Here is a 220,548-nt window from a genome sequence, read left to right as displayed (position 1 = left end):
CTATATCAAGGGCGGCAAGTACGAGCTCGATACGACCAAGGCCGTCGAGGTGGGCAAGTTGATTGCCGAGCTCTGGAAGCACCTGCCCAAGCAGGGCAACGCCATGTCGTTCGACGAAGCCAACGCGGCGTTCCGCGACGGCAAGGCGGCGATGCTGGTGACCTGGCCTTCCTTCGCCAACAAGTTCCTCGATGAGGATACCAGCCCCTTGAAGGGCAAGTGGCACCAGGTGTCGTTCCCCGGGCCGGGCTATCCGCAGCTCAGCCAGTGGCAGCTGTTCATGGTCGATACGGCGCCCGACAAGGCGGTGGCCTGGGACTGGATCAAGACCTTTGCCGGCCCGGAAAACGCGGCGGCCAATTACAAGAAATATGGCATCGGCTCGCCCTGGAAGGCGCTCTATGACGATCCGGAGCTGAAGGCGGCCCATACCCACGATTGGCCGGCCAAGCTCGCCGACCTGCCACGGGCGCAGAACCCGGTACTATCAGGGGAGGCGTTGGATTTCCTCAACAACACGCTGCAGGATGTCGCCAACGGCCGCGTCTCGGCAGAAGACGGCATCGCCAGCATCAACCAGGCCTGGGCCAACTTCCCGGTCCCGGCAACGCTGCTGGAAGTTGCCGGGAGCGTTGGAGCGGTGGCGGCGGAGTAGGGCATTTCACGGGTGGCTGCCCCACCCACGTGTCACCCCGGCGAAGGCCGGGGCCCAGCCCGAGATAGTGAGGATCGGCGCAAGAGCCGAAGCATCTCAGGATGGATCCCGGCCTGCGCCGGGATGACGGTGGTGGGTGGGGCAGGGCCCTGTGGTGGATTGATCTGTGATCGTGCCCACCCACCGGCTGTCATCCCTGCGAAAGCAGGGACCCATTTCTCCACTTGCGCCGGCTGCGAGTTGGGTCCCAGCTTTCGCTGGGATGACACCGAGTTTTGGGTGGGTGCGGTGGGTCAGTTCCACCACTGCGCCGCCATCGGCAGTGACTTGGGGACGCGGCCGCTGGTGGGCGAGAACTTGGCCCACCCACCGGCTGTCATCCCAGCGAAAGCTGGGACCCATTTCTCCACTTGCGCCGGCTGCGAGTTGGGTCCCAGCTTTCGCTGGGATGACACCGAGTTTGGGGTGAGTGCGGCGGGTCTATTCGACCAAACGCGCCGCCACCAGCGGTGGGTTGAGGGCGCCGCCGGTGGCCCCGAAAGATCCAAGCGCGGAGGCACCTGCCTCCGCGTCACAATTCAGAGCAGGGCAGGGTATGTGGGTTTCGCGGATGGTTTGGGGCTTTGCCGATTGGCTCGAGAGTAAGGTCGGCGAGCGCGGCATTCTGATCGCCTTCATCGTGCCGGCAGTGGCGATCGTCGTGGTGGCGCAGTTCTATCCGCTGCTCTACTCGTTCTACATTTCGCTGGTTGATTGGACGCTGTCGCGCTCCACCGAGCCGGGCGATTTCGTCGGGCTCGCCAACTACACCAAGATGGCCAGCGACAGCGTGCTGATCCAGGCCGTGGGCCGCACCATCTGGTTCGGGCTCGCCAGCACCGCGGCGCAGATCGTTCTCGGCTTCATTCTTGCCTACCTGACCATGGGCGAGACCCTGGCGTTGCGTGTCGCCCGCACCATCCTCATTCTCCCCATGGTGATCGCGCCGGTGGCAGTCGGCACGATCTGGCGGATGATGCTCAGCGCCAGGGTGGGGCCGGTCAACCAGGTGCTGCGCAACCTCGGCATCCCCACCCCCGACTGGCTGGGCGATCCGACGCTCGCCATGGTCTCCATCGTCATCATCGATGTGTGGGAATGGACGCCGTTCGTCTTCGTGATCTTTGCGGCGGCTTTGTCGTCGCTGCCCTCGGAAGTCTTGAAGGCGGCCGAGGTCGATGGCGCGACGCCCTGGCAGATCCTCCGCATGGTGATCCTGCCAATGCTGGCGCCGGTGGGGCTCCTGGTGGTGATGTTCCGGCTGCTCGATGCGCTGTTGACGCTCGATATCGTCTTTACCACCACCTTCGGCGGGCCGGGCTTTGCCACCCACACGCTCAGCTTCTGGATCTACCAGCAGGGCCTGCGCTACTTCAACATCAGCTATGCCGCGGCGATTTCCTGGGCTTCGCTGATCGGCTGCATGCTGCTGGTCGCGGGGCTCCTCGTCTGGCGGGCGCGGATTTCGCGCTGGCAGAAGGAGGCCTGAATGGCGGCACACCTCTCGCATGCCGCAACGAGCGGCTTCGGCCCGATCGGCCGCCGCCTGCTGGTGGTCGGCATCATCATTCTGGCGCTGCTGATAACGCTGGCGCCGTTCTTCGTCCTCTTCGGCAACAGTCTTCGGCCAGCCGATGAGTTCCTCTCGGACAAATCCGGGTTGTGGCCCAGCCAGCTGACCTTCGAGTATTACGCGGCGGTGCTGAGCGCCAATGGCACGACGTTCAGGATCCTCCTCAACTCGGTGATCGTCACCGCGGCGACCACGGTCATCGCGGTCTCCACCGGCTGCCTCGTTGCTTATGGGCTGGCCCGGCTGAAGCTGCCGTTCCGGCTCTCGACCATTATCGGGCTCACCTTCCTGATCGTCAGGTTCTACCCAAAGATCACCATTGCCATTCCGTACTTCGTCCTGATGCGCGATTTCGGCCTGCGCGATACCTATGCGGCGGTGGTCATCGCCCATGTCAGCATGACGCTGCCGATCGTGGTGTGGCTGATGCTGGCGTTCTTCGAGGATTTTCCGAAGCAACTCGAGCAATCGGCGATGATGGATGGCTGCGGCATCCTTCGGCGGTTCTTCTCGATCGTCCTGCCGCTGACCGTGCCGGCCATCGCCACGGCGGCGCTGCTCACCGCGTTCTTTTCGTGGAACGAGTTCCTCTTCGCCTCCGCCGTCGGGCCGCTCAACGCCAAGACGCTGCCGGTCGAAATCTCCGGCTTCATCACCGACAAGGGCACCGTCTGGGGGCCGATGTCGGCCATGGGCACGGTCATCGTGCTGCCGGTCATGGTGCTCGCGCTCATCGCTCAACGCTATCTCGTCCGCGGTCTCACCGCCGGCGCCGTCAAAGGCTGAAAATGGCAGGTTTGATCCTCTCCAACGTCTGGAAGAAGTTCGGTTCGGTGGTCGCGGTGCAGGCGCTCGACCTCGAAATCCGCGATCGCGAATTCGTGTCGTTCCTCGGCCCCTCAGGCTGCGGCAAGACCACGACGCTCAACATGATCGCCGGGCTCGAAACCCCGAGCGAAGGCCAGATCCTGATGGATGGCCTCGATGTCACCAAGGTGCCGCCGCGGCTCAGGAATTTCGCCATGGTGTTCCAGGGTTATGCGCTCTATCCGCACATGACGGTGGCCGACAATATCGGCTTCGCACTGAAGGTGAGGAACCTCGACAAGGCGGAGATTGCGAAGCGGGTTGCCGACGCGGCCGAGCGGCTCGAGCTCAAGGAAGTCCTCGGCCGCTATCCGCGTCAGCTCTCGGGCGGGCAGCGCCAGCGCGTGGCGCTGGGGCGGGCGTTCGTGCGCGACCCGCACGTGTTCCTGCTCGACGAGCCGCTGAGCAATCTCGATGCGGTGCTCAGGGTGCAGACCCGGGTGGAATTGAAGCGGCTGTTTGCCGATCTCGATACCACCGCGGTCTATGTGACGCATGACCAGGCCGAGGCGATGACGATGAGCGATCGCATCGCGGTGTTCCGCCACGGTGTGCTGCAGCAGTTCGCCAGCCCGCTCGATATCTACCGCAACCCGGCCAACCGGTTCGTCGCCACCTTTGTCGGCAGCCCGCCAATGTCGGTGGTTGAAGCAACGCTCGGCGACGACAACCAGCTGCGGGCCTTCGGCACCAGCCTCGCGCTGCCCGAAACGGTGCTGGGGAAACTCAAGGTGGGGAAGAGCTATGACCTCGGCCTCAGGGCAGAGGATCTGGTGCTGGCGCCCGATGGGCAGCTGAAAATGCGGGTCGATCTGGTCGAGCACCTCGGCGCCCAGACCATCGTTCATCTCTCCTCGTCGCAGGGCCGGCTGATCGCGCAATCGAGCCCGACCGAACCGGCCAAGGCCGGCGACATGGTCGGCATCCGGCTCGACCCGGCCGGGCTTTACCTGTTTGACCGGCAGAGCGGGGCGGCTATCGTCACGCCAGGTCTGATCCGGCAGAACTGAGGGAACATGGGACGGCTCGACGGCTTAGCGGCGATCGTCACCGGCGCCGCCGGCGGCATCGGCAGCGCCATCGCGGCGCGGTTCCGGGCCGAGGGCGCGCGGGTGGTCGGCCTCGATGCGAAGCGGGCCGACGGGCTCGACGGGTTCGTCGCCTGCGACGTGGCGGATGGCGCGGCGGTGGACGCTGCTGTGGCGGAGGCGGTGGCGCTGTTGGGCGGCCGGCTCGATATCGTCGTCACCGCGGCGGCGCTGACCGGCGGCCGTGCAGCATTTCCCGATGTGAGCGATGACGAGTGGCAGCGCTATATCGACGTCAATCTGAGCGGCAGCTTTTATGCCTGCCGGGCGGCGGCGCGGGCGATGATATCAGGCGGCCGCGGTGGTTCGATCATCACCATCGGCTCGATCAACGCGCTGGCCGCAGAAGCGGGGGCACTGGCTTATGTGGCGTCGAAAGGCGGGGTCGGCATGCTGACCAAGGCCATGGCGGTCGATCTGGCCCGCCACCGCATCCGCGCCAACATGATCGCCCCTGGCCCGGTGACCGTGCCGCGCAACCGCGAACTGTTCGAGACGGCGGGGTTCCGCCGCGGGTTTGCAGCGACCATCCCGATGGGCGCGGCGGCCGAAGCAGCGGATGTCGCCAATGCGGCGGTGTACCTGGCGGAACCGGGGTCGGCGATGGTGACGGGGACGACGCTGGTGGTCGATGGCGGCATGCTGGCCCGGGTGCCGACGTTTGGCGGAGACGACTGAAGCTGGCAGTCGTGCTGGAGGGCACAGTTGCTGCCCAATACTCGGTGTCATCCCAGCGAAAGCTGGGACCCAACTATCAGCTGGCGCAGGCTGTGAAATGGGTCCCAGCTTTCGCTGGGATGACAGCCGGTGGGTGGGGAGGTTTCGTGCCTTCTACCGGCCGTGCCACAGCGCCCCCTCGCCCCTTTGGGGAGAGGGCTGGGGTGAGGGGCGCCAAGCGCGCCGGACCAGGCAGATCAGCTGACAGCCGCTCATCCGGTGTGCTTGGCTACCCCTCACCCTGACCCTCTCCCCAGAGGGGAGAGGGGACGTGGGCGGCACCGGCAGTGCCAGACGCTACCGCCCCCGAGCCCGCACCGATTTCCGCTGTACCAGCGTCCCCGGCAGCAGCGCCGAGTGCTCCGCCGTTACCGGCTCGCCATCGCGTCGGGTCAGCAATCGCACTGCGGCTTCGATCATCGGCTCGACCGGCTGGGCGAAGGTGGTGAGCTCATAGGTCGGCCACCCCGCCAGCGGGATGTTGTCGAAGCCGACCACCGAGATATCCTGCGGCACCGAGAGCCCCAGCCCGAAGCGGAGCGCATCCATGCCGCCCAGCGCCATGATGTCGTCGGCGAAAAAGATCGCGTCGGGGCGGGTGCGGCCCAGTTCGAGCGCTGCGGCATAGCCGCCTTCATAGGTATATTCGCCGGTATCGAGCCGGCCGAACAGCGGTACACCCAGTTCTTCGAGCCCCAGGGCGAAGCCGCGGCCGCGCGCTACGGAGGTGGCCGAGTGTGGGTGGCCGCCGACAAAGGCCGGGCGCTTGTGGCCCATCTGCACCAAATGCTGCGCCACGGCGCGGCCGCCTGCTTCGTTGTCGCAGGAGACGCTGGGCAGGTCGAGTTCGGGGATGGTGTAGCTGAAGGGCAGCACCAGCCGGCCGGCATCGGCCCAGCGGCGCGCCATCTCAGCCGAAATGGTGCCGGTCATCACGACGATCGCATCGACATTATATTGCAGCAGCAGCGGCAGCTGGCTGTCGATCTGCTGGCCGGAGGGGACGCTGAACAGCAGCGTCTGCAGCCCCATCTGCTGCAGCCGGCGCGCCAGCGGCTGCAGGATCGAAACGTAGAACGGGTTGGTCATGTTGGCGGTGACGATGCCGACAATGCCGCTCCGCCGCGTGGTCAGCGAGCGGGCGATGACATTGGGCTGGTAGCCCAGCTCGCGCGCCGCCTCGAGCACCTTGGCGCGCATCTTGGGGGAGATGGTGGCGCCCTCCGAGAATGCGCGCGAGATGGTCGATTGCGAGATGCCGAGCGCCTTGGCGAGTTCGCGCCCGGTCAGCGGCGCACGCCGGCCGGCATCACTCTCGTCCGCGCTGTCATCCGTCATCGAATAATCCTTGGGTGGCCGCCGCTGCATACCGATGCAGGGACGTTTACAGCATGCTGCCGGCAACCACCAGAGACGGGGCCGAGGCACGTGCCCGAGCCCCCGGAAAAATCCCCGCGGGAGCAACGTGGTTCAATGTTGCATCCGGATGCAGCCTGATGTTTGATGGGGCCAGCGACGGACTGAGGAGACCGGGTTTTGACGACAGACGATATCGTGGCGCGCTGGGGCCTGAGGCCAGTGATCAACGTCTCGGGCACCATGACGGTGATCGGCGCTTCGAGCGCCCGGCCGGAGGTGATCGACGCGGTGAGCGCGATCCTGCCGCGCTTCGTCGAAATCGATGCGTTGCAGCAGGTGGCGAGCCGCACCATCGCGCGGCTCTGCGGCGCCGAGGCGGGGTTCGTCACGGCCTCCACTGCGGCGGGGATTACGCTGGCCGTGGCCGGAGCGATGACCGGCCTCGACCGCGCTGCCATCGCCCGGCTGCCCGACGCCTCCGGCCTGAAATACGAGGTGGCTGTCATGGCCGGGCACCTCATTTCCTATGGCGCACCGGTCGAGCAGGCGGTGCGGCTTGCCGGGGCGGAAGTGGTCAGCGTGGGGCAGGCGACCTCGGTCGCCGAATATGAACTCGAAGCGGCGCTCACCGAGCGGACGGCGGCGGCGCTTTACGTGATCTCGCACCATGCGGTGCAATACGGCATGCTCTCACTCAGGCGGTTCAGCGAAATTGCCCATGCGCACGGGGTGCCGGTCATCGTCGATGCGGCGGCCGAATATGGGCTCAGGCGCTTCATCGCGGAGGGGGCGGATATCGCGCTCTATTCGGCGCACAAGTTCTTGCGGGCGCCGACGGCGGGGATCGTTGCCGGCCGGCGTGACCTGGTGCGGGCGGCATACCTGCAGAATGGCGGTATCGGGCGCGGCATGAAGGTGGGCAAGGAAGGCATTGCCGGCACCATCGTGGCGCTCGAGGCCTGGGAGACCACCGACCACGCGGCGCAGCGCGCGGCCGAGGCGCAGCTTCTCGCCCTGTGGCAGGCGGCGCTCGCCGGGCGGCCCGGCGTCACTGCCAGCATCGTTGCCGACCCGACCGGCAATCCGGTGGATCGGCTGAGGGTCAGCATCGACCCGGCGTTGGCAAAGACCACGGCGTGGAACCTCACCAGCCGGCTCGCGGCGGGCGCGCCGTCGATCGCGGTGCGGGCCGAGGCGCTGGCGCATGGCTATTTCGAGCTCGACCCGTGCAACCTCGACGCGGCTGAAGCGAAGATCGTCGCCGAGCAACTGGTGGCGGCGCTCGAGGCCAGCCTTGGCGGCGGCGTGCCGATGACTTCCTATGCCGAATGGTTCTCGGCACGCGAGAGCGAGATCTGGGATATCTGATGAGCAGCACACAGCAGCGGGTGGTGAGCACCCGCCTCAGCACCGACGTGGCGTTCGACGGGGCGGGCAAGCGCCACGGTTATATCCGCCTGCCGCAATCGACCCACGATTCCGCCTATGGCTTTGTGCCGATCCCGCTGGTGGTGATATCGGGCCGGTCGGGGCCGACGACGCTGCTCACCGCCGGCAACCATGGCGACGAATATGAGGGCGAGGTGGCGCTCAGCAATCTCTGCCGCAACCTCGATCCCGCAGATCTCGCCGGGCGGCTGATCATCCTGCCGACGCTGAACCAGCCGGCGGCAGTGGCCGGGCGGCGGGTGTCGCCGCTCGATGGCGGAAACCTCAACCGGGCCTTTCCGGGCGATCCGGGCGGCGGAGCAACGGCGCAGATCGCCAATTATGTCGAGCAGGTGCTGATGCCGCTCTGCGATACCGTCTGCGACATGCATTCGGGCGGCAGCTCGCTGCATTACGTGCCCTCGGTGGTGACGGCGCGCTGGGCGGATGCCGAACGTTTCGAACAGTCGCTGGCGCTGGTCCGGGCGTTCGGCGCCCCGGCGGCTTATGTGCTCGATCCGCCCGGATCGGACGATCCGACGCTGCTCGGCGCCGCCGGCCGCAAGGGCAAGCTGTTCCTCGGCACCGAGCTGGGTGGTTCGGGCTCGCTGAGCGCCACAACGCTCGGCATCGCCGAGGCCGGGTTGCGGCGCTTGCTGGCGCATCTGGGGCACCTGCCGGACGATGACACGCCTGGGCATGAGACACGCATCCTCGTGGTCGGCGGGGCGGATTACTTCGTCTATGTCGATGATGACGGGGTGTTCGAGCCGCTGGTCGAACTCGGCGACGAAGTGAGCGCCGGGCAGCCGGCGGCGCGGCTGCATTTCCCGGAGCGGCCGTGGCTCACACCGCTGGAACTGAACTTCCAGCGCGGCGGCATGGTGCTGTGCAAGCGGGTGCCGGCGCGGGTGAAACGCGGCGATTGCCTGTTCCATATCGGCACCGATCATGAACCTCGATGACGACCTGCACCTCTTGATGAGCGGCGGGCTGGGGTTCGACCTCACCGATCCGCTCGATTGCAATGTCTACCTGGTGCGCTCAGGCGATGGCTGGCTGATGTTCGATGCCGGGGCAGGGCGGAGCGCCGCTGCCGTGCTCGACGGGTTGGATGGCATTACGATCAAGGCACTGTTCCTGACGCATGGGCATGCCGACCACTCGGCCGGCGCTGCGGCGGTGCGCCGACGGCTGGGCCTGCCGGTGCTGGCCGGCGCTGCCACGGCCAGGATGGTCACGGCAGGCGACGAGGCGGCGATCAGCCTGCTAGCGGCGAAGGCGGCTGGTGGCTATCCGGCGGATTTCGCCTATGCGGCGTGCCCGGTTGACCGGGTGCTTGATGATGGGGAGCAGGTGGCGTTCGACGGGGTGACGGTGACCGCGGTGGCGACGCCGGGGCATAGCCATGATCACATGAGCTATCTGGTCGATACCGGCACCCGGCGGATGCTGGTGTCGGGGGACGCGCTGTTCCACGGCGGCAGGGTCGGGGTGCAGGACGTCTACGATTGCAGCGTGCCCGCGATCTGCGCCTCGGTGCGGCGGCTAGCGGGGCTGGAGTTCGAGGTGCTGCTGCCGGGGCACGGGGCATTTTCGTTGCGGGACGGGCGGAGACATGCGGCGGCGGCGCTGCGGTATGTCGAGCGGATGGCGTGTCCGCCTTCGATTTAGGGGCTGACGCCGGAGCGGGCAGTTGGCGCCCCTCTCCCCTGAGGGGAGAGGGCAAGTGGAGCTAGGACCGAAGGTCCGTAGCGGAACTAAGGTGAGGGGTTCAGCTTCTCAGCGAGCGCGTGTTGAGACGCTTCACCCCTCGTCCGGCGCTTCGCGCCACCTTCTCCCTCGGGAGGCGCTATTGCGCCCCCTTGGAGGGGAGAAGCGACCGAGCTACGTCGTTTGGGCAGTTCGCTTCCCACCCACCGGCTGTCATCCCAGCGAAAGCTGGGACCCATTTCACCGCCCGCACCAGCCGAGAGTTGGGTCCCAGCTTTCGCTGGGATGACACCGAGGATGGGGAGATTGAAGTGGGTCCGATCGCTCGCCCTCAGTACCCAAACTCCCCCACATGCGCGAACAGCCCCGGCAACCCGCCCGTATGCACGAATACCAGCGTATCCGTCGGCTTGAACTCCCCGCTCCGGATCGCAGCGATCATGCCGGCCGCGGCCTTGCCGGTGTAGGTCGGCTCCAACAACACCCCCTCGGTGCGGGCGAAGAGTTCAATGGCTTCGATCACCGCGCGCGTCGCCGGCAGGCTGAAATCGGCGCGCTGGCTGTCGTCGATGGCAAAATCCGCCTCGCCGATGCGCCGGTCAATGCCTAGCAGCTCGGCGCATTTGTTGGCGTAGGCGACGGCGTGCGCTTTGCTCTGGTCGTGCGGCGAAGCCACCGAGACGCCGGTGATGCCCAACTGCTGGTCTAGCGTCCGCAACCCGAGCACCAGCCCGGCGGTGGTGGGGGCGGCGCCGGTGGCGAGGAACAGGTGGGTGGGCTCGCGGTCGAGGTCGGCGAACTGGGCAGTCAGCTCCTCGGCGGCCGAGACATAGGCGGCGGTGCCGAGCGTCCCGGTCTTTCCCGGATGGTAGACCAGGTAGGGCCGGTGCCCGGCGGCCGCCGCCTCGTCGCAGAGCCGGTTGAGCTCGGCGACCAGCGCCGGATCGAAGCGGTCGGCGATCGGCGTCGTGTGCACCTGGGCGCCGAGGATCTCGAACAGGAAGCGGTTGCCGGTGAGTTCTCGCGGCCCCGTCACCCCGGTGAGCAAGAGGATCGGCTGCATCCCCAGCCGGTTGGCGCCGGCGGCGAGCTCGCGCAGCTTGTTGGATTGCTCGCCGGCCGAGGCGATCACCGCGGTGGCGCCCGCTGCCCGTGCGTCGCCAAGCACGAACTCGAAGATCCGGGTTTTGCTGCCGCCGACCGACAGCCCGCTGAGATCGTCGCGCTTGATCAGGATCTGCGGCCCGCCCAGCGCGGCGCTGAGGCGCGGAGCCGGCTCGAGCGGCGTCGGAAAATGGCCAAGGGCGGCGCGCGGCAGATGATCGACAAGTCCCATAGTCCCTCCGGCAGTCTAGATCCTTTCACCGTTCAAGTGAAACGGCGAAAGGATCTAAGTTGTTGATTTCGTCGCGCTTTCGAACCGGAAAAGTCTGCAACTTTTCCTGAAAGCGCTCTAGTCTACGGCAACGATGGCTTCGATTTCGACGGTGATCAGCCGGGGCAGCGAATTGACCCCGATGGCGGTGCGCGAGTGCGCGCCGGGCTCGCCGAACACCTCGAAGAACAGGTCCGAGCAGCCATCGATCACCCGGGAATGCTCGGCGAAATCCGCGGTCGAGTTGACCATGCCGAACAGTTTGACGATGCGGCGCACCCGGCGCAGGTCGCCCACCGCCTCATGCAGCACCGAGATCAGGTTCAGGCCGGTAAGCCGCGCATGCCGATAGGCCTCGGCCGAGCTGACATCGTCGCCGACCTTGCCGGTATAGAGCCGCCCGCCTGCCTCGGTCGGGCCCTGGCCCGACAGGAAGATCATGTCGCCCTCGCGCGTCGCCGGCCGGAAATTGGCGATCGGCGTCGGCGATAGCGGCAGCGTCAGCCCCAGCGCCGCCAGCCGGGCATAGGGATCGCCGGCGAGGCCTTGGGGCAGGGCGGCGGAAAGAGGCTCGTTGGTCATTGCGGGTCCGAAGCGATCGTCATGGCAAAGCCACGATAGAGCGACGCTGCATCCGGATGCAACAGCATTCTTGCATCCGGATGCAGGATGCGGCAGCGCCTCAGCCGAGCCCCATGCTGATGCGGTCGGCGGTGGCGAGAGCGGTGGCGAGGACCAGTTGCTCGTATTCGGCGTCGCGGCCGGCGAGAAACGGGATACTGACGGCGGCGACAACGTCGCCGGAGCGATCGCGGATCGGCGCGGCGTAGGAGTTGACCGAGGCGCTGAACTCGCCATGGTCGCGCGCCCAGCCCTGTTCGCGCACCCGCGACAGTTCTTCCTCCAGCGCTTCCGGCTCGATGAGGGTGCGTTCGTTGTAGAGGGTCAGCGGCCGCGAATAGATGCGCTGGCGTTCGGCCTCGGGCAGGAAGGCGAAGAGCGCCTTGCTGCTGCCGCCGGCATGGATCGGCAGCTGCTCGCCGACCCTCGCATGCAGCGCGTGCTGCTTGGTGCCGGGGGCGACAGCGACGACCAGCACATGGCCGCGATCGTAGATCGAGATCTTCGCCGTCTCCCCGAGCGAGCGCGCCACGAAATCGAGATGCGGCTGCGCCGCCTTGGCGACCTGCCCGCCGGATGGCATGCCGACGGCGTCGGCCAGCGACAGCAGGCGGCTGCCCAGCACGTAATCGGAATTCTCGAGCTGACGGACCAGCCCATGCGCGGTCAGCGAGTTGAGGATGCGGTAGACGGTCGAGCGCGTCACCCCCGACTGTTCGACCAGGCGCTTGAGGCCCAGCCCGTTCGGGGCCCGCTCCAGTTGCTGCAGAATGGCCATCATCCGTTCGATCGCCGGATTGCGGTTCTGCGCCTCGATCTCCGCCTCACGCATGGCTTGACATCCTGTCCGTTTGGTCGGCACGGTTATCATCTGATACCAAGAGTTTCAAATAAGAAACTGCGGTGTTAGGCGGTTCCAGTGCTTCGGGGAGGGGGCTAGTGAGCTATCGTCGAATCCTGCGCGCCATTGGCTATGCGTGCGCACCCTTGGCGTGCGTGCCCTTGGCGCGACGGCAGCACGACCGATGACCGTCACCAAACCCAGGGCTGGCCGCGCCGGCTCGCGCCGGCATGGCTTGTCGTCGCGCGACAGCCTGGTGCTGCTGCTGCTGGCGTTGCCCGGCATCGCCTGGTTCCTGGTGTTTGCTTACGGCCCGATGGTTGGTCTGGTGGTGGCGTTCAAGGCCTTCAACATTCGCGACGGCATCTTCGGCAGCCCATGGAACGGGCTCGCCAATTTCCGCTACTTCCTGATGAGCGGCGACGCCGCGACCATCGTCTTCAACACGGTGTTTTTGAACGCGCTGTTTCTCGGCGCGTCGCTGTTCGCCGGGCTCGTGCTGGCGCTGATGCTCAACGAGATCCGCGGCGGCCCCTATCGGCGCTTCATGCAGTCGGTGATCTTCTTTCCGTATTTCGTCTCGCCCATCGTCATTTCCATCATGCTGCAGGTAATCCTCTCCGGCGTCGGCGGGCGCGGCGGCCTCGTCAACAACCTGTTGAGCGTCGTCGATCTGCCGCAGGTCAGCTGGTACACCGAAGCCGGCGCCTGGCCGTGGATCCTCACCATCGTCAAGGTGTGGCAACTGGGCGGCTACACCTCGGTGATTTTCCTCGCTGCCATCACCTCGATCTCCGAGGAGGTCTATGAGGCCGCGGCGATTGATGGGGCAAGCCGCTGGCGCATGGCGCTGTCGATCACCGTGCCGCTGCTGCTGCCGACCTTCGCGGTGCTGGTGGTGCTCGGCGTCGGCCGCATGTTCTTCGGCGATTTCGCCACCATCTACGCCATCGTCCAGGACAATGGCGTGCTGTTCCCGACCACCGACGTCATCGACACTTACGTCTTCCGCTCGCTGCGGATGATCGGCGATTTCGGCACCACGGCCGCCATCGGCCTGTTCCAGTCGGTGGTCGGCTTCGTTTTCGTGGCGGCGGCGGTGCTGGTGCAGCGCCGCTTCCACAAAGAAAGCAGCATCCTGTGAGTGCCATCGATCAGGATAGTGCTGGGGCCGCGGCGAACGTCGGCGCGCAACCGGTTCGGAAGGCCGCCCGCCGACGGATGGAGCCGTTCGCGGCCGTCAGCTACGTCACCGTCACGCTGTTCGGGCTGTTCTGCCTGGTGCCGCTCTGGATGATCGTAGCGGGCTCCTTGACCGACGAGTCGGTGCTCGGCCTCAACGGCTATAGCCTGTTCCCGCAGCCCTTCTCGCTGCGGGCCTACGAGCTGCTGTTCACCGGGCAATCGCTGCTCAACGGCTATGTCGCTTCGCTGTTCATCACCGTGGTCGGCACGATCCTCTCGATCTCGTGTACCGCCTCGATCGCCTGGGTCATTGCCCGGCGGCTGCCGTTCATCAGCCGTCCGCTGACCATCTTTGCCTATGTGCCGATGCTGTTCAACGGTGGCCTGGTGCCGTTCTACCTGCTGGTGACGCAGGTACTGAACCTCACCAACAGCTGGTTCGCCATGATCCTGCCGCTGATGCTGGCGCCCTTCCTGATCTTCGTGACGGTGAGCTTCTTCCGGCAGATGCCGGAGGAAATCCTCGATGCGGCCCGCATCGATGGGGCCGGCGAATTGCGCATCTTCTTCCAGATCGTCTTGCCGCTGTCGAAGCCGATCCTCGCGGTGCTCGGGCTGTTCTACGCCGTCACCTACTGGAACGAGTGGTTCACCGGCCTCCTCTTCCTCTCCGATCCGGACAAGTTCCCGCTGCAGCTGATCCTGCAGAACCTCATCTCCAACGTGACCAATGCGGCCAGCCTGCCGAGCTCGGCCGGGGCGGCAATGGCGCCCGTCTACCAGCTGCGCTTCGCCATGACGGTGCTCACCGTCGGCCCCATTCTGCTCGCCTACCCATTCGCACAACGCTTCTTCGTCAAGGGCATCACCCTTGGCGCCACCAAGGGGTGACGGCGGCACCTGAGCCCGTCGCACAAATGAGGAGGAGACGACCAACATGAGACTCACGCGCAGACACTTCATGGCCCTCAGCGGGGCCGCCGGCATGGCCACGGCCTTTTCGGGCCTGTCGCCGGCATTCGGCGCCAGTTCGGGCACCTCGGTGGCCTTGCTGCCCTCGCAGGCGCCGGCCAACTGGAAGGCCGTGCTCGACAAGGCCAATGCCAAGCTCATGGAGGAGCATGGCTTTACCTTCGATGCGCAGTTCATCAACTGGAGTAACTACGGCCAGCAGTCGCTGCTGAAATTCACCGCCGGCGCCCAGTTCGACACGGCGCTGCAAGCCCTGTGGCTCAACATGGCCCAGCTGCAGCAGAGCGGCGCCCTCGCCGACCTGACCGGGCAGATCGACAAGTGGCCCAACCTCAAAAAGCAGATCGCGCCCAAACTGATCGAAGCCAATTCCTGGGGCGGCAAGCTGTGGGGCATCCCGCAGGTCAACAGCGCCGGCCGCATCCAGCACTTCGGCATCCGGCAGGATCTGGCAGAGAAGTACGGTTTCGCCGAAATCAACGATTTCCAGACGCTCGAGAAGTTCTTCTACGCCATCAAGGAGAAGGAATCGGGGGTCACGCCGTTTGCCCTCGCGTCGCAGACCGGCTGGCAGACGGCGGTGGCGACCCCCACCGGCATGTTCAACGAGTACTCGTGGGAAAATCCCTACACCATGCAGTACTCGCTGGCGGGGTCAGGCCTGCGCTTCTACTTCGACAAGGATGCGGCAACGACCGGCTCGTCGCGGCCGATCCCCTGGTGGGACGATGCCGGCACCGTCGAGGCGCTGCGCAAGATTCGCCAGTACTACCAGGATGGCATCATCAACGCCGACGCGCTCAACGTCGACCAGGCGACGATCGAGAGCCAGTTTGGGGCCGGCCGGTTCGCGGGCCTCTGGTCGATGACCGATGGCCTCCAATCCAACCGGCTGGCTGGATTGAAGCGCGCCGTTCCGACCGCGGCCCTGGGCCAGGTTCTGCCGTTTGGCGGGCCGCTGGGCGGCGTCAAGCCGGTGCAGACCTTCCAGGCCGACAACATGATCGTGGTCAATGCCAATGGCGGCGATGTCGATCGCGCCATGGCGCTGCAGGATTGGTTCTCGGTGCAGGAGAACCACGATCTGGTCGGCCTCGGTATCGAGGGTACGGACTGGAAGGCGGTTGGCGACAACAGCTTCGAGCAGCTCAGCACCTATAGCTTCCCCAGCTATGCCATCCTGTGGCGGGCAGGGCTCGAGCGCCTCACCTCGTCGATGACCGAGTCCGAAAAGAAGGTGTTCGGCTGGGCGCAGAACTACGACAACTTCACCTCCGATACCTTTGCCTCGTTCATCGCCGACGTGACCCCGGTCAAGGAAGCCGCGGCGCAGATGAACAACGTGATGACGCAGTACGCCAACCCGCTGTTCTACGGGGTCGGCGACGTGGATGCCGGGCTCGACAAGCTGAAGAAGGCCGCCGACGCGGCCGGCCTCGACGTGATCATGACCGAGCTGACCAAGCAGGGCGACGCTTACCTCAAGTCGCGCACCTAGAACGCCCGGCTGGCAGAGCTATCGCGGAGAGCGCCAGCGGCGCCCTCCGCAACCGGCTCCGTTAGTCCGCGACATAGCCGACATACTCGTCGACCTGCCGCTTCGACCCCAGCACCACCGAGATCCGTTGGTGAATATCGCTCGGAGCAACAGCGAGCAGGTCGAGCTGGCCGGTGGTGGCGCCGCCGCCGGCCGTTATGACGATCAGGCTCATCGGGTTGGCTTCGTAGAGCAGCCGCAGCCGGCCGCCGTGCTTGGCGGTTTCGCTGTCGGATGGGTAGAGAAAGATGCCGCCGCGGCTGAGGATGCGCAGCACCTCGGCCACCATCGAGCCGACCCAGCGCATATTATGGCGCTGGCCCAGCGGCCCGAGCTCGCCGATGAGGCAATCGGCGATATAGCGCCGGGTGCCCTCGTTCCAAAACCGCTCGCGACTGGTATTGATCGAGAATTCCGGCATGTCCTCGGGGATCCGGATGTCGGCCTCGACGAGATGGAACTCGCTGCCCGACAGCACGAACAGCTCGACCGTTTCCCCGAAGGTCAGCACCAGCGAGGTCGCTGGGCCATAGGCCACGAAACCCGCGGCGCGCTGGGCGCCGCCGGGCTGCAGGAGGTGGGCTTCGGCGGTGGCGGGGATGATCGAAAAGATCGAACCGACGGTGACGTTGACGTCGAGGTTTGAGGAGCCGTCCAGAGGATCGAACAGCAACCCGTGTGTTCCCCCTGCGGCGAGCCGGATGGGATGGTCTTCCTCTTCGGATACCGCCCAGGCGATGGCCGGGTTGGCGCGACAACGCTCGAGAAAGATGCGGTTCGCCTCGATATCGAGGGGCTTTTGCGCTTCACCCTGGACGTTGGTCGTCCCGGTGGTGCCTGATAGCCCGGCGATCGGGGCGGTGCGCAGCACATGGGCGAGTTCGGCCGAGGCCGCAGCGACATCGGCGACGATCGAGGCGGCGTCGGCCAGTTCCGGGTTGGTCGCGATTTGGGCGAGATAGGCGGTGAGGGTGGTGCTCATTCATCTGCCACGTTGGGAAACCGGCACGACGCTAGCGTGCAGGGCCCCCACGCGACGAGATAGACATTGTGCGATTGGCGGTTCGGCCTACACCGAACGGATCATGCCGCCATCGACGCGGATCTTGGCGCCGGTGAGGTAGCCGGCGCGGTCGCTGGCGAGGAAGGTGACGACGTCGGCCAGCTCCTCCGGCTTGCCGTACCGGCCGGCGGGGATGGTGGCGAGCGAGGCCTTGCGTACCTCTTCGAGGCTGAGGTTCTGGCGCTTGGCGGCGGCTTCGTCGAGCTGGTCGACCCGGTCGGTGTGGACGCGGCCGGTGACGATGATGTTGACGGTGACATTGTCGGCTGCCACTTCGCCGGCGAGAGTCTTGGACCAGCCCAGCACCGCGGCGCGCAGGCCGTTGGAAATGGCGAGGCGGGGGATCGGGGATTCGATGCCCGACGAGGTCAGCGTGACGATGCGGCCCCACTTGCGCTCGACCATTTTGGGCAGCAGGGCCTGGGTGATCTCGATGAGGCTCAGCACCATGGCGTCAAAGCCGCCGGCCCAGGCTTCGGGCGCGGTGGAGCGGGCCTCGCCGGGGGCGGGGCCGCCGGTATTGTTGATGAGGATATCGACACCATCAGCCGCCAGTACCTGCTGCAGCAGCGCGTCGCGGCTCGCCTTGTCGGTAAGATCGAGCGGCAGGGCGGTGATGCGGCCGGTGGCGCCGGGGTCGAGCGCCTGGTTGAGCGCCGTGATCTCGGCGACGCTGCGCGAGGCGCCGATGACTTGCGCCCCCTCATTGGCAAGCGAAACGGCGATGGCGGCGCCGAGGCCCTTGCTGGCGCCGAGCACCAGGGCCTTCTTGTTTTCGAGCCCGAGTTTCATGCGCCGATCTCCTTGAGGCGTTTGGTTTGGGCGCTGAGCAGCCGCTCGACATCGGCGATATCGAGAGCCGAGAGCGCCGGACGCGGCTTCCTGAGGGCGCCCGATTTGATGACGCCGCGCTTCGCCAGCACATATTTGCGCGCCGCGAGGCCGAGGCCCTGCTGCTGCTCGTAACGGGCGAGCGGCAGATAGGCTGCAAACAGTTCGGCGGCGCGCTCGAGGTTGCCGGCCACATGCTCGCGCACCACGCCGACCATCATTTCGGGGTAGCAGAAGCCGGTCATCGCGCCATCGGCGCCGCGGCCCATCTCCTCGGGCAGGAACAGCCCGCCATTGCCGCAAAGGATCGAGATGCGGCGGGTTTCGCCCTTATCGGAGGAGGCGCGCAAGGCAGTGATTTTGCTCAGCCCCGGCCAATCCTCGTGCTTCAGCATCACGCAGTTGGGCACATCCTTGATGATCCGGTCGATCACCTTGGGCACGATCGTGACATTGGTGGTGAGCGGATAATCCTGCAGCACGAAGGGCGTGTCGCCGAGCGCCTCGCCCACCGACTGGTAGAAGCCATAGGCCTGGTCGTCGGTCTTGATGGTCCAGGGCGGCGCCACCATGACACCGGCGGCGCCTTCGCCCATCACGGCGGTGGCGAGCTCCTGCATCGGCGCGAGGCCGGGGGCGGAGACGCCGACCACCACCGGCAGGCGGCCATCGAGCCGGCGCAGCACCCGCTCGACGACGAGCTTTGATTCCTCGGCAGTGAGTTTCGGTGCTTCGCCCAGTTGTCCGAGCACCGTCAGCCCGTCGACGCCGGCCTGTTCGTAGAAATCCACCATGCGATCGACGCTTTCGAGGTCGAGCGCGCCGTTCTCCTCGAACGGGGTCACCGCGATCACGTATACGCCGCGCGCCGCTTCGGTCAGTCTGGTCATCCTCAATCTCCGGTCAGTCCAGCGGGGGAAGGTGATGCGAGCTTCGATCCCCGGGACAAGAAAGAACTCTAACTAGCGGGAAAAGAACAGCGTTTGCGCGTTGGTGACGAGCACCTGATGCGCCACGCTTTCGTCCCCCAGCCAGTCATGGGTCAGTTCGATCAGTTCGGCATCGTCGGGCATCCGATCGAACAATTCGGTATGCGGCCAGTCGCTGCCCCAGAGCAGGCGCTCGGGGTGCGAGGCGAGGAGCTGCCGCGCCGCATCGGCAAAGGCGGGGAAGCCGGCAGCACGGGTCAGCCGATAGGGGGCCGAGAGCTTGGCATAGCAATCGGGCGCGTCGAGCAGCTGCTGGATCTTCGCCAGCTGTGCATCGGCATCGGCGGCATCGAGATCGAGAAAGCCCAGATGATCGAGCACCACCGGGCAGGTGATGGCCGGCAGCAGTGCGGCGAGCTCTTCCAGTTGCGCCGGTCGCACCTGGAACTGCAGCATCCAGCCGAGATCGGCGATGCGGGCCGAAAGCGCGGCGATCGCGGTAAAGGGCAGGCCGCCCTTGTTGCGGGTGTTGACGCGGACGCCGCGCACCCCCAGGGCATCGAGGCGCTGGAACTCGGCCTTGTCGGTTTCGGGATGCAGCACGACGATGCCGCGGAGGTTCGCCCGGTCGGCGGCCAGCGCTTCGAGCAGCACGCTGTTATCGAAGCCATAGACGCTGGGTTGCACCAGCACGCCCTGGGCGATGTTCACTGCGGCGGCGTAAGCCTGCCAGTCGGCAAGCGTCCGCACGTGCGGGGTGTAGCTGCGCGGGCTCGCCAGCGGCACGCCGTCGGCAAAGACGTGGAAATGCGTGTCGACCGTGCCGTCGGGCAGCGCCCGCGGGGCGCGGTTTAGCGGCCGCGGCGGCAGGCAGAGCGGCGCGTCGGCTGCCGTGAGGCTCACGACTCCTGGTCCTGCATGAAATCGAAATCGGCGCCCTCGTCGGCCTGGGTGACGTGGTTGTGGTAGAGCTGCGCATAGCCACGCGGCGGCGCCGGCTTGGGCGCGGGCAGGGCGGCCATCCGCCGGTCGAACTCTGCGGCGGGAATATCGAGGTGGATGCGGCGGGCCGGCACATCGAGGACGATGAAATCGCCGGTCTGGACGATGGCGAGCGGCCCGCCATCGGCCGATTCCGGCGCGATGTGCAGCACCACGGTGCCGAAGGCGGTGCCGCTCATCCGGGCATCGGAAATCCGCACCATATCCTTGACGCCCTGCCGGGCGAGTTTGCGGGGGATCGGCATGTAGCCGGCTTCGGGCATGCCCGGGGCGCCCTTCGGGCCGGCATTGCGCAGCACCAGGATATCCGCGGGGCTCACGTCGAGATCATCGCTGTCGAGCCGGTTGGCGAGGTCTTCGGTGTTCTCGAACACCACGGCCCGGCCGCGATGCTGCATCAGGGTTTTCGAGGCCGCCGACTGCTTGATGATGGCGCCGCGCGGCGCGAGGTTGCCCTTCAGCACCGCCAGCGTGCCGATCGGCTTCAGCGGCGCCGCCATGGTGCGGATGATGGTCTGGCCGGGCTCGTCGACCACTGCGTCGATCACCTCGCCGATGGTCTTGCCGTGGATGGTCGCGGCGCTGGTATCGAGCTCGGAGCGCACTTCTTTCAAGAGCGCCGGCACGCCACCGGCCTGGTGGAACTGCTGCATATAGTGCTGGCCCGAGGGCTGCAGGTCGACCAGCAACGGCACGCGCTTGCCGACTTCATCGAGCAGGTCGGTATCGAGCTTGATCCCCAGCCGGCCGCAGATGGCGGCGAGGTGCACCACGGCATTGGTGGAGCCGCCCATCGCCTGCAGCGCCACCATGGCGTTTTTGAGCGCCGCGGGGGTCAGCAGTTCGCGCACGGTCGGGCCGCCCTCGGCGGCGAGCCGCCCGGCGAGCCTGCCGGTTTCCTCGGCGAGGCGGGTCCGCTCGGCCTCGGTGGCCGGCGCCGAACCGCCGCGGGGCAGGCAGAGGCCCAGCACTTCGGTGAGGTTGGCCATGGTGCTGGCGGTGCCCATCACGGTGCAGGTGCCGACCGAGCTGACCAGCCGGTTATTGACTTCGTTGATCTCGGCTTCGTCGATTTCGCCGGCCCGATAGCGGCCCCAGAAGCGGCGGCAATCGGTGCAGGCGCCCAGCCGCTCACCCTTGTGGTGGCCGGTGGCCATCGGCCCGGTGGGGAGGAACACCGCGGGGATATCGCTGCTGGCGGCCGCCATGATCTGGGCCGGCAGGGTCTTGTCGCAGCCGCCGATCAGCACCACGCTGTCCATCGGCTGGGCCCGGATCATCTCCTCGGTTTCCATCGCCATCAGGTTGCGCAGGTACATCGAGGTGGGCGAGGCAAAACTCTCGTGGATCGAGATGGTGGGGAACACCATGGGCAGGGCGCCCGACAGCATGACGCCGCGCTTGGCCGCCTCGATCAGCTGCGGCACGTTGCCGTGGCAGGGGTTGTAATCGGAATAGGTATTGGCAATACCGACGATCGGCCGGTCGAGCGCATCGTCCGAATAGCCCATCGCCTTGATGAAGGCCTTGCGCAGGAACAGCGAAAAGCCCTGGTCCCCATATGTGGTCAGCTTGCGACGAAGGCCGTCCGGCACTTAATCCTCCTGGCGGCGCCTCGAAACACGCGCCGTTGTGGTGTTCCAAATTAGCGGCGCGCGATGGATTGTCAATAAACAAGCGCAGCCAACCTATCGCAGATGTGCGGTGTTATCGCTCAAACCTCGGGTGTCAGGCGCATTTTGTCTAGCGATTCGTGGATATGCACCCGATGCGACGATAGATTGCGCTACTGGTTGATTATTGACAAAATGCCATCGAAGGGGCAGTGAAGCCGTAGTAGTCGCGGAGGATGATGAGCGTGTCCACTCGCCGCATCGGCATGATCGGGGCCGGCTGGGTGACTGGCTACCATCTGCCCGCCTGGGGCCGGCAGCGCCACCGCGCCAAGGTGGTGGCGATCGCCGACCCGTCGGCCGCGGCGACGGCGCAGCGCGCGGCCGAGTTCGGTATCCCCGGCCTCTATGCGAGCGCCGAGGCGATGCTGGCGGCCGAGGAACTCGATGCGGTCGATATCTGTTCGCCGCGCGAAACCCATGCAGCAATGGTGCGGCTGGCCGCCGGCCGGCAGCTCGATATCCTCTGCCAGAAGCCGCTCGGCACCGATTTCGCCGAGGCCGAGGCGGTGGTCGCGGGCGTCGCGCCGCCGACCCGGCTGATGGTGCACGAGAACTGGCGGTTCCGCGCCTATTACCGGGTGCTGAAGCGCTGGCTCGACGAAGGCGCGGCCGGTGACATCCGGCAGGTGAGTTTCGAGTTCCTGTCTTCGGGGATGCTCGCCGGCGCCGATGGGCTGCGGCCGGCTTTGGTGCGGCAGCCGTTCTTTCGCACACAGCCGCGGCTCCTCGTGATGGAAGTCTTGATCCACCATCTCGATACGCTGCGCTACCTGCTCGGTGAGCTCGAAGTGGTGGCGGCGCGGCTCGAACGCAGCAATGCCGAAATCGTCGCCGAGGATGTGGCGGCGGTGGTGCTGCGCCGGCCGAGCGATGGGCTGGTGGTCAACGTCACCGGCAACCTCGCGGTCGCAGGGGCGCCGCCGGCGCCGCGCGATCACCTGAGGATCTTCGGGACGCGCGGCACGGTGGAACTCAAGGGCGCGACGCTCAGGCTCAGCGCCGCCATGCCGCGAGAGGAGAGCTTCGATCCCGATGCCACTTACCAGGGCTCGTATGACGCGGCGATCGGGCATTTTCTCGATGGCCTCGAGACCGGCAAGCCCTTCGAAACGGCGCCCGAGGATAACCTCAGGACCTTGCGGCTGGTCGAGGAGATCTACCGCCTCAGCCGGTTCGACCCGGCGGCCGAACCGCGCTAACGTGGCGTGCTTCGCGAGCAGTTGGAGGACCAGTTGACGGTCAGGGACGAGATAAGGCCAGGCGTCGTAGAGCACGACGATCTCACCATCGCGCGGGCGCTCGAAGAGGACATCATCTTCGGCCGCCTGGCGCCGGGCACCCGCCTCACCGAGGACATGCTGCTGGCCCGCTTCGAGGTCACCCGGCATTTCGCGCGCCAGGCTTTGGTGCAGCTCGAAGGCATGGGCGTCGTGGTGCGCGAGCGCAACAAGGGCGCCACGGTGCGCTCGCTGTCGCCGAGCGAGGTACAGGAGATTTACGCGGTGCGCGAATTGCTGCAGCGCCAGGCGGCACTGTGGATCCCGCTGCCGGCGCCCGAGGCGCTGATCGCCGAGCTCAGCGCCATCCACGAGGAACACGGCCAGCACATCGAGGCGGGGTATCTGCGCGGCGTGCATGAAACCAATGACCGCTTCCACCTGACCCTGTTCGGCGCCTGCGGCAACTCGCATTTGGTGCAATCAATCGAGCTCTACATGCGGCTCAGCCTGCCGGTGCGCGCCAACTCGATGGCCGACAAGGCGTCGCTCCGCATCTCGCACGAGCACCACCGGCTGATGATCGAGATGCTGAAAGGCAGCGACAACTGGGTGCTGGCGCAGCTGTGCGTGGACCACCTGCAGCCGAGCAAGCGGAATTATCTGAGCCACGTGAGCTGATTCATGCAGTCGGCGGCCCTCTCCCGCTTGCGGGGGAGGGTGCGCCGACTGATGGCGCTGTGTCTCAGGGCGCAGCGCTGGCAATCGCCGCCAGTACGGCAGCGGGCCGCTCCGCAATCTCCTGGATAGAAAACCGGATCACAGTGATCCCCTCCGCCTCCAGCCAGGCCGTTCGGCGTTGATCCCGGTCGGTCTGCTCCTGGTGCACGGGGCCGTCGACCTCAACGGCCAGCTTCACCGCCGCACAGTAGAAATCGAGGATGTACGGCCCGATCGGGTGCTGGCGCCGGAAGTGCCAGTCCCGCTCATTGCGGCGCAGCAACGCCCATAGCGCCCGTTCCGGCTGCGTCATGCTGCGACGCAGATCCTTGGCGCGCTCGCGAATGAAATCAGGTGCCCGCAAGGTGGGTGCCTCCCTGCGCCAGGCTATTTGTGGTCCCTGCTCTCCACAAGCGGGAGCGCGCAGTCGGCGCACCCTCTCCCGTTTGCGGGGGAGGGACGCCGACTGCGCGTTCTGTTTACGCCTCGAGCCGCAGCAGGGAGACGCCCTGGCGGGGTAGCGTGGTGCGGAGCAGGATTTTGCCGTTGTCGACTGCCAACGCACCGACGGTCTCGATTTCGGCCAGCTGGCCGGCGGCCTCGAGCTCGGCGTATTGGGCGCTGGTTGGGTTCTGCGGGCTGCCCATCGCCTTCCAGACGCCGAAGGCGTTGGAATGGGTTTCGTCCATGCGGTAGTGGCGGAGGGCGGGGGCCTTGCCGGTCCAACCGTCGACGGTGATCGCCACTTCGGCGCTCGGGCCGGCCTCGTCGTCATCGTGGTAGTGATAGACGAGGACACTGATGCCGGTGGCGTCGCGGGTGGCGACGACGTTGACGTCGGGCGCGCCGCGCACCCCATCGGCCACGAGGTCCGCCAGCGGCTGACGCTGCGTACTCGCTGTCTCCAGCCAATCGCCGCCGAGCTTGCCCAGCATGCGGAAGCCGTTCAGCACTGCCTTGTCGACGCCGTTGGTGGCGAGATCGCGGAAGCCGTCGAACCAGGGCTGGTCGTCGAACAGGAAAGCCCAGGTGACGGCGCCCTCGATGGTGAGGTTGGCGCGCGCCGCCAGCTCATAGGTGCGCAGCATGCTTTCGACCACATAGACGCCGTAGAGCGGCCCGTTCCGATAGCCGTTCTGCGGGTGGTAGCGGGCCGAGCAGGCGGCGCAGCCTTCGGGGTCGGATTCGCCGATGACGATCGGCAGGTGCCTGAGCGAGGGGAACTCATTGATGATCCCCAGATGGGTGTCGATGTCCTTGAGCTGCTTGTGGATGCCCATCCGCACATGGTCCTTGTAGACCACCGGGTTGCCCTTGGCGTGGAAGGCGATGAAGTCGATCGGCGAGTTGTGGTCGACCACGTGCTGCAGGAACTCGCGCATGAAGGTCTGGGCCTTGGGGCTGTTGAAGCCGCCGCAGACATGCGGGCCGCCGACGCGGGCCTTGGGCAGAGCGCGCTTCACCGCCCTGGCGCTGACATCGTACATTTCGCAGAACTGCGGGATGGTGCCGGTCCAGTAATGGCCGTCGGGCTCGTTCCACACTTCCCACGGCCAGCTCTCGACCACGTCGCGGCCGTAGCGTTCGGCCATGTGGTTGGCCCAGGCCTCGATCAGGTCGCCCCACTTCTTCAAATCGTTCGGCGGCGCGGTCCAGCCGGTGGTGATGGTGGCGTATTTGTCGTTGGGCGCCCAATGGTGGCGGTATTCGCCGTCGAAATCCGACAGCGCCTCGGGGGTGAAGCCGATCTGCACCAGCGGGATATTGCCCGCCTCGACATAGGCGTCGAAGATCTTGTCCATGACGGTCCAGTCATAGACCGGCTTGCCGTTGGCATCTTCGGTATAGGCGTTGGTCGAGCCCCATTTCAGCGCCGGCAGGCCGTCGCCGCTGGTCAAGAGGTTATGGGTGCGGATGCGGGGCGGCTCGGGGCTGAGCTCGGTCAGCTCGCGCAGCAGCTTCTTGCCGTGCTCCGAATAGGTGTAGTTCGGCTCGTCATAGCCGAACCAGTTCCACAGCGGCTTGTAGGGCCCGGTACGACGGTCGGCGTGAACCGCAATGCTCACGTCAATAGAACTGCTCATTTCTCTTCCTTGCTGGCGCTGCTGCGCCGGACCCCTCCCGAGGTCTGGCCGATCGCGGTGTCATGACCAGGCGACTTTTCTCGCGAGGAGAAGCTTCGCCATCGCTGTCGCAACCTATGGCAAACAGCTATTTTGTCAATAATACGTTCGGACGCACGGTACGCCGAAGCGCTGCCATGTCAGGATTTCCGGCATTTTCTGCGGATTTTTTCGGAAGAGGGTTGCCGAGTGCGTGCAAATTGTCGATAAAGACCGCCGTGAGACCGTTGCCTGCCAGGCGCTTCCGGGGCCCCGATAGCGAGGCCAGGAAGGCAGGCTCGGGTCTCTAAGTCTTTCATCGATCCGACGAAAAACGGGGCTCGCCTGCGAGCCGGGAGGAACAGCAAGATGAAGTTTCTAAGGACAATCGCCGTCGCGGCGGTGGCGTCATTATTGGCGCTGCCGGCCTTGGCGCAGGATTTTATCGCCGGCATTCCGCGTAACGAGGCGCTGATCATTCAGGGGCCGACGGCGCAGAACGCCGACTGGTTCAACATCTGGGCCCCGGGAGGCGGCGCCACCACGAACGGCACGCAGCAGCTATCGGCTGACACCTTCTGGTTCATCAACCCCGAGGGCGGCCCCAACCCCTGGCAGAACGCGCTCGCCACCGAGCCGCCCATCTACAATGCCGACTTCACCGAGATGACGGTCAAGCTGCGCCAGGGCGTCTACTGGAGCGACGGCGTCGAGTTTACTGCCGACGACGTGGTCTACACCGTCCAGACGCTGATCGATCACCCCGGCATGAACTGGGCGGCAGCATTCGGCGTCAACGTCGCCTCGGTGGAAGCGCCGGATCGCGACACGGTGGTCTTCAAGCTCAAGGCGCCGAATTCACGTTTCCATGCCCTGTTCACAGTACGCTGGAACGCCGCCTGGATCATGCCCAAGCACATCTTCGAGAAGGTCGCCGATCCGCTGGCCTACAACTTCAACCCGCCGGTATCGCTGAGCGCCTATGTGCTCCACAGCTACGACAAGGCGGGCAACTGGACGATCTGGAAGCTGCGCGACGATTGGCAGCGCACCACGATCGGCATGGATTGGGGCCAGCCGCAGGTGAAGTACGTGGTGTACCGCGCCGCCGGCAACCCCGAGGCCCGCGTCATCGAACAGCGCAACCACAACCTCGACGTGATCAACGACATCACGCCGGAAGGCATGTTCTCGATCATGAAGGATAACCCGAGCGCGGCCGCCTGGCTCGCCGGCTTCCCCTATGCCCATCCCGATCCGACGCTGCCTTCGGTGCTGTTCAACACCAAGAAGGCGCCATTCGACAACAAGGATGTCCGGTGGGCCCTGGCGCTGCTGATCGATATCCGCGCCGTGGCGCTCGGCTCCTATCGCGGTGCGGCGAACCTCTCGGCTCTCGCCACCCCGCCGACCGGCTCGGCGCCCGAAGACTATTTCGTGCCGATGCAGGATTGGCTCACCAATTTCGAGCTCGATACCGGCACCCGCAAGATCAAGCCGTACGACCCGACCATCGCCGAGCAGCTCGCCAAGATGGTGCGCCCGCAATGGGGTGACCAGATCCCGACCGATCCGGAGCAGCTCAAGCGCACATTCGGCTTCGGCTGGTGGAAGCAGGACGTGCAGGCGGCGACCGAGCTGTTGCAGAAGGCCGGCTTCACCAAGCAGGGCAACCGCTGGATGAAGCCTGACGGCACGCCCTTCACCATCCGAGTGCAGGTCGAAGGCGACGCCATCCCGACGCTGGCCCGCGCCGGCACGGCGATCGCCCAGCAGTGGACCCAGGCCGGCATCGACGCCAAAGTCGACGTTGCCGGACCGACACACGGTCAGCGGCTCGGCACCGGCGACTTCGAGACGGTGATTGCCTGGTCGATCGAGACCTGGGGCGGCCACCCCGACCTCAGCTTCTTCCTCGATAGCTATCACTCGGAGTTCATCAAGCCGGTGGGCGAGATCCAACCGCCGCGCAACCTGCAGCGCTGGGAGGATCCACGCCTCGACGAGATCATCGAGCGCAACCGCACGGTCGCCTTCGACGCACCCGAGGTGAAGCAACTGGGTCAGGATTTCCTCAAGCTCGCCGTCGAGGAAATGCCGATGATCCCGCTGATGGCCTACAACAAGTTCGCGCCGTTCGACACGACCTACTGGACCAACTACCCGAGCATCGACAACCCGTACTCGGCATCCGGCCCGAACTGGTCGAACATCCGCTACATGGTGGTGAGCCTGAAGGCCGCCACGCCGGCGGCGCAGTAACCCCACAACGCACCTGGACCAGCCGGTAACGCCGGCTGGTCCGCTCCGATCCAACTGATCCGAGAGGCGGGATGCACGGCTTTCTCATCTATCTCATGAAGCGCTTTGGCCAGTTCCTGTTCGTGGTGTTCACGGGCGTGACACTGTCATTCCTTATCGCGCACTTCTCACCGGTCGATCCGATCGAGCAGACGGTGTCGCTGCTCACCAGTTTCGGCAATACCGATCCGCGTTCGGTCGAGTTGCTGCGCGAGTCCCTGCGCGAGCTCTACGGCACGGGTGGTTCGCTGCTCGATCAGTACTTCACCTTCTGGGGCCGCGTCCTGACCGGCGATTTCGGCCCGTCGCTCTCTGCCTTCCCGACCCCGGTGAGCACGGTGATCGGCCGCGCCATGCCGTGGACGGTCGGGCTGCTGACCCTCGCGACGCTGTTCTCCTGGACCCTGGGCAATCTTTTCGGCGCGCTCGCGGGCTATTTCCGCGACAACCGCCCGCTCAAGGTCCTGGGCGTGTTCGTGATGTCGATGCAGCCGATCCCCACCTATATCGTCGGCCTGACCCTGATCATCGTTTTCGGCTACCTCTGGCCCGTCCTGCCGATCAGCGGCGGGGCGCAACTGAATCTCGAGCCGGGCTTCACCTGGGAGTACGTCTCCTCGGTGATCGTGCACGGCACGCTGCCGGCATTGACGCTGGTCTGTGTCGGGCTGGGCGGCTGGTTCATCTCGATGCGCTCGCTGGTCTCCAACATCGTCACCGAGGATCACGTGGTCTACGCCGAACTGGCGGGTGTCCCCGGCCGGACGATGTTTTCGCAATACGTGGCGCGCAACGCCATGCTGCCGCAGGTCACGGGCCTCGCGCTGACTTTGGGCCATGTGTTCGGCGGCGCCGTCATCGTCGAGTTCGTCTTCAACTATCCGGGGATGGGCAAGCTCCTCGTCGCGGGCATCTATGCCGGCGACTACAGCCTGGTGCTCGGCGTCACCACCATCGCGATCATCGCCGTGGCCACCGCCGTGTTCATCATCGATGTGCTCTATCCGCTCATCGATCCGCGCGTGAAACTGGGGTAGCGCCATGAAGATTCTCATTGACCTCTTGCGCTACAATCGCGAGTTCCTGGTCGGCTCGATCTTCCTCGCAGTGATCCTGGCGCTCGTCGTCGCCTCGTTCTTTGCGCCCTATGACGAGATGATGACCTATGTCGTCATCCCCGACATGCCGCCTTCGGCCGAGTACTGGCTGGGTACCAATTCGCGCGGCCAGGACCTGTTCTGGCAGCTGGCGGCCTCGATGCGGAACACGCTGATGTTCGGCATTGTCGTGGCCCTGGTCAGCCGCGTCATCGCCATCACTGTCGGCCTCGTCTCGGGCTATCTCGGCGGCCGCGTCGACCAGGTGATCATGGCGATCAACGACACGCTGAACGCGCTGCCCAACATCCCGATCCTGCTGCTCCTCGTGTTCGTGCTGCGCGACCAGATGAGCTGGCCGATCCTCGCGGTCACCGCGGCGCTGCTCGGCTGGCAGCATGACAGCCGGCTGATCCGCTCGGTGGCGCTGTCGCTGCGCAATCGCGAGTTCACCCGCCAAGCGGTGTTCTCGGGCATGCGGACCGGGAAGATCCTGTTCCGCGAGCATCTGCCCTACGTCATGCCGATCGTCTTTTACACCACCATGAACAACCTGATCTGGGCCATCGGCCTCGAGGTGACGCTGTCGATCCTCGGCTTTTCCGACATCAACCGGCCGACCATCGGCGGGATGATCTACTGGGCCAATGCCCACTCGGCGATGGTTGCCGGCATCTGGTGGTGGATCGCGGTGCCGATGGTTTTCGTCGTCATCCTGTTCCTTGGCCTGTTCATGCTGGCCATGTCGGTCAACGAATATATCGATCCGCGCAGCCGGCTCGCCCGGATGGGAGCCTGACATGCACGAAGTTCTCAGCAAAGCTAAAAAGACCGCCGTGGCGCCCAAGAATGTGCTGACTGTCGAAGGGCTTAAGGCCTATTACATCAACGAACACTTCGGGGTGCGCCGCGAGGTGCGGGCGGTCGACGACATCAGCCTCACCGTGCAGCGCAACGAGGTCTACGGCATTGCCGGGGAATCCTCGAGCGGCAAGAGTTCGCTGATCAAGACGCTGGCCGGCGCCATCCGCCCGCCGATGCGGGTGATCGATGGCTCGGTAAAGTTCGATTTCGGCGGCCAGACCATCGATGTCTATGGCGAGCCCGAGCAGCTGAAGCCGGCGCGCTGGCGCCACCTCAGCTACATCATGCAAGGCTCGATGAACGTCTTGAACCCGGTGCGCCGGGTGAAGCACTCGTTCCACGATTTCGCCTATCGCCATATGGGGCTCAGTGGCGCGGCGTTCTGGAGCAAGGTGCGCCAGCATCTCGAGCGGCTCGGGCTCGACCCCGATGTGCTCGAAGCCTTCCCGCACCAGCTTTCGGGCGGCATGCGGCAGCGCATCACCATTGCGCTGGCGACAGTGTGCGAGCCCGAGTTCATCATCGCGGACGAGCCCACCACGGCGCTCGATGTGCTGGTGCAGCAGGATGTGCTCGGCCTGATCAAGGACGTGCAGGCCCGCATGCAGGCCTCGATCATCTTCGTCACCCACGACATGAGCGTCCACGCGGCGATCACCGACCGGCTGGCCATCATGTATGCCGGGCGGCTGGCGGAGGAGGGGGCGACGCAGGCGCTGTTCGACAACCCGCAGCATCCCTATACCGCGCACCTGATCGGCAGCCTGCCGCGCATCGGCGATGTGCGGGTGCGCAAAAGCCTGCCGGGCAAGCCCCCGGCGCTCTCCGATCCACCGAGCGGCTGCCGCTTCCATCCGCGCTGCCCGCTCGCCATCGAGCGTTGTTCCAGGGAGGTCCCGCTGATGCAGCCCAGCGCCACCGGCGGCCGTGTCGCCTGCTTCCGCGCCGGCGAGGCGGTGGCAGCATGACCGACCTGTTGCGGCTCGACCATGTCACCAAGCTCTTCCCGGTCGGCGGGTTTTTCTCGCGCCGCTCGATGAAGGCGGTGGACGATGTCAACTTTGCGCTGAGCGCCGACAAGCCCGAGATCTTCGCCATTGTCGGCGAATCCGGCTCGGGCAAATCGACGCTCGCCAAGATGATGCTGGGCAATGAAGTGCCGAGTTCGGGGCAACTCAGTTTCGACGGCGCCGATGTTGCGGCAATCCGCGGCCGGGCGGCGCGCGAGGCCTTCATGGCCAAGGTGCAGCCGGTGTTCCAGAACCCGTTCGAGGCGTTCAACCCGTTGACGCGGCTCGACGAATACCTGTTCGCCACCGCCCATCGCTTCCTCGGCACCAGCAACCGCAGCGCCCGCGAAGCCGCGGCCGACGCGGCCCTGCAGCGGGTCGGGCTATCGCTGGCCGAGGTGCGCGGGCGCTATTCGCACGAGCTCTCCGGCGGCCAGCTGCAGCGCATCGCGGTGGCCCGCGCGCTGATCCCCAACCCCAAGCTGATCGTCGCCGACGAGCCGGTCTCGATGGTCGATGCGTCGCTCCGCATGTCGATCGTCAACCTGTTCCGCGAACTGCGCGACGAGCTGAAGGTCTCGATCATCTACATCACCCACGATCTCGCGACGGCCTACTACATCTCGGACCGGGTGATCATCATGCAGAAGGGCAAGGTGATCGAAAGCGGCGACGCGCGCACGGTGCTGGAACACCCGACGCAGCCCTACTCGATCGCGTTGAAGGGCGCCGTCCTGCCGCCGGACCCGGCGGCGGCCTCGGCGATCATCCGGGGGCGGCAGGTGGTGGCGTAGGGGGCGGGCATCGGAGGAGCTGGCTCAGGTTCTGGCGATGGGCACGCGGCCTAAATGCGCGTCGACGGCATCAACCACCTTGCGCGCCAGCGGCAGGTTCTCCTTCTCCGCGGCCCAGACCTCATGGAAGCGTGCGACAGTCTCCCGCGCTCCTGGTGGCCCTGATCTGGATCCTGGGTTCGTTGGCGGTCGGCGTGGATTTCCTTCACAGCCTTCTTCCCGACGACTTTGCCTTTCGCCCCGACCGAATCCTTGGCCTGATCGAAGAGGGAGGCGAGATGCTCGTCGTCTCAGCCGCCAGTGCTTACAGCGCATATCTTCTGCGATGGTATTTCCGAGCCGCAGAGCCGAACGCGGCTGAGGTCGGAGGCTGATCGAGGCTCACCGCACCATCAGTCGGGTTTCCCTTTCCCGCTTCGCGGGGGAGGGATCGCACGGCCATGCGTCTGTCGCGCGGCTTCGGCCGGTGCCCGGCGATTTTGGGGGATCTGGTAGCGGAGGCGCGATACCGGCGATCCCCCCCAGCGTTCACCTGCCGTTCGCGTTCGAAGGCAGGGCTGGTCTTAGAAAGCCATCCAAGCTTGCGAGTGCTATGAAGTGAGCGCTGACCGGGAATCGCCGTTTGAGCCCGGCAAGCTGTGGAGCTTGTGGGACATGCTGCAGATTGAGGCTAAGCCGTTCCTAAAGGCGGTGACTGTGCTGGCTTCTCTGTCGACGCTTATCCGGGAGTCGAGGCTCGGAGCCCGAGCGGGCATGGACGAGGTAATCGGCGCTGCTGCGGCGCGATCATTTAGAAGCCAGCTCAAAGACCTGAGGAAAGCTGCCGACGCATTTCAGGCAGCGGTCACTCAAGGCGAGGTTGAGCACATTCTCTATCGCCTTTCAAAGACCACTTGGCGCGAGGCTGAGCCGCTGCTCGACGGAGTGATCCGCGTGTTCTCTAAGGAGATTGCGGGTGCCAAATTGTTCGCGTTGGACAATGGCGCGGCGGCCTATTACGGGCGAGCGGCAGAAGTGTTTGGCGATGCATCTGTGGCTGCGTTCCCAGCTGCTGAGTACGACCTAGAGGAAGCCGGGAAGTGCCTAGCCGTTGCCAGGAATACTGCCAGCGTCTTTCACCTCATGCGGGCTATGGAGACCGCGCTGCAAGCCTTATGCCTCCAGCTTGGCGTGGTGAATGTGGACAAGCGGTGGGGCTTCTTGCTGACGGACATCGATAACGCCGTTAAGCGAATGCCTGACGATGAAGATCGCGCACGATGGTCATTGGTGCGTAGCAATCTCTGGCATGTCAAAGAGACTTGGCGAAACGACACAATGCACCCCGGCGACAAGTACACGGACGCTGAGGCTCGTGAGGTGATGGACGCCGTAAAGGTGTTCCTGAGAAGCCTTGCGCCCCTTGCCGTTTCGGCTGAGTAGGGCTGGCAGCGAACCCCAGCCCCGCGTGTCGTTAGGCTGCGCGGCGCTTCATCGCCTCTTCCCGGCTGCCCTTGTGGCGAAGTCCCTTAAGGACTTCGTTTACGCGGCCGCCGTCTCAATGAACCTGCAATTGCCGTAGCATCATTGGTCAGGATCTGCCTCGGGCACCTCGTCTACAGGCAGGTTGGCCTTCTCGCTCGACATCCGCCGCCGCCAATAGACGTTCTGCACGACTAGGCTGTCCTTGAGGAGATGCACGCCGGCATACATCTCGTGGTCGCCGAGTACTTCCTGCGTGTGCTGCCCGAGTAGCCGAGAGGCGGCCACCTGCAGGGCGCCGCGATGGATCATCCGCTCGCCTTCGATCCGTTCCGGATACCCGGACATTGCGAGTTGCTTAATGGCCTCTTTCTCCCTCTCGTCGGCCCAGGTCGTCGGGTCGAAGTAGAACTCGGCGAGGTTCAAGAAGCGGCGGTAGATTTTCGGCTTAGGGTAGTGACCGACAAGCTTGCGATACGCCTCGGCAGCATCGATGCACGCTAGCATCTGAGCGACCATTTCCTCGGGCCGGCCCGCTCCGCGAACCGTGCGGATCACGTTGGCGGCCAGGTTCCGAAATGGGAACTCGAGATCACCTTCGGCGCGAGTGCGTTCGATCTGGGTTGAGGTTTGGCTGCTGACAACCTTGAGGGCCACGCATCATCTCCGTCGCCCCAGAGTTGAATTATGCCGCGGCGGCAGTGGACGACAGGGCAGGGGGCCTGTCAAGTTCGAGCTGAGCAATGGACCTTAGTCATGTGTCACGCCTACTCCATCACCACCAATGTCGAAGCCATCCGACAGATGGTGCAGACCATTTTCCGGTTCGACGTCGCAGCAAACATCGGCAACCTGCCGCCGCAGACCGGAGTCTACCCGGACATGCTGGCGCCGATCATCCGCAACCAGCCCGGCTTCCGCGAACTGATCAAGGTGCGCTGGGGAATGCCGACCTCTTCACAGGCGCTCTACCAGGCTGCACAAGCTCGAGCGGACAAGATCGCGAAGAAGCAGGGCCGCGACCTCAGCGCTGAGGAGTTTGCCGAATTGGTGCGGATGGAGCCCGACCGCGGCACTCACAACGTGCGGAACACCAAAAGCCAGCACTGGAAGCGATGGCTGGCGCCGGAGTTCCGCTGCATCGTGCCGTTCACGAGCTTTGCCGAGGTGAGCAGCGAAATCGGGCCGGATGGCAAGAAGCTGGGCAACACCTGGTTCGCCTTCGACGACAGCCGGCCGCTCGCCTTCTTCGCCGGCATCTTCGCGCCGCAGTGGACCAGCGTCCGGAAGACCTCGGAGGGGATGGTCACTACCGACCTTTTCGCGTTCCTGACCACCGATCCAAACAATGTCGTGGCCGTCGCCAACCCAGACGCCATGCCAGTGATCCTCAGGACGCCTGAGGAAATTGAGATATGGATGACGGCCCCATGGGAAGAGGCGCAGAAACTACAGCGGCCACTGCCCGACGGAGTGCTGCAAGTCGTTTCGGTTGGCCCGAAGGAGGATCCGCCACCATCCGAGCCGGACGAGCCTGAGCCTTCTCTGTTCTGAGAGAGGCTATCCGGATGAGCGCCGTTGCGGACGAGCATCCGGCACAGGCGTTTCGATGTCGTAAGCAATCTTGCACGGAAACGCGACCGTGAGATCGGGCTTATCAAGAGCGCGCTGAGCCAACGCACAGCCACGCCAAGCGGCAATCCTTGGGTGAAGGAGGGTCATCCGGATATCAGGGCCAAATTGCTTCAGAAGCGTCTCGCGTCGATACTCGCCGCGGCGGCCGCATTGCCGACAGTGAACAACTATCCACTGCTCCGCGTATTGGCCCAGGTGCTCCTCTCCTGCACGGATGCCGCGCATCTGTCGCCGGCCCGGCCCTCCTGGTTCCGCCTTCGGTGGCTCAACCGGAGGCGTGGACATGTGAAGAATGATGTTCTCGGTGCCGCATCTGGGGCAGCGAAGCTTGTTGGCAAGCTCATCGAGCCGGACAAACGGGCCAAGCACAGCGACCACTGAAGCGAGATCGAGCGTGATCTTTTGCATGCATGGGCGTGCGGACTTCAGCCCAGCGCGGCGCCGATCGCATTGGAGGGTGATCGGCCAGTTTCGCTCGAGCGCCTCACCTAAGGTCATGACGCAAACGCTAGCGCTGAGTCTTTAGCCGGCTCTTGAGCTTCAGGGGCTTCTCCGGCCGGGTCAGCGCAGCCTTGACCAGCTTGAGATCCAAGCCCGTCATATCCACCAGGTCCGCCGGCTCGAGGTAGGGATGATCCCGCTTCAGTTGCCGAATTCTGGCCGATTGGTTGGTCTGAATTGCAATGGACATCGTAACCTCCAACGTCTGAGGTTAGGACTCATATACCCATGAACGAAACAAGAACAAGCCACGAGGGATTGTAGGCTTTGCGGACGCAGCGCTACCATGCATAGGAGAGGGAAAGGCGAGAAAATGGAACCCCAGATCAAGCCAACCAAGCTGATTGTCGCCATGGCCTTTGTACGCGACGAAGAGGGCGAACTGCGTCCAGCCTTCGAACCGCGCGAGATGCAGAGTGAGGAACGCGCTGTCCGCGAAGCCCGACTATGGGCGGGTGCCGGACAGTATGCTGGTACGCTCGCCTGGTCGCGCACGGCTGACCTGACCAATGGCGTGTTCGGACACCCCGACGTGCTGTTCCAGTGGGGCGCTATCCCCGACATGGAATAACCCCCGATGGAAATCCTGCAGATGCTCCACGACAGCGAGATAAACGGAAGCGTCGAGTGGTTCTTCGACGGAATCTGGTTGGCGAGGATCGGAGACCGGCTGAACGGCATCAAGGCAGAAACCAAGGTCGGCTCGGCGTTGGAAGCAGAGGCGTGGCTGCACCTCAAGGCGCGCGAACTCTATCCCGACAGCGATTACGCGAGGGCGACCGAGCCGCAGTGATTACTGGAGCTTTTGCCGCTCTATGAGCTGCTTCCTCACCGCCTTGGGGAGATCGAGCTTGGCGAGCAAATCCCTCACTATCTCCTGCTGCGACATAGGGTGCTCTCCGGGGAGCAGCGCCCGACTTCGACCGATGGCCGGTCCGATAGTCTCCCGAACGCTTGGCGCCGCCGGCTTGGGTGGGAACTTAGCCATCAATGCCACCGATCTGCGTCGCGCGGGTTGCGCCGCTGCATCTCCTGTTCGTAAATCTCGATCGCCAGCGGGCTCTCGATGATCTCGAGCAGTCGGTTGATCGTCGCTTCCCGGCTGATGCCGCTGTCGGGCGGCAGATACTCGTAGAGCGCGTCGGAGACCATCACGACAATGTCGTCGGCGCTGACCGGGTGGCGACCCAGCTTGGCCTCCGCTTCGGTGAAGCGTTCGATGTCAGGCATCTCTTGCATCCTCCAGGTGAACCTCGGAGGCGGGCTTGTCTTCTCTGAGGCCTTTGAACGATGGATGACGGATCAGGCCATCCGGGGTGATTTCGGTGTATTCGACTTCCGCTAGGAGGCGCGGCTCGACCCACCGGGCGGCGCGCATCTCGATCCGCGGCATACCGACGACCGGCGGCGGCTGATCGGTGCGGATGAGCTGCAGCACCTCCCATACGTCCTGCCGCATCTTGTTGGAGAACCCCGTGCCAACGCCGCCTCGGTAGACCAGCTTGCCGCCCTCATAGGTGGCGAGGAACAGGCCGCGCACGTTGTCGACGCCGTAGTCAGGTGGGCGCCAGCCAATGACCACGAACTCCTGACGCTGCACGCACTTAATCTTCAGCCAGGCCGTCGACCGGTCGCCGCCATAGTAGCGAGCGGTTGGTGACTTCGCGATGACGCCCTCGAAGCCGCCTTCGCACATGGCGCGGAACACCGCCTCGCCATCACCGACGATATGATCGGAATAGGCGAGCGGCGAGTCCTCGGGGAGGTTCGTGAGCAGCGCCTCGAGCCTTGCCTTGCGCTCGACTTGCGGTAGCCGCGCGATGTCCTCGCCGTCCTGCTCGAGTAGATCGAAGGCGTAGAACACCACGGGCTTGCTGCCATCGAGGCTGTTCTTGAGCAGGGTGAAGTTCGTGCGGCCATCTTCGTCGATGGCGCAAAGTTCGCCATCAATCAGCGCGGTGCCACCGGTGAGCCGGGAAAGCGCTGGGGCGACATAGCCGAATTGGCGCGTCCAGTCGTGTCCTTTTCGAGTGTAAAGCCGCACCTCCGCGCCGGCGATGGCGGCCTGCATGCGGTAGCCGTCGAGCTTCATCTCGAACAGCCAGCCGTCGCCGGTGGGGACACGGCGTTCGAGGCTCGCCAATTGGGGCGGACGAAACTGGGGAAGGATGAGTTGGGTAGAGTCCGAGTCCCTGCGGCTTGGCCGCCTTGTGCGGGGTGCGGCCTTCACGGCCGGCATGGGGAACTCATGAACATCAGCGATTCAATGCAGTCGCTGCACTTCCGTTGCCTCGCGCGTCAGTTGAACCACCTGGCCCCTGCTGGCGCAACCTAGAATCCTCGCCGCTCTTGGCAACTGAATTAGCAGCAACAGGTTGGGCTCTCTTACATCAAAGGAGAGTGCCCATGGAATCCCAACTCGAATCCCACAGTTTCATCACTCTGCTGACGACGCCCTGGTTTCTTGTCGTGGTGGGTGGATTCATCGTCCTGGGCTTGGCTATCGCCTACGGGATGCGCCGCACGAGGAGCAAGACTGCCAGGGATAGTGCCGCTGCTGCGGCACAGGGTATCCGGGAACATCGGGATGACTGACGCAACCAAGCCTGGCGCCGGAGTGGTACCAAGTGCCCGGGCCGAGCGTAGGCGCGTCATGACCGATGGCGCAGCTGGCATTGCAATGTACTCAACCGCTATCGCTCTCATCACGGCGATTATCGTAGCCGTAGTAATTGTTGCCTAAAAATGTCGAAGAAGCAGAGGAAGCAAAAGCCACTCAAGCCCTCGCGACTTCCCGCTCCCGATGAATTCGCGTCCCGTCACGGGATCGCCGTCGACACGGCACGAGCTATACTCAACCACGCGTCTACTGGTGAATTCCAATCCCGCGAAGATCAGGCCAAGAAATAGCGCTACTGTCGAACGGCATACCGGTCAAGCAGCGCGTGGTCGCTGGACTTGTCCCAACTGCGTGTCTCGACGTGGCGTCAATGGACGGTTGCCGGTGCTGCTGAGGCGGCTGGCCGAAACCATTAACGTTGAAGGTGGCGAGTGTAGTCATTGGGCCAGTGGCCCACGCCTAGGAATGGTCAGTGTCGCTTCAGGCCAGCGTCTTCCATCGCGTCGTCGATGGCTTCCGCAGCTTCTCGCTCGACGCGCTTCCGCTCTTCCTCGATCTCTCGCGCATCGAGGTGCTCGAGCCCGACGACCTTGTTGGTGGCCGGCGAGTGTTCGATCAGGTAGTCGAGCTTGACGTGCAGGGCCGCCTCGCTGCGCGCGCCGGCGACAAGAATAACGCCGCTGATCACGATAGCCGCGACCGACAAGAAAATGTTGAAGGCGAACATGAAGCCTTCATTGAACTGCACTGCGGCCCCAATCCCGATGCCCACCATCAAAGCCACAAACGTGGCGACGAACCCCCGCCAGTCCGACAGGAAGTCGGCGAGGCGGTAAATCAGTCCGCTGATGCGGCTGGAAGGTGCTTGCTTCATGGTGGCAGCCACAACGTCGCACGCGCCATTTGGATGCTCGCGGTGGGTAGCCGGCTGTCTGCCTCGGCCGAAGAGTCTTTGATGAGATTGCCCGGCGGAACCTCGAGCGCCTTCTGAAGTTCTCGCCCTCGGCGGAGAGCATATGGAGGAACAACCAATGAAGAAAACGAATCTTCTCGCCGGGCTGGCGCTTGCCGCCTTGCTGGCCGGGGCACCTGCCGTAGCCCCACTGCCGTTAACGGTGTCGATTGCTCAGGCCCAAGAGGCCCGAGTGAGCTTCAGCCTGTTTTTCGACGAGTTGCGGCCGCACGGCACTTGGGTGAAACACTCCAAGTATAAGTACGTGTTCTGCCCCAAGGTCGACGCCAAGTGGCGTCCCTACACCAATGGCCGGTGGCTGTTCATAAAGGATCGCGGCTGGTACTTCGACTCCCGCGAGCCCTTCGCTTGGGCCGTCTACCACTATGGTCGCTGGGTTGACGATGATCGCATCGGCTGGTGCTGGGTGCCAGGCAACCACTGGGCCCCGGCTTGGGTGAGCTGGCGGCGTAGCAACGACCACATCGGCTGGGCGCCGTTGCCCCCGGAAAACGACGGGTTCCAGATCAACATCAACGTCACGGTCGGCGAGCCGCCGGAAGATGAGTGGGTCTTCGTGCCCGTGCGGTCATTCCTCGAGCCCGATCTTCGGGTGACAGTCATCATCGCCGATCGAGATCCGGAGATTTTCCGGCGCACCGAATTCGTCGGCCCGGTGATCATCCAGAACAACGTAGTGATCAACAACGTCATCGATATCGACTTTATCCAGCAACAGACCAACCAGCAGGTAACGGTTGTGGAAGCGAAGTCGACCACCGACCCTGCGGCGGTAACCACTGACCCGGCCGCCGGCACTATCCAGGTGTTTGCACCCACGGTCGACGAGCCCAAGGAGGAGGAAGCTCCGCCCGAAGCCGTGGAGCCCGAGCAGGCCGCTGAGCAGTTGGGCAAGCCCGCCGAAGGCGAACCCACGGCAGAAGAGGCCGCTCCGGCCGAAGGGGAAGCTGCCCCGGCAGACGCTGCGCCGACCACCCCAGCCACGGAGTGCCCTGAAGGCCAGCAGCTGGTAGAGGGCAAGTGCGTGCCCGCCGGCGAACAGCCGTCAGCCGAACAGCCGGCGGCTGAACAACCTGCCGCTGAGCAGCCTGCGACGGAACAGCCCGCCGCCGAGCAGCCGGCACAACCTTCCGAACCGGAGGCCGCGCCGGCCGATCAGGCGCCTGCCGCCGAACCGGCTGTGCCAGCCGAGGAGCCTGTCACCTGCCCTGAAGGCCAGCAGCTGGCAGAGGGCAAGTGCGTGCCGATCGAGGGCGAGCAGCAGCCGGCAGCCGAAGCGCCCGCAGCCGAGGAGCCCGCCGCTCAGCAGCCTGCGGAAGAGGCGGCTCCCGCCGAGGAGCAGGCGGCGCCGGCCGAAGAAGCTACGCCCACCGACCAGGCGCCGCCCTGCCCTGAGGGTCAGCAGTTGGTCAACGGCAAGTGTGTGCCGATCGAGGGCGAAGCTGCCCCCGCGCAGTAAGCTCGACGGCGGCGGGCAAGCCCGCCGCCGCTCCCGAGTTCACTTTCGGGATTGCGTCTCGTGATGAGCGGAATAGAGACACGCCCCTGTTGACGAGCGATCTTCAACGCCGCGCCGGTGGACAGCACCGGTGCGTTTCCATGTTCGGAGCGACAAGGCCCTTGCCGCCAGGAACTAAGCAGCGTTCACAAATCGAGCTTTCCGTAATTCACACCTGGTACGGCGGGCCGGACATGCTACGAGTTCGCAGTCCGGCAATGGTGAAGGGGGAAATCCTGTGCTGCTCACTGCGAAAATCTTGCTGACACTAGCGACGCTCGGTTACAGCGTTGTTCCGGCGCTTGCCGACTTTAACAAGACACACGCCACCAATCCCAATTGGCTTCCCCACGCCCGCTATCATGTGGTCTGGCAGGTCATGAGTTACGTCTGCATGGCCCTTATTGCGCTCTATCTGATCTGGGGGAGCGCTGATGTTTTCGGCATCGCGGGCCTTTGGCTCGCCGCCGGCCTCGCCGCAAGCGCCTATGGCGGTTTTTTCGCGGCCGCCTTTTCCAAGTCGCTCTATGGTGGCGCGCAATACGATGCGAACGGCGTACTGCCCGTCAACGTTTCCATCGGGGGCAAACCCCGCGCGGTCGATGCAAACTTGGCTGTGTTCTCTCTTATGGCTTTGCTGCTCGTGGCAGCCGGAATCTGTCTGCTGCAGGTTCAAGCAATCTGACGACAAAGTGCTGTTCACTTAGCTGTTGCGAAACCAAACCCCGCAATGAGCGTTCAGGCCCGTTGGGCAACGGGCGCGGGCTTTGGACATATGAACAACTCCGAGAATTTTGACGCGTCGCTCAGCGACGATGGGCGCTATCGCCTGCTTGTCGAAGCGATCAGCGATTATGCGATCTATATGCTTGACCCCAACGGGGTGGTGACCAACTGGAACACCGGCGCCCAGCGTTTCAAGGGCTACCTACCCAAGGAAATCGTCGGCAGGAATTTTGAAGTTTTCTATACCGCCGAGGATCGCGCGCTGGGTCGACCGTCTATCAACCTCCGCCGTGCGGCGGACGAGGGTCGCCTGGAGGACGAGGGGTGGCGGGTCCGAAAGGATGGCAGTCGCTTCTGGGCCCATGTTGTCATCGATCGCATTCTTGCCCCGGATGGAAGCCTCGTCGGCTTCGCAAAGATCACGCGAGATCTGACCGAACGCCGTCACGTCCAACAGGAACTCGAGCAGGCCAGGGAAGCGCTCTTTCAAGCCCAGAAAATGGAGTCGATAGGCCAACTCACGGGGGGCATCGCTCATGACTTTAACAACCTACTGATGGCCATCATCGGCAGTCTGGAAATCGTTCAGCGGCGGATAAACGCCGATCCGGCGATCAGTCCTTTCATCGACAACGCTCTCAAAGGAGCGAGACGTGGGGCCGTTCTAACACAGAGGATGTTGGCCTTTGCGCGGCGACAGGAACTCAAGATGGGCACGGTCGACCTGAAAGCCGTAGTTGGCGGGATGACCGATCTGCTCGAGCGTACTTTAGGCCCCAGCATCTATATCCGGCAGGATTTGCCCGACGATCTGCCACCGGTACGGACGGACGGTCCCCACAGGCCTCGGCTTGTCGATGGTTCACGGTCTGGCAGAACAGTCGGGAGGCTTTCTCGATCTGAAGAGCGCGCCGGGCAAGGGGACCACGGCCGAGATTTGGCTGCCCGTAGCCGCAAGCGAGGGCGACGTTGCCCCAATCCTACCCGACGCGGTCGAGCAGCCGCGGCAAAGTCTCAAGATACTGGCGGTCGACGATGACTCGTTAGTCTTGATGAACACTGTTGCGATGCTGGAGGAGCTTGGACACACGGTGATTGAAGCCCACTCGGGCCTTGAGGCCCTAGAAATCCTTCACCGTGAGCCCGTTGATCTCCTGATCACCGACCAAGGGATGCCAAAAATGACAGGCGGAGAGCTGGCAGCCAGGACGCATGCTTCACAGCCCGATTTGCCGATCATCGTTGCCACTGGATACGCCGAGCTTTCCGACGAAAAGGCTCGTTCACTGCTCCGCCTGCCCAAGCCTTTTAGCACTGAAGAGTTAGCCGCCGTCATCGCAAAGGCTGTGGCCTAGGCACTGTCTTGCCCGCATCCGAGCACCGGGCCCCCAAAAGGGCCCCAGCGCTCTCCAAAGCGCTGGGGCCAGAGGAGGTCCAGGGTGAGCCTCCTCTACGTCAGGTGCGCCCGGGGGGCGTGACGCACCCTCGTTCGTTCAGCAGATCACCACTCGCCGCGCAGGCCAGTCGTGACGCTCGCGCTGTAACCAAATGCTCCCAGACATGTCTACGGACACCTCGCCGTAGAGCGACAATGCTCGGTCTCGCTTCGAGTGGCTTTCAGCTAAGCCGAGCAATCATTTAATGAACTCGAGCAGCGTAGGCGAAACCCAGGTCCAAGAGAAGTGTCGCGGCATTCATAATTTGGTCTTATGAGCTCTACTCGCGGCGCCGCAATTAAGGTGCCGTGCGATGACACAAACGACACTTGCAGCAATCCTGAGCAGGAGGCGCGTCGGATGCCCTTTGATCGAGCCGTCTTCTTCTTGCGCGAGAACCCCATACCGACTGGGGGCACGCACGCAACAGCCGATGAAACTGGTGGTGCCGTCGGTATTTTCGAAGGTGTGATCCCGCCAGGGCACAGCATTCATTGGCATACTCACACTCGCGAGGCCGAATGCTTCCACGTTATAGCCGGCCGATTCCGTTTCTGGTGCGGGGACGACGTTGCCGAGGGCGGGCCAGGAACGACAGTCGTAGCCCCTGCCTACCGACGACACCGCTGGCAGAACATCTCAGAGCAGGAAGGGCGATTATTGATGTGGGTCACCCCTGGTGGCTTCGAAGCGCTTTTCGCAGAGATTGATGCCTTGTCACAACCCACGCCTCAAGCGATCTATGAGATTGAAACCCGCTACGGTATCCTTAGCGAAATCCTTGATTTGCGATGAGTGTGGACGTGCAGAGCCGCCGCTCCAACCTTCGGCTATAGCGCGTGCTGCGGTCGCGCCACCTCCAGGGGTGGACCTCCGCCAGCGATGACGCAGGGGCACTGGTCAGACGACAACCCGAGCATTGGCCTGGCTCAGCAATGCTTCCTCGAAATCAATCACCGCTACCACCTGGCCAGCCGGATCAACGATGACATACTGCGCGCCGAAATAGCTGGCGTCGGGTTCGCCGTGATCGAGAGACAGCAGTTCGCGCGCCGAGGCACGACCTTCGGCCACCGCGTCCTCGAGGCTGGCAAACTCGCCGCCCACCGTGTCGGGTAGCTGCCGCATCGCGTTGGAGAAGTTGAACAGGTAACGCATGTTATGGCTCTCCCAACAGGCGGGAATATTCTCGCTCGGCCAAGCCGTAGGCGCCATTCGCTCGAGCCAGCAGTCCTTCACGGTCGGTGATCACCATATGTCCTCGCGTCGAACGGATAAGCCCGTCGCCTTCAAGCAGCTGGATCGCCACGGTCACGCCGGATCGGCGGACCGCCAACATGGTGGCAAGCAGATCGTGGGTGATATCGAAATGCTGGCCAAGGCGATCGGAAACCATCAGCAACCAGCGCGCCAAGCGTTCTTCCAGTTGGCCGTATCCGTTAGTCACCGAAGTGGCCGTAACCTGTAGCTCGAAGGCGCGATGGTAGAGCGACAACACAGATCGCAAGGTGTCGGATTTATCCAACGCAGTTACAGCCTGCTCAATGTCGACGCGATAGGCAGTGCCATTTGCCTGGGCGAAAGTTTCGAATGGCGACTGCCGGTCGCCGGACACGAGAAATGAACTGGTAACCCCCTCGAAGCCGATCAGGCCGACCTCAATCGAGCCGCGCCCAACGTTAGCTACCACCGAGGCGACGCAATCCTCGGGGAAGTAGATCGCGATAATCGGCGAGTTGGCGGCATGGAACGGCTGACGCAGTTCAACCGAAACACGTTCGGGCTGCAGTAACTGCAGGTCGGCTGGGGCAAGGCGTCGCAATAAGAGGTTTCGGCAGCTGCCGTCCGACATAGCGCTCTCCCGCATGGGGCAAGAGCGCAACGGTCTCCTAGCCGTCTGAGCCCGGTTACCGTACAGACGGTGATAGAGGGTACTACCCGAAAGTGCTCGTTATAAGGCCTTGGTCAGTTACCGTACCAAACTCATGATGTCGGCCTTTCGATTTCGAACCTGAGCGTGATGAGGCACAGCGTTACGCCATTCTCATTGCGTAAAGTGACGCTGTTAAGCGGTGCCCCCGCGCGGGAGAAGCGTTCGCGCACCACGTCGATCAGCGCCCTGGCCGCCTCCAGTTCCGCCTCAGCATCGTTGTCGAGTTGCGTCCCCTCGGTGTCGGTGTAGGTCTCGGCCTCGTCGCTGAAATCGAAGAAGTAGCGTGCCACTTGAATCTGCCCTACTGCCCTTCGAAACAACGTCAACTGTCGCCAACGGTTTCAGGCGGCGCGATCCAGCGGATTTCCCCAGGGTGCCGCTTACAGCGATATCAAATCGTTAGTGGCCATTGTGTGCACTATCCGACAAAGCATGTCCCTGGAAGCAACGCGACGCTAGCATACCCTATACACCAGTGGAGGGAAAAGCCCGTGGCTCGATCGCTGCGTGAGAAGCCTATGCTCTATGTCGTTGGTTTTCTTGTCGTGGTGATGGCAATCGGTGGTGCCGTTTCACTGGGCTTTGTCCTCGCTCCCATGCTTGCCAGCGAGCAGACTACCGATGAGTAATTTCACGTCTCTAAAGCGCCGATTTGTTCCCAGTGCCGCGGCAAAGCGCCGGGCGACCGAGTTGGCGCGTCCCTTCCTGACTGCATTTGAGGACTGGAACCATCGCGCCGCCAAAAGCTCGGCCATCATCCTGTCGCGCTTGTCGTCAGAGGAGGAACGTGCCGCTCAGCGCCGACAGCTCGAAGCGCTAAGGGCGGAAGTGAAAGCCGCGTACGCTGAGTTCCATCAAGCGATCGAGGGAGCAGAGCCGCACGATCGGCTGACGGACGTGGCCGCGGCATTCGAAAGGCAGTTGCAAATAATCGATCGTTTGTAGGTCCAAACGGAGCAAGTTGACGTCTTGGCTGATCGTAAAAGTCTCAGCACTGAGTCCCATGCGAATGGGTGCCATCGGGCAAACAGCTGCGCCTAGCCGTGGCCGATGACACTCAGCGTGCCGGTGGGTCTGCCGCAAGCGCCGCCGCTTCCTACGTTAGTGACGGTTTATCCGCTAGTCGTGCACGTCGTGATCGCGAGCGTCCTGCTGATGGCGGTCATCTACGTGCCGCTCGCAGCCAGCGCGACTTTCGCGATGATCACGGGTCACTGGCCGACCCTGCAATTATGCTGAAAGTAGAGTCAGGAGCCTTTCACCACTCGTACGGTATAAGTGCTCGTCGGCTGATCAACCCTCGCCCGACCCGGCGGCACCGCACCCCGTGCATGCATATCTCCGCCCCACAGCGGTGCCGCCACCCCCATTCGCGACACGCCACAATTTTGTTCGGAACCGCCTTGCGGGCAGCGCCCACGAAGGAGCGGGTCGCCTCGCCGGGAACCGCGCTCTCTGATCCCGCGTTCACGGGCGAGGATCACTATGGCTAGGACAGAATGATCGACTTCACTGCGGCCCAGAAGCGGGCTTCACCGGACCACGTCGTAAGAAACAGGCGGGCGATGTCGCTGATCAGGCCGTTCGTGCCCCGCTTCGAGGACTGGAACCAAAGGGCTGCACAGGCCAGTGCCACGGCACTGTCTAAACTGGCCTCGCCAGCGGAGCGCAACCAGCAAATCCAGATACTGACTGCGCTTCGTGCCGAGGTCGAAAACGCCTACGAGGAGTTCGAGGCCGCAGTGAACGGCGAACGCCAGCATAGCCGGATTGATGATCTTCGAGCAGCATTCCTGAGGCTGCGTCACGTGCTGAGCCGATGGCAGCGCGGCAATTAGAGATGCTCTGTGACCATCACCAAAGATGCCCTAGGACACCAACGACGTAAACGCCGGCGGACATCAGTGACACGATGATCGCCCATCCGATAATCATCCACCCAAAACCGTACCGACCCCTGAGCACGCCCAGTTCCCCGCTGTCGATGAACGAGCATAAGGCGCTGTCTTGCGTCTTTCAACTTGTCTGCTAAGCCCATGCCCGTCGGGCCCCGCGAATGAAACCTGAAAACGGGATAGCAGCGAGAAAAACTTATGCAGATCGTTCCGTGGGTACTGCTGGCGCTAAACGTCTCAGGCGCAATGATCATGGTGAAATGGGGTCTGCCCAAAGAAGTCCCGGTCATTGGCCGCGAAGACGCAGATCCGCTCCTCGGCTACCTTGGCCTGCTACTGTTCGCTCTGAGCATAGCGGTGCGCGTGGCAAGCAACATCACGAGCTAAAACCAGGGTACCGACCTCCACGTGACTTTCCTGATCTTTGTGACTGATGATGGTTCTGCGACGGGCTGCGCCCCGGTGCTGGTGACGCAAAGCGATCAGGTTGAGTTGCCACCGCATCCGGAAGGCGGCAACTGGCGTTGGATCCTCACCTCGAGCGAAAAGCCGACAGAAGCGCTGAACGGGCGGAAGTTCGTACGCTTACTGCAGAAGCATGGCTACGCGGTGTCAGATTTGCCGCTCGATCGCCTGCTGCGGGTTCGGCTGGCACCGGTTCGTCTCAGTTTGAAGGAACCCAAGCCCACCCTCTAAATTGACCGCTGGTGGACCAATGAAAGCGAGGCGCGCAGAAAGAGATGCGTTATTTCTTCGATGTTTATGAGCATGGTCAGCCTGAGTCCATTGACGCAACGGGGGCTATCTTCAACAGCTTGGATGAAGCGAAAGCCGAAGCGGTCAGGCGTCACAGCTCTCGGATGATTGAGTGTTCCCACCGAGGCTGCATAGCGCCCGCGCTCACGCTGGGGCTACGCGACGAGACCGGCAGAATTGTCAGTCAAGCCGTCACCCACCTGTCGTGGACGGACCGCCCGCCGGGTCAGTAGCCATGCGGTATTTCTTCGACATCTTCGACGGCGATCACTGGTCGCGCGACGAGCTTGGGGTCGACTGTGCACATGACATGAGCGCGCGCCACCAGGCGGTTCTTGCGCTCACCGAACTCGCCCGGGAACTCCTGCCTCCCGATGGCTCCTCTATGGAACTGGTGGTCCGCGTTCGAGTGGCGGAAGCGACGGCGTTCACTGTTCGGCTGTCTTTCGACACGGCCTCAGGACCGGCACTTAGTGATCCTGCTGTCATGGAGAGGTGAAAAAGCCCCGACCATGGGGGATGGTCGGGGCTAGGACAGCAGCGTCAGGACATTGTTCTCATACAATTTTGAACGTGGCACTTTGTTCCATCGCAAAATCACCATGCCCCCTTTGCCTTCCAAGCAGGGCCGGCGGTGGGCGTCGAGTTCACAGCGGTTCGCGACGCCCGCCTTGAGGCTCTTCACTCAATGAGGCCGCGCCGCTGCAGCCAACTCTTGCCGCGCTGGGTGATGTGCACGCGCTTCTTGTCGCCGCCCATAATGAGACGCTCGTCCCACAAGATCTGGAACTCCGGCCGATCCTCGATCGGCGTGCCGACCTCTTTGGCCAGGCGGATGAGTTCGTCGATCACGATCTGCGGAAGGTCGTAGTCCTGCATGCCGCCTAACAGATTCCCGAAATGCAAAAAGCCCCGGCCTCCCAAAGGGAGCCGGGGCCACACTCATAGGGAATGTTCGCTTACGTGCGATCGTCTACGTAGACCGTGAACGAACCATCCGTCTCAGTCGTGACGGCGACAATCTTGTCGATCGGACAGCTACTGGTCTCGAGCTTGGTCTTGAGATCCGCATTGCCTTCGATTGAGGTCTTGAGGCCCGCGACCTGAGCAGAGTTCTTGGTCAGGGCGTTATCGAGCGCTGTGGCGTCGGCTGATGCGTCACCCTTCAGGGTCGACACCTTCACGCAGTTCACCTTCGAGGTCGCGGTGAAGGTGCCGATATCAGCCATCTTCCCCGCATTAAGGCTCGAGATGAGCGACCCGTAGTTCATGTTCCCGCCTGCGGTCGCGGCGTCCGTCGACGTGGTCGTCGTTGCCGTCGCATTTGCATCCTGGGCGACAGCGGCAAACGGGGCGCTCACCAAAGCTGCCGCGATCATGAGAGTGGCAATGGTTTTCATCGGGTTCTTCTCCTCTTTTTGCCCTCGGCGCAGACAACTTCCATCGCAGGATCCGGTTCCGAACTTAAGGCTGCTAACCCGGCGGCTTTCCACCTGAGTTGATCCACGTCCAGAAGCGAGTGGCGATGATGCCGCCGGCGACCACCGATGACGTTGCGCAGACGGTCGGCGCAAGCCCCGACCTGGTGAAGCTGCACGACGACATCGTGACCGCGCAGAAAACGGTCTCCTCCCGAGCTCTTGTGGGTATTCTGCTCGACGCCGTAAGGTCGGACGCCTGGGGGGTGCAAATGTGGGGATGGCTCGCAACGTTTGGCGTCTTGGCCGCCTTGCTTCTGGTGGCATACGCACTGCCGTGGTGGGCGGCGATGGCCATGCTGGTGGCAGGCGTGGTCGGTTACGGCCTGTTTGCCAATTTCGATAAGACGCTGCGTGCCGCCTCTGTAGCGCTCATTGCCGCAGGCGTTATCTTCAGTGGTGTGAAGTTGATGCAAAACCACCAGGGGGGCGACTGTCCGATTGAGGTGAGCCGCTCGGGCTCGTCGAGAAGTTGCTAGCTGGGCGATGCTCACCAAAGATGCGGTGCAGCCAGCTGCTGCCTGGCTCCGGCGACTGTGGCGTGGTGCTGGCGACCTGTTGTCGAGGGGGATTTGCGAGCATCGCCCAGTCTGACGCGAACCCATCGCGAGGCAACGCGTTTCCTCTTGAGAAAGGAGACCGACAATGGCCCAGCAATCGACCACTCAACCGCGGGAAGCCCCAAAAAAGCAAGGCAAGCACACTCACGATCAGCAACAGCGGCTCATCAACAAGGACGAAATCACCAAGGGGTCCGATGCATCGTTGCCGGGCGAGACGCTGAAGCATGCAGCAAAACGCTACCCGAAGCCTGGTCCGGGCGACGCCTACAACATCTCTACTGGAGATCGCTCCATTCAACGCGGCGCCAACGACGCCGGCCCGCACGACAAGAAGCACTAGGAGATCGGCGATATGACCAAGCGCCAGATAGACGACAATATTGATGACCTGGGCCGGCGACCGGACGGGTCGAAGCAGGAACAGCCCGGTACTGAAGAGGTTGAGCGGATCAAGGAGGATACCGTTGAAGCAGAGAGGGACGAAGACGAGGTTGGCGATGCCAATCCATCACCGATGAACCCCGCGTTCCCGTAACTTGCGAACGGAAGGATTCGATCATGTCTGGTGAGCGGCGTGATCCTTGGACTGATCCCGACTTTGAGCAATCGGTCCGGGACACGGCCTACTTCATGTGGGAAAACGATGGTCGTCCTAACGGTCGGGAGCAGGAGTATTGGTTCCGCGCGCTTGAGGTATGCCTGCGTCGCCGCAACCTCGATAAGCAGCTTCAGGAGCCTGCCACTCATTATCCAGAGCCTATCGACCCGGTCGCTGAACGAGCGGTCGAGGTCAGCCGTAAGGTGGCACTGCAGCGGCCGTTCAAGAAGGATCCCGACGAAACCGTTACCGGCCGCTTCAATCAGAAGATTCGAAGGAGCAAAAATTGACTTCGGATGCTGGCGACGACATCGTCTTCTACCGGAGCGAGAATGGGGATGAGTGGGTGTTGGTCGGAGGCACTGTTGGGACCACAGTGCGCCACCGGCCCAACTTATCCTCCGGAGGGCAAAACCGAGACATACCGCTCGAGGAATTCCTGCCCCGTGAACAGAATACCCCGCAGGGGCAAGCTCTTAGGGAATTGCTTCAGGCCGATGGGTTTATCTAAGGCAAAGCTTCCCTTTGCGCGGGGAGTGCCATTGCTCCCCCGGATCGGTAGCGCCTCGGCAACGTGGCTGGCGTCTGATCACCGGTCGTCCCAAGCGCGTCCGCGCGCGATGATGTGTAGGAGTCGGTGGCAGGTCGCACAGAGGAGAGCGAGGTCCGTAACCTTCGTTTTGCGTTCACCGGCATCGGCAACCGAAGTCACATGATGCGCCTCAAAGTCAATGATGGACGCGGGGAGATGGTCGTGGTTCACGCCGCAGATATCTGCGACATGCGCGCGACGTCGCTGCAGTAACAGCACGTGGCCAGAGACGCCCGGATTCCAAAGCACTTAGCCCTTTTCCATGTCGCGTCTATGTCGCACTCATGTCGCGTGGAGGCGCGGCGACCCCTTGGAAAAAGCCGGAAATCTCTAGGGAAATCGTGGCGACTGCCGATGCCCGCGAAAGTGCTAGCCTGAGAGTCCGGACTTTCCACTAACTTATTGATTCTGCGTACTGAATTTTGGTAGCGGAGGAGGGATTTGAACCCCCGACACACGGATTATGATTCCGCTGCTCTAACCAACTGAGCTACTCCGCCCCGAGGTGCGGGCGGTCAGAGACCACCGGCGGGGCGCTATGCGCGGCGCCTTCTTAGGTTTGGCGGGGGTGGGTGTCAAGCGTTGCCGCTAGGAAGCGGATAGGGAGCAGCGAATAGCCGGTAGCGAATGGATTCCCTGCCTGCTCGCTAGTGGCTGCGCACCACTCACTTGGCGACGCTGATTCTGGTCACCACCCCATCCGGTCCGATATTGCCGCGCCAGACGATGCGGTCGGCGGGGAGTTTTTCGCCGAAGCGCGGGGCGACCCAGCCGCCCGGGCCGGGGGTATCGCCGCCGCGGGCCACGGCGATGGCGGGGGAGGGGAAGCGGAGCGTCAGCACGGGGGCGCCGGCGCGCTGTACCAGTACCGTGTCGCCGTCGATCCGGGTGTCGAGATCGCCTGCCAGCTGGAACACCAGCTCGGCTTCCTCGGTGCCGCCATTGAGCTTGTCGGTGATGGCGAAGCCATCGGGGCCGGGTGCGATGCGACGCTCGTGGGTGACGCCGAAGGCCTTCACATAGCCGTCATGGCTGGCGTGCAGCGGGCCGAGCCAGAGCGCACTTGCCTTGTCCGCCCAGTTGAAGGCGCCGGAGATGCGGCTCTGGTTGTGGCCGTAAAGGGTCAGCGTGTTGTGCGCGGGCGTGCCGCGGAACCAATCGCGCCAGGCGCCGCCCGAGCCATAGAGATACGTACCGGGGTCGACCAGCACCGGCTGGCCGTCGAGCGCGAGGGTGACACTGAGCGCGTCGGCATGGCCATGCGCGGCGATCGAGAGATAACCGAGCGGGCCATGGTCGAAGCTGAGCGTGGCCGCGTGCCCGGCGAGGGATCCGCGCCAGACCGTGAGGCCGCCATCGGAGAAGGTGGTGAGGCCATCGGGCGGGGTGGAAACCGCCGATGGCTGGCCGAAGATGGCGCTGCGGAGGTCGCCCGGCGCCGGGGTCATGCCGGGGATGCCGAGGAAGCCGGCAATGGCGCTGGCGATGGACCTGATATAGCCCGGCTCGCCGCCCCCCAGCGTCAGCACCCGGCCCTCGTCATCATCGCCCAATGCAGGAGGTGGCTCGCCAAGTGAATCAATAAAGCTGGCGCAGGCGCTGATCCGGTTGTCGAAACTCTCGGGGAAGGGCACGCCGGCCGCCCGCGCCGCGAAGGCGCAGAGCAGGGCCAGCTCGACGGTGAAGGCGGCATAGGTCGGGGTCTGCTCGGCGCCGCTGCCATCGGCGAGAATCTGCCGATCGATCTCGGCGATGAGCGCCGCGCGGGTCGCCGGCGGTTCGGCGCCATAGGCGAGGCCGATGAGGTATTCGCCCGCCAGCTCCGCCACCAGGTGGTTATTGGCCGAGGAGAATCTTGATGGGAAGCGCGGCAGCCAGAAGCGGCTGGCGGCGAGGATTTCGCCGATCATCCGCCTGGCGCCAGGGCTCAGGCTGTCCCCGGCGAGGCTCGCGACGACGATGAGGCTGATGGCGCGCAGCGCCACCTCGATGCCCGAGGCCCAGGCGACGCCGCGGAAGGGCGGGTTGGCGGCGTGCCAGCTGGCAATGGCGGCCTCGAGGGCAGCAAGCGCTCCGGCATTATCGGTGAGCAGCAGGTCGGCGGCGAGCGGCACGAGCCACTGCAGCCGGTTGAACTCCCAGACATACTTGATGTCGCCACGGCTGCCATCGTGGCGGAAATCAATCTCCAGCGCATAGGCCTCGGGGCCGGGCCAGGCGCCTGATGTCACCGGGTCGAAGCGCCAGAGGCTTTGGGGGAACAGCTCAGCCGCGTCGCGCGCCGGCCAGTCACGGCCGAGCGCGCTGAAGCGGCCGGCCAGTGTGCTGGCGGCAGCGGCGGCGATGGCGGCGCGGGTGGCTTCGTCGGCGCCCGCGAGCCTGTCGCGCAGGCCGGGCAGGGTGGGGAGGGTGGTGAGGGTTTGGGGCGCGGGGTAGCGGGCCCAGCCTTCATGCCGGCCCTTCGAAATGCGCTGCTTTGCCGCTTCGCCGAGGCGATGCAGCACCTCGGCCGGCTCCATGCTGCGCAGTCGGTTGATGTACCAGCCGAGCTTCATCGGCGCCCCCAGCGTTTGACGTCTGATACACCATAGAGGGCGATTTCGGCGCGGGTGAAACCTCGGCATCGCATCGTGCGGTTAACATCGGCGCGGGTGCGATGCGGAGAGATGCGATGACCACGATCTGGCGGATGATGGTGCTGCTATTGGCGCTCGTGGCCGGCAGTGCCGTCGCCGCGCCGCTGCCGCTGCACCGCGGGGTGAACATCCACCAGTGGCTCAACTGGTCGCCGCTTGCACCAGATGGCAGCTATCGCTGGCCGCCCTACCAATCGGTGGCCGAATGGCTGGCGGGCGGGCGCTCGGCCAGCGACTGGCCGGCCAGCGATCCCTTTACCGATATCCGCGCGCTGGGCTTCGATTATGTGCGGCTGACGGTCGATCCGGGCCCGCTGCTGGCGACCGAGGGCGAGCGGCGCCAGGAAGCGCTGGCGGTGCTGGCCGATGCGGTGACGAAGCTCCTGGGCGCCGACCTCAGGGTGGTGCTCAACCTCCACTCGGTGTCGCAGGTGCCGCAATACGGCATGGACGTGGTCAATGGGCCCGCCCGCTCCGACGCCATTGCCGGCTACATCGCCATGACGGCCGACGTGGCGCGCATGCTGGCGCCGTTCGGAAACGACCGGGTGGCGTTCGAGCCCTATAACGAGCCGGCGCATTACCCCTGCGACGCCTCGGGCAGCGAGGATTGGCAGCAGATCATGACGGCGACGGTCGCGGCGGTGCGCGCCGTCAGCAGCGAGCTCACCATTGTCGCCACCGGCGGGTGCGGCGGCAGCATTACCGGGCTGACCGATATCCGCCCCGGGTTCGACGACCCCAATATCCTCTATAGCTTCCACATGTACGAGCCGCACAGCTTCACCCACCAGCGCGCTGAGAGCGAAGCCGATTTCGCCTCGGGGCTGCCCTGGCCGGCGAGCTCGGGCTCGGCCGAGCTGACGGTCGAAATGCTGAAGGCGCATATGATGGCGGCGGGGCTCAGCGAGGCAGAGCAGGCGCGCAACCTTTCGGCGGTGGGCGGGGCGATCGATGAGTATTTCGCCGAGAATTGGGACGAAGCGCGGCTCAAGGCGCGGGTCGGCGAGGCGGTCGACTGGGCCAAGGCCAACGCCATCCCGCCCGAGCGGCTGTTCATGGGCGAGTTCGGGGTGATCCTGATGACCCCCGACGGCCGCATGGGCGCCTTCAATTCGGACCGGCTGCGCTACCTCACGACGCTGCGCCAGACCGCGGAGGCGAATGGCATCCCCTGGGCAATCTGGGAATATGCCAACCCCTATGGGATGAGCGTGATCGAGCCGACAGGGCCGGCCGTGCCGGACCGGGAGATGCTGGGGGCGTTGGGGCTGTAGAGGGGCGCTAAAGCTGGCAGTCGAGCATGGTAGGCACAGAGCTGGCCCACCCACCGGCTGTCATCCCAGCGAAAGCTGGGACCCATCTACCCGCTTGCGCTGCGGCGAGTTGGGTCCCAGCTTTCGCTGGGATGACACCGAGTTTGGGGAGGTAGCGGCGCTCAACCGAACCTCAGTGACTATCAGAACCCGCCTCGACCCGCACCCACAACCACCGCACCAATCCATACGCCAGCAACCCGCCGACCAGCTGCGCCGCGACGAACGGCAGGACGTCACCGGGGCGGATGCCGGCGAAGGTATCGGTGAGCGCCCGGGCCAGGGTTACGGCCGGGTTGGCGAAGGAGGTTGAGGCGGTGAACCAGTAGGCGGCGGTGATGTAGAGGCCGACGGCCCAGGGGATGTCGGTGGGGCGGCGCTGGCCGAGGAGGATCACCAGCAGCAGCCCGAAGGTGGCGACGATCTCGGAGAGCCACTGGCCGACCCCCGAACGCAGGGTGCTGGAGAGGGCGATGGGGGCGAGGTCGAACATCAGGTTGGCGAGGATCGTGCCGGCGACGCCGCCGGCCAGTTGCGCCACGACGTAAGGCGCGAGCCTTGGCCATGGTAGCCGGCCGCCAAGCGCCGCCACCAGCGACACCACGGGGTTGAGGTGGGCGCCGGAGATCGGGCCGAACAGCATGATCAGCACCACCAGCATGGCGCCGGTGGGGAGCGTATTGCCGAGCAGGGCCAGCGCCACGTCGTCGGTCAGCCGGTCGGCCATGATGCCCGAGCCGACCACGGTCGCGACCAAGAGCGCCGTGCCCAGCGCCTCGGCCGCGAGCGGCCGCAAAGTGTCGGTCATGCGGCGCCCGAGGCCTTGGTGGTGCTGCCGTCCATGGCGCCGATGCCGCGCAGCTTGCTGCCCAGCGCCATGTTGTCGATGCTGGCCAGAGGCAGGTTGACGAAGGCGGCGATGCGGTTGCGCATGAAGCGCAGCGCATCCTCGAAGGCGGCACGGCGGGCAAATTCCGGACCATCGACGGCGGCGGGGTCTTCGATGCCCCAATGCGCCGTCATCGGCTGGCCCGGCCAGATCGGGCAGGCTTCGCCCGCCGCGTTGTCGCAGACGGTGAAGACGAAATCCATCTTCGGGGCGTCCGGCACGGCGAACTCGTCCCAGGCCTTGGAACGGAGGCCCTCGGTGGAGATGCCGGCTTCCTTGAGCACCGCGAGGCTCATCGGGTGGACCTGCCCCTTGGGCGTGCTGCCGGCCGAATAGGCATGGAAGCGGTCGCCGGCCACGTGGTTGAGCAGGGCTTCGCCCAGGATCGAGCGGGCCGAGTTGCCGGTGCAGAGGAACAGGACATTGTAGATGCGGTCAGCAGGCATTGCTGGTGGCTCCCGGAGTGCAGCAGGGGGTGAATTCGGCGACGAGCGGCTGGCAGAGCTCGGGGCGGCCGCCGCAGCAATCGGAAACGAGGAAACTGGCCACCTCGCGCACCCGGTCGAGCTCGGCGCGGTAGATGATCGAGCGGCTGTGCCGCTCGGCGGTGACGAGGCCGGCGCGGGTGAGCACGGCGAGGTGGCTCGACATGGTGTTCTGCGGCACCTCGAGCCGGCGCGCCACTTCGCCGGCCGGCAGGCCATGCGGCTCATGCGCCATGATCAGGCGGAAGGCGTCGAGCCGAGTCGCCTGGGCGAGGGCGGTGAAGACGTCGATGGCATCGGTGTTTTCCATATATCGGGATTTACCGATATGCTGACCGACGGGCAAGTGAAGCTTTTATGACGGTATTTCCATGATCGTCGAAAGAGGCTTGACAGGCCCGGACGACGGCCTATGCTATTTCCATGAACATCGAAACAGCAGCAGCGCAGCTCGAAGCCCTGGGCAACCCGACCCGGCTCAACATCTACCGCACCCTGGTCAGGGCCGGCGGCAGCGGTTTGCCGGTGGGTAAGCTCCAGCTGAAGCTCGATATCGCGGCGTCGACGCTGTCGCATCACATCAGGAAGCTGGTCGAGGTCAACCTCGTCAGCCAGGAACGGCAGGCGACGACACTGATCTGCCGAGCCAATTATGCCAGCATGAATGGGTTGCTCGGCTATCTCGCCGATGAGTGCTGTATCGACGAAGCCGGCGCCTGCGCGCCGGTAGCCAGCGAGGCGGCGGCCTGAGGCCTCCCCTTTTTGTCCTATAATTCTAACTTTCTAGAAGGATCGAATCATGAGGAACATGCATCTTCCGGTTGCGGTCATTGGCGCCGGTCCTGTGGGTCTTGCCGCGGCGGCGCAACTGGTGTCGCGGGGGCTGACGCCGATCATCTTCGAGCGCGGCGCGTCGGTCGGCGCGTCGCTGCTCGAATGGTCGCATGTGCGGGTGTTCTCGCCGTGGGAATACAATATCGATGCGGCAGCCAGGGCGCTGCTCGAGGCTGCGGGGTGGGAGGCGCCCGAGCCGACCGAGCTGCCGACGGGCGGGGAGATCGTGGCGCGCTACCTGCAGCCGCTGGCTGAGCTGCCCGCCATCGGCACCGCGCTGCGGCTCGGCGCGACGGTGACGGCGATTACCCGGCGGGGCCTCGACAAGGTGTCGAACCGCAACCGCGACACGACGCCGTTCGAGATCCGCTGGACCGATGCCGATGGCGTCGAACGGGCCACGGCGGCGCGGGCGGTGATCGATGCTTCCGGCACCTGGACGCGGCCCAACCCGATGGGGGTGGATGGGCTGGCGGCTCCGGGAGAGCGCTCGCTCGGCGACCGCATCGCCTATGGCATTCCTGATGTCATGGGGACGCAGAGGGCCGATTATGCCGGTCGCACCACGCTGGTGGTGGGCGGCGGGCACTCGGCCATCAACGCGGCGCTGGCGCTGCTGGCGCTCGAGGAACAGGCGCCCGGTACCAAAATCCTCTGGGCGCTGCGGCGCAACCGGCTCGATCGGCTGCTCGGCGGCGGGCTCAACGATCAGCTGCCCGAGCGCGGGGCGCTGGGCCTCAGGGCGCGGGCGGCGATCGATGCCGGGCGGCTGCAGATCCTCGCGCCGTTCGCCGCGACCGGGCTCGCCCGCTCTGCCGAGGGCGTGACGGTCAGCGGCACCCTCGGGCTGGCGCCGCTGACGCTCGAGGTCGATCGCGTCATCGTCGCCACCGGTTTCCGGCCCGACCTGCAGCTTGTCAGCGAGCTGCGCGTCGGCATCGATCCGGCGACCGAGGCGCCGCCGGCGCTGTCGCCGCTGATCGACCCCAATTTCCATTCCTGCGGCACGGTACCGCCGCATGGGGTGGTCGAGCTCACGCACCCGGAAGCCGATTTCTACATCGTCGGCGCCAAGTCCTATGGCCGCGCCCCCACCTTCCTGATGGCCACCGGCTACGAGCAGGCGCGCTCGGTGGTGGCAGAACTCGCCGGCGATCCGGTCGCCGCCCGGCAGGTGCACCTGGTGCTGCCGGAAACCGGAGTGTGCAGCGTCACGCCGGCCGCGCTCGGCGGCGCTGCGTGCTGCGGTGGCCCGGCGCTCGATGCGAGTTCGTGCTGCGTCGCCGACGAGGTCGCCAAGGCCGAAGGCGAAGCCGGCTGCGGCTGCGGGACTCCGACGGTGACCAAGCCCGCCGTCGTCGAACTCGTCTAACCTCGGAGCCCCGATGTCTTCCCGCAATTCCGCCGCGATGATCTGGGCGCTCGGCACCACCCAGGTCATCGGCTACGGCACGCTCTATTACGCCTTCAGCGTGCTGGCTCCGGCGATCGGCGCCGAGTTCGGCTGGCCGCCGGAATGGGTGTTCGGGGCGCTGAGTGTGGCCCTCCTGGCGGGGGGCTTCCTCGCCCCCGTGGCCGGGCATCTGGCCGACCGGTTCGGCGCCGCGCGCACCATGGTGGCGGGTTCGGTAGCGGCGGCGCTGCTGCTCGGCGCGGCCGGCCTCGCCGTCGATGGCTATAGTTCTGCCGCGGCGCTGATCGGCATGGAGATCGCCTCGAGCCTCGTGCTCTACGCCACGGCCTTTGCCGCCTTGGTGCAGGCAGGCGCCGAGCAGGCGCAGCGGCGCATCACCTACCTGACGCTGATCGCCGGTTTCGCCTCGACGCTGTTCTGGCCATTAACCGCCGTGCTGCTCGAGCAGCTGGGCTGGCGGGGCACCTATTTCGTCTTCGCGGCGCTCAACCTTCTGGTCTGTGCGCCGCTGCATTTCTGGCTGGCGCGCGGCGCCTCGGCCGCGGCCGGGCAGGCGGCCGGCAAGTCGCAGCAGGGCGTCGCCGAGGCCGGCGTGCTGCCGCTGGGGCGGCGCAACCTCGCCCTGGGGCTGATCATGGCCGGTTTCGCCATCGAAGGGCTGGTGCTGTCGGGCGTGCTGCTGCAGATCATGCCGCTGCTCCAGGGGCTCGGCCTCGGCGCCGGGGCGCTGATCATCACCACGCTGTTCGGGCCGGCGCAGGTGCTGAGCCGGCTGGTCAACATGCTGCTCGGGCGAGACTTGCCGGCTACGTGGCTCGCCGTCATCGCCGCAGCCTTGCTGCCGGCCGGCCTCGTCGTGCTGGTTACCACCGCCCCATCGCTCATTGGCGCAGTGGTGTTCGCTATCCTGTTCGGGCTCGGCTCGGGCCTCACCAGCATCGTCGCCGGGGTGCTGCCGCTCTACCTGCTCGGCCGCAACCGCTACGGCGCCCGGCTCGGCTGGCTCTCCTCAGCCCGCCAGATCGCCTCCGCCATCGCCCCGTTCCTCCTCGCCGTGGCGATGGGCACGCTCGGCATTGGCGGGGCGCTGTGGGTATCGATCGGGCTGGGAGTGGTGGCGGTCGGGGTGTTCATTGCGGTGGAGGCGATGGCGTCGCGGCGGGTGGCGGCGGCTGTTGAGGGGTAGGGGGCGGGGGCACCCATGCTGGCAGTCGGCGCGCCCTCTCCCGCCTGCGGGGGAGGGTCGCCGACTGCCAAGCCTGGGCTAAATCCAGCTAGTACTTCGAAATATCCAGCCGCTGGTCGATGAAGGCGCGCTTGCCGGCGCGGCCGCCGGCCAGCCGTTCCACCTGTTCGATGGCGAAGACGATCTTGCCGTGGGTGCGCTGGGTCAGGCCGGTGGCGACGCGCAGCGCGTCGCTTTCGCTGCCGTCGGCGGTGGGGATGTAGCGGATGGTGCTGTGGCCCGGGCGGTCCTGGAAGAACTGGTATTCCTCGATGCCCTCGAAATAGCGCGGGTTTTCCGGGGTGAAGTCGATGGTGACGACGCGGTTGCCATCGGACGAGATCAGGAAATCCGGCTTCCGCCGGGGCGTCAGCCGCTCGACGGTGAGGCGCTGGCCATTGCCGGCGGTGGGCAGTTCGACGAGCGTCGCGCGGTCCTCGGTGTCGTAGCGCAGGAACGGCATGCTCATGCCGGTAAAGCCGGTCCCGACCAGCCGGCCTTCGCGGCCGATCTCGGTGATCGGCTGGCCGGCTTCATCCACCAGCTCGGCGCGACCATAGAGCGGGTCGAACTGGTAAAAGCCGTCGCTGCTGATCTCCCTGGCGAACAGCACTTTTTCGCTGAGCCCATAGAAATTGGCGATCGGCACGTTGCCGAACACCTCGGTGATGATGCGGCGCTGGTGCGGGTAGAGCGGCTCGGAGATCGGCAGGATACCCTTGAGCGGGCGTTTGGGCAGGCGGCCAATGCGGCACATGTGCCGGCACATCAGCTCGATGGCCGAGGGGTAGCCGTAGAGATATTCGAGCTCGTGCTTGTCGATCAGGTCGAGATAGGTGCGCACGTCGTCATGGGTCATCGGGAACACCGAGAGCCGCAATTCGCGCAGGGCCGGCTCCCATTGCGAAATGCTGGTGCCCTTGGGGTGGAGCCCGAAGCCGCGCAGGACGATCTTGCCGGTCTGTTCGGTAAAGCCGATACGGCTCCAGTTGTCATAGACAAAGGCCATCTCGCGGGCGCTGCGGTCCTTGTCGAGATAGAAGGTGAAGGGCCGCTCGCCGTTCGAGCCGCTGGTATCGCCGCGGTCGGCCTCGCTGCGCGGTACGGTCAGCACGGCCTCGCCGGCCAGCCGCAGCTCTTCCTTGCGCAGGATCGGCAGGCGGGTGAGCTCGCTGAGCTCGAACGTCGTCGCGTCGAAACTGCTGCCCAAGGCGCGCTCGATCAGCTCGCGGTAGAACGGGCTCAGCGCGTGGGCGCGGCCGACAATGGCGCGCAGCGAAGCCAGGTGCTGTGCATCGGCATAGGCGGGGTCGGCGCTGGCCAGCGCGATGCGCTCGCGCCACTTGCGGTAGCTGCCGCCGAATTTCAGCTTGGTCGGCACCAGCGAAATCAGCGGCGCCAGCGAGCGCCGCACCACTTCGGGACTTCGCACATAGGCGCCGCGCGCCACATCCATCAGGCTCATCTCAGGTCCCCCACCCTCACCAGCTCATCCATTCGCCGGCGAGCTGATACTCGACCGGCTTCATCGTCTGCTTGAAGCGCGTATAGCCATCGCCGGGCTTCAGCCCGCCGACATCGAAAGTTCTGACGCCGCGGCGGTGCATGTCGCGCAGCACCTGCCACATCAGGAAATTGCCGGCATTGAGCTTGCGGCCAGCGAAGCCGAACCAGCCGACGTGATATTCGGCGTGCGTGCCGAAGCGGACCACCGACATGCCGGCCACCGGCTCGCCCTGGTGCAGCAGCTGGAACACCGAGACATCCTCGGGTGCGGTCAAGCGCAGGGCGCGCAGCAGGGTTGGGTCGGCGGCGGTAAAACCGCGTTCGGCCATGTTCTCGGCATGGCGCGCCAGCATCCACTCATAGGTCGCGTCGTCCTGAGCGATGCGCAGCTCGGCGCCGGCCTTTTCGGCATTGCGCACGCGGTTGCGGAAGCTGGACGCGAGGCCGGCCCACAGCGCATCTTCGCCGACGGTCAAATCGATGCGGCCCGATTGCCAGGAGCGGCGATGGCGCAGGCGATAGCCGGCGCGGTGCAGCAGCGCGTCGCTTGGCGCCCCTAGGCGCAGGGCAGGGGCGATCAGCAGCGGCGCCGTCCAGATGCGGCCCCAGCGGCGGCGGAGCGCGGCATAGACGCCGACGATCTCAGCTGCATCAGGGGCGGCGTCGAAGAACAGCGGGCCACGATTGACGCGGTTGAGCAGGCGAAGGCCGAAGCGGCGAAACTCGAGCACGGTGGCGATCGCCACCGGCCGGCCGGCCTCGAGGAACACTACGCGCCTGACGGTCCACCCCTTCGCCGCCTTGCCTTCGCCATAGGCGAAGCCCTGTGGCAAGTGCGGGTCGGGGCATGAGGCGATCAGGCTGTCCCACCGGGCCTTGTCGGCCACGAGTTCTGCGGTGATCGCCTCCCTCGCGTCCCCGGTTTTCGCCGGGGAAACTGGTGTAGCGGTGCTCAAGACGTCGTAGGTCATTCCGCATTCCCAAACGCGTCGACCTACCGTTTGCGGCGCGCTGGAACGTGGTAGTCCCGGGCGGGAAAACTGGGAACCAAAAGGTTACCTTAGTGTTAACGCGCGGCGCTTATCCACACCTCGCCCACGGCCCGGGCATAGGGGGTGAGATCGAGCTTTTCGCGGTGCAGCTGCAAGGCCGCAGCGCCCAGCCGATCGCGCAGCGACTTGTCCTCGACCAGCCGGGTCAGCGCCGTGGTCAGGGCGTCGACATCGCCCACCGGCACCAGGAGGCCGGTTTCCCCGTCGATGACGATATCGGACACCGCGCCGACCGGCGTCGCCACCACGGCGAGGCCCGACGCCATGGCTTCGATGATCGACATCGGCAGGTTCTCGGCAAACGAGGGCAGCACCATGATATCGGCCGAAGCGATCAGTTCGGCGACGCGTTGCGGGCCGACCCAGCCGGGGAGATCGACGCGGTCGGCGAGGCCCAGCTCGGCGGCCTTGCTGCGCGCCGCCTCGACATGGCCGTCGCCGCCGATGGTGGCGCGCCAGCTATCGAGGTGCTGCATCCGCGCCAGGGCGTCGCCCAGCTGCGGCACGCCCTTGCGGTCGCCGATGCGGCCCAGAAACAGGATGTGCACCCGTTCGCCGCCCCCCACATGCGGCAGGGCTGGCTGCGCCGTGGCGTTGGGCACGATGACGATGCGATCGGCGGCCCGCGGCGCCCGCGCGGCGACGAAATCGCGCCAGACCTGGCCGAGCACCATGGTGTGCGCGGCGCCTTCGAACATTGTCCGGATGTCCCGGCTCAGGCGGCTCTGATCGTCTTTCCAGAATTCCCGATATTCGGCGCCGTGCAGGTGCAGCACATAGGGGATGGAGAGCAGCCGGGCGAGCCGGGCAATCTGCAGTTTGCGATAGGTGCTGCCGGCGCTCGCGAGATTGATATGGAGCACGTCGAGCCGGCCCATCGCCTTCAAGCCGAGCATGCGCAGCAGGAAGCCGCCGAGGTAGAATGGCGACAGCGCGATGTGGCCGGGGCCGCGGGTGGCGCCGAAGCGCACCTTGAGGCCGGCAGTGCCTTGCCGTTCGAGCTCGGTGCGCAAGCCGCCCATCACCCGGTCGATGCCACCCTGGCCGGTGCCGCCCGAGGGGGTGGCGACCAGGACGTCGAGGGGTTTGGTTTGTGTGTTCCGCTGCAGCATGAGCGAGCCATAGCGCCCGCCGGAAGCGGGGGGAAGCAAAGGCTCGGGTCAAGGTTTACGGCGGGGTGGTGAGGGGCGGGGCGATGCGCCGGAGCGGCCGGCGAAACCATCGAATTCGATACAATTGCCGCCGTTCACCACCATCCGCTAAAGCGCTGTCGGGTCGGGGCCGAAAGGGTTAAGCGAAAGTGAAGAACATCCCCAATAGGGGAAGGTGACCACCCTTGCTGCTCCGCTCTACCCTGCTCTATGCCCCGGCGATCCTGCTGACGCGCCTCTCGGCGCTGTTGATGCTGGTCATCGCGACGCGGCTGATCGACCAGACCGAGTATGGCCTTCTGACCCTCGTCGTCACGGTGGGCGAGCTCACCGATTCCGCCGTCAGCAGCTGGCTGCGCATCGCGCTGCTGCGGCTCGGCGGCAAGGGCGAGATCAGCAATGGCAGCGTGAAGCTCGCGGCGCGGGTGCTGGTGGTCACGACGCTGCTGGGGCTCGTGGTGTCGGTTGCCGGCTCGGTGCTGGTGGCGCCCGAGCGCTGGGTCGAGTTCGCCCTGGCGGTGGGCACCTATCTCGCCGTCGGCGCCCTTGGCCGCTTCGCGCTCACCCTGTTGCAGATGCAGCAGCGGCACACCGCCTATTCGCTGCTCGAGTTTTTCCGCGCAGTGCTGCAGCTGGCGCTGCCGATCGCGGCGATCCTCTTGATCCACGGCTCGTTCCTCGCGGTATCGCTGGCCTCGAGCCTCGCCGTGCTGATCGCCGGCAGCGTGGCGCTGGCGCTGGCCAGCCGCCGCGTCGTCATCGGCCCGTCGCGCTTTACTCATCGCGAGCTGTTCGCGCTCGGTATCCCGCTGATCGCGGTCGCCACCATCAGCTTCGGGCTCAACAGCGCCGAACGCGTGCTGCTCAAGCTCTATTACGATGCCGGCGCTGTAGCAGTGTTCGCTGCGGTCTACGCACTGGCGCGACAGCCGATCGATACCATTTCCAACGCCATCAACATGGGGGCTTTCCCCGAGTTCGTCAGCAAGTTCGATACCGAGGGCTCGGCCGCCGCCGGGCGGTTCCTTACGCATCAGATGGCGCTGATGGGGCGGCTCACCTTCCCGGTGGTCGCCATGCTGGTGGCGCTCTCGACTGAAATCGGCGGCCTGCTGCTGCCGGCCGACTACCACCAGAACCTGGGCGCGCTGTTCCCGATCATCGCGCTCAGCGTGCTATTCGCCAACTTCACCAGCTTCGTGTTCGAGAACGTCTTTCACGCCCACAAGAAGCCCTGGCTGCAGATGGTGGCGCTGGCGCCTGGTTCGGCGGCGACCATCGCGCTGTCGCTGCTGCTCATCCCCGCCTATGCCGAGATCGGCGCGGCGCTGGCGCTTGCCGGCGGCACGCTGGTCGGGCTCATCGCCGCCTGGGCGGTCAGCCACCGCCTCACCCCGGTGCCGATCCCCTATAGGGATCTGGGGATTTCCGTCGCCGTGGCCGCTGCCACCGGCCTTGCCGCCTGGATCGCCAGCGCGCTCCTCGGCGACAGCTGGCCGCTGTTCAAGCTGGCGGCGGGCGGGGTTGCCGGCGGGCTGGTGTTTCTCGGTCTGCAGTCGCTGCTGCACCCCGAAGAGACGCGGGCCCTGGCGGGCAAGGTGCGCGCCAGGCTGGGGATGGCATAGCCACCCCGGTTGTAGACGAGGTTGCAGCCAAGGCGGGGGGGTGACTCACGAGTAACCCTTGGTGCAGCTCCTTCGCTTTCGGCCCCTGAGCATTCACTGCAGCTGCAGTGACGCGGCGCCCGACCGCCCAGTTCACTCTGCGTTGATAAGGTCAGCCAAGGAACGGTCAAGCAACGGCTGGCCACGGGAAATATGGCTGCCCTTCAGTCGAACCTCGGAATCACGCCGAAGTGAATAACGCTTGCATGACGCCAGGCCGGCTATACGGGTGGTATGGCAACACCTAGTAGACCGCTAAATCGCTACGCCTTGAGTGATCCGCCACGGCCACAACTGCAGCTGACGCAGAAGGCCTGGACCTGGCTTGGATGCATAGCCTTCAGTGCAGTTATTTGGGTGGCGATCATTAAGCTTGGGCTGGAGATGTTCTGAGGAGCGTGGACGCGCCTTCGCGGCCGGTAGCGCAAGCTCAGAGTGAATCTCCGACCTTTCGGGTTAGTCCGCCGCTCGCGGGGCGGTGAGGCTGTCCTCCATCCGTTCGACTATTGCGTCGAAGCGCTGTCGCTCGCCGGCCGGATAGCTAGCCTCGAAGGCAGAAAGCTGCGAGAGGTCGGGCGAGAACATGAACTTGGCGTAAAAGATCAGGTCATCGCCCCTTGCCTGATCAGCCTGATAATAGCCCGACACCGCCAGCCAGGAGCGACCGTTTCGGCTGTACGTGATCTCGCGGATGCGCTCCGCACCGGCGAGCACCTGCTCGAACCCGGCGGGCGATCGGCGTTCGGCATTGGTGGCGCAATAGATATCGATCTGTCCTGCGGCATCCTGCTCGATCAGCGTGAGGCCGGTATCGGTTTCTGTGATGTCGAAGCCCGCCGCGGGATACTCTACAGCGTAACCACACGCTGCGTTCCGATACATCGTCCACGCCTCCTGGCCTTGGGCGGTGCTGGCGAGCAAGCCCAGCAGCAATACGAAAAATGCGCGCATGACCCGGGTCCGATCCTGAGAGTGACAGCCTTTCTCAACGAGACTTGCGGGGATGCGTTCCGGCTGTGGTGCCGCTACTGCAAGGCCGGCAGGCCTTCAACTACAGCCCTGCGTATGCGCAGCACCGATTCCAGCGGCAGCGGCACAATGACGTACCCATCGCGCAGAAGACTGCGCAGCAGCCTGCGGCCAACAAGGGCGTTACGTGGCTCCTCGCTCGACGTCACCAACCAGCGCCATTCTTTACCCGCAGGATGCGGAGGGACTGCGCTGTGCGCATGGGAGCAGATCAAAAGCGGATCACACCCCGCCGAAGAGCCATCTTCAGTTGCATAAATGATGAAGGGCACGTGTTGGGGTGGCTCCGTTCGGCGATGTAGTTTCGATCGGTCACGAGCGACGCGTCGGTATACGCCTGTCATGTGATGGTGACGGGCGTCTCGCTGTGTCTTGGCTGGAAAACCTGCTCGAGCTCGCTTCGTTCCCGCCACTGCTTGTTCGGCTTGTCATCAGAGATTGACCCGGGCCGTGCTCACGCTCCATCCGGGCGATCCCAGAAGCGCAGGGCCGTGCAGGTCTTTATGAACGCTGCGGCGTCGGTGGCGGCGAGGTCGGTGAAGCCGTCGTCGAGATCGTCGGGCAGCCCGATCTTGGCGAAGAGCTTGTTTGCCGCTTCGACAAAGCCGATGAACTTGTAGTGGGCATAGGCGTCGGCGACGAAATCGCGGGCCGCCGGGAGTTTCAGCAGCGACAGCACCCCTTCGTCGCCGGGCAGCACCGCCACGGCGTCGAACAGCACCGACGGGCCGCCATCGATCTTGTGGTGCGCCGCGAGCATCGTGCCGTCCTTGGCGGTGATCCCCGCCACGCTGGGGGCGATGAGCTCCATCGTGCCGCCTGCCGCCGTCACGGCGGCCTGCAAAGCATCGAGCAGGGCGGCATCGACGCCGTCGGTAATCAGCACGCCGAGTTTCCGGCCTTTGAAGGTGGCCGGCGGGTTCTTGAGGATCGACAGCGCGTCCGATGCAGGCAGGTCAAGACGCGGGGTCACAGCGGGAGACGCGGCGGCCGGCAGCGCCTTGAGGCCGAGGCCGTCGGCGACCGTCTGCGCCAGAGCTTCGTCGATGTTGAGGAGATGTGAGACGACGCGCTCGCGGATGGCCGGCACTTCGACCTTGCTCAGCTCGAACACCAAGGCATCGCCGATATGGCGCTGCTCGATCAGCGACTGGCTGATGAAGAACTGCCGCGCCTGGCTGTAGTGATCGGCAAAGCTCTCGGGCCTGAGGCGTTGCTTGGGCCCCTCGGCTTCCTCGGCAAAGCTCTCGAAGCCGGCCGCGGTCTCGCGCGGCCCACCGATCTCTGTGCCCCAGGAATTGGGCTCGTAATTGGCGCGTCCCTTGGGGTTGTGGAAAGCCATGTGGCCATCCTGCTGGAAATTGTGGAACGGGCATTTCGGCGCGTTGATCGGCAGGTGGGTGAAGTTGGGCCCGCCCAGCCGCTTCAGCTGGGTATCGAGGTAGGAGAAGTTGCGGCCCTGCAGCAGCGGGTCGTTGGAGAAATCGATGCCCGGCACGATGTTCTGCGTCATGAACGCCACCTGCTCGGTCTCGGCGAAGAAGTTGTCGGGCATGCGGTCGAGCACCAACCGGCCGACCGGCGTCGCCGGCAGCAATTCTTCGGGGATCAGCTTGGTGGGGTCGAGCACGTCGAAATCGAAGCTGTCGGCGAACTTTTGATCGAAGGTCTGCAGGCACAGTTCCCACTCGGGGAAATCGCCCGCCTGGATGGCGTTCCACAGGTCGCGGCGGTGGAAATCGGGGTCGGCGCCGTTGATCTTCACCGCCTCGTTCCACACCACCGACTGCATCCCCAGCTTGGGCTTCCAGTGGAATTTCACGAAGGTGGATTTCCCCTTGGCATTGACCAGCCGGAAGGTGTGGACGCCAAAGCCTTCCATGAAGCGGAACGAGCGGGGGATGGCCCGGTCGGACATCACCCACATGATCATGTGCATCGATTCAGGGGTGAGCGAGATGAAGTCCCAGAAGTTGTCGTGGGCGCTCGCCGCCTGCGGAAACGCCTTGTCGGGCTCGTCTTTCACCGAATGGATGATGTCGGGAAACTTGATCGCATCCTGGATGAAGAACACCGGGATATTGTTGCCCACCAGATCCCAGTTGCCCTCCTGGGTGTAGAACTTGACGGCAAAGCCACGCACGTCCCGCGCCAGGTCGAACGAGCCCTTGTTGCCGGCGACGGTGGAGAAGCGCACGAAAACCGGCGTCTTCTCGCCGGCGCGCTGGAACAGGTCGGCGCGTGTCAACTCGGGCAGCGGCTTGTAGGTCTCGAAGAACCCATGCGCACCGTAGCCGCGAGCGTGCACCACGCGCTCGGGAATGCGTTCGTGATCGAAGTGGAAGATCTTCTCGCGAAAATGCGCGTCCTCGATCAGGGTGGGGCCGCGCGCGCCCTGCTTCAGGGTGTTCTGGTCATCGGCAACGGGCATCCCTTGCTGTGTGGTGAGAACGTCATAGCCCTCCTCGGCGCGCTGGTGGGTTTCGCCGCCTGCGCCGCGCATGACGGGCTGGTCGCCATAGGTAATCGTCGACTTGGTCGTTCGGGCCATGGGTGCTCCTTGGCCCGCGGATCGCGCGCCTTTCAAGCTTAGCGTGGCTCGCGCGCGATCGTTCCGTCGCAGTGGCGAAATTGAGTTGGGGCTGCGCCGGAACGATGTCCCCTTCGCCAAGTTGAATTGTCAGCAGCCACCGAGGAGCGCCGCCTTACGAGCGCTCTCGTGGAGTTCATAGGAGCAGCACAAATGGCCCCCGATTACCCCACCGACACCGACCTCAGCCCCGACCGCACCCGGTCCGATGCCGCCGCGCTCACCGAAACCGCGGAGGCCGACCTGAGCCATCTCGCCGACGAGGTCAAGCAGCAGGCCGCAGCCATCGGCGACGAGGCTATGACACAGCTCGAGGGTGTCACCGAGAAGGCCAAGGGCATGGCCGCCGACCAGAAGGACCTGCTCGTTGCCCAGCTGGGCGGCGTCAGCGGCGCCCTGCAGAAGGTAGCCGGAGAGCTCGACAGCAGTGGCGAGGCCGGCAGCCGCTATGTCCGCATGCTGGCCGACGGCGCCGAAAAGCTGACCTCGACGGTGCGCGACAACGATGTCGACCAGATCATCGGCATCGCCCAGGATTTCGGGCGGAAGCAACCGGTTGCCTTCATGGGCGCCGCTGCCCTGCTTGGCTTTGTCGCCTCTCGCTTCGTCCTCGCCTCCGCTTCGCGCAAGCCCGATGCAGCGGCTAGCCCTTCGGGGTCGGCCTACAGCTCGACCTACGGTTCGGGCAACAGCTCGAACTACGCTTCCGGCCGCTCAGGCCCGGGGCAGGGCTCGATGCAATCGGGTTCGAACCCCTCGACCTCGGTCTTTAACGAGGGAGGCCGAAATGGCGGATACTGAGCGCCCGCACACCCTGACCGACCTGCTCGGCGGCTTGGCGGGCGACATTTCCGGGCTGTTCCGCAAGGAAATCCAGTTGGCCAAGACCGAGGCGTCCGAAAAGCTCGGTGATGTGCTCGCCGCCTCCAAGGGCCTCGCCATTGGTGGAGTCCTCGCCATCGGCGCCGTCGGCGTCTTTTTGTCGGCACTGGTGATCGGGCTCTCCTGGGGCCTCGTCGCCATCGGCATGTCGGAGCAGGCCGCGGGTTTCATTGCCTCCATCGTGGTGGCCGGCGTCGTCGGCATCATCGCCTGGAGCTTCATTTCGAAGAGCCTCGAAGCCTGGAAGGCCACCACTTTCGAGCTCGACCGCACCACCCATTCCCTCGCGCGCGATGCCGAGGTCGTTAAGGAGAGCCTGTGATGAGCAGCTACGGAAAAGACTCTGCCCAGCTGGAGCGCGAAGTCGAACAGCAGCGCCAGCGTGTCGAAGACCGGATCGGCGAGATCAAGGACCGGCTGTCCCCCGGCCAACTGGTGGATGAGCTGCTGAGTTACAGCAAGGATGGTGGCCAGCATTTTGCCGCCAATCTCGGCCACACGGTTTCCAATAACCCGCTGCCGGCGGCGCTTCTGGGCATCAGCCTCGTCTGGCTGATGAGCGGACAGGGCCCGAAACTCTCGGCGCCAAACCCGGCGCCGCAGCCCAGCCGCTACCGCTCCGATTACCCCTATGCCACCGTCTCGGGTGGCCTGCGCCGGGTGAACCACGCGGCCGACGAGTCCGGCAAGTGGTTCAGCGAGTTCGAGGATGCCGGCGGCAGGCGCTTCAAGGCCGAATCCAACGAGCTGGGTCACCGGGCCGGCGAGTTCGTCGACGAAGCGGGCAAGAAGTTCGGCGGCTTTCTCGATGAGGCCGGCCACCGGCTGCAGGATTTCCAGGACGAAGCCGGCAACCGCATCGACGAGGCGGCAGGTTGGGCCTCGCATGCCTGGCAGGACCTCCGTCACCAGGTCGGCGATATGTTCGACAGTGTGCAGCAGCAGGCCCGGCATGTGGGCAGCAGCGCTCAGCACCAGACCGATCGCGCCACCAAGGTGGTGATGGATTCATTCCAGAACCAGCCGCTGGTCGCGGGGGCGCTGGCCTTTGCCGCCGGCGCCGCCCTCGGCGCTGCGCTGCCGCATACCGAGCAGGAAGACAAGGCCGTGGGCGAACTGGCCGATGAGGTCAGGGGCAAGGCCATCGATGTCGCTTCGGAGGTCTACGAGGAGGGCAAGACCCGCGTCGCCGACCTCTACGAGAAAGGCAAGGATGGCGCGGCCAAGGTCTACGACGAAACCGTCAAGGCCGTGAGCGACAGCGTCAACGGCACCCCCGAGCTGCATTAGCGGGCGGGGATTTGCCGAACCGCAGGTCGGGCGGGCGAGGCTCTGTAAGCCAGCTTGTCTGTCCGGCCTGCCTGCTCGACCAGCGAACGGCAGTCGGGCTGCACATCTCGTCCGTTCGCACCCATCACGTTTTCACCACCACCGCTTGGAGAGCCAAAATGGCCACCGAAGAAAAGACCCTCGACGACCTGTTCCTCGATACGCTCAAGGACATCTACTATGCCGAAAAGCAGATCGTGAAAGCGCTGCCCAAGATGGCCAAGGCGGCGGTCTCGCCCGAGCTCAAGGCCGGTTTCGAGCAGCATCTGCAGGAGACCGAAGGCCATGTCGAACGGCTCGAGCAGGTGTTCGAGCTGATTGGCAAGCCGGCCCGCGGCAAGACCTGCGACGCCATTCTCGGCATTCTCGAGGAAGGCAAGTCGATCATGGAAGATTTCAAGGGCACGATGGCGCTCGATGCCGGGTTGGTCTCGGCGGCGCAGGCAGTCGAGCATTATGAGATCGCCCGCTACGGCACGCTCAAGAGCTGGGCGTCGACGCTCGGCATGAAGGATGCCGTGGCCCTGCTCGATGCAACGCTGCAGGAAGAGATCGCGACGGACAAGAAACTGTCCAAGGTGGCGATCGGCAACGCCAACCTCAAGGCGGCGTAACGCATTCGGCGGGGCTGGTGCCCGGCACCAGCCCCGCCTTCAGGCCTGCGGCATGCGGAAGGTGAAGCGCGTCTCGGTTGCATCCGACGTCACGTCGATCCGCCCGCCATGCGCCTGGGCAATCTGCGAGGCGATGTAGAGCCCCAGCCCCAGGCCCTGTACCCGCGAGTTTGGGTTGGAGCGATAGAATGGCTGGAACAGCTGCGCCATCGCTTCGGGCGGGATTGGCGGGCCGGCATTGGCCACCGAAAGCTCGAGTTCGCCGGCGCGCAGCACGGCATCGACCCGTACCGGCTGATCGGCCGCCCCATGAGTGATGGCATTGGCCAACAGGTTCGAGAACATCTGCGCCAGCCGGGCGTGGTCGGCCTCAACCTCCGCGGCAGCATCGAGATGCAGCTCGATCTCGCGCTCCGGATAGCTGGTCCTCAGTTCTCCCACCACTTGCGCCAGGGTCGGCAGCAGCGGCTTCAGGCTGCGGTTGAGCTGCAGCCCGCCACCCAGCCGGCCGCGGGCAAAATCCATCACATTGTCGATCAGCCCGCTCATCCGCAGCACGCTGCCACGGATCAGTCCGATGACCCGCTGCGATTTCTCGCTCTGCGGTTCGCGCATCAACAGGTTCGTGCCGCCGTCGATGGCGGCCAGCGGGTTGCGCAGGTCGTGCCCGAGCACGGCGATGAACTGCTCGCGCAGCTCGGCCGCCTCGTGCTCGGCCAGCAGCAGGCCTTTCGACAGCCGGGTTTCGGCCTGTGCGGTCTCGGTGGCGTCGACCAGCTCGCGCTCATAGCGGCGCCGCTCGGTGGCCCGAAACACCGTCACCCGGGTGAACAGCAGTTCGCCTTCGGAATCGCGGCGCTCGGCGGCATTGGCGAGGACATGCAGCGGCGTGCCATCGGCGCGGATCAGGTCGAGCGCCACCTCGTCAAAATACCCTTGCATGCGCAGCAGCGGCGCGAAATGGGTTTCATAAAAGATCTGGCCGGCAGTGCTGAGCAGGTCGCGCAGGCGCTTGCCGACAAGCGCGTCGGGCGCGATGCCGAGCCAGCGCGACAGGGTCTGGTTGGATTTGACGATCCGCCCGTCGCGGCCGAGCGAGAGATAGCCGCACGGGGCATTCTCGTAGAGATCTTCGAGGTCTTCGGCAGCCGGCCCTGGCATCGTTCAGATGAAATCCCGGATCGCCGCAATCACTTCGGCGGGCGCGCTGAGATTGGGGCAGTGGCCAGTCGCTTGCAGGATCTTCATTTCGCTCCCGGGAATATTGTCGCGCACATAGGCGCCCACTGCCTCTGACGCGATGATATCATCGCTGCATTGCAGGATCAGCGTGCGGGCGGTCACCTTTGCGAGGTCGGCGCGGTTATCGGCGGTGAACGTGGTGCGGGCGAACTGCCGGGCGATCGCCGGATCGGTGCGGCAGAAGCTGTTGGTCAGCTCCTCCCCCAGTTCCGGGCGATCGGCATTGCCCATGATCGCGGGGGCCATTGCCGCCGACCAGCCCATATGGTTGTCGGCGAGCGAGGCCAGCAGCTCCTCGATCTGCTGGGCGGTGAAGCCGCCATGATAGCCTTCGGCATCGATGTAGCGCGGCGAGGGGCCGACCAGCACCAGGCTCTCGAACATCTCGGGCGCCTTGAGCGAGGCGAGGACGCCGATCATGGCGCTGACCGAGTGGCCGACGAACACGCCGCCCCCGACGCCGAGGGCCCGGCCGATTTCCACGAGGTCGTCGGCATAACCCTCGAGTGTGGAATACTTGCCGGCATCATAGGCCGACAGGTCGGACTTGCCGGCGCCGACATGATCGAACAGCACGGTGAGATGGTCGGCCTCGAAGGCGGGGGCCACGAAGCGCCACATGTTCTGGTCGCAACCGAACCCATGCGCAAAGATCATCGGCTTCAGGCCCGCACCGGCGGTAACGACGTGATTGCGAAAGATAACGGTCAATCGAGGCTCCGACTGGGCGCGCGGACTGGCCGCCGCAGGCTTAACGCGGCGGGAGCCGAAAGGATCACGGCCCGGCGCGAGTCATTGTGTTCACGAGTTACGTCCCGTGAAGGATCGATCGGGGCCGCTGGGAGTTGATGCTGACTTACCCTTGAGGTGATGTCGTGACACATGCTGTTTCAGTGCTGGTAGTCGAAGACGAAGCGCTGATCCGCATGGATATTGCCGATCAGCTGGAGCGCGAAGGGTTTTTCGTCTTCGAGGCCGCCAATGCCGACCAGGCTATCGTCGTGCTCAATGCCGAGCCGAGCGTGCGCATCATGTTCACCGATATCGACATGCCCGGCAGCATGGATGGCCTGAAGCTGGCCGCCGCGGTCAGGAAGCGCTTTCCACCGGTACAGATCATCGTCACCTCGGGACATCGGATGGTCGAGATCAACGAAATGCCCGATGGTAGCGTGTTCTTCGGCAAGCCCTACCAGCACGCCGCAGTGATGGCGTCGATGCGCCAGTTGCTTGCCGCGCCGCCGCGCTAAAGCCGCTGCAGCACCATGCAATCGAGCACCGCCCACAGGTGGATGCTGGCGCCCAGCACCACGAAGCAGTGCCAGATCACGTTGTGGAAATGCAGACGCTCCCACAGGTGGAAGATGATGCCGGAGCAATAGGCGACGCCCCCGGCGATGATCAGCAGCAGCGTGCTCGCGGGCAAAACGCTGGCCAGCGACTGGAAGATCAGCACACCGCTCCAGCCGATGCCCAGATAGAGCAGCAGCGCCAGCCGACCGAAATGCTGCGGCACGATCAGCTTCAGCGCAATGCCGATCAGCGCCGCGCTCCATACCGCAATCAGCATCACCGTGCCCGCAGGGGTGTCGCCGAGCAAAGCGAGGAGCGGCGTGTAAGTGCCGGCGATGAGGAGGAAGATGGCAGCCTGGTCGAAACGGGCGAGGAGCCGCTTCAGCGGCGCGACCGGCGCCAGGTTGAAAGCGAGGGAGATGCTGAGCACCAGCAGCAGCGAGGCGACATAGACGCCGAGCGCCAGGGCGCTCTCAATGCCGCTGCTGGCGACGAGAAGGCCGCCGAGCCCCAGAGCGACGAGCAGCCCGATCCCGTGGATCACCGCATCGCCGATCAGTTCCAGCCGGGAATAGGGTTTGCCGCGATGCCACCAGGTGCGATCGGGGTAGGGGGTTAAGGTGATCATTGGCACGCCTCGCTGTGACAAGCTCAACGTGCCCGGGCCCCACCTGATCCATCGTCCATTGAATCTATTGCAACGTAGGCGACGGAACGCATGCCAGCCGACCCCGTTTGTCTCGCACACCAGCCAGGTGGGCTTCACGCGAGTTTGGCATGATCTACTTCTTCGACGTACGCGACGGGGACGACCTTTCGCCTGACGACACCGGCATAGACCTCCCCGATCCTGCCGCCGCCAAGCTGCAGGCGACGCTTGCCCTGACCGAGATGGCGCGAGATGACCTGCCGTCCAATGGCGACGAGCGGAAGCTCTCCATTCACGTGCGCACCGCCGAGGGGCCACAGTTCGACGTGTCGCTCGATTACGAGTTGCAAGTGACGAGCGGCCAAACCCCAGACCAGGACTAGCATGGCCCAGATAGACCCAGACGCCTTCAACCCGTTCTTTTCCATGGTGTCGGTCAGGGACGATCTGACCGACGAAGAGCACAACGCCATTCTCGCGGCCGCCGGTGCGTCGCGGCGCTTCGCGGCGGGCAAGGATATCGTCACCCAGGGCGATCGCCCCGGCTTTAGCACGCTGGTGGTCAAGGGCATGACGGCGCGCTATTCGACCGTCGAGGACGGCGGGCGGCAGATCACCGGCCTTCATATCGCCGGGGATTTTGTCGACCTCCACTCGTTCCCGCTACAGCTAATGGACCACTCGGTCACCGCCATCACGCCATGCGAGGTGGTGACGTTTCCGCACCAGCAGCTCATGCACATCACCGAGTACTATCCGCACCTGACGCGCGTACTGTGGCTGCTGACGCTGCTCGACGGCGCCATCCACCGCCAGTGGATGGTGACCAAGGGCCGGCTCACCGCCGACGAACAGATGGCGCACCTGTTCTGCGAGCAGTTCGTACGAGCCCAGATGGCGGGCCTCGCGAACGCCCAGAGCTATCCGTTTCCGCTGACCCAGGCGCAGTTCGGCGATGCCTTGGGGCTATCGATCGTCCACACCAACCGCACGCTGCAGCGGCTGCGGCGAACCAGGGCGCTGGAATGGGAAGACGGCGTGGTCGAGATCTTCGACTGGCCGCAATTGCGCGAGCTGGGCCAGTTCGACCCGACTTACCTGCATCTCGAGAAACTGCGGCGCTAGTCGAGGCCAGCGAGACCGGTGCCTCGACGTTCAGTCCTTCGCGGGCTTGGTGAGCCCGGGCTGTTCCTGTTTGGAGCCGTCGGGGCGCCGGCCCAGATCGTCGATATTGTCGTCCATTTGCTTGCCCGCGCCACTCTCGATTGGTTCCGGCCTCGGCTTCGGCTTGTCCTTGCTCATTTCAGGTCCTTTCGGGGAAATGCTGCAATCGAAAAAACACTCGCCGCACCCGACGGATGCGGCGACCAATTGTAAGGGCTTCCCGCTCTTGCTGGCGTTGAACCTCAGGTCCAAACGTCGGTTGCTGGGGTTCGTTCCGCCTCAGGTCGCGGAGCGTTGCCCCGCCGCGGGACCCCTTCTCGCGGTTGCCTCGAGCTGGTCGATCATCCTCCGAAAGGCGGCGTCGACGTCGAGCAGACGGCTATGCTCGGGCTCGCCCTTGATCGCCGCGCGGAATTCGCTGTGCCGGCGACGGATCTCGGCGAGCAGGGCGCCGGCCTCGAGCCGCGCGAGGTCCCGATCTTCCTGCGTGCTGTAGAATGACTCGGCGAGGCCGCGGAGCCGCGCCGCCTTGCCGTTCCAGCGCTGCAGGTCCCCGATAAACGGTTTGAGCGTGCCATCGGCGCGCCTTCTCTCCAGCACGCTGGTCTGGGCGTTCCGGTGCTGCATTGTGTCGGTAGCCGGCATGGATGGTTCTCCGTCGAGAGGCCTTGAAGTCATTCGGCCTGGTAGGCGCTCGTTGCGGGAACCAGCCCCGCCACGGCGGCGAGGAGGTCCTGGTCGCTGAAGGGTTTGGGCATGACCCTGGCATCGGGAAAGTGCTCGCACACCTCCTCGACGCTGGCGGCGGTACAGAAGACGAAGGGGATGCCCTCTTGCCTGAGCCTTGCCACCAGGCCCTCCGGCTCGGCGTGCTGCAGGCGGAAATCGATCACCGCCAGGTGAATCCGCTGCTCCGCCAGAAGCGCGAACGCCTCGTCGATATCGGTGGCAATGGTCACCCGGTAGCCCGCACCAAGCAGCGGCGCCTCGATGACCGAGGCGATGAGATAGTTGGTCTCGACGACCATGGCCGTCAGGCCGGGTAATTGGTGTGTCATGTATGCGCCATACGCAAGAGGACCCATCCACCCGGTGGTGGATCGGCAGGCTCGATGCGCTTCGCCAGGACGCCCGGTTGCAGCAAGACTAGTGGTGCCCTGAGGGCACCGGCTCGACCGGTCAATGGACCCTAGGGCCATCGGCGTCCCGGCGCATTAAGAAAAGACATGTCGTCGGAACTTGCCTCGCACAGGTGGGTTACCTTCGCACCTCAGAGGATCACCCGTGGCAAAGCTTCCCAAGCGCTCGCCCAAAAAACCCGCTGCGAAACCCGAAGGGCAAGCCTCGCCCGACATCAGCGATCTCAGCAAGCCTGCCAAGGCTCGACCGACCGACTGGCCGCCGGCGGCCCGGCCCAAGGGTTAGGCGCATGTTGTCGGCCGCATACCAGCGCGGTTCAGGTAGCGAGAACGCTTGGCTCGGCGGTCACCGCCACCGCCGGCCTGGCGAGGGCGGCTGCGCCTAATGTGCTGGCGATGGCCGCAGCGAGATCCTGCTGACTGAACGGCTTGGAAAGCCGAGGCAGGTCGCGCGCCGCGCTGTCGCTGAGTTCGGCATAGCCGGTGGCAACAAGGATGGGGATATGCGGCCAGGCGGCCTGCACCTTCTGGGCCAATTCCGCGCCGGTCATTTTCGGCATGCCCTGGTCGGTGATCAGCAGGTCCACCGTTTGCCGCTCCAGCGCCTCGAGGGCCTCGCGGCCCGAATGAGCCTCCACCACCTCATGGCCAAGCTCCTGCAGCATTGCCATGGTGTTCATCAGTACCAGCGCATCGTCATCTACTGCGAGGACGCGCAGGACCTGCCGACCATCCATGGGGCGAGAGGCCGGAGGGGCGACCGCAGTGTCGGCCTCGGCCTCCGTCACCGGCAGCCAGATCGAGGCGGTGGTGCCGCCACCAGGCTCGCTCTGCAGTTCGAGATAACCACCCGATTGCTGGGCGAGGCCATGCACCATCGAAAGCCCGAGGCCGGTCCCTTTGCCGATCCCCTTGGTGGTAAAGAACGGTTCGGTCGCCTTGGCGAGGGTATCGGCATCCATCCCCTCGCCCTCGTCGGCCACGCTGAAGACGACGTAATTTCCCGGGCGGTCACTTGCCTTGTGGCGGGCGGTGATGCGCACTGTGCCGCCGTCGGGCATGGCATCGCGCGCGTTCACCACCAGATTGAGGATCGCCGCCTCCAGCTGCGAGATATCGGTGCGTACTGCCGGCAGGTTCTCGGGAACCTCGGTGCGGATCAGGATGGCCGGCCCCAGCGAGCGCTCCAGCAGGTCGCTCATGCCCTCGACTGTTGTCTTGAGGTTGACCGCCCCCATCTTGAGTTCCTGCCGGCGGGCAAAGGCCAGCATGCGCTGGGTCAGCACGGCGCCGCGGCGCGCCCCCTTCAGGGCGTTGTCGATGAACGGGCTTATGTTGGGGTCGGCATTCATCCGGCGCTGGACGATTTCGAGGCTGCCGATGATCGCCATCAGCAGGTTGTTGAAATCGTGCGCCACGCCGCCGGTCAGCTGGCCGATCGACTCGATCTTCTGCGATTGGAACAGCGCCTCGCGGGCGCGTTCGAGTTCCTGCTGGGCCTGGTGGCGTTCGGTCAGGTCGCGGGTGATCTTGGCAAAGCCGACAAGGTTGCCGTCGGGATCGAGGATGCGGTCGATGACGACATGCGCCCAGAACTGGCTGCCATCCTTGCGGACACGCCATCCCTCATCTTCGAAGCGGCCCACTTCCGCAGCGCGGCGCAGGTTGATCTCCGGCCGGCCGACGGCCCGATCCGTGTCGGTGTAGAAGATTTCGAAGTTCCTGCCGATGATTTCGCTGGGCCGATAGCCCTTGAAGCGTTGCGCCCCGGCGTTCCAGTTGGCCACGATCCCGGTGGGGTCGAGCATGTAAATCGCATAGTCGCTGATCGCCTCGACCAGCAGGCGATAGCGCCCATCGTCGGTGAGTGATGCATCGAAATTGTGAGAATTGTTCATCCAGCCCGCCCGCCGACAACAATGTCGGTCGGTAGGAACTTACGGCGAGGGCTTTGGTTGCCCACCAATGAAAGGGACCCCGACCTTTGCGGGCCGAGATCCCTTTGGTGCACAACGATAGGGGCGTATCGCCGTGGCATGATGAATCCAGGGGGATGGGCTCATCATCCGCGTGGTGCGGATAAGCAGATAATGCCGTGGGCAAGCGTCGGTTCCCTGCGCGGCGAAAACTCTTCGATTGGAGCCTCACACACCAGCATGAGCCGCCTGGTTTATGACAGGTAGCGGCGAAGCGGCAGCGTGCATAGGTGGGTGGCGGCGGGACAGCAGCGTCGATAGCCGTGCTTCGGCCATCCACCAACTCTGCTGCCGTCGGGCATAGGCAGCCGCTGCTGTCGCATGTCTCGACCGAAAGGCCCTCTCGCGCTGGCGCCACAGGTTGACCTCCCGCAAAGCCACCAGCACGCCGGACTTGCCATTCGGCTTAACCCAGATCGGCGGAAGCTGCGTGACCATGGAGGTGCCTCACTGATGGAATGGAGCGACCCGGCGTGCATCCTGACATGCAGCAATGCCCGCCGGATCTTGGCTCCCGGAAGGGGTCCCGGGAGTTTTAGGGAGAGCGGCCGCTAGCGACGCCAACCATTGCAGTTAGTTCAGGCGGTCGAGATAGCGGCAGGTTCGGATCGTCTCGCGCTCCGAGCCGTACTCGAAGATGGCCCGGCGGTCGTTCGGGCCGTCGTTTCGCTCGGCAACGCGGCGTGACAGAATCTGGGCGCGCTGCACATCGGCATCGCGGCCGGCAGCCACGTCGTCGCGGCTGAAGAAAGTGACAAGGCAGACCACGTCACCACGATCGCGGCCGGGGCGACCCATCATCAAGCCGTCGCGGAAGCCAAACAGGCCGTTGCCAAAGCCAAACCCGAACCGCACGTTGACGTCGGGCGCGCGACCGATGAGCCGCGGATAGCCGTCGTCATCGTCGAAGTTTCTGGCAACCTCTACACCGCCATCGCCTGCATTGTAGTAGTCGTCGGCGTTGCCGTTGTCGGCGAGCAGCTTGGCCGAGACCCAGCCATCCGGGCCTGAATGGTCGACCCGGCACCAGCCATTGGCGGCGCACTCGGTCACCGTGACGCTTTCGCCCGCCGCCAGCGTGTCGACGACGCCGAACGAAGCTCCGGGCCCCGAACGGACATTGGCGCCACTGACGGCCTCAGCCGCTATGGCGCCGGTCGACAGCAGCCCGATGAGGAGGGCCGAGCCGAAGAGTGGAGGAAGTTTCATCACAGCGCATCCTTCTTCAATGAGGTCTTGTCCGCCGCGACGACTCAACTTCGAAGCAAGCCGGCAGTTCCGCCTGGCAAGGGCTTATTCGGCGTGCTCGCCTTGGTGGCCGCGGGGCTCGTTCGCAGCGGCATTCGGATGGGTTCCATCACCGGTTCGCTAGCGCCAGCCCAGCAGCAGAGCGACAGGAGTCACGACCGCCGCCAGCACCAGAATCCAGAACAACAGCGTCATCATGGCGTCGGCGACGCGGACCGGCTTCAGTTTTGCTCATCCTGCTGATGAACACCCCATGTCGCCGCATGCGTGGGTGGAGGCCCGGACAGGCCGCGGGCCGATACGATCTGCAACTGGTCGATCAGCCGCCGAAACGCCGCATCGGCATCGTCGAGCCGGCTGTGCGGTGGCTCGCCCTTGATCGCGGCATGCAGTTCGGTATGGCGCCGCCGGATCTCGGCGAGCAGCGCGCCGCTTTCGAGGCGAGCCAGAGCCCGGTCCTCTTCACTGCTGTAGAACGAGTCCACCAGGGCGCGGAGGCGCGCTGCCTTGGCGTTCCAGCCTTGCAGGGCGCCGATGAACGGCCTCAGCGTGTCGTTGGCCCGCCGCTGCTCCAGCACGCTGATCTGGGCGTTGCGTTGGCGCGTCGTGTCGTAGCTTTGCATGGGATCTCTCCGCGAATTGAAGCTCAGGCGCCTACATACGAGCCGCGGTCGGACACCAGGGCGGCGACCGCCGTGAGCAGTTCCTGATCGCTGAAGGGCTTCAGCATCACCCGCGTGTTGGGGAAGTGCTCGAATACCTCCTCGACACTCGCCGCGGTGCAGAAAATGAAGGGGATGCCCCGTTGTCGCAGCAAGGCAACCAGTCCTTCCGGCTCGCCGTGCTGCAGGCGGAAGTCGATCAGTGCCAGACCGATGTCGCGGGTATCGAGCAGCGCGAACGCTTCGTCAGGGTCGGCAGCAATCGCCACCTGGTAGCCGGCGCTGAGCAGTGGGGCCTCAATCACCGAGGCAATCAGGTAGTTCGTCTCCACGACGAGCGCCGTGGAAGGAGGCGAGTGAGGGATCATGTCACTTTGTAAACGCATGAGGACCATCCACCCGATGATGGAACGGCAGGCTCGACGCGCTTTGCCAGAACGCCCGGAAGCAGCGAGATCAAAGGTACCGGTGAGGCGCCTGCTCGTCCGGCTTGCAAGTATCCTAGCCGGGTCATCGAGGCCGGACATTTACAAATGACATATCGGCGATACCGGAGAGAACGGGGCGGTGGTTTTGATTGCCCCGAGCGGTCAAGCGAAGGGCCGGCATTGTGGAGCCATCGGTGCGGGCCGAGATTGAGACAAAGGCCGGGGGGACGTCGCCTGACCCCTAGCCGACTGAGCGCCGGACCCCACTGCGCCTCCCATTCGGGATCCGTCCCTTCATGGCTGGATGTCGTTAGGTTCGATCACCTGCGAAGCTAATGCCGTGTCCCGGGCAGCCACGCGTTGGGATTATTTCGGCTGAGCAGAATATTACTGCCGCCGTGGGAGAATTGCTGGTGGCACGACCGTTAGTTTGGGAACCGAGGGGGCCTGGACAGGTTGACTTCGCTCATTAAGTGCGAGGCGTGTTCATGTCGAAATTTCCTCACAAGCCACCAGCCCCCAGCGTGCGCTTTACGCTCGGCGGCGCCCTCGCGTGGGCCAAGGCCCAATCGGAAACTCAACCACCGTCGCAGCAGCAAGTAGCGATGGAACTGATTGCCAAGCTCGATCTGCCCGAGCCGCTCAAGGTGCGCCTGCGAGAACTCCACAGCATTGAGGATAACTGAGATGGCGATCATGCTGCAGTTCACCCGCCATACCAAAGCCGAGACGGTGGTGGCGAAATCCGTCGCCGTCGTGAAAGCAGCGCGGCCTGCCGGCAGCGGCATCAGCCGCGATGAACTGTTGGACCTCCTGCTCGAAATCCTCGATGGACCCGAGGCTCTGGAAGTCTACAACCGGGTGATGCAAACCTATTGACGAGCAGCAATGGCCGGCCCCGGCCCCAGTGTCGCGAACGAAGTTCGTGTGGTGAATCTAGACCAGTTGACCACGGAGCGATCGGCAAGCGGATCTTCTTCTATCTTCATGCCTTACTTGGCGCCGGCTGGAACAGCGAGCCGGCGCACCAATGCAGCCTGTGTGCCCAACCTCAGGGACGTAGAAGTGCCGGTGGCGTTTGCGGCGGACCCACCGGCACCTGAGCGTCATCGGCCAAGGCTAGGCGCAGCGGTTTGCCCGATGACACCCATTCCGCTAGTGGCGACCCGACAGGCATCCTGTATGCAGCGATGCCCGTCGGATCTGGCTCCCGGACCAAGGGGCCGGAAGCGGTCGGGACTGTGCCCGATACTTGAGCGCGCGCCTACCGCGCTACGATGGCCCGAAGGGGCTCTGAGGGATGCCACTGACAATATGTGGGTAAAGGTCGGCGCCGGCAGCGCGGCCAGCGGACCTGGCGTTTTGGGGACTCGCGACGCCACCGGCACCGATCTGGCGATATTCAGATCTTCGGCGCGCATGTCAGGCAAGCGGGAGATGCAACTGGGCTTCCGGATGGTCTTCACTGACGTGGCCGCCGCAACCTTCGCGGCCGTATCTGCTGCGAAACCGATCCCGATGACCGTCATCGTTCCGCAGATGGCGACGACTGATGGGAAGGTACCCGCGGAAATCAATGCGCTTGCCATTTTGCACCTCTTGGGAGGTGTCGGCGCCACCCCAATGGGCGGCACACCATAGGGGGCGCCGACTGGTCTTGTTTCCTGCACCGTGACGCGGCGTATCGGTGCAGTTTGCCGACACTACCAGACACTGTCTGACGTCCGACTGAGTGCGAGCGTCAGCGAAATTGCAGTTCCCGCAGCCTCGGACGGGAACCGCCGCACAAGCGCGCGGTTTATGACGCGGAATGGGGAGGTGGGAGTGGTCGCTGCCTATCAGTTGCTGGTCCATGTCGCTGTCGCGACACTACTGCTGGCTCTCGCCATTTACGCACCGCTACTGTTCAAGAAGGGGTTGCCCCGGTGGGCAGAAATTGGCGCTGTGGCTATAGGCGCAACCCTGGCGGGCGGGGTGATCTATGCCCTGTTGACCGGGCACTGGCCCTTGAGAGGCTGATCTTGTTCAGGCGACAAGTGAGGGATCGGCCAGTGCCGGTCCCGCCGATGTATCGAAGGCCAGCCGAACTGAGAAGGCTGCGTCGTTGCCGTGCCTCACCCGGATGATGAGTTCTTTCGACGGGCCATCGGACGGCAGCAATTCACGGGCAAGCTCGGTCAGTGCCAGCACCGCCTGGTGACGGGCCCTTCGGTCGCTAGCGCATTCCACGCCAACGTCGTCTCGGGCCCAGCCCGCGCCATCGAAAATGTCGAAGTAGTACCGCATGATAGCCTCCACCAGTCACGGAATACGTGGCACGAGAAGCTTGGTTGCAATCATGCCCTCCGCGTTTGAACACGAACTGTTGCAGCTAAGGAAAAGGGCGGTATGGTGCAGCTCGATGCATGGGCCATGGCAGACGGCGGATGATCCGGCCTGGGGAGGAGCATCGTGCTTAGGGGGCGGTACGGCATTGGATGGATGATCGTCGCGTGGCTTGTGACCGTCGCGCTCATCGCAGCCGGTATCTATCTGGTCGGCAACCTTACCCACCTGTTTGGCGGCTAAGCACCAGTCCCTCAGCCCCGTATCAGATTATCGAGGGCCGCAAGATAGTCGACGACAGCAGGCATTTCACGGATGTCATCCATCTCAAGAATGAACGCCTGACGGGTCATTTCCATCTCTCTTCGCAAAGCGGCCAGCTGCATTTCGCCGGCAGCCAGTGCGTCCGCCGTTTGATGGCGAGAGTTGTGCATGGCGCGCAACTGCAGCGACTTGCTCCGCCAGTGCTTCAGGTCAGGCAGGTAAGGTGCAACCCTCTCCCTTGCCAGCTTCCGCTGAGTGATCAGCGGACTCATGACGCGCGAGGGTGACGAGTTTTCTTCGTACATTTTGAGGCTCCCGTTGCAGCCTCAAACTTCCGTAGGGTCAGCAGGTTCCGTCGTTGTCGAGGGCCGACAGCGTCGGAACCAAATCGCATTCCTGAGGTTGGAATCTGGCCTGAGGTTGCCCCTCCCTGGCCTCGGGCCCTGTGTGCCGCCGGGCCCCGCTGTCCCTCCCAGCCGGGTCCGGCTTACACAGTCAAAGCCAGGCCATAAGTCAGGCCTCACCAAGCTGGACTTACCGCCGGCGCTGCGGGCACCCTCAAGGATCCCTCCCGCGCCTATAGCCCCAACTGTCCATCGGTCGGCAGGGATAGAGAAGGGCGGGGTGAGGGTGTGCGCCAGACCGCCGGCCCTTCCCAGCTCCGGGGAGGGAACAGGCTCGCTCTCCAACCGTTGTGAGGTCTCAACGGAGGTCGCGCAAATTGGCAGCTCGAGCAATCTGGAAGGGTGTCATCAAGATCGCGGAGATCGTGTGCCCGGTGTCGATGTACGCAGCCGCGTCGCAGTCGGAGCGCATCTCGCTCCACATGGTCAATCGGAGCACCGGAAACCGCCTCAAGCGGCTCTATGTCGATGAGAAAACGGACAAGCCGGTCGAGCACGAGGACCAGGTGAAGGGCTACGAGACCGGCGATGGCCAATACGTGGTGCTCGAGCCCGAGGAGATCGCAGCCGCGGTGCCGAACAGTGACAAGGCTCTCACGGTCGACCAATTCATTGCCTGCAACAAAATCGAGCCCACCTACTTTGACAAACCCTATTACCTGCTGCCGACCACCGACATTGGGAACGAAACCTTCGTCCTGATCCGCGAGGCGTTGCGAGAGCGAAAGGCGGCCGCAATCGCGCACGCCGTGTTGTTCCGGCGGCTGAGGCCGGTTCTGATCCGTGCACACCACGACGGGTTGATCGCAACTACGCTGAACTTCGACTACGAGGTCCGTTCCGCGTCCGACGCCTTCAAAGGGATCAAGAAGAGCAAGATCGAGCCGGAAATGCTCGATCTGGCCAAGCATATTCTGAAGACGAAGGCCGGCGAGTTCGACCCGAGCAAGTTCGACGATCGCTATGAGGAGGCTCTGGCCGATCTGGTGCAGGCCAAGATCAACGGCAAGAAGATTGTGCCACTTCGTCCTCCCAAGCCAACGAAGAAGAACGACCTGCTTGAGGCGCTACGGCTCAGCGCCGGCGCCAAGGGCGAGTCGGCGCCGCGTCGTTCTGCCAGCAAGTCGAAAACGAACAAGACTGCGCCAGCTAAGAAAACTGCTCCCGCACAGCGAAAGGCGGGTTAGCGCCCGCCTTTGGCTTGCTGACCGGGCCTGTTCTCCAGGCTCTTCTTCAAAGCGGCCATGAGATTGATGACATTGGTGGGAGCTTCGGGCTCGGCCTCGGCCTCGGCCTTTGCAGGCTTCGATTTCCGCTTAGGCGACTCCTTGGCCTTGATGATCTCTTTGAGCTTGGCCTGCACGGGGTCTTTGACCATGTCCTTGTTCCAGGCGGCTGTGCGCTCCTCGATGATCTTCTCGACCATGCTGAGCATTTCCTTGTCGGGTTTTGCCTCGTCGACCTTCTCGAAATACTCGTCTTCATCCCGCACTTCGTCGCCGAAGCGGAGCGTCCAGAGCAATATGCCGGTATCCCAGGGCTGCAGCATCACTGCGCGCTCGCGATTGCCGAGGACGAGGCGAGAGATACCCACCACGTTCTGTTCGGCCATCGCCTCGCGAATGACGGAAAAAGCCTCTTCACCGACCTCGTCGGCCGGCACCACGAAATAGGGCGTGTCGAAATAGGTCCACTCCACGGTATCGGCCTCGACAAATTCGTCGATGTCGATGGTGCGGACGCTGTCGAGTTTGACGGCGTCGAGTTCCTCATCCTCAAGGATGACGAACTCGTCTTCGGCCTTCTCGTACGCCTTCACCTGGTGATCGTCATCCACCGTCCGCCCGGTCTCGGCGTCGACGTACCGGGTGTAGATCCGGTCACCGGTGGTGCGGTTGAGAGTGTGGAAGCGAACGCGGTTGCCCTCTGTGGTCGCCGGCGAGAGCGTCACTGCGCACGTCACCAACGACAGCTTCAGGTAGCCTTTCCAGTATGGTCGAACTGCCACGATCACCTCCGTCGAATAACGAGGGCAACGCCTTATGCGCACGGTTGTTCCGATGGGAGCGGTCGTAGAGCCTCACGACTTCCGAAACGCGTTAGGGCAGCGACGGGTGAGCAGGAGAGCCCGACGACTCTTCTTGTCGTAGCGGGTCGCAAGCTGGGGGACCAAGGCACTCCCTGCACAAAGCGAAGCGATGCCCACCGCTAGTTCTGCTCGTCCTGCTGATGCACGCCCCACGTTGCCGAGCGTTCGCGGTCCTCATCGAAGATCGCTTCCTTCGTCATACGGGGCAGCTTCTCATGCACGGGCGGGGTTCGTGCAGTATTCTTCAGCTTCGGTGGAATCCGCGGGGACGGGAAACGGTCCTCCGAGTATGCCTTGGACATGGTGTCCTCCCAAGGAAAGGCCCGCCCCTAAAAAGGAGCGGGCCGGCGGGTGGTTACTTGTCGTTCTTGTGGCTCTGGCGACCGGCTTCGGCATGCTGCTCCCGGGTGCCGCCCTGCGTGCCGGACGACGATTTCTCGCTGCCGGAGCCTTTAGACTGGGAGCTGCCAGACTTGTTTCCGTTACCGGACGAGTTGCCGTTGCCCGATGACTTGTTGCCGCTTGAACTCTGCTGGTTGGCCATTTTGTTTCTCCGCTAAGGATCATCCCTAGGACAAACCAACCTTGCCGTTTGAGCTTCGTTCCGGATCAAATTACTCGGAAGATTGTCATTTGATATTGACGACCGAAACGAACTTTCCTGCCGGGGTCGCCGCAGGCGATGCGGCGACTGTTCAGTCGAGCCCGCGTTGAGCGGCAAACTCGGCAAGGAAGGATTCAAGCCGAAGCTTGAAATCGCCAAATTTGCCCGTTGGGTCCTCTGACGGTGCCGTCTTCAGGAAGTCCTCGAGCAGGGTTGCCGCCTGGGATTCCAAGTCGTCTAGCCGGCTGACGGCGCGGGACCGATGGAGGATGTGGAGGTTTGTGTCGCCGAGGGTGCGGAGAACTTCTAGAAAATCGAGACGAAGACTGTGTAGGCGGGTGGCAAAGGGTTTGATCGACGTCGAGGCGAATAACGATTCCCGAAAATGGTTCTCGTGCATGTCGGCCCCCGCGACAGACACTACCGCACCCACCAGAGTCGAGTTGGTTGCATTTGATCAAGTTTGCGGGCAATTGCCGCGCTACTGGTTGGTGTTTGTACCCTGTTGGACAAACCCACCCGTTACGCATTGCTCAAGCGTGATGGACGACAGGTCCAGCTCGCCCGCCACCTCGGCATCGGATTTGAGCTTGTCCTCCGTGGTCTGATCCATGCTGGTCTCAGGCTCTTGCGTGCCGGTCGCACCTTGCTGAAGTTGCAACTCAGCACAGAGTTTCTCGACTGCCGCCACCTGATCGTCGGGGACCGGTTTGCCCTCGATGGTGCGATCCTGCGCAGACGCGCCCGACGAAACACCCATCAAGAATATTGCTGCAGCAATGCTCACCTTGGCCCAGTCCTGGGCTCGTACACGGCTCGTGATTGCCATGGTTGGATCTCCTCGTGGTCGGGAGCTTGAGAAACGTCGGCAGCGGACGTTGGTTCACACAACAGTTTAGGTCGGCGCTGGGGCATCAATGGCTTGGAAACCCCGCCACCAGCGGTGGCTGTTCTACCTCGGTCTGCTCGGCTGAAAGATCCAGGCCAAGCTCTTCGGAAAGCTGCCGTTCGGCGCTCTCCCAGTAATGTTTGTCTCGCCCTTCCGGTCGGCCGTCGGCCTCCCAGAGGGTGTAGGCGCGGTCCTTGATCTGTTCGTGGGTGGTCAGTGCAGACATGGAAATCTCCATCATTGATAGCGTGGGGACATCAGGTGCCAAGCTTGCTACACCTTCGGACGGCTGATGCCAGCGGACGTCACCGCCGGCTTGACCGCGTGGCGCCAGTCTTCTTGCTGTCGTAGCGAACTTCGAGGTCCTGACCGCCAGCGACCATGGCGCGATCCAGCGAACGACCTCGGCTTGATTGAGTGGCGGGCATCATCGTCTCCTTTGGTTGCTTTGCGTTGCGAACGCAGAAAGAGCGGGATGGTTCAGCACTTGCCGACGGGGTCGCTGAAGCCGTTATGGTGGGGAGGGATGATTTCAGTCCGCGAGGGGTCGCGTGCAAGTTGCGGCATGGATGTTGTTGGCGTTGAATGTTCCCGGTGCAGCGATCATGGTGAAGTACGGTCTTCCCCGGGAAGTACCGTTTGTCGGTCGCCACGACGCCGATCCGCTCATGGGTTATCTCGGCCTGCTGTTGTTCGGCAGCAGCGTTGCGATCCGCGTCGCGATTACTGCGACCAGCTAGAAACCCCCGATCAGGTGCAGAGGTACGAGGGATGTTCGAAGGATTCGAGCTCGATTTCGTCGATCTATCCGAGGCCCGCCTGAGGGTGCGTCATGGTGGAAAGGGGCCGCCGGTGCTGCTGTTGCATGGCCACCCCCGCACCCACATGACCTGGGGGCAGGTGGCGGATCGTCTTGCCCCATCCTTCAGCGTGGTGTGTCCCGACCTCAGGGGTTTCGGCCAATCGAGCCACCCCGCCGATGCGCCGGATCACGCCGGATCGTCGAAGCGGGCGAAGGCGCGTGACTGTATCGAGCTGATGGCGCGGCTGGGCCATGACAGGTTTGCCATCGTCGGCCATGACCGAGGCAGCTATGTCGCTTTTCGCGCGGCCCTGGATCACCCCGACAAGATCACAAAGCTGGCCGTGCTGGACGGCGTCCCTATCGTCGAGGCACTGGAACGGTGCGACGCCCGGTTTGCCGAGCTGTGGTGGCATTGGTTCTTCTTCGCGCAGCCGGAAAAACCGGAGCGCGCCATCCTCGCAGATCCCGTTGCGTGGTACGCGGCAACGCCCGAGTTCATGGGTGAAGAAGCCTACCGCGACTTCCGGTCCGCCACGTCGGATCCGGCCACCGTGTACGGCATGGTCGAAGACTATCGTGCCGGCCTGGGGATCGATCGAAGCCACGATGAGGCCGATCGCGCCGCGGGGAGAACCATAGCTTGTCCGACGCTGCACCTGTGGTCCAAACGCGACGACATGGAACTGCTATACGGCGATCCTCTCACGATCTGGCGACGCTGGGCGCCTGCCGTGACCGGCCACGCGATCGACAGTGGGCACCACATGGCCGAAGAGGCGCCGGACGAACTGGCGAGGGCTCTCCAGAGGTTCCTCGGGGACTGAGCCGGCTTCGGTTCGGCTTAGCCGCCGCCATAGCCGCCGATGATGGGCAGAATTTCTCCGGTGATGTAGCTCGACATCTGCGGGCTGGCGAGAAAGACATAGGCTGGCGCGATTTCTTCCGGTTGCGCCGGACGCTTCATCGGCACCTTTGAACCGAACTTGCTGACGTCATCGGCCTCCTTGTCGGAGGGATTGAGCGGGGTCCATACTGGCCCCGGCGCGACGCAGTTAACCCGGATATGCCGCTCCAACAATTGACCCGCCAGTGACCGGGTGAAGGCGTGGATGCCGCCCTTGGTCATGGAATAATCCAGTAGCGCCGGGCTACCCTCGATGCCGGTGACCGAGCCCGTATTGATGATGGCCGAGCCCGCCTTCATCACCTTGGCTGCCGCCTGCGCCATGAAGAAATAGCCGTAGAGGTTGGTCTTCAGCGTTTCGTCGAAATGCTCTTCGCTCAGGTCCTCGATACGCTTGGTGTGGACCTGAAAGGCGGCGTTGTTGATCAGGACGTCGAGGTGGCCGAACGCCGCGATGGTCTGCTCGACTGCATCCTCGCAGAAGGCGCGATTGCGCACATCACCTTTGATCACGATGGCGCTGCGGCCCTCATTTTCGACTGCGGCCTTGGTTTCCGCCGCATCTCGGTCCTCGGAGAGATGTGCGATCACCACGTCGGCGCCCTCACGGGCAAATAGCACGGCAACCGCCCGACCGATGCCGGAGTCGCCGCCGGTGATCAAAGCTACCTTTCCGGCGAGCTTCTTCGAGCCAAGATAGAACGGCGCGTCATAGAGCGGGGCGGGATCCAGTTTGAACTCGGCTCCCGGCTTGGGCTGATGCTGCTTCGGAAATGGCGGTTCAGGGTAGGGGCGGGCGCCCGCCTGCATGGCCACTTCCCGTTTTTTTGGGGTGGCGGCATCGGCTGTCGCGACCTCTGCCTGAATGTCCCGCTGCCGCTGAGCTGTAGCTTTGGATGCCATGGTGCTCTCCTTGATGCTGAGGAGGTCAACTTCGGCGAGCAGGGCAAGGTTGCCACGCGACATAAACCGACGTCGTCGCGTCAAGATCGCGATCACTGGTAATCGCGCCGGGCTGATCGCCCCCCGCGGGCCCGCATCCAAATCCCATCAGGCACGTTATCGATGCCACCATGAAGCAAGCACCTGCCAGCCGCATCAGCGGACTGATTTACCGCCTCGCCGACTTCCTGTCGGACTGGCGGGGGTTCGTCGCCACGTTTGTGGCTTTGATGGTGGGCATCGGGATTGGGGCCGCAATGCAGTTCAATGAAGGCTTCATGTTCGCCTTCAATATCTTCCTGTCGGTCGCGGCTATCGTGATCAGCGGCGTTATTCTTGTCGCCGGCGCGCGCAGCGAGGCGGCCCTGCACGTCAAGCTCGACTACCTGATCGAACACTCGCCCGCCACCAACAAGGTCGTCGGGCTCGAGCACCTCGATGCGCGAGAGATCGAGGAAGAGCGAAAGCGCGTCGAGCAAGAAGCTGCGGAAGCCATTGACGACGCGATGGAAGACGCCGGCCTGAAGCGACACTGACCATCCCTATGGGCCACTGGCCCAATCGAAGGATCCTCGGCAATGACTACACTCGCCACCTTCAACGTTAATGGCATCAATGGACGGTTGCCGGTGCTGCTGAGGTGGCTGGCCGAAACCGAGAGCGATGTAGTGTGCCTGCAGGAGCTGAAAACCTCTGATGAGAAGTTCCCCGAAGCTGCCATCACGGAGGCGGGGTTCCACTCGATCTGGCATGGACAAAAATCCTACAACGGGGTCGCCATCCTGGCTCGTGGGACCGCACCCATCGAGCGCCGCCGCGGCTTGCCCGGAGATCCAGACGATACTCACAGCCGCTATCTCGAGGCCCAGGTCGGTGATCTCATCGTCGGATGCCTTTACCTGCCCAATGGCAACCCCGCTCCCGGACCGAAATTCGAGTACAAGATGCGCTGGTTCGAACGCCTGCTCGACCATGCGCGGGCGCTGCTGGCGGCTGGCGCACCGACCGTGCTTTGTGGCGACTTCAACGTGGTGCCAACGGACATCGATGCAGTCGTGCCTGGCCGATGGGTTTGGGACGCGGTGATGTTCCCGGAAGCGCGAACAGCTTATGCGAGGCTCCTCGAACAGGGCTGGATCGACGCTCTCAGGGTCATCCACCCTGACAAGGGCATCTACACTTACTGGAATTTCTCATACCGAGGCGGCTACGACCGAAGCTCGGGCCTGCGGATGGACCACGTGCTGATCAGCCCGTCATTGCGTGGCTCGCTCCGCGACGCCGGTGTCGACGTCGAGACACGCGGTTGGGACAAGCCCAGTGACCACGCGCCGGCTTGGATAGAACTTACCGCTTGAGCGATGGAGACAGGTCCGAAGCTGGCACAGCCGGCGCGCCGTCGACCTCGCAATCAGGTGCCTTGAATAAGCACCCCGAGCGCAACGCCGATGGCGGCAGCGGCGATCATCAGGAACAGGAATGTCGGAAAAACCCACCATTGCAGCTTCGGTTCGTTCATTGCCTCACCCTGTGAGAAACCACGTGCCGAGCCAGGGCCGTCACCGAGGGGTGGCGGCACCGCTGTGGGGCGAAGTAGTTTGTCGCGGTGCCGCCGTGCCGGATGAGGGTTTGATCAACCGAGCAGCAGCGTCATACCCTATATGCGGTGACGGGCCACTGACGTTGCTTTCAGCGAAATTGCAGGTTCGGCCAATGCGCGGTGATCACCGGATCATAGGAGGGCGCTCGTCGCCGGCAGGCTGGCCACTGCGTTCAAGGCGGCCGGCATCCCGTCATCCGGATGGGTGCCGCAACGGCGGCCAGATTAATCCTATGCGAGCATTTCGGTGGTATCAGCGAGATGCGAGCCACAAGGGTGGGAACGTATGTGGTTTGTTTCCAGAAAGATCGGGCGTGCCACCAAGCAGCGTTCGGCTGCCTATGTAGTAACGTACCGAATGCAGACTGGTACGGGCAGACTAGAGGTGAAATCCCAGGCGCAGGCTGCCGAACTGGTTCGCGAACTGCGTTTGGCCGGAGCTTCGGACATCGTCGTCTTTGATTCGGAGGAGCGGCAGACCACAATCGACGCGCGATCAGAGTGAACCACTCGTCTGCCTGCCGGGCGCCGAATTGGCGCGCCGCGACTGACCTGGTTTCACTGACAGTCGTGAAATTTCGCGCGCGAGGCCCGAGGCCGTAGCGGAGTACTTCCAGCGAATTCGCCGTCCTAAGCGATGCGGCGGAACTGAGTGCCCGGAGCAGCCCCAAACTTGGCTTCGGGTGCTCAGCGCGGCAGAAAAATTTGGCGTGGCAAGCGCGGTCGTCCTGCCCGTGGAACTCGCCGGCATCGAAATCATTCTGGTCTCCTGCAAACCAGGAGATTGACTATGCGCGATGCCGTGCTCGCAGGACCAACCCCAGCTGAAATAGTTGCCTTGGTCAGGTTGGCCGAGCATGGGTCGGGTGTACCGCCCCACCTGACCCTGCCGCTGATTTCCAAGGGCTGGATCATGATCACCGCAGACGGCTGCGCTCTTCTCACGCTCGCGGGCAGGGTGCTGGTCGACCAGGCGCAGACCGTCGATATCGACAAGCTGGCAGGCATACCCGCGAACCTCGCGGCATGGGGCGCACACCAGGTCGCCTGAACAAGCCACCAACTGCCGCTTGACCCTCAGTCAGGCGCGGGGCGGTTCCGGGGCGCGCAGGGTGGTCGACAGTCCATGACACAGCTCCACATGGGCGCAAAGCGCCGGCCATGTTTCACCCTTCGAGCAACAAGGTTGCCGCCCCGACGTTCAAGTCGGCTGAGGAGGACCCGACATGGCCAATCAGCACCACTTCATCGTCAACCACCGCGATGACATCTGGCAGTACACATTCCGTGGAAGCATCTTCGCGCACTTTACTTCGCGCCAGGCGGCGATCGACGCGGCCATCGAAGCTGCACGCGCCACCAACGAGCCGTATGTGCAGGTGATCGTGCAGGATGCGGACATGAAGCAGGAGCTGGTGTGGCGCCCGGATGGCGACGAAGCGCCTTCCGCCTGAGCCGCCGCGTGGCGTGTCCGGTCGTCCTGGGTGTGTTTCGTTTTTTGTTGCCCCCCGGCGGGCGGTGTCGATCGGCATTGACGCCCGACATTGGCGCGACCTCCACTTGGTCAGCCTCACTGCCAATCAAATGTGAATTTCAGGCGTGCACAACTGAGGCACAGTGCCCCCTTCGCCGGTCGCCGCCGGTGACTGTTGAGCCGGGAGCTTCGGGAGGAGTGCTGCCGGCTCATTTTTTTGCCGGAGGAAGCGAACGGCCTGGCCCGCTTGCAAGCTTGGATTTCGCTGTCGGCGCATCTGCAACAATTGAGCGGTTAGTGTGATCGAGCTGGGCAGACCGCAATCGGTCGTGGCTTGTGCCCGTTTCAGACCGGGGCATATCGTCTTGAACTCCATCATCCCGGAGTCTCCCCATGTCCGAAAAGCCCTATGGCGCCCCCGGCGGTGCCCACAGTCTCAGCGTCGCTACCACCACCGTCGAAGAGGCGACCCGGCACGCTCTCGAGCTTCGAGCTCGTGACCGCGCCATCGAGGGGACCCATGGCTGGCGGGAACAGCAGCGAGTAGAGGCCGCGATTGCCAAGGCCAGGACGGCCAAGGAGCGCAAGCGGGCCAGAAATCCCTACTCGCAGAGCTAGAATGGAAACGGCCGGCGGATCACCATGGGCAGCGGGATGGCACCGCAGACAGTGCGCATCCCGTTGCCGCTCCCCGGCATCGTTCAAGCGGAACGTCTCGCGATCTCATCGGCGCGGTCCCGGCTGCCGCCGGCTTCGGCGATGATTTCCAGGGCGCGTTGTGCGCTGATGCCGTGCTTATGGGCGAAGTCGTTCACTTCATAGTCTTCGCTCTGGGCCACACGCGACCGATCCGGGCGGCCTACTTTCTTTTTGTCGTCAGCCATCGCGGCCTCCCTCGTTGATGACGCACAACGTCGGGATCAGCGATCAGTTTCTCCTCGCAACCGAGGGCACGGCGGCGGGGAAGGCGGGGCGCCAGCCGCTGGGGGAACCATCGCCGGCAGAGAAGATTTAGTCAGCGTCTGAGTGACGACTCCCTTCGCTTCAGACCTCACTGTGCCGCCGGACCCCTACTGCACCTCCGAGTGGGGGTCCGGTTGCTACTTGTCGGTCTGCAACTCCGGGCCGCCCGGCCCGTCAGCGACGCTCCCCTATTGCGACGGAGTGGCCGGCACGATCTCTCCCATGGGCCCCGCAGGACCGATTGGCCCGGTGTCCCCCTTCGGACCGGCGGGGCCGGCATTACCCCGCGGACCAGCTACGCCCGGGTCGCCCTTCGGGCCGGCAGGTCCGACCGGACCAACATCGCCCTTGGGTCCAATCGGGCCCGCGTCTCCCTTCGGACCGGCCGGACCCGTCGGGCCGGCATTGCCTTTCGGACCGATCGGTCCGGAATCACCCTTGGGGCCAGCGGGGCCAACCGGCCCGGTGCTCCCGGCCGGCCCAACCGGCCCGGTCTCGCCAACGGGCCCGGCGGGGCCTGCCGCACCGGTGTCACCCTTTGGACCGGCGGGGCCGACATCCCCCTTCGGACCAGCAGGCCCGGCAAGCAGCTGGACGGCCTCGATGTCGGAGGATCTGGCTCCGCCAAAGGCGCTGACGATCGTCCCGCCCGTAATGCTGTTCCAGATCAGCAATAGAATGAAGAAAATCAGGGCTCCGACAAAGCCCGGCAGCACTCGGCCGACCCACCACTCGCGATCCATGGCAACCTCCCGTTTGGAGCAAGCCTGTCACGACGCGGCCTCCAATGCACATCAGTTTGTTAATCGATCCACCGTGGCGCGCTCTACCCCGACGTCCGGGACCGCCGGTGCCAATGCGCTAACTGCGGGGCGGGAACTTATTCAGCAACAGCGCGTTGCTGCGCTTGGGCGTGGGGCGAGGGGTGATATGTCTGCGAGCGAAAGTGTTCTGGTGCGCACCGATGGCGAGGATACGGCGGCCCTGCTTCGGCTGACCGACCGGCTGTATCGCGCCGAGGCGCTTGACGATGTCTACGAAGCCGCCCTCGATGCCATCGGCGATATGCTCGGCTGCCGGCGCGCCTCCATCCTGCTGTTCGACACCCACGGCGAAATGCGGTTTGTGGCCTGGCGCGGCTTGTCCGAGAGCTACCGCAAGGCCGTCGATGGGCACACGCCATGGAAGCCCGGCGATCGGAACGCGGTGCCGATCTTCGTCCCCGATATCGCCGAGACCGATGAGGCGGATTGGCTGAAGCGCACCATAAAATCGGAGGGCATCACCGCCCTCGGGTTCATCCCGCTGATGGCCAAGGGCGAGGTCGTCGGCAAGTTCATGACTTACCTGCCGGACCCGCACGGCTTCACTCAGCACGAGCGCGACCTGGCGGTCGCCATCGCGCGGCAAGTGGGCTTCAGCCTTGAGCGCTATCGTGCCGAACAGGCGCGCAGTGCGGCTGAACAGCAGATCCGCGAGAGCGAGGATCGCTTCAGGCGGATGTCCGAAGACGCGCCGATCATGATCTGGATCGCCGACAGCACTGGGCGTTGCCTCCACCTCAACCAGATGCTGCGCAGCTTCTGGGGCGTTGAAGATCTCGGTTCATTCGACTGGAGCCACACCATCCATCCGGAGGATCGTAGCGGCATCATCAAGGCGATGCAGGCGGCGGTGACGGAGAATTCGAGTGCGCACGTCAAGGGGCGCTATCGGCGCAGCGACGGCACCTACCGGGTGCTCGAAACCGTGGCGCGGCCGCATCTCAATGAGGGCGGCGGATTCGACGGCATGATCGGCGTCAATGTCGACGTCACCGAACGCGAGGAAGCCGACCTCCACAAGCAGCTGCTGATCAACGAGTTGAACCATCGGGTGAAGAACACCCTGGCGGTGGTCCAGTCGGTGGCGCGGCAGACTTTCAAAGGGCTCGCCACGGGAGAGCCGAAGGTCAAAGCCTTCGAAGGACGGCTGTCGGCCCTGGCCCAGGCGCATAATCTGCTGGCTGCCGAGAGCTGGCAAAGCGCGTCGCTGGAGGAGGTCGCCCGCAAATCCGTCAATGGCGACGCCGATATCCGGGTGCGGATCAGCGGCCCCCTGGTGCAACTTGCTCCCAAGCAGGCGGTAACGACCGCCATGGCACTGCATGAACTCTACACCAACGCGGTGAAATACGGCTCGCTGCGCTCCACCGGTGGTTCGGTGGATTTCTCCTGGGAAACCACCGACCAGCCGGATCGATGGCTGACGCTCAGGTGGTCCGAGCATGGCATCGAGCCGGTCCCCAAGCCGACGCGGCGGGGTTTTGGCTCCACCATGATCGAGAAGGCGCTTGGCGCCGAATTCAACGCCGATGTCCGGATGGATTACCGCCCTGAGGGGTTGCAGTGCACCGTGATCGCGCGTCAGCACGAAACCCCCGCCGCATGACGACGCTCGCCGGCAAACACATCCTCGTCCTGGAAGACGAATACCTCCTCGCCATGGAGGTGGTCGATGCTCTGGAGGAGCTTGGCGCCGTGGTCGTGGGGCCCGCCCATCGCATCGATGTGGCGTTGGGTCTGCTCGATGGCAGTCGCATGGATGCGGCCTTGCTCGACGTGAATATCGGCGGCCTGCCGAGCACGCCAGTCGCCAAGCGTCTCCAGGATCTGGGTATCCCGATCGTCTATGCGACTGGCTATGGCGTGCAGGCCGATGTCGCGCCCGGCTCCGCCATCATCGATAAGCCCTATACGCTGGAGCAGATGAGCGCCGCACTGTTCACGGCGATCAACGGGCGCTGAATGCGCTGGTTTGACCGTCGCCAGCTTTGCGGCCCCGCTCAACGCTACATCATGTCGCGTTCGAATTCGGCCCAGCCTCGTAGCTTGAAGCGATCCTCGTCGTCGTGAGCCGAGGGCTCGCCGTCAGGCTGGCGGGGCACGGCCTCGCCGGCGGTCTTTCGCGCCCTGGTGAGTTTCGCCTTCCAGGCGGCCTTGCGCCGGTTCTCGGCGGCGGTCACGGCGTCGTCCTCGCGCCAGGTGTCGATCAATCCCCGGTCGAGGATGTCTTCGACAACCCGGGGGTCGAACACGTGGAAGGTCACTTTCCTCGCGCGGCCGCGCAGTTTCACGCTGCGGGTGCCGGCGCTAGGCAACCGCCCATCCTTCAGCCAGCGGTGGCGCTCGGTGGTCGAAATGCCCAGGATATCCTCGATCTCACGCGGGATCACCGGCAGGCTCTCGATGCCCTCGAGGGCTCGGGAGACAAGCGCCGATGTCGCCGCAAACTGCTTCGATGCGGTTTGCGGCATGCGAAGCGCCAGTTCGCCCGCCTTCACCGAAAGCGACTTCCTGGCCGCTACCGGGAGACGGGCGCGAATTTCGAGATAGAGGCCCTTGGATCGGATCGACGAGCCCAGCCTCGCAGCAAAGGGCAGCGTCCATAGCTCGACCAACTCAGCGCCATCTGCGTCCTGCTTCATCTGCCTTAGGTAGGCTTTCCCGACTGGCGCCACAACGACGAGATCACGTCGTCGGCGAGATGCGAGCAAAGCGGGCGGGGCAAGGGCTCGGCTGCCGTTTCGTTGGCCAAGTGGGGAAACCGGAAAAACCCGACCTGTTCCCTGTGCCGCCATGTCCGGTTGACGCGCTTCGATCGCCCTTGATCAACTTGCCGGTCGTGCGTGGGTTCCAATCGAAGCGCGCGCAGTTTACGGCCGCTTGAATTTCGGGGGCGAGCAACCTTTCCCGAGCGAACATCATTGGTGTTGCTCAACAGCGAGGCTGACATAATGCGCCTGGATGCTCCCCCGCCCAAGAAACCCAAAGCCGCATTTCGCGACGGCAAGGCCGTCGGCACCCGCGAAAGCGATGTGCAGATTCGCGCGGCCGGCCCCGAGGAAATGCGCGATCGCCCCAAGCGACCCTGGACGCTGCTCGACGAAGCCTCCGACGAGTCGTTTCCGGCCAGCGACCCACCAGCCGCCAACCGCTTCGACTGAGCGGGCAGGGCGGCGCTGCAAAAGAGCGCGCCTTTGCCACCATCTGCGCTCTCGCACGTTGAGACAGGCGCGGCATTGGGCTCGCGAGGAGACTTCCGATGTCGATTGAGAGTGATCTGGTTTTCTACAGCAGTGAAAATGGCGACCAGTGGCTGCTGGTCGGCGGGCATGACGGCTCCACCGTGCGCCATCAGCCCAATGCTTCGTCAGGCGGCAACCCGCGAGACATGCCGCTCGAGGAGTATCTGCCGCGCGAACAGAACACCCCGCAGGGCCAGGCCCTGCGGACGCTGCTGCAGGCCCATGGCCACATCTGACAAACCGGGAGCGGCGGTGCAACCGAAGCGGGCGCGCGAGGTTCAGGTCGTGTCCTGAGGGTCGCTCCCAGGATGGGAAGGCGGCGGTCGCTATCGGGACCGCCGCCTTCTGTCTTGCGATGTTGCCGGTTAGTGGCGCAGCAGCCTGGACAGCATGATGGCGTTCTTGATCGCGTAGCCGTCGAAGTCGTTGTTGAAGTAGACCCACACCCGCTTTGCCCCGACGGCGCGGATGCGCCGTGCCCAATCGAGCAGCTCGTCCTGGCTGTAGTCGTGGCGATACCACCTCTCGACGCCATGAAAGCGAACGTAGATATCATCGGCAGTCCTGATGACGGGGTCGGGCAGGCGAGGGGCGCTCGAGGAGCAGAAGATGGCGCCGGCTGCCTGGAAGGCCTCATAGACCTCGTCGTTCCACCAGCTCGAATGACGAAACTCGACGACGTTGCGGCGCGCTTTATCCAATTGCTGCAGCATGCCGTCGAGGCGCCCGCGCGAGTAGTGATAGCTGGGCGGCAGCTGGAACAGCAGGCAGCCCATCAAAGGGCCGAGCAGGACGGCGATATGGCCGAAGTCCTGCACCAGGGTCTCAGTTCCTTCGAACTTCATGATGTGGGTGATAAGTTCCGATGCCTTGACGGTATAGAGCATCCGTCTTCCCTCGGCCTGTCTGCGCCAGGTCTCGACCGTTGCCAGGGTTGGCCAGGAGTAGAACGGGGCATTCAGCTCCACAGTGTCGAACTGCTCGGCATAGTGGGCGAACCAGTCCTTGGTCGGCATCTGGCTGGGGTAGAAGCTGCCCCTGAGATGCCAGTAGAACCAGCCCGAGCATCCGATATTCAACGCCGGCGGATCCGCAACCGTCGATCTATGGCCCGTGGCTTCGGCACGCAGGCGCGCCTCGTGCATCTTTTGTGCCCGCACCAGGGTCATTTCCCGCTGCTTCAGGCGCTTTTGAGCTTTTCTGGCGCGACGCTCGTCGGCACTTGTCGCCACGGACATGCTTGACCCCGCTCAGGCGTCGCGCCGGTGGCGCAAGCGAACGGCGGTGGTCGGCAACGGCGTGATCATCGGTACCTCCTGCGGGAAGAACCAACCTGCTGCAACGCATTCAGTTGCAGCGAAATGTGCGGGCATGGGGTGGCCGGCTCCGGACTCTCCAATCGGCCGCGGCCGGGGGGGAACCTCGAGCACCTGACCAAGTTGGGTTCCTCCCGAGGATACCGCCGCGCCATGAGCTGGTTACGAAATAACGGACTGACCATTGTTCTGCTGGTGCTCACCGCCCTGTCGCTGGGGGGAATGGCGCTGGCGGGACTGCAAGTGGAGAACAGCAATCTGGCTGAACACGGCGCTCCCACAGCCGACCTCTGGTCGTACCTGTTCAGCGGCAGCTTTGCCTCGGCGGTGTTCGAAAACTGGGAGAGCGAGTTTCTCCAGATGTCGTTCTACGTCGTACTCACCGCATTTCTGTTCCAGCGCGGCTCGTCGGAATCGAAGGACCCTCACGGTGACGAGGAGGTCGATGAAGATCCAGCCAGCAAGCAGCGCGACAAGCGAACGCCTTGGCCGGTCCGGGCGGGCGGGCTGTGGATGTGGCTCTATTCCTACTCGCTCGGCATCGTGCTTGTGGCGCTGTTCCTCGCCTCTTTCGTCGCGCACTGGTTGGGCAGTGCGGTCGCGGCAAACGAGGAGGCAGCGCTGCACGGGCAAGCGCCCGCCACGCTGATCGAACACCTGTTCAGCGCACAGCTCTGGTTTGAATCCTTCCAGAACTGGCAATCCGAGTTCCTCTCGACTGCGGTGATCGTCGTTCTCTCGATCTTCCTCCGCTTTCGCTATTCGCCGGAATCCAAGCCGGTCGCCGCCCCGCACGACAGGACTGGAAGCTGAGCCCTCACGGGAAGCCGCGCTCACGAGCAACTGACGCTGCGCCTGCACGTTGCTCATCACAACGCCACGAGGTGGATCGATGAATACTGCAAACCTGCAGCTCGAAGGATTGGTCATGGCCATGGCGCTGATGCACCAGTTGCTGGTGAGTAAAGGCCTGGTCGGTACCGACGAGGTCGATCGGGTGCTGGCCATGGCGGAGGAAACCGCCCTGGGCGATTACCGTGTGGCGGAAGATCTGACCCCGGCCAACCGGGATGCGATCGTCTTTCCGGTTCGCCTGCTACGGCTCGCCAATAACATGGCCGGCGGGCGAGAGGTGCCACCCTTCAGTGAACTGGCGCGAATGGTTGGAGAGACCAAACAGCCGTACAACGACCAGAGGTGACCTGGTTCACCCGTCACAAGGGTTCACCGCGAGGAGGCTCAGATGCCCCAGATGCAGCGCTACATTGAAGCCGAACAACGGCTTGGCCACCCGCCGGTCAACGCCGACGATATCGTCGTGATGGTATCGGACGTGCTCTACGACTACCTGCCGTCCGAGAGCGGCATCAGCCGGGAGGAGGCGATCGACCGGCTGCTCGAGATCATCGAAAGCCCGCTGGCGCTCGAGATCTATGAGCAGGAAATGCAGCGGCGCAACCCGCGCGACGTCGATCGGTGGCACTGATCACCACTGCCGTGCGAGCGGCACCATCTCAACAACGCCAGGTGACTGCAAATGACCATCTATCGGCTCATCCCCTCAGCGCCGCCGGAGGATGCCGGCTGGCAACTTGCCCTCAACCACGGAGAGGTCGTGGTCAGGGCGCATTCCACCGGTGAGGCTCGCGCCGTTGCGGCGCTCGAGGAAGCCAGCATCAGGGCGCATGGCGTTCCGCCTACCACGACGCAGGTGGTGGCCAGCGCGTTCCGCAATGAGAAGCTCTACACCGTCAAGCAGGATGACAGCGGTGCCTTCGACGATGCCGGCCCCGTGCGCGTGCTCAGGGGCGAGTTCCTGTTTCCGGTCGGCTACGAGGGGCTGAAGATCGACTGAGCCTTGCGTGCAATCACGCCTCGGAACCGGTGCGCAACGAGCAAGTTAGCTCCGGTAGGCACGGAGCGGGTTGTCAGATGGCAAGCAAAAGGGTGTTTCTCCTGGAACGCGATGGCGTCGAGGCCGGTGCGGTAGCATCGCTCATCGAACAATGCGGCCATCAGGTCGTGGGAGTCGCGCATGGCCTGGAGGACGCGGTAAAGCTCAGGCCCGAAGCATTGGATTTCGCACTGCTCGAGCGGGACCTGGGAGACGGTACCGATGCAACGCCGATCGCCGAGCTGCTATCGGCGGCAGGTGTAGGTTTCGCCTTCATCATCCGATCGGGCGATCGAGCCGACCCGGCGCTGTTTCCGGGCGCGGCGTTCCTGCGCAAGCCGTTGACCGCCGCTGCTGTCGGAGCGCTGCTCGATACCCCCGAGACTGCTCCCCCGGAGCGTTGGCCGGAGCAGGAGGGGGAGGCGAACCGCCAGGAGGAAATAGACCTGATCAAGTCCAAGCTGCAACAGACCGCGATGCGAGCGGGGCCGCTGCCTCGGGCATCGGGGGAGGCTGATTGATGTCGGGCGGCCTCACCTTCGATCAACGGCTGCTGGTGCCGCATTTTGCCAGACGCCATCGCCTGTCGATGGCTGAGGCGCGGCGCGCATTGAGGGAACTCGGGCCGGCCGATGCAGAAGCACTCGCCGCCGGCAAGGTGCTGCGAAGCTATCTCGACGGGACCAGACCGCTCTCGGCCCTGCTGCCCCACAAGCTGGTGCAAGGCTAGCTTCGACCAGGCGGGCTAAAGTCGTTACCTCCAGCCGAGCAGCAGTGCGATGGGCGTCAGGATCGCTGCAACCACCAGAATCCAGAACAGCAGCTTCGTCACGGTCTCAGGGCTCCTCCCCGGCCGTTGCTGCTGTCGCCAGTGCCTTGAGCTCGGCACGTGCCTTGCGCGCGTCGCCCTGCAGGCGCACCAGCCGCTTCATAAAATCCTTCTGCAGTTCGCCGGAAAACTCGAGTTCCTCGAACACCTGGGTACACATTTCCAGCTGCTGGGTGGACAGGTCCACCAGGGCCTGAACGGTGGCGAGGGCGGCTTCGGCGCGCTCGGGTGGGAAGGTGATCGCCTTGAGCATGGATTAGTCTCCGAGGCTGGCCGGGGCAGTGAGCCCCGGCCCTATGAGGTTGAGTCCGGCGCTAGTTCAGGTTGTCGAGATAGGCGCAGGTCTCGCGCGTCTGCCGGTCGGTGCCGTAGTCGAAGATGGCCTGGCGATCGTTCGGGCGGTCTCGCCGCTCGGCCTCGCTGCGCGGCAGCACGCGAGCCCGTTCGACATCGGCATCGGCGCCGGCCGCCACATCGCCTTCGTCAAAGAAGGTGACGAGACACACCAGTTCCTCACGCGGTCCGCCGCCACCGCCGCCTCCACCACCACCGCCGAAGCCGCCACCGCCGATGATGATGCTGAAGCTGATGTTGGGACGCATCCGGCGGCTCGAGGGGTAATCGTCAGCGAATTCGTTCGAGACGAGATAGCGGGCTGACACCCAGCCGTCGGGGCCGGGATGCGTGATGTAGCACCAGCCGCTTGAGCGGCAGCGCTGCACGTTGACGTTCTCGCCGCGCGCCAGCCGATCGACGACGCGATAGGAGGTGCCGGGGCCGGAGCGGACGTTGACGGAGCCGACGGCCTCGGCGGCGCTGACGGCGGGGACCGCCGCGAAGGCGGTCATCAGTAGGAGTCCAGAGAGCAGAAGCGGTTTCATGTTTTTTCCTTTCGTTGTTCTGCTGCAGTCGACAGCGGCCGGACCACCACCCAGTGAGTTCCAACCGCCGCCATTGAGGTGCTCGCGCGAGCATTGGCAGGCCTTGCCCGCTATCCCTGCGTCGCGACGCGTGCCGCAGCCGGGTGAAGCAGCCTGGAATAGACCCAGCCGACGCGGCCGTTACCGGCATCGATCAGCACCCAGCCGCGCTCCTCGCGGGTGACGGTCACCGGCGCGCCGCCCTTGAGGGCGAACACTTGTGGCGTGGTCTTGTGCGGACCGCTGCGGACCCGAAGCGACTCCACCGCCACCGTATGGGTGAAAGTCGGGGTCGGGCGGCCGGCTTGCGCGGCAATAGCCGGATCGCCGCGCACCACCACTGCGACCGATCGAGCGACGTCCAGCGTCCCAGCATCGGCAGCCGGCAGCGCGGCCACATAGCTCGGCTTCAGGTTGGACTTGATGGGGGCCGACACCGCAGCCTCAGCGATCTTGTTGAGGGTGAAGCTGGCGCCGGCATAGGTCACCGCGCCGGAGAGCAGTGCAACGCTGCCCAGCATGAGGGCAGGCAGGACGAAGTGGGCCATTTACAGCTCCATGTTCTTGGGCGCGACGTTGCGCACCTTTCTACCTCTCGACCCTAGCACCCATGGCCTGATAGCCCCCTGACCGCTCGAGTCAGCGTCTTTGCCGAAAGCCACCGCCTCGACCAGTTCCAACACAAGCAGTGGGATCCGGCACGAATGAGCGGGAAGAAAAAGCCCCGCCTCAGAGATGAGGACGGGGCTTTGGGCCGGGCTTCGCGTTCTTGGGGGCGCTTTTACCTGGGCCAGAACAGGTCGGATAGCTGTGTCTGGTTCGCTGAACCGGGCTAACCGAAGAAGCTGTAGGCCGCGAAGAAGATTGAGAGCGAGCAGGCGTAGAGGGTCAGTAAGCTGATCGCGCGCATTCGCGGGCTCCATGGCTTTGCGGGGATTGCTGTGCGCCGGCGAGGCTCGCCGACACACAGAGCGACAGTCGGGTCAGGCGGCGCGGCGGCCGCGAATGGCCCGCCAGATCGCGATCAGCAGGCAGGCGCCGATAACCGCGACAATCAGCTGGCCGACGATGCCACCCATGGTGGCGCCGAACACCAGCATCAGGATGAAGTTGCCGACGACTGCGCCGACAATACCCATGACGATGTTCATGAGCAGGCCCTGGTTGGAGCCCATCATTTTTTCAGCGATCCAACCGGCGAGTGCGCCGATGATGATCGCCATTACCCATCCAATGCCTTCCATGATTGCTCTCCTTACTGTCCGTCCGGCACGACATCGACCTTCACGGCCGGCACGTCGACATCGACCGTGCGGGAGCCGCCATTGCCGTTGAAAAAGACGAAATAGGCGACGATCACCACGAGGGCGACGAGCAGGATGCCGGCAATGATGCCGCCGCTGCCACCGCCGCCGGTGACGATTGTTTCGCGATCAGCCATCTTGGAAACTCCTCACAAATGGACTGCTCAATGAACGTCGCCCCTTCGCCTTCAGTTCCAAAAAGATGAATAATTTAAATAGCTTACAGGACGCTGACACGCTGTGTCAGCAGTTTTGCAGGAAGCGAACCGCCAGCGTCGGCTGGTAGCTCGAAGCAGATGGTCGCGTGCCCGCCGTCGTCGACGACGGCGGGCATGTCGCGGACGCCATCCGTCTCGAGGAGGAATGCCTGGCGCGCCATCTCGCTCTCTATTCTCAGGGCCACACGCGCCAACTTGCGTCGAGCGATGGCGGGATCGGTGGCACGGCGTCGTGGCGACCGTTCTTGCTGCATGAAAGGTCCGCCTTGCTAAGTCAGGCGTCCACGATGCGGCGTGGTTCGGCTCGCTGCATAGCCTCATCGGTCGAAGCCGAGTCCAGGCTTTTGTGAGGCGTCCCGAATGTTGCAAGGATGGCGCTGGCGGTTTCCAGCCTGATACCGTGCCGCGCCGCGAAATCTTCTGCTTGAGGCAGTGGGTCGCTGCTGTGCTTTCTCGATTTCTTGCTCATCATTGGCGACCGTGTGGAGAGTTGACTGGGAGAGGCACCGGTTGCTCAGCCTGCGGCATTGGGCGGGCGCGGCCTTGGTTTGCCATCATGGATGGCATCGTTGGGGCCAAAATCCTTGGCCGGGCGAGGCGCCCCACCCGGGCGCTTCTGCCGATCGTAGCGTTCTTCGTTCGCAGGGTGAGGGTCGCTCACGTCGTGGGTGGCAGATGTGTCCTCGCCGGTGGGCAAACCATCGCGGGTTGAGTCATGCGGCATTTTGAACCTCCTTGCTGGAGGTTCAAACTTCCCGCCCGCCGCGTCGTTCCCTGGCGCGAGACGGCTGCTGCGCATCCAAATCGCTCCAGCCACGTTCTGGCTGCCACCATGAAGCCGAAATCTGCCAAGGCCAGCCGCATCAGCGGCATCATCTACCGTTTCGCCGACTTCCTGTCGGACTCGCGCGGTTTCATTGCGACATTCCTGGCGTTGGCGGCTGGGATCGGCATCGGCGCGGCGACGCAGTTCAACGAAGGCTTCATGTTTGCCTTCAACATCTTCCTGTCGGTGGCGGCCATCGTGATCAGCGGCGTGATCCTCGTCGCCGGTGCGCGCAGCGAGGCAGCACTGCACGTCAAGCTCGACTACCTGATCGAACACTCGGAGGCGACCAACAAGGTGGTTGGGCTCGAGCATCTCGACGCGCGCGAGATCGAACAGGAGCGCAAGCGGGTCGAAGCGGAGGCGGCCGAAGCGGTCGATGATGCAATCGAAGAGGCCGGGCTCGCCAGGCGCTGAATGCGGATGGGCCCCACCGTTCAGGGCGGGGCCGTTACTGTCGCATCAGAACTGGCGGTTTCGCGTAGCTGCCAGGGTCGGCATCGCGGCGGCGTCGAGTTCCTCGTCGAGCGTGTTCATCGCCGTCTGGATGTCGTCGATCGTCACAGTGGTACCTCGCACACACCGCAGCGCCGGCGCGCCCGCGACAGCGTGGATATCCGAGCCCCAGTAGGCCAGCAGCTGCTTCTTGCGGCTCGGCGCCAATGTCGGATCTCTCACGATATCCCGAGGGTGGTTGTAGCCGATGAGCTCCACATCGGTGACCTCTTCCTCGTCATCGCCAATCCTGGGTGCAGGCCGGGTGGCGACGAATACGGTGTTGGTCGCCACGCCCTCCACGTCCCAGCCATTGGCCAGGAGGCCAGCGCGCTGCGCGGCATCGATCACGGCGTTACGAGCGGCTTCCGCATCGACGAATCCGTCAACCGCCGACTGGCAGAGAGTGCGCGCCTGGCGGTAATGCGCCGTGCGAGCCTCGGGCCAGTGCAGGTCCAGGTACTCAAGCGCCTCCCACGCGCTTCGCGCCTGGAAATTGCCGGTGCGATGCAGCTTCAAGAATACAGGTTTGGAAAAGGGCCGGTGTCCCATCACTTCCTCCGATCGTCTGAAACAAGCAATGCGGTTTGACCGCAAGACGAGTTGCCAGATGGGAGCAGGCGTTTGCGCCGTCAATAGGTCGCAGCCAAGGGACGAGAGTGGGCCGGATGGCCGGCCCACGCCCATTCAGGCCCGGTCGTCCACGTAGACGGTAAACGAACCATCGGCCTCAGTGGTCACTGCCACGATGTCGTCCACGGGACACGTGGTGGCGTCGAGCTTGGCCTTCAACTCGGCATTGGCGTTAATCGCCGTCTTGAGGTCGGTGACGGCAGTGGCACTTTTGCTCAGTGCGTTGTCGAGCGCCTTAGCGTCTGCAGATGCGTCGGCCTTGAGTGTCGAAACCTTTACGCAGTTGACCGTGGACGTTGCGGTGAACGTCGTGAGGTCAGCCATCTTGCCGGCGTTGAGGCTGGAGATGAGCGACCCGTAATTGCCGATGCTGCCCGTGGTCATGGCATCGGTTGATGTCGTGGTGGTCGCGGCGGCATCCTGAGCCATAACGGCAACTGGACTTGCGGCCACCAAAACGGCAGCGATGGCGAAAGTGGCAATGTGCTTCATTGCTGTTCTCCTCTTTTTTTGTTGCCCTCGGCTGCGACAACTTCCATCAAAACCCCTGGTTCCCGTTTTTGCGTAATGTTGAGAACTTAACCTGCCCACTTCCGGAGAATGGCTTTGGGCACCCTGTGAAAAAATCCTCAGGGCCTCTCTTGAAGGCCGTTCGGAGTGTCCTAAATCGATGCTGCCGGCCGCTGAAACGGGGCCGGTGAGAATGGGGTAGCCCGCTATGACGGGCGTGTCCCTCGTACCTATGTTGCTCTGAGGAGAATGTGGTTATGAGAACCTTCGACTTCACACCGCTCTATCGTTCCACCGTCGGCTTCGACCGCCTGTTCGACATGCTCGACAGCGGCATCCGTTCCGACTGGCCGCCCTACGACATCGAGAAGCTCGGCGACGACCAATACCGCATCAGCATGGCGGTAGCCGGCTTTGCAGCCGATGAGATCGAGCTGACGCAGCAAGGCAACAGCCTGCTGGTGTCCGGCGCGAAGGCGCAGGCCGAGGACCGGGCAGACGCCTTCCTGCACCGCGGCATCGCCAACCGGAACTTCAAGCAGTCGTTCAGCCTTGCTGACCACGTGAAGGTGACCGACGCATCGCTGGAAAATGGGCTGCTATCGATCAGCCTGACCCGCGAGGTCCCTGAACAGCTGAAGCCCCGTCGCATCGCCATTGGTACTGAGGCCAAGCCTGCCGGCGAGCCCAGGCAGATCGGTCAGGACCTCAAGTCCGCGGCCTGACGCCAGCGCTCGGTTGAGCCTCCCGGTTGACGCCGGGAGGCGCTAATTGCGGAGCACCACGATGAGCCACGCATTTTACCCATCAGACGAATACGACAGTTCCGAACTCGAACTCCAACGCGAAACTGAACGCGAACGGACGCAGCGTCGCCGACCTTGGTTAGAGCCGCGTGGGCAGCAGGACGAAGCCGATTTTCGATCCGCGGGGCCACGCCCAAACGCGCCATGGCTCGATGCCGCCGCAGTGGCTTGAGGAGGTAGCGATGCAGATCGACATACGACCTCCAACCCGAAATGACGCGAGCCAACTGTTCGACTGGCAGCTTGACGTCGAGAGGCTGGAGCGCGAGGCGAGGGGCGCCCGCCTGGCCGGCACTCCCGACCCATGGACCAGGATCGAAGCGGAGTGCTCGCTGGACCTGATCGAGGCGGAGCTCACTGCGCTTCGCGGCCGCGAGCAGGCGGAAGCAGGGGATAGCGTGGTGCAGCTGCGCAGCTGGAAGGCTCGGATCGAGCGGGTTCTTCGCATGCTGGAGGCGACCGACGGTCCTTGATCGGGAGTGCGCGGTCTTACTGCACGGTCACGCGGTCTATCGGAAACGCCACCACAGCCCGGTGCTCGCTATCACAGACTTCGATCCAGTAGTGATGATCGGCGCGGTCGATTGAGCCTTCCCTAAGCAAGGTCAGAGCGTCCTTCACGGCCCATTCCCAGGCCTCGACGATACCGGCCAGCACGATACCCGTGCGATCCTCGAATACTGTCTCGTCGCGCCGCACGTTGAAATAATATCTGCCCATGAACCGCAGTAGCAGGGCCGGTCCTGGGCGCCAACATCTGCCTGAGTGAGGGCAATGAGTTGCCGACTGAGAGTGAAGCGGCGAGGTATATTAAGTGCAGGATTTGCAGCTGGTGATTGGCGGAGGCGCAGTATTGCCAGGTGGGGCCGGTCGTGCTCCGCTGCTCGGACGCGGAGGATTGCATGTCTGTCCAATTACACCACGTGGCGCTGGTCGTGGCCGAACCCGAGCGGTCGGCGGAGTTCTATGAATCGATCTTCGGCCTCACGCGCCTCGATAGACCACCCTTCAAGATCGAAGGTGTCTGGCTCGACTGCGGACCGGGGCTACAATTGCACCTGACCAGGCATCCTCAGGGGACGTTCCGCTCAGGTGGGGTGGACAACAACGATGGCCACTTTGCTTTCAGGACCGACGACTTCGAGGGCATCCTGGCGCGGCTTGTAGCGAGAGGTTTTCGCGAAGATGCGCCGGAAGACGACCCGATGCGGATCTTAGTGAACCGGTCCGGCATTGCCGGTTTCCTGCAGCTCTACGTCGTGGACCCGGACCGCAACATAATCGAAGTAAACACTGCGGCTGGCGGGCCTTTTTGAATAACGGGTGTGCGCTGGGCACCGCCCGTCCCCCACCAGTTATGCGGTCGGCTTCAGGAACGGGCGGTGCAGCCCGCCTATTGTACTGGCCTCGACGGCACCATCGAGCGTATCGGGGTCGGGCTCAGTGATGGCCTCTTCGAAGCCGGCGTCAAGCTGCTGCTGGCCCAGCCAGGCAGCGCGCGCCCGGTGCCAGTATTCCTCGTCGCGTCCCTCCGGCCGCCCGTCGTTCTCCCACAGATAATAGGCGGTATCGCGGATCGACTGCTCCACCGACGGGACAGCTTCGAGCGTGTTGATCGCCGGGACGTCCGCCTCGGTGAGCTGCCGGATGCCGGCGGCCTCGGAGTTGGGAAGCACGGCTTCCAGCCGCTCCAGCGCCTCGCCGACGCGTTCGGCGATCATCGGACTGAACTGGTGATCCGGCCAGGTGTTCTCGTAATCCCTGAGCTCTTCGACGGTAATCCCGGCGGCGGCTGCGAACTCTTCGGGATCGAGGCCAAGCGACAGCCGGCGGTTATGGTCGCCTTTGGGTTGGCGCTGGGTGGGATCGGCAGGGAAAGTCATTTCCGAACTCCTCGTTGGTGCTTGAGGACAATCTGCCGGTGGCCGAAAAGTTGCGGAGATGGGGTGAGCCTGGCGGGGGTTTGCGCGCCCCGGAGGGCGCGCAATCCGGAAAATCAGCTGCGCAGGATCGGCGGCGCAACGGAACCGGCGCGGTAGTCGCGGATCTGGTCGGCGGGGTAGGGCTCCGAGGCCTCGTCAAAGCCTTCCCAACCCTCGGCCTCGTAATCGCGACGGCGCGCCGCAATGTCGACGACACTGGAATCGCGCAGGATGGCCGCCGCCGCGTCGGCGCGACTATCCTCGACACGCGCCGTCACCAGGATGCCGCCGCGGCGGACGCCTTCGGCGTAGACATGCGCGTCGCGCTCATCGACACCTGCGTCAGTCAGTGCGCCGATGATGCCGCCGGCAGCGCCGCCCACGGCAGCGCCAGTCACCGCGCCGATTGCCGTCGCCAGCAGCCAGCCGCCCGCTACCACGGGGCCGACACCTGGAATGGCCAGCATGCCAAGCCCGGCGAGCAGGCCACCCGTGCCGCCGACCACGGCGCCAACACCCGCGCCGGCGCCGACGCCTTCGGCAACGTCGTCGCCCGTCTCGGTGTCATATTTGCCATCGGCGTTGTTGGCGACGATCGAGATGTCTTCGCCGTTGACGCCTGCATCCTTGAGCGAGCGCACGGCGCGATCGGCCTGGTCGTGTGAATCAAAAAGCCCTGTGATTGTTTTCATGGCGGCGTTTCTCCTTAGGGTTCGGATCTCAGGGATCCACAGCAGCAACTTGCCGGCGAGCCATCCGTTCCGCCGCTTGCCATTCCGCTCTGCTGACCACCCGCGCCAATTGGCCCATGGCGAAAACGCCGGGACCGGCGGGAACCGGGTGGGCCTCAGCACGTATCGAATATGGCTTCCCCACAAACCACGAGGTGCAACCATGCTCGAGAATTTCCCCCGTCCGCCCTTTCCTGAACAGCAGCAGCCCTATCCCGGGCTCGCCAGCAGGATGGATCCGGTTCCCGATCACGGCGAGGAGAGTTATCGCGGCTCGCATCGGCTCGAAGGCAAGAAGGCGCTGATCACCGGCGGCGATTCAGGCATTGGGCGTGCGGTCGCCATCGCCTTCGCCCGCGAAGGCGCCGACGTCGCCATTTCCTATCTCAGTGAGGAAGAGGATGCGGCCGACGTGAAAAAAGTCATCGAGGCGGAAGGTCGAACCTGCGTGCTGCTGCCCGGCGATATTGCCAGCCCGGAGCATTGCCGCGGGCTGATCGCGAGGACCGTCGAGGCCTTCGGTCGGATCGACGTGCTGGTCAACAACGCCGCCCACCAGAGCTATTTCGAGAGTCTCGAAGAGATTCCCGACGAGGAATGGGAAACCACTATGGCGGTGAATATCTCGGCGATGTTCTACCTCACCAAAGCCGCTGTTCCACACATGCAGCCGGGCGCGTCGATCATCAACACGGCATCGAAACAGGCGGACGAGCCGAGCCCCGAACTGCTTGCCTATGCCGTCACCAAGGGGGCCATCCAGAACTTCAGCGCCGGTCTTGCGCAACTGCTGGCCAAAAAGGGCATTCGCGTCAACACGGTGGCGCCCGGCCCGGTCTGGACCCCGCTTGGGCCAGCAAGCCTGCCGGTTTCCAACGTCGTCGAATTCGGCAAGCAGGTGCCATTCGGGCGCCCGGCCCAGCCGCGCGAACTGGCGCCACCCTATGTGATGCTCGCCAGCGACGAAGCGAGCTACATTTCCGGCGCCACCATCGCGGTGACCGGTGGCAAGCCGGTGATGTAAGACGGGTGGGGCGGCTTTGGCCGCCCCTTCGCTTACCAGGCCACTGCCGACCAGGGGCCAAGCCGCAGGACCTCGCCGTGCTGCTCGTACCGCCCGCTCGACAACGGCGGCGCCGTGACAACGCAGCCGATATCCGCCGGCCAGGCGGTCGGGTTCAGCGCCATCGACAGCGTACCGGCTTCGAACACCCAACTGACAACCAGGCAATTGCCTTGCCGCGCCGTTTGGGCATCAAGGCACGGCGTCGCGGCGAGCGGCCAGAGCCTGTCGCGGCGCCAGCGCGCCAGTGTCCGGAAGCGCTCGAGGGCGGCGCGTCGCTCAGACATGGTTTCGTAGTCCTGCCAAGAGAGCTTGGCCATCTTGAACGTCCTGGGATCGTTGGGCTCAGGCAGTCCGCCAGGTCCGACATCATCCTTGAACATCTCGCGCATCTGCTTGTAGCGCTCGTCGCTCTTGGCCTTCGCGGCTGCTGCATCGAGGTCGACGAAGAACGGGAAGCCGCTGCTGAGGTTGGCCTCGTCGCCCATGAAGCAGAGCGGAATCTGCGGCGCGAGGAATTTGACGAAATGCACGAAATCCAGCTGCTCGGGGCTGATCCGCTCCGATAGGCGCTTGGCGTCGGAGCGATTGCCCAGCTGGTCGTGGTTTTGCACATAGGTGATGAAACTGTCGGGCGGGAGCTTGGCAGCTTTGCCGCCCCTGGTGCGTCCGTCGCTGCCGTCGCCTTCGCTGGGGTCGTGTACGAATCCGTCGGCCAGCGCCTTTTCGAGGTCGGCATATGGGTCCTTGTTCGGATCGTCATAGCCGGTTCTCGGTCCCTCGCCGGTGACGAGGTATGCCAGCACGTGGTGCATGTCGTCGTTCCACTGCGCCGAATATTGCTGCGGCCGGTTGTGATCGTCGCGTTCGAGCAGCTCGAAGTTGTTGCGCACGTTCTCGACGATCAGCGCGGCATCGGGCTTGCTGGCCCGCGCCGCCGCAGCCAGCTCACCGAGAAAGCGCTCGCGGTTCTCGGTCTTGATCTCGTGCACGCTGTCAAAGCGCAACCCGTCGAAATCATACTCCGTCAGCCACATCACCGCGTTCTCGTAATAGAACCGGCGAACCATCGGTTGATCGAAGTCGATCGCCGGGCCCCAGGGCGTCTCGATATCATCCCGGAACCACTGCGGCGCGTAATGCGGGATGAAATTGTCGGTCTCGCCGAAATGGTTGTAGACGACATCGAGGATCATCAGCAGCCCGAGCTGGTGGGCGCGATCGACCAGCTGCCGCAGTTCCTCGGGCGTGCCGTAGCTGTGCTCGGGCGCAAAGATCAGTGTGCCGTCATAGCCCCAGTTGCGAGCGCCGGGAAACTCGTTGACAGGCATGATTTCGAGGCAGGTATAGCCGGCATCGCGGAAGTGCTCGAGCCGATCCGTCAGCGCTCTGAACGTACCTTCCGGCGTCGCGGCGCCCACATGCACTTCGCAGATCACCGCCTCGTGCCACGGCCGAACCGGGTTGCGACGTCCGGCCTGAGGCAGGGCAGTGCGAACGATGCTCCAACCGGAGGCTTCGTCCTGCTGTTGCCGGGACGCTGGGTCGGGAAAAGTGACATCGCCGACGCGAAACCTGTAGCGGGCACCCGGCCCGCAATGGTCCAGCGAGGCCAGCAGGAACCCATCGAGGCCGCGCGTCATGGTCACTGGATCCCGACCTTCGACCAGCACCTCGGCAGCCGAAACGTTCGGCGCCCACAGCCGAAACCAGGTGCTGTCCCCCTCGACCGCTGGTCCGAAGCGGCCGGACGCCGGCGCGCCCGAAGTGTCGTCGTTACTGCGGGTGCGCTCGAGTTCGATGGTCATCAGTTGTCCCCTGGGCCTGACCCGGCATGGTTGCAGGGCCGCGCCTTCGGTGAACTTGCGTGAGGTGCAACCGTTCCGCGGCGCGAGACCCAAGGCAGCGTTCAGTAGAGGTCGTTAAAGGTCTCTGGGTCGCTACCGGTGCGGCCGTTTGTCGGATCGTCCAATCCGGCGATCCGCCCCATCTCTCCGTCCGACAGGGTGAAGCCGAAGACGTCGAAATTCTCGCGGATCCGTTCGGGCGTCTCCGATTTCGGGATGACGATCGAGCCGCGCTGCAAGTGCCAGCGAATAATGACCTGCGCCGGCGATTTGCCCAGGCTCGCGGCAATTTCGCCAATGATCGGATCATCGAGCACTTCCCCACTGCCCAGCGGCGAGTACGCCTCATGCCGGATGCCGCGCGCGGCAAGATGAGGCAACAGACCCTTCTGCTGGAAGTGCGGGTGGGTTTCGACCTGGTCGACGGCCGGCACGATACCGGTCTCGCCGATGATCCGCTCAAGCTGCTCGATGGTGAAGTTCGACACGCCGATGGCCTTCACCAGCCCCTGTTCCTTGGCCTCGATCAGACCTTTCCAGGTCTCGACATATTTGTCGTGCGCCGGAGTGGGCCAGTGGATGAGCATCAGGTCGAGATAGTCGAGCTGCAGCGCCGCAAGCGATTCCCGCACCCCGGCCAATGCCCCTTCGTGGCCCATCGCCTTGGTGCGCAGCTTGCTGGTGACGAAGATCTCGGACCGCTCCACCGTGCTTGATTTGATGGCTTCGCCGACCCCTTGCTCATTGTCGTAGCCCTGGGCGGTGTCGATCAGCCGATAGCCGGCCTCGAGCGCCGCGGTCACGGTGGGGACGACCTTGTCGTTCTCGATCTGCCATACGCCCAGACCGAGCTGAGGAATGGAGGTGAACTCGCTGAGCTCGATCGCCGGCGGTGAGGTGGGTGCGTACTTGTCCATCAGGCATCTCCATTGGTGCCTTTCGGGAACTAGCAGGGGCAGGGAGGGTTCCGGATCGGGTGCAGGCTTTCGACGCAACGCCCAATTGCCTTCTGCGCGATCGGCATCAAGGGGGCAGAAACAATGGTCCCCGGTCCGTTGCCGAACCGGGGCCCAGATTTGCTAGCTATTGGCAGACGGTCAGCCGGCAGTGGCGCTGGAGGCCACGTAGACCGTCACTGTGTCGCCCTCTGCCGTCGCGCCGAGCACATCGGCCATGGTGGCGCCGCGCGTCTGGATCGCTGCGACCGCTGCCGCATTGGCTTCAAGCGACTTGCGAATGTTGGTCGCGCCTTCGGTAGCCAACGCCGACGAGACTTCGTCCTCGGCGCAGTTGGAGACCAGCACGATCTTGACGTTGGTGGCCGCGCTCAGCGCGCTCGCATCGGCCATGGTCATGCTGCCCGTCAAGGCGGCAAGTCCACCGGCGTCGCAGGTGATGGTGTCGCCGGACAGGGCTGCCAGGGCGGTCTGCGCGGCGGTAGCCTCCTCGAGGGAAACCGTGCCGTCGCCATTGGCATCGAGCACGATGCTGGCATTGCCGCTCGCGGTGATGGCGGCGTTGGCAGCGGCGACCTCGTCAGCACTGATCGAACCGTCACCGTTCGCATCGATGGTAAGGCCAACCGAGGCGCTGGCCGAAGCAGTGGCCGCGGCCGTTGCGGAAGCTGCGGCGTCGGCCGCGGTCTGCTCTTCCGCCGAGACATTGCCGTCGCCATTGGCATCAACCGTAACGGCGGCGGCGGCGTCGACTGCTGCGCCGACCTGGGCGAAGGCAGCGGGGGTCATGGTCAGCGCGAGAGCAGTGGCGAGGGCGAGGATTGAAATGCGTGTCATTGTTCTTGTTTCCTTCCGGGGAGACCCGGTCGCACTCAACTTGCCTTGGCGGGGATGGTTGCACTGGGGGTGTCCGGGCGCGATCCAGCCGCAGGCTCGAGTCTGCACCTCCCCCTCAGAGGCGGAGGCCGGGAGGGGGCCGTCTCTGCACCGGTGCGTGGGGCACGATCGAGACTCCCAAAAGCAGAGGGCCCTCCGCTTTCGCGGAAGGCCCTCGCTCCCCAAAACACCGTGCCCTACGCCGAGCGTCGCCTTTGGCGCAGTTCCTGCCACAAGAGGCCGACATAGGCGGTGTTCGTCTCATAGTAGCGCCGCCACAGCCGGCGCGGTTCCTGCGCGACGCGGAACAGCCACTCGAGGCCGAGTTTCTGCACCAGCACCGGGGCGCGGGCGACCTTGCCGCCATAGACGTCGAAGCTGCCGCCGACGCCCATGACGAAGTTCGGGGTCAGCACGTCGCGATATTGCTTCAGGAACCGTTCCTTGCGCGGCGTCGGCATGGCGACGAACAGGCAATCGGCCTTGCTGGCATTGATCGCTTCGATCACCGCCGCCTCGTCCTCGGGCTTGAAATAGCCATCCTGCATGCCGGCGACCACCAGGTCGGGATGGTCCTTGGCGAGCTGGATATCCACCGCCTGCAGCACGTGCCTTTCGGCGCCGAGCAGGTAGGGACGATAGCCGTTCCTGGCGCAGAGCGCGAAGAGGTTCGTCATGATGTCGACGCCGGCCACCCGCTCGGGCACCTCGACGCCGCAGAGCCGGGCGCCCCAGACGACGCCCGCGCCATCGACATTGATCAGGTCGGCGCTGGCGACATCTTCGCGGAGCTCGGCGTTCTGCTTCATGTTCACGAGCTTGGACACATTGACCACGGTGTGGTGCAGCGGCCGGCGGCCGGCCATCGCCTCGTTGGCGAGGGCCAGCGTCTCGGGCATGGTCAGCGCGTGGATGGGCGAGCCGAGGAACTCCCGGCGCCGCTCGGCGAGCAGCGGGTGCTGGCGCCAGCTGAGAGGTTCGTTGCTCATGCGGCGCGGTCCGTGACGCGGCGGAGGAACTGCGGCTGGGCGGCGGCTTCGCGGCTCTTCTTGCCCTCGATGCGGGCATCGGGCTTCTTGGCCTTGCGCCAGGTCCACAGGCCCCGGGTATCGATCAGCTTCTTGTCCTTCAGCGCCTCGGGGTCGATCAGCCCGAACTGGCGGTGGTCGACCAGCAGCACCACGATATCGGCCTTGTCGATGGCGCTCAGCGCATCGGTGAAGACGATGCCCTTGCCCTCCAGCTCGCGCGGCAGCGCCCCGATATGCGGTTCGGCGGCGATCAGCCTGATATTGGGCACATCGGCGAGGAGCTTGACCACCTCGACCGCCGGGCTCTCGCGCACGTCGTCGATATTGGGTTTGAAGCTCAGGCCGAGGCAGGCAACGGTCTGCTGCCGGGTGGGGTCGAGCACCGCTTCGATATCGCGCACCACGGCGAAGGGCCGGTCGGAATTGATGCGGCGGGCCGAGCTCATCAGCCTTGTGCTGTTGGGCGCAGCGTCGATGATGAAATAGGGGTCGACCGCGATGCAGTGGCCGCCGACGCCGGGGCCGGGCTGCAGGATATTGACCCGCGGGTGGCGGTTGGCGAGCTCGATCACTTCCCAGACGTTGAGGCTCAGATCCTGGCACACCGCCGCCAGTTCGTTGGCGAAGGCGATGTTGACGTCGCGGAAGGCGTTCTCGGTCAGCTTCACCAGCTCGGCGCTTTCGGCCGAGGTGATGAACAGGTCGCCGGCAACGAAGCTCGAATAGAGCTCGACCGCACGCGCCGAAGAGCGCTTCGACAGCCCGCCGATGGAGCGGTCATTATTGGTGAGTTCGGTCAAGACCTTGCCGGGCAGCACGCGCTCGGGGCTATAGGCCACCAGCACGTCGGCAGCTTCGCCATGTTCCGGCGGGAAGCTCAGGTCGGGGCGGAGCTCGGCGAGCAGAGCCGTCATCTTGCGGGTGGTGCCGACCGGCGAGGTGGATTCCAGCACCACCAGGTCGCCGGCTTTCAGCACCGGGGCGATCGACTGCGCTGCCGACAGCACATAGCTGATGTCGGGCTTATGGTCCTCGGTGATCGGGGTGGGCACGGCGATGACGAACGCATCGGCTGGCTGCGGCGTGGTCGAAGCGCGCAGCTTGCCGTTGGCCACCACTTTCTGGATCAGCCCGTCGAGATCGGGCTCGACGATGTGGATCTCGCCGCGATTGACCTTTTCGACTACCGACGGGTTGACGTCGATGCCGATCACTTCCAGCCCGCGGCTGGCGAATACCGCGCAGGTGGGGAGGCCGATATAGCCCATGCCGATGACGGAAACGGTTTTGATCTCAGTAGTTTTCAGCTCAGACATGCCGCGATAGCTCCTCGACGATCCGGGCGCTGGCCCGGCCGTCGCCATAGGGGTTGTGCGTTTCGGCCATGCCGCGATAAGCGGCGGGGTCGTCCAGCAGACGAGTGGCGTTCAAAACGATCTGCTCGATATCGGTGCCGACGAGGCGCGCCGTCCCAGCGGCTACCCCTTCGGGACGTTCGGTGTTCTCGCGCATGACAAGCACCGGCTTGCCGAGCGAGGGGGCTTCCTCCTGCACGCCGCCGCTATCGGTCAGCACCAGGTAGCTCTGCTTCTGCAGGTAGAGGAACGGCAGGTAATCCTGCGGGTCGATCAGGTGGATATTGGGCACCCCGCCGAGCGCCGCGTTGACCACGCCACGCACGTTCGGGTTGGGATGCACCGGGTAGACGATCTGCACGTCGCCGCGCGTCGCCAGCACCTTCAGCGCAGTGCAGATGCGCTCGATGCCGCCATCGAAATTCTCGCGCCGGTGGCCGGTTACGAGGATCAGCTTCCGTGTTGAATCAAGGAACGGGAAACGAGCCGCGAGCTCGGCGCTGAGCTCCTGGTCGGCGTCCAGGGCGCCGGAAAAATGCAGCAGCGTATCGATCACCGTGTTGCCGGTGACGAAGATCTTCGCCGGGTCCTTGCCTTCGGCGATCAGGTTCTGGCGCGCTTCGGCCGTGGGGGCGAAGTGCCAGGTGGCGATATTGCCGGCGATCAGCCGGTTGAGCTCCTCGGGGAAGGGGCTATCGATATTGTGGCTGCGGAGCCCCGCCTCGATATGGGCCACCGGGATGCGCTTATAGAAGGCGGCCAGCGCCGCGGTCATGGCGGTGGTGGTGTCGCCCTGCACCATGACGATATCGGGCTTGGCTTTATCCAGCACCTCGGCCATGCCGAGCAGCACTTTCGAGGTCACGTCGAACAGCGTCTGGCCCGGCGACATGACGTTGAGATCGTAATCCACCGGCATGCCAGTGAGGGCGATCACCTGGTCGACCATTTCGCGGTGCTGGGCGGTGACGCAGATCTGGGTATCGAAATACGGACTTTGGAGCGCCGCCTGCGCCACCGGGAAGCATTTCAGCGCTTCCGGCCGGGTGCCGAACACGATCAGCAGGCGCTGCCGCCGGGGACGTTCAGGAGGGGAGTGGAAATTCATGTCGCACCGCACTACGAAATGATCTGGTCGCATCTACGCGTTGATGCTCAGCACATACCCCCAACCTATCTGGTGGTCGCCTTAACTCTTAAGCTATGATTAATACCAAACGGACGTTTACCCAGATGCGTTTCGGAGTTTGTACACGCCGTTGCGGCGCGCTACAGGCCGCAGCTGGGGCGGAAACGTGGTCATAACAATTTGATTACAATTTTAATCATCGTCGAGACTTCCAGTCCGCGTGCCTGGCAGGTGGAGTTACTTGCGCGCCTGACCGCGGCCGGGCACCGAATCGCGGTGCAGCAGGTGGCTGGGGCGGCCAGGCGGTCGAGGTCGCTCGAGCTGATCCTGCAGCTCGAAGAGCGCCGCTCGCCACGCTCGCTGCTGCGACCGGCCGCGCCGCTGGCCGCGACAGCGGGGCAGGGCAACCACGATCTCACCATCGACCTCACCGGTCGCAGCGCGCATGGCCATGCCCCGGTGCTGACGGTGGATTTCGAGGGCCAGCGCGAGCTTGGCGCCGGCCTGGCCGCCATGCTGGCGGGCGGCGTCCGGCCCACGCTCACGGCGCGGCTCAACGGCGTCGCGGTGGCCGAGGCGCGGCCGATGATCGGCGATCGCGTCTGGCTCAGCCGTGCTGCCTCGGAGCTCTGCGCCAGCGCCATCACGCTCATCGAAATGTGCGTCACCCGCTTTGCTGCCGGCAAGCTGCTGCCGCTGGCAACGCCGATCCCGCCGGCGCCGCAGCGCCACGGTCGCGATCTGATCTGGCGCTACCTGCCGCATCTGGTCGCCGGCCTCGGCAAGCGGGCGCTGGGCCGCCTCGGCGGCAACCGGCCGTTCTACTGGCGGACAGCGCATCGGTTGATCGAAGGTTCCGGCATTGCCGAGGGGCCGGACAGCTCGAACGTGCCGTTCAGCGAACTCGCCGATGACGGCAAGCGCTTCTATGCCGATCCGTTCGTTTTCGAATGGCGGGATCGGCTTTACCTGTTTGTCGAGGAATATCCCTATGCGCTCGGCCGCGGCATCATCTCGGTGGCCGAATGCCGCCCCGATGGCCGCATGGAGGCGCCGCGCGCCGTGCTCGAGGAGCCGCACCACCTGAGCTATCCGCAGGTCTTCGCCCATGACGGCGAGGTCTACATGATCCCCGAGTCGAGCAGCGGCAACGAGCTGGTGCTGTATCGCGCCGAGCATTTTCCGCATGCCTGGGTGCGCGAGGCGGTGCTGGTCGAAGGCAAGAAGCTCAACGACATGACGCTGCTGATCCGCGACGATCGCTTCTGGCTGTTCGGCTCCGAGCAGCGGGGAGAGGGGAGCGCGTCGGACACCATGGTGGTCTATGCCGCCAAGGCGCTGGCCGGCCCCTGGTCGCCGCACCCGATGAACCCGGTGCTGATCGATCGCCAGGCGGCCCGCCCGGGCGGGCCGTTCATCCAGACGGCCGATGGTCGCACCCTGTTGCCGCTGCAGGATGGCACCGAGGTCTATGGCGGCGGCCTCGGCATCGCCGAGCTCACGGTGCTGAGCGACAACGAGGTGCAGTTCGGCCCGGTGCGCCCGGTGGTCCCCGGCGAAGCATGGGCCCGCAAGGGGATCCACACGCTGTCGCGCTCGGGCCGGCTGGAAGTGGTGGACAGCTGCGGGTGAAGGTTTTCTTGCTCCCCTCCCCCGCGGCGCAACGCCTCCCCGCAAGGAGGACGGAGGCGATCGCCTCAGGCATCGCCGCCTAAGCGGAGGATCGCCGAAGGCCCAGCCTTTCACGTGCTTTCCGGTAGGGATTTACCAAGAAAGCCCATTCCGGAAGCGTCCGACGGCCACTGGTATATAAAGCCCTAACGACAGGCCGCTTGCAGAACGAGATGTTAACGCCATGGCTTTGCTGACCGACGCGCCGCATCCCCACAGCCCGACCACTTCGGGGGCTCGCGCCTTCGCGCGCCTTGGGGCGCGGCCCGCCAATGACGAGATCATCGCCCCGCCGGCGCCGCAGCCAGAGCCGGTGGCGACCGTGACGCTGGGCAAGATCGGCGATTTCCTCGAGCTCGATTTCGGCCGGCTGTTCGTCTGGTTGAAAAGGGGCCTGCTCGCCTCGGTGGCGCTGGCCGGGCTCGGTGCGGTGGCCGGCGGCGCCTACGCGGTGCTGAGCCCAGCCAAATACACCGTCTCGACCGATATCCTGATCGATCCGGCGAACCTGCAGGTGGTGACCGACGATCTGTTCCAGCAGCCGGGGCAGGTGGATAACGCGCTGCTGACAGCCGGCAGCAAGCTGCGCGTGCTCACTTCGGGCAATGTGCTGTCGCGCGTCGTCGACAAGCTGAACCTCGTTGCCGACAAGGAATTTTTCGATCCGACCCCGGGTCTGCTGTCGGGCCTGTTCGGCTCCAGCAAGGACGAGAAGCCGGCTGACCCCAAGCTCGCGGCGCTGGCAGCGCTCAGCGGCCGGGTCAGCACTACGGCCGATGAGAAGTCGTTCGTCGCGACGCTGCGCGTCTCCTCGGAGACGCCGGACAAATCGATCATGCTCTCGTCGGCCATCTTCGAGGCGTTCAAGGCGGAACTGGCGACGGCGGAAGCCGATGGCGCCGGCCGCACCGCCGCCGCGCTCAACGACCGGCTCGATGAGCTGAAGGCCTCGGTCAAGCTCGCCGAGGAAAAGGTCGAGGCCTATAAGCGCGACAACAACCTCGCCACCAGCTCGGGCGAACTGGTCAACACCCAGACCATGGCGCAGCTCAACCAGCAGGTGGTGGAGGCGCAGTCGCGCGTCATCGCCGCGCAGTCGAGCTATGACGAACTGGTCGCCGCCGGCCGCAACGCCACCACCGCCGATACCCAGGCCTCGGGCGCGCTGACGACGCTGCGCGCCAGCGCCGGGGCGCTACGCCAGCAGCTCGACGCGCAGTCGATGGTCTACGGCCCGCGCCATCCCACGATCGTGCGGCTCAACACCGAGCTCAGCGCCGTCAACACGCAGCTCGAAGCGGAAATCGGTCGCATCGTCGCCGCCGCCAAGGTGTCGCTCGACGAAGCCAAGACTGCCGCTGCGGCGCTCAGCGCCAAGGCCGATGAGCTGAAGACCAGCGTGTTCAGCGACAACGAGGCGCTGGTGACGCTGCGCGAGCTCGAGCGCGACGCCACTTCGAAATCGACGATCTACGAAGCCTTCCTCAGCCGGGCTCGCCAGGTGACCGAGCGCGAGCAGCTCGACACCACCAATGTGCGCGTCATCTCCACTGCCGTGCCGCCGCCCGGCCGGTCGTGGCCGCCGCGCACCGTGGTGATGCTCGGGGCAGGGGCCGCGGGCGGCTTCGCCATCGGCATGCTGCTGGCGGCGCTGTTCGGCATGATGCGCGACCTGAAGCAGCCGCCGCGCCGGCGTGTCGCCTCCGTCACTGCCTGAGCCGGCAATGCAGCGACGCATCGTCTTCCACGTCCCGAGCCTTCGGGGCGGCGGCGCCGAGCGCGTCTTCGTGCTGATGGCCAACGAAATGGCGCGCCGCGGCCACGAGGTGACGCTGTTTACCTGGAACGGCGAAGGCCCCAACGCGGCGCTCCGCTCCGATGCGGTGCATTTCGTCGACCTGGGGATGCCGATCCACGGCGAAGGTTTTGGCAAGCCCGCCACCATCGCCGGGCTGTGGCGCAGCGCCGGCTTCTACCGGCGGCTCAAACCCGACGCGGTGTTCAGCGGCCCGGAATTTGCCAACCTGATCACCGCGCTGGCGCTGAACCTCGGCTTCAGCAAGGCAAAGTTCTTCCCGAGCTTTCATGCCGCCGCCGCGATCCCGTCGAACGATTTCGGCTCCAAGCTCGCCGTGCTGCTGTCGGGCCTTGTCGCCGCCCGCGCCACCAAGGCGATCGCGGTTTCCGCCGGGGTCGGTCGCGACATCGCGGCGCGCGGCGTGGCTGCCGGCAGGATTGCGGTGATCAACAATCCGTTGCCGCCCGCGGCGGCCCGAACCGGGCAGGTTTACCCCTGGCAGGCGGAGCTCACGGCGCTGGGAGAGGGGCCGGTGATCGCCACTGCCGGCCGGCTGGTCGGGGTGAAGGACCACAAGACGTTGCTGCGCGCCTTCGCGGCGCTGCTCAAAACCCGTCCCGCCCGGCTGGTGCTGTTCGGCGAAGGCCCGCTGCTCGGCGAACTCGAAGCGGAAAGCCGAGTCCTCGGAATCGCTTCGCGGGTTTTGTTCCCGGGCTACGTGAACGACCCGGCAGCCTGCTACGCCGCCGCCGACCTGTTCGTGCTCAGCTCGACCAGCGAGGGGTTCGGCAATGTGCTGATCGAAGCCATGGCCGCTGGGGTGCCCGTGGTTTCCACCGACGCCCCGCACGGCCCGCGCGAGATTCTTGCCGATGGCAAGTATGGCGCGCTGACCCCGGTGGGCGATGTAGACGCGCTGGCCGACGCGATGGGCGCGACGCTGGAGCGGCCGACCGATGCGGCGCTGCTCAGGGGCAGGGCGGCCGACTATACCGTGGAGCGGATCGGCGACCAGTACGAGGCGCTGCTGCGCTAGCACCCACGCGACGGCCGCACCGGCACCTCTTGATCGGCCTCGGCCGATACCTAGATTCGACGCAAATACAGCAGCAGTTGGAGACGCGAATGGCAGTTTTTGCCGTGAACATCCTCGGCCGCAGCGATGAGCCCACCGGCCGGGCCGAAGTGATGGTGGCAGAAGACGAACAGGGACTCCGCCGGGAGTTCAGCGCCTTTCTCACTGCCGCCTCGGAAGTGATCATCACCGCCGATCCGCGCCGCGTCGAAGCGGAGCTGGTGGCCAATGGCTGGGCGCCGCCCGAGATCACCGAAGGCAGCCGGCTACGCCTCTATCGCTGCACAGCGCTGCCCGGCTGGAACGCATCGGAGAACCTCGCGCTGCCGGTCTGAGCGCGAGGAGGAAAGTTGCAGACCTTTCCTTCTCGGACGCGCGCTCAGGGAATGCGTGAGACCTGCTCGAGCTGGTCGACCAGCCGCTCGAATGTGGCGGCGATATCGGTCAGCCGATCATGTGGCGGCTCGCCCTTGATGGCGTTGAGGTAGTCGCTCTGGCGGTGCCGGATCTCCGCCAGCAGTGCGCCGCCCTCTAGCCGCGCCAGGGTGCGTTCCTCCTCGGTGGCGTAGACCGAGCTGGCGCGCGCCTTCAAATGAGCCGCCTTGACGTTCCACGACCCCAGGCTCGCGACAAACGGCCTGATCGCCCGGTTGGCGCGCTGCCGGCTGGCAAAGCCTGGATTGCTGCGCCGGGGAGTTGATTGAGTGCTCTGCATGGACCTTCTCCCGTGTTGCCCGCCGTTCAAGCGGCGGTTTGCGCTGAAACACCGGTCGGGCCCGACGGGTTGCACGAGGGGGAGGCATGGCCTGAGCTGGAAGGGCCACCACCAAGCGATGCCGGGTCAGCTGACCGATGCGGCGCTGCTCGGGGCAGGGCGGACCACAACACCGTGGAGCGGATCGGGGATTTGTACGAGGGCCGTTGCGCCAGGGGCTGGCAGAGGGGCCGGTGCGGGCTGACCCCCACCCCTGTCCCCTCCCCGCAAGGGGGAGGGAGACCCGCACACCAGCATCCCAGCTTGCGTCTCTCTCCCCTTGCGGGGAGGGATCAAGGATGGGGGCAGCGCCAGGCGTCAGCTGAAACTCCTTTGCCGCCAATGCGTAGCTATTGGAGCAACCCGACTGCCGCGTCCGGTTGCCGGCGGGGTCGTGCCGCGCGTCCACAGCCCGCATCGACCCCGCCGTACTTTGCCTCAGCGCTCGAGATCGCCGTGGTCGGCCCGTCGTTGCTGCAAGGGGGAGAAGGTCATGAGAGCGGCGCTCGAATAGCGAGGGAGGGGCCCGTCTCTCTCAGTTTACGTGGGCTAGCGCCGCACTCGGCCTTCGCCGAACAGCGGGATGACGTTGCCGACGCGCTCGGCCGGCACGGGCCTCAGCTCGAAGGCGCGCACCATGGGCAGGGCCTGGTGCTGCACGGCGGCGACGCGCTCGACTTCGACCAGCCCGTCGATGCAGTTGAGCAGCTGCTGCGGGGTCACCGGCTTTTCCAGTACCGCGTCGATCCCTGCCGCGAGCAGCGGCCGGTGGAACGCCACGGCGGCGCGGGTCAGCGTCACGATCTCGAAGGCGCTGCTGGCCAGCTTCAGGTGGCTGCGCAACCCGCGGGCGATATCGATGGCCGGGGCGCCGGGCAGGTCGGTATCGAGCACCACCACGTCGACCGGCGAGATACGCAGGAACGTCGTCAGCATCTCGACGCTGGAAAAACTCGCCACGCGATAGCCGCCATCCTGTTCCAGCGCACGGCTGAGGATGGCCGCGAACGCCGGGTTCGCTGCCAAAATCGCTACCGCTTTGCTATGGGACGTCGTCACCTGTCCGGCTCCGGGCTTGGGTTAATGTTTCCCTAACACAGGGGCGGGTGGCGTCGAGGCCCGAACTGGCGGTATCCTTAACCGGGCTCGCCGAACCACTCCGTTAACCCCAGCTTAACCAACTGCTTGGGGCGAATCCGGCGACCTGCTAGACGAGAGGGCATGGCGGCGGGCCGAACAAAGCCCTGCAATGCCAACAATTTGAGGCAATTTGCTGTGGCGCAGAGCGAGCTTGGATACCAGGGCGTGGAGCGGCGCAAAGCGCGCCGCGTGGTGGCGAACCAGGCGGCGCTGTGCACGGCTTTTGCCCTGGGCGAAGGCGCCCTTGCCGCGATGGTGATGCTGCTGCCGGCGCTGCTCTATCACGGGTTCGTTCTCCGCGTTGCGGCGATCGACATTCCGTTCGGGCTCTACGGCATCTACTCGGCGGTGGTGGGCGTCCTCTATGGCGCGTTCTCGGCCATCTCCGCCAACCAGTTCCTCGATCGGGCCCAGCCGCCGCACACCACGCTGGTGCAGAGCGTGCTCAGCTGGACCGGCGCGTTCGCCATCGCGCTGTTCGGCGCTTTCTTCATTGGGGTCGCCGACGATCTGTCGCGTGTCTCGCTGATCGCGGCGTTCGTCCTCGGCGTACCGGCGCTGCTGCTCGCCCGCACCATTGCCTATGCCGCGGTCACGACGCGCATCAAAGCCGGGCGGCTGCAGTTCCAGAAGGTGGCGGTGGTGGGCAGCCGTGGCGATACGGTGCGCTTCCTCGTCAACGGGAACCTGTGGAAGACCGGCTACCGGCTCGCCGGCACGCTCTATCTCGAAGATACGGTCAATGCCGAGGGCGCCTACCAGCTGAGCTCCGTCGTCGATTTCGCCCAGCATTGGGTGTCGCATGGCGCTGAGTTCATCGTCTTTGTCGGCGAGATCGGCGATATCGATGGGCTGGAAAAGCTGACCAATGAGCTGAAGCGCTTCGCCATCAACGTGGTCTGCGTGCCGGCCACCGACAATGTCAGCTTCAAGTTCCTCGACGTGGTGCCGCTCGGCCCCAACAATGCGCTGCGCTCGTTGCGCAAGCCCATGAGCGATGGCGCGGTGCTGATGAAGCGCCTGTTCGATATTGCCGGCGCTGGCCTCGGCCTGCTGTTCCTCAGCCCGCTGCTTGCGGTGATCGCGCTATTGATCAAGCTCGACAGCCCCGGCCCCGTGTTCTTCCGGCAGGAGCGGCGGGGCTTTAACGGTCGCACCTTCCACATCTGGAAGTTCCGTTCGATGACCGTCACCGAATCCGGCCGCAAGATGACGCAGGCCAAGGTCGGCGACAAACGCATCACCAAGGTCGGCGCCTTCATCCGCCGCACCTCGATCGATGAGCTGCCGCAGCTGATCAACGTGCTGAGCGGCGAGATGAGCCTTGTCGGGCCGCGCCCGCACGCGCTTGTCCACGATGACGAGCTGGGCGAGCAGGTCGCCAGCTACGCGCATCGCCAGCGTATCAAGCCGGGGATTTCCGGCTGGGCCCAGGTCAACGGCTATCGCGGCGAGACCACGACGTTCGAGCAGATCGAAGGCCGCACCCGGCACGATCTTTACTACATCGACAACTGGTCGATTTTCCTTGATTGCTGGATCATCGTCTTGACGGTTTTCTCGTCCAAGACCCGGCGCAACGCCGTCTGATCCGGAGATCCGCCTGCCCATGCGCCTGTTACCTGCCTTCGCCTGGCTGCTGCTCGCTGCCATCGCCTTCGTCACCCTGGCGCCGATCGGGCTCAGGCCGATCAGCAGTTTTTCCCCCAGCATCGAACGCTTCGCGGCTTTCGCGGCCGTGGGCCTCTGCTTCGCGCTCGCCTATCCGCGCCACCTGTGGCTGGTCCTCGCGCTGGTGCTGGGCGCCGCCATCGCGCTCGAAGCGCTGCAACTGGTCTCGGCCTCCCGGCACGGGCGGCTGTTCGACCTCGCGGTCAAGCTCGCCGGCGGCGGTTTCGGCGTGGTGGCGGGCGTCGTGGCGCGTCGGCAGTGGCAGCGCGTGATGGCCAGCCGAACGGCCTGAGCCGGGGCAGGGCGCAGCATGTGCCGGCAGTAAGGCGGATATCGCAGTGCCTCTGGAGCGGGTGTCCGCCTGGCGCTATCGCCGGACAAGCTTGCTCATGCTGATGCGCGGTTCGATCCGGTAGCCGGACCTTTGATAGAATTCGACCACTGCGGCATTCGTCTCGACGACCTGCAGGTTGATCTTCACGCAGCCGAGGCCAACGAGACGACGCTCCGCCTCGGCGAGCAGGTCGCGACCCACCCCGCGATTTCGGTGCGACCGGCTGACCGCGATGCGGGAGATCCAGCCGCGATGTCCTTCATAGCCGGCCATGACCGACCCGCAGACCCGGTCGCCGTCGACAGCAACCAGCAGCAAGTCGGGTTGCAGTTTCAGCTTCTCGGCGATTGCAGTTTCGGCGGCGTTCCACGGCGCATCGTCTGGAAACGCCTCCTGCCACAGAGCTTTGACCTCTGGGAAGTGCCGCTCGTCGTAGGTGATGACCTCAGTCATAGTGCCGTTCTCGATTGCAAAGCGTGCGGCCACGCTTAGCCTGCCGGGGCGGCTTGGGCAAACGGCTGCAGCCGCTGAGTGGGGCGCTGAGCGCGGGCAAGCGACTTGGTGCTTCACGCCGGACCTCCGCTGGGATACCGCAATGGCTGCTACAGCAGGCGGGGGCGACGCCGAAGAGCCGTGTCGTTCATGGTCGACGGTCTGAAGGGAGATGCGATGGAAAGCCGGTCCTGGGTTGAGCTGGTCGAACGCAATGTTCAAGCGTTTGGCGAACTCGTTGTCGGCATCGACCCCTCGCTTGCCGAGCTGCCGCGGTTCTTCGAGCAGGGCGACGCGACACGCTGGATCGACGGATATGTCAATTTCATCCTCGATGCCGCCGAGGGCCATGTCGGGTTTGTGAAGTTTCAGGCCGCCTATTTCGAAGCCGGCGGGCTGGCGGGGCTCGAGGCGCTGTCGGCGGGCATGAAGCGGGCCCGGGCAGCGGGAATGGGCGTCATTCTCGACGCCAAGCGCGGCGATATCGGCGCGACGGCCGCCGCCTATGCACGTGCTTACCTGACGCCGGCAGCCGAGGGCGGGAGCGGGGACTTCGAGGCCGACTGCCTAACCATCAACCCGTTGATGGGGCCCGATACGCTCGAGCCCTTCGTCGAGTGCGCAAACCGCTTCGGCAAGGGCCTGTTCGTACTCTGCCGAACCTCCAATCCGGGCGCCGGGTGGCTGCAGGACAAGATGGCGGGAAACCGGCTGATCTCGGATCGCGTCGCCGACCTGATTGCCGGCCTCGCCCCCGGCGATGCCGGGCTCGCCGCTGACGATGCCGGCTCCCTCAGCCCGATCGGCGCGGTGATCGGGGCGACGGTCCCCAATGAAGGGCGCCGGCTGCGCACGCTCCTGCCGCGCTCGATCATCCTCGCCCCGGGCCTCGGCGCGCAAGGCGGCGATGCGGCCAGTATCCGCTCGCTGCGAGGCACGCGCCCGGGTGATCTGCTGGTGCCGGTTTCGCGCGGCCTGACCCGCCCCGAGGACCGGGATGTTTCGCCCACCGCCTACCGGGCGGCGCTGCTGGAAAAGATCGCCCAGTTCAAAGCCGCGATCGCCTACGACTACGATCGCCGCGAGGCGGCGGCGGGTTGAGGTCGGTACCGCTATCCGATCGGGTCGCTATTCGAGCGCCCACGAAGTGATCGCCACATCCTGTAGCGCCGATGCCGCGCCGCTGTCTGCGGCCTCCAGCATCAGCCGGTAGCCGGCGCGCGCCACGTCCGTCTTCCCTCCACCGCACATCCTGCGTGGGTTGGCGATCGGCGACCCGTGCCGGCCTCCGGATGCGATTTATCGATATATCTTCTTAGAAGGCTCGATCCTGTCGACTTGGCCCCGGAATCGGCGTGGTCCTGCCGAATCTCGATTGACAAGGCGTGGAATTGTCATGCAGCTTGGCTTTATCGATAAATCTGGAGGGAAACAGATGTCGTTGCCAAACCATAGTGCCGTCGCGCCGGTCACCCGGCGCCGTCTGTTGACAATGTCCGCCGCGCTGATGGCCGGCACCGCACTCGCTGCGGCCACTGGGGGAGCCTTCGCGCAAGGCGGGGCGGCGTTGCAGTTCTGGAAGATGCCGAACATGGCGGCCGAGAGCGAGAACGCCTATTGGGCGACCGCCGTCGCCGGGTTCAAGGAGGCGAGCGGCAACAGCGTCGAGCACCTGCTGGTGCCGTGGGCCGAGTTCCTCGCCAAGTATACGGCTGCGTTCGTTTCCGGCACGGCGCCCGACGTCTCCTACCAGGTGACCAACACGCTCAACCAGTTCGGCACCAATGGGCTGCTCGCGGACCTCAGGGCGATCGATCCGGCGCTCGATACCAGCGCCATCAACGAGGCGATGATCGCGTCGGCCACGCGCGACGGCAAACTCTACGGCTACCCCTACATCTCGAGCCGCTTCGTTCTCGCCCTCAACGAAGCCGTGTGGGAAAAGGCCGGCAAGCCCGCCCTGCCGACGACGTATGACGAGCTGCTGGAGTTCGCCAGGAAACTCACCTTCGACGAAGCGGGCAAGCCGCTCGGCGATCCGGCCTTCGACAAATCCAAGGTGGCGATCTACGGCATGGCCTGGCCGGGCTCCTATGAGGTGGTGATCAACTACATCTGGAACGTGCTGTTCTCCTACGGGGTGACGCCGTTCAGCGCCGACATGAAGGATATCGGCTTCGATACGCCCGAGGGCCGCGCCGCGCTCGAGCATCTGAAGGCGCTGCAGGATAGCGGCGCGGCGACGCCGCTCACCCTTTATGCCGATGCGACGCAGTGGAGCGAATTGCTGCCGGCCGGCAAGGCGGGCCTGCAATGGGTGGAAGCCAACGTCCAGCAGTTCGTCAACTTCCCCGATGCCCGGCTGCAGGTGGTGGAGCCGCCGGCGGGCCCGGCAGGGGCGTTCGTTTCGGGGGCGGCGGGCTATCTGGTGATCGCCGAAGCCAGCGCCAACAAGGCGGCGGCGCTCGATTTCATCAAGTACGTGACATCTGGTGCGCCATACGACGATTACATCGCGCAATCGCTGCTGTTCCCGGTCAGCACCAATGCCGATGCCGCCGCCATGTATGGCAAGGTGAGCGAGAAGCGGGCCTATGATTTCCTCGCCGCCGCGCTGCCGCAGACCAAGTCGATGCTGTTCCCGGCGGCCCTGCCGTATAACGGCTATGAGTATCTGGTGGGCGAGATCAACAACTACCTGAGCGGGCAGAAATCGCTGGATCAGGTGATCGCCGACGCCAGGCAGCAGACCGCGACGCTCGCCGCCAACGCCGGGCTCTAGCACCTCATGCAGGCGATCAAGGCACAGGCGAGGGCGGAGTTCATCTCCGCTCTCGTCTTCCTCACCCCGAAAGTCGGATTGTTCGCCGCGTTCGTCGTGGTGCCGTTCGTCTACACCTTCTACCTGATGCTGTTTCAGGGTGGCCTGATCGGCAAGTTCAGGTTTGTCGGCTTAGGGAATTTCGGCGCGCTGCTGGGTGACGGGCTGCTGCGCTCGACCATCGGCAACACGCTCTTGTTCATGGCCGTCAACATTCCGGTCACCGTGGGGCTGGCGCTCGGCGTCGGCATCCTGCTCGCCCGCCAGGTGAAATTCCGCGGCGTCTATCGCTCGCTGATCTACGTGCCTTCGCTGCTCTCGGTTTCGGCCACCGGGCTGGTGTGGAAGATCATGCTCGATCGCGATGCCGGCCCGATCTACGGCTTTTTCAAGCACACGTTCGGGTTCGAGCTCAGCTATCTGCAGTCGGGCACGGTGGCGCTCATCGCCGTGGCGCTGATCAGCGCCTGGGCGTCGGTGGGCTTTTACAGCCTGATTTTCCTCGCCGGCCTCAACGGCATCCCGCGCGAGCTTTACGAGGCCGGCACCGTCGATGGCATCAGCCCGAGCGGCGCCTTCTGGCACATCACCCTGCCGCTGTTGAAGCCAGTGCTGCAGCTGGTGCTGATCCTCACCTCGATCAGCGCCATCCAGGTGTTCGACATCATCTTCGTCCTCACCCAGGGCGGGCCCGGCACCTCGACCTATACGGTGATGTGGTACATCTACAAATCGGTGTTCGGGGGCGGCTCGGTCGGCTACGCGGCAACCATCAGCGTCGCGGTGATGGTGTTCTCGATCCTTCTCGCCGGCGCGATCGTGCTGTTTACCCGCAGCCGGGAGGCGCGCTGATGGCGCCGCACTCGCGCCCACGGGTCCGCCTCAGCAGCCGCCAGGTCTGGGCGGCGCTGCGCACCCACACGCTGCTGATCCTCGTCGTTCTCGCTTCGATCTGCCCGGTGCTGTTCGTCGTCGTCGCCTCGTTCAAGCCGATCACCAGCTTCGACTCGCTGGCGAGCAGCACGGCGCCGTTCACCCTCGCCAACTATCTGGGGGTGTTTGCCGACAAGGTGTCGATCCAGTGGCTGCTCAACTCGATCATCGTCACCACGGCAGTGACCATCCTCACCGTCATCGTCGATATGCTCGCCGGCTATGCCTTCGCCAAGCTGAAGTTCAAGGGCAGCGCCTGGTTGCTTTCAGCGATGCTGGCGACCGTCATGGTGCCGTTCGCGGTGACGCTGTTGCCCAATTACGTGCTGGTGGCGCGGCTGGGGCTGGTCAACAGCTATGCCGGCCTCATCATCCCGCTGCTGTCGGCGCCGGTCGGGGTCTACCTGATGCGGCAGTTCATCTCCGAGATCCCCGACGCGCTGCTCGAGGCGGCCAAGATCGATGGCGCCAACCCGCTGCAGATCCTCATGAAGATCATCGTGCCGCTGGCGCGCCAGCCGGCGATCGTTCTGGCGGTGTTCACCTTCGTCAACACCTGGAACAGTTTCCTTTGGCCGCTGCTGATCGCCCAGAGCGAGGACAAGCGCACCCTGATCGTCGGCATTGCGACGCAAAGCCTGCAGCACACGCAGAATCTCGGGGCGATGACGGCGCAGACGGTGATCAGCATGGTGCCGACGCTCGTCGTCTTCGCCATCTTCCAGCGCTACTTCCTGATGGGCCTGACGGCGGGGTCGGTGAAGTCGTGATCGACAACAGCAACAAGCAGAAGCGTAGCGGGGAGGGCCGGCAATGACCGGGGCAAGCTATCCGAGCCTCAGGGGCCAAGTGGTTTTCGTCAGCGGCGGGGCCAGCGGCATCGGCGCCGAAATGGTGGCGCAGTTCACCCGCCAGGGGGCGCAGGCGGCGTTCGTCGATATCGACGATACGAGTGCCGAGGCGCTGGTCGCGGCGCTTGCGGCCGAGGGGCACGCGGCGCCGCTCTACCAGCACTGCGATATCCGCGACATCGCCGCGCTGCGGCTGGCAATCGCCGCGGTGATCGAGCGCTTCGGCCCGATCAACACACTGGTCAACAATGCCGCGAGCGATGATCCGCACACCATCGCCGAGGTCGAGCCCGACTATTGGGACGAGCGCATGGCGCGTAACCTCCGGCATCACTTCTTTGCCGCGCAGGCGGTGCGCCCGGCCATGGCCGGGGCGGGGGGCGGCTCGATCATCAATATCGGCTCGACCGTCTGGCTGTTCGGCGCCCCCAAAACCATCGCCTATGCCACCGCCAAGGCGGCGATCACAGGCATGACCCGCTCGATGGCGCGTGAACTGGGACCCGAGAACATCCGGGTCAACTGTGTCATCCCCGGCTGGGTGATGACCCCGAGGCAGCTCGCCACCTATATCGACGATGCCGCCGAGCAGCAGATTGCAACCCGCCAGTCGCTCAGCAATCGGCGCATCCAGCCCGCCGACATCGCCAACATGGTGCTGTTCCTCGCCGCCGACGAGAGCCGCTCCTGTGCCGGGCAGAACTTCATCGTCGATGCCGGCTGGGTCTGACCGGGCCGCTACCGACCAACCTCCTACCAACGGAACTGACCAAAATGAACGCTGACCGCCAAAGCTCCGACCCGGTGGTGCAATTGATGCGCGAGAGTTTTTTCTCCGCCCTGCTTTCCGACGTGCTCGACGAACTGGGCTATCGCAACCAGGCGCTCCAATCACGCATCCGGCCGCTCGATGACGCCCTCAAGATGGTCGGGCGGGCGCGCACCATGATCTATGCCGATATCTATCAGCAGCCCGGACCGGACGAGAACCCGCATGCCGGCGAGATCAAGCTGATTGACAGCCTGGCGGCTGACGACGTGGTGGTCTGCGCCTGCGGCACGTCGGGCCGGATCGCGCCGTGGGGGGGCCTGCTCAGCACCGCAGCCAAGGTGCGCGGCGCGGCGGGCGCGCTGATGGATGGGCTGGTGCGCGATATCGCCGAGATCCGAGCCTTAAGCTTTCCGGTGTTCCACGGCGGCATCGGGCCGCTCGACAGCAAGGGCCGGGCGCGGGTCATCGATACCGATGTGACGGTGCAGTGCGGCGGCGTCAGCATCTCGCCCGGCGACATCGTCTTCGGCGATGGCGACGGCGTCGTCGTGGTGCCCAAGGCCATCGAGGCCCAGGTGGTCGCCGCGGCGACCGAGCGGCTCAAGGGCGAGAACAAGACCAAAGCCGCATTGCTGGCCGGGCGCAGCCTCGCTGAAGTCTACGAAGAATTCGGCGTCTTGTGAGGGCACCATGATCGTCGATTGCCACGTCAATATCTGGAACCCCGAGCATGTCCGCCCGCTGCTGACCACCGGCACCGCCACCTCGCGGCCGGGTTCGGTGAGCCAGCTGGCCGATGCCGACACGGTCTACAAGGCGATGTCGGAGGTCGACAAAGCCATCATCTTCTCGCTGCGCTACGGCGACAGCGCCGGCATCGACGGCGATGACGAGGTGACGGCGGCGGCGGTGAAGAAGTATCCCGACAAGTTCGTCGGCTTTGCCGCCATGGATCCGCGCCGGCCCGACTACATGGACCTCCTGGTGCACGCCATCGACGATCTCGGCTTAGAGGGAGTCAAGTTCGGGCCGATCTACAATGGCGTGTCGCTGCTCGATCCGCGCATGGTGCCGGTCTACGAGTTCTGCGTGAAGCGGAACATCCCGCTGACCATGCATATGGGCACGACATTTGCCGAGAACGCGCCGATCGAGTACGGCCGGCCGCTCGATGTCGACAGCATCGCGGCGCGCTACCCGGATCTCAAGATGATCATGGCGCATATGGCGCACCCCTGGGCCGAGGAGTGCATCGTGGTCATCCGGAAGCGCCCCAATGTCTATGCCGAAGTGTCGGCGCTGTTCTACCGGCCGTGGCAGTTCTGGAACACCCTGGTCACGGCGCAGGAATACCGGGTGAACGACCGCAACAAGATCTTCTGGGGCACCGACTTCCCGTTCGCCGAGGTGCGGGAATCGATCGATGGGCTCAACGCCATCAACGAGCAGGTCGAGGGCACGAGGTTGCCACGGATCAGCCAGACGACAATTGATTCAATCCTTTACGCGAACCCGTTCGAGCATTGGTGGCACGGCGGCCTCAAGTCGTGACCCTCGAGCTGAAGCGAGACAGAACATGAAGATCACCGAAGTCGAACCGATCCTGTTGCGCGGCACTGCCGCCTATGGCGCGGGGGCCAGCGGCGCCGAGGCCACCGATAACGGCGACTGGCAGTTGCTGATCCGCGTCGCCACCGACGAGGGTCTCACCGGCTGGTCGGATGTCGAAACGCTGGCGCCGGCGGCGGTCAGCATCATTGCCGGCGAGGGCATGGCGACGGTCGGCTTTCAGACGCTGGGGAGCCTGCTCGTCGGCGAGAACCCGCTCGATGTCGAGCGGCTGTGGGACAAGCTCTATGTCGGCAGCGCCTATTACGGCCGGCGCGGCATCGCCATGCACTGCATCTCGGCCCTCGACAACTGCCTGTGGTCGATCCGGGCGCAGGCCGCCGGCATGCCGCTGGCCGAACTGCTCGGCGGCCGGCGGCGCGACAAGGTGATGGCCTATGCCTCGACGCTGTTCCGCTCGACGCCCGAGGGCATGATCGACGCCGCTAATGGCTATATCGACAAGGGCTATCGCGCCGTGAAGTTCGGCTGGGGGGTGTTCGGCCAGGATCCGGGGCGAGACCGCGAACTGGTGGCCGCCGCCCGGCAGGCGCTCGGGCCCGACCGCCACCTGATGGTCGACCCCGGCTGGTATCCGACGGTGACGCCGAACCGCATGCAGCCGCGCAGCCGCGCCGACAACGAGACGCTCTGCCAGTGGCTCGGCGACTATGACGTGCGCTGGGTCGAGGATTTCATCCACCCCGAGAATTTCGACGAATATGCCGCGGTGCGGGCCGCGAGCCCGGTGCCGGTGGCGGCGGGCGAGCAGGTCTCGACGGTGTGGGAGTTCGCCCGTTTCATCGAGAGCGGCTGTGTCGATGTCATCCAGCCCGACCTGACGCGCTGCGGCGGCCTGAGCGTGGCGAAACAGGTGGCGCAGCTGGCCAACCGGGCGGGCATTGACCTCGTGCCGCATTCCTGGCTGACGCACCTGTTGACCGGCTACAGCCTGCAGCTGATCGCGACTTTGCCGCGGGCGCATTTCGTCGAGTTCAATGTGAGCCAGAGCCCACTGACGGCAGGCATCGCGCCGACCTCGCTGAGCCTCGATGCCGAGGGCTGCATCGCCATTCCCGATGGCGTCGGCATTGGCATCGAGGTCGACACCGATTTCATCGACGCGCATCGCGCCCGCTGAGGAGACAAGCATGGACCGCCGCATCGTCAACGTCGCCGAGCTCGATCTCACCTCGCCGGGCCGCCGCGACTATTGGGTGGCGCTGCCGCATGACGGCATATGGGGCGACCACCTGGTGCCGCTCACGGTGTTCATCGGCCCCGAGGCGCAGCCGGGCAGGGGCCTGGTGGCTTTCGGTTCGACGCATGGCAACGAGTACGAGGGGCCGATTGCCATCAAGCACCTGCTCGGCGAGATCGACATGCGCGAGGTGCGCGGCCGCATCATCCTCGTGCCGGTGCTGAACGTTGCGGCGTTCCGCGCCGGAGCGCGGGATTCGGTCAACGATGACGGGGTCAACCTCAACCGCGCCTTCGTGGCCGATGCCGGCCGCACGCCGAGCCTGGGGCGGATCACCCACCGCATCGCCGATTTCGTCCGCACCACGATCTGGCCGCATGTGCATGTGGTGCTGGACCTGCATGCCGGGGGCGAGGTGGCGCAGTTCGCGCTCGGCCCCAGCTTCCATCCGATCGCCGACCGCGAGCAGAGTTTCAGGATCGAACAATCGGCCCGCTGGTTCGGCTCGCCGGTGGTGCTGGTCTACCAGAACGAGACACCGGGCCTGTTGACCAGCGAAGCGGAACGGCAGGGCAAGGTCACTATCGGCGCCGAGCTCGGCTGGGGCCGCTCGATCCATCCCGACGGCGTGCGCTATGGCCGGCAGGGCATCCGGGCGGCCGCCATCCACTGGGAGCAGTTGCGCGGCACCATCAAGCCGATCGATCACCATGCCGACGGCACCCAGGTGAAACTCTCGATCGTCAACCGCAACTGCACCATCGTCGCCCCGTTCGACGGCCACTATGAGCCGCTCCGCAAGCCCGGCGACGCTGTCACTGCCGGAGCGACGATCGGCTATCTGCACGATTTCCAGCGGCTGGAACTGCCGGCCTGGCCCGTCAGGGCAGGTGTCTCCGGGCGGCTCGCCGCACAAGCCTGGGGCGCCCGGGTCAACCAGGGCCAGCACATCGCCATCGTGGGCGAGGTGCAGGACTGGGCGAGCTGACAGACATCGACAGCTCAAGCGGATAATATGCCTCAAAACGGCAGATTCTGATGCCCTTGGAGGAAACTTGCCCCCTAGCAAGAAGGCGGTAACGCTCAAGGACGTGGCGCGGCTGGCCCAGACAACGCCGATGACCGTCTCGAACGTGCTCAACAACCGGGCGGGCGCCGTGGGGCCGGAGCTGTCGGCGCGGGTGCGGCGCGTGGCGCAGGAGCTCGGCTACCGCCCGCACGCGCTGGCGCGGCGGCTGAGGACGCAGCGCAGCCAGATCATCGGCGTGGTGCTGGTCGATGCGTCGCCGTTCTTTCTCTCCGACCCCCTGACCGCCGCCATGCTGGCCGGCCTCACCGCCGCGCTGCACCGGCTCGATTACTCGACGATCCTCCACGGCGTCGGCCCCGACGAGGTCGAGCAGGCGTCGTTCCTGCGCAATATCGAGACTGACGGCTTCTGCATGGTGCTGTCGGGCTCCCGTGCGACGCGCCGCCGGGTGGTGGAGCGGATCGCCGCCACCAACCAGCCGCTGGTGATCCTGCAGGAAGAAGTGCCGGACGAGGTCCGCGATGCGGCCTCGATCCATTTCGATGACCGGGGCGGGGCGCGTGAGCTGGCCCGCGCCCTCGTCACCGGCGACGTGCGACACGTGCTGTTCCTCGTGCCGGCGCTGGAATGGGCCGCCATGCAGCGGCGCGAGGGCGGCATCCGCGAAATTCTCGCCAGCCGGCCCGAGGTCCGCCTCAGCGTGGTCAAGTCGGCGAATGAGGGCTTTGAGGCTTGCCAGGCGGCACTGGGGGCGTTTCTGGCCAAGGGCGACGAACCTGACCTGGTCATCGGCGGCAACGACCAGATGGCCATTGCCGCGATGCGCTACCTGCAGGGCGTCGGCCGCAATGTTCCCGGCGATATCCAGGTGGCGGGCTTCAACGGCCTCGAATTCGGGCGCTATTCGACGCCCGAACTCACCACGGTCGCCGCACCGGCGTTTCGGCTCGGCGAAGCGGCGGCCAATGCGATGTTCCATCGCCTCGACACCGGCAGCTTTCCCTTCCGCGAGATGGTGGTGCCGGTCGAGGTGATGCTGCGCGGCTCGACCCGACCAGTGCTCGCGACGTGAGGGCCCGCGGCGGGCTAGAAGCCGCCGCTGACCCCGGCATTGAGCGACCAGGTTCGCTGTTCCGAGCCGAGCCCGCCCAACTCGCCGCCGAGATTGATCGCGGCGCTGGGGCTGACGTTGAGCCGGACGCCGGCCTGGACGCGGCCCTCGAGCCCGGTGGTCGTCGTGTCCTCGGGATCGCGACGCCGCCGCCATCGACTGGCTGCAGCGCTCCATCGCCATCACCCCGGCCTCGGGCCGCCCGATGATGCTGCTCGCCGCCGCCTACCAGCGCCTCGGCCGCCAGGCCGAAGCCGAAGCGACCCTGACCAAGGCCCTGACCCTCCGCCCCGGCACCACCGCCGCCAACGTTGCGCCGCCGACGACGGGGGCAAGCCCGGTGTTCCTGGCGGCGAGCGCGCGGGTTATCGCGGCGATGGTGGGTGCGGGGTTGCCGGAGCGGTAGGGGTGGAGGGCTGCCCGGCGAGCCGGGACGGCTTCAGAGTTTCGCGAAGGCCGAGGTGAAGCCCTTGAGGGAGAGCTGGAAGCCAACCGCTTCGCCGTTGGCCGCCTTGACCCCGAAGGTGACGAGGCCGCCGCCCTGCAGCGCCACCAGCAGGTCGGCCGTGAGCTCGAGCGTGGCATAGCTGCCGTTCTGGTCGGCAATGGTGATGGGCACCCGGGTGGGGGCGCCGGCATCGATCGATACGTCGACGCCTTGCTGCAGCAGGATGCCGTGCGGCAGGTTGATGCGCAGCAGCGCTGCCGCGTCGGGACTGGGCCGGTAGATCGTCGCCGCTATGATGCGCTGGTTGCTGTCTCGCGCGACCAGCGCCTGCGTCATGGTGCAGACGATGGTGTCGCGGCCGACCTCGTTGGAGCAGTTGATGGCCCATGGCTGCGGGCTGTCGTTGGCAGGACCGATCTGCAGCGGTTCGGCGGCCACCGGCGCGTCCTGCGCGCTGACAGGCCCCGTGACGAGAGCAAGCAGCAGCAGACCGCCAAGCAAGCGGGAAGAATGCACGTGTCTCGCCACGCCGGTCAGAACTGCAGCCGCGCTTTCGCCGCCAGCCCGTACCCCTCGAGCTGGTCGGAGAAGCGGGTGTTGAGGGTTAGGGAGGCGTCGAACTGCGCGTTGTCGCCGAAGGGCCGCGAGACACCGATGCCGAGGCTCGCTTCCCCGACCAGCCCCTGGTTTTCCGACACGAGGTTCAGTTCGTTGCCGACCTGGTCGGTAAACACCGAGGTCGGGCCATCGGCAAAGTCGTTGTAGAGCGTGCCGGTGAGGAACGGGGTGACCGCGGTGAGCTGATCCTCGAGCAGGAAGGTCTTGCTCAAAGTGCCGCCGATAAAGCCCACGAGGCTCAACGCGGCATCGGGGGCGAGGGTCTCGCCATTCTGGAATTCGAGCACCGAGGCGGTGGTTTGGCTGATCGAGAAGCCGGCCCGCGGGGTCAGGTCCACCTCGCCCAGTGATATCGCGTAGCTCGCCGAGCCGCTGAGCGTGTAGCGATCGGTGTGGAGGTCGGCATCGACCAGGCCGTAGCTGGCGTTGGTGTTGTTGAACACGAAGTCGGTGGCGTCGTAGCGGGCCTGCAGCTCGGCGGCGAACTGATCCTTGGCGATGGCCGCATAGATGCCCCCGGAACCCTGCTGGAAGCTGGCCTCGGTGGTCGATGGCACGATGCCGTCGATCGACTGGGTGGTGGAGCCGGCGACAAAGCCGCCGAACGCGCCCAACGCTACGTCGATGCCGGAACTGCCGACATCGGCGCAGGCGACATCGACGCCGAACTGGCCGCCGCCGAAGCTGAGGCCAACCGTCGAAGAGCCAGCGGAAGAGCCGCTGTCGGTGAAGGTTTCGCCCGTCGCCGAAGCGCTGCCGCCAAGGCCGCGTTGCCACGCGCCGAGGCCGCAATCGCTGCCTTCGACATCGGCATTGCGCGCCGTGCCGATCCGTCCCAACGGGTGGTCGAGCATGGCGCCGACGGTCGACTGCGCCAGCGTCACGGCATCGGTGATGCCGCCGAGGACGCCGAGATCGGCTTCGGCATGGACGTAGAGATCGCCGCCATTGTCGATCAGGCTGAAGCTGACGAGGCCGGCAGGCGGCAGGCCGGTGGAGCTGAACGCGCCGTCATAGCTGGCGGCGTCATTCTGGACCACCAGTACGTCGGGGATCAGCCAGGCGCCGCCCAGATTGTCGAAGGCGTAAGTGGTGCTGGCGCCGGCTGCGACCGAAGCGACGTGCAGCCGGTCGGTGGCGCCGGTCTGGAGGTTAATGTCGAGGTTCACCGTGCCGGTGCCCGACAGCACGCCGGTGGTCAGCACATCGCCAGTGAGGTTGTTCCCGCCGAGCGAAACGACGCTGTTATTGGTTAGCGCGCCGATGGTTTCGCTGCCGCGCAGGTCGAAGAGGCCGCTGCCCGAGACATTGACCGCGGCGGTGTCGGAGATCGACGTGCCGTAGCCGATGAAGCTGCCGCCGGTGATATCAAGCTGCGATGTGCCGGTGAGCGAGCCGGTGACATCGAGCACGCCGGCTGCAACGGTGGTGATGCCGCCATAGCTGTTGCTGCCCGACAGGATGAACGTGCCGGAACCCGCTTTGGTGAGCCCGCCGCTGCCGGAGATGATGCCAGCGAAGCTGGTGGAGGTGTTCGCGCCGCCGGTCGTCAGCGTCTGCCCCGCCGCGATCTGCACATTGCCGCCACTGGCGCCGCCGCCGGCGAGCGAGCCGATGGTCTCACTGTCGGTCACCACCAGGTTGACGCCGGCGGTGTTGTCGAGGACCACCGCGCCGGTATTGGAGATGGCGGCGCCGTTCTGCAGCTCGAGCGTGCCGCCGCTGACGGTGGTGGCGCCGGTATAGGTGTTGCTGCCCGAAAGCACCAGCGTGCCGCCGCCGGTCTTTTCGATCGGTCGGGCCCCGCCGGTCTCGGTGATATTGCCGGACTGCTCGGCGGCATCGCCGGTATCGACGTCGAGGGTGGTGTCGTTGCTGTTGAGCACGATGGCGCTCGCGACCACAGCACCGTTGGCGTAGTGGATCTCCGACCCGGTGGTGGTGATCTGCGCGATGTCGCTGGTGGTGACATTGCCCGAAAGGTTCAGCGTGCCGCCGAGCTGGATATCGCTGATGGCGCTCGTCAGGCTGAGCGTGCCACCATCGATGTCGAGACTTGCGCCGGTATCGACCCGGACCGCGCCGGCAATGGTGCCGCCAGTGCCGATGATGCTGTTGCTGCCACCGGTGAAGGTGATGGCGTTGGCGCCGCCTCCGCCACTCGCGACGCTGCCGGGGGTGGTCATCGCGATGTCGATGCCGGCGCCCGATATGCCGGCGCCACCGGCGCCGGGGCTGCCAACACCGAAGCTAGAAGGGCCGCCCGCGCCGCCTTGCCCGCCAGTGACGGCCGCATTGACGTTCACCGTGCCGCCATTGCTGAGCACGATGGCAGCGCCGCCGCCGCCGCCGCTGCCGCCGTCGTAGTCCGCAGCGCCGCCGGCGCCGCCTTGCCCGCCAGTGACGGCCGCGTCGACGTTCACCGTGCCGCCATTGCTGAGCACGATGGCGGCGCCACCGCCGCCGCCGCTGCCGCCGGTGATCGCAGGGCCGCCGGCGCCGCCTTGCCCGCCAGTGACGGCCGCATCGACGTTCACCGTGCCGCTATTGCTGAGCAAGATGGCAGCGCCGCCGCCGCCGCCGCCGCCGCCGGTGAAGCTCGAAAGGCCGCCCGCGCCACCTTGCCCGCCAGTGACGGCCGCATCGACGTTCACCGTGCCGCCATTGCTGAGCACGATGGCGGCGCCACCGCCGCCGCCGCTGCCGCCGATGACGTAGCCGCCACTGCCTGCGCCGCCATTGCCGCCGGTTGTGGCGGCGTTGACGTTCACGGTACCACCGGCGCCCTGCACCAGGCCGCTGGCGCCTGCCTCGCCGCCAAGGCCGAAGTCCTCACCGACGCCGCCGGCATTGCCGACGCCGCCGGTGAGGGCGCCGTTGATGGTGGTCGTGGTGGCGGTCGTGACATTGGCGCCGGCGCCGTTGGCGCCGCCGGTCACCGTGCCGGTGATGGTGAAGGTGCCGGTGCTGCCGAAGGAAACGCCGGCGGCGCCAAAGCCGCCGGTCACCGTGCCGCCGGCGATGAGGTTCGCCGCTCCGGTGACGACGATGGCGCTGGCGCCGTTGCCGCCGGTGGTGGATGCCCCGGTGGTGAGCGTGCCGGTGCCGCCGAAGATGATGCCGGCGCCGCCAATGGCGTCGTTGCCACCATTGCCGCCGCTGACCGCCGCGCTGGTGGTGATGGTACCGCCGTTCAGCGACACCACGCCGGCGCCGCCCGCGCCGCCGGGGCCCTGCGCAAACTGCGTATATCCGCCATCACCGCCATTGCCGCCCGTCACTATGGCATTGATGTTCGCAGTCGCTCCAGCCGCATTGCTGAACACCATGCCGGTGCCGCCGCTTCCACCGCCGCCGGCCGAAAGGAACGCGCTGCCGCCATTGCCGCCGTTGCCGCCGGTGGCGGTCTGACCGGTGTTGCCCAGGTTCCCCGTCCCGGTGATGACCACGCCATAGCCGCCGGCGCCGCCGCTGGCGCCGTCGCCACCGTCACCACCCTGGGCCGGTCCGGTCAACGTACTGAAATCGGCGCCGACAAAGCCGTGGGCTCCGCCGCCACCACCGCCGCTGGACGTGCCGTTGCCGCCATCGCCGCCGACGAACGTGCCCGGTGCCGGCGCCAGTCCGCCAGCACCGGCATTGCCCGGGAAACCGATCATGTCGCCGCCGGCGCCGCCAGTCTGGCCTGCACCACCACCGCCGGCTTCGGACATCAAGTCGCCATTACCGCCGGCCCCGCCCGCGCCGGTATTGGAATCCACGCCCCCGGCCGCGCCGCTGCCACCTTCGCCGCCGGCGGCGAAGGCGGTGCTGGTGCCGAGGGGGCCAGCGGCGAGGATCGCCAGCGACGCGATGGAAACGAGGAGCGTTCGCGTCAGGCCATGCAGGCGTTTGCCCTGCACGCCATGCATTGCCGGAAAGCGGTTCATCAAGTCGGCCCCCAAATCATGCGCGCACGGTAGACAGAAAGTCCGCCGGGGGCATGCCCACTAAACAGTAGGGGTAGGTCGAGATCGGTGGCCAGCCGAGCAGGCGGTCATTTTGCAGAACAGCGTGTGTTTTGCGATCGATGACTCGGCTCGTGTAACGGCCGGCCAGATAGCGCTCTTATAGATCCTGGCCATAGTTCCAGGTACTCAGGAAGACCGGATGTCCGCTTTGGGCGGTGTGGACGGGGTTCGCCTTAATTGACCAGCGTTTCGTAATAGTTGTCGAGCGACCACTTGCTGATGTCGAACCAGACCGGCAGCACTTTGATAACCTCGGAGAGAGGCATCATTGACGCCGAGATCATCCAGACGAGCGGTATCATCATGAAGATTCTGCCCGGCCTCGGCACGGCGTTGCCGGCGCCGGTTGGCTCAAGCGGGCTGAAACGTTGCCTCCGGCAGGCGCAGCCTTCCCATCCGAGCCGGTCCAGTCAAAGCAGACCCGGGAGCGCTTGCGGAGCTGACTTGCCAATGTTGCCTGCGGACGGGCTTTGGCTCTCGGCAAATCGGTGACTTATGGAGATACGAGGGTCCGGGCGACCTGCTGCATCGCAGGCAGGTTGTTCAACACCGGTCCGGTGAAACGGCGCCTGCTCCCATTCGCCCCCACCTCACCCCGCCTGCACCTGATAGTCCACTTGCGATCTCGTGCTGGGTGCCCGTGCCACGGGTCGGGTGCGCTAGCACGACTAACCCTTCTGCAATGCGCGTTGGAGGAGCGCGGTTGTATAGAACTCGTACGAGGCTGCCTTGTCCGGGAAATCGATCAGATGGACTGTGAAGCGGCAGGGAACTCCATTTTCGGGAAGGTTATCGGCGAAGAAGGATGAGTACGCCTCGGCATAGGCTTTCCGAAGGCGATCCTGCTCGGCGGCATATCCGGCGGGGTCGGCGAGGATGTTCGGGGTCTTCGGTTGGGCACCGAACGCATGCATCTCAATGAAATCGATATCCTCCAGAGACGAGCAGATTCCCGCCTCGACCAGCCACTTCTCCCAGCACCTGAAGACCAGTGCGACTTCCTGATGGGGATCCATCGACACGACTTCGCTGAGTCCCAATATGCCCTTCGCTGAGTAGCCACCTGTCAGACCAGCGAAATGAATCTTAAGGTCGCCATCCGTCTGTTCCTCGGTGACCAGCGCCGAGAGAACAGGTCGATCGCCTTCATAGTAATAGGTGAGTTTGCCACGCTTCCTGACATTGAATGCCATCGATAGTGTTCCTGGAGACTTGATTAGCTTGTCAGAACCTGTCGCAATCGAGCAGCAACGACAGCGGCCTCGTCGCTCGTCAGCGTCTGCGGATTCAGGGCTATGGCATTCGGTTCATCGGCTAGTGCAGATACCTCAATCCAGACATCGCCGTTCTTGAGTTCGTCAATTACCTGGTCGCGCGTCTTGCCGAAACCGGCATCGAGATGAACGATTGCGCGGGCGTGAGGTTGACCAGCTTCACTTGGGAAGCCGCGTTCCGTCGTCACTCCCGGGATCGCGGCGAGGTCTTCGATCCAGTTCTGGACGATCGCCTCGTAACCTTGGAGAATCGCGTCCTCGTCCCGATCCAGTGTGTACTGGACGGCGGCGAGCATTCCGGCGAGTTCTTCCTTTCCGACTTTCATGGGTCGACCGATGCCCTGCGTTGGCGGTGAAAGTCGGCGGCAACCTGCGATCAGTTCCCTGGTCCCAAGGACCAGACCGGCAGCTTGCGGCCCACGGATACCTTTGCCGCCACTGAAGACGACACCATCGCAGCCGAGGACCTTGGTGTAGTGCCAGAGACTCGAAACCGGTGGAATCTGGGCAGCGGCGTCAACCAGAACCGGGACGTGGTGTTTCCTGGCGATCGCGATGACATCCTCGATCGGCGGAGATTTCACTGCCAGCGCCCCGGCAAACCAGACCAGGCACGCTGTACGCCCGGTTATGGCCGACTCAAACGATTCGAGGGTGTCGTCGCACGCAACGATAGAGGCGCCGGTCTGGAGAATCGCAAAGTCGTAGCCGTTGCGCTGTGAAGTGAAAACGATCACTTCGTTCCTGGTGATGCCCTTGAGCATCGGATACGCCATCGGATCGGGTTCGTTCGGCGCTGCCATTAGAGTGGCGACCGAGAGCACGATCCCAGCTGCCGCACCTGAGGAAACGAATGCGGCATCATTCCGGGTGAGCTCGGCGATGCGGTCGCCGACCCGTGTTTGAAAGAGTGGCAGATCGATAAACGAGCCAGCAGCCGCATGCATTGCCTCGAGGACTTCCCTGGGCATGCGCGATCCACCAAGTCTGGTGAGTGTTGCTGACGCGTTGATGATCGGCTTGATGCCCAGGTCTTCGTAGATACTCACCCGCAGAGCCCCTCGCGAGAATTGTGAACCCATTCGTTGGGCGTCAGCCTACCCAATCGGGATGACTGCCGCATTCACCGATTTCTGCCCCAATGACGTGCTTGAGCACAAAGGCGATCTGCGCTTCAGTGAACTCGACGTCTTCCTGGAACTCTCCTGCTCCAGGCAGGGGATCATCGTGAAGGCCAGGTACCCGGCCATGGCACACAGCTGGCCATCCGGCAGGCGGAGGACGCCGCCGATGTCCGCTTTCCCTCTCACCCCACCTGCGGCAGCGCCAGGCAGAATTCAGGCTGTGGTTGAATCTGCGGCTCGCCCGACCCTCTACCCAGCCGGACGAGGGCAGGGCTCTCGCCGGGAGTATGGCCTATCGGCTGATGACGATCTCCCCGGCGGCGACGCGCTTGAAGAACGTTTGCAGCCCCTCGTGCTGCAGGTTCTCGACGTCGCCCGAGGCGACCAGGCCGATGGCGATATCGGCAAACGAGTCGATCAGGAACTGCGCCTCGAACGCCGGGCGCTTGGGCAGGGCCGCGATGATGCAATCGGCGCGCTTGGCCCGGTATTGCGTGCCATCGATCGCGAAGTCGATGATGACGCGGTGGAGATTGTCCTCGTAGGTGCGCGTCTTCGCGCCGCACGCGCTCAAGCCATCCGGCTTGCGGTCGCCAAGTGGCTCGTTGATCACCAGGCTGAAGCTGAAAAAGCTGCTGGTCGTATAGTTGAACGTGCCGACCACGTTGAAATCCAGCTCGTTCGCTCCCTCCTTTTCGCCCTCGATCTCCGATTTAAGCAATGAGTTGACGCTTACCGACCTGCCCACCTGGTGCGCGATATCCTCGAGCGTGCGGACGCTGTGTTCCGGGGTCGGCAGCGGTGGCGGTGGCTCCGGCATGGTCAAGGGCGCGAGGTTCACCACGCCACCGGTGAGCGCATAGAGGCAGGCGGGTACGCCACCGGACTTTTCACTGTCATTGTCGACCTCGCCGGCCAGACTGTTCAGGATGTACCGCGAGGCGTCTCTTTCGGGAAACAGGTTGGCGTAGGCCGTCAGGTAGCCAGCTTCCCCTATGAACGACATGCTCGGCTTGTCGACGCTGCCGAAACGGTCGCCGCCGTCGGGGCAGCGGATGGCGTATTGCTGGTTCGTGGCAACCGGATCCTTGATCGAGCGCAGGACGAACTCCACGGCGGTGTGAGCCGATCGCCCATCGACCTCGTAGCCGAAGAGATCCACGCCGCGAGCCAGCTTCAGGGCGGTGCCGATCATCACTACATGGGCGGTGTTTCCCGAATTGTAATGCAGGCCCATGCCGCCGCGCTGGGTATCGATTGGCCAGCTGCCGTCCGGGCGCATGTCGTGGATTGCCAGCTTGAACTCGTCGATCGCCGCCTGGACCGGCCGATCATCCCCGACCATCAGGCCCCAGATGAGAGCGGCATAGGTCCGCATATAGGCCTTGTTGTCGGAGCGATCCTTCCAGTGGCTGGCGCCCATTTCGGCCACGAGGCGGTTGAGCCACGGGCCGACGACGGTGCGTTCCTCGGCGGAAAAGTCGGCAGCCACCTCCGCGGTGGCGCTGAGAATGGAGAGGATCGCAGCCATCATCTGGTAGTCGACGGGCTGCGCGCCCCAGCTGACGTGGATGCCTTCGCCGAGCGCACCGGCGCGGGCCCATTCGATGACGCCCTGCTTGAGCTGGGTGCGCGCCACCGGATCGTCGGTGAGACGCAGGTAGGTGGTCAGCCGCCTGAACCAGGTGGCGGCGATGTCGATGTCGTGCTGTCGCTCGCCATAGGCTTCATCGAGCTTAACCACCGCGATGGGACGGGGAGTGACCAGGCTGCCCGGCCCGCTCTGGCACTGGGCGGCGCCGCGCACCGCAGTGTAGGGCGATTTCCACGCTTCGGCGCCGAACTGGTCGGCGGTCAGCTTCGGCACGCCGAGGGGCGTACCCTCCCCGTAGGTCGGGTGCTCAAAGCACTCGGGAGCAGTGGTGTAGGCTTCCCAGAGCCGCTGCTGATCACGATCGGAGAGGATGCCGGCCGGCTCCGACGACAGGTCCAGCGTCACGATGCTCTGCGCCGCAGGGGTAGCGGCGAAAGCCGACACCGCCGAACACCACTCACCGGAATTCTCGGTGGTGAGCGTCTCGAGCGGCATCGCGGCGTTCCTCGCGAAGAGCGTCGCGGCGTTGATCGTCCGCTTTCCCAGCGCGCCATCGACCGGACCGGGATCAAAACCCAGTCGCGTCAACTGCTCCTGAACGCAGGCCACGTCGGCGCGGGCCGGCGAGGCAACGGCCAACCATGGCGCGAGCAGCAGCAGGACAAATGCGCGTCGCAGGAATGTTCTCATCGGTTCCCTCCCTGAAGCGGACCGGGCTGCCGAGGCGTTCTCGAGCCCCGAGCGACATGCCTGGTGGGGAAGGGACGCCGTCTTTCAACAATTGGCGTCACCCATTCGGGTGAGGGGCTGGTCCATGCTGGTGCGGAGGCGTTGCCTCGCAGCGTGAACACACTCCTCGAACCCGCGTTCTGCTATGGCAACGCGAGGGCAGTTGGTGCAAGTCTAGCACTTACGAAACGGTCGTGATTGCAGCACCATGGATATGGATACGCTGGTCGAGGGAATATACGAGGCGGCGGTCATTCCGGAATACTGGCCGCGCATCCTGGAGCAGATCGGCAGTCTCGCTGACGGGGACGCTGCATCGCTGATTGCCTTCGGCCACGATACAGGCCTGCGCTATGTTACCACGAAGAGCTATGAGGCTGCGTTTTCGGACTACGCCGCCAATGGCGCAAGCCTGCCCAATATCCGACCGCAGAGAAGCCTCGAGCGCATGCCGATGGCATTTGCGCATGACATCGAGGTTTGTTCACAGACCGAGCTCGATGCTGATCCCATCTACATCCGGTTTATCAGGCCGTATGGATTCGGCTGGACTGCAGGTACCGCCGTCCCAGTACCGAGTGGCGATCTGATTGTTTACGACGTGGCCAAATCCACCACCAGAGGCCCCTTCACCCGCGCAGCGATGGAGCGGCTCGATTCATGCCGCCCGCATCTGGCAAGGGCCGCGCTGCTGGCGCATCGACTGCGGATGCAGCAGGCCAGGGCGACGACCGAAGCCCTCGACATCCTGGGGCTGCCGGCGGCTGTGGTCGGGCGAAATCGCGCGGTCCTCGCAGCAAACGAGTCGTTGCTGGCGCTCGCACCGCGCGTGAAGATCGGAGCTTTCGACCGGATCTACCTGCGGGCCAAGGCAGCCGACGATCTCTTTGCTGCGGCACTGTCCAGCTCCAGCTTCAACGGCGTGCGATCGATCCCCCTGGCGGCGACTGAAAACGCGCCGGCGATCGTCGCTCATGTGGTCCCGATCCGACGCGCCGCCGGCGACATTTTTGCCCGCGCCGAGGTTCTGGTGCTCCTCACCCCGGTGACGGCCCCGTCGGCGCCCCTCACTGAAGTGCTGACCGGGCTCTTCGACCTGACGCCCGCCGAGGCGAAAGTCGCCCGCGGCATCTCGGTCGGCCGATCGGTCGAGCAACTCGCGGCTTCGCACGGCATCTCTCGCGAGACCATCCGTACCCAGCTCAAGTCGCTGATGATGAAGACCGGCACGAGCCGCCAGGCCGAGCTCGCAGTGCTGTTGGGCGGCCTTCGACCGCTCTGAGAGGCGGCAGGGTATCCGGCGGACGACATCACATTTCGCGGGCCGGGTGATGACCAGCCCCTGCAACCGGGCGGCGACCACATCGGAGAGGCCGCCTGGCCTTGGTGTGTCCCGTCAGCTGAACGGGCTGATGCCGCTGAGGAGGACCGCGAGTTCGGCTTGCCGGGCGGTGCCGGTTTTCATCATCACCGCTTTGAGCTGGGTGCGGACGGTCTCCCGCGACACGTTGCTGGCCGTGGCGATGGTTTCGACGGATCCGCCCAGCGAAATGGCCTTGGCCACCTTCGCTTCGGCCGGCGTCAGATCGAACAGACCCGTCAGCACCTCGGTGACCGGCGCATTTGGAGCGGTCACCTGGGTGAACAGCAGGAGCATGTCGCCGCGTGCAAAGACATCGTTGGCCGAGCGGCGGATCGGGACCAGGTGGGCGACCACGGCGGGGTGGACTTCGGTCGCCGGCATCGGCAAGGAGCGAACGTTGTCGTGGTCGAGCTCGGCGAGCGCGCGGGCGAGCAGCCTGTCGGCGTGCGCCGTCGCCAGATGCAGCCGATCGAACGCGCCGATGGTCACGCGTGAATCGAATGCTCTGAGCGAGTCATTGGCCGAAAGGACGCGGCGGTCGCTCTGCAGCACCGCGGCGGGGAGCCCCAGCGCGTCAAGCGCGTCGGTGGCGGCCCGGGCCGCCTTGAGGTTCAGCCGGTGCGCCAGCAAGGCGGCACGCGCCAGGTGCGGACGGTAGAGGTCGAGCCGTTCCATGTCGGTGCGTCCGAACGGCTCGGTTCGTCTGGCAAAATCGAAAACCAGGATGTCGGCGGTCGGCACCGGGATGAGCGTGCCGCCGGTCCAGCGAATGGCGTGCGGATAGATGAAGTCGCGATACACCGGGTCGGTATCGAGCTCGGATTGGGTGAACAGTTCGAGGTCGTGCTGGAAGCCGACATGCCCGCTCGCAAGGGCCCGCCTGGGGCGTTGGTTGTCATAGCGGCCTGCATCTCCCCGCGAGGCAAAGCTCTCGAATACCGGGAGGTAGCTGGGGGTCGCGGTGAACCGCATGCGCTGCTGGGGGTCGAAGACGAGCAGGCCGGATCCGCTGGCGCCGACCACCTGGCTCAGGTGGCCCAGAACATCGGGCCAAAGCTCCGGGATGGCGGCCGCCTCGTAGATCTCGTCAACGATTTGCTGATCAGCCTGCATCTGGCATCTCGGGTCGACCACATGCCAACTACTCCTTCGGCAGGTCGAAGGCAAACTCAGCCTCGAACGGCTCAACCTCGGTTCGTCCCGACGACCCTCCGGCCGTCATCGCGGGATGGCACGACAGGTGGTTCAACTCATCGGTGAGGTGATCTAGAAGGCATGAACAAGCGCTTCCGTTAGCGGTTGACCGGCCGTCGGGCGGAAAAGTGCGATAGAGAGAGCCATGACACTGCTGCGCGACCTGAGCATGAGTGACATCGTATCGCGGATCGGCGCGGTGCTGGTCTACGCCTGGCTGCAGGGCTTGTTGCTGGCGGGCCTGGCGCGCCTGCTTGGCGATCGGCGGCCGCAATTCGATGGCCGGTTGTCAGCCAATCCGTTCGCGCAGCTGTCGCTGTGGGGCCTGGCCGTCGGCGTGCTGTTCGCGATGAGCTGGGTGCGGCCGCTGCGCTATGAGGTGGCGAGCAACCGGCTGGGCGGCTGGGGCATCGCGGTGGTGGTGCTGGGCGGGCTCATTGGCATGGCGCTGCTGGTGCCGGTGGCCGACCTGCTGCGGCCGCTGGCGCTGCTGCTGCCACAGAGCGGCGCCTATGTGGTGCTCTATGTGATTGGCCAGTTTCAGCTGGTGACGGCCGGATCGGTGCTGCTGAACCTCCTGCCGATCCCGGGGCTGGCCGCCGGAGCCATCTGGCAGGCGGTGCGGCCGGAACAGGGACGCCGGCTGCCGCGCTACCAGTCGCTCGGCCTCGCGGCGGTCACGGCCGCAGTGGTGGCGGGGCTGATCCCGAGCCTTGGGGCGGTGGTGCTGCCGTATCTGAGTTTGACGGGGAATGCGTAGGGGGCACCGGCGGTGCGGTAATCCTCCCACGCCACGCGGGGGAGGATTACGGAGAGGCCGGTGCGCTTGGGTCTACTCCCCAGCCCGCCCGGCGTAGCCGAACTGCTTGAGCAGGCCATCGATGGTGCCGTCGGCGACGAGGGCGTCGATGGCCTGGTCGATCTGGCTCCTCAAAAAGCCGTTGCGGCTCGAGACCAGGGCGCCGACATGGGTCTCGGAAGCGGGGATGGGATCGTTGGCGATGACGCGGAGCGCGGCTGCCTCGGGTCGTTCCTGTTGCAGGCGCGCCAGCACCGGCTGCCACAGGATCATCCCGGCAATGGTGCCGTCGAGCACCCGGGTCGCCATCAGGTTCGGGTCGGCATAGGGCAGCCGCACCCAGCGGTCGGCCTTGCTGCGCTGCTGCGCCCAGGTGATGTAGTTCATCTCGCCCATGCTGGCGATTGCCGTGCCGAGCCGCTGGTCTTTGGGGATATCGCCGAGCCGCTGCCAGTCGGGGTTCTTGACGGCGAGGACAAACGGGATGGTGGCGTAAGGGCGGGTGATCGAGAAGCTGTCAGACAAGGGCGTATTGGGCGACACCGAGACCCCCATGAACATGTCACAGTCATTGTTCATGGCGAGGTTCAGCTCGTCCATGAAGCCATCGCCGGTGAGCGGAAAGCCGCCAAAGCCTTCCATCACCTTGACCTCGAGAAACAGCGCATCACCCAGCGCCTTGGCCACCGCCTCGTCGAAGGCGCGGCCTAGACTGGTGCGGTCGAAACAGACCTGGATCGAGTCGCCGGCCTGGCGGCGGGTATTGTCGAACTCTTCCGGCGGCACGCCCGAGGTCTGGGCGAGGGCGGCGCCGGTCGAGAGCAGCAGCAGCGCCGGGGCGAGCAGTTTCAGCAGCATGATAGTCTCCTAGGTCGTTTCACTTTTGGACTGCGCCGGAGAAGGGGGTGTGCTCGAGCTTCGACCCATCCACCGGCTGTCATCCCTGCGAAAGCAGGGACCCATCCATCCACCTGCGCGGGCCGTGAGTTGGGTCCCTGCTTTCGCAGGGATGACATCGAGGGTGGGGCGATGGCAGTGGCAGTGATTCAACCCATCCGTGATCTAAAAAGGAAAGGGGCCAGCGGCCCCTTTCCCATTCGTTCCGATCAGATCATTCAGCTTCCGGACTTGGGCAGCTTGAATACGAAGATCGAGTTGCCCGAGCCGGTCGGCAGCGGGATCTCCGGGAAGGCCGAGGAGATCGAGCTGGCGGCGTTCGAGTAACCGGTCGGCACCACGAGGTACTGCTCGCCATCGATCTCGTAGGTCGACGGGTAGCCGCCGATCGGAGCGTTCAGGCGCTGCGACCAGACGACCTCGCCGGTCTCCTGATCCCAGGCGTTGATGTTGCGGGCGGCGTCGCCGCCGAACACCAGGCCGCCGGCCGTGGCCAGCACCGACGAGGTCATCGACGGGCGGCTGCGATACTGCCACTTGTGGTCGCCCTGCGTCGGGTTGATGCCGACCGCATCGAGCAGGCCCGCATCGGTGATGCCTTCGGGCAGCACGCGCGGCCCGAACTTGACGGCGCCGACGGCGTTGCCGGCGGTGAACTCGACCTGGGTCGGGGCCACGGTGTTGCAGGCTTCGGTCAGCGGCACATAATAGGCCTGGGTGAGCGGGCTGTACGAGCCGGTCATCCACAGCTTGCCACCCGAAACCGAGGCGCAGACCAGGTGCTCTTCGCCGACCGCCTTGGAGATGAGGTCGGTGTTGATCTGCACGGTGCCGTCGGCATCGACGCCGGTCACGACGTTCTGCTGCACGGTGTCCTTGTGCCACAGGTACTTGCCGGTATCGCGATCGAGGGCGAAGACGATGCCGTTCTTGCCGGCGGCGGTGATCAGGAGGTGCTGCGTCTTGCCGTCGACTTCCTGGTCGACCAGGATGCGTTCGAACGGGCTGTCGAGGTCCCAGTTATCGCGCGGCAGGTGCTGGTAGTACCACTTGAGCTTGCCGGTCTCGACGTCGAGGGCGAGCGTCGAGTTGGTGTAGAGCACGCTGCCTTCGCCCGAGCCGCGGATCAGCTCGGAATAGGGGCCAGGCATACCGATGCCCCAGAACGTGGTCTTGGTTGCCGGATCATAGGCGCCGGTCGTCCAGGGCGTGCCGCCCCAGCGGTTTTCCGGCGGCACATCGCCCCAGCTTTCACCCTGCTTGGGGTTTTCCGGGTCGTCGATGGTGTTGAAGCGCCAGAGCTCTTCACCGGTGTTGATGTCGTGCGCCATGATGAAGCAACCGCCGGCGGTGCCGGCGATCGAGCAGCCGGAAATGGCGGAGATGATCTTGCCGTCGGCGATCAGCGGGCCAACGGTGTAGCTGTAGCCCTTCTGGGTATCGAGGACCTGCTTCTCCCACACCGGCTTGCCGTCCTTGGCATTGAGCACGACGATGCGTGCATCGACGGTGGTGAGGATGATCTTGTCCTCATAGAGCGCGATCGAGTTCTTCTGCCGGCGCGCCTGGTTGATCTGGTAGCTCCAGGAGCTGGGCAGCTCGGCCAGCGTCGGGCGATACTGCCAGACCAGGTCACCGGTCTTGGCGTCGAGCGCCTCGACGATGTTGTTGTTGGTCTGCAGGAACATGATGCCGTCGTGCACCAGCGGCGCGGTTTCCTGGATGCCGGCTTCGGCCATCGGCCAGGCCCAGGCGAGCTGCAGCTTGCCAACCGTATCCTTGTTGATCAGGTCGAGCTGGCTATAGCCCTGGTTGTTGTAGTTCCCGCGGAACATCAACCACTCTTCCTTGGGCGGATTGGCCAGCATGTCGGCCGTGACCGGGACATAGTTCTTGGTCCGCTCCGGAGCGGGCGTGGCCGCCGCATCGGCGGCGGGTGCAGCCGCAGCGGGCGCGGTCGCCGCGGGCGCAGCCGCGTTCTGTGCGAGGGCAGGGCCAGCAAACAATGCCAGCGCGGTCGTGGCGACCAACACGGACTTCAAAAGTTCGATTTTCATCGAGACCTCCTAAAAGCGGCACACATCAGTGCGCCAGATAACTCAGTTGGCAGCGGGCGCGGCGACGGTGGGGAGCGTCTTGCCCCAGGTGAAGGCCTGCGGAACTGCGGGAGTCGTTGCAGCGGCGGGCGCCGCGGCATCGGTGGGGGCAGGGCCACCCGGCAGCTGCTTGCCCCAGGTGAAAGCCTGCGGGACGGCAGTTGCAGCGGCAGCAGTGGTGGCGTCGGGCGTTGCCGCTGCGGCGGGCGCCGCCGCGGCAGCGCCTGCCTGGGTCTCGGCCGGCAGCGAAATGGCGGCGAGCTTGTCGGCATCTGATGTCAGCGGCTCGTCCCCCGGCTGGGCGCCGTTGAACTTCATGATGTAAGCAATGATGTTGAGGTAGGTCTCATCGCCAAGCTGGCCCGGCGCCGAGGGCGGCATGGCAACGTGAATAAAGTCGTACAACCCGCCGGCCGTGGCCCAGTTCTGCATCACGTCCGAGCCCGCGAGACCGGGAGCATCCGGACCCTCGAGCTGCTTGCCGTGACACTGGGCGCAGTTGGCGTTGTAGGCAGTTTCGCCGGCAGTGGCCTGCTCGGCGGTGAAACCGGCGGCATGGGCACCGCCACCGGACAACGCGGCAGCCAAGGCGACAACCGCGAGGGGGGTGATTTTTAGGGGCATCTTCGTCTCCCGAGAATGGGCTGGCGCACCGACCGGGAGGAAGATTCCGTTCGGCACGTCGTCTATGGGAACTGACATTTCAGCGGCCATCTCTCAATCTCACAAAATGCATAATCGGTTCGCACGCCCATGCGACTTTCGTCATAGTGAAGCAAAACTTAGTGATGGAACCAAAACCGGCGCCGTGCGTTCACGGCGCTTCTTCAATGGTTTCAATATGATAACGAGCTTCCAGCGCCGCCATGTCGCCGGCGGCCTCGAGCCTCTGCAGCGCCGCGGCGACGGCCCGCTTGAGCGTCTGGTCGCCCTTCCACAGGCCGAACGCCATGCGGAAGCGCGGGAACTGCGCCTCGGCCAACCAGAACGCCCTGACCCCCTCGGGCAATGCCATGCCAGCCGTGAGAAAGCGCTCGGTGATACCGGCCGCGGCGCGCCCGCTCGCCAGGGTTTCGGCGAATTGCTGCGGCGAACGGGCGGGAATCACCTGCAGCGATTGCTGTCTGAGCCAGCCCGACAGTTTCAGCCGGTCGAGCCCGCTGGTGCCGGGCAGTACCACGACGGAGCCGCCGGCCGCGGGGAGTTGTCCGCTCTTGGATACGCCCACCCAGCCGGTCTCGATCGGCGTGGGGATGGTCTGGAGGAAACTGCGGCTCTGCAGCGTGTCGGCGACGCCGCCGGCAATGATGTCGCACTGGCCTCGGGTCAGCGACCAGTTGCGCGGATTGAAGTCGGTACCGATCGAACTCAGCGTATTGACGGCGAGCCGCAGCCCCAGCTCTGCGGCGAGTTTTGCCCCGAGCTCAATGTCAAAGCCGGGCTGCTGCGGATCGCCGGTGACGAGGGGCGGGTAGCTCGGCGGCACGCAGAGTTTCAAGACGCCGGTCTTCTGCCGATCGCTGAGCGAGGTATCGGGCGGCAAAAAGCTGAGCGTCGTCAGCAGCGCCACCGCGATCAACAGGTTGATCGCAGGCTGGATCCAGCGATTTCTGCCGCCTTTCATTGCCGCGCGAAATCGATGGTGGCGACGACAAAGAACACCACGGCCATGGCGACGATGACCCCGACACCCATTGCGGGGGCGAACTGGTTGAAATTGATCAGCACGCCGCGCAGCGCATCGACGGCATAGGTGATCGGGTTGATCTGCACCAGGAACACCAGCCACTCGGGATAGGTCACCGCCTGCTGGGCCCGAGTCAGCGCCGGATCGAGCGGAAAGATCGACGAAGAGGTGAAGTAGAGCGGCAGGATCACCGTGTTGGAGAACACGCCGAACCCCTCGAAACTACGCACCCGGGCCGCAAGGATCACCCCGAAGCTGGTGAGCCCGAACGCCAGGACGAACATCAGCAGCAGGGCCAGCGCCACCTGTTCGAGGCTGAGGGTAACGTCGGCGAAGCGGGCGAGGATCAGCACCAGCGCGCCATGCAGCGTTGCCACGGTGGCGCCGCCGAGCACCTTGCCGAGCAGGATCAGCCAGCGTGGCATGGGGGACACCAGCACTTCGCGCAGGAACCCGAATTCGCGATCCCAGATCACCGACACCGCGAACTGGATCGAGGTGTACATGATGTTGAGGACGATGACGGCCGGGAACAGGAACTGCAGGTAAGTGTAGGGGATGACGAAGCGGACCTCGCCATAGACCTCGCCGCGGAAATAGGGGTTGAGCCCGACGCCGAGGATCAGCAGCCAGATCAACGGCCGGCTGATGCCGCCGATGAGCTGCGCCCGGTCGCGCGTGGCGCGGGTGATTTCGCGCAGCCAGACGCCATAGAGGCCACGCAGCGCCATGACGATCGGGTTCATCGCCGCCCTCCGCGCCGGCCGGCGGCCTTGTCGGCATTGTGCTGGTCGTCGGCGCGATCGCGCAACTGGCGGCCGGTGAGCGACAGGAAGACGCTCTCGAGCGTCGGATCCTGGAACCGCACCTCAACCAGCCGATCGCGGAACGTGGTGAGGAATGCATCGGTCATGGCGCCATCATCGGCGGGGAGCGCAAGGCCGTGCGCGCCGAGCAACTGGGCATCGGGGCGCGTTGCCTGGATCGCTTCGAGCGCTGCCTGGTCGCGCGGGGTGAGGTGCAGCCAGCGACTGCCGTACTGGGCCTTCAGCGCCTCGGGCGAACCCTGGGCGATGATCTTGCCATGGTCGATGATGCAGATCGTATCGGCGCCCTCGACCTCCTCGATATAGTGCGTGGTGGTCAGCACGGTCAGGTCGCGGGCCCGTCGCAACTCATCGAGGTAGCGCCAGATCCGCACCCGGGTCTGGGCGTCGAGCCCCGCCGTCGGCTCGTCGAGGAACAGGATCTGCGGCTCGTGCAACAGGGCGCGGGCGATCTCCAGTCGGCGCCGCATGCCGCCCGAAAAGCTGCGGACGATCTCGTCGCGCCAGTCCTCGAGCTCGACCAGCGCCAGCACGGCGGCGCTGCGCTCGCGCCGGCGTTTGGGCGCCATGCCGTAGACGAGACCGTGGAACTCGAGGTTTTCCCAGGCGGTCAGGCGATCATCGAGGCTCGAATCCTGGAACACCACGCCGAGCGAGCGCCGCGCCTCGGTCTGCTGGCGCACCACGTCCGCCCCGGCGACGCGCGCGCTGCCGCCGTCGGGGCGGCGCAGCGTGCTGAGGATATTGAGCAGGGTGGTCTTGCCGGCGCCATTGGGGCCCAGCAAGGCGAAGCTCGAGCCGCGCCGGATCTCCAAAGTCAGGTTGTCGAGCACGGTCTTGCCCGCATAGGCGGCGCTCAGTCCATCGACGCTGATGGCGATTGCGGACAAGGACTGGGCCTCGGGGCCGGGCTGCGGCGAAGTCATATCGCCTGATACGCCCGCGTTCCGCGATAGTCGATCCGCAATTTGACGCTGGCGAAGCGCATGCCGCCAATAGCTCGAGCGTGCCGCTGAGTGCAGGGGAGCTCCCCTGCGCCTGGCTCTCAGCCCCCATGAAAACTCGCCAGGGCCGCCAGCACGCGCTCCTGCACCGGCGGGGTGGGCGGCGGCGGCTCGAACGGCTGGCCGGTAATCCTCTGGTAGGCTTCGACATAGGTCAGCGCCGTTTTCCAGATCAGCTCCGCCGGGATTTCGGGGACCTCATCGCGGTACGGATCGCATCGCGCCGCGACCCATTCGCGGATCACATCCTTGTCGAAGCTCTGCGGACGCTGCCCGGCGGCGAGGCGCTGCTCGTAGGTATCGGCGCGCCAGTAGCGGCTGGAATCGGGGGTGTGGATCTCGTCGGCGAGGCGAAGCCTGCCCTCGGCATCGAGCCCGAACTCATATTTGGTATCGGCGAGGATCAGCCCGCGTTCGGCGGCGAGCGCCTGGCCGCGGGCGAACAGGGCGAGCGCGGTCTCGCTCACTTCCTGCCACTGCGCCGTGCTCAGCAGGCCGCGCCCCAGGATCTCGGCTTCGGTGAGCGGCTCGTCATGCGCCCCGTCGGCGGCCTTGCTGGTGGGGGTGATGATCGGCGTCTCGAGCGCCTGGTTGTCGGCGAGGCCATCGGGGAACACCCGCCCGTACATCTGCCGGCGCCCAGCCTTGTACATGGTCAGGATCGAGGTGCTGGTGGTGCCGGCGAGGTAGCCGCGCACCACGATCTCCACCGGCAGGATCTCGAGGCGGCGGCCGACGACGATGTTCGGATCGGGATAGTCCAGCACGTGGTTAGGGCAGATATCGGCGGTCTCGGTGAAGGCCCAGCGGGCAATGCCATTGAGCACCTGGCCCTTGAACGGGACACAGCACAGCACCCGGTCGAAGGCCGACAGGCGGTCGGAGGTGATGAGGATGCGCCGCCCATCCGGCAGATCGTAATTGTCGCGCACCTTGCCGCGATAGAGCCCGGGCAGGCGCGGGTCGATCGCCTCCTTCAGCACCTGGTGCCGGCTGAGCGCGAGCCTGGTTTCATCGATCGTCGACATGGCCGTTCCCCAAACGCGGTATGGAGCCGGACGCGGGGTCCCCGCCTCGAGCTCGCTCCTCCGGCGTATCGCACCTGCCGAGCCGATCGGCCACAGTTTTTGCGGCCGGTGAGGACCGGCAGCGCCAGGAGCGGTCGCTCGCCGCGGGCCGCTTCGCGAACGGGCAGTTGTTCGCTTCTCGCCAGACCAGCGTGCGCGGGAAAAAACAGAGCGCCGGCAGCACAGCTCCGACGACCATTCAAATATTGGCCCAACAATGTTGTGCAACGCTCCGAAAGCTCCGCCACCGCCTGGTGGACGACAAGCGCAAATCACCCCGCCCCAGGTTCCCCGTCTGGTCAGTAGATGAGGTTCGCAATGTCGCCGATCGCCGCTATTCGACTGATCTTCTTTCTGGACGGACTAATCATCGCCAAGTGGCTGCCGCACCTGCCAGATATCCAGGCGCAGCTGGGACTGGATATCGGCCAGCTGGGGCTGGCGCTGGCAGCCTTGCCGCTGGGCATTATGGCGTCGCTGCCGCTGGTGGGCACTTTAGTCACCTCACGCATGTCCGAACGCGCCGCAATCCGCCTGACCTTCGCCTGGCTGGCGCTCACGTCCATCCTGCCTGGGCTGGCGTGGGATCTGCCGAGCTTCGCCGTCGCATTGTTCTTTTACGGCTCCGGCATCGCCGGGGTCGAAGTCGCGATGAACGCGACGGCGGATGCCGTCGAGACGCGGCTTGGCAAGCGCATCATGTCGAGCTGCCACGGGCTATGGAGCGTCGGCAACCTCGCCGGCGCGGCTCTGGGCAGCCTCGCGCTGTCGTTTCACCTCGAGGCAAATGTCACGCTCACCGTCGCTGCGCCCGTGCTGATGGCGGTGGCCTATTTGTCGACAGGCCAGCTGGCTCGCACCCCGATCTCGTCGGCGCCGGGACCGGCGCTCACCCTGCCGGACCTGCCACTGCTGCTGCTTTGCCTGTTGCCGTTCTGTGCCTGCGTGCTCGAAGGGGCGATGGCGGACTGGGCGGCGGTCTATCTGAGGACCGAACATGGGGCGCAGGCGGCGCTTACCGGCGCAGGGTTTGGCATCTTCGCGGCGATCATGGCCGGCACACGGCTGACAGGCGACCGGCTGATCGATCGTCTCGGGCCGGTCTTTCTCGCACGGTGCTGCGGGGTTTCCGGCCTGTTGGGGCTGACGGTGATCTGGGCGGCGCCAAACGTCTGGACGGCGCTGCTGGGCTTTGCGCTGATGGGATTCGCTGCGTCCCTGATCTTCCCGATCTCGGTGACGGCGGCAGCGCGGCAGCCCGGCCGTTCCTCGGCGATGAACATCGCCGCGCTGTCGTTGATCTGCTTTTCCGGCTACGTCATCGGCCCGCCGGTCGTCGGCTTCATCGCCGGCCTTGTGGGCCTGCGCACAGCGCTCGCCTGTCTTATTCCGTTCGCGATCGGCGTGCTGCTGCTGGCTCCGCGGGTCCAGCCGAAGGTGTCAGTACAAGTGACCTGAACAGCGGCGACGGCGGACGCCATACTGTTCGCCGGGGTCGGAACCAGTCATTCACTGCCTCCGCTGGTGAACGTTGGGATGCGTCTCAGATGTTCTCTCAGTCGCCACGCGATGTTGCGGTTGTCCCCATAGATGCGGATATCCCCAGCACCGTTGGCCCGCCGGGTTTTGCTGCGAGCGTCCGCTTCGCGCCAGAGGCGGCCATTGGGCTGCGCCTTCCCGCTTCCTACCGGTCGCACTATGGTCGTTGGAGACGTGCGGCCGGGGCAGCCATGAAAAGAGTTGCGATATTCGGGAATGCAGGTGGGGGAAAGTCTACGCTCGCCAAACGCCTGGCCGAGATCACGCGGTTACCGCTGCACGTATTGGATAAGATGCAATACGGGGCCGGCGGTGTTGCAGTCCCGCACGAGGCGTTCCTCAAGGCACACGCTGAGTTGCTGCGTCGAGATACCTGGATCATCGATGGCTTCGGCAGTGTCGAGACCGCCTGGGAGCGGTTCGCCGTAGCCGATACGCTCATCCACATCGATCTGCCCCTCGTCACGCATTACTGGTGGGTGACCAAGCGCCTGATCAAGGGACCCTATGTCGCGCCGGAGGGGTGGCCGCAGAACAGTCCGTTGTGGCGCAGCACGATGAGCAGCTATGGCGTGCTGTTGCGGTGCCATCGTGCGTTGACGCCGCGGTACAGGCAGCTCGTTGGTGACATGGCGGCATCGAAGCAGGTTTACCGGCTGAAGTCGCGGGCGGAGATTGGCACATTCCTCGCCTCAATCGACCGCGCTACGCCCGTTGAGGACAACCTCTAGTCATCTTGGTGCTGCCAACGTCGACCGTCCGCTTCGGGCCAGAAGCGGACATCGGCCGAGGACCGCTTCGCGCCATGCGGAGGTCCAGCCCTCAACGGCTGGAGTGCCGGTTCAGCACACCTTTGGTTTCTCCATGCCACCCGCGGGGTCTGTCTCGCATAGCGTCGCGTGCGTTCTTGATTCAGGGCTCAGCCCGGAGCATCTTGCCGTCGCGAATTCTTCGCATCCGGAGCACTCAATGAGAGCCTACTGATCCCAGCCACCCCTCCGCCGCCAGGCGAGCGAGCGCTTTTGCTCGCCCTGGATTCGGCACGGAGGCCGCTATGGATCAGATCGTTCTCTGGGTTGGACTCGCCGCTTCAATCGCAATAACCGCGGGCTTTGCCATCGATCACGGATCGGTATTCGGCAAGGTGCTGAGCTCTCTCTTGGCTTGGGCCAAGCGTCTGCGTTAGCGCATTTTCACGCCACGCCCCAAGCGGGCGGGTCGTGAATGCCGCGACCTCGCTGCGTTCCGCTGTAGGCGGCGCGGCGAGCCGCGGCCGCGAACCGACAGCCTCCCCTCGGAAACACTGGTCCCACTCAAAAACCATTTGAGGGGATGACGATGTTGGTAGTGACTATCGGCGCGGTGACGCTGCGACTGCAGACGGAACCTGGCCTCTTTTCTCCGCAATGGGCGGATGCTGGTACACTGGCGATGCTCTCGCTGATCACGTTCGATCCTAAAGACAAGGTTCTCGACCTCGGGTGCGGCTATGGCCTCGTGGGCATCCTGGCGGCCCACCACGTTTCGCCCGCGCAAGTGCTCATGGTCGACAACGATCCGACCGCTGTGGCGATCGCCCGCCGCAACGCGGATGCCAATGGCGTACCCAATGTGACGGTGGGGTTGTCAGATGGCTTAAGGGGCACGCGGGAGAGCGGGTTCACCAAGATCATCTCGAACCCGCCCTACCATGTCGATTTCTCCGTTCCGAAACACTTCATCGAGAAGGGCTTCAACCGCTTGGTCCTGGGTGGGACGATGTGGATGGTCACGAAGAGACGCGACTGGTACCGCAACAAGCTCGGCGCGATCTTCGGCGGCTGTCGGGTCAGCGAGATCGGGGGCTACTACGTGTTCGAAGCCACCAAACTTCGATCGACCTATGCCAGGTCGCGCCAGTGACTCCCAGACCGCCCGCCACTTTCAAGCCGAGCACCTCGCGACGATGACGTCCACTTTGGGCCAGGAGCAGTCCTCGGAAGCAGGTTGCAATGCGCCACGAGCAGTTCGTCTCGAAGCGAGCGGCAACGGCGGATTTTGGGCCGAGCAGCGGACCGGCAGTTTTCGCGCCCGGGGTGGCAGCTGCTACGGTAGCTGATGGCGGCTGCCACCCCATGCCCGGACATCTGGAGGAAATGCTGGCTGCGACCGAGGCATGCACCTCGGGCGGCAGACCCAAGGAAGGCGAGATCAGCTATCCCGGAGGCGCGGCTCAGCGCGCTAGCCCAGTCGAGACTGGCGTCGGGTGTGTGGGGCTCGTCGAACCATGGTCGCGATGAACAGCAGCAGCCCCGTGACGGTGAGGGCGAAGCCGGCCCAGATGGTGGACAAGAGGCCAAAGCCGGCTCCGATGGTCATGCCGCCAGCCCAGGCGCCCAGGGCATTGGCCACGTTGAGCGAAGCGAGGTTCATCGCGCCCATCAGCGTCGGCGATTCCGGTGCGAGGGCGACGAGGCGGACCTGGATGGTCGGGATGGCGGCCATCATCGCCGCGCCGACGCCGAACAGGCCAGCGAACAGCACCCAGGCGGTGCCGCCGAAAACTCCCATGGCGACCAGGACGGCGAGGGTGACGCCGTAGCCGGCGACGATACCGCGATCGGGGTAGCGATCGGCCAGGCGCCCGCCATAAAGGTTGCCCAGCATCATGCCGATGCCGAACAACCCCAGTGCCAGCGGGATGGTCTGCGGCGACAGCAGCAACAGGTCGGTGACGAACGGACCGATGAAGGTATAGACGGCAAAAATGCTGGAAATGCCGAGCGCCGCCACCCCCATCATCAACCACACCTTGGGCTTTGCCAGCCCATGCAGCTCGTGCACCACCGAAGCGCCGTTGAGCGCCGCGCTGCGCGGCACGTGCAGCCACAGCGACAGGAGCGACACGCCGCCCAGGGCGGCGATGGCGAGATAGGTCTGCCGCCAACCGATGCTCTGGCCGAGAAAGGTCGCAATCGGCGAACCGAAAATGGTGGCGACGGTCAACCCAGCCATGACGATGGCAAAGGCTCGCCCGGCATGGCCGGCGCCTACCACATGGGAGGCGACAAGCGCCCCGGCGCCGAAATAGGCGCCTTGCGGCAAGCCGGTGATGAAGCGGGCGGCGATGAACAGCTCGAGGTTGCTCGCGATTGCCGAGAGCACGTTGCCGATGACGAAGATGCAGATCAGCGCCAGAAGCAGGGTGCGCCGATTGAGACGGGCTGCCACCAGCGTCAAAGCCGGCGCACCGATCACCACGCCCACCGCATAGGCAGTGATGGCGTGAGTGGCCAACGGAATGTCGATGCCGAGTTCGGCCGAGAACAGCTGGATCATTCCCATGCTGGCGAACTCGGTGGTGCCGATTGAGAACGTGCCGAGCGCCAGCGCCAGCAAGCTCAGCCGGCGGCGGGCAGGGGGTGCAGCCACCGCGATGGCGGGGCCGGCGTCATCGATGACGGACACTTTGGTGCTCCTGACTTGGTGGAGGATGGCCGGCGATACCGGGGGGAGGCGATGTCGCCGGCCGGGGCGCCGCGCGCTACTGGGCGCCAGCCACCGCCGCGAGGATGGCGTCTGCCACCACCTGCGGGTGAGACAGCATCGGCACATGGCTCGACGCCACATGCACACTCGTCGCCTTCATGGTGTCGGCGAACATCTGCTGCAGCCCGGGCGGGATGATCTGGTCGTTGTCGGCGATCACGTACCAACTGGGCTTGCTGCTGAACGCGGCGGCGGTCACCTGTCCGTCGAAGGCACCCGAGAACAGCGGCGCCTGGGTAGCGGCGAGCAGCGCCGCGGCTTCGGGGGCGATGTCGGGCGCGAAATACTTGGCCATGCCGGCGGCCGACCAGGTGAGCCAGCCCTGCGCGTCGGCATGGATCTCGCCCTGCCACGGCGGCGGCTCGGGCGCCGCGCTGACGATGGCGTTGACCGATTGGCCGACCTCGGGCGCGAAGGCGGCGACATAGACCAGCCCGACCACCTTGTCGCTGTTGCCCGCCTCGGTGATGACCGCGCCGCCATAGGAATGGCCGACAAGGATCACCTCGCCCGGCTGATCGTCGATGACCCGCCGGGTGGCGGCGACATCGGCCTCGAACGAGGAGGCAGGGTTGTGCACGGCGATAACGTGGAGGCCGCGCTGTTGCAGCAGCGGCACCAGCTCGGACCAGCTGGAACCGTTGGCCCAGGCGCCGTGCACCAGCACGACGCTGAGATTATCAGCCGCGTGTACGGCAGGCACCATGATGGCGGCGCCAAACGCAGCGGCGGCGACGGCAGTCTTGATCGACATGGAAACTCTCCCTGGCTTCGATTTGCCGCTTGCTGCGACACCCTCAGCTGAGCAGAGACCTGTCCTTCGATATTTCCGGTTCTTGCCGAGCTATTGACCGAAATTGCCGTTCAGCTCTCCAGCACCGGCCGGCGGCGGTGGAGGTCGCGATAGGCGGTGGGGCTGACGCCGGTCGCCTTGCGAAACGCCCGGCAGAAACTGGCCTGTGAGCCAAAGCCGCTGTCGAGCGCAACTTCGGCCAGCGAAGTGCCGCCGCCGACGATCAGCTGCTGGGCGCCGCGGATGCGCCGCTCGGTCAGGTATTGGTGCGGCGCCAGGCCCGTGGCCCGGCGGAACAGCCGGGCGAAGTGGAACGGGCTGAGGCAGGCTTGGCTCGCCAGGTCGTCGAGCGAAATGGCCTCGCTGAGCCGCGCCTCGATATAGTCGAGCACGCGCCTCAACCGCCGCGGCTCGAGCGTAGGCTGGCGCTCCGCCGGCTGCCAGCGATCGGCCCGGTAGTTGCCGACGAGGTGGGCGGCGAGCGCGGTGCGCAAGCCATCGGCGAACAGCCGATCGACCGGCTGGCTTGGCCGCTCGATCAGGTCGCGGAGGGCAAGGCCGATCTGCGACAGCGTCGGGTCGGCAAAGCCGCCGGCATAGGCGATCTCCGCCTGGCCCGGATCGATGTCGTGGTCACGCAGCGCGCTATCCTCGAGCAGCTTTGCCGGCAGGTAGAGGATCAGGCATTCGACCTCGCCATCGAATTCGAGCAGCTTTTCCGCGGTGCCCGAGGGCGTCAACCAGCTGGTGCCGGGCAGCGCCAGCCCTTCCTGCAACGGCCCATCGGCGTGCCGCCGGATGCGCGAGCGGCCCGAAAGGATATAGGCGAGTTCGGTCATTTCGGGCCGATCGCAGCGATGGGACCCCGGCCCGATCTGCCGATGCTCGACCTGCAGCCCCGTCCAACTCGCCATGCCGGTGAGCCTGTTGCTGCCCGGCGGCGGCGCTGCGGTCTCAGGGGACGATGTCATGGGCACGCGATCCGCCTCGCTTGAACGAACGCCGCAACTTTGCTCATGTCCCCCGCGTGGGCGAGTTAAGCGCGGTTAATTCGGCGCCGAACGCAGGTTCGCCCGGGGGTGGCGCCTGGGGGGCGAGGGTACGCGATGGGCGATAGTCCACGAGGCAAGGCTGACCGGACTTACAGGTTCGGACCGTTTCGGCTGCTGCCGCAGCGGCGCCTGCTGCTGCGCGACGGGGTGCCGGTACGGATCGGCAGCCGCGCCTTCGATATTCTCGCTGTGCTGGTCGCGCGCTCGGATGAGGTGGTCGGCAAGCGCGAGCTGATGGCGCTGGTCTGGCCGACACTGTTCGTCGAGGAGAGCAACCTTAAGGTCAACATGAACGCGCTGCGCCGCGCCCTGGGCGATGCGCCGGACGGGGCGCAATACGTCGCCACCGTCATCGGCCGCGGCTACCGCTTCGTCGCTGCCGTCGTTTCCGAGGCAGCCTCCGACGCCGGCGCGCTGCCCGGCGCCGTCACGCGGACGAGCAACCTGCCGACCCCCACCACCCGCATCGTCGGGCGCCGCGCGGTGATCGAGGCGACGCATCGCGATCTCGCCGAGGCGCGCCTGGTGTCGCTGGTCGGCCCCGGTGGCATCGGCAAAACCACGGTGGCGCTGGCCGTGGGGGAAGGCGAGCTGGCGCGGCACCGTGACGGTGTCTGGCTGGTTGATCTGTCGCCGCTGGTCGACCCGCTGCTCATCCCCAATGCCATCGCCACCGCCATCGGATTGAGCGCCCACTCGGCCAACATGCTCGAAGCCTTGTGCCAATATCTGCGCGAGCGCGACCTGCTGCTGCTGCTCGACAGCTGCGAGCACCTCGTCGATGGCGTTGCGGCCGTGGCCGATCGCATCCTCGCCGAAAGCGTCGGTACTGCCATTCTCGCCACCAGCCGCGAGCCCTTGCGCGTCCAGGGTGAGCGGGTGCGCCGTCTGCCCGGCCTCGCTGCTCCCACCGCGGCGCCGCTCACCGCCGCCGAGGCGCTGGACTTTCCGGCCATCCAGCTGTTCGTCGATCGCGCCGTCGATGGCAACGAAGCCTTTGCGCTCACCGACAGCGACGCGCCCATCGCCGCCGAAATCTGCCGCCGGCTCGATGGCCTCGCCCTCGCCATCGAACTCGCCGCGCCGCATGTCGAGGCGCTCGGTGTCACCGGCGTGCTGCAGGCGCTTGAAGATCGGTTCAGCTTGCTGGAGGGGCGGCGCGGCGGCCCCGAACGGCATCGCACCCTACTCGCCACCATCGACTGGAGCTATCACCTGCTCTCGGCTTCCGAGCAAAAGCTGATGCGCCGACTATCGGTGTTTCAAGCCAGCTTCAGCCTCAATTCCGCCTGCGGCATCGCCATCGACGTCGACCGGCCGGTGGTGACACGCGATCTTGGCCGACTCGTCGCCAAATCGCTGGTGACGGCCGAGGTGCATGACAGCGCCATCGCATATCGCCAGCTCGATTCCACCCGCGCCTATGCGCTCGAAAAGCTCGCCGAGAGCGGCGAGATCGACGTGGTGCGTCGCCGCCTCGCCGAACACTGCATCGTTCTGCTCAGCGCCGCCGAGGCCGATATCGAGCGGCTGTCGCGCACCGATTGGCTCACCCGTTATGCCGGCAAGGTGGACGATATCCGCGCCGCTTTGCGCTGGACCTTTGACAGCTCGACGACCCGCAGCCTGGGCGTGCGGCTGACCGTTGCGGCGATCCCGTTCGGCAAGCAGCTGTCGCTGATTGAGGAAATCCGCATCGCCGTCGAGCGCGCGCTCGAGCCGCGGCTGGCACCCTATCGCAGCTCGCGCGACGAGCTGCTGCTCAACTTGACGCTGGGCGCGACGCTGCTGCACTCGCGCGGACCGCTGCTCGCGGTGAAGGCCGCGTTGAGCCGGGCGCTGGGCCTCGCCAAGGAACTGGGCGACACCGGCCAGCAGCTCGAATGCCTGCGCGGGCTCTCCGAATATGAGCTCTGGACCGGCGATTCCCGCGCCGCCATGGCCGTGTCGGAACGCATCCGCGCGATCGAAGGCCAGGGCCAGCAGGCGGCGGCCGGCGATGCCGACGCCCAGGCCGGCTCGGCGCTGCACTGGCTCGGGGCGCTGGGCGCGGCGCGCCACCGCCTCGAGGGCATCGCCCACAAACCCTTCGCTGCCGGCCAGCGCCCCGACGCCATGCGCTTCGAGTTCGACCAGCGGCTCATCGCGCGCGGCGCGTTGGCGACGGTGATGTGGCTGCAGGGCTTCCCCGACCAGGCGGTTCAAACGGCGCGGCAGCAGCTCGCTGATGCCGAAGCCTCCAACTACGCAGTGTCGCTCTGCTCGGCATTGCTGCACGGCTCGCTGATCATCGCAATGTATGTCCGGGACTATGTCGGGGCGCGCCATTTTCTCCAGCGCGGCATCGATCACGCGACGCGTCACGGGTTGACGATCTGGCGAGCCATGGCCGCCGGCGGCGGGGCGCGCCTCGATCTCTACACCAGCCGCCCGATCGATCTGGGTACGTTTCGCGATACGCTCGCCGAAGTGCGCGACGGCGGCTTTCGCATGCGCTACCCCAACTACCTCACCAATTTTGGCGAGGCGCTGGCCCGGCAAGGCGACCTCGAAGCCGGCCTCGCCGCCATCGACGAGGCGCTCGCCATCTGCCGCGATACCGGCCAGGTCGTCGGCATCCCCGAAATCCTGAGGATCAAGGGCAACGTCATCCGCTTCCAGTCCCCCGACCTCTGGGAGAGCGCCGCCGAGCTGTACCGGCAGGCGATCGAGCTGGCGCGGCGGGACTACGCGCTCGGCTGGGAACTCCGCGCCGCCACCAGCCTCGTCAAGCTCACCCGATTGCATGGCGGCGACGCCGCCGCCGAGGCAGGACTCGCCGCAACGCTCGGCCGCTTCACCGAGGGGTTTGGCACGGGAGACGTGCAGCGGGCCCGGCTGCTGGTGGCTGGCGAGTTGGGGTAAAGCCCCGCTCGCTTCAGGCCGCCACCCGCTCCGCCCGCAGATACAGCAGCCCCCGCCGGATCGAGGGCCACACGATCAGCAGCGCCAAGAGCGCCGCGACCAGGGCGACGCTGGCCATCGCCGCCTGCAGCCCGCCGGCAAAGAGCTGTCCGGCCACCAGCGGCACCAGCGTCGGACCCAGGCCGATGCCGAGCAGCGCGGTGATGGTCAGCGACAGGGCGATGGTGGTGGCGCGCATCTCGTTGGGCACCCCTTCCTGCATCACCACATGGCCGATCACGTAGCCGCTGATCGAGCCGAGCGCCCAGATGCCGAAGGCGAGCGCCGCATGTTGCCCGCTGCCGGCAAGGAACATCGCCGCGGCGCCGACCAGCGTCAGGCCGTAGCAGCCGAGCAGCAGCACGACGCGGGCCGGCATACCCCAGCGCCGCGCGAACCAATCGGAGAGCGCTCCACCGGCCACCGAGGCGATGACGCCGCCAGTGGTGATCGACAGCGCGACGAGCCCGCCGGCCTCGAGTGGCGTCATGCCATGCGAACGTTGTAGCAGCGTCGGCAACCAGGAAATCAGCGCGTAGTCGCCGATGCCGAGCGCCCCTTTGACGAGGCAGACGCGCAGCACCGCGCCATTGTCGGCCACGAGCTGGCGCGCCACCGCCCCAAGCGGCAGCAGCCCCGAACTATGCCCACGCCGCGGTTCGCGGATCAGCAGCAGCAGCGGCAGCAGCGCAAAACCGGGGATCCCCACCAGCACGAACAGCTGCCGCCAGGGCGCCAGCCCACCGATCAGCGGCACGCCGTCGAACCAGCCGGCGGCACTCCAGCTCAGCAGCACCCCGCCGACGAACAGCGCCGTGCCGGTGCCGAAGGTTGCCCCGAGCGAGAAGATGCCGAGTGCCGTGCCGCGCCGACGGGCCGAAAAGCAGTCGATGATCAGTGACGAGGCCGCCGGGATCAGCGCCGCTTCGCCGAGGCCCACCCCGACGCGCGCGATGAAGAAGCTCCAGAAATCGCCGGCCAGCCCACAGCAGATCGTCGCCGCCGACCACAGGGAGATCCCCGCGACGATGACGTTGCGCCGGTTGACCCGATCGGCGAGCCGGCCACTGGGGAGGCCCGCCAGTGCAAAGATCACGGCAAAGCCGGCGCCCTGCAGCAGGCTGATCTGGAAGTCCGTGAGGCCGAGCTCGGCGCGGATCGGATCGACGACCAGGTTGATCACCAGCCGATCGGTGAACGACACCAGCAGCGCGAGGCAAAGGATGGTGACGGCGTACCAGCCGCGCGCGGTCGCGCGCGATGCCTCGTCCGGCATTAGCTCTGCTGCCATCGGCTGGTCCCTCCGCCGTCTGCCCCAGGGCGCCCGCCCCCGGGGTCCCGCGACGAAATCAGTGGCACGGCCGTTCGAGAGCGACAAGCGGGGGCTTACCGCAAGCCAAAGTCAGCAATATCGGCCCGATCGGCGGCAAGCAGCGCAAAGAGCGACGATGCGCGCCGCTCTATCATGGTGGCATCAACTCGAGCCCCGAGGTCGCCATGATGCAGTCGAGCCCAGTGAACCAGAAGCGGGCATTCCAGATCCACGCCTTCGTCTTCGTCGCCACCATGATTTTCCTCGCCGTTCTCAACTACACCCTGGGCGAACCCTACTGGGTGGTCTGGCCGCTTTTCGGCTGGGGCATCGGCCTGATCGCTCATTGGTGGTTCGTCCTCGGGCCGGGCGCTAACCCCAGCAAGTAAGGCAACGTGTTCCCAGCCTCATAAGCCGGCGTCCGCTTGGGGCAGGGAGAGTTCGTGGCAGCGCCGATGGGGCATGCGCTGATGCTCAAGCCGGCGCTCTGGAAACCGCACGTCGACCGATATCTGCATGGGTTGAAGCTCGATGGCACCAACGCGGATAAGCGCTCGCTGAGCTGACGGCCCTAGCGTCTCGGGGCGTAGCGCAGCGCCACTATGCCTGCACCGATCTCGCGGCGGTCGATGGGCGTCAGCTCGACATATCTGGAGAGGCCGGCGAACAGGGTAGGGCCGTGCCCGGCAATGCCGGGCTGCAGCACGAATTCGTACTCGTCGATCAGGCCCAATTCCGCCAGCGCCATCGGCAGCTTCACGCCGCCGGTGAACAGCGCCTTGCCCGGCTGCTGCTTGAGCTTCAGGACGGCCTCGGCCAGGTCGCCGCGCACCAGCTCCGCGTTCCAGTCGACCCGGTCGAGCGTGTTCGAAACGACATGCTTCTGCATCGCGTCGATGGTGCGGGCGAAGGGCTCGGTCCACTCGGGCGGCGTCGAGGTTCGCGTTGCCAGCCGCCACGCGCCCTCCATCATCTGGTAGGTGACGCGCCCAAACAGCAGGGCGTCGGCCCGGGCGATGCTCTGGGTGGCATTGCGGTGGATGGCGCGCAGCGCCTCTTCCTGCAGCGGCCCCTCCGGCGGTATGGCGTTGTGGTCGACGCAGCCATCGAGCGTCACGTTGATGGAGTAGAGGAGGGGTCGCATTAGGGTCGTTGCTCCCTGGTTGTTCGGGCTGCGACTGCCAGCTCGAAACGCTGCAGCTGGCTGGTCAGCCCGATGGTTGCGCCACGGGTCATCTCGGGATCCGGGTGGCGATCGGCGGTGAGGATCATCCGCACCCGCCCGGCCTCGGCGTGGAGCTCGACCAGCATGTCGTAGGGATAGGAGTCGACGCCGGGGACGAAGTCGATGTCGAAGCGGATGCGCAGTCGCCGGTGGCGCACCAGCTCGATGAAGCGACCGCTCACCCACGCCGTCGTCGGCCGCTTGAGGTTGGCGAAGTAAGCGACCTGCTCGGCGCCCACCGCGGTCATCACGTGATCGAATGCCCCACCGACCCAGGGCTCCAGGGTCGATACCTCGAAACGCATGCCTTCAGGCGCGAACCACTCCGCCAGCCCCTCTTTCGTGGTCCACAGCGCCCAGACGTCCTCGATCGAAGCGCTGTAGACCCGCTCGAACCTGAGGCTATCGGCGCCCAACGCGCTGGCGTCCACCATCAGTTCTGCCCCTCAGGTTGCTGCCGTCGCGCCAGGGCGGCGTCGAAGCGATCGAGCCGGCCCTGCCAAAGCTTGCGATAGGTGCCGACCCAGTCGTCGATCGCCCGGAACGGCTCGGGCCTGAGCGAGTAGAGCCGTCTCGCCCCATCAGGCCGCATCGCGACGAAGCCGGCTTCGCCGAGGATCCGCAGGTGCCGCGAAACGCCGGACTGGTCGATGTCCACCGCCCGCACCAGATCGCCCACCGCCTGCTCGCCGCCGGCCAGCGCCTCGACGATACGAAGCCGCGTCGGGTCGGCCAAGGTCTGGAACATGCTTTGTTGCATCATGGTGCATATGTATGATGATGCATATGTGGAGTCAACGGTTCAGCCGATCCGCCGGATCCAGCCTCCCCAACAGCAGCTTGGCGTCAAAACTGACACCTGCGGTTGACATGGCCGCGCTCCCGGTTGCATCTCTAGCCGCATGGGGATCGCGACCTCCCCACGAGGCGTCACGCTGAAGTTCGCGTCCAACGACACTCAAAGGACGCACCCATGCCATCATACGCTTCCATCTCACCGGACAAGCTCGCCCGCCTGCTCGGCACCCCCAAGGCGCCCGTCATTATCGACGTGCGCGAACCGGACGCTTTTGCCGCCGACGCGCGGTTGATCCCCACATCGCTCTGCCTCTCCCACGAGACGGCCGAGACCTGGGCCGCGGCCTATGCCGGACGCACGGTTGCGGTCAGCTGCCAGCGCGGCAAGAAGCTGGCCGAGGGCGCTGCCGCCTGGCTCCGCCATTACGGCGCCGATGCCGAGGTGGTCGAAGGCGGCTTCGAGGGGTGGCGGGACGCCGGGCTGCCACTGGTCCCGGCCAGCGCCATACCGAAGCGGGGGAGCAGCGGCGCCACGGTGTGGGTCACCCGTTCCCGCCCCAAAATCGACCGTATCGCTTGCCCCTGGCTGATCCGGCGCTTCGTCGATCCGGCCGCGGTGTTCCTGTTCGTTGCGCCAGCCGAGGTCGGGGCGGTGGCGGAGCGCTTCGGGGCGACGCCGTTCGATGTCGAGGGGGTGTTCTGGAGCCACCGGGGCGAGCTCTGCACCTTCGACGTCATGATCGAGGCGTTCGGTCTCGTGACCGAACCGCTGGCGACCATGGCGAAGATCGTCCGAGGCGCCGATACCGACCGGCTCGACCTCGCGCCGGAAGCCGCGGGGCTGCTCGCGGTGTCGCTGGGGCTGTCGCGGCTCCATGCCGATGACCTTGCGCAGCTCGAGGCGGGCCTCGGCATCTATGACGCGCTCTACCGCTGGGCCCGCGACGCCACCGACGAGACCCACTCGTGGCCCGGAGGCAAGGGCGCCCGATGAACGTCGCAACCTCGGCCGACCTCGCCCCGCGCGCCCCGACGCTGGGGGAGGCGAGTGTCGTCTGGGCGAAGATCGGGCTCTTAAGCTTCGGCGGCCCGGCCGGGCAGATCGCCCTGATGCACAAGGAACTGGTCGAGGAGCGGCGCTGGATTGCCGAGAGCCGGTTCCTCCACGCCCTCAACTTCTGCATGCTGCTGCCCGGCCCCGAGGCCCAGCAGCTGGCGACCTATATCGGCTGGCTGCTGCACGGGACCAGGGGCGGGATCATTGCCGGGGCGTTGTTCGTCATCCCGGGCTTCGTGGTCATCACCGTCCTTTCGGCCCTCTACGCCCAGTTCCATGAGGCGGGGTGGCTGGCGAGCCTGTTCTTCGGGCTCAAGGCGGCTGTGCTCGCCATCGTCGTGGAGGCGGTCATCCGGGTTGGCCGCCGGGCGCTGAAGAACAGCGTCATGCTCGCCATCGCGGCCGCAGCGTTCGCCGCCCTGTTCGCCTTCGACGTGCCCTTCCCGGTGGTGGTGCTGCTCGCTGCGCTGGTTGGGTTCGTCGGGGTCAGGCTCAACCCGGCGTTGTTCTCGCCAGCGAGGCACAAGATGCTGGCGCCGGACCTTGCCTCAGTCATCGGCGAGGGTTTTGCCAAGGCCAGCCCGCCCTTCACTGCGACGCTGCGGACGCTCGCCATCTGGGTGGGGCTGTGGGTGGCGCCGCTGCTGGTGATCGTGCCGGCTCTCGGCTGGTCCAGCACCTTCGGTACGCTCTGGGTATTCTTCTCGCAGATGGCGATGGTCACGTTCGGCGGCGCCTATGCGGTGCTCGCCTATGTCGCCCAGGAGGCGGTGCAGAATTTCGGCTGGCTGCAACCCGGCGAGATGGTCGACGGCCTGGCGCTCGCCGAAACCACGCCCGGGCCGCTGGTCATGGTGCTGAGCTTTGTGGGGTTCCTCGCCGCTTACCGTGATCCCGCCGGGCTCGACCCGCTGCTGGCCGGGCTGCTCGGCGGCACGCTCACGACGTGGGTCACCTTCGTGCCCTGCTTCCTGTGGATCTTCCTCGGGGCGCCCTATATCGAAAAGCTCAGGTCCAACCGCGAGCTGTCGGGTGCGCTCAGCGCCATCACGGCGGCGGTGGTGGGGGTGATCCTCAACCTCGCCATCTGGTTTGGATTGCACGTGCTGTTCCGGGAAGTGGGCAGCCTCGAGGCCGGGCCCATCCGGGTCGCAATCCCGCATTTGCCGACCGTGAACTGGGCGGCGGCGGCATTGAGCATCGTTGCGGTCGTCTGTCTGTTCCGCCTCAAGCTCGGCATCACCTGGACCCTCGCAGTGTGCGGCGGCCTCGGGCTGCTGGCCATGCTGTTGCCGCTGCAGCAGTGACGGCCGATTGCGGCGCTCCGACCGTGCGGGCATAGTTGGGGCATGTCTCAGCCCGCATCGCATCTCTGGCCCGGCGTCCCCCTGGCGCTTGGCTCGGCAATCCTCTTTGGTGCATCGGCGCCGGTTTCCAAGCTGCTGCTCGGGGCGATGGACCCCTGGTTGCTCGCCGGGGTGCTTTACCTCGGGGCCGGCCTCGGGCTCGGCCTGGTTCATTTCGCGCGGGCGGCAAGCGGATGGGGGCGCAGGGAGGCGCCGCTTCGGCGGGCCGACTTGCCGTGGCTGGTCGCCGTCATCCTGTTCGGCGGTGTGCTGGGGCCGCTGCTGCTGGTGTTCGGGCTGTCGCTTACCTCGGCGGCATCGGGGTCGCTGCTGCTCAACCTCGAGGGTCTGATGACCATGGGGATTGCCTGGCTGGTGTTCCGTGAGAACGTCGACCGGAGGCTGCTGCTTGGCGCTGCGGCAATCCTCGCGGGTGCGGTGGTGCTGTCGTGGCAGGGGCGGGACGCATCCTTCGACATCGGCGGGCTGCTGATCGCCGGGGCCTGCCTCGCCTGGGGTATCGACAATAACCTCACGCGCAAGCTCTCGTCCGCCGACCCCATCCAGATTGCGACCATCAAGGGCCTTGCCGCCGGCGCCACCAACCTGGCCCTGGCGCTGCTGCTGGGCGCTCAGTTGCCTGCTGCGAGCATTCTCGCCGCGGGCGGTCTGGCGGGTTTCCTCGGCATTGGTGTCAGCCTCGTCATGTTCATGCTGGCGCTGCGTCACCTCGGCACTGCGCGGACCGGGGCCTACTTCTCGCTGGCTCCCTTTATCGGGGCGTTGATCTCGCTGATGGTTTTTCAGGAGGCCCTGACGGTGCAGTTCGCAGTCGCCGGGGTGTTGATGGCGGTTGGGCTATGGCTCCACCTGGCGGAGCGGCATGAGCACGAGCATATCCACGAGCTGCTCGAGCATGAGCATGCTCATGTCCATGACGCGCACCATCAGCATGCTCACGATGGTCCGGCGACCGAGCCCCACTCGCACCGGCACCGCCACGGGGAACTGCGGCACGCCCATCCGCACTACCCGGATCTGCACCATCGCCATCGCCACCGATAGCCGCTGCTTGCCCTGCCGGACCCAGGCCCGGCAGGGCAGGGAAGCCTAGAACGCTTCGGCGAGCTTCAGCTGGCAGGCTTGCGCCAGGTCGGTGTTGGGCTTGTCGGCGCCGAGCGGGGTGGCCCAGCCGGCTTTCTCGACGATGCCCTTGCGCGCATAGGTGGTGGCGCCCTTGAGTTCGGTCAGCACTGTTGCGGCGTCGACAGCGCCGGCTCGATCGACACAATAGGGGATGAGAGCAGAGGCGACGGCGGCGTTGGAGGCTTTCTTCGCCATATCCTGGGCCGCTCCGCCGGTGACCCAGCCTCCCCAGCTGAAGCCCACGATGGCAAGGGCGATGGCGCCTGCACCCGCGCCCATCAGGCCGGGTTTCAACCAAGTCGGGATCTGCATTTGAAGTGTCCGATCTATGTCAGACGAGCGCGCGGAATGCGCGCAAGTGGACGAGACTAGCACGGGTGCATGGCCCCGTCCGGGCGAATGCATACGCCGGAGCGTTTTCAGGAAAAGTTGCAGACTTTTCCGGTTCGAAAGCGCGACCAAACTAAGGACATATGCCGACTATGTGCGCCGACTATCGCGGCTCGCTGTCGCGGCGCAGCGCCGCGTCGAGCTCATCGCGCGTCACCGGCACCGCCTCGACGCCTCCCGCCTCGGTGAGGAGGATCGTCATGCTCAGCCGGAAGGCCGGCCAGGACACATCCAGCGCCTCGCGCTCGGTGACGAGATCGAAGGTGCCGGGCTGGTGCGGGCGCTCGAGGCCAGCCAGCAGGAACGGGTGCCGGAAGGTGATCCGTTCGGTCGCGCTCATCTCATTGCGCCTCCATCGCCCCCAGCAGCGCATCGATGCCGATGGTGGCGAAGTTGGAGAAGGTGTCCGACACCGCATAGGGCAGGATGATCCTTGGCCCGTGGCGGATGGCGCCGCAAGTATAGACCACGTTGGGCACATAGCCCTCGCGCTGCTGGGGATCGGGGTGCACCAGCGGCTCGCGCGAGCGGGCGATGACCTTTGACGGGTCATGCTTATCGAGCAGCGCCGCGCCGATGGCATAGCGGCGGACCGGGCCGACGCCATGGGTGAACAGCAGCCAGCCCTGGTCGAGCTCGATGGGCGAGCCGCAATTGCCGATCTGCACGAACTCCCAGGGCCATTCGGGTCTGAGGATGGGTTGGCCGCCGTCCCAGGTGTGGAGGTCGTCGGAATAGATCAGGTAGAGGTTCTCGTTGTCCTGCCGCCCGATCATGGCGTAGCGGCCATTGAGCTTGCGCGGGAACAGCGCCATGCCCTTGTTGCGGGCGGCGCTGCCGCCCAGGGGGCGCATGCGGAAGGTGACGAAGTCGTCGGTCTCAAGCAGTTCGGAGCGGATGGCCCGGCCGTCATAGGCGGTGTAGGTGGCGTAGTAAGTGTGCGTGCCACGATCCTCGAAGCGCACGAAACGGGCGTCCTCGATGCCGTTCGACTGCCAGCCGGTGACCGGAAAGATCACCCGCTCGCTGATATCCTCGTCTGCCTTGAACACCAGTTCGACCGGTGCGTCGCCCGGCCAGGGGACGAGCCCGGTGGCGCGCGGCATGGCGGCGAGCCGCGTGGTCGGATCGATACTGACGCTGCCATCCCTGGCGATGCTGCCGGCCCGAAAAGTCAGCGACGAGACGTGCCCTTCGCCGACGGCGCGGAGGCTCAACACGAAGCGGAGGCCGCCGGGCGGCGCCAGCGACTGGTCCGGATGCACCACGATGCTCGGATTGAACAAAGCCGAGGCCTCGAAGGAGTACTCGTGCACGAAATAAGAGCCGACGAGGCGCCGCTGCGCCACGCTGAACGGCAGGTGCGCGACCAGCGCCTCCTCCATCTCGTCGGCCCGCGCCTCGAAGGTGGCGAGGAGGTTGCGGTGCCGCCCCGAGAAATTCTCGAGCACGGCCGCCAACTGCCGTTCGGTGGTTTCGGCATCAAGCCCGAGCACGCGGTCAACGATGTGGTTGGCCCGCGTCTTGTCGGTCGGCTTCAGATCCTTCGGCTCGGTGGCCGGCCGGAATGGCCGGACGATCACCCGGGCCGGATCAGGGCGCAGGTAGAGTGCCTGACGGTTTAGGAATGTCGCTGGCGACAAGGCGGCCTCGGAACTGCTGATGGGAAAACCTGTGCATGTCTCGGCTGGCGCCCGATAGCGCCAGCGTGTGGGGTTGGGTGGTGCCGGCACGCTCGAAACGCTGCATGTCGGAAAGGCTGAGCAGATAGGAGACGACCGACTCGCCGCCGCGGTTCTCGTTGACCCGATCGGGGTGGAGGCCGTCGCGACAGGCGCCGGTCTCGGCATCGATCAGCGGCAGCCCCAGGTCGTTGCGGCCGAGGAACCAGCCAAAGGCCCGCGACGCTCCCGTCTGCCAGAGCGCGCTGCCGGTGAGCGACCAGGCGGCAAAGCACGCCGCGATGGTCGCCGCCGCTTCCACCGGCTGCTGGTCGAAGGGCTTTGGCGGCAGCCGCACGTCGGTAAACCCCGCCGTGCCGACCGGCCTGAACAGGCCCGAGGGGCTGGTCTGCTGCTGCATCAGCCAGGCGAGCGTGCGCAGCCCCGCCTCAACATAGCCGGTGAGACCGGTGGCGCGCCCGGTGAGGATCAGCGCCTCGCAAAGCCGCGCGTTGTCGTAGGAGAGCCCCTCCTCGAACCACACCCAGCCTGGCGTTTCCACCTGGCGCAGCAATTCGACCAGCCGGGAGGCGAGGCGCAGCCGCAGCTGCGTGGCGAAATCATCGTCGGGGCGGACCTGGCAGTAGCCATTCAGGCCGAGCAAGGTGAAAGCCCAGGTACGCGGCGAGGCAAACCCCTCGACCACCGGCAGCGCCGCGGCGAACAGCTCCGCTGCCCAGCTTCGGCGCGAGGTGCTGACGTCGTCCCGCGCCGCCATGCCCAGCGCCCACAGCGTCCGGCCATGGCTATCCTCCGAGCCCTGTTCCTCGAGCCAGCGCCGGTCGAACGACATGAAGTTGCGGAAGCGCCTGGTGTCGCGATTGAAGGCATATTGCACGAAGGAGGCGTAGGTCGCGGTCATCGTCTCCGGCAGCCGGGCGGACTGGTTGAGGTTGAGCGCGCTCGCCAGCAACAGGCCGCGGGCATTGTCGTCGACGCAATAGCCATGCGCCCGGTCCGGCACCGCGTGGATGGCGTGCTGGTAGAGCCCGGTGTCGTCGGTCATCACCCTGAGGTGCCCGAGTGCCAGCGACGGCAGGCGAGGCCTGTCATCGGCCGGTGTGACGAGGTGCAGCCGCACCGACTGGCGCCGCGGCTGCGGCTCGCGGATCTCCTCAAAGCTCGCCGCATAGCGATCGGCGACCCGCTCCCAGGTCATCGAGCGGCTGGTGGCATAGGCCCGCCGCCGCATCGCCTGCCGTCTCGGCTCGTCGCTCAGCAATGCGCTGATCTCGGCGCCGATGGCGCCCGCATCACCGAACGGCACCAGGCACCCGCGGCCCTTGGCGAGCAGCTCGAGCGCATGCCAATAGGGCGTCGACACCACCGCCCGCCCGAGCCCGAAGCTGTAGGCCAGCGTCCCCGAGGTCATCTGCGCCTCGTTGAGATAGGGCGTGACATAGACGTCGCACATCGAGATGTGGTCGAGCAAAGCCGGCCGGTCGACGAACTGGTTGAGGAACACCACGTGCTCGGCAATCCCGAGACTCGCCGCGCGGGCGACGAGGCTCTCGCGATAGGCCTCACCCTGCTCGCGCACCAGGGTCGGGTGGGTGGCGCCGAGCACCACATAGACGGCGTCGGGCCGCGCCGCGAGCACCGCCGGCATGGCGTCGATCATCACCTCGATCCCCTTGTTGGGGGAGAGCAGGCCAAACGTCAGGATCACCGTCTTGCCGGCAAAGCCGAGCCGCGCCTTGGCAGCGTCCGGCTCGACGAAGGCGACGTCGGGGATGCCGTGCGGGATCACCTCGATCTGCGCTTCCGCCGCGCCGTAGCTGCCGATCAGCAGTTCGCGCCCCTTGTCGGCCATCACCACGACCCGGGCGGAGAGCGCGAGAATCTGCTCGAGTACCCGGCGCTGCGCCGCGCTCGGCTCGGCCAGCACGGTGTGGAGCGTGGTTACCACCGGTACGGTCAGCCGCTCGAGCAGGGTGAGGATGTAGCCCCCGGCCTCGCCACCGAAAATACCGAACTCGTGCTGCAGCGAAACGACATCGAAGCCACCCGCATTGATGAAATCGGCGGCCGCGGCATAATCGGCAAACTCCTCCTGGCGCACCTCGAAGCCGACTTCCGGCGGATAATCGTAGTGTAGCCCCGCATCGGTAATGGCGATGATCGAGGTTTCGATATCAGGGGTTCGGCCCGCCAGCGCCCGTTGCAGATCGGTGGTGAAAGTGGCGATGCCGCAGCGGCGCGGCAGCGAATTGCCGATAAAGGCGACGCGGTGGACCGGCCTCATGAGCGGATCCCCCATGGCCGCGCCGGCGCGCCCGGCTTTTTCATCTGTCGGCCCAGCCCCAGTTCGGGAAAGCGCTCGGCCATCACCTCGATGGGGATGCCGTTGCGGCCGACCAGGAGGTTCGGCAGCGGAGCGTTGGCTGCGTAGGCGATCAACCCCTTGGCGCCGCGTTCCGCAGTGCGCACGGTGGCGCGATGCCCCTCGAGGAACATCGCTTCGCCTGCCGCCACCTGGGTGAGGTCGAAGGCCGCCTCGCCTTCGAGGATCAGCACCCAGGTTTCGCTGCTCGCATCGATCTCCCAATGCGAATTGGGCATCAGCTCGATGGTTTCGAGGACGAAATAGGCGCTTTGCGCCATGACATTGCGGGCCTCCGACAGCCGCACCGGCACGGACTGGGCGATGGCGGGCCCGGCAACTGCCGCTCCCACCGCGCTGTCGAGATGCAGCTCGCGCTGGCGGCCGTGGTCGAACATCCGGAAGGTCGCGTCGCTGCGCTGCTGGATCTCAGCCAGCACCAGCCCGCCGCCAATGGCGTGGATGGTGCCCGCCGGCACCAGCAGCCCCTCTCCAACCTTGACGTCCTGCCAATGGATGAGCTCGACGATCGAGCCGTCCTCAATGGCGGCGCGCAGCTGCGGCCGCGTCAGCTCGCGCCTGAGGCCCAGCGCGACCTTCGCGTCCTTGTCGGCCGCGAGCACGTACCAGGCCTCGGTCTTGCCATGCGGCAGGCCGATGGCGCGGGCGAATGTATTGTCCGGATGCACCTGCACCGAAAGCGGCTCATCGGTGAACAGCAGCTTCAGCAGCAGCTTGGGCTCTGGCGCCAGCTTATCAGCGCGCTGGAACCACAGTTCGCCGATCGCGGCGCCGTCGTGGCCGAATTCGCTCCACGGGCGCAGATCGGTTTTGCCCCAGGGTTTGCGGACCACCCTGACGGATGCAAGTTCCATGGTCATGGTCGTCTCCTGAGCTGAACTGGGTCGTCGTGTCGGGGCTTTGAAACAAGGCCCCCTAAGTCGTCTTCCGGGTTCCTGGCGATCCGCCGGGCGCCGCCCGCTCGAGCAGCCCGCCTCCCGGCGCAGCCTTGGGGACAAGCTTCAGCTGCTTGGGCTTTTTGGCTTCGCGATTGCCGTGTTTCTGGCCTTTTGCCATAGCGGGCTCCTTCTGCACCGGAGTGCGTGGTGAGGTGGATCTGAGGGGTGGTAAGGTTCAGGCGGGCAGCCGGAATGCCAGCTCGGCGCGTTGCCAGAGGCCGGCGAGGCCGTTGCCGCCCCGCCCCGCCGGTCGCGGCGATGCGGCTCGCGGTGCATGGACGCCAAGCGCCCACCGGCTGGCAAAGTAGCCATGGCTCTGGAGCGCTGCCTCGATGATCTCGCGACGGGAGGCAAGCAGCGCGTCGCTGTCCGAAATGGTGGCGAGGTAGCGCCAGGATTTGCCCGTCGGGTGGCGCGGCAGCGCCGCGACGTGATCGGCAGCGACAATCAGGGATGGACCGGACGCCCGTGCTCCACCGCGGTCTCCCGTGGCGTAAATCTCCAGAAGCACTTGAAAATCCTTAGTCTGCCCGACGCCGCATGAAATCATGGGACATCCGTCGATACATCAGCTTGGGCAGCGGAGAGCTCGTCATTCATGCGCCCTTGTCGACGCCATGTCCAATCTATTCCGCAGGACACGTATATGTCATAAAATACTTGTACATCCGAGGATTAGTCGGGAAAATACCTGCCTATGTCGGTTTCTTTATTTTAACCGCATCGCCTTGTTTTTACCGACGTCGGCCGCCATATAGGAGCAACGTTACAGCCATCGTTGGCTCTGATCGTCCGGCTCGCCGGCCATCCTGGTCCCCCTCGTTTGCAACGTTGTCGCTTTGTCGCCTGTCGCGACCAAGCAGCCGGTGCGTGCGCGCCGAGCGCGGTCGCACCGCCATAACCGCCTGCAATGCAGCGTTTCTCGAGGAGGTTTCGCCATGACCACGATGTATTTCGTCCAGGGCTTCAGGGCCAAGGGGCGGAAGCTCGATCCCGATATGCCACAGCCGGCCAGAAGCCCGGAGGCGGCCATTGCCGCTGCCGAGCGCATGGGACCGACCCGCGCCGGCGTCTGGGCCTATTCAGCCAATATCGATCAGGAAACCGACACCTACGACGAGCCGCAGCTGCTGTTCCGCACCGGCACCCTGCCGCCGGGGCTGCTGGGAGACTGAGCGCCCCAATCTTTCGACCGAAGCGTCTTTCGACACTCAGGTCCCGAGGAGGATGAATGATGAGCGACGAGCAGACCAAGCGCATTCTCGTCCTCGAGGACGACCCACAAACCGGGGTGCTGATCGAAACCTGCCTGACCGAGGCCGGCTATGTCGTCCACCTTGCCGAGGCGGTCCCCGGCGCCCTGCACCTGATCGACGACCTCGCCTTCGATGCGGCGGTTCTCGACTATTGCATCGGCACCAATACCGCGCTGCAGGTCGCCCAGTCGCTGCGCGTCCGCCTGATCCCCTTCGTCTTCTGCACGGCGGATGACGACCTGCCGGTGGAGTTCGAGGACGTGCCGGTGCTCGGCAAGCCATTTCTGCCGGAGGACATGGTCGGCGTGGTCCAGAGCGTGTTTGGGCCGCCGCGCCTGTGGCGCCGAGCTGTCGGCCAGTAACCCGGCTCTCGGCCGGCGCCATTCCCTACACCAACCCAAGGAGCTCATGATGAGCGACGACCAGAACGATACCAAACCCAAGCAGCAATATACTGCCGGGTTTCTCGCCAACTCCTTTGGCCTGACGCTCCAGCAGGCGCGGGACATCCTCGACAAGGCCAACGGCCTGCGCGACACCGCCGCCGAGATGGCGCGCGTGCTGCGCTACCGGCAGCCCTGAGCCCGCTCAAGCCCTGCCGGCAGCCGCCGGCTGTCCACCCGATGAGGAGCGCCCGTGCCGGATAAACTGCGCAAGGCCAATGCCCGCGCCGCGGCGACACGATACGCGCCCAAGCCCGACGGCTCCACTCTCACCTATGGCCTGATCGCCGTCTCGCTGCTGGCCCTGGCGCTCGCCCTTTATGGCGGCTTCTACCAGGTCGACATGCTGACCCAACCTGTGCCGCTGGTCCTCGCGGGCTTCGGCGCCTTCTGCCTCGGCATCGCGTTCCGGCTCCGCCTGCAACGCCGCCACACCGCGGCCTACGAAGCCGAGTATGCGCTGCGGCAGCGCGAAGGCGAGGCAGAGGCGACCGAAGAGCGTTCGGCGCCCTGAGCCCTCAAAACGGCTTGCGATATCCCAGTTGCCCGGTGGCGGAGAGGCCGGTCGGGTCGAACGCGACTTCCGAGCGGGCCTCGAGGCTTCCGCCATCGGCCAGCCGATAGGCGAAGTCCACGCCAGCAAAGCTGCCATAGCGCGTGCCGGTATTGCCCGGATCGAAGGCGATGGGCTGCCCCGCCAGTTCCGCCGTGACGCTGCTCTGGCGGTGGGTCAGGTCGAGCCCGGCGCGGAGGGTCGTGGTCGCCACATCGCCCGCCGCGAGGGTCAGCGCCAGTTGCAGCCGCAACTCGGTCTGTTCCACCGTGCGCGCATCGACGACGAGGGTGTCGGCCGCGCCGCTCTCGGCGTAGCCGTCGAGCTCCAGCCGCGTATAGCGGGCCCTGAGGCTGGGGGTCAGCACGCCCAGCGGCGTATCGAGGTTGAACCCCAGCGTCGCCGCCGGGGTGAAGGCGTAGCCCGCCGTCTCGGCGCTCGCCTCGGCGAGGCCTCCGTCAACCAGGTTGTCGGCGACGCTGCGTCGGCTGTCGATGCCGACAATGCCGAGCGCGGCGTAGAAATCGGCAAAGACGCTGCCCCGCGCGAAACCCAGATGCGCCCCGACGATGCCGCCGGTCAGGTTGGTTTCCTGGCTCGCGGCAACCTCGCCGGCAGCCGCTACGCCACCGATGAAGGCGCCGGCGCTGAACCCGTCGCCCGGCTTGAACTCGAGGCCGGCGACCAATCCACCGAGGCCATAGCCATAGCCGGCCAGCTCGTCGCTGCCCGCTTGCCGATCGAACCCGCCAACCCCTGAGAGCCAGGCGGAGACGCCGCATTCGGCCTCGGTCTCTTCCCCGACGCACAGGCCGGAACCTCTTTCAGCGCCCGAGAGGGAGCCGAGGAGGGCGAGGCTCATGTCGTCGGCGAGCGCGAACCCAGCCCGATCGAGCACCGCGATGCTGTTGCCGGTGATCACCGCCGGGTTGCCCCCGACGATCACCGTCCCGGGCATTCCTGCGCCGATAAAGCTCATCCGGGCGTTGAGGCCGGGGCCGAAGCTCACGGTGTTGCCGGTGCCGGTAAAGCGGATGTTCCCATCGATCGCCGTGCCGGCCAGAAGCTCGAGGCGCGCGGCGCCATTTTCGAACTCGATGGCATTCGACTGCGCTGAGGCAATGCGGCCGGAATTGACGATAGTGGCATTGGTGCCTTCGATCAGGATGCCCCTGGCGCCGATGCCGGTCGTCGCGATCGAACCGCGATTGATGATCAGCGCATGATCGGCGAAAGGCGCCGCCTCGATGCCGTTCGCAGCGATGCCAATCTCGGAATCTCCAGTGGTGCGGATCGAGCCGTCGTTTTCCATCACGATGCCGTTGCCCAGCAGCAGCACCCCCGCCGCGCGCAGGCCACTGGTCTTGATCGTACCGGCGTTGAGGAGGTGACCGTTATTGCCGCCCCAATAGATGCCCCTGGCTGACCGGCCGGTCGTCACAACCGTTCCGTAGTTATGGCCATAGACGCCGTCATCGCCCCCGGCATTGTTGAACATCCCCTGGCCGAAATCTCCGGTGGTGGAGACGAGGCCGTAATTTTCGATCCGTCCGCCCAGCCCGACGGCGAGGCCAATCCCGCTGGCTCCCTCGGTCAGCACTGAGCCATAGTTGAGGATGTAGCCATCATTGTTGGCCGAGACCCCGCTACTGGCGGTCGATCGGACGGTTCCGTAGTTGATGACGGTAGTGTGGTGTCCGAACAGCAAGACGGCGATCGAAGACCCGTCGGCACGGACCGTTCCGTTGTTGGTGAGCGTGGCGTCGTCGCCATCGAGGCGGATGCCGAATCCCGCATCGACGTGGACGAGCCCGTCATTGACGATGTCGGCCCATCCACCCGAAGCGTAAATTCCGTTGGCGTTGCTGCCTGAGGTGTCGATGGTGCCGGCATTATGGATGCTGACGTTCTGCCCCGTCGACCGGAGGCCATAGGCGCCGGCGCCAACCGTTTCGATCAGGCCGAAATTGTCGAGCCGCTGCTCGTCGCCGATCATGTTGACGCCCAAGCCGGCCGCCGGTTTCAGCGTCCCGCCGAGCTCGATCAGCCCGATATTGCCGGTCCCGGTCATGGTCCGCGTGGTGACGGCGGTCGAGCCGCTGCTGACGGTGAAGCTCTGGGCCGAGGCCGGCGAGAGCATGGCCCCCAGCAACAGGGCCGAGGGCAGCGCCAGCAAGCAGAGTCGTGCCACACCCACGTTGCCGCGGCGACCGGCAAAAGAGAATCCGGCCAGCATACGCGTGTTCATAGAGCCCCCGTCGTCTCAGGGGACGTTGTCAGACGATTGTTGTGGGATTGTTTGATCGAAGGGGCGAGTGCCCCTGGTGGCTGCATTTCGACAGGCAATCCGCCATCCATCAGGGCAGCACAGGCGTTTGCGCGGGGCCTAGCGACGGACCGGTGGCACGAGCCGTTCGACCAGAGCGACGAGGTCGGCACGGCGCGAGACGCTGGTCTTGGCGAACAGGTGCTCACGATGGGTCCGTGCCGTTGCCGCGCTGACGCCGAGCGCGGCGGCGGCCTCGTTGAGCGTGGCGCCGGCCAGCAGATATTCGAGCTGGCGCGTCTCGGCGGGGGTCAACCCGAAGATGCGGGCGACCGTGCTCAGATCTGCCGGTGACGCCGACCCGCCCGGCACGATGAACACCGCCGCGATGGCCTGCGGCGCAATGCGCATGCGAATGTCGCCGCGGGCCAGCGGCAACACATGGGCGACTGCGGCCGTCATATCGGCCTGCACCAGCGGCACGCCGATTCCCGCGGCGCCGATTGTCGCCTCGTCGGCTTGTGCGAGTGCGATGGCGCGGAGCAACTCCTGGGTCGCCCGTGGATCCCGGGCCGTGAGGCACCCGCCGGCCTGCAGGACCGGCGAGCCGGCATCGAGCATGTGTCGCGCCGCGTCGTTGGCATGCAGGATGCGGCCTGCGTCGGCGACAATCACGACGGAGATGGCCAGGCTGTCGAGCGTGGCGCCGAACGCCTGGCGCTCGAAGCTCTGCATGTCGAGCAGGTCGCTGATGGTGACGGCCCGGCGAATGTGGGGAGCAAGCAGGCGTAGCCTGGCGATGTCCTCATCGGTGACGAGGCCCTGGCTTTCGTGACGCGACAGCCCAAACTCGCCAAGCCGATGCGGCTGACGCAGCACCACCAGATGCAGCGTGTCGACGATGCCCTGCGGCCGGCCCCATTCGGCATAGTAGCGGGTATCGTAAGTTTCCGGCAGATCGCGCCGCGTTGACGCCGGCTCATCGAGGTGGGGATGGCTGGCGAGGAACTTCTTCCAGAGCTCGGTGACCTCGGCCTCATGGTCCTGCTGGCGGGCAAGCCACGCCGGGGCATAGTTCCACTGCTGCGCCAGTCTGAGCTGTGACCCCTGCAGGTCGGCGACGACGATCATGCCGGCAAAGCAATTGGTGACATCGCCCACTGCGTGGATCACTTCCGGCCAGAGGCCGGGGTTGAAGGTGCAATCGTAAATCTGCCCGATCAAGTCCGAGAGGCGTTCGCGCGAAAGCGGCGACGCGCCTCCATTCCCCTGAGACGAACGATGCACCATGGCCAACCTGATGTGACGCGCCCTCAGGCCACAGTATCGGATGAGTATCCGACGCGCCATACGACGCCCGCGTTAGGTTAGGGAGTTTTGGCGCTGATGCCGAACCGGCGAGGGTGAAGATGAGTAACGATGCGATGGCAGCAGACTGGCAGTGCGTCGGGATCGCGCAGGTGGGAGCGGCAGTGATTGTTGCTGGGGGTATTTACTGCTTCGAGTTCAGGAGCAGTAGTGCCAACGTCCGCGCGAAGTTCCTGTTTATTGGCGGCGGGCTGGGTGCGGGAGGCAGCCTGGGTGGCGGCATGTCGCCCAGCCCTCTCGATTTCGCCACCAACACGATCCCCGATATCTGGACCTCGCTCGAGTGTCGGCGACCGTTTTCGGCGAACGAGCTCGACAAGGCATATGCGGCGCTGACGACGCTGGGGGCCGCCTTTGCCCTGGGCTATTCGCTGATGAGCATAACGGGAGGCTGGGTCGATCCGCTGTTCACTGCCCAGAATGTGAGCGGCTGGGGCACCGGCGTCGGCGCGGGCGGCGCGATGATGCCCGGGATCTGGCTCATGCTCGACAGCACCGATTACTATTGATCCCGAAGCGCACCGAACAGGGGCAATCATCGAGGAGGTATGTCGTGCCGGCAGCCATTGTGCTTGATGCTCAGACAAGCTTTGTTACCGATCCTGTCAGTCCCTGCGCCGGTGAGGATTTCACTGTCTCCTGGCAGGAGATCAATGTCGGCGATGAGCCGTCGGGCGAGTACCAGGATACGTTTGACCTCAACGACCAGGGAAGCGGCAGCAGCGATGCGCTCATATGCGACTCGCTGGAGCCGGGCCAGTCGGTGACCCGGTCCCTGACGTTCAATCTGCCGGCGGGAAACTACACCATGACGCTGGTGATCAAGGCCGGGGTGCCGTTGACGCTCGGCAACGTGATCATCGACGAATGCCTCTGACCGGCAGGCAGCAGCCGATGCGATCCGGGCAGCCCGTTGTGACAGGCGTGCGCTGCTGCCGTCGTCATAATGGCTGACTCAACAGATGCGAGGATGTTGCGGGGGCCAGCTCCATTGCATCCGACCCATACGGACTGTCTCATCGAGAATAGCTGCGCGGCTGGCCTGCTTCGGGCCTGCTGATCCAACGTCGCGAGGTCGAAATGGCGGTGCAGAACCTGCTGGAGGCGATCGGCCAGTTCGGCGCCGCTCCAGATCCGACGTCGCGCAACGGCCAGCTGCTTGCCGATCTGGTGCCCGAGCCCGGCTATGCCCTGGGCGAGCGCTCCGGCAAGGCACATTTCGCTGTGCCGCGCGGGTTGGGGCTCACGTCCGGCGGCGTCGAGGTGTCGAGGCAGGGCGATGGCGGGGGCGGTATTGTCCTGCCGCTGCCGGCGCCGCTCGACTTCACCATCCGAGCGGCTCCGGGTGGCGAGGAGGTGGCGATAAAGCTCGTGACCCCGAAGCTGCCGCTGCCCGGCCTTACCGCGGCGCAACCGGACGCCGACGGCACTCCGCGGCGGACCGGCGGCGACGTCAGCCTGGTGTTCCCGGACCTGACCCTGGTGATCCCGGGGTTCGATGCCGTAGTGCGGCTCGATCCGCTGTTTCCACCGGCTGGCGTCGTCGAAGTGACGATGGCCCCGCCGCTGGCGGTGGTCGGGCCGGGCGAGGCGGTTGCCATCGGCATGGAGCGGGGGAGGGTCGAGCTGGGCGCGGCGCCGAAGATCGTCGTGCCGGAGCTCAGGATCTACGTGACGCCACCGGGGATACCGGCGCTCGCCATGAAGGGCATGGCGGCCGGGTTCGAGATCGGGCTCGGCGGCAATGCCGGGCTGAGCGGCGAGGCGCAACTGGAGCCGCGGTCGGAGCCGGCGCAACGGCCGGCGTTCCTCGACCAGATCAAGGGGCGAATCCGCCTCCTCGACAGCGTCGTCACCCTGCTCGAACTGTCGGGAGAGGTGAAGCTGCGCGAGCGGATCGCCGGGTTCTTTGGCAGCGATGATCCCGATGCGCCCGAAAGGATCGGGTACCTGGCGCGCCTCGTTCCGACGCCGGCGCACTGGGAGGTCTCGCTGCAGTTGCGGGGGGCGGGGGACAGCGATTTCCTGTGGCGCACCAAGGCGGGGACGCTTGGCGATGCCGCCGGCGCCTATGCGGTGTTCGCGCCGATGTTTGCCGGTGCGCTGGCGCCGGGCGCCAGCGGCTTGGTCAAGGTCGGGGCGACCGCCGGGCTGATCACGCCGATCGTCGCGGCCGGGATCTTCAAGGCGCGCGCCGTTACCGTGCTGGGCGGCGAGTTGCGACTGGTCGGCGCCGGCGACGAAGCCTTTCTCTTTCTCGATATCGAGACCGAGTTCGATCTCGATATGAAGGTGATCAAGACCCGGCGTCCGCTGAAGGTGCGGCAGAAGGCCATCGGCTTCAGCTTGGCGTTTGTGGGCGATGACGGTTTGCAGCCGGTGTTCGACCCGACGCGCGGCTTCAGCCTGGACCTCTCCGATCCCAGCGCCTTCGAGGTGCCGAACGGGCCGCTGGGCGATCTGCTGCAACCGGACCGGGCGCGCGTCGCCAAGGAAAACCCGTTGCGGATCGAGATCGATCTGGTGCCCAAGCTCAACCTGGGCATCGTGACGGTGGATCGCACCACGGCCTTCGTCGAAATCGACCGGGCAGGGGCGAAGGGCGGCATTTCGGCGCTGGCGGTACATCTCGATGCGGGGCCGCTCAGGGGCAGCGGTTATCTGTCGGTCGGCGACGACGCCCTCGTCGGCGGCATCGACCTGTTCCTGCCAGAGCCGCTCAGCCTCAGGCTGAACGGCCAATTGGCCTATGCGAACCGAAACGGCCAGATGGCGCTTTACGCCTCGATCGGCGTGGGCTGGCCCGTCCCGATGCCGATCGCCAATTCGGGCCTGGGGCTCTACGAGATCTCAGGCCTTCTCGGCATTCGCTATGAGCCGGCCATCAATGATGGCCAGACGGCGCTCGATTGGGTGACCAATTCCGGGTTCCGGCCAACTGACGCCGAGCAATGGCGGCCGGTGGGCGGCGACAATCCGGATAACCTGGCCTTCGGCGTGGGGGCAGCCCTCGGGACGCTGGAGGGCGGCTTGCTGTTCAACGGCAAGGGCGTGCTGATCCTCGAGCTGCCGGGGCCGCGGATCATGCTGCCGATGCGCGCCGATATTCTCAGTCCACGCGGGCGGTTTGACGCGCAGGGCAGCATCCTGGCAGCGGTCGAGATCACGCCGGAGCAGCTCGCGGTCGGCCTCGTGGCGGAGCAGAGCTGGGGCGGCCTGCTCAAGGTGCGGGTTCCGGCCAGCGCCCGGTTCAGCTTTGGCGACATCACCGACTGGGCGCTCGATATCGGCGGCTTTCCGGAAGACCAGCCGCCGGGCGTGCCGGTCAGCATCAGCTTCCTCAATCGGTTCGAGGCGGACGGATACATCGTGATCCGCGGCAACGGCATCCGGCATTTCCCGCTGCGGTCGCTCCCGGGGTTTGCGGTGGCCGCGGGGGTGCGGGCCTCGATCCTGTGGGGAGCAGAGGAGATCGGGCTCTATACGCGGGTGGCAGCCAGCGTCGACCTCGGGGTCAACTTCACCCCGTCGATCTTCGCCATCGGGCGCATCACGCTCAAAGGGGAACTGCACCTGTTCATCGTGGGCATCGGCGTATCGGCCGAAGCCAGGGTGATGCTGTCGCACGATGCGTTCCAGTTCACCGCGACGGTCTGCGGCAAGGTCGAGTTCCTGTTCTTTGACGTCGAGGGCTGCGTGACGATGTCGTTCGGCAGAGGCGAGCCCGTGCCGCCGCCGACGCCCCGGCTGATCCGCAAACTATCGCTGATGAGCGCCTCTCCGGCGTTGCTTCAGGGCACCGGGGCGGACCGACCGATCGATGCATCGCTGGGCGATGCCGTGGAAGGGGAGGGCGCATTGGTTCTGTCGGTGCCGATCGACACGGTGCCGGTCATCCATTTCGAGAGCCGCGCCTTTGTGCCCGACGATTTCAGGTTCCTCGGGAAGACGGCGCTGCCGACGCCAATCGCTGCGGGCAAGTGGATCCAGCGCGGCGGCCAGCTCTATCGCTATGGGCTGAAGTCGCTGAGCATTTCTGACCTCGCGGCAGACCTGGAGGAGACGGCGCCGCTCGCCTGGTGGGATCGGCACCCGCCTTCGGGTGAGTATGACGATGGCAGCGACCTGCAGCTGGCGCTGCTCACGCCATCGATCGACCCCGCGCCCATTGCGTCCGAGCCGTCGGAGGTCAAGCGCACGGACCTCATCCGCCGCTGGGGCGAACTCTGCACGCCGGTCGCCGAGGAGCGGCCGGTGCTGTGGACGGCGCTGGGCCAGCACCCGGGTGGCTCGGCGAAAGGCTGGGTGCTCGAGGGGCAGGTGATGCCGGACAAACAGGGTACGTCCCGCTCGTCCCCAGCCTATACCCAGCTGACGGTGCGCGAGACCTGGCGAAGTGGCTATGCGGTTGCCGACACGCTGTTCGCCGTGACCCCGGCGACGGTGATCGGTAACAGCGCGGGCAATCGCGCCATCGCGGCGCCCTGGACCGGGCTGGAGCTGAAGCCCTGTTCGGAGGACGGAGAGGTCCTCCAACTGCTCGAGGAGTGGTTTCCCGGCCGATCGTTGTCGCTGCCCAATTCCCTGCTGCTGGAGAGCGAAGGGTTCCGCACCCTGCGCGGGCTGATCTATCTGCAGGAGGGCGACGTGAAGCACCTGGTCTTCCGCCTGTTCGATGCGAATGGCGCCGTGATCGGGGAAATCGATGGCACCCGGATGGAGACGAAGCGCCTCGTCGACCTCGCCGCGTTGCCCGAAGAGTGGCGGGAGGCCGGAACGCCATGGGCGGCCGAGACGTCGCGGCTGTTCGACGGCGGCCAGATGAACACCGACATGAGCCAGCGCTTCTACGAAAGCACGCTGCTCTATTTCGACTGCCCGATCGATCCCGAGGCGGTTCCCCATGCCGTCGAGATCGGGTGGACAGACGCGTATCACGAATATTCATTCGGGCTCGTCGCCATCGAGAGCGTGACGCAGCGCGAGTATCTGCGGCGCCAGTTCGACGAGAAGCGCCAGGCGACGGAGATCGAGGCCGTGAGCGGCGCGCTCAATTTCGATGCGTCGAGGCAGGTGCTGCTCAAACCTGGCGCCGAATACAAGGTGACGGTCGAGTACACCACCGAAACGGGCGCGTTCAACGACAAGAACCAGCCTGTAGCGACGCCTCGTCCGGCCGACATCGCGGCGGAAAACTGGCCGCGGACGATGAAGCAGAGCTATCGCTTCAAGACCGACACGGAGCCGCCGGCCAACATCGATGCATGGGTGCTCGCCACGGCGCCCAACGAGGATGAAGCCCTTTTCTATCTCGACCCGATCACCATCCTGTTTTCGTCAGCGCGGGTCGGCAAGCTGTTCAAGGCCTATGACGCCGAACTCGCCGTCAGGGTGCTGGCGGCATCGGGCAAGCACCCGCCTTCGGGCGCGGCAGGTATCCCCCTGGCGGAGCTGATGGAGCTGGTGCCGGCGGTGATCTCCTCGCCTTTCGAGGCGATGCTGACGTCGCTGCCGCAACTGACCTGCGTGCCGTTCACGCTGCAGAACCGCCACCAGCAGACCATCATCCGCAACGCGCTCGAGCCGAGCACGGAGTATGTGTTCGAACTGGTCGCGGGCGGCAAGTCGCGCTCGCGGCGACACAACTTCAAGACCTCGCGCTATCCCAGCCTCGGCGCATTGGCCGAAGACGTGCGAAAGGCGCCCATCGGGCACTGGTTTGCCTCCGACACAGCACCGATTGCGGGCCTCGCGCCGGGCCTCGTCGCCGACAGCCTGTTCGAGGCCGCCCTGCGCACGTTGGGCTGGTTCAACCCGGAACAGGATCGGACGGCCAACCGGGTGACGGTGATCTGGCAGGGAGCGTTCGGAACGCCCGAGGCCCGCCCGATCGGCGTGCTGATCGAGACGGTCGAGCCGGTCTGGCGGCAGATCAGGACGCCGCAGCAGGGCGGTGCCGCGAACCCGCAGTCGCGGCTTGTCGCCAGGCCATGGGTCGAGGTGCGTTGCCAGCGGGCAGCGGACATCGTCCGCTCGGCGTCCGGCACGCGCACGCTCATCCGCCTGCCGGCGGGGCAGGCGGGAGAACTCATCGCCGAGGTGGCGCGGCTGCCATCGTTTCTGGGCGCGACCTATGCGGCGCAACCGTTCGAGCTGGTGCGCGTCGATCTCGCCCAGCCCAGCCAGGAGCAGGGGCCATGAGGGTCATTTCAACGGGCCGCAACGGCATGCTCAATGCAACCGGCGTCGAATTCTACCGCGAGACGGAACAGGTGGCGATCGAGACGCCGACCGTCCAGTTGCGCTGGATGACGCAGCCTGAGGCCGGCATGCCCGTCGGTCCATTCCGCGTCTATCATGAGAACGATCACCGGCCGGGTCTCAAAGCCCAGCTGGCCAATGACGACGGGATGTGGGAGCTGATCGAGGAGTGCTCCCTCCCGATCATGGACGGGGCCTACGAGCAGGCCCGCCACCGGCTCGACTATGCCACCGTGCCGTCGCTCGAGGGCTGGTCCCCCATCGATCGCGACGCCTATCTCGACGATGTCGTCCGCGGGCGGCTGGGAGAGGGGCTGCGGGACATGCTGGCCTCGGGTCAGCCGCACTACAGCTTCGCGGTCAATCCACCGGAGCGATTTGAGCTTCGGGCCCTGACGGAGGGGGCGTTCGCGGCCGCTGCCGATCGGTCGTCCGGTACGTGGTATCCGTGGCGCGTTGCCCTCCTGGCAGCAGCGACGGATCCCTGGGCCTCGCTGGCCCTGGGGTTCGGCACGGCGACGCCGATCGGGAACGAGACGCTTTCCCGCTACATGATCACCGCCGAGTACGAGTTCTCGGGCCGCCGGCTCGAATTCGCGGACATAGTGGACGTCAGTTACGATCTGCCCCGTCCACATCCGGCGACCGGGCTCGAGGCGCGCGTCTTCCAGGTGGAGCGGGGAGGGGCCCTCGATGCGTTCGGGGTGGATGTCATCAATGTCATGTGGGACCGTCCACCGCACGCCCAGGATACGGTCGGCAACGCTGCCAGCAGGTTCGCCTGCGGCCATGCCATCGTCCGGCGCGAAATGTATCACGTGGAGGCGCCAGTCCCCAACCCAGACGTGTTCGAATACCTCAACCTGCGGCGCCTGCAGGGTGGTGGCTATGTGCCGCTGGCCGCGGGCCTGGCGCCGGGTAACGACAAGCTCATGGCGGTCGACCGGATACCCCGTCGGCAGACCAGCGGTGCTCCCGGCTACCACTACCAGATTGCCGTCGGGGATATTTTCGGCCGCTGGGCCGACATCGCTGCGGAAACCATTGTCGCCTCGCCCCCCGAAACGCCGTGCGCGCCGGAACTGCGATCGGTTCAGCTCGGTTCCGACGGCAGCCTGGTGGTCGAGTTCTCGTGGGACTGGAAGGAGCGAAGCCCGAAATTCATCGAGCTCAGCGGCGCGTTCAGGGATGGCCTCGGCTCGGGTGTCTTTGGCGCCGCCTTCAAGTTCGAGGAAGGCGCGCAGGAACCCGCGCCGGTCGCCGGCGTGGAGCTGACGGCGCTGAGCCCGCTGTTCGTACCTTGCGCCTTCGGCGCCGAGCAGGATGCTGCTCTGGGCAGCAGCGGCACTCGCTTCTATCGGGCACGCACGGTGCTGGACCTCGAGTTCTTCGGCGTGACCCGGCGCTGGTACGAGGTGGTCGGCCGTGGCCAGGCCTTCATGCATGCCAGGGAGCTCGTGGGGTTCAACATCAGCCCCTGGTCGGCGCCGAAATCGGTCGAGGTGATCGATCCGGAACCACCGCCGGTGCCCGCCCTGGCGGCAAGCGAAGTGCCGCTATGGGCGTCGCTGCCTGACCCATCGGGCATCAGCCGCGTCCATTTGAGCTGGGCGCCAGCGCAGGGCGCGGCAGGCTATGCGGTCTACGAGGCCAGCGAGACGGCGCTGCTGATCCGGCTCGACCAGCCCTCACGAGAGACGACTGCCTCATTGCTTGACCGGCTGCGGGTCCTGCGGGGAGCGGACCTGGCAGGAGCACCCTGCCGCACGGCCTTCCGGCGGGTGAACGTCGACCTCATCGATGCAACCCAGACCAGTTACGAGCTCGAGCTGCCCAAAGGCAGCAAGGTGCTGCACCTGATCACGGTGGTCGCCATCGGCCACAACAATATTGAATCGGCCTGGCCGGCGACCAGCGAGGGCTGCCTCGCCTATGCCGTACCGCGCCTCAGACCGCCGGCGGCGCCCTCGCTCGAGGCCCGGCTTGAAGACGGCAAGGTGAAGCTGCGCGTCGAGGCGGGGGCCGACGATATCGGTGGGCGCATCAGCATCCATCGCCTCATCGGGGGCGAGGGCCAGCCGGAAATCGGGTGGATGGAGCGTCTCCTGCCGGCGCCGGTCGAGATCAACGCGGCCGTGACCCTGCTCGAGGACACGCCGCCGCCGCGGCCCGAACAGCATCGGCTGTGGTACAGGGCAGTCGCCTGGTCGAAGGAGGATGGCGGCAAGGCGATCCTCTCGAGCGCCTCGGCGCCATCGGCGGCTGTAGGCGTGCTGGTTCCGGGCATCTTGCCCGACCCCGAGATCTTCGAATGGGATGGGAGTTTCCAGCCCGGCGACATTGGCATCGTCCGCGGCAGGCACTTCCGCGCCAGGGATCTGCGTCCGGCCATCCTGCTCGAGCGGACGAGGCCCGGCGAGGTGCAGGAAGGCGTCCATGTCTGCTGGGCCGTCGGCTTCACCGATACCGAGATCAGCTTCACCGTGCCGGATATCCCCGAACCCGGCGCCACCTACCAGGTTACCGTGGTCCGCGGCGACGGTGTCGAGGTGGTGGCCGAAGACACCTTGATCGTCGGCGGGCTCTAGGCTCGGTCAGAGGGGCGCGCGGGCATAGCCGCAACGCGCCCCTTTTAGGCTCAATCCCAGCTCAGGGCGCCCCCGTTCTGGTATTCGATGACGCGGGTCTCGAAGAAGTTCTTCTCTTTTTTCAGATCCATCGCCTCGCTCATCCAGGGGAAGGGGTTTTCGGTCTCGCCGAACACCGAGGCGAGGCCGAGCTGGGCGCAGCGGCGGTTGGCGATGAAGTGCATGTATTGTTCGCACAGCGCCGCGTTGAGGCCGAGAAAGCCCCTCGGCATGGTGTCGCGGCTATAGGCGGCTTCGAGCTCGGCGGCCTTCCTGATCATGTCGCGCACTTCGGTCTGGAACTCGGGCGTCCAGACATGCGGGTTCTCCGCCTTGATCTGGTTGATCACGTCGATGCCGAAGTTCAGATGGATGCTCTCGTCGCGCAGGATATACTGGTACTGCTCGGCGATGCCGACCATCTTGTTGCGGCGCCCCAGCGACAGGATCTGGGCGAAGCCGGTATAGAACCACATGCCCTCGAAGATCACGTAGAAGGCGATCAGGTCGCGCACGAACGCGCGGTCGGTGTCGGGCGTGCCGGTGGTGAAACTGGGATCGTCGAGGTGCTGGGTGAAGTTGAGCGCCCAGGCCGCCTTGTCGGTGATCGAGGGCACCTCGCGGTACATGTTGAACAGCTCGCCTTCATCGAGGCCGAGGCTTTCGACGATGTACTGGAAGGTGTGGGTGTGCACCGCCTCCTCGAAGGCCTGGCGCAGCAGATATTGCCGGCATTCCGGGTTGGTCAGGTGCCGGTAGATCGCCAAGACGATGTTGTTGGCAACGAGGCTTTCCGAGGCGGCAAAGAAGCCGAGATTGCGCTTCAGCGTGTGGCGCTCGTCATCGGTGAGCCCATCCTTCGATTTCCATAGCGCGATATCGGCCTGCATGGAGACTTCGGTCGGCATCCAGTGGTTGTTGCAGCCGGCGAGGTATTTCTCCCAGGCCCATTTGTACTTCAGCGGCAGCAGCTGGTTGACGTCGGCGCGACAGTTGATCATCGCCTTGTCGTCGACCGAGACACGGCCACCGGCACGATCGATGCGGGCCTCCGCGGCGAGCGGGGCAGGGGTGGGGGTGTTGAGGTCTGAGGACCAATCGAGGGACATTCTGGATTTCCTATCGGATGGTGGCGCGTCCCCTCACCCGTCCCGGCTTCGCCGGTCCACCCTCTCCCCGACGGGGAGAGGAAAAGTGGTGGCCACTGCGCTCTCCAGATTCTTCTCCCCGTCGGGGAGAAGGTGGCGCGCAGCGCCGGATGAGGGGTTCTGGCTCGGAACGAGCGGTTCTTCTGGCGTTACTGGCAGGCTTCGCAGTCGGGGTCGTCGATCAGGCACGCCGGACCGTCGAGCACCGCCATTTCCAGCCCGAGTTTCTTCGGCGCAGGCGCCGCATCGACCACCGGCGCGGCCGCAGCCAGCGGCGTCACCGCCACGGCGTTGAGCTTGCCGTCCGTCCCCTTCAGCGTCGACTTCTCGACATGCGTCGCCGAGCGCGAACGCAGGTAATAGGTGGTCTTCAATCCCGCCTTCCAGGCCGAGCGGTAGAGGCTGTCCAGCGCCTTGCCTGAGGGGTTGGCGAGGTAGAGGTTCAGCGATTGCGCCTGGTCGATCCATTTCTGCCGGCGCGAGGCGGCGGCGATCAGCCAGCTGGCATCGAGCTCGAAGGCCGTGGCGTAGATGGCCTTGAGATCGTCGGGCACCCGGTCGATCTGGCCGACCGAGCCGTCGAAATATTTGAGGTCGGAGATCATCACCTCGTCCCACAGGCCGCGGGCCTTGAGGTCGCGCACCAGCAGCGCGTTCACCACGGTGAAATCGCCCGACATGTTCGATTTGACGTAGAGGTTCTGGTAGCCCGGCTCGATCGACTGGCTGACGCCACAGATGTTCGAGATGGTGGCAGTCGGGGCGATCGCCATGGTGTTGGAGTTGCGCATCCCAACCGTCTTGACCCGCTGCCGCAGCGTCTCCCAGTCGAGCCGCTGGGTGCGGTCGATATGGATCTCGCTGCGGGTCACCGCCAGCATTTCGAGGCTGTCGATCGGCAGTACGCCTTTCGACCACAGTGAGCCCTGGAACGAGGCGTAAGCGCCGCGCTCTTCGGCCAGGTTAGTCGAGGCGGTGATGGCGTAGTAGCTGATCGCCTCCATCGAGCTGTCGGCGAACTCCACCGCGGCATCCGAGCCATAGGCGATGCCCTGCGCCTGCAGCGCGTCGGCAAAGCCCATGAGGCCGAGCCCGACCGGGCGGTGGCGGAGGTTGGAGCGGCGGGCTTCCGGGATGGTGTAGAAGTTGATGTCGACGACATTGTCGAGCATGCGCATGGCGATATCGACGGTGCGCTTGAGCCGCTCGAGGTCGAGCCCCCTGTCGCTGATATGGGCCAGGAGGTTGATCGAGCCGAGGTTGCAGACCGCCACCTCGTCCTTGCTCGTATTCAGCGTGATCTCGGTGCAGAGGTTGGACGAGTGCACCACCCCGACATGCTGCTGCGGCGAGCGGATGTTGCAGGGGTCCTTGAAGGTCACCCAGGGGTGGCCGGTCTCGAACAGCATGGTCAGCATCTTGCGCCACAGATCGAGCGCCCGGACCGTCCGGAACACCTTGATCTGGCCGGCCGCCGCTTTCGCTTCGTAAGCTTCGTAGGCCGCCTTGAAGGCGGGGCCATAGAGATCGTGCAGGTCCGGCGTCTCGTCGGGCGAGAACAGCGTCCAGTCGGCGCCGGCTTCGACGCGTTCCATGAACAGGTCCGGCACCCAGTTGGCGGTGTTCATGTCGTGCGTGCGGCGACGGTCGTCGCCGGTGTTCTTGCGCAAATCGAGGAACTCCTCGATGTCGACGTGCCAGGTCTCGAGATAGGCGCAGACCGCGCCCTTGCGCTTGCCGCCCTGGTTCACCGCGATGGCGGTGTCGTTGGCCACCTTGAGGAACGGCACCACCCCCTGGCTCTCGCCATTGGTGCCCTTGATATGGGCGCCGAGCCCGCGCACCGGGGTCCAGTCATTGCCAAGCCCGCCGGAATATTTGGCGAGCAGCGCGTTATCCTTCACGGCCTTGAAGATGCCGTCGAGATCGTCGGCGACGGTGGTGAGAAAGCAGCTCGAGAGCTGCGGGCGGAGCGTGCCCGAGTTGAACAGGGTCGGGGTCGAGGCCATGAAGTCGAAGCTCGACAGCAGGTTGTAGAATTCGATGGCGCGGGCTTCGCGGTCGATCTCGCGCACCGCGAGCCCCATGGCGACGCGCATGAAAAACGCCTGCGGCAGCTCGAACACCGTGCCGGCGGCATGGAGGAAATAGCGGTCGTAGAGCGTCTGCAGCCCCAGATACTGGAACTGCTGGTCGCGCTCGGGTCGGAGCGCCGCGGCGATGCGGGCGATGTCGAAGCGGCCGAGTTCGGGGTCGATCAGTTCGAGCCCGATGCCGCGTTCGAGATAGGCCGGGAAATACTCGGCATAGCGGCTCGCCATCTCGGCCTGCGTCGCCTGGTCGGGGCGCCCGGCGAGAAAGCTCAGCGCTTCACGGCGCAGCTTGTCGTTGAGCAGGCGCGCCGAGACATAGGCGTAATTGGGTTCGGTCTCGACCAGGGTGCGGGTGGCGAGGATCGGCGCCAGCGCCAGCTCCTCGGTCGAAATGCCGTCATAGAGGTTGCGGCGGGTCTCGGTGAGGATGGTCTCGGCGACCACGCCGTCGAGGCTGGCAGAGGCTTCGGCGATGACGGTGGCGAGGCGCGCTTCGTCGAGCGGCGCGCCATCGGCCATGCGGATCGCGGGGGACGCGGCGGGCGCCACCGCCTTGTCGGCGCGGGCCTTGGCATGCTCCTCGCGGTAGAGCACATAGGCGCGGGCGACCTTCTGGTGTTCGCCGCGCATCAGCGCCAGCTCGACCTGATCCTGCACATCCTCGATATGGAACACCCGGCCATCCTTGGCCCGGCGGACCAAAGCCGCCACCACTTCGCCGGTCAGCTGCTCGACGATCTCGTGCACCCGGCGTGAGGCGGCCGCCTTGTTGCCCTCGACCGCCAGGAACGCCTTGGTCAGCGCCACGGCAATCTTGCTCTGATCGAACGGTACTGTGCCGCCATTGCGCTTCAGCAGCGAGAAGCCCGGCGCATTGGCCGCGTGCGGCTCGGGAGAGGTGACGACGACCGGGCGGCCGGTGTCGGAATGGACGATCTCTAAGGTGGACATGTGCCTCAAGTAACCCCGTGAGTGGTAGCGGGGCTTTCCGAGGTCGCGAAACGGCGCGCAGGCGCATCTGGCCCAGGCGTTTTCGCGGCCAACCGGTGCACCCCGCCCGTGGACGAACTAACCTGTCGTGGCAGGTATCTGGCTGGCCGGCAGCGCCGGCTATCACAGTTGCGGGGGCAGCGCCGGACTGGAGCAATTGCCCGCACCGGCTTCCCTATTATCACCCGTCCTTGCGAACCGGGTGACCACGACACACTAGATGTAGTGTGCCTGTTCGGGATTCGCGTCAATGGGTTGCGACAGAATTCGCGCGGGCGGCCAGCTCGCTGTGATGGGCAGGATATAAAGAAATCTTTATATCCCGTTGACAGCGCCCCATCCCTGCGACAACCTCACCCCGTCCATGGTCCCCGCAAGGGGATAACAGGGAATCCGGTACGGGGTGGTCCCCAAGTCTGGAGCTGCCCCCGCAACTGTAGGCGTTGATGGGCGCTCAACGAGCCACTGGCGAGAAGCCGGGAAGGCGAGCGTTCAGGATCCCCGCGAGCCAGGAGACCTACCGTGGAAGTGATTGTGCACTTGCAGTCGATCGGGCGGATCGGCGAGAGGACCAGACCATGACGAACCATCGTCACCACTTCCGAATGCGTCGCTGAACCGGCGGCCTTTCGTTGTCGCGCTTTCGAACCGGAAAAGTCTCACAACTTTTCCTGAAAACGCTCCGGCGACCGGCTCCATCCTGATCAGCTTTTTTGCCCGCGCCTTTCGGCGCCGGGCTCGTTCACGCATCGGAAACCCCATGACCCGTTCAGCCAATCTCGGCTTTCCCCGTATCGGCCTCCATCGCGAATTGAAGAAATCCCTCGAAGCCTACTGGAAGGGGGCGATCGATGCAGGGGCCCTCGACGCCTCCGGCAAGGCGCTGCGCGCCCGCCATTGGCAGTTGCAGCGCGACGCCGGGATTGAGGTGATCCCGTCCAACGATTTCAGCTTTTACGACCACGTGCTCGACATGACCGCGACGCTCGGCGCCATCCCGCCGCGGTTCGAGAGCCTTGCCGACCCCACCGAGCGCTATTTCGCCATGGCGCGCGGTACCGCCGCGGCGCCGGCGATGGAGATGACCAAGTGGTTCGATACCAATTACCACTACATCGTGCCGGAGCTGCATCGCGGCCAGCAGTTCCGCCTCGCCTCGAACAAGGCGGTCGACGAGGTGCTCGAGGCGCGGGCGCTCGGCATCGAGACGCGGCCGGTGCTGGTCGGTCCGGTCACCTGGCTGAGCCTTGCGAAAGCCAAGGACGACGGGCTCGACCCGCTAACCCTGCTCGACGCCGTGCTGCCGGTTTATGCCGAACTGCTCGGCACGCTGAAGGCGATCGGCACGGACTGGGTGCAGATCGACGAGCCGATCCTGGCGCTCGACCTCAGCGCGGCGCAACGGGCGGCGCTCCGTCACGCCTATGAGGTGCTGCAGCCGGTGGCGCCGCGCATCATGCTCACCAGCTATTTCGGCGCGCTCGGCGACAATACCGAGCTCGCCGCCGGGCTGCGGGTGGCCGGGCTGCACATCGATCTCGTCCGTGCTCCGGAACAGCTCCCCGCGGTGCTGAAGGCGCTGCCGGCGGACAAGCTGCTGTCGGTCGGCGTCATCGATGGCCGCAATATCTGGCGGGCCGATCTCGACCGGCAGCTGGCGCTGGTCAACAAGGCGTGGGACAGCGTCGGCCCCGACCGCCTCGAAGTTGCCCCGTCCTGTTCGCTGCTGCACAGCCCGGTGGATCTCGAGGCAGAAACCGAGCTCGACCCTGAGCTCCGGTCGTGGCTGGCCTTCGCCACCCAGAAGCTGAGCGAGGTGTCGGCGCTGACCCTCGCCATGCAGAAGGGGCGTCCGGCTGCCAAGGCGGCGTTCGAAGCAAGCGCCGCCGCGGCGCTGTCGCATCGGCAATCGCCACGCATCCATCGCGCCGAGGTGAAGGGCAGGGCGGCCGCCAGCCTGCCACTCAATCGCGCCAGCCCGTTCGCCATCCGCCGCGCGGCGCAGCGCCAACGGTTCGGCCTGCCGGCCTTCCCCACCACCACGATCGGCTCGTTTCCGCAGACGCAAGAAGTGCGCAAGCAGCGCGCCGCGTTCAAGCACGGGCAGATCGACGCGGCTACCTATGAACGGTTCCTCGAGGCGGAGACCGAGCGGGCGGTGCGCATCCAGGAGCGGATCGGCCTCGACGTGCTGGTGCATGGCGAGTTCGAGCGCAACGACATGGTGGAGTACTTCGGCGAGCAGCTCGACGGCTTCGCCTTCACCAAGAACGGCTGGGTGCAATCCTATGGTTCGCGCTGCGTCAAGCCGCCGGTGATTTATGGTGACGTGTCGCGGCCCCAGGCCATGACGGTGCGTTGGTCGGCCTATGCGGCCTCGCTCACCGACAAGCCGATGAAGGGCATGCTCACCGGCCCGGTCACCATCCTGCAGTGGAGCTTTGTGCGCGTCGACCAACCGCGCGCTGAGACGTGCCGGCAGATTGCGCTCGCCATCCGCGACGAGGTGCTCGACCTCGAAGCGGCCGGCATCGGCATCATCCAGATCGACGAGCCGGCGCTGCGCGAAGGCCTGCCGCTGCGCCGCAGCGACTGGCAGGAATACCTCCGCTGGGCGGTCGATTGCTTCCGCATCACCGCTTCGGCCGTCGCCGACGCGACGCAGGTGCACACCCATATGTGCTACGCCGAGTTCAACGATATCATGCCCTCGATCGCCGAGATGGATGCCGACGTGATCTCGATCGAGACCTCGCGCTCGGCCATGGAGCTGCTCGAAGCGTTCCGCGATTTCCGCTACCCCAACGAGATCGGCCCCGGCGTCTGGGACATCCACGCGCCCCGCGTGCCGAGCCAGCCGGAGATGCTGGCGCTGCTGCGCAAGGCCGCGGAGGGCATCCCGGGCGAACAGCTCTGGGTCAACCCGGATTGCGGCCTCAAGACCCGCAACTGGCCGGAGGTCGAGGCATCGCTGCAGAACCTCGTGGAGACAGCCCGACAGCTGCGGGCTTAGTCCTTGGGCGTGGGCGTAAAGTGAGGGGGGCGCTGCCACAGGCGCCCCCATCCCAGGTGCCACCCTGGCGCAGGCAGGCCGGCCTGCCGATCAGGTAGTTGTCAGCCGCGCTGTGCTATCGGGCAGGGATGGAACCGAAGCTTTCATGGTGGGCAGTCCTCGCGGCTTTTTTTGTCCTCATGGTGACGGCAGCCGGCATCGGCGTCACGCTTGGGCTGCTGATTTCCATCCCGCCGCGATTGTGACTGCCTGCGCAAATAGGCGCATAGGCGTCCATCCTGTCAGCAAAACTACAGGCGCCAGGCGCTAAGCTATGAGCGTTGTCCCCGCGTTCGCGCCGCGGAAGGACCTGCAGGCGTCGTCGGCAAGCGATACCTGCCTCACTGGGCTTTGGGGGCCGTCATAGCGGACATGGACCGAGAACCGATAGATCGGTGGTGGCTTTACGCCACCGTCTTCCTTGCGATTGTCACGGGAACGACAGCAGGGCTGGTTGCCATGATGATCTGGGCAAGGCTGTAGCAGGGAGCTGTGGAAGGCCGCCGTGGTGTCATCGCCGCGGCCACCCCGTTCGCGCCACGTCATCCCGGCCTTCGCCCATAGCGCCGACTGCCAGTCTCAGCTCCCCGACAACTCGCCGAGCGACCGCGCGAGCGTATCGATCCAGCCCTCGTCGATCGGCCAGCCCAGGTGCTGGGCGGCGGCCAGCAGGGCGCCGCCGACCGGGGGAAGGCGGGGCGGGGATGGTGGACGGCCAACATGCTTGGTGACGGCTCGCCGGAGCGCCGGGCTGGCGAACAGCCCGCCGGCAAAGCTCCAGGCCATTGTTGGGGCGTCGAGTCGTCGTTCGAGTGTCTTTACGTGCAAGGCGAGCTCGGCGGCCGCTGCATCGACGATGGCGCCGGCGACCGGATCGCCCTGTTCGGCGAGAGCGAGGGCGAGCGGCGCCAGCGCGGCGATCTGCATGCGCGCTTCGCCCAGCCGCGAGGCCCAGCCCACCAGATCGTTCAGCCCGTCGGCGGACGCAAGGCCGAGCCGATCGAACACCGCGTCGACCAGCGCGGTGGGGGCGGCACGCTCATCGAGAGCCTTGCTGACCGCTCCGAGCACCCGGTTGCCGATCCAATAGCCGCTGCCTTCGTCGCCGATGACCTCGCCCCAGCCACCGGTGCGGTGCGAGTTTCCCGCCGGGTCCCGCGCCCAGGCCATCGAGCCGGTGCCGGCGAGGATCAGGATGCCCGGCCCGCCGGCGAAAGCGCCGATATTGGCGGCATCGACATCGTTGAGCAGGCGCTGCGGCACCGCGCCGAACAGCTCGCCGATCGCCTGCTGCTGGGCGGCCGAAGCCGCCTCGACTTCGCCATAGGCCGGCAGGGCTGCCGCGACCCCGGCCAATCCCGACGCGCCGGCAAACGGCCGGGCCAGTTCGGCCAGCGCCTCGCGCCAGCCCGGGCTTTCGAGTGGGCTGGTGCCGCGGCCCCGTTCCAGCCTGATCAGCTGTCCGCTGCGGACGGCGCTGGCGATCAGCGTCTTGCTGCCGCCACCGTCAATGCCAACGATAATGGCCTGGGAGGGCGAGTGAGAATGACGAGGCACGGGCGCCCTCCAGCTGTTGAGTTCCGGCAGGTCGGTGCCGTCGCGATCGATGTGGATCATAACCCGTTGTTTCGCGCCAGCCGCTGACGCCCACGAGTGTGAAGTGACGAGTGCTTTCCGTATTCCGACGAGAACCCGCCCGGCACCGGACGCTGGAGCATTTCCGCGCTGGATCTTCCGGATGACGTCCTGAAGCTGGTGACGGCGGAAAATGCCGTCCGCCTCATTCCGGCGTTCTCGGCAGGCGTTCTCCCGTAGGGAAGGGCGGAACGCAGGCGGCGCCTGCCGGCGTGACATGACGCGGTGTCACCCGGCGCAGGCCGCCAGCGGCGCGCCTTGCCCCGTCAAATCTATATGATTTCCCTATGCCAGGCCTGCTCCCTCCACATTGAAATCCGCATGTCTCCGGGACCAGCTTGAGGGCGCTGACGCCGGAAACCACCGGCGTTGCGAATTGCTCCAGGGATCAGCTGAGGAGTCGAAGATGGCTCACATTGCATTGAAGGCGTCAGAGGACGTCGCTTCCATTCCAGGCGCCGGGTCGGCCTTCGCCTCTCCCTATGGCAGGGCGGCGCTTGGCTATCTCGCCGCGCTCGCCATGACGGCCATCGCAACCGCCCTGGCGGTCGGGGTCGACCAGGTGGGGCCGATCCCCAACCTGTCGCTGCTCTTCGTCCTGCCCGTCGTCATCGCCGGGGTCAGTTTCGGCTTCGGCCCCTCGCTTGCCGCGGCGGTGCTCGGTGCGCTGGCCTTCAATTTCTTCCTCACCGAGCCGCGCCTGTCGCTCGCCGTCGATGATCCCTCCAATATCTGGGCCATCGGGCTGCTGCTGCTCATCGGGGTGATTGTCAGCGCCGTGGCGTTCACCTCGCAGCGCCGGGGCGCTGACGCGGCGTTGCTCAGAAGCCAGGCGATTGAGCTGAGGGACTATAGCCGCGAGGTGATGGCGGCCGACAGTGCCGAGGCGATCGCCGCGAGCACCAGCAAGGCGCTGGCGGCGCTGTTCGGGGCGCCCGCCGCAGTGCTGCTGGTGGCCGGGGGCGAGGTGGTTTTCACCAGCAAGGTCGGCGGTGTCGATCTGGGGGCCGCCGACCTCGAGGCGGTTCGCGCGCTGGCTGCGGGCAGGACCGGTTCGCGCGCCGGCGTCTATCCGGAACTGGCCTCACGCTTCGATTTCTGGCCGGTGGGGCAGGGGGCGGGCCAGCGCGCCGTCATCGGGCTGGCGTTCGAGCCGGACGAGCGCCCGGAGGCGCCGGAGCGGCTCATCGACGTGGTCGCCGCGCTCATGGCGCTGGCGTTGCAGCGCCAGCGCGCCGGGGACCAAAGGTAAGACGCCGCAAGGCGGGGAGCCACGAAGCGCCCCCCGCTTTTGCCACCGGTTATTCCGGCAGTCGCGCCTGGTAATCGGTCAGCGCGTACAGCACGTCCTCGTCGTAGAGCGCGCGCAACTGCTGTGGCGGGAGCAGGTTGGCGACATCGAGGATGGGGAAGCCCTCATCGGCCCTGAATTTCACCAGTGCGCGTATCAGGTCTGCCAGGTTTCCGGACTCCTCCGGATTGGGCTCCAGCAGTTCGAGCTTCTCCAGCGTCGACTTGACGGCCTGCAGTTCGGAGGGGTCGAACTTGTCGGCTTCCTCTGGCGTCGTGGGCACGTTGGTGAAATTGCGCCTGGCGCGGGCGAGCCAAACGCCTGCCTCCTCAAGGCCATTCTTGCCGCCATTGATCAGGCGGCGAACTTCCCGGAGGTCGTCGGCGTCGGCCGGGCGGTTGGCGTTCACCGCCGCCCAGAACGAGGTCGCCACCTTGAAACCGGTGTCGGGCTTTCGCACCTGCTCCGGATCGCCGACCAGATTGAGACCCAGCTTTTCGCCGCGTCGCTTGAAATTGTCGCGGCCGGTGAGCTGCATGAAGCCCGATCCACGGTAGGTCCACCCGTCATTGGGTTCGGTGTTGCCCAGCTGCTGGCGCCCGAACGCGCCGCCATACACATGGTTGGCGATGTCCTGCGGCCGGTGCTGCAGTCGTTCGGCATCGGCGGTGGTGACGCGTGACTTGAACACCTGCCGCAGTCGCTTGGCCGAGTAGTTGAGGTTCTCGTCGATGCGCGCAAATCCGCCGGTTTCGGTGGCGATCTGCGCCAGGAAGTGCTGGGCCCGGATCGGAGTGATGATCTGCTCTCCGATGACGTGGCGCCAGCCTTTGACGATCGCTTCAAGCAGATCGCTGCGCGCCCTGGGCGAGAACTTCGCCATCTTCTCTATGGTGATCAGCCCGCCGCCACCCTCCTCGGGGTCGCAGTTCGGAGCCTCTTGCCCCAGGGCACTCAACGGCAGCAGCGGCACGATGGCCGAGCCGATCAGAACGCTTCTTCTCTTCACGACAAAACCTCTCAGTTGCACTCCAGAATTGGGATGTTCTCGGCTTTCGTCCTGGCGAGGATGGCGCTGGTCATGACCGCGCGGTTCTTGTCGCGATAGTCGCCAGAGTTCTCAAAGCCCCAGTGATGCAGCCCGCCGACGCAGAAGCCGTTGGTTCCGCCAGCGACCCGCGACACCAGCACCGGGGAACCGGAACTGCCGCCGGCGGAGTCGCAGCGATGTGAAAAATCCTTCGAGCTTGGCGGGTTTCCCCGCCCGGCGACGGCGATATCGATAGGCAGACAGCCGATGATCGAGACCGTCTTTGGCTGGCCATTGGGGTGGTGCACCAGCACAGCCGGCTCGTCCGCGAGCGGCGCAGTGGCAAGCAAGCTCAGCGCGACGGCATTGGCAGGCAGGTCCGTTTTGGTCCGCACCACCGTGAAATCGAGATCGTAGTCGGTCGTGAGCACTGCCTCGCAGCCGACCTGCGGGCCCATCGTGGTGCTGTCGAACCTGTCGACGAAATAGTCGAACACGATGGTCGCGCCGTCGCACTCCGCCTGGTTGGCGATGCAGTGATTGTTGGTCATGATCGTCCGCGGACCGACGACGAAGCCGGAGCAGTTCTCCAGGTCCCAGCTCGGTGTGACGATCGAGAGGTAGGTGATGCTATGCGACACGGCCTCGAGGTCGGGCCTGCCGGCCTGCAGCAGAGGCGTCTGGTCGTCATCGCCGAAGATGGATTTCCACGGCCGCAGCGGATCCTCCTGGCGCAGCACCTTGGAGATCGCGAGGTCGGCGGAGGCCAGCTGAGGCGAATAGACGGCGACGGTGAGTTTCTCGCCGTAGACCAGTCCCGAGAGCAACTGCTCGTTTCTGGCGCCGTCGGGATAGGGATAGACCAGCCGATTCTCGGCGGCGCCAGCGCCGGGGATGCTCGGTCCCGCAATCACGATGGTCGACCCGGGCGCCAGGAAGCCGATCGACAGCGCGACGCGCGCGTACCAGCTGTCGGGCGCCCGCACCATCTTCTCGCGATGCTCCCCGACCATATCGAACGCCGAGATCGCAATCGCGGGGGCGTCCGGGTTGGCGCCGCCGCCCAGCGAGACTTCCTGGGCGGCCACCTTGGCGGCAACCAGCAGGACGGCAACGATCAGCAGTCCGCGCAGCGCCCGCATGATCACTTCGCCGCCCGCGTGAACTTGACCACTTCGCGGGCGTTGATCTTGCGGAACTGCCCACCATCGAGAAAGACCAGTTCCTGGCCTGGCTCAATCGCTCCCTCGCGCCGGTCCATCGGTCCGGAAGGCGGCTGGGAGAAGAAGACCACATCGTCCACATCGTCGCCGATCCGCTGGAACCCGACGATACTGGCAAGGTCGATGGTCTCGACCCGGCGCGTCCTGATGTCGAAGAAGGCCAGGTCGCTCGCCGGGTTTCCGCCGCGCGTGAGCCGGATCAGCTCGAGCCCGAGGACGTCCTTGTTGTTGTCCACCACCCGATCACGATCTTTGTCGATCAGGCAACCGACATCGATCCGCCCACCGATCATGTTTCCCATCAGGTCGCGACTGAGGGTCGAGCAGGCGATGAGGCGGGCCCGCGTTTCGGCCGGCGTCCATCGCACGCCGAGCGCATAGGCGAGGCTGATGGCGCCGGAGACAATCGCCGCCGACTGCGAACTGCCGCGCATGGTGCCATAGAGGTTGAGCGGCAGCGTGCTCATGACGCCTTCGCCGCCGGCGCCGACCGCAAATTGCGGGTTCGAGTTCATGCCGCCAAGAACCTTCGTGCCGGCGCCATCGAGCGCGACGACGGTAACCACGTTGTCGCGGGTCAGAGCGAGGCACGCCGGCGTGAGATCGCAGCCCTCCTGCTCTTTGTCGTTTCCGGCTGCCGCAACGAACAGCACACCGGTGTGCTTGGTGATGAGCTCGCTCAGCCACTCACGGCGTTCTTCGCCATTTCCGTCGTCTTCGATCTCGGCGGGGCGAAAGCCCAGGCTGAGGTTCACCAGGTGAACCTGCTGCTTGAACATGATCCGACCGAGGGCCCGGAGCAGCCAGCGCCCATAGCCTTCGTCCGTCAGGTTATCCATGTCGACCTGGACGCCGACGATCTTGGCCAGCGGGTTGATCCCGCCGACGCCGAACTTGTCCCACCTGGAGGCAATGAGCCCGGCCAGGTGCGTGCCATGCCGGGGGCGCACGAACACTTCGGTGTTCTGCACGGTTTCGGTGTGGAAGCGCCCGCTCGCGCCGCAGCGCTCCCGCTCGCGAGGCACCAGCCCGTCTGAGTGCGGCAAGGCGTTGGCGGCCGGAGCAATTGAGGCTCGCGCCATCCCCAGCGACAGTTCCGGCAGGCTGCTGAGGTCCCCGCCGATGATCGGGCACATGTCGAGGTCCCGGTTGACCTTGCTGCCGCAGTCGAACACCACGAAGTCTTCCGGCATGTCGCAATGCTTGGCATCGAAGAAACTGTCGATGATCATCACGCTGGGCATTACCCCGGTCTCGCTGATCCTCTGGCGCAGCTCTTCGGCCTCTTCGAGCGGAAAATCGATCGCGGCGAGCAAGTCCATCTGGCTCTCGTCGAACTGATCCAGGCTGGAGAAGGGCGCAGCCTTCACATGCTCGAGCCACTTGGTTGACTTCACCAGCTCGTTGCCGATTTCCATGCGCTTGATGACGTCGGAAGGGAGGGCAACCTTGCCGGCACTCTTGGTGAAGTCCGGCAGCACCTTGAAATCCGGCAGCACAGTGTTCGGCGTGACCGGCAATACCAGCGGCTCGCTGAAGACGACCTCACGGTCGTTGGAGAACAGCTTGTAGGGTTGGGTGGTGAAGCGGTTCGACACCACGTCCACGCCGACTGGCCGGCTGAGCACGGCACACAGCGTCTCGCAGTCCGACGGTACCGCGACGGTATAGTCGAGCTTGGGCAACTGCACCGTGCTCGTGAGCTTGATGTCGGAAGCGTCGGGGAAGCTGTAGTTGAGCCAGTCGACATAGCTCGGACAATCCTCCGCCGGCAGCACCTTGCTGCCACAGGCGGGATTGTCGGAGATGAGTTCTTCGAGACTGGTCCCGGCCGGCCGGACGACCTCGTAGGCCGACAGGGTCGTATCGATCGACACAGCCGGAATGAGGATCTCGTCGCCTGGCATTAACCGCGACCAATCGCCTTCCGAGATTTCGAGCTGCAGCAGGCTATCGACCGACACGACATCCGCCTTGCTGGTCGGCTGCGCCAGGTTCAGGTCCCGGCTGCATGCATCCGGATTGAGGTCGCAGGTCAATGAGTCGACCACCCGCGGGAAATACGGCCCCTCTATTGCGCCACGGTCACGCAGTACCTGCTCGATCCGATCTCCAGGCTGAACAATGTACCTTTCTACCGGCACCGATCCATTGGCGATCAGCACCATGTAGAGTGACTCGATCTTGGCCGATAGTTCTCGATCCTCAGCGGAGTTCAGGCTGCCGATAACGCCCGCTTGCGCGGCGCCGGCGGAAAGAATCGAATATGTTGAAAGGCCAACGAGACAGAGTAGATATCGCCACATGCTACACCTCCTCGAAAGTACATTACTGTACCATGGTGACTGCAGATTTGTCGATTCAGCTATGGGTCTGATCAATATTGAGTTTTGATAAGCAGTGAAGGCTATTGGGGCGACCTTGAAGCAAGTCATGGGCCGGCCATGAGGGTGATGCGGGGCTAGGTCCGCGGCAGCATCCTGCCTCACCGCTATCGCAGGGGGGCGGCGCTTCCGCATCCCCCAATTGGGCGATGAAGCGGGGTCGAGTCCCTGATCCTGTCCCTCTCGAACGCTGGGGCGGCAGCTATGTGCCGTGGCCCGGCCTGGCTTTGCGGGAGTGGAAAATGGCGACGCTTGTCATCAATGCAGGACAAACCCTGGACGACCTGGCCTTTGTGGGCAATCCGACCGATATCGCGGCGCCGCTGCAGATGCTCGGTGGCGGCCAGGCCAATGTGAGCTTCGTGTTCTACATCGATGAGGAAGGTCCCATCGATACGACCACCGGCATTCTTCGTCTCGATGACAGCTTCACGCTGCCCACGCCGCCGATCGGCTTCATGCCGCCGACCGGGACGTATAGCGAAAACCACCAGTACGAGATGACCGGGCCCGGCAACTTCACCATCCTCGACCCGGTCAGCGGCGAGGCGATCGGCACGGTCACCGGCGCGCCCTATACCTTCACCCTGTTCGTCACCACCACCTATGACGCCGGCACCGGCCAGACCACCTGGGACTATGGAACGGTCGTCCCCGGCAACCCGTGGTTCGGCTTCTGGACCGAGGACGACACGGTAACCCTCGACGCCGGAGACGACCGCTTCGTCGACAATACCGGCCAGCTGACGCTCGATGCCGGCGACGGCAATGACGACATCTTCGCCTATGGCGACGACCCGGTGACGGCAGAGGACGCCGACCAGGTGAACGGCGGCGAAGGTGACGACAACATCCAGTACCAGTTCGGCGGCCACACCATCGACGGCGGCGCCGGCAATGACAGCATCGGCAACAGCGGTGGAACGCATCAGGGCAGCCTCGTCACCACGCTGATCGGCGGCGAGGGCAATGACCTCGTCTATGGCTCGGCGACGGCGGATCGCTTCGTCGAGGACGATGGCCATGGCGATGATACCTATGTCGGCGGCACCGGCAGCGACACCATCGACTATTCGGCCATAGGCGGCGGCGGGGTCAGCGTCGATCTGGGCATCGGCTTCGCCGTGCAGGATACCGGCGCGGCGGGCAACGACATCATCGTCGAAGTCGACAATGTGGTCGGCACGGCTGCGGCCGATACGCTCCGCGGCCATAGCGGCGCCAATCGGCTGGAGGGCGGTGGCGGCGACGATACCGTTCATGCCTCGGCCGGTACGGATTTCCTTGATGGCGGGGAGGGCACCGATACCGCGGTCTTCACCGGCTCGCCCGGCGACTATGCGGTCAGCACCAATACCGAGAACCAGCTGGTGATCACCAGCGGCGCCGGTACCACGACGCTCACCGGCTTCGAGTGGGTGCAGGTGGGCAGCACCACCTACGATTTCGCCGTGCTGCTGGCCGGCGCCCCGGTGATCACCTCCGGCGGAGGCGGCGACACCGCCACGGCCGAGGTCAACGAGAACAGTCTCGCGGTGATGACCGTCGAGGCGGTCGACCCCAACAGCTCCGACACGCTGAGCTTTTCGATCATCGGCGGCGACGATGGCGGCTTCTTCGAGATCGACGAGATGACCGGCGCGCTGCGCTTCAAATCCTTCGAATACTATCCGGCGCCGAACTTCGAAGACCCGCGCGACACTGACCACGACAACGTCTACCACGTGACGGTGCAGGTCTCGGACGGCAACGGCCATTTCGACACGCAGGATATCGCGGTCAGCGTCAACGACCTCCAGCACGTCACCATCATCGGCACCTCGCTGAACGATGTGATCGATGCCACCCACACGGTCGCCGGCGAGCCCTTCCCCGGCAACGAGGATGATTTCATCGCCGGGCTCGAGGGCGATGACGTGATCGCCAGCCTTGAAGGCAACGACACCCTGGTCGGGGGCGATGGCGTCGACAGCCTCGATGGCGGCGACGGCGATGACCGGCTCGATTTCTCGGGCGAGGGCGGCGCCGGTGGGGTCGTGGTCAACCTCTCCGGCAACAGCTTCGACATCGGCAATGGTGACCCGGTCACCATTGCCGCGCACAGCGCCCAGGACACGTTCGGCAATATCGACACGATCACCAATATCGAGGGCGCCCGCGGTACCGAGCAGAACGACGTGTTCATCGGCACCGACAAGATCAGCGATTTCGTTGGCCTGGGCGGTGACGACATCCTGATCGGCGGGTCGCGCGACGATTTCTTCAACCCCGGCGCCGGCAATGACTTTGCCGATGGCTCGGGTCCCAACGATGCCGACGTCATCCACTATTACGAGGAGAACTCGGCCACCCCGCAGCAGCACGGCATCACGGTCGTCCAGGACGGCGACAATAGCGGCACCATCATCGACCCATGGGGCGATACCGATACCTTCCTCAATATCGAGAGCATCCGCGGCACCGATTTTGCCGACAGCTTCACCGGGGCCGGTGGCCGCGACCGCTACATCGGCGCCGGCGGCGCCGATAGTTTCGATGGCGGCGGCAACTTCGACGAGCTCGACTACTTCTGGGAGAACAATGTCCAGACCCACTCGCACGGCATCATCGCCAACCTGAGCGGCGAGGCGCTCGGCCCGATCGAGATCGAGAACCTGTCGGTTGCCGGCATCGGCGCGGGCGAGATCATCGACACCTATGGCCAGACCGACACCGTCGCCAGCATCGAGGGCATTACCGGCACCATCCGGCAGGACTACATCGCCGGCAGCGAGGCCGACAACGTCTTCCAGGGCGAGGAAGGCGACGACGTGCTGATCGGCAATGGCGGCAATGACGAGCTGATCGGCGATGCCGGCGCCGACATCCTGGATGGCGGCGAAGGCAACGACCAGGTGAACTATCGTGCCGAAACCGCGCATTTCAAACACCTGCCCGGCGCGCACGGCGTCATCGTCAACCTCTCGAGCGAGACGCTGGAGGGTGTCAGCGTCGCCGGCATTGCGACGACCGACGTCGCGGCGGGCACCGCCATCGATACGCATGGCGAACTCGACCAGCTGAGCAGCATCGAGCGGATCAACGGCTCCGAGCATGACGATCTGATCGTCGGTGGGAACCAGCGCGACGAGCTGCATGGCCGCGAGGGGAACGACGAGCTGCGCGGTGGTCGCGGCGAGGATGAATTGCAGGGCGGCGCCGGTGATGACCTGCTGGTGGGCGGCGGTGCTGACGATTTCGACGCCGATTTCTTCGTCGGCGGTCGCGGCGACGATACCATCGTCGGTGGCGAAAACGCCAATGAACACAATCGAGTGCAGTATAACGGCGAAACCGAATGGGGCGACAATGACCCTGGTATGCACGGCGTCATCGTCAACCTGTCGAACGCGGCGCTCGAAGGGGTGAGCGTTGCCGGCATCGCCACCACCGACGTGGCCGCCGGCACGGCCATCGACAGCTATGGCGATACCGACACGCTGATCAACATCCAGAATGTGGACGGCACCGAGTACGACGACATCCTCGTGGGGGACGACACCCGCAACGACCTCAACGGGCGGGCCGGCAATGACCAGCTGTTCGGCGGCCTCGACGAGGACGAGTTGAAGGGTGGCGCCGGCGATGACCTGCTGGTGGGCGGCGGCGCGGATGATTTCAGCGCCGACTTTTTTGTCGGCGGACGCGGCAACGACACCCTGATCGGCGGTGAAAATGCCAATGAATACAACCGGGTGCAGTATATCGGCGAAACCGAGTGGGACGACCAGGACCCGGGCAGCCACGGCGTCATCGTCAACCTCTCCGGGCAGGCGCTCGAAGATGTGAGCGTTGCCGGCATCGCCACCACCGACGTTGCGGCCGGCACCGCAATCGACAGCTATGGCGATCTCGACACCTTGGTGAACATCCAGAATGCCGACGGCACCCAGTATGACGACATCATCGTCGGCGGCGACGAGGACAATGATTTCGACGGCCGCGGCGGCAATGACATCATCATCGGCGGCAACGGCAACAACCACATGGTGGGTGGCGACGGCAACGACACCATCACCGGCGGCAACCGCGACGATTTCGTCGATGGCGGGCGGGGTGATGACGTCGCGCGTGGCGGCGGCAACGGCGAAAACGAATACGACAATATCGAGTATCGCGAAGCCGCCGATGGCGTCCACGTCATCAAGACCTCGCGCACCGAGGGGACGGTCGACGGAGCCTGGGCCGGACACGACGTGTTCGACGGTTTCGAGATCGTCGTCGGCTCCAACCATGCCGACCTGTTCGATGGCAGCGCCGAGAACGATGATTTCACCGGCAATGCCGGCGATGACGTCTTCAACGGCGGCGCGGGCAGCGACCGCGTCGTCTACGAAAAGGAGCAATACGCCGTTGGTGGCGAGGACACGCATGGCGTGATCGTCAACCTGTCGGACAGCGAGATCTCAGCCGATGTGGGGCAGGGGAGCATTGTGGTTGCCGCCGGCACGGCCATCGATGGCTTTGGCGACACCGACACGCTCGACAGCATCGAGCAGATCGACGGCACTGAGTTCGACGACCACATCGTGGGCACGCAGAACGGCGAGTTCAACGAGCTGCAGGGCCGCGACGGCAACGACGTGCTGATCGGCGGCACCGGCCGCAACAACCTCAGCGGCGGCGACGGCGACGACACGCTGGTCGGCGGCGACGAAGACGACAACCTCGATGCCGGTCGCGGCAACGACGTGGTGTCGGCCGGCGGCGGCAATTTCGACTACATCAACGGCAGCTCGGGCACTGACAGCATCGATGGCGGTGACGGCTACGACCTGATCGGTTTCAAGGGCTTCAACGGCGACGACCACGTGCATGTGGTGCTCGACGCCTCGGCGCCCGGCAATGGCAGCATCACCGGTGAGTTCGACGGCGAGGCGGTGGCGACCAGCTTCACCGCCGCCGAGCAGGTGACCGGCACCGCCGGCAATGACAGCTTCCTGGTCGAGGCCGGATTCGAGGCGACCGAGCATAGCCGCCACACCTTCTGGGATGGCCGCGGCAGCAATGGCCGGGCCTTCGATTTCGTCGGCGGCAACGGCAACGACACGTTCACCGACAATTCCGGCGCCGACGGCGGCGCCGCGCTTGTCGACTACGACGAAGAGAAGTTCTCGGCGGCAGATTACCACGACTGGCAATGGGGCACGCACGCCGGCGAGCACGGGGTGATCGTCAACCTCTCGGCCACGGCTCAGACGGTGACCGATTTTGATTTCAACGATGGCGAGGCGCCGGCGGAGGTCACCGTCGCGGCCGGCCAGGCGCTCGATACTTTCGGCAGCACCGACACGTTGAACGGCATTCAGGCGGTGGTTCTCACCGACGCTGCCGACCACTTCTTCGGTTCCAACACCGGCAACTATGTCGAAGGGCGGAAGGGCGACGACACCATTGTCGGCGGCGCCGGCAACGACAACTTCAACGGCGACGAGGGCAATGACAGCATTTCGGGTGGCGCCGGCGACGACAACCTGAGCGGCTGGATCGGCGACGACAGCATCTGGGGTGGGGCCGGCGGCGACTACATCAATACCGGCTTCGGCAACGACAGCGCCGATGGCGGCTCCGGTGGCAGTGGCAGCACCTGGGACACCCTGGGCTTCAGCTGGGGGCAGCCGGTTGAGCCGGGTGACGGGATCGAGGTTGTCTTCAACGGCGCCGATGGCGCCGGCAGCGCCACGGGATCCTTCGCCGACGGCACCGACGACGAAGGCAACCCGCGCCACGGCAGCGTGAACCTGACCTTCACCGGCTTCGAGCATGTCGAAGGCACCAGCGGCGATGACAGTTTCACCAGCGAGGCCGGCTTTATCGCAAGCGCCGACTCGCCGCACCCCTGGCCCGGCGATCGTGGCACCGGGCTGGTCGATGTCAGCGGCGGCGCCGGCAAAGACAGCTTCGTCGATCTTGCCGATCCGACGGGCGCGGCAGGCGGCAGCATCCTCGTCAGCTATGACGGCGACAAGTGGGGCATTGCCGATTTCGACGGTCATCTCTGGGGCAGCGAGGCTGGCGAGCACGGCGTGGCCGTCAACCTGTCGGGCAGCCTCCAGACCGCCACCGGCTTCGACCTCAACGATGGCGGCTCCCCGGTGACGCTCGACGTCGCGGCGCACCAGAGTTTCGGCATCTTCGGCGATACCGACAATTTTGCCGGCATCCAGGCGGTATGGCTGACCGACGCCGACGACTGGTTCTGGGGCGATGACACGCTCGACAGCTTCGTGGGCGGCGCCGGCGGCGACGACCACCTGTTCGGCGGGGCCGGCGACGACCTGTTCTTCGGCGGCACCGGGGCCGATATCATTGTCGGCGGCGCGGGCCACGACACTGTCCGCTACGACTGGCATGGCGACGCCCCGATGGGCATCCTCGTCAACCTCACCGCCAGTCCTTTCACCTTCCCCGGCATGTACAACGTCGCCTCGGGCCAGATCCGTGATCTCGATGGCAGCATGGACGCGGTGTCGGAGATCGAGGAGATCATCGGCAGCAACTTCAACGACTTCATGGTGGTCGGCGACCAGGGCATGGTGCTGCACGGCGGGGGCGGCAACGACACGCTTTCCGCCGGCTCGGGCGTCGACCGCATCTATGGCGGCGATGGCGACGACTGGATCGGGGCCGGCAATCACCTGCTCGGCGACGGCGACAACTATCTCGACGGCGGCGAGGGCAGCGACACCATCGGTGGCGCCGGCGGCGCCGACGAGATGTATGGCGGCGGCGGGCAGGACCAGATGGTCGGCCGGCAGGGCGACGACGTGATGTATGGCGGCACGCACCAGGACAACCTCTATGGCAGCGTCGGCAATGACGAGCTCCACGGCGACGATGGCGACGACCTGCTGGTCGGCGGCTCGGGCGACGATTTGATCGACGGCGGCACCGGCGATGCCTTTGGTGGCGTCGATGGCATCGACGACGACCTGGTCGACTATTCGCTCGAGGCCTCCAACGAGGATGCGGGCGGGCCGCTCGCCACCGGCGAAGGCGTCATCGTCAACATGTCGGATGACGCGGTGACGGTCGGCAGCCACACGGTGGCGGCCGGGCATGCCCGGGACGTGTTCGGCGGCAATGACACGCTCAGCGAAATCGAGAACGTGCGCGGCACCACACACGCCGACACGCTGATCGGCGACGGCGAGGGCAACGACCTCTTGGGGCTCGGGGGCGATGACACGCTGATCGGGGGCGACGGCGCCGACCTGCTCGACGGTAGCAGCGGCAGCGACGCCCTGACCGGCGGCGGCGGCGCGGACACCGTTATCGGTGGCGGCGGTGACGGCGAAGATACCGCCTACTATTCCGGCGACCGCGCCGACTACGAGGTCGTCGCCCATCCGGGTGGCAGCTTCACCATCACCGACCTGAGGGCCGGGCCGAACGATGGCGTCGACCAGGTTTCGGGAGTGGAGAACTTCGCGTTTGCCGATGGAACGTTCAGCGCCGCACAGCTGCTGAACGCGCCGGTGACGGCGCCCACGGACGCCGACGGCGCCGACAACCAGATCGACGAGAACGTGGGCGTCGGCAGCACGGTGGGCATCACCGCGGCGGCCAGCGACCCGAATTCCGGCGACACCATCACCTATTCGCTCAGCAGCAACCCGGGCGGGATGTTCGCCATCGACGCCGAGACCGGCGTCGTCACCACCGCGGCCAATATCGACTTTGAAACCACTGGCGGCAGCGTCGAGATCGAGGTCACTGCGACCTCGAGCGACGGCTCGTCCGAGGCCACCACCTTCGAGGTGGCGATCGGTGACGTCGACGAAGCGCCAGAAGCGAGCGATGCGACGGTGACCGTCGCCGAGGACGGCACCTATACGTTCGATGCCGACGATTTCCCCTTCATCGACCCCGACCAGGGCGGCGGTGGGCTGGTCTCGGTCACCATCTACTCGCCGACCGGCGCCGGCACGCTGAGCTTTGACGGCACGGCGCTCGACGCCGGGGCAATCGGCACGGGCTTTACGGTCAGCGCCGCCGACCTCGCCGCCGGAAAACTCACCTACACCCCGGCCGCCGATGCCAATGGCGACGATTACGCCTCGTTCTCCTATGCCGTCTCGAGTGCCAGCCAGTTCGGCCTCGCCGCCGCCTGGAGTTTTGAGGGCTCGGGCGAGGATATCTCGGCGGGCAGCAATGACGTGGCTTTGTTCGGCGGCGCCACCTATGGCGCCGGCCTGCGCGGCCAGGGTCTCGAGCTCGATGGCAATGTCGGCAGCTATGCCCAGGAAATCGGCAGCAGTTCCGACTTCGACCTGGGCGAGGGCGAATTCTCGGTAGTGGCCTGGTTCCGCCTCGACGGCGCGACCGGCCGCGAGCAGACGCTGATCGAGGATTTCTTCTCGGGCGGCGGGCCGGGCTGGACCTGGACCATGCCCGGAGCCTCAGACCTGCGGCTCCACGCCAGCGGCGCCGTTGTTGCTGACCTGCCAGCCTCGAACCTTCAGGATGGCAACTGGCACCAGGCCGTGGTGACCCGCTCGGGCGACACCTTCAGCCTCTATCTCGACGGCGTGCTGGGCACGACCTACACCGCGAGCGGGGCCATCACCTCCAGTGGCGGCCCGCTGCTGATCGGCGCCCGTAACGCCGCCGACGGCCGCAATTTCACCGTCGATGGCGCGATCGACGACGTCGCGGTGTGGCGCCGCGCCCTGAGCGCCGGCGAGATCGCGGCGCAATGGAACGATGGCGATGGTCTCGACATTGCCAGCGCCGGCACGCCGATCCTTTCCGCCCCGGCGACGATGACCATCGACGTGACGCCGGTGAATGACGCGCCGGTGCTGAGCTCGAATGGCTGCGGCGAAACCGCCGCCATCAGCCGGGCCGAGAACGGCCTCGCCGTGACCACGGTGGTCGCTGCCGATATAGACGGCCCCGGCGTCACCTACAGCATCATCGGCGGGGCCGATGCGGCGCGGTTCGTGATCAACCCAACCATCGGCGTCCTGAGCTTCGTTGCGGCCCCCGATTTCGAGGCCCCCACCGATGCCGACGGTAACAATGTCTACGAGGTGGTGGTCGCCGCGAGCGACGGTTCGCTCAGCGACACGCAGAGCATCGCGGTCACCGTCACCGACCTCAATGGCGTCACCATCAACGGCACCGGCAGCGCCGATACGATCGATGCCACCCACACCCCGGCGGGCCAGCCGCTGCCGACCGACGAAGCCGACACCATCTTCGGCAATGGCGGCAATGACGTGATCAGCGGGCTGGGCGGCGACGACACGATCGATGGCGGCATCGGCAGCGACACCATGCGCGGCGGCGCCGGCAACGACACCTATATCGTCGGCGCCAGCACCGACCAGGTGATCGAGATCGCCGGGGAGGGCACCGACCTGGTGCGCTCGTCGGTGACCTACACGCTGGCTGCCGAGGTCGAGAACCTGACGCTCACCGGCGCAACCAGCATCAACGGCACTGGCAATGGGCTCGCCAACGTGATCACCGGCAACACCGCCAACAATACGCTCAATGGCGGGCTGGGCGCCGACCAGCTGATCGGTGGGCTCGGCAACGACATCTACGTGGTCGACAATGTCGGCGACACCGTCGTCGAACTGGTGGGCGAGGGCACCGACCTGGTCCAATCCTCGGTCTCCTATGGCATCGACGAAGAGGTCGAGAACCTGACGCTCACCGGCACCGCCAATATCGACGGCACCGGCAACGCGCTCGCCAACCTCATCACCGGCAATGCCGGCAACAACACGCTGAATGGTGGCGGCGGTCTCGATACGCTGGTCGGCGGCGCCGGCAACGACCACTACGTCATCGACGAAGCGGCCGACATTGTCACCGAAGCCGCCAATGCCGGCACCGACACGGTGCAGTTCGAGGGCTCGGGCGATTACACGTTGGGCGGCAATGTCGAAAACCTGATCCTGGGCGCCGATGCCGCCAACGGCACCGGCAACGCGCTCGCCAACGCCATCACCGGCAATGCCGAGGCCAACGTGCTCAACGGCGCGGCCGGCGCCGACATCCTCACCGGCGGGGCCGGCGATGATACCTATATCGTCGACAATGCCGGCGATCAGGCGATCGAGCAGGCTGGCGGCGGCACCGACCAGGTGAACGCCTCGGTCA

Annotated in this window: 226 protein-coding genes, 1 tRNA gene, 1 pseudogene and 2 riboswitches (2 of these 230 running past the window's edge); of the genes and pseudogenes, 118 read left to right on the top strand and 110 right to left on the bottom strand. The window is 65.3% G+C overall.

Features of this window, described 5'->3' with window-relative positions; all coding sequences use genetic code 11:
- The 5 genes from ACSQ23_RS26305 to ACSQ23_RS26285 form a co-directional block, all read left to right on the top strand.
- Positions 1-655, top strand: the 3' portion of a protein-coding gene (locus tag ACSQ23_RS26305) for an extracellular solute-binding protein (protein ID WP_436092415.1). 644 nt of this gene lie to the left of the window's left edge; 655 of the gene's 1,299 nt are visible here — the last part of the coding sequence; its start codon lies off the left edge, out of view; it ends in the stop codon at positions 653-655.
- A 595-nt stretch (positions 656-1,250) separates the two neighbouring features.
- The gene (locus ACSQ23_RS26300; RefSeq protein WP_436092414.1) at positions 1,251-2,183 is read left to right on the top strand and encodes a carbohydrate ABC transporter permease; all 933 of its coding nucleotides are present in this window, start codon (positions 1,251-1,253) and stop codon (positions 2,181-2,183) included.
- Positions 2,184-3,053, top strand: a complete 870-nt coding sequence (locus ACSQ23_RS26295; protein WP_436092413.1) for a carbohydrate ABC transporter permease — start codon at positions 2,184-2,186, stop codon at positions 3,051-3,053.
- Positions 3,054-3,055: 2 nt separating this feature from the next.
- Positions 3,056-4,144: an ABC transporter ATP-binding protein gene (locus ACSQ23_RS26290; protein ID WP_436092412.1), complete on the top strand. Its 1,089-nt coding sequence runs from the start codon at positions 3,056-3,058 to the stop codon at positions 4,142-4,144.
- A 6-nt stretch (positions 4,145-4,150) separates the two neighbouring features.
- A complete protein-coding gene (locus ACSQ23_RS26285; RefSeq protein WP_436092411.1) occupies positions 4,151-4,900 on the top strand; it encodes an SDR family NAD(P)-dependent oxidoreductase in 750 nt (249 codons plus the stop codon).
- 336 nt (positions 4,901-5,236) lie between these two features.
- Here the strand turns inward: ACSQ23_RS26285 and ACSQ23_RS26280 are convergent, their stop codons facing one another.
- Complete coding sequence (locus ACSQ23_RS26280) at positions 5,237-6,277, bottom strand: LacI family DNA-binding transcriptional regulator (protein WP_436092410.1); 1,041 nt, start codon at positions 6,275-6,277, stop codon at positions 5,237-5,239.
- A 261-nt stretch (positions 6,278-6,538) separates the two neighbouring features.
- Between ACSQ23_RS26280 and ACSQ23_RS26275 the strand changes: the two genes are divergently transcribed.
- From ACSQ23_RS26275 to ACSQ23_RS26265, 3 genes are read left to right on the top strand one after another with little or no spacing between them, the layout of a single operon-like run.
- Positions 6,539-7,666, top strand: coding sequence for an aminotransferase class V-fold PLP-dependent enzyme (locus ACSQ23_RS26275; RefSeq protein ID WP_436092457.1), 1,128 nt, complete (start codon positions 6,539-6,541; stop codon positions 7,664-7,666).
- Entirely contained in the window at positions 7,666-8,691 is a 1,026-nt protein-coding gene (locus tag ACSQ23_RS26270; protein WP_436092409.1) for a succinylglutamate desuccinylase/aspartoacylase family protein, read from the top strand. The genes ACSQ23_RS26275 and ACSQ23_RS26270 overlap by 1 nt, the downstream gene beginning before the upstream one ends.
- Positions 8,678-9,400 (top strand): MBL fold metallo-hydrolase, encoded by a 723-nt coding sequence (locus ACSQ23_RS26265; RefSeq protein WP_436092408.1) that lies wholly within the window; start codon positions 8,678-8,680, stop codon positions 9,398-9,400. Before ACSQ23_RS26270 ends, ACSQ23_RS26265 begins: the two co-directional genes overlap by 14 nt.
- A 370-nt stretch (positions 9,401-9,770) precedes the next feature.
- On the opposite strand, the gene ACSQ23_RS26260 is transcribed toward ACSQ23_RS26265, so the two are convergent.
- The 3 genes from ACSQ23_RS26260 to ACSQ23_RS26250 all read right to left on the bottom strand — a co-directional run bounded on the left by ACSQ23_RS26260 (position 9,771) and on the right by ACSQ23_RS26250 (position 12,267).
- Positions 9,771-10,775: a pyridoxal-phosphate dependent enzyme gene (locus ACSQ23_RS26260; RefSeq protein WP_436092407.1), complete on the bottom strand. Its 1,005-nt coding sequence runs from the start codon at positions 10,773-10,775 to the stop codon at positions 9,771-9,773.
- A gap of 117 nt (positions 10,776-10,892) precedes the next feature.
- Positions 10,893-11,396, bottom strand: coding sequence for a RidA family protein (locus tag ACSQ23_RS26255; protein ID WP_056001875.1), 504 nt, complete (start codon positions 11,394-11,396; stop codon positions 10,893-10,895).
- 100 nt (positions 11,397-11,496) lie between these two features.
- A complete protein-coding gene (locus tag ACSQ23_RS26250) occupies positions 11,497-12,267 on the bottom strand; it encodes an IclR family transcriptional regulator (protein WP_056001872.1) in 771 nt (256 codons plus the stop codon).
- A 193-nt stretch (positions 12,268-12,460) separates the two neighbouring features.
- Here ACSQ23_RS26250 and ACSQ23_RS26245 point away from each other — a divergent pair, with 193 nt between their 5' ends.
- Genes ACSQ23_RS26245 through ACSQ23_RS26235 form a run of 3 tightly spaced genes read left to right on the top strand, consistent with a single transcriptional unit; the run spans position 12,461 to position 15,931 of the window.
- Positions 12,461-13,420, top strand: a complete 960-nt coding sequence (locus ACSQ23_RS26245) for an ABC transporter permease (protein ID WP_082533523.1) — start codon at positions 12,461-12,463, stop codon at positions 13,418-13,420.
- The gene (locus ACSQ23_RS26240; protein ID WP_436092406.1) at positions 13,417-14,352 is read left to right on the top strand and encodes a carbohydrate ABC transporter permease; all 936 of its coding nucleotides are present in this window, start codon (positions 13,417-13,419) and stop codon (positions 14,350-14,352) included. Before ACSQ23_RS26245 ends, ACSQ23_RS26240 begins: the two co-directional genes overlap by 4 nt.
- 46 nt (positions 14,353-14,398) lie before the next feature.
- Entirely contained in the window at positions 14,399-15,931 is a 1,533-nt protein-coding gene (locus tag ACSQ23_RS26235) for a DUF3502 domain-containing protein (RefSeq protein WP_436092405.1), read from the top strand.
- Between the two features lie 61 nt (positions 15,932-15,992).
- On the opposite strand, the gene ACSQ23_RS26230 is transcribed toward ACSQ23_RS26235, so the two are convergent.
- From ACSQ23_RS26230 to ACSQ23_RS26210, 5 genes are all read right to left on the bottom strand, one after another.
- Complete coding sequence (locus ACSQ23_RS26230; protein ID WP_436092404.1) at positions 15,993-16,952, bottom strand: class 1 fructose-bisphosphatase; 960 nt, start codon at positions 16,950-16,952, stop codon at positions 15,993-15,995.
- An 87-nt stretch (positions 16,953-17,039) separates the two neighbouring features.
- On the bottom strand, positions 17,040-17,825 hold the full coding sequence (locus tag ACSQ23_RS26225) for an SDR family oxidoreductase (protein WP_436092403.1): 786 nt from the start codon (positions 17,823-17,825) through the stop codon (positions 17,040-17,042).
- Positions 17,822-18,754, bottom strand: coding sequence for a dihydrodipicolinate synthase family protein (locus tag ACSQ23_RS26220; RefSeq protein WP_436092402.1), 933 nt, complete (start codon positions 18,752-18,754; stop codon positions 17,822-17,824). The genes ACSQ23_RS26225 and ACSQ23_RS26220 overlap by 4 nt, the downstream gene beginning before the upstream one ends.
- Positions 18,755-18,826: 72 nt before the next feature.
- Positions 18,827-19,696, bottom strand: coding sequence for an amidohydrolase family protein (locus tag ACSQ23_RS26215; RefSeq protein WP_056001857.1), 870 nt, complete (start codon positions 19,694-19,696; stop codon positions 18,827-18,829).
- Positions 19,693-21,390 (bottom strand): IlvD/Edd family dehydratase, encoded by a 1,698-nt coding sequence (locus ACSQ23_RS26210; protein WP_436092401.1) that lies wholly within the window; start codon positions 21,388-21,390, stop codon positions 19,693-19,695. Before ACSQ23_RS26210 ends, ACSQ23_RS26215 begins: the two co-directional genes overlap by 4 nt.
- Before the next feature lie 254 nt (positions 21,391-21,644).
- Here ACSQ23_RS26210 and ACSQ23_RS26205 point away from each other — a divergent pair, with 254 nt between their 5' ends.
- Together ACSQ23_RS26205 and ACSQ23_RS26200 are read left to right on the top strand one after the other, a co-directional pair.
- A complete protein-coding gene (locus ACSQ23_RS26205; RefSeq protein WP_436092400.1) occupies positions 21,645-22,670 on the top strand; it encodes a Gfo/Idh/MocA family protein in 1,026 nt (341 codons plus the stop codon).
- Positions 22,671-22,703: 33 nt separating this feature from the next.
- Entirely contained in the window at positions 22,704-23,369 is a 666-nt protein-coding gene (locus ACSQ23_RS26200) for a GntR family transcriptional regulator (protein WP_056001848.1), read from the top strand.
- Positions 23,370-23,433: 64 nt separating this feature from the next.
- On the opposite strand, the gene ACSQ23_RS26195 is transcribed toward ACSQ23_RS26200, so the two are convergent.
- Together ACSQ23_RS26195 and ACSQ23_RS26190 are read right to left on the bottom strand one after the other, a co-directional pair.
- Positions 23,434-23,772, bottom strand: a complete 339-nt coding sequence (locus tag ACSQ23_RS26195) for an endonuclease domain-containing protein (protein ID WP_436092399.1) — start codon at positions 23,770-23,772, stop codon at positions 23,434-23,436.
- Between the two features lie 115 nt (positions 23,773-23,887).
- Positions 23,888-25,492: a GH39 family glycosyl hydrolase gene (locus ACSQ23_RS26190; RefSeq protein WP_436092398.1), complete on the bottom strand. Its 1,605-nt coding sequence runs from the start codon at positions 25,490-25,492 to the stop codon at positions 23,888-23,890.
- Positions 25,493-25,879: 387 nt separating this feature from the next.
- Between ACSQ23_RS26190 and ACSQ23_RS26185 the strand changes: the two genes are divergently transcribed.
- From ACSQ23_RS26185 to ACSQ23_RS26155, 7 genes are all read left to right on the top strand, one after another.
- Complete coding sequence (locus ACSQ23_RS26185) at positions 25,880-27,772, top strand: ABC transporter substrate-binding protein (RefSeq protein ID WP_436092397.1); 1,893 nt, start codon at positions 25,880-25,882, stop codon at positions 27,770-27,772.
- Positions 27,773-27,843: 71 nt separating this feature from the next.
- A complete protein-coding gene (locus ACSQ23_RS26180) occupies positions 27,844-28,848 on the top strand; it encodes an ABC transporter permease (protein ID WP_055884149.1) in 1,005 nt (334 codons plus the stop codon).
- Positions 28,849-28,852: 4 nt separating this feature from the next.
- The gene (locus tag ACSQ23_RS26175; protein WP_055884147.1) at positions 28,853-29,707 is read left to right on the top strand and encodes an ABC transporter permease; all 855 of its coding nucleotides are present in this window, start codon (positions 28,853-28,855) and stop codon (positions 29,705-29,707) included.
- Position 29,708: 1 nt separating this feature from the next.
- Complete coding sequence (locus ACSQ23_RS26170; RefSeq protein ID WP_436092396.1) at positions 29,709-30,740, top strand: ABC transporter ATP-binding protein; 1,032 nt, start codon at positions 29,709-29,711, stop codon at positions 30,738-30,740.
- Positions 30,737-31,576: an ABC transporter ATP-binding protein gene (locus tag ACSQ23_RS26165; protein ID WP_436092395.1), complete on the top strand. Its 840-nt coding sequence runs from the start codon at positions 30,737-30,739 to the stop codon at positions 31,574-31,576. The genes ACSQ23_RS26170 and ACSQ23_RS26165 overlap by 4 nt, the downstream gene beginning before the upstream one ends.
- A 155-nt stretch (positions 31,577-31,731) precedes the next feature.
- On the top strand, positions 31,732-31,950 hold the full coding sequence (locus tag ACSQ23_RS26160; RefSeq protein ID WP_436092394.1) for a hypothetical protein: 219 nt from the start codon (positions 31,732-31,734) through the stop codon (positions 31,948-31,950).
- Positions 31,951-32,230: 280 nt separating this feature from the next.
- A complete protein-coding gene (locus ACSQ23_RS26155) occupies positions 32,231-32,998 on the top strand; it encodes a hypothetical protein (protein WP_436092393.1) in 768 nt (255 codons plus the stop codon).
- A gap of 141 nt (positions 32,999-33,139) precedes the next feature.
- On the opposite strand, the gene ACSQ23_RS26150 is transcribed toward ACSQ23_RS26155, so the two are convergent.
- Positions 33,140-33,694, bottom strand: a complete 555-nt coding sequence (locus ACSQ23_RS26150) for a hypothetical protein (RefSeq protein WP_436092392.1) — start codon at positions 33,692-33,694, stop codon at positions 33,140-33,142.
- A 30-nt stretch (positions 33,695-33,724) separates the two neighbouring features.
- On the opposite strand from ACSQ23_RS26150, the gene ACSQ23_RS26145 reads away from it, so the two are divergent.
- Positions 33,725-34,591, top strand: a complete 867-nt coding sequence (locus ACSQ23_RS26145) for an SOS response-associated peptidase (RefSeq protein ID WP_436092391.1) — start codon at positions 33,725-33,727, stop codon at positions 34,589-34,591.
- Positions 34,592-34,615: 24 nt separating this feature from the next.
- Positions 34,616-35,053 carry a hypothetical protein gene (locus ACSQ23_RS26140; protein WP_436092390.1) on the top strand — a complete coding sequence of 146 codons (438 nt, stop codon included), beginning with the start codon at positions 34,616-34,618 and terminating at the stop codon, positions 35,051-35,053.
- Between the two features lie 127 nt (positions 35,054-35,180).
- Here ACSQ23_RS26140 and ACSQ23_RS26135 read toward each other — a convergent pair whose 3' ends face one another.
- Positions 35,181-35,363 (bottom strand): hypothetical protein, encoded by a 183-nt coding sequence (locus tag ACSQ23_RS26135; RefSeq protein ID WP_436092389.1) that lies wholly within the window; start codon positions 35,361-35,363, stop codon positions 35,181-35,183.
- A gap of 123 nt (positions 35,364-35,486) precedes the next feature.
- On the opposite strand from ACSQ23_RS26135, the gene ACSQ23_RS26130 reads away from it, so the two are divergent.
- Entirely contained in the window at positions 35,487-35,744 is a 258-nt protein-coding gene (locus ACSQ23_RS26130; RefSeq protein WP_436092388.1) for a hypothetical protein, read from the top strand.
- A 6-nt stretch (positions 35,745-35,750) separates the two neighbouring features.
- Positions 35,751-35,966, top strand: a complete 216-nt coding sequence (locus ACSQ23_RS26125) for a hypothetical protein (protein WP_436092387.1) — start codon at positions 35,751-35,753, stop codon at positions 35,964-35,966.
- Between the two features lie 194 nt (positions 35,967-36,160).
- Here ACSQ23_RS26125 and ACSQ23_RS26120 read toward each other — a convergent pair whose 3' ends face one another.
- Both ACSQ23_RS26120 and ligD read right to left on the bottom strand, forming a co-directional pair.
- Complete coding sequence (locus ACSQ23_RS26120) at positions 36,161-36,403, bottom strand: hypothetical protein (protein WP_436092386.1); 243 nt, start codon at positions 36,401-36,403, stop codon at positions 36,161-36,163.
- A complete protein-coding gene (ligD, locus tag ACSQ23_RS26115; RefSeq protein ID WP_436092385.1) occupies positions 36,396-37,412 on the bottom strand; it encodes a non-homologous end-joining DNA ligase in 1,017 nt (338 codons plus the stop codon). The genes ACSQ23_RS26120 and ligD overlap by 8 nt, the downstream gene beginning before the upstream one ends.
- 167 nt (positions 37,413-37,579) lie before the next feature.
- On the opposite strand from ligD, the gene ACSQ23_RS26110 reads away from it, so the two are divergent.
- The gene (locus ACSQ23_RS26110; RefSeq protein WP_436092384.1) at positions 37,580-37,768 is read left to right on the top strand and encodes a hypothetical protein; all 189 of its coding nucleotides are present in this window, start codon (positions 37,580-37,582) and stop codon (positions 37,766-37,768) included.
- A gap of 494 nt (positions 37,769-38,262) precedes the next feature.
- On the opposite strand, the gene ACSQ23_RS26105 is transcribed toward ACSQ23_RS26110, so the two are convergent.
- Entirely contained in the window at positions 38,263-38,667 is a 405-nt protein-coding gene (locus ACSQ23_RS26105; RefSeq protein ID WP_436092383.1) for a low affinity iron permease family protein, read from the bottom strand.
- Positions 38,668-38,824: 157 nt separating this feature from the next.
- On the opposite strand from ACSQ23_RS26105, the gene ACSQ23_RS26100 reads away from it, so the two are divergent.
- From ACSQ23_RS26100 to ACSQ23_RS26085, 4 genes and pseudogenes are all read left to right on the top strand, one after another.
- Complete coding sequence (locus tag ACSQ23_RS26100; protein WP_436092382.1) at positions 38,825-40,225, top strand: DUF6600 domain-containing protein; 1,401 nt, start codon at positions 38,825-38,827, stop codon at positions 40,223-40,225.
- 277 nt (positions 40,226-40,502) lie between these two features.
- Positions 40,503-40,949 carry a DUF6640 family protein gene (locus ACSQ23_RS26095; RefSeq protein ID WP_436092381.1) on the top strand — a complete coding sequence of 149 codons (447 nt, stop codon included), beginning with the start codon at positions 40,503-40,505 and terminating at the stop codon, positions 40,947-40,949.
- A 90-nt stretch (positions 40,950-41,039) separates the two neighbouring features.
- Positions 41,040-42,345 (top strand): annotated as a pseudogene (locus ACSQ23_RS26090) (PAS domain S-box protein).
- 441 nt (positions 42,346-42,786) lie between these two features.
- Positions 42,787-43,221, top strand: coding sequence for a cupin domain-containing protein (locus ACSQ23_RS26085; protein WP_436092380.1), 435 nt, complete (start codon positions 42,787-42,789; stop codon positions 43,219-43,221).
- A 105-nt stretch (positions 43,222-43,326) separates the two neighbouring features.
- Here ACSQ23_RS26085 and ACSQ23_RS26080 read toward each other — a convergent pair whose 3' ends face one another.
- From ACSQ23_RS26080 to ACSQ23_RS26070, 3 genes are all read right to left on the bottom strand, one after another.
- Positions 43,327-43,584: a DUF6894 family protein gene (locus ACSQ23_RS26080; protein WP_436092379.1), complete on the bottom strand. Its 258-nt coding sequence runs from the start codon at positions 43,582-43,584 to the stop codon at positions 43,327-43,329.
- A 1-nt stretch (position 43,585) separates the two neighbouring features.
- On the bottom strand, positions 43,586-44,278 hold the full coding sequence (locus tag ACSQ23_RS26075) for a Crp/Fnr family transcriptional regulator (RefSeq protein ID WP_436092378.1): 693 nt from the start codon (positions 44,276-44,278) through the stop codon (positions 43,586-43,588).
- A gap of 131 nt (positions 44,279-44,409) precedes the next feature.
- On the bottom strand, positions 44,410-44,649 hold the full coding sequence (locus ACSQ23_RS26070) for a DUF6894 family protein (RefSeq protein ID WP_436092377.1): 240 nt from the start codon (positions 44,647-44,649) through the stop codon (positions 44,410-44,412).
- Between the two features lie 331 nt (positions 44,650-44,980).
- Between ACSQ23_RS26070 and ACSQ23_RS26065 the strand changes: the two genes are divergently transcribed.
- The 7 genes from ACSQ23_RS26065 to ACSQ23_RS26035 all read left to right on the top strand — a co-directional run bounded on the left by ACSQ23_RS26065 (position 44,981) and on the right by ACSQ23_RS26035 (position 47,509).
- Complete coding sequence (locus ACSQ23_RS26065) at positions 44,981-45,304, top strand: hypothetical protein (RefSeq protein WP_436092376.1); 324 nt, start codon at positions 44,981-44,983, stop codon at positions 45,302-45,304.
- Between the two features lie 105 nt (positions 45,305-45,409).
- A complete protein-coding gene (locus ACSQ23_RS26060; RefSeq protein ID WP_436092375.1) occupies positions 45,410-45,598 on the top strand; it encodes a hypothetical protein in 189 nt (62 codons plus the stop codon).
- Between the two features lie 260 nt (positions 45,599-45,858).
- Positions 45,859-46,197, top strand: coding sequence for a hypothetical protein (locus tag ACSQ23_RS26055; RefSeq protein WP_436092374.1), 339 nt, complete (start codon positions 45,859-45,861; stop codon positions 46,195-46,197).
- Between the two features lie 255 nt (positions 46,198-46,452).
- Positions 46,453-46,641, top strand: a complete 189-nt coding sequence (locus ACSQ23_RS26050; RefSeq protein ID WP_436092373.1) for a hypothetical protein — start codon at positions 46,453-46,455, stop codon at positions 46,639-46,641.
- A gap of 21 nt (positions 46,642-46,662) precedes the next feature.
- A complete protein-coding gene (locus ACSQ23_RS26045; RefSeq protein ID WP_436092372.1) occupies positions 46,663-46,950 on the top strand; it encodes a hypothetical protein in 288 nt (95 codons plus the stop codon).
- Positions 46,951-46,994: 44 nt separating this feature from the next.
- Positions 46,995-47,243 (top strand): DUF6894 family protein, encoded by a 249-nt coding sequence (locus ACSQ23_RS26040; protein ID WP_436092371.1) that lies wholly within the window; start codon positions 46,995-46,997, stop codon positions 47,241-47,243.
- Positions 47,244-47,245: 2 nt separating this feature from the next.
- Positions 47,246-47,509 (top strand): DUF6894 family protein, encoded by a 264-nt coding sequence (locus tag ACSQ23_RS26035; protein ID WP_436092370.1) that lies wholly within the window; start codon positions 47,246-47,248, stop codon positions 47,507-47,509.
- A gap of 182 nt (positions 47,510-47,691) precedes the next feature.
- Here the strand turns inward: ACSQ23_RS26035 and ACSQ23_RS26030 are convergent, their stop codons facing one another.
- Both ACSQ23_RS26030 and ACSQ23_RS26025 read right to left on the bottom strand, forming a co-directional pair.
- Entirely contained in the window at positions 47,692-47,889 is a 198-nt protein-coding gene (locus tag ACSQ23_RS26030; RefSeq protein ID WP_436092369.1) for a hypothetical protein, read from the bottom strand.
- An 80-nt stretch (positions 47,890-47,969) separates the two neighbouring features.
- Complete coding sequence (locus tag ACSQ23_RS26025) at positions 47,970-48,410, bottom strand: hypothetical protein (RefSeq protein ID WP_436092368.1); 441 nt, start codon at positions 48,408-48,410, stop codon at positions 47,970-47,972.
- A 125-nt stretch (positions 48,411-48,535) separates the two neighbouring features.
- On the opposite strand from ACSQ23_RS26025, the gene ACSQ23_RS26020 reads away from it, so the two are divergent.
- From ACSQ23_RS26020 to ACSQ23_RS26005, 4 genes are all read left to right on the top strand, one after another.
- Positions 48,536-48,967: a hypothetical protein gene (locus ACSQ23_RS26020; RefSeq protein WP_436092367.1), complete on the top strand. Its 432-nt coding sequence runs from the start codon at positions 48,536-48,538 to the stop codon at positions 48,965-48,967.
- A 166-nt stretch (positions 48,968-49,133) separates the two neighbouring features.
- Entirely contained in the window at positions 49,134-49,391 is a 258-nt protein-coding gene (locus ACSQ23_RS26015; RefSeq protein WP_436092366.1) for a hypothetical protein, read from the top strand.
- A gap of 12 nt (positions 49,392-49,403) precedes the next feature.
- Complete coding sequence (locus ACSQ23_RS26010; protein WP_436092365.1) at positions 49,404-49,586, top strand: hypothetical protein; 183 nt, start codon at positions 49,404-49,406, stop codon at positions 49,584-49,586.
- A gap of 23 nt (positions 49,587-49,609) precedes the next feature.
- Positions 49,610-49,939, top strand: coding sequence for a DUF2934 domain-containing protein (locus ACSQ23_RS26005; protein WP_436092364.1), 330 nt, complete (start codon positions 49,610-49,612; stop codon positions 49,937-49,939).
- A gap of 299 nt (positions 49,940-50,238) precedes the next feature.
- On the opposite strand, the gene ACSQ23_RS26000 is transcribed toward ACSQ23_RS26005, so the two are convergent.
- The 3 genes from ACSQ23_RS26000 to ACSQ23_RS25990 all read right to left on the bottom strand — a co-directional run bounded on the left by ACSQ23_RS26000 (position 50,239) and on the right by ACSQ23_RS25990 (position 52,796).
- On the bottom strand, positions 50,239-50,412 hold the full coding sequence (locus tag ACSQ23_RS26000; protein WP_436092456.1) for an HNH endonuclease: 174 nt from the start codon (positions 50,410-50,412) through the stop codon (positions 50,239-50,241).
- Between the two features lie 252 nt (positions 50,413-50,664).
- Positions 50,665-50,741: transfer RNA gene (locus tag ACSQ23_RS25995), tRNA-Met, on the bottom strand.
- 165 nt (positions 50,742-50,906) lie between these two features.
- Entirely contained in the window at positions 50,907-52,796 is a 1,890-nt protein-coding gene (locus tag ACSQ23_RS25990) for a heparinase II/III family protein (RefSeq protein WP_436092363.1), read from the bottom strand.
- Between the two features lie 116 nt (positions 52,797-52,912).
- On the opposite strand from ACSQ23_RS25990, the gene ACSQ23_RS25985 reads away from it, so the two are divergent.
- Positions 52,913-54,154 (top strand): glycoside hydrolase family 5 protein, encoded by a 1,242-nt coding sequence (locus tag ACSQ23_RS25985; RefSeq protein WP_436092362.1) that lies wholly within the window; start codon positions 52,913-52,915, stop codon positions 54,152-54,154.
- 172 nt (positions 54,155-54,326) lie between these two features.
- Here ACSQ23_RS25985 and ACSQ23_RS25980 read toward each other — a convergent pair whose 3' ends face one another.
- Genes ACSQ23_RS25980 through ACSQ23_RS25970 form a run of 3 tightly spaced genes read right to left on the bottom strand, consistent with a single transcriptional unit; the run spans position 54,327 to position 55,877 of the window.
- A complete protein-coding gene (locus tag ACSQ23_RS25980) occupies positions 54,327-55,001 on the bottom strand; it encodes an MIP/aquaporin family protein (RefSeq protein WP_436092361.1) in 675 nt (224 codons plus the stop codon).
- On the bottom strand, positions 54,998-55,528 hold the full coding sequence (locus ACSQ23_RS25975; protein WP_436092360.1) for an arsenate reductase ArsC: 531 nt from the start codon (positions 55,526-55,528) through the stop codon (positions 54,998-55,000). Before ACSQ23_RS25975 ends, ACSQ23_RS25980 begins: the two co-directional genes overlap by 4 nt.
- Positions 55,518-55,877: an ArsR/SmtB family transcription factor gene (locus ACSQ23_RS25970; RefSeq protein ID WP_055884088.1), complete on the bottom strand. Its 360-nt coding sequence runs from the start codon at positions 55,875-55,877 to the stop codon at positions 55,518-55,520. Before ACSQ23_RS25970 ends, ACSQ23_RS25975 begins: the two co-directional genes overlap by 11 nt.
- Before the next feature lie 113 nt (positions 55,878-55,990).
- Between ACSQ23_RS25970 and ACSQ23_RS25965 the strand changes: the two genes are divergently transcribed.
- Genes ACSQ23_RS25965 through arsK form a run of 3 tightly spaced genes read left to right on the top strand, consistent with a single transcriptional unit; the run spans position 55,991 to position 59,001 of the window.
- Positions 55,991-56,317, top strand: a complete 327-nt coding sequence (locus ACSQ23_RS25965) for an ArsR/SmtB family transcription factor (protein ID WP_436092359.1) — start codon at positions 55,991-55,993, stop codon at positions 56,315-56,317.
- A gap of 49 nt (positions 56,318-56,366) precedes the next feature.
- Positions 56,367-57,773: an NAD(P)-binding domain-containing protein gene (locus ACSQ23_RS25960; protein WP_436092358.1), complete on the top strand. Its 1,407-nt coding sequence runs from the start codon at positions 56,367-56,369 to the stop codon at positions 57,771-57,773.
- A 13-nt stretch (positions 57,774-57,786) separates the two neighbouring features.
- Positions 57,787-59,001, top strand: a complete 1,215-nt coding sequence (gene arsK / locus ACSQ23_RS25955; RefSeq protein ID WP_436092357.1) for an arsenite efflux MFS transporter ArsK — start codon at positions 57,787-57,789, stop codon at positions 58,999-59,001.
- Between the two features lie 88 nt (positions 59,002-59,089).
- On the opposite strand, the gene ACSQ23_RS25950 is transcribed toward arsK, so the two are convergent.
- The 3 genes from ACSQ23_RS25950 to ACSQ23_RS25940 all read right to left on the bottom strand — a co-directional run bounded on the left by ACSQ23_RS25950 (position 59,090) and on the right by ACSQ23_RS25940 (position 62,710).
- Positions 59,090-60,505 (bottom strand): hypothetical protein, encoded by a 1,416-nt coding sequence (locus ACSQ23_RS25950; RefSeq protein ID WP_436092356.1) that lies wholly within the window; start codon positions 60,503-60,505, stop codon positions 59,090-59,092.
- A 16-nt stretch (positions 60,506-60,521) separates the two neighbouring features.
- Positions 60,522-61,517 (bottom strand): lipid II:glycine glycyltransferase FemX, encoded by a 996-nt coding sequence (locus tag ACSQ23_RS25945; protein WP_436092355.1) that lies wholly within the window; start codon positions 61,515-61,517, stop codon positions 60,522-60,524.
- A 95-nt stretch (positions 61,518-61,612) separates the two neighbouring features.
- Positions 61,613-62,710, bottom strand: coding sequence for a glycosyltransferase family 4 protein (locus tag ACSQ23_RS25940; RefSeq protein ID WP_436092354.1), 1,098 nt, complete (start codon positions 62,708-62,710; stop codon positions 61,613-61,615).
- Positions 62,711-62,934: 224 nt separating this feature from the next.
- Here ACSQ23_RS25940 and ACSQ23_RS25935 point away from each other — a divergent pair, with 224 nt between their 5' ends.
- Positions 62,935-64,374, top strand: a complete 1,440-nt coding sequence (locus ACSQ23_RS25935) for a lipopolysaccharide biosynthesis protein (protein WP_436092353.1) — start codon at positions 62,935-62,937, stop codon at positions 64,372-64,374.
- 495 nt (positions 64,375-64,869) lie between these two features.
- Here ACSQ23_RS25935 and ACSQ23_RS25930 read toward each other — a convergent pair whose 3' ends face one another.
- The 3 genes from ACSQ23_RS25930 to ACSQ23_RS25920 all read right to left on the bottom strand — a co-directional run bounded on the left by ACSQ23_RS25930 (position 64,870) and on the right by ACSQ23_RS25920 (position 67,993).
- Positions 64,870-65,364 (bottom strand): hypothetical protein, encoded by a 495-nt coding sequence (locus tag ACSQ23_RS25930; protein WP_055884064.1) that lies wholly within the window; start codon positions 65,362-65,364, stop codon positions 64,870-64,872.
- A 74-nt stretch (positions 65,365-65,438) separates the two neighbouring features.
- On the bottom strand, positions 65,439-65,714 hold the full coding sequence (locus ACSQ23_RS25925; RefSeq protein ID WP_436092352.1) for a hypothetical protein: 276 nt from the start codon (positions 65,712-65,714) through the stop codon (positions 65,439-65,441).
- A 182-nt stretch (positions 65,715-65,896) separates the two neighbouring features.
- Positions 65,897-67,993 (bottom strand): catalase, encoded by a 2,097-nt coding sequence (locus ACSQ23_RS25920; protein WP_436092351.1) that lies wholly within the window; start codon positions 67,991-67,993, stop codon positions 65,897-65,899.
- Positions 67,994-68,185: 192 nt separating this feature from the next.
- Between ACSQ23_RS25920 and ACSQ23_RS25915 the strand changes: the two genes are divergently transcribed.
- The 4 genes from ACSQ23_RS25915 (at position 68,186) to ACSQ23_RS25900 (ending at position 70,857) form a co-directional block, all read left to right on the top strand.
- Positions 68,186-68,833, top strand: a complete 648-nt coding sequence (locus tag ACSQ23_RS25915) for a hypothetical protein (protein ID WP_436092350.1) — start codon at positions 68,186-68,188, stop codon at positions 68,831-68,833.
- Positions 68,820-69,236 carry a phage holin family protein gene (locus tag ACSQ23_RS25910; protein WP_055884055.1) on the top strand — a complete coding sequence of 139 codons (417 nt, stop codon included), beginning with the start codon at positions 68,820-68,822 and terminating at the stop codon, positions 69,234-69,236. The genes ACSQ23_RS25915 and ACSQ23_RS25910 overlap by 14 nt, the downstream gene beginning before the upstream one ends.
- Positions 69,236-70,204 (top strand): DUF3618 domain-containing protein, encoded by a 969-nt coding sequence (locus ACSQ23_RS25905; RefSeq protein ID WP_055884052.1) that lies wholly within the window; start codon positions 69,236-69,238, stop codon positions 70,202-70,204. Before ACSQ23_RS25910 ends, ACSQ23_RS25905 begins: the two co-directional genes overlap by 1 nt.
- Positions 70,205-70,362: 158 nt before the next feature.
- Positions 70,363-70,857 carry a YciE/YciF ferroxidase family protein gene (locus ACSQ23_RS25900; RefSeq protein WP_055884050.1) on the top strand — a complete coding sequence of 165 codons (495 nt, stop codon included), beginning with the start codon at positions 70,363-70,365 and terminating at the stop codon, positions 70,855-70,857.
- Between the two features lie 39 nt (positions 70,858-70,896).
- On the opposite strand, the gene ACSQ23_RS25895 is transcribed toward ACSQ23_RS25900, so the two are convergent.
- Together ACSQ23_RS25895 and ACSQ23_RS25890 are read right to left on the bottom strand one after the other, a co-directional pair.
- Positions 70,897-72,018, bottom strand: a complete 1,122-nt coding sequence (locus ACSQ23_RS25895; protein WP_055884047.1) for a PAS domain-containing sensor histidine kinase — start codon at positions 72,016-72,018, stop codon at positions 70,897-70,899.
- 3 nt (positions 72,019-72,021) lie between these two features.
- Entirely contained in the window at positions 72,022-72,810 is a 789-nt protein-coding gene (locus tag ACSQ23_RS25890) for an alpha/beta fold hydrolase (protein WP_055884045.1), read from the bottom strand.
- Between the two features lie 164 nt (positions 72,811-72,974).
- Between ACSQ23_RS25890 and ACSQ23_RS25885 the strand changes: the two genes are divergently transcribed.
- Positions 72,975-73,349: a response regulator transcription factor gene (locus ACSQ23_RS25885; RefSeq protein ID WP_055884042.1), complete on the top strand. Its 375-nt coding sequence runs from the start codon at positions 72,975-72,977 to the stop codon at positions 73,347-73,349.
- Here the strand turns inward: ACSQ23_RS25885 and trhA are convergent.
- Entirely contained in the window at positions 73,346-74,020 is a 675-nt protein-coding gene (gene trhA, locus ACSQ23_RS25880; protein WP_055884038.1) for a PAQR family membrane homeostasis protein TrhA, read from the bottom strand. The two genes, ACSQ23_RS25885 and trhA, sit on opposite strands and share 4 nt — an antisense overlap.
- A 149-nt stretch (positions 74,021-74,169) precedes the next feature.
- Here trhA and ACSQ23_RS25875 point away from each other — a divergent pair, with 149 nt between their 5' ends.
- Complete coding sequence (locus tag ACSQ23_RS25875) at positions 74,170-74,424, top strand: DUF6894 family protein (RefSeq protein ID WP_055884035.1); 255 nt, start codon at positions 74,170-74,172, stop codon at positions 74,422-74,424.
- Between the two features lies 1 nt (position 74,425).
- The gene (locus tag ACSQ23_RS25870; protein ID WP_436092349.1) at positions 74,426-75,166 is read left to right on the top strand and encodes a Crp/Fnr family transcriptional regulator; all 741 of its coding nucleotides are present in this window, start codon (positions 74,426-74,428) and stop codon (positions 75,164-75,166) included.
- Positions 75,167-75,196: 30 nt separating this feature from the next.
- Here the strand turns inward: ACSQ23_RS25870 and ACSQ23_RS25865 are convergent, their stop codons facing one another.
- The 7 genes from ACSQ23_RS25865 to ACSQ23_RS25835 form a co-directional block, all read right to left on the bottom strand.
- Positions 75,197-75,343 carry a hypothetical protein gene (locus tag ACSQ23_RS25865; RefSeq protein WP_156384722.1) on the bottom strand — a complete coding sequence of 49 codons (147 nt, stop codon included), beginning with the start codon at positions 75,341-75,343 and terminating at the stop codon, positions 75,197-75,199.
- Positions 75,344-75,484: 141 nt separating this feature from the next.
- Positions 75,485-75,850 carry a hypothetical protein gene (locus ACSQ23_RS25860; protein ID WP_436092348.1) on the bottom strand — a complete coding sequence of 122 codons (366 nt, stop codon included), beginning with the start codon at positions 75,848-75,850 and terminating at the stop codon, positions 75,485-75,487.
- Between the two features lie 29 nt (positions 75,851-75,879).
- A complete protein-coding gene (locus tag ACSQ23_RS25855) occupies positions 75,880-76,263 on the bottom strand; it encodes a response regulator (RefSeq protein WP_197421363.1) in 384 nt (127 codons plus the stop codon).
- Positions 76,264-76,661: 398 nt separating this feature from the next.
- On the bottom strand, positions 76,662-78,242 hold the full coding sequence (locus tag ACSQ23_RS25850) for an ATP-binding protein (protein WP_436092347.1): 1,581 nt from the start codon (positions 78,240-78,242) through the stop codon (positions 76,662-76,664).
- A gap of 651 nt (positions 78,243-78,893) precedes the next feature.
- Complete coding sequence (locus ACSQ23_RS25845; RefSeq protein WP_436092346.1) at positions 78,894-79,529, bottom strand: SH3 domain-containing protein; 636 nt, start codon at positions 79,527-79,529, stop codon at positions 78,894-78,896.
- A 260-nt stretch (positions 79,530-79,789) separates the two neighbouring features.
- The gene (locus tag ACSQ23_RS25840; protein ID WP_436092345.1) at positions 79,790-80,191 is read right to left on the bottom strand and encodes a hypothetical protein; all 402 of its coding nucleotides are present in this window, start codon (positions 80,189-80,191) and stop codon (positions 79,790-79,792) included.
- 23 nt (positions 80,192-80,214) lie between these two features.
- Positions 80,215-80,562 (bottom strand): response regulator, encoded by a 348-nt coding sequence (locus tag ACSQ23_RS25835; RefSeq protein ID WP_436092344.1) that lies wholly within the window; start codon positions 80,560-80,562, stop codon positions 80,215-80,217.
- A gap of 584 nt (positions 80,563-81,146) precedes the next feature.
- Between ACSQ23_RS25835 and ACSQ23_RS25830 the strand changes: the two genes are divergently transcribed.
- From ACSQ23_RS25830 to ACSQ23_RS25820, 3 genes are all read left to right on the top strand, one after another.
- Positions 81,147-81,344 (top strand): hypothetical protein, encoded by a 198-nt coding sequence (locus tag ACSQ23_RS25830; RefSeq protein ID WP_436092343.1) that lies wholly within the window; start codon positions 81,147-81,149, stop codon positions 81,342-81,344.
- Position 81,345: 1 nt separating this feature from the next.
- Positions 81,346-81,537, top strand: coding sequence for a hypothetical protein (locus tag ACSQ23_RS25825; RefSeq protein ID WP_436092342.1), 192 nt, complete (start codon positions 81,346-81,348; stop codon positions 81,535-81,537).
- Between the two features lie 435 nt (positions 81,538-81,972).
- Positions 81,973-82,299, top strand: coding sequence for a hypothetical protein (locus tag ACSQ23_RS25820; RefSeq protein ID WP_056001790.1), 327 nt, complete (start codon positions 81,973-81,975; stop codon positions 82,297-82,299).
- A 384-nt stretch (positions 82,300-82,683) separates the two neighbouring features.
- Here the strand turns inward: ACSQ23_RS25820 and ACSQ23_RS25815 are convergent, their stop codons facing one another.
- On the bottom strand, positions 82,684-82,944 hold the full coding sequence (locus ACSQ23_RS25815) for a DUF6894 family protein (RefSeq protein WP_055884006.1): 261 nt from the start codon (positions 82,942-82,944) through the stop codon (positions 82,684-82,686).
- A 293-nt stretch (positions 82,945-83,237) separates the two neighbouring features.
- Complete coding sequence (locus tag ACSQ23_RS25810) at positions 83,238-83,552, bottom strand: hypothetical protein (protein ID WP_436092341.1); 315 nt, start codon at positions 83,550-83,552, stop codon at positions 83,238-83,240.
- Positions 83,553-83,968: 416 nt separating this feature from the next.
- Between ACSQ23_RS25810 and ACSQ23_RS25805 the strand changes: the two genes are divergently transcribed.
- Complete coding sequence (locus tag ACSQ23_RS25805; RefSeq protein ID WP_436092340.1) at positions 83,969-84,838, top strand: Ku protein; 870 nt, start codon at positions 83,969-83,971, stop codon at positions 84,836-84,838.
- Here the strand turns inward: ACSQ23_RS25805 and ACSQ23_RS25800 are convergent.
- The 6 genes from ACSQ23_RS25800 to ACSQ23_RS25775 all read right to left on the bottom strand — a co-directional run bounded on the left by ACSQ23_RS25800 (position 84,835) and on the right by ACSQ23_RS25775 (position 87,459).
- Positions 84,835-85,659, bottom strand: coding sequence for a Ku protein (locus ACSQ23_RS25800; protein ID WP_055883996.1), 825 nt, complete (start codon positions 85,657-85,659; stop codon positions 84,835-84,837). The two genes, ACSQ23_RS25805 and ACSQ23_RS25800, sit on opposite strands and share 4 nt — an antisense overlap.
- Positions 85,660-85,859: 200 nt before the next feature.
- Positions 85,860-86,042, bottom strand: a complete 183-nt coding sequence (locus tag ACSQ23_RS25795) for a hypothetical protein (protein WP_156384720.1) — start codon at positions 86,040-86,042, stop codon at positions 85,860-85,862.
- A 53-nt stretch (positions 86,043-86,095) separates the two neighbouring features.
- Positions 86,096-86,284 carry a hypothetical protein gene (locus tag ACSQ23_RS25790; RefSeq protein ID WP_055883993.1) on the bottom strand — a complete coding sequence of 63 codons (189 nt, stop codon included), beginning with the start codon at positions 86,282-86,284 and terminating at the stop codon, positions 86,096-86,098.
- A gap of 151 nt (positions 86,285-86,435) precedes the next feature.
- Positions 86,436-86,744 (bottom strand): hypothetical protein, encoded by a 309-nt coding sequence (locus tag ACSQ23_RS25785; protein WP_156387408.1) that lies wholly within the window; start codon positions 86,742-86,744, stop codon positions 86,436-86,438.
- An 81-nt stretch (positions 86,745-86,825) separates the two neighbouring features.
- On the bottom strand, positions 86,826-87,173 hold the full coding sequence (locus ACSQ23_RS25780; protein WP_436092339.1) for a hypothetical protein: 348 nt from the start codon (positions 87,171-87,173) through the stop codon (positions 86,826-86,828).
- 85 nt (positions 87,174-87,258) lie between these two features.
- The gene (locus ACSQ23_RS25775; RefSeq protein ID WP_055883984.1) at positions 87,259-87,459 is read right to left on the bottom strand and encodes a DUF2934 domain-containing protein; all 201 of its coding nucleotides are present in this window, start codon (positions 87,457-87,459) and stop codon (positions 87,259-87,261) included.
- 325 nt (positions 87,460-87,784) lie between these two features.
- On the opposite strand from ACSQ23_RS25775, the gene ACSQ23_RS25770 reads away from it, so the two are divergent.
- On the top strand, positions 87,785-87,973 hold the full coding sequence (locus tag ACSQ23_RS25770) for a hypothetical protein (RefSeq protein ID WP_436092338.1): 189 nt from the start codon (positions 87,785-87,787) through the stop codon (positions 87,971-87,973).
- Between the two features lie 31 nt (positions 87,974-88,004).
- Positions 88,005-88,862: an alpha/beta fold hydrolase gene (locus ACSQ23_RS25765; RefSeq protein WP_436092337.1), complete on the top strand. Its 858-nt coding sequence runs from the start codon at positions 88,005-88,007 to the stop codon at positions 88,860-88,862.
- Between the two features lie 17 nt (positions 88,863-88,879).
- Here the strand turns inward: ACSQ23_RS25765 and ACSQ23_RS25760 are convergent, their stop codons facing one another.
- Complete coding sequence (locus tag ACSQ23_RS25760) at positions 88,880-89,845, bottom strand: SDR family oxidoreductase (protein ID WP_055884430.1); 966 nt, start codon at positions 89,843-89,845, stop codon at positions 88,880-88,882.
- A 170-nt stretch (positions 89,846-90,015) separates the two neighbouring features.
- Here ACSQ23_RS25760 and ACSQ23_RS25755 point away from each other — a divergent pair, with 170 nt between their 5' ends.
- The 5 genes from ACSQ23_RS25755 (at position 90,016) to ACSQ23_RS25735 (ending at position 93,576) form a co-directional block, all read left to right on the top strand.
- Positions 90,016-90,420 carry a low affinity iron permease family protein gene (locus ACSQ23_RS25755; RefSeq protein WP_056001766.1) on the top strand — a complete coding sequence of 135 codons (405 nt, stop codon included), beginning with the start codon at positions 90,016-90,018 and terminating at the stop codon, positions 90,418-90,420.
- A 42-nt stretch (positions 90,421-90,462) separates the two neighbouring features.
- Complete coding sequence (gene xth, locus ACSQ23_RS25750; protein ID WP_436092336.1) at positions 90,463-91,242, top strand: exodeoxyribonuclease III; 780 nt, start codon at positions 90,463-90,465, stop codon at positions 91,240-91,242.
- A gap of 1,032 nt (positions 91,243-92,274) precedes the next feature.
- Positions 92,275-92,535 carry a hypothetical protein gene (locus ACSQ23_RS25745; protein ID WP_436092335.1) on the top strand — a complete coding sequence of 87 codons (261 nt, stop codon included), beginning with the start codon at positions 92,275-92,277 and terminating at the stop codon, positions 92,533-92,535.
- Positions 92,536-92,710: 175 nt separating this feature from the next.
- A complete protein-coding gene (locus ACSQ23_RS25740) occupies positions 92,711-92,938 on the top strand; it encodes a DUF2188 domain-containing protein (protein ID WP_055883966.1) in 228 nt (75 codons plus the stop codon).
- A gap of 413 nt (positions 92,939-93,351) precedes the next feature.
- Entirely contained in the window at positions 93,352-93,576 is a 225-nt protein-coding gene (locus ACSQ23_RS25735; RefSeq protein ID WP_055883962.1) for a hypothetical protein, read from the top strand.
- An 83-nt stretch (positions 93,577-93,659) separates the two neighbouring features.
- Here the strand turns inward: ACSQ23_RS25735 and ACSQ23_RS25730 are convergent, their stop codons facing one another.
- A complete protein-coding gene (locus tag ACSQ23_RS25730) occupies positions 93,660-93,842 on the bottom strand; it encodes a DUF3606 domain-containing protein (RefSeq protein WP_069912621.1) in 183 nt (60 codons plus the stop codon).
- Positions 93,843-94,851: 1,009 nt separating this feature from the next.
- Between ACSQ23_RS25730 and ACSQ23_RS25725 the strand changes: the two genes are divergently transcribed.
- Positions 94,852-96,351 (top strand): sensor histidine kinase, encoded by a 1,500-nt coding sequence (locus ACSQ23_RS25725; protein ID WP_436092334.1) that lies wholly within the window; start codon positions 94,852-94,854, stop codon positions 96,349-96,351.
- On the top strand, positions 96,348-96,707 hold the full coding sequence (locus tag ACSQ23_RS25720) for a response regulator (protein ID WP_056001751.1): 360 nt from the start codon (positions 96,348-96,350) through the stop codon (positions 96,705-96,707). Before ACSQ23_RS25725 ends, ACSQ23_RS25720 begins: the two co-directional genes overlap by 4 nt.
- Positions 96,708-96,751: 44 nt before the next feature.
- Here ACSQ23_RS25720 and ACSQ23_RS25715 read toward each other — a convergent pair whose 3' ends face one another.
- On the bottom strand, positions 96,752-97,387 hold the full coding sequence (locus tag ACSQ23_RS25715; protein WP_436092333.1) for a hypothetical protein: 636 nt from the start codon (positions 97,385-97,387) through the stop codon (positions 96,752-96,754).
- A gap of 309 nt (positions 97,388-97,696) precedes the next feature.
- Between ACSQ23_RS25715 and ACSQ23_RS25710 the strand changes: the two genes are divergently transcribed.
- Both ACSQ23_RS25710 and ACSQ23_RS25705 read left to right on the top strand, forming a co-directional pair.
- Positions 97,697-97,906 (top strand): hypothetical protein, encoded by a 210-nt coding sequence (locus ACSQ23_RS25710; protein WP_055883945.1) that lies wholly within the window; start codon positions 97,697-97,699, stop codon positions 97,904-97,906.
- Between the two features lie 98 nt (positions 97,907-98,004).
- Entirely contained in the window at positions 98,005-98,223 is a 219-nt protein-coding gene (locus tag ACSQ23_RS25705; RefSeq protein WP_055883942.1) for a hypothetical protein, read from the top strand.
- Between the two features lie 129 nt (positions 98,224-98,352).
- Here ACSQ23_RS25705 and ACSQ23_RS25700 read toward each other — a convergent pair whose 3' ends face one another.
- Complete coding sequence (locus ACSQ23_RS25700) at positions 98,353-99,225, bottom strand: DUF72 domain-containing protein (protein WP_436092332.1); 873 nt, start codon at positions 99,223-99,225, stop codon at positions 98,353-98,355.
- A gap of 231 nt (positions 99,226-99,456) precedes the next feature.
- Between ACSQ23_RS25700 and ACSQ23_RS25695 the strand changes: the two genes are divergently transcribed.
- The 6 genes from ACSQ23_RS25695 to ACSQ23_RS25670 all read left to right on the top strand — a co-directional run bounded on the left by ACSQ23_RS25695 (position 99,457) and on the right by ACSQ23_RS25670 (position 101,927).
- Positions 99,457-100,116, top strand: coding sequence for a DUF6766 family protein (locus ACSQ23_RS25695; RefSeq protein ID WP_055883936.1), 660 nt, complete (start codon positions 99,457-99,459; stop codon positions 100,114-100,116).
- Positions 100,117-100,195: 79 nt separating this feature from the next.
- Positions 100,196-100,504, top strand: a complete 309-nt coding sequence (locus ACSQ23_RS25690; protein WP_055883933.1) for a hypothetical protein — start codon at positions 100,196-100,198, stop codon at positions 100,502-100,504.
- A gap of 42 nt (positions 100,505-100,546) precedes the next feature.
- Positions 100,547-100,789, top strand: a complete 243-nt coding sequence (locus ACSQ23_RS25685) for a hypothetical protein (protein WP_055883930.1) — start codon at positions 100,547-100,549, stop codon at positions 100,787-100,789.
- Positions 100,790-100,840: 51 nt separating this feature from the next.
- Positions 100,841-101,158 (top strand): hypothetical protein, encoded by a 318-nt coding sequence (locus ACSQ23_RS25680; protein WP_055883927.1) that lies wholly within the window; start codon positions 100,841-100,843, stop codon positions 101,156-101,158.
- Positions 101,159-101,235: 77 nt separating this feature from the next.
- Complete coding sequence (locus ACSQ23_RS25675; RefSeq protein WP_055883924.1) at positions 101,236-101,718, top strand: hypothetical protein; 483 nt, start codon at positions 101,236-101,238, stop codon at positions 101,716-101,718.
- The gene (locus ACSQ23_RS25670; protein WP_436092331.1) at positions 101,718-101,927 is read left to right on the top strand and encodes a hypothetical protein; all 210 of its coding nucleotides are present in this window, start codon (positions 101,718-101,720) and stop codon (positions 101,925-101,927) included. Before ACSQ23_RS25675 ends, ACSQ23_RS25670 begins: the two co-directional genes overlap by 1 nt.
- A 106-nt stretch (positions 101,928-102,033) precedes the next feature.
- On the opposite strand, the gene ACSQ23_RS25665 is transcribed toward ACSQ23_RS25670, so the two are convergent.
- The 6 genes from ACSQ23_RS25665 to ACSQ23_RS25640 form a co-directional block, all read right to left on the bottom strand.
- Positions 102,034-102,279, bottom strand: a complete 246-nt coding sequence (locus ACSQ23_RS25665; RefSeq protein WP_436092330.1) for a hypothetical protein — start codon at positions 102,277-102,279, stop codon at positions 102,034-102,036.
- A 61-nt stretch (positions 102,280-102,340) separates the two neighbouring features.
- Entirely contained in the window at positions 102,341-102,907 is a 567-nt protein-coding gene (locus ACSQ23_RS25660; protein WP_082528367.1) for an SH3 domain-containing protein, read from the bottom strand.
- Between the two features lie 110 nt (positions 102,908-103,017).
- Positions 103,018-103,494: an SH3 domain-containing protein gene (locus ACSQ23_RS25655; RefSeq protein ID WP_436092329.1), complete on the bottom strand. Its 477-nt coding sequence runs from the start codon at positions 103,492-103,494 to the stop codon at positions 103,018-103,020.
- Positions 103,495-103,929: 435 nt separating this feature from the next.
- Positions 103,930-104,169 carry a GlsB/YeaQ/YmgE family stress response membrane protein gene (locus ACSQ23_RS25650; RefSeq protein ID WP_407065078.1) on the bottom strand — a complete coding sequence of 80 codons (240 nt, stop codon included), beginning with the start codon at positions 104,167-104,169 and terminating at the stop codon, positions 103,930-103,932.
- 32 nt (positions 104,170-104,201) lie between these two features.
- On the bottom strand, positions 104,202-104,387 hold the full coding sequence (locus tag ACSQ23_RS25645; protein ID WP_055883904.1) for a hypothetical protein: 186 nt from the start codon (positions 104,385-104,387) through the stop codon (positions 104,202-104,204).
- Positions 104,388-104,470: 83 nt separating this feature from the next.
- Entirely contained in the window at positions 104,471-104,722 is a 252-nt protein-coding gene (locus tag ACSQ23_RS25640) for a hypothetical protein (RefSeq protein ID WP_436092328.1), read from the bottom strand.
- A 578-nt stretch (positions 104,723-105,300) separates the two neighbouring features.
- On the opposite strand from ACSQ23_RS25640, the gene ACSQ23_RS25635 reads away from it, so the two are divergent.
- Positions 105,301-105,711, top strand: coding sequence for a low affinity iron permease family protein (locus ACSQ23_RS25635; protein ID WP_055883900.1), 411 nt, complete (start codon positions 105,301-105,303; stop codon positions 105,709-105,711).
- Positions 105,712-105,756: 45 nt separating this feature from the next.
- On the opposite strand, the gene ACSQ23_RS25630 is transcribed toward ACSQ23_RS25635, so the two are convergent.
- Positions 105,757-106,341 carry a DUF982 domain-containing protein gene (locus tag ACSQ23_RS25630; protein ID WP_436092327.1) on the bottom strand — a complete coding sequence of 195 codons (585 nt, stop codon included), beginning with the start codon at positions 106,339-106,341 and terminating at the stop codon, positions 105,757-105,759.
- Positions 106,342-106,476: 135 nt separating this feature from the next.
- Complete coding sequence (locus tag ACSQ23_RS25625) at positions 106,477-106,914, bottom strand: hypothetical protein (protein ID WP_055883894.1); 438 nt, start codon at positions 106,912-106,914, stop codon at positions 106,477-106,479.
- A 275-nt stretch (positions 106,915-107,189) separates the two neighbouring features.
- Between ACSQ23_RS25625 and ACSQ23_RS25620 the strand changes: the two genes are divergently transcribed.
- Positions 107,190-107,657, top strand: a complete 468-nt coding sequence (locus ACSQ23_RS25620) for an Hsp20 family protein (protein WP_436092326.1) — start codon at positions 107,190-107,192, stop codon at positions 107,655-107,657.
- Between the two features lie 263 nt (positions 107,658-107,920).
- Positions 107,921-108,211 (top strand): hypothetical protein, encoded by a 291-nt coding sequence (locus tag ACSQ23_RS25615; protein WP_436092325.1) that lies wholly within the window; start codon positions 107,921-107,923, stop codon positions 108,209-108,211.
- A 16-nt stretch (positions 108,212-108,227) separates the two neighbouring features.
- Here the strand turns inward: ACSQ23_RS25615 and ACSQ23_RS25610 are convergent, their stop codons facing one another.
- Positions 108,228-108,458 (bottom strand): DUF6894 family protein, encoded by a 231-nt coding sequence (locus tag ACSQ23_RS25610; protein ID WP_436092324.1) that lies wholly within the window; start codon positions 108,456-108,458, stop codon positions 108,228-108,230.
- Positions 108,459-108,640: 182 nt separating this feature from the next.
- Between ACSQ23_RS25610 and ACSQ23_RS25605 the strand changes: the two genes are divergently transcribed.
- Complete coding sequence (locus tag ACSQ23_RS25605) at positions 108,641-109,054, top strand: VOC family protein (protein WP_436092323.1); 414 nt, start codon at positions 108,641-108,643, stop codon at positions 109,052-109,054.
- 39 nt (positions 109,055-109,093) lie between these two features.
- On the opposite strand, the gene ACSQ23_RS25600 is transcribed toward ACSQ23_RS25605, so the two are convergent.
- Together ACSQ23_RS25600 and ACSQ23_RS25595 are read right to left on the bottom strand one after the other, a co-directional pair.
- Positions 109,094-109,621 carry a DUF2934 domain-containing protein gene (locus ACSQ23_RS25600; RefSeq protein ID WP_436092322.1) on the bottom strand — a complete coding sequence of 176 codons (528 nt, stop codon included), beginning with the start codon at positions 109,619-109,621 and terminating at the stop codon, positions 109,094-109,096.
- Positions 109,622-109,734: 113 nt separating this feature from the next.
- Positions 109,735-110,352, bottom strand: a complete 618-nt coding sequence (locus ACSQ23_RS25595) for a general stress protein (protein ID WP_055883879.1) — start codon at positions 110,350-110,352, stop codon at positions 109,735-109,737.
- A gap of 202 nt (positions 110,353-110,554) precedes the next feature.
- On the opposite strand from ACSQ23_RS25595, the gene ACSQ23_RS25590 reads away from it, so the two are divergent.
- Positions 110,555-111,415: an SDR family oxidoreductase gene (locus ACSQ23_RS25590; RefSeq protein WP_056001714.1), complete on the top strand. Its 861-nt coding sequence runs from the start codon at positions 110,555-110,557 to the stop codon at positions 111,413-111,415.
- A gap of 32 nt (positions 111,416-111,447) precedes the next feature.
- Here ACSQ23_RS25590 and ACSQ23_RS25585 read toward each other — a convergent pair whose 3' ends face one another.
- The 6 genes from ACSQ23_RS25585 to wecB form a co-directional block, all read right to left on the bottom strand.
- Positions 111,448-113,262: an alpha-amylase family glycosyl hydrolase gene (locus ACSQ23_RS25585; protein WP_436092321.1), complete on the bottom strand. Its 1,815-nt coding sequence runs from the start codon at positions 113,260-113,262 to the stop codon at positions 111,448-111,450.
- 101 nt (positions 113,263-113,363) lie between these two features.
- Complete coding sequence (locus ACSQ23_RS25580) at positions 113,364-114,218, bottom strand: aldo/keto reductase (RefSeq protein ID WP_436092320.1); 855 nt, start codon at positions 114,216-114,218, stop codon at positions 113,364-113,366.
- A 180-nt stretch (positions 114,219-114,398) separates the two neighbouring features.
- Positions 114,399-115,094, bottom strand: coding sequence for a hypothetical protein (locus tag ACSQ23_RS25575; RefSeq protein WP_055883870.1), 696 nt, complete (start codon positions 115,092-115,094; stop codon positions 114,399-114,401).
- Between the two features lie 236 nt (positions 115,095-115,330).
- Positions 115,331-116,122 (bottom strand): WecB/TagA/CpsF family glycosyltransferase, encoded by a 792-nt coding sequence (locus ACSQ23_RS25570; RefSeq protein ID WP_055883867.1) that lies wholly within the window; start codon positions 116,120-116,122, stop codon positions 115,331-115,333.
- Complete coding sequence (gene wecC, locus ACSQ23_RS25565) at positions 116,119-117,480, bottom strand: UDP-N-acetyl-D-mannosamine dehydrogenase (protein WP_055883864.1); 1,362 nt, start codon at positions 117,478-117,480, stop codon at positions 116,119-116,121. Before wecC ends, ACSQ23_RS25570 begins: the two co-directional genes overlap by 4 nt.
- Positions 117,473-118,627, bottom strand: coding sequence for a non-hydrolyzing UDP-N-acetylglucosamine 2-epimerase (wecB, locus tag ACSQ23_RS25560; protein ID WP_436092319.1), 1,155 nt, complete (start codon positions 118,625-118,627; stop codon positions 117,473-117,475). The genes wecC and wecB overlap by 8 nt, the downstream gene beginning before the upstream one ends.
- 201 nt (positions 118,628-118,828) lie before the next feature.
- Here wecB and ACSQ23_RS25555 point away from each other — a divergent pair, with 201 nt between their 5' ends.
- The 4 genes from ACSQ23_RS25555 to ACSQ23_RS25540 all read left to right on the top strand — a co-directional run bounded on the left by ACSQ23_RS25555 (position 118,829) and on the right by ACSQ23_RS25540 (position 123,527).
- Positions 118,829-120,280, top strand: coding sequence for a glucosamine inositolphosphorylceramide transferase family protein (locus tag ACSQ23_RS25555; RefSeq protein ID WP_436092318.1), 1,452 nt, complete (start codon positions 118,829-118,831; stop codon positions 120,278-120,280).
- A gap of 223 nt (positions 120,281-120,503) precedes the next feature.
- Complete coding sequence (locus ACSQ23_RS25550; protein ID WP_436092317.1) at positions 120,504-122,036, top strand: GumC family protein; 1,533 nt, start codon at positions 120,504-120,506, stop codon at positions 122,034-122,036.
- A 7-nt stretch (positions 122,037-122,043) separates the two neighbouring features.
- On the top strand, positions 122,044-123,153 hold the full coding sequence (locus tag ACSQ23_RS25545) for a glycosyltransferase (protein ID WP_436092316.1): 1,110 nt from the start codon (positions 122,044-122,046) through the stop codon (positions 123,151-123,153).
- A gap of 89 nt (positions 123,154-123,242) precedes the next feature.
- Positions 123,243-123,527, top strand: coding sequence for a hypothetical protein (locus ACSQ23_RS25540; protein WP_055883856.1), 285 nt, complete (start codon positions 123,243-123,245; stop codon positions 123,525-123,527).
- Positions 123,528-123,571: 44 nt separating this feature from the next.
- Here ACSQ23_RS25540 and ACSQ23_RS25535 read toward each other — a convergent pair whose 3' ends face one another.
- Complete coding sequence (locus ACSQ23_RS25535) at positions 123,572-123,907, bottom strand: hypothetical protein (protein ID WP_055883854.1); 336 nt, start codon at positions 123,905-123,907, stop codon at positions 123,572-123,574.
- Positions 123,908-124,495: 588 nt separating this feature from the next.
- Complete coding sequence (locus ACSQ23_RS25530; protein ID WP_436092315.1) at positions 124,496-125,005, bottom strand: response regulator; 510 nt, start codon at positions 125,003-125,005, stop codon at positions 124,496-124,498.
- Positions 125,006-125,251: 246 nt separating this feature from the next.
- Here ACSQ23_RS25530 and ACSQ23_RS25525 point away from each other — a divergent pair, with 246 nt between their 5' ends.
- A complete protein-coding gene (locus ACSQ23_RS25525) occupies positions 125,252-126,676 on the top strand; it encodes an exopolysaccharide biosynthesis polyprenyl glycosylphosphotransferase (RefSeq protein ID WP_162247981.1) in 1,425 nt (474 codons plus the stop codon).
- Between the two features lie 19 nt (positions 126,677-126,695).
- Positions 126,696-127,049, top strand: a complete 354-nt coding sequence (locus ACSQ23_RS25520; protein WP_436092314.1) for a VanZ family protein — start codon at positions 126,696-126,698, stop codon at positions 127,047-127,049.
- 75 nt (positions 127,050-127,124) lie between these two features.
- Here ACSQ23_RS25520 and ACSQ23_RS25515 read toward each other — a convergent pair whose 3' ends face one another.
- Entirely contained in the window at positions 127,125-127,544 is a 420-nt protein-coding gene (locus ACSQ23_RS25515; protein WP_436092313.1) for a GNAT family acetyltransferase, read from the bottom strand.
- 216 nt (positions 127,545-127,760) lie between these two features.
- Here ACSQ23_RS25515 and pyrF point away from each other — a divergent pair, with 216 nt between their 5' ends.
- The 11 genes from pyrF (at position 127,761) to ACSQ23_RS25460 (ending at position 138,316) form a co-directional block, all read left to right on the top strand.
- Entirely contained in the window at positions 127,761-128,684 is a 924-nt protein-coding gene (pyrF, locus tag ACSQ23_RS25510; protein WP_436092312.1) for an orotidine-5'-phosphate decarboxylase, read from the top strand.
- A gap of 391 nt (positions 128,685-129,075) precedes the next feature.
- Positions 129,076-130,365 carry an ABC transporter substrate-binding protein gene (locus ACSQ23_RS25505; RefSeq protein WP_436092455.1) on the top strand — a complete coding sequence of 430 codons (1,290 nt, stop codon included), beginning with the start codon at positions 129,076-129,078 and terminating at the stop codon, positions 130,363-130,365.
- Between the two features lie 6 nt (positions 130,366-130,371).
- Positions 130,372-131,256 carry a carbohydrate ABC transporter permease gene (locus tag ACSQ23_RS25500; RefSeq protein WP_055883839.1) on the top strand — a complete coding sequence of 295 codons (885 nt, stop codon included), beginning with the start codon at positions 130,372-130,374 and terminating at the stop codon, positions 131,254-131,256.
- Positions 131,256-132,107: a carbohydrate ABC transporter permease gene (locus ACSQ23_RS25495; protein ID WP_055883836.1), complete on the top strand. Its 852-nt coding sequence runs from the start codon at positions 131,256-131,258 to the stop codon at positions 132,105-132,107. The genes ACSQ23_RS25500 and ACSQ23_RS25495 overlap by 1 nt, the downstream gene beginning before the upstream one ends.
- 43 nt (positions 132,108-132,150) lie before the next feature.
- Positions 132,151-132,918 (top strand): SDR family NAD(P)-dependent oxidoreductase, encoded by a 768-nt coding sequence (locus tag ACSQ23_RS25490; protein ID WP_055883833.1) that lies wholly within the window; start codon positions 132,151-132,153, stop codon positions 132,916-132,918.
- A 44-nt stretch (positions 132,919-132,962) separates the two neighbouring features.
- Positions 132,963-133,643: an RraA family protein gene (locus tag ACSQ23_RS25485; RefSeq protein ID WP_436092311.1), complete on the top strand. Its 681-nt coding sequence runs from the start codon at positions 132,963-132,965 to the stop codon at positions 133,641-133,643.
- A 7-nt stretch (positions 133,644-133,650) separates the two neighbouring features.
- A complete protein-coding gene (locus tag ACSQ23_RS25480) occupies positions 133,651-134,511 on the top strand; it encodes an amidohydrolase family protein (RefSeq protein WP_436092310.1) in 861 nt (286 codons plus the stop codon).
- A gap of 25 nt (positions 134,512-134,536) precedes the next feature.
- Complete coding sequence (locus ACSQ23_RS25475) at positions 134,537-135,709, top strand: mandelate racemase/muconate lactonizing enzyme family protein (protein ID WP_436092309.1); 1,173 nt, start codon at positions 134,537-134,539, stop codon at positions 135,707-135,709.
- Positions 135,710-135,719: 10 nt separating this feature from the next.
- On the top strand, positions 135,720-136,757 hold the full coding sequence (locus ACSQ23_RS25470) for a succinylglutamate desuccinylase/aspartoacylase domain-containing protein (protein ID WP_055883825.1): 1,038 nt from the start codon (positions 135,720-135,722) through the stop codon (positions 136,755-136,757).
- Positions 136,758-136,824: 67 nt separating this feature from the next.
- A complete protein-coding gene (locus tag ACSQ23_RS25465; RefSeq protein WP_436092308.1) occupies positions 136,825-137,871 on the top strand; it encodes a LacI family DNA-binding transcriptional regulator in 1,047 nt (348 codons plus the stop codon).
- 244 nt (positions 137,872-138,115) lie between these two features.
- On the top strand, positions 138,116-138,316 hold the full coding sequence (locus ACSQ23_RS25460) for a tetratricopeptide repeat protein (protein ID WP_436092307.1): 201 nt from the start codon (positions 138,116-138,118) through the stop codon (positions 138,314-138,316).
- 33 nt (positions 138,317-138,349) lie between these two features.
- Here the strand turns inward: ACSQ23_RS25460 and ACSQ23_RS25455 are convergent, their stop codons facing one another.
- From ACSQ23_RS25455 to ACSQ23_RS25430, 6 genes are all read right to left on the bottom strand, one after another.
- Complete coding sequence (locus ACSQ23_RS25455) at positions 138,350-138,874, bottom strand: invasion associated locus B family protein (RefSeq protein ID WP_162247980.1); 525 nt, start codon at positions 138,872-138,874, stop codon at positions 138,350-138,352.
- A 17-nt stretch (positions 138,875-138,891) separates the two neighbouring features.
- Positions 138,892-142,905 (bottom strand): beta strand repeat-containing protein, encoded by a 4,014-nt coding sequence (locus ACSQ23_RS25450; RefSeq protein WP_436092306.1) that lies wholly within the window; start codon positions 142,903-142,905, stop codon positions 138,892-138,894.
- Between the two features lie 254 nt (positions 142,906-143,159).
- Positions 143,160-143,291 (bottom strand): hypothetical protein, encoded by a 132-nt coding sequence (locus ACSQ23_RS25445; protein WP_274532720.1) that lies wholly within the window; start codon positions 143,289-143,291, stop codon positions 143,160-143,162.
- A 363-nt stretch (positions 143,292-143,654) separates the two neighbouring features.
- On the bottom strand, positions 143,655-144,179 hold the full coding sequence (locus ACSQ23_RS25440) for a hypothetical protein (protein WP_436092305.1): 525 nt from the start codon (positions 144,177-144,179) through the stop codon (positions 143,655-143,657).
- A gap of 23 nt (positions 144,180-144,202) precedes the next feature.
- Positions 144,203-145,309, bottom strand: coding sequence for an aminotransferase class V-fold PLP-dependent enzyme (locus ACSQ23_RS25435; protein ID WP_436092304.1), 1,107 nt, complete (start codon positions 145,307-145,309; stop codon positions 144,203-144,205).
- A 367-nt stretch (positions 145,310-145,676) separates the two neighbouring features.
- A complete protein-coding gene (locus ACSQ23_RS25430; protein ID WP_436092303.1) occupies positions 145,677-147,668 on the bottom strand; it encodes an alginate lyase family protein in 1,992 nt (663 codons plus the stop codon).
- 247 nt (positions 147,669-147,915) lie between these two features.
- Between ACSQ23_RS25430 and ACSQ23_RS25425 the strand changes: the two genes are divergently transcribed.
- Positions 147,916-148,989, top strand: a complete 1,074-nt coding sequence (locus tag ACSQ23_RS25425; RefSeq protein ID WP_055883780.1) for a helix-turn-helix transcriptional regulator — start codon at positions 147,916-147,918, stop codon at positions 148,987-148,989.
- 114 nt (positions 148,990-149,103) lie between these two features.
- Here ACSQ23_RS25425 and ACSQ23_RS25420 read toward each other — a convergent pair whose 3' ends face one another.
- Positions 149,104-150,183, bottom strand: coding sequence for a helix-turn-helix transcriptional regulator (locus tag ACSQ23_RS25420; protein WP_436092302.1), 1,080 nt, complete (start codon positions 150,181-150,183; stop codon positions 149,104-149,106).
- Positions 150,184-150,409: 226 nt separating this feature from the next.
- Between ACSQ23_RS25420 and ACSQ23_RS25415 the strand changes: the two genes are divergently transcribed.
- Positions 150,410-151,024 (top strand): hypothetical protein, encoded by a 615-nt coding sequence (locus ACSQ23_RS25415; protein WP_436092301.1) that lies wholly within the window; start codon positions 150,410-150,412, stop codon positions 151,022-151,024.
- Between the two features lie 72 nt (positions 151,025-151,096).
- Here ACSQ23_RS25415 and ACSQ23_RS25410 read toward each other — a convergent pair whose 3' ends face one another.
- The 7 genes from ACSQ23_RS25410 to ACSQ23_RS25380 form a co-directional block, all read right to left on the bottom strand.
- A complete protein-coding gene (locus tag ACSQ23_RS25410) occupies positions 151,097-151,921 on the bottom strand; it encodes a substrate-binding periplasmic protein (protein WP_055883771.1) in 825 nt (274 codons plus the stop codon).
- Positions 151,922-152,178: 257 nt separating this feature from the next.
- Positions 152,179-154,017 (bottom strand): pyrroloquinoline quinone-dependent dehydrogenase, encoded by a 1,839-nt coding sequence (locus ACSQ23_RS25405; RefSeq protein ID WP_055883767.1) that lies wholly within the window; start codon positions 154,015-154,017, stop codon positions 152,179-152,181.
- Between the two features lie 42 nt (positions 154,018-154,059).
- Positions 154,060-154,680: a c-type cytochrome gene (locus ACSQ23_RS25400; RefSeq protein ID WP_436092300.1), complete on the bottom strand. Its 621-nt coding sequence runs from the start codon at positions 154,678-154,680 to the stop codon at positions 154,060-154,062.
- Between the two features lie 190 nt (positions 154,681-154,870).
- Entirely contained in the window at positions 154,871-155,680 is an 810-nt protein-coding gene (locus ACSQ23_RS25395) for a substrate-binding periplasmic protein (protein WP_055883762.1), read from the bottom strand.
- Positions 155,677-156,489 (bottom strand): ABC transporter permease, encoded by an 813-nt coding sequence (locus ACSQ23_RS25390; RefSeq protein WP_055883758.1) that lies wholly within the window; start codon positions 156,487-156,489, stop codon positions 155,677-155,679. The genes ACSQ23_RS25395 and ACSQ23_RS25390 overlap by 4 nt, the downstream gene beginning before the upstream one ends.
- Positions 156,486-157,460, bottom strand: a complete 975-nt coding sequence (locus tag ACSQ23_RS25385; RefSeq protein WP_248310580.1) for an ABC transporter ATP-binding protein — start codon at positions 157,458-157,460, stop codon at positions 156,486-156,488. The genes ACSQ23_RS25390 and ACSQ23_RS25385 overlap by 4 nt, the downstream gene beginning before the upstream one ends.
- 155 nt (positions 157,461-157,615) lie before the next feature.
- Positions 157,616-158,602 carry a phosphoribosylaminoimidazolesuccinocarboxamide synthase gene (locus ACSQ23_RS25380; RefSeq protein ID WP_055883753.1) on the bottom strand — a complete coding sequence of 329 codons (987 nt, stop codon included), beginning with the start codon at positions 158,600-158,602 and terminating at the stop codon, positions 157,616-157,618.
- A gap of 357 nt (positions 158,603-158,959) precedes the next feature.
- Between ACSQ23_RS25380 and ACSQ23_RS25375 the strand changes: the two genes are divergently transcribed.
- The 4 genes from ACSQ23_RS25375 to ACSQ23_RS25360 all read left to right on the top strand — a co-directional run bounded on the left by ACSQ23_RS25375 (position 158,960) and on the right by ACSQ23_RS25360 (position 162,082).
- Positions 158,960-160,099 carry an MFS transporter gene (locus tag ACSQ23_RS25375; RefSeq protein WP_055883749.1) on the top strand — a complete coding sequence of 380 codons (1,140 nt, stop codon included), beginning with the start codon at positions 158,960-158,962 and terminating at the stop codon, positions 160,097-160,099.
- 272 nt (positions 160,100-160,371) lie between these two features.
- Entirely contained in the window at positions 160,372-160,911 is a 540-nt protein-coding gene (locus ACSQ23_RS25370) for an adenylate kinase (RefSeq protein WP_055883747.1), read from the top strand.
- Between the two features lie 323 nt (positions 160,912-161,234).
- Positions 161,235-161,366: a hypothetical protein gene (locus tag ACSQ23_RS25365; protein WP_282569968.1), complete on the top strand. Its 132-nt coding sequence runs from the start codon at positions 161,235-161,237 to the stop codon at positions 161,364-161,366.
- 152 nt (positions 161,367-161,518) lie between these two features.
- Positions 161,519-162,082, top strand: a complete 564-nt coding sequence (locus ACSQ23_RS25360; protein WP_156387403.1) for a class I SAM-dependent methyltransferase — start codon at positions 161,519-161,521, stop codon at positions 162,080-162,082.
- Between the two features lie 318 nt (positions 162,083-162,400).
- Here ACSQ23_RS25360 and ACSQ23_RS25355 read toward each other — a convergent pair whose 3' ends face one another.
- From ACSQ23_RS25355 to ACSQ23_RS25345, 3 genes are all read right to left on the bottom strand, one after another.
- Complete coding sequence (locus tag ACSQ23_RS25355; protein ID WP_244488522.1) at positions 162,401-163,618, bottom strand: MFS transporter; 1,218 nt, start codon at positions 163,616-163,618, stop codon at positions 162,401-162,403.
- 85 nt (positions 163,619-163,703) lie between these two features.
- The gene (locus tag ACSQ23_RS25350) at positions 163,704-164,462 is read right to left on the bottom strand and encodes an alpha/beta fold hydrolase (protein WP_055883742.1); all 759 of its coding nucleotides are present in this window, start codon (positions 164,460-164,462) and stop codon (positions 163,704-163,706) included.
- 110 nt (positions 164,463-164,572) lie between these two features.
- Positions 164,573-165,472, bottom strand: a complete 900-nt coding sequence (locus ACSQ23_RS25345; RefSeq protein ID WP_056001644.1) for a helix-turn-helix domain-containing protein — start codon at positions 165,470-165,472, stop codon at positions 164,573-164,575.
- A 135-nt stretch (positions 165,473-165,607) separates the two neighbouring features.
- On the opposite strand from ACSQ23_RS25345, the gene ACSQ23_RS25340 reads away from it, so the two are divergent.
- Entirely contained in the window at positions 165,608-168,457 is a 2,850-nt protein-coding gene (locus ACSQ23_RS25340; RefSeq protein WP_436092299.1) for an ATP-binding protein, read from the top strand.
- Positions 168,458-168,470: 13 nt separating this feature from the next.
- Here ACSQ23_RS25340 and ACSQ23_RS25335 read toward each other — a convergent pair whose 3' ends face one another.
- Complete coding sequence (locus tag ACSQ23_RS25335; RefSeq protein WP_200940468.1) at positions 168,471-169,787, bottom strand: MFS transporter; 1,317 nt, start codon at positions 169,785-169,787, stop codon at positions 168,471-168,473.
- 206 nt (positions 169,788-169,993) lie between these two features.
- On the opposite strand from ACSQ23_RS25335, the gene ACSQ23_RS25330 reads away from it, so the two are divergent.
- Positions 169,994-170,197, top strand: a complete 204-nt coding sequence (locus tag ACSQ23_RS25330) for a 2TM domain-containing protein (protein ID WP_055883732.1) — start codon at positions 169,994-169,996, stop codon at positions 170,195-170,197.
- A 54-nt stretch (positions 170,198-170,251) separates the two neighbouring features.
- Positions 170,252-170,374 carry a hypothetical protein gene (locus ACSQ23_RS25325; RefSeq protein ID WP_436092298.1) on the top strand — a complete coding sequence of 41 codons (123 nt, stop codon included), beginning with the start codon at positions 170,252-170,254 and terminating at the stop codon, positions 170,372-170,374.
- A 5-nt stretch (positions 170,375-170,379) separates the two neighbouring features.
- Here the strand turns inward: ACSQ23_RS25325 and ACSQ23_RS25320 are convergent, their stop codons facing one another.
- The 3 genes from ACSQ23_RS25320 to ACSQ23_RS25310 are packed head-to-tail and all read right to left on the bottom strand — an operon-like array spanning position 170,380 to position 171,781.
- On the bottom strand, positions 170,380-170,952 hold the full coding sequence (locus ACSQ23_RS25320) for a dihydrofolate reductase family protein (RefSeq protein WP_436092297.1): 573 nt from the start codon (positions 170,950-170,952) through the stop codon (positions 170,380-170,382).
- The gene (locus ACSQ23_RS25315) at positions 170,952-171,467 is read right to left on the bottom strand and encodes an SRPBCC family protein (RefSeq protein WP_436092296.1); all 516 of its coding nucleotides are present in this window, start codon (positions 171,465-171,467) and stop codon (positions 170,952-170,954) included. The genes ACSQ23_RS25320 and ACSQ23_RS25315 overlap by 1 nt, the downstream gene beginning before the upstream one ends.
- Positions 171,467-171,781 carry an ArsR/SmtB family transcription factor gene (locus tag ACSQ23_RS25310; RefSeq protein ID WP_244488510.1) on the bottom strand — a complete coding sequence of 105 codons (315 nt, stop codon included), beginning with the start codon at positions 171,779-171,781 and terminating at the stop codon, positions 171,467-171,469. The genes ACSQ23_RS25315 and ACSQ23_RS25310 overlap by 1 nt, the downstream gene beginning before the upstream one ends.
- Positions 171,782-172,006: 225 nt before the next feature.
- Here ACSQ23_RS25310 and ACSQ23_RS25305 point away from each other — a divergent pair, with 225 nt between their 5' ends.
- The 3 genes from ACSQ23_RS25305 to ACSQ23_RS25295 are packed head-to-tail and all read left to right on the top strand — an operon-like array spanning position 172,007 to position 175,299.
- Positions 172,007-172,825: a chromate resistance protein ChrB domain-containing protein gene (locus ACSQ23_RS25305; protein ID WP_436092295.1), complete on the top strand. Its 819-nt coding sequence runs from the start codon at positions 172,007-172,009 to the stop codon at positions 172,823-172,825.
- Entirely contained in the window at positions 172,822-174,195 is a 1,374-nt protein-coding gene (gene chrA, locus ACSQ23_RS25300; protein WP_436092294.1) for a chromate efflux transporter, read from the top strand. Before ACSQ23_RS25305 ends, chrA begins: the two co-directional genes overlap by 4 nt.
- A 42-nt stretch (positions 174,196-174,237) precedes the next feature.
- The gene (locus ACSQ23_RS25295) at positions 174,238-175,299 is read left to right on the top strand and encodes a DMT family transporter (protein ID WP_055883718.1); all 1,062 of its coding nucleotides are present in this window, start codon (positions 174,238-174,240) and stop codon (positions 175,297-175,299) included.
- A gap of 45 nt (positions 175,300-175,344) precedes the next feature.
- Here ACSQ23_RS25295 and ACSQ23_RS25290 read toward each other — a convergent pair whose 3' ends face one another.
- The 6 genes from ACSQ23_RS25290 to ACSQ23_RS25265 form a co-directional block, all read right to left on the bottom strand.
- Positions 175,345-175,692 carry a hypothetical protein gene (locus tag ACSQ23_RS25290; protein WP_055883715.1) on the bottom strand — a complete coding sequence of 116 codons (348 nt, stop codon included), beginning with the start codon at positions 175,690-175,692 and terminating at the stop codon, positions 175,345-175,347.
- Positions 175,693-175,873: 181 nt separating this feature from the next.
- Positions 175,874-176,110, bottom strand: coding sequence for a hypothetical protein (locus ACSQ23_RS25285; RefSeq protein WP_055883712.1), 237 nt, complete (start codon positions 176,108-176,110; stop codon positions 175,874-175,876).
- Between the two features lies 1 nt (position 176,111).
- Positions 176,112-177,413 (bottom strand): glycoside hydrolase family 130 protein, encoded by a 1,302-nt coding sequence (locus ACSQ23_RS25280; protein ID WP_436092293.1) that lies wholly within the window; start codon positions 177,411-177,413, stop codon positions 176,112-176,114.
- Complete coding sequence (locus tag ACSQ23_RS25275) at positions 177,364-179,736, bottom strand: glycosyltransferase family 4 protein (RefSeq protein ID WP_436092292.1); 2,373 nt, start codon at positions 179,734-179,736, stop codon at positions 177,364-177,366. The genes ACSQ23_RS25280 and ACSQ23_RS25275 overlap by 50 nt, the downstream gene beginning before the upstream one ends.
- Entirely contained in the window at positions 179,733-180,695 is a 963-nt protein-coding gene (locus tag ACSQ23_RS25270; protein WP_436092291.1) for a class I mannose-6-phosphate isomerase, read from the bottom strand. Before ACSQ23_RS25270 ends, ACSQ23_RS25275 begins: the two co-directional genes overlap by 4 nt.
- A 253-nt stretch (positions 180,696-180,948) precedes the next feature.
- On the bottom strand, positions 180,949-181,284 hold the full coding sequence (locus ACSQ23_RS25265) for a hypothetical protein (RefSeq protein WP_436092290.1): 336 nt from the start codon (positions 181,282-181,284) through the stop codon (positions 180,949-180,951).
- A 427-nt stretch (positions 181,285-181,711) separates the two neighbouring features.
- Between ACSQ23_RS25265 and ACSQ23_RS25260 the strand changes: the two genes are divergently transcribed.
- Genes ACSQ23_RS25260 through ACSQ23_RS25245 form a run of 4 tightly spaced genes read left to right on the top strand, consistent with a single transcriptional unit; the run spans position 181,712 to position 182,986 of the window.
- Complete coding sequence (locus ACSQ23_RS25260; protein ID WP_055883708.1) at positions 181,712-181,948, top strand: hypothetical protein; 237 nt, start codon at positions 181,712-181,714, stop codon at positions 181,946-181,948.
- A gap of 59 nt (positions 181,949-182,007) precedes the next feature.
- Entirely contained in the window at positions 182,008-182,391 is a 384-nt protein-coding gene (locus ACSQ23_RS25255) for a response regulator (protein ID WP_436092289.1), read from the top strand.
- A gap of 49 nt (positions 182,392-182,440) precedes the next feature.
- On the top strand, positions 182,441-182,611 hold the full coding sequence (locus tag ACSQ23_RS25250; RefSeq protein WP_156384709.1) for a hypothetical protein: 171 nt from the start codon (positions 182,441-182,443) through the stop codon (positions 182,609-182,611).
- A gap of 54 nt (positions 182,612-182,665) precedes the next feature.
- Positions 182,666-182,986 carry a hypothetical protein gene (locus ACSQ23_RS25245; protein ID WP_436092288.1) on the top strand — a complete coding sequence of 107 codons (321 nt, stop codon included), beginning with the start codon at positions 182,666-182,668 and terminating at the stop codon, positions 182,984-182,986.
- Between the two features lie 4 nt (positions 182,987-182,990).
- Here the strand turns inward: ACSQ23_RS25245 and ACSQ23_RS25240 are convergent, their stop codons facing one another.
- On the bottom strand, positions 182,991-185,273 hold the full coding sequence (locus ACSQ23_RS25240) for an autotransporter domain-containing protein (protein WP_436092287.1): 2,283 nt from the start codon (positions 185,271-185,273) through the stop codon (positions 182,991-182,993).
- A gap of 138 nt (positions 185,274-185,411) precedes the next feature.
- Entirely contained in the window at positions 185,412-186,515 is a 1,104-nt protein-coding gene (locus ACSQ23_RS25235) for a helix-turn-helix transcriptional regulator (protein WP_436092286.1), read from the bottom strand.
- A gap of 185 nt (positions 186,516-186,700) precedes the next feature.
- Between ACSQ23_RS25235 and ACSQ23_RS25230 the strand changes: the two genes are divergently transcribed.
- The 4 genes from ACSQ23_RS25230 (at position 186,701) to ACSQ23_RS25215 (ending at position 195,508) form a co-directional block, all read left to right on the top strand.
- A complete protein-coding gene (locus ACSQ23_RS25230) occupies positions 186,701-187,168 on the top strand; it encodes a hypothetical protein (protein WP_436092285.1) in 468 nt (155 codons plus the stop codon).
- A gap of 44 nt (positions 187,169-187,212) precedes the next feature.
- Positions 187,213-187,536, top strand: coding sequence for a hypothetical protein (locus ACSQ23_RS25225; protein WP_436092284.1), 324 nt, complete (start codon positions 187,213-187,215; stop codon positions 187,534-187,536).
- A gap of 203 nt (positions 187,537-187,739) precedes the next feature.
- Positions 187,740-192,860, top strand: a complete 5,121-nt coding sequence (locus ACSQ23_RS25220) for a hypothetical protein (RefSeq protein WP_436092283.1) — start codon at positions 187,740-187,742, stop codon at positions 192,858-192,860.
- Positions 192,857-195,508, top strand: a complete 2,652-nt coding sequence (locus ACSQ23_RS25215) for a hypothetical protein (protein WP_436092282.1) — start codon at positions 192,857-192,859, stop codon at positions 195,506-195,508. The genes ACSQ23_RS25220 and ACSQ23_RS25215 overlap by 4 nt, the downstream gene beginning before the upstream one ends.
- Positions 195,509-195,558: 50 nt before the next feature.
- Here ACSQ23_RS25215 and ACSQ23_RS25210 read toward each other — a convergent pair whose 3' ends face one another.
- Together ACSQ23_RS25210 and ACSQ23_RS25205 are read right to left on the bottom strand one after the other, a co-directional pair.
- Entirely contained in the window at positions 195,559-196,656 is a 1,098-nt protein-coding gene (locus ACSQ23_RS25210) for a ribonucleotide-diphosphate reductase subunit beta (protein ID WP_436092281.1), read from the bottom strand.
- A 188-nt stretch (positions 196,657-196,844) separates the two neighbouring features.
- Entirely contained in the window at positions 196,845-199,739 is a 2,895-nt protein-coding gene (locus tag ACSQ23_RS25205) for a ribonucleoside-diphosphate reductase subunit alpha (RefSeq protein WP_436092280.1), read from the bottom strand.
- Positions 199,740-199,851: 112 nt separating this feature from the next.
- Positions 199,852-200,004, bottom strand: a riboswitch (cobalamin riboswitch).
- A gap of 122 nt (positions 200,005-200,126) precedes the next feature.
- Positions 200,127-200,317, top strand: a riboswitch (cobalamin riboswitch).
- Positions 200,318-200,538: 221 nt separating this feature from the next.
- Here ACSQ23_RS25205 and metE point away from each other — a divergent pair.
- The gene (gene metE, locus ACSQ23_RS25200; RefSeq protein ID WP_436092279.1) at positions 200,539-202,791 is read left to right on the top strand and encodes a 5-methyltetrahydropteroyltriglutamate--homocysteine S-methyltransferase; all 2,253 of its coding nucleotides are present in this window, start codon (positions 200,539-200,541) and stop codon (positions 202,789-202,791) included.
- Positions 202,792-203,409: 618 nt separating this feature from the next.
- On the opposite strand, the gene ACSQ23_RS25195 is transcribed toward metE, so the two are convergent.
- Positions 203,410-204,447, bottom strand: coding sequence for an N-acetylglucosamine kinase (locus tag ACSQ23_RS25195; protein WP_436092278.1), 1,038 nt, complete (start codon positions 204,445-204,447; stop codon positions 203,410-203,412).
- 424 nt (positions 204,448-204,871) lie between these two features.
- Between ACSQ23_RS25195 and ACSQ23_RS25190 the strand changes: the two genes are divergently transcribed.
- Positions 204,872-205,717 carry a DUF4118 domain-containing protein gene (locus ACSQ23_RS25190; protein ID WP_436092277.1) on the top strand — a complete coding sequence of 282 codons (846 nt, stop codon included), beginning with the start codon at positions 204,872-204,874 and terminating at the stop codon, positions 205,715-205,717.
- 49 nt (positions 205,718-205,766) lie between these two features.
- Here ACSQ23_RS25190 and ACSQ23_RS25185 read toward each other — a convergent pair whose 3' ends face one another.
- The 3 genes from ACSQ23_RS25185 to ACSQ23_RS25175 are packed head-to-tail and all read right to left on the bottom strand — an operon-like array spanning position 205,767 to position 210,444.
- The gene (locus tag ACSQ23_RS25185) at positions 205,767-206,765 is read right to left on the bottom strand and encodes a glycoside hydrolase family 19 protein (protein ID WP_055883642.1); all 999 of its coding nucleotides are present in this window, start codon (positions 206,763-206,765) and stop codon (positions 205,767-205,769) included.
- Between the two features lie 11 nt (positions 206,766-206,776).
- Positions 206,777-207,928 (bottom strand): trypsin-like serine peptidase, encoded by a 1,152-nt coding sequence (locus tag ACSQ23_RS25180; protein WP_436092276.1) that lies wholly within the window; start codon positions 207,926-207,928, stop codon positions 206,777-206,779.
- Positions 207,929-207,930: 2 nt separating this feature from the next.
- Positions 207,931-210,444 (bottom strand): S8 family peptidase, encoded by a 2,514-nt coding sequence (locus tag ACSQ23_RS25175; RefSeq protein WP_436092275.1) that lies wholly within the window; start codon positions 210,442-210,444, stop codon positions 207,931-207,933.
- A gap of 191 nt (positions 210,445-210,635) precedes the next feature.
- Between ACSQ23_RS25175 and ACSQ23_RS25170 the strand changes: the two genes are divergently transcribed.
- Positions 210,636-220,548: the 5' portion of a LamG-like jellyroll fold domain-containing protein gene (locus ACSQ23_RS25170; protein WP_436092274.1), read on the top strand. The gene runs 2,402 nt beyond the window's last position; the window shows 9,913 of its 12,315 coding nt (coding positions 1-9,913); the start codon lies at positions 210,636-210,638; its stop codon lies off the right edge, out of view.

Source organism: Devosia sp. LjRoot16 (genome assembly GCF_964252795.1).
Taxonomy (GTDB): domain Bacteria; phylum Pseudomonadota; class Alphaproteobacteria; order Rhizobiales; family Devosiaceae; genus Devosia_A.
Note: the sequence above shows the minus strand (reverse complement) of the source record. Positions and strands in the feature narration are given on the sequence as shown.

Excerpts from the sequence above, each read along its gene's own strand:
- ACSQ23_RS26300 (WP_436092414.1), top strand. The coding sequence starts at position 1,251 with ATGTGGGTTTCGCGGATGGTTTGGGGCTTTGCCGATTGGCTCGAGAGT.
- ACSQ23_RS26295 (WP_436092413.1), top strand. The coding sequence starts at position 2,184 with ATGGCGGCACACCTCTCGCATGCCGCAACGAGCGGCTTCGGCCCGATC.
- ACSQ23_RS26290 (WP_436092412.1), top strand. The coding sequence starts at position 3,056 with ATGGCAGGTTTGATCCTCTCCAACGTCTGGAAGAAGTTCGGTTCGGTG.
- ACSQ23_RS26285 (WP_436092411.1), top strand. The coding sequence starts at position 4,151 with ATGGGACGGCTCGACGGCTTAGCGGCGATCGTCACCGGCGCCGCCGGC.
- ACSQ23_RS26280 (WP_436092410.1), bottom strand. The coding sequence starts at position 6,277 with ATGACGGATGACAGCGCGGACGAGAGTGATGCCGGCCGGCGTGCGCCG.
- ACSQ23_RS26275 (WP_436092457.1), top strand. The coding sequence starts at position 6,539 with ATGACGGTGATCGGCGCTTCGAGCGCCCGGCCGGAGGTGATCGACGCG.
- ACSQ23_RS26270 (WP_436092409.1), top strand. The coding sequence starts at position 7,666 with ATGAGCAGCACACAGCAGCGGGTGGTGAGCACCCGCCTCAGCACCGAC.
- ACSQ23_RS26265 (WP_436092408.1), top strand. The coding sequence starts at position 8,678 with ATGAACCTCGATGACGACCTGCACCTCTTGATGAGCGGCGGGCTGGGG.
- ACSQ23_RS26260 (WP_436092407.1), bottom strand. The coding sequence starts at position 10,775 with ATGGGACTTGTCGATCATCTGCCGCGCGCCGCCCTTGGCCATTTTCCG.
- ACSQ23_RS26255 (WP_056001875.1), bottom strand. The coding sequence starts at position 11,396 with ATGACCAACGAGCCTCTTTCCGCCGCCCTGCCCCAAGGCCTCGCCGGC.
- ACSQ23_RS26250 (WP_056001872.1), bottom strand. The coding sequence starts at position 12,267 with ATGCGTGAGGCGGAGATCGAGGCGCAGAACCGCAATCCGGCGATCGAA.
- ACSQ23_RS26245 (WP_082533523.1), top strand. The coding sequence starts at position 12,461 with ATGACCGTCACCAAACCCAGGGCTGGCCGCGCCGGCTCGCGCCGGCAT.
- ACSQ23_RS26235 (WP_436092405.1), top strand. The coding sequence starts at position 14,399 with ATGAGACTCACGCGCAGACACTTCATGGCCCTCAGCGGGGCCGCCGGC.
- ACSQ23_RS26230 (WP_436092404.1), bottom strand. The coding sequence starts at position 16,952 with ATGAGCACCACCCTCACCGCCTATCTCGCCCAAATCGCGACCAACCCG.
- ACSQ23_RS26225 (WP_436092403.1), bottom strand. The coding sequence starts at position 17,825 with ATGAAACTCGGGCTCGAAAACAAGAAGGCCCTGGTGCTCGGCGCCAGC.
- ACSQ23_RS26220 (WP_436092402.1), bottom strand. The coding sequence starts at position 18,754 with ATGACCAGACTGACCGAAGCGGCGCGCGGCGTATACGTGATCGCGGTG.
- ACSQ23_RS26205 (WP_436092400.1), top strand. The coding sequence starts at position 21,645 with ATGATGAGCGTGTCCACTCGCCGCATCGGCATGATCGGGGCCGGCTGG.
- ACSQ23_RS26190 (WP_436092398.1), bottom strand. The coding sequence starts at position 25,492 with ATGAGCAGTTCTATTGACGTGAGCATTGCGGTTCACGCCGACCGTCGT.
- ACSQ23_RS26185 (WP_436092397.1), top strand. The coding sequence starts at position 25,880 with ATGAAGTTTCTAAGGACAATCGCCGTCGCGGCGGTGGCGTCATTATTG.
- ACSQ23_RS26180 (WP_055884149.1), top strand. The coding sequence starts at position 27,844 with ATGCACGGCTTTCTCATCTATCTCATGAAGCGCTTTGGCCAGTTCCTG.
- ACSQ23_RS26175 (WP_055884147.1), top strand. The coding sequence starts at position 28,853 with ATGAAGATTCTCATTGACCTCTTGCGCTACAATCGCGAGTTCCTGGTC.
- ACSQ23_RS26170 (WP_436092396.1), top strand. The coding sequence starts at position 29,709 with ATGCACGAAGTTCTCAGCAAAGCTAAAAAGACCGCCGTGGCGCCCAAG.
- ACSQ23_RS26165 (WP_436092395.1), top strand. The coding sequence starts at position 30,737 with ATGACCGACCTGTTGCGGCTCGACCATGTCACCAAGCTCTTCCCGGTC.
- ACSQ23_RS26155 (WP_436092393.1), top strand. The coding sequence starts at position 32,231 with ATGCTGCAGATTGAGGCTAAGCCGTTCCTAAAGGCGGTGACTGTGCTG.
- ACSQ23_RS26145 (WP_436092391.1), top strand. The coding sequence starts at position 33,725 with ATGCCGCGGCGGCAGTGGACGACAGGGCAGGGGGCCTGTCAAGTTCGA.
- ACSQ23_RS26135 (WP_436092389.1), bottom strand. The coding sequence starts at position 35,363 with ATGTCCATTGCAATTCAGACCAACCAATCGGCCAGAATTCGGCAACTG.
- ACSQ23_RS26130 (WP_436092388.1), top strand. The coding sequence starts at position 35,487 with ATGGAACCCCAGATCAAGCCAACCAAGCTGATTGTCGCCATGGCCTTT.
- ACSQ23_RS26125 (WP_436092387.1), top strand. The coding sequence starts at position 35,751 with ATGGAAATCCTGCAGATGCTCCACGACAGCGAGATAAACGGAAGCGTC.
- ACSQ23_RS26120 (WP_436092386.1), bottom strand. The coding sequence starts at position 36,403 with ATGCCTGACATCGAACGCTTCACCGAAGCGGAGGCCAAGCTGGGTCGC.
- ligD (WP_436092385.1), bottom strand. The coding sequence starts at position 37,412 with ATGCCGGCCGTGAAGGCCGCACCCCGCACAAGGCGGCCAAGCCGCAGG.
- ACSQ23_RS26110 (WP_436092384.1), top strand. The coding sequence starts at position 37,580 with ATGGAATCCCAACTCGAATCCCACAGTTTCATCACTCTGCTGACGACG.
- ACSQ23_RS26105 (WP_436092383.1), bottom strand. The coding sequence starts at position 38,667 with ATGAAGCAAGCACCTTCCAGCCGCATCAGCGGACTGATTTACCGCCTC.
- ACSQ23_RS26100 (WP_436092382.1), top strand. The coding sequence starts at position 38,825 with ATGAAGAAAACGAATCTTCTCGCCGGGCTGGCGCTTGCCGCCTTGCTG.
- ACSQ23_RS26085 (WP_436092380.1), top strand. The coding sequence starts at position 42,787 with ATGCCCTTTGATCGAGCCGTCTTCTTCTTGCGCGAGAACCCCATACCG.
- ACSQ23_RS26080 (WP_436092379.1), bottom strand. The coding sequence starts at position 43,584 with ATGCGTTACCTGTTCAACTTCTCCAACGCGATGCGGCAGCTACCCGAC.
- ACSQ23_RS26075 (WP_436092378.1), bottom strand. The coding sequence starts at position 44,278 with ATGTCGGACGGCAGCTGCCGAAACCTCTTATTGCGACGCCTTGCCCCA.
- ACSQ23_RS26065 (WP_436092376.1), top strand. The coding sequence starts at position 44,981 with ATGAGTAATTTCACGTCTCTAAAGCGCCGATTTGTTCCCAGTGCCGCG.
- ACSQ23_RS26060 (WP_436092375.1), top strand. The coding sequence starts at position 45,410 with ATGACACTCAGCGTGCCGGTGGGTCTGCCGCAAGCGCCGCCGCTTCCT.
- ACSQ23_RS26055 (WP_436092374.1), top strand. The coding sequence starts at position 45,859 with ATGATCGACTTCACTGCGGCCCAGAAGCGGGCTTCACCGGACCACGTC.
- ACSQ23_RS26050 (WP_436092373.1), top strand. The coding sequence starts at position 46,453 with ATGCAGATCGTTCCGTGGGTACTGCTGGCGCTAAACGTCTCAGGCGCA.
- ACSQ23_RS26040 (WP_436092371.1), top strand. The coding sequence starts at position 46,995 with ATGCGTTATTTCTTCGATGTTTATGAGCATGGTCAGCCTGAGTCCATT.
- ACSQ23_RS26035 (WP_436092370.1), top strand. The coding sequence starts at position 47,246 with ATGCGGTATTTCTTCGACATCTTCGACGGCGATCACTGGTCGCGCGAC.
- ACSQ23_RS26030 (WP_436092369.1), bottom strand. The coding sequence starts at position 47,889 with ATGCAGGACTACGACCTTCCGCAGATCGTGATCGACGAACTCATCCGC.
- ACSQ23_RS26025 (WP_436092368.1), bottom strand. The coding sequence starts at position 48,410 with ATGAAAACCATTGCCACTCTCATGATCGCGGCAGCTTTGGTGAGCGCC.
- ACSQ23_RS26020 (WP_436092367.1), top strand. The coding sequence starts at position 48,536 with ATGATGCCGCCGGCGACCACCGATGACGTTGCGCAGACGGTCGGCGCA.
- ACSQ23_RS26015 (WP_436092366.1), top strand. The coding sequence starts at position 49,134 with ATGGCCCAGCAATCGACCACTCAACCGCGGGAAGCCCCAAAAAAGCAA.
- ACSQ23_RS26010 (WP_436092365.1), top strand. The coding sequence starts at position 49,404 with ATGACCAAGCGCCAGATAGACGACAATATTGATGACCTGGGCCGGCGA.
- ACSQ23_RS26005 (WP_436092364.1), top strand. The coding sequence starts at position 49,610 with ATGTCTGGTGAGCGGCGTGATCCTTGGACTGATCCCGACTTTGAGCAA.
- ACSQ23_RS25990 (WP_436092363.1), bottom strand. The coding sequence starts at position 52,796 with ATGAAGCTCGGCTGGTACATCAACCGACTGCGCAGCATGGAGCCGGCC.
- ACSQ23_RS25985 (WP_436092362.1), top strand. The coding sequence starts at position 52,913 with ATGACCACGATCTGGCGGATGATGGTGCTGCTATTGGCGCTCGTGGCC.
- ACSQ23_RS25980 (WP_436092361.1), bottom strand. The coding sequence starts at position 55,001 with ATGACCGACACTTTGCGGCCGCTCGCGGCCGAGGCGCTGGGCACGGCG.
- ACSQ23_RS25975 (WP_436092360.1), bottom strand. The coding sequence starts at position 55,528 with ATGCCTGCTGACCGCATCTACAATGTCCTGTTCCTCTGCACCGGCAAC.
- ACSQ23_RS25970 (WP_055884088.1), bottom strand. The coding sequence starts at position 55,877 with ATGGAAAACACCGATGCCATCGACGTCTTCACCGCCCTCGCCCAGGCG.
- ACSQ23_RS25965 (WP_436092359.1), top strand. The coding sequence starts at position 55,991 with ATGAACATCGAAACAGCAGCAGCGCAGCTCGAAGCCCTGGGCAACCCG.
- ACSQ23_RS25960 (WP_436092358.1), top strand. The coding sequence starts at position 56,367 with ATGAGGAACATGCATCTTCCGGTTGCGGTCATTGGCGCCGGTCCTGTG.
- arsK (WP_436092357.1), top strand. The coding sequence starts at position 57,787 with ATGTCTTCCCGCAATTCCGCCGCGATGATCTGGGCGCTCGGCACCACC.
- ACSQ23_RS25950 (WP_436092356.1), bottom strand. The coding sequence starts at position 60,505 with ATGAGCCTGATGGATGTGGCGCGCGGCGCCTATGTGCGAAGTCCCGAA.
- ACSQ23_RS25945 (WP_436092355.1), bottom strand. The coding sequence starts at position 61,517 with ATGACCTACGACGTCTTGAGCACCGCTACACCAGTTTCCCCGGCGAAA.
- ACSQ23_RS25940 (WP_436092354.1), bottom strand. The coding sequence starts at position 62,710 with ATGCTGCAGCGGAACACACAAACCAAACCCCTCGACGTCCTGGTCGCC.
- ACSQ23_RS25930 (WP_055884064.1), bottom strand. The coding sequence starts at position 65,364 with ATGCGCGCATTTTTCGTATTGCTGCTGGGCTTGCTCGCCAGCACCGCC.
- ACSQ23_RS25920 (WP_436092351.1), bottom strand. The coding sequence starts at position 67,993 with ATGGCCCGAACGACCAAGTCGACGATTACCTATGGCGACCAGCCCGTC.
- ACSQ23_RS25915 (WP_436092350.1), top strand. The coding sequence starts at position 68,186 with ATGGCCCCCGATTACCCCACCGACACCGACCTCAGCCCCGACCGCACC.
- ACSQ23_RS25910 (WP_055884055.1), top strand. The coding sequence starts at position 68,820 with ATGGCGGATACTGAGCGCCCGCACACCCTGACCGACCTGCTCGGCGGC.
- ACSQ23_RS25905 (WP_055884052.1), top strand. The coding sequence starts at position 69,236 with ATGAGCAGCTACGGAAAAGACTCTGCCCAGCTGGAGCGCGAAGTCGAA.
- ACSQ23_RS25900 (WP_055884050.1), top strand. The coding sequence starts at position 70,363 with ATGGCCACCGAAGAAAAGACCCTCGACGACCTGTTCCTCGATACGCTC.
- ACSQ23_RS25895 (WP_055884047.1), bottom strand. The coding sequence starts at position 72,018 with ATGCCAGGGCCGGCTGCCGAAGACCTCGAAGATCTCTACGAGAATGCC.
- trhA (WP_055884038.1), bottom strand. The coding sequence starts at position 74,020 with ATGATCACCTTAACCCCCTACCCCGATCGCACCTGGTGGCATCGCGGC.
- ACSQ23_RS25875 (WP_055884035.1), top strand. The coding sequence starts at position 74,170 with ATGATCTACTTCTTCGACGTACGCGACGGGGACGACCTTTCGCCTGAC.
- ACSQ23_RS25870 (WP_436092349.1), top strand. The coding sequence starts at position 74,426 with ATGGCCCAGATAGACCCAGACGCCTTCAACCCGTTCTTTTCCATGGTG.
- ACSQ23_RS25865 (WP_156384722.1), bottom strand. The coding sequence starts at position 75,343 with ATGAGCAAGGACAAGCCGAAGCCGAGGCCGGAACCAATCGAGAGTGGC.
- ACSQ23_RS25860 (WP_436092348.1), bottom strand. The coding sequence starts at position 75,850 with ATGCCGGCTACCGACACAATGCAGCACCGGAACGCCCAGACCAGCGTG.
- ACSQ23_RS25855 (WP_197421363.1), bottom strand. The coding sequence starts at position 76,263 with ATGACACACCAATTACCCGGCCTGACGGCCATGGTCGTCGAGACCAAC.
- ACSQ23_RS25850 (WP_436092347.1), bottom strand. The coding sequence starts at position 78,242 with ATGAACAATTCTCACAATTTCGATGCATCACTCACCGACGATGGGCGC.
- ACSQ23_RS25845 (WP_436092346.1), bottom strand. The coding sequence starts at position 79,529 with ATGAAACTTCCTCCACTCTTCGGCTCGGCCCTCCTCATCGGGCTGCTG.
- ACSQ23_RS25840 (WP_436092345.1), bottom strand. The coding sequence starts at position 80,191 with ATGCAAAGCTACGACACGACGCGCCAACGCAACGCCCAGATCAGCGTG.
- ACSQ23_RS25830 (WP_436092343.1), top strand. The coding sequence starts at position 81,147 with ATGTCGAAATTTCCTCACAAGCCACCAGCCCCCAGCGTGCGCTTTACG.
- ACSQ23_RS25825 (WP_436092342.1), top strand. The coding sequence starts at position 81,346 with ATGGCGATCATGCTGCAGTTCACCCGCCATACCAAAGCCGAGACGGTG.
- ACSQ23_RS25820 (WP_056001790.1), top strand. The coding sequence starts at position 81,973 with ATGTGGGTAAAGGTCGGCGCCGGCAGCGCGGCCAGCGGACCTGGCGTT.
- ACSQ23_RS25815 (WP_055884006.1), bottom strand. The coding sequence starts at position 82,944 with ATGCGGTACTACTTCGACATTTTCGATGGCGCGGGCTGGGCCCGAGAC.
- ACSQ23_RS25810 (WP_436092341.1), bottom strand. The coding sequence starts at position 83,552 with ATGTACGAAGAAAACTCGTCACCCTCGCGCGTCATGAGTCCGCTGATC.
- ACSQ23_RS25795 (WP_156384720.1), bottom strand. The coding sequence starts at position 86,042 with ATGTCCAAGGCATACTCGGAGGACCGTTTCCCGTCCCCGCGGATTCCA.
- ACSQ23_RS25790 (WP_055883993.1), bottom strand. The coding sequence starts at position 86,284 with ATGGCCAACCAGCAGAGTTCAAGCGGCAACAAGTCATCGGGCAACGGC.
- ACSQ23_RS25785 (WP_156387408.1), bottom strand. The coding sequence starts at position 86,744 with ATGCACGAGAACCATTTTCGGGAATCGTTATTCGCCTCGACGTCGATC.
- ACSQ23_RS25780 (WP_436092339.1), bottom strand. The coding sequence starts at position 87,173 with ATGGCAATCACGAGCCGTGTACGAGCCCAGGACTGGGCCAAGGTGAGC.
- ACSQ23_RS25775 (WP_055883984.1), bottom strand. The coding sequence starts at position 87,459 with ATGTCTGCACTGACCACCCACGAACAGATCAAGGACCGCGCCTACACC.
- ACSQ23_RS25765 (WP_436092337.1), top strand. The coding sequence starts at position 88,005 with ATGTTCGAAGGATTCGAGCTCGATTTCGTCGATCTATCCGAGGCCCGC.
- ACSQ23_RS25760 (WP_055884430.1), bottom strand. The coding sequence starts at position 89,845 with ATGGCATCCAAAGCTACAGCTCAGCGGCAGCGGGACATTCAGGCAGAG.
- ACSQ23_RS25755 (WP_056001766.1), top strand. The coding sequence starts at position 90,016 with ATGAAGCAAGCACCTGCCAGCCGCATCAGCGGACTGATTTACCGCCTC.
- xth (WP_436092336.1), top strand. The coding sequence starts at position 90,463 with ATGACTACACTCGCCACCTTCAACGTTAATGGCATCAATGGACGGTTG.
- ACSQ23_RS25745 (WP_436092335.1), top strand. The coding sequence starts at position 92,275 with ATGCGCGATGCCGTGCTCGCAGGACCAACCCCAGCTGAAATAGTTGCC.
- ACSQ23_RS25740 (WP_055883966.1), top strand. The coding sequence starts at position 92,711 with ATGGCCAATCAGCACCACTTCATCGTCAACCACCGCGATGACATCTGG.
- ACSQ23_RS25735 (WP_055883962.1), top strand. The coding sequence starts at position 93,352 with ATGTCCGAAAAGCCCTATGGCGCCCCCGGCGGTGCCCACAGTCTCAGC.
- ACSQ23_RS25730 (WP_069912621.1), bottom strand. The coding sequence starts at position 93,842 with ATGGCTGACGACAAAAAGAAAGTAGGCCGCCCGGATCGGTCGCGTGTG.
- ACSQ23_RS25725 (WP_436092334.1), top strand. The coding sequence starts at position 94,852 with ATGTCTGCGAGCGAAAGTGTTCTGGTGCGCACCGATGGCGAGGATACG.
- ACSQ23_RS25720 (WP_056001751.1), top strand. The coding sequence starts at position 96,348 with ATGACGACGCTCGCCGGCAAACACATCCTCGTCCTGGAAGACGAATAC.
- ACSQ23_RS25715 (WP_436092333.1), bottom strand. The coding sequence starts at position 97,387 with ATGAAGCAGGACGCAGATGGCGCTGAGTTGGTCGAGCTATGGACGCTG.
- ACSQ23_RS25710 (WP_055883945.1), top strand. The coding sequence starts at position 97,697 with ATGCGCCTGGATGCTCCCCCGCCCAAGAAACCCAAAGCCGCATTTCGC.
- ACSQ23_RS25705 (WP_055883942.1), top strand. The coding sequence starts at position 98,005 with ATGTCGATTGAGAGTGATCTGGTTTTCTACAGCAGTGAAAATGGCGAC.
- ACSQ23_RS25700 (WP_436092332.1), bottom strand. The coding sequence starts at position 99,225 with ATGTCCGTGGCGACAAGTGCCGACGAGCGTCGCGCCAGAAAAGCTCAA.
- ACSQ23_RS25695 (WP_055883936.1), top strand. The coding sequence starts at position 99,457 with ATGAGCTGGTTACGAAATAACGGACTGACCATTGTTCTGCTGGTGCTC.
- ACSQ23_RS25690 (WP_055883933.1), top strand. The coding sequence starts at position 100,196 with ATGAATACTGCAAACCTGCAGCTCGAAGGATTGGTCATGGCCATGGCG.
- ACSQ23_RS25685 (WP_055883930.1), top strand. The coding sequence starts at position 100,547 with ATGCCCCAGATGCAGCGCTACATTGAAGCCGAACAACGGCTTGGCCAC.
- ACSQ23_RS25680 (WP_055883927.1), top strand. The coding sequence starts at position 100,841 with ATGACCATCTATCGGCTCATCCCCTCAGCGCCGCCGGAGGATGCCGGC.
- ACSQ23_RS25675 (WP_055883924.1), top strand. The coding sequence starts at position 101,236 with ATGGCAAGCAAAAGGGTGTTTCTCCTGGAACGCGATGGCGTCGAGGCC.
- ACSQ23_RS25670 (WP_436092331.1), top strand. The coding sequence starts at position 101,718 with ATGTCGGGCGGCCTCACCTTCGATCAACGGCTGCTGGTGCCGCATTTT.
- ACSQ23_RS25665 (WP_436092330.1), bottom strand. The coding sequence starts at position 102,279 with ATGCTCAAGGCGATCACCTTCCCACCCGAGCGCGCCGAAGCCGCCCTC.
- ACSQ23_RS25660 (WP_082528367.1), bottom strand. The coding sequence starts at position 102,907 with ATGAAACCGCTTCTGCTCTCTGGACTCCTACTGATGACCGCCTTCGCG.
- ACSQ23_RS25655 (WP_436092329.1), bottom strand. The coding sequence starts at position 103,494 with ATGGCCCACTTCGTCCTGCCTGCCCTCATGCTGGGCAGCGTTGCACTG.
- ACSQ23_RS25650 (WP_407065078.1), bottom strand. The coding sequence starts at position 104,169 with ATGGCGATCATCATCGGCGCACTCGCCGGTTGGATCGCTGAAAAAATG.
- ACSQ23_RS25645 (WP_055883904.1), bottom strand. The coding sequence starts at position 104,387 with ATGGCTGATCGCGAAACAATCGTCACCGGCGGCGGTGGCAGCGGCGGC.
- ACSQ23_RS25640 (WP_436092328.1), bottom strand. The coding sequence starts at position 104,722 with ATGCAGCAAGAACGGTCGCCACGACGCCGTGCCACCGATCCCGCCATC.
- ACSQ23_RS25635 (WP_055883900.1), top strand. The coding sequence starts at position 105,301 with ATGAAGCCGAAATCTGCCAAGGCCAGCCGCATCAGCGGCATCATCTAC.
- ACSQ23_RS25630 (WP_436092327.1), bottom strand. The coding sequence starts at position 106,341 with ATGGGACACCGGCCCTTTTCCAAACCTGTATTCTTGAAGCTGCATCGC.
- ACSQ23_RS25625 (WP_055883894.1), bottom strand. The coding sequence starts at position 106,914 with ATGAAGCACATTGCCACTTTCGCCATCGCTGCCGTTTTGGTGGCCGCA.
- ACSQ23_RS25620 (WP_436092326.1), top strand. The coding sequence starts at position 107,190 with ATGAGAACCTTCGACTTCACACCGCTCTATCGTTCCACCGTCGGCTTC.
- ACSQ23_RS25615 (WP_436092325.1), top strand. The coding sequence starts at position 107,921 with ATGCAGATCGACATACGACCTCCAACCCGAAATGACGCGAGCCAACTG.
- ACSQ23_RS25610 (WP_436092324.1), bottom strand. The coding sequence starts at position 108,458 with ATGGGCAGATATTATTTCAACGTGCGGCGCGACGAGACAGTATTCGAG.
- ACSQ23_RS25605 (WP_436092323.1), top strand. The coding sequence starts at position 108,641 with ATGTCTGTCCAATTACACCACGTGGCGCTGGTCGTGGCCGAACCCGAG.
- ACSQ23_RS25600 (WP_436092322.1), bottom strand. The coding sequence starts at position 109,621 with ATGACTTTCCCTGCCGATCCCACCCAGCGCCAACCCAAAGGCGACCAT.
- ACSQ23_RS25595 (WP_055883879.1), bottom strand. The coding sequence starts at position 110,352 with ATGAAAACAATCACAGGGCTTTTTGATTCACACGACCAGGCCGATCGC.
- ACSQ23_RS25590 (WP_056001714.1), top strand. The coding sequence starts at position 110,555 with ATGCTCGAGAATTTCCCCCGTCCGCCCTTTCCTGAACAGCAGCAGCCC.
- ACSQ23_RS25585 (WP_436092321.1), bottom strand. The coding sequence starts at position 113,262 with ATGACCATCGAACTCGAGCGCACCCGCAGTAACGACGACACTTCGGGC.
- ACSQ23_RS25580 (WP_436092320.1), bottom strand. The coding sequence starts at position 114,218 with ATGGACAAGTACGCACCCACCTCACCGCCGGCGATCGAGCTCAGCGAG.
- ACSQ23_RS25575 (WP_055883870.1), bottom strand. The coding sequence starts at position 115,094 with ATGACACGCATTTCAATCCTCGCCCTCGCCACTGCTCTCGCGCTGACC.
- ACSQ23_RS25570 (WP_055883867.1), bottom strand. The coding sequence starts at position 116,122 with ATGAGCAACGAACCTCTCAGCTGGCGCCAGCACCCGCTGCTCGCCGAG.
- wecC (WP_055883864.1), bottom strand. The coding sequence starts at position 117,480 with ATGTCTGAGCTGAAAACTACTGAGATCAAAACCGTTTCCGTCATCGGC.
- wecB (WP_436092319.1), bottom strand. The coding sequence starts at position 118,627 with ATGAATTTCCACTCCCCTCCTGAACGTCCCCGGCGGCAGCGCCTGCTG.
- ACSQ23_RS25550 (WP_436092317.1), top strand. The coding sequence starts at position 120,504 with ATGGCTTTGCTGACCGACGCGCCGCATCCCCACAGCCCGACCACTTCG.
- ACSQ23_RS25545 (WP_436092316.1), top strand. The coding sequence starts at position 122,044 with ATGCAGCGACGCATCGTCTTCCACGTCCCGAGCCTTCGGGGCGGCGGC.
- ACSQ23_RS25540 (WP_055883856.1), top strand. The coding sequence starts at position 123,243 with ATGGCAGTTTTTGCCGTGAACATCCTCGGCCGCAGCGATGAGCCCACC.
- ACSQ23_RS25535 (WP_055883854.1), bottom strand. The coding sequence starts at position 123,907 with ATGCAGAGCACTCAATCAACTCCCCGGCGCAGCAATCCAGGCTTTGCC.
- ACSQ23_RS25520 (WP_436092314.1), top strand. The coding sequence starts at position 126,696 with ATGCGCCTGTTACCTGCCTTCGCCTGGCTGCTGCTCGCTGCCATCGCC.
- ACSQ23_RS25515 (WP_436092313.1), bottom strand. The coding sequence starts at position 127,544 with ATGACTGAGGTCATCACCTACGACGAGCGGCACTTCCCAGAGGTCAAA.
- pyrF (WP_436092312.1), top strand. The coding sequence starts at position 127,761 with ATGGAAAGCCGGTCCTGGGTTGAGCTGGTCGAACGCAATGTTCAAGCG.
- ACSQ23_RS25505 (WP_436092455.1), top strand. The coding sequence starts at position 129,076 with ATGTCCGCCGCGCTGATGGCCGGCACCGCACTCGCTGCGGCCACTGGG.
- ACSQ23_RS25500 (WP_055883839.1), top strand. The coding sequence starts at position 130,372 with ATGCAGGCGATCAAGGCACAGGCGAGGGCGGAGTTCATCTCCGCTCTC.
- ACSQ23_RS25495 (WP_055883836.1), top strand. The coding sequence starts at position 131,256 with ATGGCGCCGCACTCGCGCCCACGGGTCCGCCTCAGCAGCCGCCAGGTC.
- ACSQ23_RS25490 (WP_055883833.1), top strand. The coding sequence starts at position 132,151 with ATGACCGGGGCAAGCTATCCGAGCCTCAGGGGCCAAGTGGTTTTCGTC.
- ACSQ23_RS25485 (WP_436092311.1), top strand. The coding sequence starts at position 132,963 with ATGAACGCTGACCGCCAAAGCTCCGACCCGGTGGTGCAATTGATGCGC.
- ACSQ23_RS25480 (WP_436092310.1), top strand. The coding sequence starts at position 133,651 with ATGATCGTCGATTGCCACGTCAATATCTGGAACCCCGAGCATGTCCGC.
- ACSQ23_RS25475 (WP_436092309.1), top strand. The coding sequence starts at position 134,537 with ATGAAGATCACCGAAGTCGAACCGATCCTGTTGCGCGGCACTGCCGCC.
- ACSQ23_RS25470 (WP_055883825.1), top strand. The coding sequence starts at position 135,720 with ATGGACCGCCGCATCGTCAACGTCGCCGAGCTCGATCTCACCTCGCCG.
- ACSQ23_RS25460 (WP_436092307.1), top strand. The coding sequence starts at position 138,116 with ATGATGCTGCTCGCCGCCGCCTACCAGCGCCTCGGCCGCCAGGCCGAA.
- ACSQ23_RS25450 (WP_436092306.1), bottom strand. The coding sequence starts at position 142,905 with ATGAACCGCTTTCCGGCAATGCATGGCGTGCAGGGCAAACGCCTGCAT.
- ACSQ23_RS25445 (WP_274532720.1), bottom strand. The coding sequence starts at position 143,291 with ATGATGATACCGCTCGTCTGGATGATCTCGGCGTCAATGATGCCTCTC.
- ACSQ23_RS25440 (WP_436092305.1), bottom strand. The coding sequence starts at position 144,179 with ATGGCATTCAATGTCAGGAAGCGTGGCAAACTCACCTATTACTATGAA.
- ACSQ23_RS25430 (WP_436092303.1), bottom strand. The coding sequence starts at position 147,668 with ATGAGAACATTCCTGCGACGCGCATTTGTCCTGCTGCTGCTCGCGCCA.
- ACSQ23_RS25425 (WP_055883780.1), top strand. The coding sequence starts at position 147,916 with ATGGATATGGATACGCTGGTCGAGGGAATATACGAGGCGGCGGTCATT.
- ACSQ23_RS25420 (WP_436092302.1), bottom strand. The coding sequence starts at position 150,183 with ATGCAGGCTGATCAGCAAATCGTTGACGAGATCTACGAGGCGGCCGCC.
- ACSQ23_RS25415 (WP_436092301.1), top strand. The coding sequence starts at position 150,410 with ATGACACTGCTGCGCGACCTGAGCATGAGTGACATCGTATCGCGGATC.
- ACSQ23_RS25410 (WP_055883771.1), bottom strand. The coding sequence starts at position 151,921 with ATGCTGCTGAAACTGCTCGCCCCGGCGCTGCTGCTGCTCTCGACCGGC.
- ACSQ23_RS25405 (WP_055883767.1), bottom strand. The coding sequence starts at position 154,017 with ATGAAAATCGAACTTTTGAAGTCCGTGTTGGTCGCCACGACCGCGCTG.
- ACSQ23_RS25400 (WP_436092300.1), bottom strand. The coding sequence starts at position 154,680 with ATGCCCCTAAAAATCACCCCCCTCGCGGTTGTCGCCTTGGCTGCCGCG.
- ACSQ23_RS25395 (WP_055883762.1), bottom strand. The coding sequence starts at position 155,680 with ATGAAAGGCGGCAGAAATCGCTGGATCCAGCCTGCGATCAACCTGTTG.
- ACSQ23_RS25390 (WP_055883758.1), bottom strand. The coding sequence starts at position 156,489 with ATGAACCCGATCGTCATGGCGCTGCGTGGCCTCTATGGCGTCTGGCTG.
- ACSQ23_RS25380 (WP_055883753.1), bottom strand. The coding sequence starts at position 158,602 with ATGTCGACGATCGATGAAACCAGGCTCGCGCTCAGCCGGCACCAGGTG.
- ACSQ23_RS25375 (WP_055883749.1), top strand. The coding sequence starts at position 158,960 with ATGTCGCCGATCGCCGCTATTCGACTGATCTTCTTTCTGGACGGACTA.
- ACSQ23_RS25370 (WP_055883747.1), top strand. The coding sequence starts at position 160,372 with ATGAAAAGAGTTGCGATATTCGGGAATGCAGGTGGGGGAAAGTCTACG.
- ACSQ23_RS25365 (WP_282569968.1), top strand. The coding sequence starts at position 161,235 with ATGGATCAGATCGTTCTCTGGGTTGGACTCGCCGCTTCAATCGCAATA.
- ACSQ23_RS25360 (WP_156387403.1), top strand. The coding sequence starts at position 161,519 with ATGTTGGTAGTGACTATCGGCGCGGTGACGCTGCGACTGCAGACGGAA.
- ACSQ23_RS25350 (WP_055883742.1), bottom strand. The coding sequence starts at position 164,462 with ATGTCGATCAAGACTGCCGTCGCCGCCGCTGCGTTTGGCGCCGCCATC.
- ACSQ23_RS25345 (WP_056001644.1), bottom strand. The coding sequence starts at position 165,472 with ATGACATCGTCCCCTGAGACCGCAGCGCCGCCGCCGGGCAGCAACAGG.
- ACSQ23_RS25340 (WP_436092299.1), top strand. The coding sequence starts at position 165,608 with ATGGGCGATAGTCCACGAGGCAAGGCTGACCGGACTTACAGGTTCGGA.
- ACSQ23_RS25335 (WP_200940468.1), bottom strand. The coding sequence starts at position 169,787 with ATGGCAGCAGAGCTAATGCCGGACGAGGCATCGCGCGCGACCGCGCGC.
- ACSQ23_RS25330 (WP_055883732.1), top strand. The coding sequence starts at position 169,994 with ATGATGCAGTCGAGCCCAGTGAACCAGAAGCGGGCATTCCAGATCCAC.
- ACSQ23_RS25320 (WP_436092297.1), bottom strand. The coding sequence starts at position 170,952 with ATGCGACCCCTCCTCTACTCCATCAACGTGACGCTCGATGGCTGCGTC.
- ACSQ23_RS25315 (WP_436092296.1), bottom strand. The coding sequence starts at position 171,467 with ATGGTGGACGCCAGCGCGTTGGGCGCCGATAGCCTCAGGTTCGAGCGG.
- ACSQ23_RS25310 (WP_244488510.1), bottom strand. The coding sequence starts at position 171,781 with ATGTTCCAGACCTTGGCCGACCCGACGCGGCTTCGTATCGTCGAGGCG.
- ACSQ23_RS25305 (WP_436092295.1), top strand. The coding sequence starts at position 172,007 with ATGCCATCATACGCTTCCATCTCACCGGACAAGCTCGCCCGCCTGCTC.
- chrA (WP_436092294.1), top strand. The coding sequence starts at position 172,822 with ATGAACGTCGCAACCTCGGCCGACCTCGCCCCGCGCGCCCCGACGCTG.
- ACSQ23_RS25295 (WP_055883718.1), top strand. The coding sequence starts at position 174,238 with ATGTCTCAGCCCGCATCGCATCTCTGGCCCGGCGTCCCCCTGGCGCTT.
- ACSQ23_RS25290 (WP_055883715.1), bottom strand. The coding sequence starts at position 175,692 with ATGCAGATCCCGACTTGGTTGAAACCCGGCCTGATGGGCGCGGGTGCA.
- ACSQ23_RS25285 (WP_055883712.1), bottom strand. The coding sequence starts at position 176,110 with ATGAGCGCGACCGAACGGATCACCTTCCGGCACCCGTTCCTGCTGGCT.
- ACSQ23_RS25275 (WP_436092292.1), bottom strand. The coding sequence starts at position 179,736 with ATGAGGCCGGTCCACCGCGTCGCCTTTATCGGCAATTCGCTGCCGCGC.
- ACSQ23_RS25270 (WP_436092291.1), bottom strand. The coding sequence starts at position 180,695 with ATGACCATGGAACTTGCATCCGTCAGGGTGGTCCGCAAACCCTGGGGC.
- ACSQ23_RS25260 (WP_055883708.1), top strand. The coding sequence starts at position 181,712 with ATGACCACGATGTATTTCGTCCAGGGCTTCAGGGCCAAGGGGCGGAAG.
- ACSQ23_RS25255 (WP_436092289.1), top strand. The coding sequence starts at position 182,008 with ATGAGCGACGAGCAGACCAAGCGCATTCTCGTCCTCGAGGACGACCCA.
- ACSQ23_RS25250 (WP_156384709.1), top strand. The coding sequence starts at position 182,441 with ATGAGCGACGACCAGAACGATACCAAACCCAAGCAGCAATATACTGCC.
- ACSQ23_RS25240 (WP_436092287.1), bottom strand. The coding sequence starts at position 185,273 with ATGAACACGCGTATGCTGGCCGGATTCTCTTTTGCCGGTCGCCGCGGC.
- ACSQ23_RS25230 (WP_436092285.1), top strand. The coding sequence starts at position 186,701 with ATGAGTAACGATGCGATGGCAGCAGACTGGCAGTGCGTCGGGATCGCG.
- ACSQ23_RS25220 (WP_436092283.1), top strand. The coding sequence starts at position 187,740 with ATGGCGGTGCAGAACCTGCTGGAGGCGATCGGCCAGTTCGGCGCCGCT.
- ACSQ23_RS25215 (WP_436092282.1), top strand. The coding sequence starts at position 192,857 with ATGAGGGTCATTTCAACGGGCCGCAACGGCATGCTCAATGCAACCGGC.
- ACSQ23_RS25210 (WP_436092281.1), bottom strand. The coding sequence starts at position 196,656 with ATGTCCCTCGATTGGTCCTCAGACCTCAACACCCCCACCCCTGCCCCG.
- ACSQ23_RS25205 (WP_436092280.1), bottom strand. The coding sequence starts at position 199,739 with ATGTCCACCTTAGAGATCGTCCATTCCGACACCGGCCGCCCGGTCGTC.
- metE (WP_436092279.1), top strand. The coding sequence starts at position 200,539 with ATGACCCGTTCAGCCAATCTCGGCTTTCCCCGTATCGGCCTCCATCGC.
- ACSQ23_RS25195 (WP_436092278.1), bottom strand. The coding sequence starts at position 204,447 with ATGATCCACATCGATCGCGACGGCACCGACCTGCCGGAACTCAACAGC.
- ACSQ23_RS25190 (WP_436092277.1), top strand. The coding sequence starts at position 204,872 with ATGGCTCACATTGCATTGAAGGCGTCAGAGGACGTCGCTTCCATTCCA.
- ACSQ23_RS25180 (WP_436092276.1), bottom strand. The coding sequence starts at position 207,928 with ATGCGGGCGCTGCGCGGACTGCTGATCGTTGCCGTCCTGCTGGTTGCC.
- ACSQ23_RS25175 (WP_436092275.1), bottom strand. The coding sequence starts at position 210,444 with ATGACTTGCTTCAAGGTCGCCCCAATAGCCTTCACTGCTTATCAAAAC.